This is a genomic window from Polaribacter sargassicola (assembly GCF_021991835.1).
GTDB lineage: Bacteria > Bacteroidota > Bacteroidia > Flavobacteriales > Flavobacteriaceae > Polaribacter > Polaribacter sargassicola.
In genome coordinates, this window is record NZ_JAHDAU010000008.1 from 1 (window position 1) to 174,395 (window position 174,395).

The 174,395-nt window shown below is 29.5% G+C and carries 133 protein-coding genes, 7 tRNA genes, 1 rRNA gene and 2 riboswitches; of the genes, 37 read left to right on the plus strand and 104 right to left on the minus strand.

What is annotated here, in order from left to right; translation table 11 throughout:
• Positions 1-803: 803 nt before the first annotated feature.
• The 5 genes from rpsT (KI686_RS12720) to proS form a co-directional block, all read right to left on the minus strand.
• Positions 804-1,055, minus strand: a complete 252-nt coding sequence (gene rpsT, locus KI686_RS12720) for a 30S ribosomal protein S20 (protein WP_237589706.1) — start codon at positions 1,053-1,055, stop codon at positions 804-806.
• Between the two features lie 34 nt (positions 1,056-1,089).
• Positions 1,090-1,161, minus strand: a tRNA-Glu gene (locus tag KI686_RS12725).
• Between the two features lie 348 nt (positions 1,162-1,509).
• The gene (rpsT, locus tag KI686_RS12730) at positions 1,510-1,761 is read right to left on the minus strand and encodes a 30S ribosomal protein S20 (protein WP_237589707.1); all 252 of its coding nucleotides are present in this window, start codon (positions 1,759-1,761) and stop codon (positions 1,510-1,512) included.
• Between the two features lie 33 nt (positions 1,762-1,794).
• Positions 1,795-1,866: transfer RNA gene (locus KI686_RS12735), tRNA-Glu, on the minus strand.
• A 94-nt stretch (positions 1,867-1,960) separates the two neighbouring features.
• Positions 1,961-3,439, minus strand: coding sequence for a proline--tRNA ligase (gene proS / locus KI686_RS12740; protein ID WP_237589708.1), 1,479 nt, complete (start codon positions 3,437-3,439; stop codon positions 1,961-1,963).
• 160 nt (positions 3,440-3,599) lie between these two features.
• On the opposite strand from proS, the gene KI686_RS12745 reads away from it, so the two are divergent.
• From KI686_RS12745 to porT, 5 genes are all read left to right on the plus strand, one after another.
• Positions 3,600-4,574 (plus strand): hypothetical protein, encoded by a 975-nt coding sequence (locus KI686_RS12745; RefSeq protein WP_237589709.1) that lies wholly within the window; start codon positions 3,600-3,602, stop codon positions 4,572-4,574.
• Positions 4,575-4,615: 41 nt separating this feature from the next.
• The gene (locus KI686_RS12750) at positions 4,616-6,010 is read left to right on the plus strand and encodes an OmpP1/FadL family transporter (protein ID WP_237589710.1); all 1,395 of its coding nucleotides are present in this window, start codon (positions 4,616-4,618) and stop codon (positions 6,008-6,010) included.
• A 133-nt stretch (positions 6,011-6,143) separates the two neighbouring features.
• The gene (locus KI686_RS12755; RefSeq protein ID WP_237589711.1) at positions 6,144-7,052 is read left to right on the plus strand and encodes a NifU family protein; all 909 of its coding nucleotides are present in this window, start codon (positions 6,144-6,146) and stop codon (positions 7,050-7,052) included.
• A 2-nt stretch (positions 7,053-7,054) separates the two neighbouring features.
• A complete protein-coding gene (ubiE, locus tag KI686_RS12760) occupies positions 7,055-7,783 on the plus strand; it encodes a bifunctional demethylmenaquinone methyltransferase/2-methoxy-6-polyprenyl-1,4-benzoquinol methylase UbiE (protein ID WP_237589712.1) in 729 nt (242 codons plus the stop codon).
• A gap of 1 nt (position 7,784) precedes the next feature.
• Positions 7,785-8,495 carry a type IX secretion/gliding motility protein PorT/SprT gene (gene porT, locus KI686_RS12765; RefSeq protein ID WP_237589713.1) on the plus strand — a complete coding sequence of 237 codons (711 nt, stop codon included), beginning with the start codon at positions 7,785-7,787 and terminating at the stop codon, positions 8,493-8,495.
• Position 8,496: 1 nt separating this feature from the next.
• Here the strand turns inward: porT and KI686_RS12770 are convergent, their stop codons facing one another.
• A complete protein-coding gene (locus tag KI686_RS12770) occupies positions 8,497-9,228 on the minus strand; it encodes a TrmH family RNA methyltransferase (protein ID WP_237589714.1) in 732 nt (243 codons plus the stop codon).
• A gap of 69 nt (positions 9,229-9,297) precedes the next feature.
• Between KI686_RS12770 and tamL the strand changes: the two genes are divergently transcribed.
• The 7 genes from tamL (at position 9,298) to KI686_RS12805 (ending at position 19,610) form a co-directional block, all read left to right on the plus strand.
• Positions 9,298-11,805, plus strand: a complete 2,508-nt coding sequence (gene tamL, locus KI686_RS12775; protein WP_237589715.1) for a translocation and assembly module lipoprotein TamL — start codon at positions 9,298-9,300, stop codon at positions 11,803-11,805.
• Between the two features lie 99 nt (positions 11,806-11,904).
• Positions 11,905-12,972 (plus strand): class II fructose-bisphosphate aldolase, encoded by a 1,068-nt coding sequence (gene fbaA / locus KI686_RS12780; RefSeq protein ID WP_237589716.1) that lies wholly within the window; start codon positions 11,905-11,907, stop codon positions 12,970-12,972.
• 169 nt (positions 12,973-13,141) lie between these two features.
• Positions 13,142-13,999 carry an acetyl-CoA carboxylase, carboxyltransferase subunit beta gene (accD, locus tag KI686_RS12785; RefSeq protein ID WP_237589717.1) on the plus strand — a complete coding sequence of 286 codons (858 nt, stop codon included), beginning with the start codon at positions 13,142-13,144 and terminating at the stop codon, positions 13,997-13,999.
• 155 nt (positions 14,000-14,154) lie between these two features.
• Positions 14,155-14,424, plus strand: a complete 270-nt coding sequence (rpsO, locus tag KI686_RS12790; RefSeq protein WP_237589718.1) for a 30S ribosomal protein S15 — start codon at positions 14,155-14,157, stop codon at positions 14,422-14,424.
• A gap of 183 nt (positions 14,425-14,607) precedes the next feature.
• Positions 14,608-16,851: a polyribonucleotide nucleotidyltransferase gene (locus tag KI686_RS12795; RefSeq protein WP_237589719.1), complete on the plus strand. Its 2,244-nt coding sequence runs from the start codon at positions 14,608-14,610 to the stop codon at positions 16,849-16,851.
• A 101-nt stretch (positions 16,852-16,952) separates the two neighbouring features.
• The gene (gene folK / locus KI686_RS12800; protein WP_237589720.1) at positions 16,953-18,104 is read left to right on the plus strand and encodes a 2-amino-4-hydroxy-6-hydroxymethyldihydropteridine diphosphokinase; all 1,152 of its coding nucleotides are present in this window, start codon (positions 16,953-16,955) and stop codon (positions 18,102-18,104) included.
• Positions 18,105-18,143: 39 nt separating this feature from the next.
• The gene (locus KI686_RS12805) at positions 18,144-19,610 is read left to right on the plus strand and encodes an OmpA family protein (protein ID WP_237589721.1); all 1,467 of its coding nucleotides are present in this window, start codon (positions 18,144-18,146) and stop codon (positions 19,608-19,610) included.
• A gap of 94 nt (positions 19,611-19,704) precedes the next feature.
• Here the strand turns inward: KI686_RS12805 and gldC are convergent, their stop codons facing one another.
• Both gldC and gldB read right to left on the minus strand, forming a co-directional pair.
• Positions 19,705-20,040 carry a gliding motility protein GldC gene (gene gldC / locus KI686_RS12810; protein WP_237589722.1) on the minus strand — a complete coding sequence of 112 codons (336 nt, stop codon included), beginning with the start codon at positions 20,038-20,040 and terminating at the stop codon, positions 19,705-19,707.
• On the minus strand, positions 20,040-20,999 hold the full coding sequence (gldB, locus tag KI686_RS12815; protein ID WP_237589723.1) for a gliding motility lipoprotein GldB: 960 nt from the start codon (positions 20,997-20,999) through the stop codon (positions 20,040-20,042). Before gldB ends, gldC begins: the two co-directional genes overlap by 1 nt.
• A gap of 59 nt (positions 21,000-21,058) precedes the next feature.
• On the opposite strand from gldB, the gene nadE reads away from it, so the two are divergent.
• Entirely contained in the window at positions 21,059-21,847 is a 789-nt protein-coding gene (gene nadE, locus KI686_RS12820) for an NAD(+) synthase (protein ID WP_237589724.1), read from the plus strand.
• Between the two features lie 53 nt (positions 21,848-21,900).
• Here the strand turns inward: nadE and KI686_RS16780 are convergent, their stop codons facing one another.
• From KI686_RS16780 to KI686_RS12860, 9 genes are all read right to left on the minus strand, one after another.
• Positions 21,901-22,032: a hypothetical protein gene (locus tag KI686_RS16780; protein ID WP_262913996.1), complete on the minus strand. Its 132-nt coding sequence runs from the start codon at positions 22,030-22,032 to the stop codon at positions 21,901-21,903.
• Positions 22,033-22,131: 99 nt separating this feature from the next.
• Positions 22,132-24,156: a DNA primase gene (gene dnaG / locus KI686_RS12825; RefSeq protein WP_237589725.1), complete on the minus strand. Its 2,025-nt coding sequence runs from the start codon at positions 24,154-24,156 to the stop codon at positions 22,132-22,134.
• 113 nt (positions 24,157-24,269) lie between these two features.
• Positions 24,270-25,508 carry an ATP-dependent Clp protease ATP-binding subunit ClpX gene (clpX, locus tag KI686_RS12830; RefSeq protein WP_237589726.1) on the minus strand — a complete coding sequence of 413 codons (1,239 nt, stop codon included), beginning with the start codon at positions 25,506-25,508 and terminating at the stop codon, positions 24,270-24,272.
• Between the two features lie 60 nt (positions 25,509-25,568).
• On the minus strand, positions 25,569-26,228 hold the full coding sequence (gene clpP / locus KI686_RS12835) for an ATP-dependent Clp endopeptidase proteolytic subunit ClpP (RefSeq protein ID WP_237589727.1): 660 nt from the start codon (positions 26,226-26,228) through the stop codon (positions 25,569-25,571).
• Positions 26,229-26,415: 187 nt separating this feature from the next.
• Complete coding sequence (gene tig / locus KI686_RS12840; protein ID WP_237589728.1) at positions 26,416-27,738, minus strand: trigger factor; 1,323 nt, start codon at positions 27,736-27,738, stop codon at positions 26,416-26,418.
• Positions 27,739-27,832: 94 nt separating this feature from the next.
• A complete protein-coding gene (locus KI686_RS12845) occupies positions 27,833-28,192 on the minus strand; it encodes a phage holin family protein (protein WP_237589729.1) in 360 nt (119 codons plus the stop codon).
• Between the two features lie 437 nt (positions 28,193-28,629).
• Positions 28,630-29,271 (minus strand): DUF6266 family protein, encoded by a 642-nt coding sequence (locus tag KI686_RS12850; RefSeq protein WP_237589730.1) that lies wholly within the window; start codon positions 29,269-29,271, stop codon positions 28,630-28,632.
• A 137-nt stretch (positions 29,272-29,408) separates the two neighbouring features.
• Complete coding sequence (locus tag KI686_RS12855) at positions 29,409-29,849, minus strand: DUF6943 family protein (RefSeq protein ID WP_237589731.1); 441 nt, start codon at positions 29,847-29,849, stop codon at positions 29,409-29,411.
• Positions 29,850-30,252: 403 nt separating this feature from the next.
• On the minus strand, positions 30,253-30,990 hold the full coding sequence (locus KI686_RS12860) for an SOS response-associated peptidase (RefSeq protein WP_262913997.1): 738 nt from the start codon (positions 30,988-30,990) through the stop codon (positions 30,253-30,255).
• 32 nt (positions 30,991-31,022) lie between these two features.
• On the opposite strand from KI686_RS12860, the gene KI686_RS12865 reads away from it, so the two are divergent.
• The gene (locus KI686_RS12865; protein WP_237589733.1) at positions 31,023-31,316 is read left to right on the plus strand and encodes a hypothetical protein; all 294 of its coding nucleotides are present in this window, start codon (positions 31,023-31,025) and stop codon (positions 31,314-31,316) included.
• 720 nt (positions 31,317-32,036) lie between these two features.
• Here KI686_RS12865 and KI686_RS12870 read toward each other — a convergent pair.
• The 20 genes from KI686_RS12870 to KI686_RS12965 form a co-directional block, all read right to left on the minus strand.
• Positions 32,037-35,087 (minus strand): restriction endonuclease, encoded by a 3,051-nt coding sequence (locus tag KI686_RS12870; RefSeq protein ID WP_237589734.1) that lies wholly within the window; start codon positions 35,085-35,087, stop codon positions 32,037-32,039.
• Positions 35,088-35,139: 52 nt separating this feature from the next.
• Complete coding sequence (gene dinD, locus KI686_RS12875) at positions 35,140-35,991, minus strand: DNA damage-inducible protein D (RefSeq protein WP_237589735.1); 852 nt, start codon at positions 35,989-35,991, stop codon at positions 35,140-35,142.
• Positions 35,992-36,028: 37 nt separating this feature from the next.
• Positions 36,029-37,882 (minus strand): site-specific DNA-methyltransferase, encoded by a 1,854-nt coding sequence (locus KI686_RS12880; protein WP_237589736.1) that lies wholly within the window; start codon positions 37,880-37,882, stop codon positions 36,029-36,031.
• A 25-nt stretch (positions 37,883-37,907) separates the two neighbouring features.
• Positions 37,908-38,741 carry a BRO-N domain-containing protein gene (locus tag KI686_RS12885; protein WP_237589737.1) on the minus strand — a complete coding sequence of 278 codons (834 nt, stop codon included), beginning with the start codon at positions 38,739-38,741 and terminating at the stop codon, positions 37,908-37,910.
• Positions 38,742-38,747: 6 nt separating this feature from the next.
• The gene (locus tag KI686_RS12890) at positions 38,748-39,389 is read right to left on the minus strand and encodes a DUF4391 domain-containing protein (protein WP_237589738.1); all 642 of its coding nucleotides are present in this window, start codon (positions 39,387-39,389) and stop codon (positions 38,748-38,750) included.
• A gap of 11 nt (positions 39,390-39,400) precedes the next feature.
• Complete coding sequence (locus tag KI686_RS12895) at positions 39,401-42,655, minus strand: helicase-related protein (RefSeq protein ID WP_237589739.1); 3,255 nt, start codon at positions 42,653-42,655, stop codon at positions 39,401-39,403.
• Between the two features lie 71 nt (positions 42,656-42,726).
• The gene (locus tag KI686_RS12900) at positions 42,727-44,127 is read right to left on the minus strand and encodes a DUF6965 family protein (protein ID WP_237589740.1); all 1,401 of its coding nucleotides are present in this window, start codon (positions 44,125-44,127) and stop codon (positions 42,727-42,729) included.
• A 92-nt stretch (positions 44,128-44,219) separates the two neighbouring features.
• Positions 44,220-45,704, minus strand: a complete 1,485-nt coding sequence (locus KI686_RS12905; protein WP_237589741.1) for a DNA primase family protein — start codon at positions 45,702-45,704, stop codon at positions 44,220-44,222.
• A 19-nt stretch (positions 45,705-45,723) separates the two neighbouring features.
• Positions 45,724-46,014, minus strand: a complete 291-nt coding sequence (locus KI686_RS12910; RefSeq protein WP_237589742.1) for a helix-turn-helix domain-containing protein — start codon at positions 46,012-46,014, stop codon at positions 45,724-45,726.
• A 91-nt stretch (positions 46,015-46,105) separates the two neighbouring features.
• Positions 46,106-47,947 carry a hypothetical protein gene (locus KI686_RS12915; RefSeq protein ID WP_237589743.1) on the minus strand — a complete coding sequence of 614 codons (1,842 nt, stop codon included), beginning with the start codon at positions 47,945-47,947 and terminating at the stop codon, positions 46,106-46,108.
• Between the two features lie 56 nt (positions 47,948-48,003).
• On the minus strand, positions 48,004-49,221 hold the full coding sequence (locus KI686_RS12920; RefSeq protein ID WP_237589744.1) for a site-specific integrase: 1,218 nt from the start codon (positions 49,219-49,221) through the stop codon (positions 48,004-48,006).
• A 231-nt stretch (positions 49,222-49,452) separates the two neighbouring features.
• Positions 49,453-49,526, minus strand: a tRNA-Asp gene (locus KI686_RS12925).
• A gap of 82 nt (positions 49,527-49,608) precedes the next feature.
• Positions 49,609-51,588, minus strand: a complete 1,980-nt coding sequence (locus tag KI686_RS12930) for a protein-disulfide reductase DsbD family protein (protein WP_237589745.1) — start codon at positions 51,586-51,588, stop codon at positions 49,609-49,611.
• 112 nt (positions 51,589-51,700) lie between these two features.
• A complete protein-coding gene (locus KI686_RS12935; protein WP_237589746.1) occupies positions 51,701-54,484 on the minus strand; it encodes a M16 family metallopeptidase in 2,784 nt (927 codons plus the stop codon).
• A gap of 335 nt (positions 54,485-54,819) precedes the next feature.
• Positions 54,820-56,217: a TlpA family protein disulfide reductase gene (locus KI686_RS12940; protein ID WP_237589747.1), complete on the minus strand. Its 1,398-nt coding sequence runs from the start codon at positions 56,215-56,217 to the stop codon at positions 54,820-54,822.
• Positions 56,218-56,373: 156 nt separating this feature from the next.
• Positions 56,374-57,753: a TlpA family protein disulfide reductase gene (locus tag KI686_RS12945; RefSeq protein WP_237589748.1), complete on the minus strand. Its 1,380-nt coding sequence runs from the start codon at positions 57,751-57,753 to the stop codon at positions 56,374-56,376.
• A gap of 32 nt (positions 57,754-57,785) precedes the next feature.
• Positions 57,786-58,694: a hypothetical protein gene (locus KI686_RS12950; protein WP_237589749.1), complete on the minus strand. Its 909-nt coding sequence runs from the start codon at positions 58,692-58,694 to the stop codon at positions 57,786-57,788.
• A 25-nt stretch (positions 58,695-58,719) separates the two neighbouring features.
• Complete coding sequence (locus KI686_RS12955; protein WP_237589750.1) at positions 58,720-60,210, minus strand: RagB/SusD family nutrient uptake outer membrane protein; 1,491 nt, start codon at positions 60,208-60,210, stop codon at positions 58,720-58,722.
• Between the two features lie 47 nt (positions 60,211-60,257).
• Positions 60,258-63,716, minus strand: a complete 3,459-nt coding sequence (locus KI686_RS12960; protein WP_237589751.1) for a SusC/RagA family TonB-linked outer membrane protein — start codon at positions 63,714-63,716, stop codon at positions 60,258-60,260.
• A 161-nt stretch (positions 63,717-63,877) separates the two neighbouring features.
• Positions 63,878-65,011 carry a FecR family protein gene (locus KI686_RS12965; protein ID WP_237589752.1) on the minus strand — a complete coding sequence of 378 codons (1,134 nt, stop codon included), beginning with the start codon at positions 65,009-65,011 and terminating at the stop codon, positions 63,878-63,880.
• 120 nt (positions 65,012-65,131) lie between these two features.
• Between KI686_RS12965 and KI686_RS12970 the strand changes: the two genes are divergently transcribed.
• On the plus strand, positions 65,132-65,722 hold the full coding sequence (locus tag KI686_RS12970) for an RNA polymerase sigma factor (protein WP_237589753.1): 591 nt from the start codon (positions 65,132-65,134) through the stop codon (positions 65,720-65,722).
• Positions 65,723-65,775: 53 nt separating this feature from the next.
• Here the strand turns inward: KI686_RS12970 and KI686_RS12975 are convergent.
• The 24 genes from KI686_RS12975 to KI686_RS13090 all read right to left on the minus strand — a co-directional run bounded on the left by KI686_RS12975 (position 65,776) and on the right by KI686_RS13090 (position 93,307).
• Positions 65,776-65,849 (minus strand) — tRNA-Asp (locus KI686_RS12975).
• A gap of 64 nt (positions 65,850-65,913) precedes the next feature.
• The gene (locus tag KI686_RS12980) at positions 65,914-66,834 is read right to left on the minus strand and encodes a DUF58 domain-containing protein (protein WP_237589754.1); all 921 of its coding nucleotides are present in this window, start codon (positions 66,832-66,834) and stop codon (positions 65,914-65,916) included.
• 1 nt (position 66,835) lies between these two features.
• Entirely contained in the window at positions 66,836-69,397 is a 2,562-nt protein-coding gene (locus KI686_RS12985) for a M1 family metallopeptidase (protein WP_237589755.1), read from the minus strand.
• An 85-nt stretch (positions 69,398-69,482) separates the two neighbouring features.
• The gene (trxA, locus tag KI686_RS12990) at positions 69,483-69,800 is read right to left on the minus strand and encodes a thioredoxin (protein ID WP_237589756.1); all 318 of its coding nucleotides are present in this window, start codon (positions 69,798-69,800) and stop codon (positions 69,483-69,485) included.
• Between the two features lie 205 nt (positions 69,801-70,005).
• The gene (gene metF / locus KI686_RS12995) at positions 70,006-70,962 is read right to left on the minus strand and encodes a methylenetetrahydrofolate reductase [NAD(P)H] (protein ID WP_237589757.1); all 957 of its coding nucleotides are present in this window, start codon (positions 70,960-70,962) and stop codon (positions 70,006-70,008) included.
• Between the two features lie 319 nt (positions 70,963-71,281).
• Complete coding sequence (gene metH, locus KI686_RS13000) at positions 71,282-73,957, minus strand: methionine synthase (protein ID WP_237589758.1); 2,676 nt, start codon at positions 73,955-73,957, stop codon at positions 71,282-71,284.
• The gene (locus KI686_RS13005) at positions 73,957-74,238 is read right to left on the minus strand and encodes an antibiotic biosynthesis monooxygenase family protein (RefSeq protein ID WP_237589759.1); all 282 of its coding nucleotides are present in this window, start codon (positions 74,236-74,238) and stop codon (positions 73,957-73,959) included. The genes metH and KI686_RS13005 overlap by 1 nt, the downstream gene beginning before the upstream one ends.
• 6 nt (positions 74,239-74,244) lie before the next feature.
• Positions 74,245-75,258 carry a homocysteine S-methyltransferase family protein gene (locus KI686_RS13010; RefSeq protein ID WP_237589760.1) on the minus strand — a complete coding sequence of 338 codons (1,014 nt, stop codon included), beginning with the start codon at positions 75,256-75,258 and terminating at the stop codon, positions 74,245-74,247.
• A 52-nt stretch (positions 75,259-75,310) separates the two neighbouring features.
• Positions 75,311-75,415: riboswitch (SAM riboswitch) on the minus strand.
• Positions 75,416-75,475: 60 nt separating this feature from the next.
• Positions 75,476-76,363: a cysteine synthase CysM gene (gene cysM, locus KI686_RS13015; protein WP_237589761.1), complete on the minus strand. Its 888-nt coding sequence runs from the start codon at positions 76,361-76,363 to the stop codon at positions 75,476-75,478.
• A gap of 1 nt (position 76,364) precedes the next feature.
• Positions 76,365-77,123, minus strand: coding sequence for a serine O-acetyltransferase EpsC (gene epsC / locus KI686_RS13020; protein ID WP_237589762.1), 759 nt, complete (start codon positions 77,121-77,123; stop codon positions 76,365-76,367).
• Between the two features lie 8 nt (positions 77,124-77,131).
• Positions 77,132-77,461, minus strand: coding sequence for a 2Fe-2S iron-sulfur cluster-binding protein (locus tag KI686_RS13025; RefSeq protein ID WP_237589763.1), 330 nt, complete (start codon positions 77,459-77,461; stop codon positions 77,132-77,134).
• A gap of 49 nt (positions 77,462-77,510) precedes the next feature.
• Positions 77,511-78,566, minus strand: a complete 1,056-nt coding sequence (locus KI686_RS13030) for an NAD(P)/FAD-dependent oxidoreductase (RefSeq protein ID WP_237589764.1) — start codon at positions 78,564-78,566, stop codon at positions 77,511-77,513.
• 1 nt (position 78,567) lies between these two features.
• Complete coding sequence (locus KI686_RS13035; RefSeq protein ID WP_237589834.1) at positions 78,568-79,152, minus strand: precorrin-2 dehydrogenase/sirohydrochlorin ferrochelatase family protein; 585 nt, start codon at positions 79,150-79,152, stop codon at positions 78,568-78,570.
• A 10-nt stretch (positions 79,153-79,162) separates the two neighbouring features.
• Entirely contained in the window at positions 79,163-79,930 is a 768-nt protein-coding gene (gene cobA / locus KI686_RS13040) for a uroporphyrinogen-III C-methyltransferase (RefSeq protein ID WP_237589765.1), read from the minus strand.
• A 13-nt stretch (positions 79,931-79,943) separates the two neighbouring features.
• Positions 79,944-82,034, minus strand: coding sequence for a ferredoxin-like domain-containing protein (locus tag KI686_RS13045; protein WP_237589766.1), 2,091 nt, complete (start codon positions 82,032-82,034; stop codon positions 79,944-79,946).
• Positions 82,035-82,170: 136 nt separating this feature from the next.
• Positions 82,171-83,418 (minus strand): sulfate adenylyltransferase subunit 1, encoded by a 1,248-nt coding sequence (locus KI686_RS13050; RefSeq protein WP_237589767.1) that lies wholly within the window; start codon positions 83,416-83,418, stop codon positions 82,171-82,173.
• A gap of 25 nt (positions 83,419-83,443) precedes the next feature.
• The gene (gene cysD, locus KI686_RS13055) at positions 83,444-84,349 is read right to left on the minus strand and encodes a sulfate adenylyltransferase subunit CysD (RefSeq protein WP_237589768.1); all 906 of its coding nucleotides are present in this window, start codon (positions 84,347-84,349) and stop codon (positions 83,444-83,446) included.
• A gap of 10 nt (positions 84,350-84,359) precedes the next feature.
• Positions 84,360-84,974, minus strand: coding sequence for a phosphoadenosine phosphosulfate reductase domain-containing protein (locus KI686_RS13060; protein ID WP_237589769.1), 615 nt, complete (start codon positions 84,972-84,974; stop codon positions 84,360-84,362).
• Positions 84,974-85,237, minus strand: coding sequence for a DUF2061 domain-containing protein (locus KI686_RS13065; protein WP_237589770.1), 264 nt, complete (start codon positions 85,235-85,237; stop codon positions 84,974-84,976). Before KI686_RS13065 ends, KI686_RS13060 begins: the two co-directional genes overlap by 1 nt.
• A 215-nt stretch (positions 85,238-85,452) precedes the next feature.
• Entirely contained in the window at positions 85,453-85,866 is a 414-nt protein-coding gene (locus tag KI686_RS13070) for an RrF2 family transcriptional regulator (RefSeq protein ID WP_237589771.1), read from the minus strand.
• 83 nt (positions 85,867-85,949) lie between these two features.
• Positions 85,950-87,152, minus strand: coding sequence for a polysaccharide lyase family 7 protein (locus KI686_RS13075; RefSeq protein ID WP_237589772.1), 1,203 nt, complete (start codon positions 87,150-87,152; stop codon positions 85,950-85,952).
• A gap of 138 nt (positions 87,153-87,290) precedes the next feature.
• Positions 87,291-88,457 (minus strand): O-succinylhomoserine sulfhydrylase, encoded by a 1,167-nt coding sequence (locus KI686_RS13080; RefSeq protein ID WP_237589773.1) that lies wholly within the window; start codon positions 88,455-88,457, stop codon positions 87,291-87,293.
• 74 nt (positions 88,458-88,531) lie between these two features.
• Positions 88,532-91,933, minus strand: a complete 3,402-nt coding sequence (gene thrA, locus KI686_RS13085) for a bifunctional aspartate kinase/homoserine dehydrogenase I (RefSeq protein WP_237589774.1) — start codon at positions 91,931-91,933, stop codon at positions 88,532-88,534.
• Positions 91,934-92,032: 99 nt separating this feature from the next.
• Positions 92,033-93,307, minus strand: a complete 1,275-nt coding sequence (locus KI686_RS13090; RefSeq protein WP_237589775.1) for an O-acetylhomoserine aminocarboxypropyltransferase/cysteine synthase family protein — start codon at positions 93,305-93,307, stop codon at positions 92,033-92,035.
• Positions 93,308-93,433: 126 nt separating this feature from the next.
• A riboswitch (SAM riboswitch) is annotated at positions 93,434-93,558 on the minus strand.
• A gap of 355 nt (positions 93,559-93,913) precedes the next feature.
• Between KI686_RS13090 and metK the strand changes: the two genes are divergently transcribed.
• The 3 genes from metK to KI686_RS13105 all read left to right on the plus strand — a co-directional run bounded on the left by metK (position 93,914) and on the right by KI686_RS13105 (position 99,239).
• Entirely contained in the window at positions 93,914-95,170 is a 1,257-nt protein-coding gene (metK, locus tag KI686_RS13095; protein ID WP_237589776.1) for a methionine adenosyltransferase, read from the plus strand.
• A 221-nt stretch (positions 95,171-95,391) separates the two neighbouring features.
• Complete coding sequence (locus tag KI686_RS13100; RefSeq protein WP_237589777.1) at positions 95,392-97,815, plus strand: zinc-dependent metalloprotease; 2,424 nt, start codon at positions 95,392-95,394, stop codon at positions 97,813-97,815.
• A gap of 308 nt (positions 97,816-98,123) precedes the next feature.
• A complete protein-coding gene (locus KI686_RS13105; protein WP_237589778.1) occupies positions 98,124-99,239 on the plus strand; it encodes a CNNM domain-containing protein in 1,116 nt (371 codons plus the stop codon).
• Between the two features lie 9 nt (positions 99,240-99,248).
• Here the strand turns inward: KI686_RS13105 and KI686_RS13110 are convergent, their stop codons facing one another.
• Together KI686_RS13110 and hflX are read right to left on the minus strand one after the other, a co-directional pair.
• Positions 99,249-100,100, minus strand: a complete 852-nt coding sequence (locus KI686_RS13110; protein ID WP_237589779.1) for a CPBP family intramembrane glutamic endopeptidase — start codon at positions 100,098-100,100, stop codon at positions 99,249-99,251.
• Positions 100,101-100,115: 15 nt separating this feature from the next.
• Entirely contained in the window at positions 100,116-101,327 is a 1,212-nt protein-coding gene (gene hflX, locus KI686_RS13115) for a GTPase HflX (RefSeq protein ID WP_237589780.1), read from the minus strand.
• A gap of 267 nt (positions 101,328-101,594) precedes the next feature.
• Here hflX and KI686_RS13120 point away from each other — a divergent pair, with 267 nt between their 5' ends.
• Positions 101,595-102,560, plus strand: coding sequence for an endonuclease/exonuclease/phosphatase family protein (locus KI686_RS13120; RefSeq protein ID WP_237589781.1), 966 nt, complete (start codon positions 101,595-101,597; stop codon positions 102,558-102,560).
• On the opposite strand, the gene KI686_RS13125 is transcribed toward KI686_RS13120, so the two are convergent.
• Positions 102,557-102,796, minus strand: coding sequence for a hypothetical protein (locus KI686_RS13125; protein WP_237589782.1), 240 nt, complete (start codon positions 102,794-102,796; stop codon positions 102,557-102,559). The genes KI686_RS13120 and KI686_RS13125 overlap by 4 nt on opposite strands.
• Before the next feature lie 20 nt (positions 102,797-102,816).
• Between KI686_RS13125 and glpQ the strand changes: the two genes are divergently transcribed.
• Entirely contained in the window at positions 102,817-103,761 is a 945-nt protein-coding gene (glpQ, locus tag KI686_RS13130; protein ID WP_368735872.1) for a glycerophosphodiester phosphodiesterase, read from the plus strand.
• 51 nt (positions 103,762-103,812) lie between these two features.
• On the plus strand, positions 103,813-104,346 hold the full coding sequence (locus KI686_RS13135; protein WP_237589784.1) for a hypothetical protein: 534 nt from the start codon (positions 103,813-103,815) through the stop codon (positions 104,344-104,346).
• On the opposite strand, the gene KI686_RS13140 is transcribed toward KI686_RS13135, so the two are convergent.
• From KI686_RS13140 to aspS, 4 genes are read right to left on the minus strand one after another with little or no spacing between them, the layout of a single operon-like run.
• Entirely contained in the window at positions 104,343-104,960 is a 618-nt protein-coding gene (locus KI686_RS13140) for a hypothetical protein (protein WP_237589785.1), read from the minus strand. The two genes, KI686_RS13135 and KI686_RS13140, sit on opposite strands and share 4 nt — an antisense overlap.
• Positions 104,961-104,979: 19 nt before the next feature.
• Entirely contained in the window at positions 104,980-106,755 is a 1,776-nt protein-coding gene (locus tag KI686_RS13145; RefSeq protein WP_237589786.1) for a chloride channel protein, read from the minus strand.
• Positions 106,755-107,468 carry a DUF6503 family protein gene (locus tag KI686_RS13150; protein WP_237589787.1) on the minus strand — a complete coding sequence of 238 codons (714 nt, stop codon included), beginning with the start codon at positions 107,466-107,468 and terminating at the stop codon, positions 106,755-106,757. Before KI686_RS13150 ends, KI686_RS13145 begins: the two co-directional genes overlap by 1 nt.
• A 46-nt stretch (positions 107,469-107,514) precedes the next feature.
• The gene (gene aspS / locus KI686_RS13155) at positions 107,515-109,269 is read right to left on the minus strand and encodes an aspartate--tRNA ligase (RefSeq protein WP_237589835.1); all 1,755 of its coding nucleotides are present in this window, start codon (positions 109,267-109,269) and stop codon (positions 107,515-107,517) included.
• A gap of 208 nt (positions 109,270-109,477) precedes the next feature.
• Between aspS and rsmI the strand changes: the two genes are divergently transcribed.
• On the plus strand, positions 109,478-110,155 hold the full coding sequence (gene rsmI / locus KI686_RS13160; RefSeq protein WP_237589788.1) for a 16S rRNA (cytidine(1402)-2'-O)-methyltransferase: 678 nt from the start codon (positions 109,478-109,480) through the stop codon (positions 110,153-110,155).
• A 57-nt stretch (positions 110,156-110,212) separates the two neighbouring features.
• Here the strand turns inward: rsmI and KI686_RS13165 are convergent, their stop codons facing one another.
• From KI686_RS13165 to KI686_RS13175, 3 genes are read right to left on the minus strand one after another with little or no spacing between them, the layout of a single operon-like run.
• On the minus strand, positions 110,213-110,755 hold the full coding sequence (locus tag KI686_RS13165; RefSeq protein WP_237589789.1) for a hypothetical protein: 543 nt from the start codon (positions 110,753-110,755) through the stop codon (positions 110,213-110,215).
• Between the two features lie 41 nt (positions 110,756-110,796).
• Positions 110,797-111,225, minus strand: coding sequence for a hypothetical protein (locus KI686_RS13170; protein WP_237589790.1), 429 nt, complete (start codon positions 111,223-111,225; stop codon positions 110,797-110,799).
• A complete protein-coding gene (locus tag KI686_RS13175; protein ID WP_237589791.1) occupies positions 111,206-111,721 on the minus strand; it encodes a GFO_1088 family ECF-type sigma factor in 516 nt (171 codons plus the stop codon). The genes KI686_RS13170 and KI686_RS13175 overlap by 20 nt, the downstream gene beginning before the upstream one ends.
• 132 nt (positions 111,722-111,853) lie before the next feature.
• On the opposite strand from KI686_RS13175, the gene KI686_RS13180 reads away from it, so the two are divergent.
• The 8 genes from KI686_RS13180 (at position 111,854) to KI686_RS13215 (ending at position 122,141) form a co-directional block, all read left to right on the plus strand.
• On the plus strand, positions 111,854-112,195 hold the full coding sequence (locus KI686_RS13180; protein WP_237589792.1) for a HopJ type III effector protein: 342 nt from the start codon (positions 111,854-111,856) through the stop codon (positions 112,193-112,195).
• A gap of 75 nt (positions 112,196-112,270) precedes the next feature.
• Positions 112,271-113,632, plus strand: a complete 1,362-nt coding sequence (locus KI686_RS13185) for a dihydrolipoyl dehydrogenase family protein (protein ID WP_237589793.1) — start codon at positions 112,271-112,273, stop codon at positions 113,630-113,632.
• Between the two features lie 117 nt (positions 113,633-113,749).
• Positions 113,750-114,700 (plus strand): tRNA-dihydrouridine synthase family protein, encoded by a 951-nt coding sequence (locus KI686_RS13190; RefSeq protein WP_237589794.1) that lies wholly within the window; start codon positions 113,750-113,752, stop codon positions 114,698-114,700.
• Between the two features lie 382 nt (positions 114,701-115,082).
• Positions 115,083-117,359: a catalase/peroxidase HPI gene (gene katG / locus KI686_RS13195; protein WP_262913999.1), complete on the plus strand. Its 2,277-nt coding sequence runs from the start codon at positions 115,083-115,085 to the stop codon at positions 117,357-117,359.
• A gap of 142 nt (positions 117,360-117,501) precedes the next feature.
• On the plus strand, positions 117,502-119,235 hold the full coding sequence (locus KI686_RS13200; RefSeq protein ID WP_237589795.1) for a M28 family peptidase: 1,734 nt from the start codon (positions 117,502-117,504) through the stop codon (positions 119,233-119,235).
• Positions 119,236-119,435: 200 nt separating this feature from the next.
• Entirely contained in the window at positions 119,436-120,446 is a 1,011-nt protein-coding gene (locus KI686_RS13205; RefSeq protein ID WP_237589796.1) for a dipeptide epimerase, read from the plus strand.
• Positions 120,447-120,448: 2 nt separating this feature from the next.
• Entirely contained in the window at positions 120,449-121,471 is a 1,023-nt protein-coding gene (locus KI686_RS13210) for an aminotransferase class I/II-fold pyridoxal phosphate-dependent enzyme (protein WP_237589797.1), read from the plus strand.
• 16 nt (positions 121,472-121,487) lie between these two features.
• The gene (locus tag KI686_RS13215) at positions 121,488-122,141 is read left to right on the plus strand and encodes an N-acetylmuramoyl-L-alanine amidase (RefSeq protein ID WP_237589798.1); all 654 of its coding nucleotides are present in this window, start codon (positions 121,488-121,490) and stop codon (positions 122,139-122,141) included.
• A gap of 78 nt (positions 122,142-122,219) precedes the next feature.
• Here the strand turns inward: KI686_RS13215 and KI686_RS13220 are convergent, their stop codons facing one another.
• On the minus strand, positions 122,220-123,731 hold the full coding sequence (locus KI686_RS13220) for a SusD/RagB family nutrient-binding outer membrane lipoprotein (protein ID WP_237589799.1): 1,512 nt from the start codon (positions 123,729-123,731) through the stop codon (positions 122,220-122,222).
• A 10-nt stretch (positions 123,732-123,741) separates the two neighbouring features.
• Positions 123,742-126,780, minus strand: coding sequence for a SusC/RagA family TonB-linked outer membrane protein (locus tag KI686_RS13225; RefSeq protein ID WP_237589800.1), 3,039 nt, complete (start codon positions 126,778-126,780; stop codon positions 123,742-123,744).
• A gap of 313 nt (positions 126,781-127,093) precedes the next feature.
• Here KI686_RS13225 and KI686_RS13230 point away from each other — a divergent pair, with 313 nt between their 5' ends.
• Both KI686_RS13230 and recJ read left to right on the plus strand, forming a co-directional pair.
• On the plus strand, positions 127,094-127,525 hold the full coding sequence (locus tag KI686_RS13230) for an OsmC family protein (protein ID WP_237589801.1): 432 nt from the start codon (positions 127,094-127,096) through the stop codon (positions 127,523-127,525).
• Positions 127,526-127,539: 14 nt separating this feature from the next.
• Positions 127,540-129,225 carry a single-stranded-DNA-specific exonuclease RecJ gene (gene recJ / locus KI686_RS13235; protein WP_237589802.1) on the plus strand — a complete coding sequence of 562 codons (1,686 nt, stop codon included), beginning with the start codon at positions 127,540-127,542 and terminating at the stop codon, positions 129,223-129,225.
• Between the two features lie 140 nt (positions 129,226-129,365).
• Here recJ and KI686_RS13240 read toward each other — a convergent pair whose 3' ends face one another.
• The 6 genes from KI686_RS13240 to KI686_RS13265 all read right to left on the minus strand — a co-directional run bounded on the left by KI686_RS13240 (position 129,366) and on the right by KI686_RS13265 (position 137,738).
• A complete protein-coding gene (locus KI686_RS13240) occupies positions 129,366-129,737 on the minus strand; it encodes a VOC family protein (RefSeq protein ID WP_237589803.1) in 372 nt (123 codons plus the stop codon).
• Between the two features lie 181 nt (positions 129,738-129,918).
• Positions 129,919-132,324: a helix-turn-helix domain-containing protein gene (locus KI686_RS13245; protein ID WP_237589804.1), complete on the minus strand. Its 2,406-nt coding sequence runs from the start codon at positions 132,322-132,324 to the stop codon at positions 129,919-129,921.
• Between the two features lie 63 nt (positions 132,325-132,387).
• Positions 132,388-132,756: a DUF2200 domain-containing protein gene (locus KI686_RS13250; protein ID WP_237589805.1), complete on the minus strand. Its 369-nt coding sequence runs from the start codon at positions 132,754-132,756 to the stop codon at positions 132,388-132,390.
• Positions 132,757-132,824: 68 nt separating this feature from the next.
• Complete coding sequence (locus KI686_RS13255; protein ID WP_237589806.1) at positions 132,825-133,496, minus strand: YiiX/YebB-like N1pC/P60 family cysteine hydrolase; 672 nt, start codon at positions 133,494-133,496, stop codon at positions 132,825-132,827.
• A gap of 165 nt (positions 133,497-133,661) precedes the next feature.
• Positions 133,662-134,873, minus strand: a complete 1,212-nt coding sequence (odhB, locus tag KI686_RS13260; protein ID WP_237589807.1) for a 2-oxoglutarate dehydrogenase complex dihydrolipoyllysine-residue succinyltransferase — start codon at positions 134,871-134,873, stop codon at positions 133,662-133,664.
• Between the two features lie 129 nt (positions 134,874-135,002).
• A complete protein-coding gene (locus KI686_RS13265; protein WP_237589808.1) occupies positions 135,003-137,738 on the minus strand; it encodes a 2-oxoglutarate dehydrogenase E1 component in 2,736 nt (911 codons plus the stop codon).
• Between the two features lie 182 nt (positions 137,739-137,920).
• On the opposite strand from KI686_RS13265, the gene KI686_RS13270 reads away from it, so the two are divergent.
• Positions 137,921-137,994 (plus strand) — tRNA-Asn (locus tag KI686_RS13270).
• Positions 137,995-138,117: 123 nt separating this feature from the next.
• On the opposite strand, the gene KI686_RS13275 is transcribed toward KI686_RS13270, so the two are convergent.
• From KI686_RS13275 to KI686_RS13345, 14 genes are all read right to left on the minus strand, one after another.
• Positions 138,118-138,882 (minus strand): SDR family NAD(P)-dependent oxidoreductase, encoded by a 765-nt coding sequence (locus KI686_RS13275; RefSeq protein WP_237589809.1) that lies wholly within the window; start codon positions 138,880-138,882, stop codon positions 138,118-138,120.
• 56 nt (positions 138,883-138,938) lie between these two features.
• Complete coding sequence (locus KI686_RS13280; protein WP_237589810.1) at positions 138,939-140,225, minus strand: MFS transporter; 1,287 nt, start codon at positions 140,223-140,225, stop codon at positions 138,939-138,941.
• Positions 140,226-140,245: 20 nt separating this feature from the next.
• The gene (locus KI686_RS13285; RefSeq protein ID WP_237589811.1) at positions 140,246-140,956 is read right to left on the minus strand and encodes a FadR/GntR family transcriptional regulator; all 711 of its coding nucleotides are present in this window, start codon (positions 140,954-140,956) and stop codon (positions 140,246-140,248) included.
• A 157-nt stretch (positions 140,957-141,113) separates the two neighbouring features.
• Complete coding sequence (locus tag KI686_RS13290) at positions 141,114-142,652, minus strand: RagB/SusD family nutrient uptake outer membrane protein (RefSeq protein ID WP_237589812.1); 1,539 nt, start codon at positions 142,650-142,652, stop codon at positions 141,114-141,116.
• Between the two features lie 19 nt (positions 142,653-142,671).
• Positions 142,672-145,710 (minus strand): SusC/RagA family TonB-linked outer membrane protein, encoded by a 3,039-nt coding sequence (locus KI686_RS13295; protein ID WP_237589813.1) that lies wholly within the window; start codon positions 145,708-145,710, stop codon positions 142,672-142,674.
• 304 nt (positions 145,711-146,014) lie between these two features.
• Positions 146,015-147,505, minus strand: coding sequence for a PKD domain-containing protein (locus KI686_RS13300; protein WP_306665755.1), 1,491 nt, complete (start codon positions 147,503-147,505; stop codon positions 146,015-146,017).
• 16 nt (positions 147,506-147,521) lie between these two features.
• On the minus strand, positions 147,522-148,700 hold the full coding sequence (locus KI686_RS13310) for a PKD domain-containing protein (RefSeq protein WP_237589814.1): 1,179 nt from the start codon (positions 148,698-148,700) through the stop codon (positions 147,522-147,524).
• Positions 148,701-148,713: 13 nt separating this feature from the next.
• Entirely contained in the window at positions 148,714-150,288 is a 1,575-nt protein-coding gene (locus KI686_RS13315; protein WP_237589815.1) for a RagB/SusD family nutrient uptake outer membrane protein, read from the minus strand.
• 11 nt (positions 150,289-150,299) lie between these two features.
• Entirely contained in the window at positions 150,300-153,530 is a 3,231-nt protein-coding gene (locus KI686_RS13320) for a SusC/RagA family TonB-linked outer membrane protein (protein ID WP_237589816.1), read from the minus strand.
• A 282-nt stretch (positions 153,531-153,812) separates the two neighbouring features.
• Positions 153,813-154,187, minus strand: a complete 375-nt coding sequence (locus KI686_RS13325) for a cupin domain-containing protein (RefSeq protein ID WP_237589817.1) — start codon at positions 154,185-154,187, stop codon at positions 153,813-153,815.
• A 23-nt stretch (positions 154,188-154,210) separates the two neighbouring features.
• Positions 154,211-156,472, minus strand: a complete 2,262-nt coding sequence (locus KI686_RS13330) for an alginate lyase family protein (RefSeq protein ID WP_237589818.1) — start codon at positions 156,470-156,472, stop codon at positions 154,211-154,213.
• A 77-nt stretch (positions 156,473-156,549) separates the two neighbouring features.
• Positions 156,550-157,494 (minus strand): T9SS type A sorting domain-containing protein, encoded by a 945-nt coding sequence (locus KI686_RS13335; RefSeq protein ID WP_237589819.1) that lies wholly within the window; start codon positions 157,492-157,494, stop codon positions 156,550-156,552.
• 144 nt (positions 157,495-157,638) lie between these two features.
• The gene (locus KI686_RS13340; RefSeq protein ID WP_237589820.1) at positions 157,639-159,822 is read right to left on the minus strand and encodes a heparinase II/III family protein; all 2,184 of its coding nucleotides are present in this window, start codon (positions 159,820-159,822) and stop codon (positions 157,639-157,641) included.
• Between the two features lie 100 nt (positions 159,823-159,922).
• Positions 159,923-162,232 (minus strand): chondroitinase-B domain-containing protein, encoded by a 2,310-nt coding sequence (locus KI686_RS13345; protein ID WP_237589821.1) that lies wholly within the window; start codon positions 162,230-162,232, stop codon positions 159,923-159,925.
• Between the two features lie 313 nt (positions 162,233-162,545).
• Between KI686_RS13345 and KI686_RS13350 the strand changes: the two genes are divergently transcribed.
• Positions 162,546-163,514 carry a Gfo/Idh/MocA family protein gene (locus tag KI686_RS13350; protein ID WP_237589822.1) on the plus strand — a complete coding sequence of 323 codons (969 nt, stop codon included), beginning with the start codon at positions 162,546-162,548 and terminating at the stop codon, positions 163,512-163,514.
• A gap of 10 nt (positions 163,515-163,524) precedes the next feature.
• Here KI686_RS13350 and KI686_RS13355 read toward each other — a convergent pair whose 3' ends face one another.
• Both KI686_RS13355 and KI686_RS13360 read right to left on the minus strand, forming a co-directional pair.
• On the minus strand, positions 163,525-164,589 hold the full coding sequence (locus tag KI686_RS13355) for a heparin lyase I family protein (RefSeq protein ID WP_237589823.1): 1,065 nt from the start codon (positions 164,587-164,589) through the stop codon (positions 163,525-163,527).
• A 10-nt stretch (positions 164,590-164,599) separates the two neighbouring features.
• A complete protein-coding gene (locus KI686_RS13360) occupies positions 164,600-166,981 on the minus strand; it encodes a polysaccharide lyase 6 family protein (protein ID WP_237589824.1) in 2,382 nt (793 codons plus the stop codon).
• A gap of 427 nt (positions 166,982-167,408) precedes the next feature.
• On the opposite strand from KI686_RS13360, the gene KI686_RS13365 reads away from it, so the two are divergent.
• Together KI686_RS13365 and KI686_RS13370 are read left to right on the plus strand one after the other, a co-directional pair.
• Positions 167,409-167,480, plus strand: a tRNA-Gly gene (locus KI686_RS13365).
• Positions 167,481-167,499: 19 nt separating this feature from the next.
• A tRNA-Leu gene (locus KI686_RS13370) sits at positions 167,500-167,585 on the plus strand.
• Positions 167,586-167,665: 80 nt separating this feature from the next.
• Here the strand turns inward: KI686_RS13370 and KI686_RS13375 are convergent.
• From KI686_RS13375 to pdxA, 7 genes are all read right to left on the minus strand, one after another.
• Complete coding sequence (locus tag KI686_RS13375) at positions 167,666-168,115, minus strand: Lrp/AsnC family transcriptional regulator (protein ID WP_237589825.1); 450 nt, start codon at positions 168,113-168,115, stop codon at positions 167,666-167,668.
• Positions 168,116-168,199: 84 nt separating this feature from the next.
• Entirely contained in the window at positions 168,200-169,537 is a 1,338-nt protein-coding gene (accC, locus tag KI686_RS13380) for an acetyl-CoA carboxylase biotin carboxylase subunit (protein WP_237589826.1), read from the minus strand.
• A gap of 75 nt (positions 169,538-169,612) precedes the next feature.
• Positions 169,613-170,092, minus strand: coding sequence for an acetyl-CoA carboxylase biotin carboxyl carrier protein (gene accB / locus KI686_RS13385; RefSeq protein WP_237589827.1), 480 nt, complete (start codon positions 170,090-170,092; stop codon positions 169,613-169,615).
• Between the two features lie 25 nt (positions 170,093-170,117).
• Positions 170,118-171,113 (minus strand): beta-ketoacyl-ACP synthase III, encoded by a 996-nt coding sequence (locus tag KI686_RS13390; RefSeq protein ID WP_237589828.1) that lies wholly within the window; start codon positions 171,111-171,113, stop codon positions 170,118-170,120.
• Positions 171,114-171,264: 151 nt separating this feature from the next.
• The gene (rpmF, locus tag KI686_RS13395) at positions 171,265-171,459 is read right to left on the minus strand and encodes a 50S ribosomal protein L32 (protein ID WP_237589829.1); all 195 of its coding nucleotides are present in this window, start codon (positions 171,457-171,459) and stop codon (positions 171,265-171,267) included.
• A gap of 1 nt (position 171,460) precedes the next feature.
• On the minus strand, positions 171,461-172,006 hold the full coding sequence (locus tag KI686_RS13400) for a YceD family protein (protein ID WP_237589830.1): 546 nt from the start codon (positions 172,004-172,006) through the stop codon (positions 171,461-171,463).
• Positions 172,007-172,076: 70 nt separating this feature from the next.
• A complete protein-coding gene (gene pdxA / locus KI686_RS13405; protein WP_237589831.1) occupies positions 172,077-173,114 on the minus strand; it encodes a 4-hydroxythreonine-4-phosphate dehydrogenase PdxA in 1,038 nt (345 codons plus the stop codon).
• Between the two features lie 59 nt (positions 173,115-173,173).
• Here pdxA and KI686_RS13410 point away from each other — a divergent pair, with 59 nt between their 5' ends.
• Positions 173,174-173,758 carry a riboflavin synthase gene (locus KI686_RS13410; RefSeq protein ID WP_237589832.1) on the plus strand — a complete coding sequence of 195 codons (585 nt, stop codon included), beginning with the start codon at positions 173,174-173,176 and terminating at the stop codon, positions 173,756-173,758.
• Here KI686_RS13410 and KI686_RS13415 read toward each other — a convergent pair.
• Positions 173,748-173,945 carry a PID-CTERM protein-sorting domain-containing protein gene (locus KI686_RS13415; protein ID WP_237589833.1) on the minus strand — a complete coding sequence of 66 codons (198 nt, stop codon included), beginning with the start codon at positions 173,943-173,945 and terminating at the stop codon, positions 173,748-173,750. The two genes, KI686_RS13410 and KI686_RS13415, sit on opposite strands and share 11 nt — an antisense overlap.
• Before the next feature lie 328 nt (positions 173,946-174,273).
• Positions 174,274-174,383 (minus strand): 5S ribosomal RNA (gene rrf, locus KI686_RS13420).
• Positions 174,384-174,395: the final 12 nt, after the last annotated feature.

A 174,395-nucleotide genomic window follows, 5' to 3' on the forward strand; every position in this document is an offset into this window, starting at 1 on the left:
TACTCGTATTTCCGTTAGCGGGTGCAAATATACACCTCTTTTTAATAATCACAACACCTTTTTTAACTTTTTTATCCCAAAATGAAATATAAATGTATAAGGTGTTGGAATTGAAATCCTTATAGATAGAAGTTTTTTTATAGAAATTAGTTTTCAAACATAATTAATACATAAATCACAGAATTTATAAATAAATACCATTAACATCAAACAGATATATGGAACTCTTACATTCTTTTGATATAATTAGTATTCTAAAAAACTAATAAAAACACACCTACTTTTAAAGATTTTATCAAAAAACTTAAAAACATTCATAATCTATAATTAATTTTCATCTTATTATAAATTGAATAACAAACAAATCAAAACTGACTGAAAAATAATTCAAATATTTAAACCAGAATCAATAACTAATCTAGTATCCAAAAAAAACCTCTTAACAAAAATATTTTTTCAGAAACTTCACACAACAAACAACACTGAAATTAAATTTCTATCATAGAAAAAACATACCCAAAAACTAATAACAAATACTATTAATAGCATAATTATCAATCTATTTTTGTAAAAAGGGATCTATTATTATTATTAGGGTATTAAAATTACGTAGACAAAAAAAAGATATCTACCTCCATTTAATCATCAATCAAATACTACTTATATGAAATTAAAAAAAAGTACAGAAATAAAGATTGTAACACACCTCTTTTACAGCAACTAAACAATCTAAAATATTCAGCACAAAAAAAAGCTCTGAATATGAATTCAGAGCTTTTAAATTTTATTTAAAAAAGAAGATTTTACAAAGCAGCTACATGCTTAGTTAACTTTGATTTTAAGTTAGAAGCTTTATTCTTGTGAATAATATTGTTCTTAGCCAACTTATCTAACATAGAAATAACCTTAACTAATTTTCCTTCAGCCTCAACTTTATCCTCTACAACACGTAAATCTCTAACAGCATTACGAGTAGTTTTATGCTGATATTTATTACGTAACCTTTTAGCTTCGTTACTTCTGATTCTTTTTAAAGCTGACTTATGATTTGCCATAATTGTTAATTTATTACTTCTTTTTTTAAACTTGTAGTCCGTACGGGAATCGAACCCGTGTTACATGGATGAAAACCATGCGTCCTAACCCCTAGACGAACGGACCAAATCAATTAAGAATATCTCAATTGCGGGTGCAAATATACAATGTTTTTTAATTTGTACAAGAAATTATTAAAAATAAATCAACTTTTTTATAAAAAATTAGATATCGCCAAACAACAACCACATTAAAACATTTAAAATCAACAAATTATAACAATAACTAATTTTTAATTTTAATTAAAAAAATATTAACCTACGTATTAAAATCTACATACTATTTTACACTAAACTCTAAAGATTGTTTTTTTACAAATCAAAATCAAGATACAATAACAGCATTTAAATTAATAACAAAAAAAACTCCGAATATAAAATATTCAGAGTTTTAAATTTCTTTAGAACTAAAATCTTACAATGCAGCAACGTGCTTTGTTAATTTAGATTTTAAATTAGATGCTTTATTTTTATGAATAATGTTGTTCTTAGCTAACTTATCTAACATAGAAATAACTTTTACTAATTTAGTTTCTGCTTCAGCTTTATCTTCAACAATACGTAAATCCCTAACAGCATTACGTGTAGTTTTATGCTGATACTTATTACGCAACCTTTTAGCTTCGTTGCTTCTAATTCTTTTTAACGCTGACTTATGATTTGCCATAATACTTTAATTTGTTTTTTCAATAAAACATTGTAGTCCGTACGGGAATCGAACCCGTGTTACATGGATGAAAACCATGCGTCCTAACCCCTAGACGAACGGACCAAATCAATTAAGAATATCCTAATTGCGGGTGCAAATATACAATGTTTTTTAATTCTCACAATTTTTTTTAGAAAAAAAATGTTTTTTTTCTAAATTAATATGCTTTTGCAAAAAGAACTCTTCTGTAAGACGGTTTACCAGTTAAAATACATACACCTTCCTCTTCTACTGCATCGTTAGGTATACACCTAATGGTTGCCTTAGTAATTTCTTTTATTTTATCTTCTGTTTCTTCAGTTCCATCCCAGTGAGCAGAAACAAAACCACCTTTATTCTCTATTGTATTTTTAAACTCTTCGAACGTATTTACAATTGTTGTATGATTGTTTCTATAACTAACTGCCTTTACAAACAAGTTCTTTTGTATTTCTTCTAACAGGTTTTCAATAAAAGAAACTGCTTCTTTTTGAGGTACTGTTTGTTTCTCTAAAGTATCTCTCCTTGCAATTTCTAATGTTCCATTTTCTAAATCTCTTTTCCCTATTGCTACTCTAACCGGAACTCCTTTTAATTCATACTCTGCAAATTTTGCTCCTGGTCTATAAGTATCTCTTGTATCAAACTTAACAGATATACCTTTTTTGCGTAGATCTTTTACAATTACATCAACTTTCTCTGAAATTGCATCTAATTGTTCTTCTCCTTTATAAATAGGAACTATAGCAACTTGTATTGGCGCCAGTTTAGGAGGGAGCACTAGACCTAAATCATCAGAATGCGTCATTATCAACCCACCTATTAAACGCGTAGAAACACCCCAAGAAGTGGCCCACACATATTCTTGCTTACCTTCTTTAGAAGTATATTTAACATCAAACGCCTTTGCAAAATTCTGCCCTAAAAAGTGACTTGTACCAGCTTGTAATGCCTTACCATCTTGCATTAAAGCTTCTATTGTATAGGTTTCATCTGCACCTGCAAAACGCTCACTATCTGATTTAACACCTTTAACAACTGGCATAGCCATAAAATTTTCTGCAAACTCAGCATAAACATCTTGCATCTGTTTTGATTCTGCTATAGCTTCTGCTTTTGTTGCATGTGCCGTGTGCCCTTCTTGCCATAAGAACTCTGCTGTTCTTAAAAATAAACGCGTACGCATTTCCCAACGAACCACATTTGCCCATTGGTTTATTAATAAAGGTAAATCTCTGTAAGATTCTATCCAGCCTTTATAAGTATTCCATATAATTGCTTCTGAAGTTGGCCTAACAACCAACTCTTCTTCTAACTTAGCTTCAGGATCTACACGTAATTTACCTGGCTTATCAGGATCATTTTGTAATCTATAATGTGTTACTACAGCACATTCTTTAGCAAAACCTTCTGCATTTTTTTCTTCAGCTTCAAACAAACTCTTAGGGACAAATAGCGGAAAATAAGCATTCTCGTGCCCAGTTTCTTTAAACATTCTATCTAATTCTGCTTGCATTTTTTCCCAAATAGCAAAACCATATGGCTTTATAACCATACAACCTCTAACTGCAGAATTTTCGGCTAAATCAGCTTTCACTACCAATTCATTATACCATTTAGAATAATCGTCCTCTCGTTTTGTTAAATGTTTACTCATAGTCATTAGTTTGGCACAAAAATTGTTACCTTTAAAGTGAAATATTTGTTAAAAATTAATACTCGTCTTATAAAAACATCGCAAAATTACTATAATTTAGAGAGTTTTTAGCAAGAATTTAGTATTTTAAATAGAATACAACCATCAAAATTTATTCATTATGAAACTACGTTATATAAATATCAACTTAAATCAACTATTATTACTCCTTGCAGCTAACTTAATATTAGTGTCTTGTGGTACTTACCAAAGTGCATATAATGACGATGGAATTTATGGTGATGAAACAAAAGTTACTGTTGTTAATGAAGAAGAATATCAAGATTATGAGGACAATTATTACACTAATAAATTAAGTAATATAGAAGGTTTAAATGATGATGACATTTTTACCGATGTAGAAAACTACAATTCTGACGATCAAAATATTGATGAAGAAATATACGACCAAAATGAACCTTGGGGAGAAACTAATAACGTAGTTGTACATTTAAACATGAACAATGATCCATATTGGGATAATTACTTTGGTTTTGGATATTATAATTCTTGGAATTACAGAGGATTTAACAACTGGCACAATCGTTGGGGATATAATAATTGGGGATATAATGGTTGGGGTTACGGCTACAATTCTTATTGGCACCCTTACCACAATTACTATGGTTGGAATATTGGTTTTTACAATCCTTTTATTAATTATTACAACTATGGTTATGCGTACAACAGATTTAGTAATAATCGCTATTTTAGAAACACAAACTACACTAGAAGACCTACTACTACCAATAACTTTAGAAGAAATTACACAACAAATTCTAAGTACAGAAACCTTATAACAAGCAAAAGAAATAGTGTTACAAAAAATTCTTCTAACACAACAACCAGAAGAAGAACCACCACTACTTCTAACACATCAAAATCTACAAATAGAAATACGAGATCTACAACTACTAGAAAAACTACAACACCTACTAGATCAACTAGATCATCTTCTTCTAACAACAATTATAGTAGAAGAACTTATAACACATCTTCTAGCAGAAGTTCATCTTCTACCAGAAGCTCTGGAACAATATCTAGAAGTAGCGGAACATCATCTAGAAGATCTACTTCTTCTAGAAGAGGCATGTAATTTGTTATTTAAAAATATTAAAAGATTTCAATAAGAATTTTATGAAAAAAATTTTAACATTCGTAATTTTTACTTTAATTACACTAACATCTTATTCTCAATCATTAGGATACCAAGATTTAGGAATTCTTTTTTCTAAAGACGATGAAAACGGAACTGCTCGTTTTAAAGCTATGAGTGGTGCATTTGGCGCATTAGGAGGAGATATTTCTGCCATTAATGTAAACCCTGCGGGTATTGCTGTATTTAAAAACAGCATTTTCTCTGGTAGTGTAAACTCTAGAAACTCTGACATTACTAGTAATTATTACGGCAACTCAATTAAAACTAATGATAATTTTATAAATATATCTAGTGCAGGTGCTGTATTGGTTTTTGATTCTGCTTACAAATCTCAATGGAGCAAATTTGCAATTGGTTTTAACTATAGAATTACAAAAGATTTTACAGACAGCTTTTTAGTACAAGGTAATAGTGGTGTTGCAACTTTTATAGACTTCCCTTTAGATAGTAATACAACACCTATTATATATGACACGGCAGACCAACAATTTTTTACCAATAATTATACAGGTGAAACAACAGAATTTAACATTGCATTCTCTTCGGTACATCAAAATAAATTATATGTTGGTGCGTCTTTAAATTTTTACGATTTAAATTTTAGCCAAAAAAATGAACTTGTAGAATTTAATAGCGATGGAAATGGAAATGAATTGGATGCTTATCTTTATCAAGAAAACATAACAACAGGAACTGGTTTTTCTGCAAATCTTGGTTTTATTTATAAAGCAAATCAAAATTTTAGATTTGGTTTATCTTATCAAACACCAACTTGGTATTCAGAAATTATAGAATCTACTAACATACTTAATAATGATGGTTATTTTGGAGACACAGAAATATCTGTTAGTGAAGATAATATTACATACTCTAATAATGTAGATAATAACGGTAACTACTATTATCCGTATCAAGAATTTTTATACAAATTAAAAACACCTAGTAAAATTACTGCAAGTACTGCTTATATTTTTGGAAAAAGTGGTTTAATTAGTATAGACTACATTAATAAAGCATATGAAAACACCAAATTAAGTAATTCTAATTTTAATACTGAAAATCAGTTTTTTCAAAACGAATTAAGAAGTACTCATTCTTTTAATGTTGGTACTGAGTGGCGTTTAAACAACTTTAGCGTAAGAGGTGGTTACAAATTTGAACAAAATCCAGACAAACTAGCGTTAGATTCAGACAATTTAGAAGGTTATTCTATAGGAGGTGGTTACAATTTTGGCCACATAAAATTAGATTTTGCTTTTAACAACTCTAACAGAACAGCTGCTTATAACTTTTATTCTGGATTTAATGTAAATTCTGCCGAACTAGAAATAGACAACAGAACATTTACAACCACAATTTCTATAAATCTATAACACATAAAAGAGAAACACATAATTCCACTAGAAGAAAACTATTATTTCTTTTCTAGTGGATTTTTTATTTATCACACTAAAACAATTCTGTTTTCCTTTTTTTGCATTAATTTTGCAAATCAATTTTTAGCACATGCAAGACGTAAAAATTACCATACAAGAAACTACAAACAATACCATTATAAAATTTAACACAAATAAAATTTTAATAAATGGTGGAAGTTATGAATACAACAATATAGACGAAGCAAAAAACTCTCCTCTAGCACAACAATTATTTTATTTACCTTTTGTAAAAAAAATATTTATTACAGCTAACTTTATTGCCATACAACGTTTTGACATTATAGAGTGGCCAGACGTGCAAGAAGAAGTTGCAGAGCAAATAGAAGCTTACTTAAATAGTGAAGGACTTGTTGTTAATGAAAACACTAACACTTCTAAGAAAGAAGCTATAGAAGTTTATGCAGAGGTTACACCAAACCCATCTGTAATGAAATTTGGCACAAATAAAGCATTAACACAAACAGATGTTGAGTTTAAGAATATTGATGAAGCCAGCAAATCATCTCCTTTAGCGCAAGCAATTTTTAATTTTCCTTTTGTAAAAGAAGTTTTTATTTCTGATAATTATATTTCTGTTACAAAGTATGACATGGTAGAATGGAATGAAGTTTTTGCTGAAGTTAGAAATTTTATTCGCGAATATCTTGTAGAAGGTAAAACGATTATTAAAGAATTACCTAACCAAGAAAAAGCTACATCAACAGAAACAATTAAAGAACCAGAAGTACAATTAGAAGGTATTTCTGCACAAATTTCTGACATTTTAGACGAATATATTAAACCTGCAGTTGCTGGTGATGGTGGTAATATTGCTTTTCGTTCTTATGATGAAAAAAATAAAATAGTAAATGTTGTTTTACAAGGAGCTTGCAGCGGATGCCCTTCTTCTACAGCAACATTAAAAAACGGAATAGAAAGCTTATTACAAGAAATGCTACCTAATCAAATTAATCAAGTAATTGCAATAAACGGATAAAAATGTCAAAAATCATCAAACCTTATAAAGATTCAGAACTTGGTAAAAAAGAACAAGTTGCACAAATGTTTGATAATATATCTAAAAACTACGACGGCTTAAATAGAGTTATTTCTTTAGGAATTGATGTAAAATGGCGTAAAAAAGTTGTACAAATTGTTGGGCAAAATAATCCTAAACAAATTTTAGACATTGCAACAGGTACTGGTGATTTAGCTTTAATGATGTCTGCTCTAAAACCAGATAAAATTGTTGGATTAGACATTTCTGAAGGAATGTTAGAGGTAGGAAAACAAAAAATTGCGAAAGCAAATCTTTCTGATAAAATAGAAATGATTGTTGGAGACTCTGAAGAAATGCCTTTTGCAGACAATACTTTTGATGCAATAACTGTTTCTTTTGGTGTACGTAATTTTGCTAATTTAGAAAAAGGTATTAGAGAAATTGCTAGAGTTTTAAAACCGACAGGGGTTTTAGTTATTTTAGAAACTTCTAACCCAACAAAATTTCCTTTTAAACAAGGCTACAAATTATATACTAATTTATTTTTACCTTTTGTTGGCAAGTTATTCTCTAAAGATAAAGTTGCTTATTCTTATTTATCTGAATCTGCAAATTCTTTTCCTTTCGGTAAAGCTTTCAACAATATTTTACAAAAAAACGGGTTTACTACTACAGAAGACAAACCTGTAACTTTTGGAGTTGCTACAATATATACAGCACGTAAATAAAATGAGTAAAAAATTAATAATATTCGGTTTTTTTATTTTCACTTCTGTAACTTTTTTTTCACAAAGTAACAGAGTAGACTATTTACCCACTTTTGATAAAAGAAAAATACATTATGGTTTTTACCTTGGTTTAAATCAAAATGATTTTAAATATAGTTTAAAAACCGATTCTGAAACACAAGGAACAACTATAGATATTGAACCTTCTGCCGGATTTAATGTTGGATTAATTACTGATTTGCGTTTACATAAAAATTTAAATCTACGTTTAGAACCAGGTTTAATGACTAACACTAAACAAATTACTTTTAATAACAGCTTAGATTCTAATATATTTACAAACGGAAATACTAGAGAAGTTAACTCTACATTTTTACACGTACCTCTTCTACTTAAATTTAGTACAGATAGATTAAAAAATATTCGTCCTTATGTTATAGGAGGAGTTTCATACAATTATAATTTTTCTAGTAATGAAGATGGAGATGATAATACTCAAGGACAATTTAGAACTAAAACACATAATTATATGTATGAAGTTGGCTTAGGTATTGATATTTATTTATACTACTTTAAATTTTCACCATCTATTCGTGGTGTGTTTGCTATACCTAGCGAACTAAAGTATGATAATGATGTTAACAGCCCTTATACTTCTCAAATAAACTATCTTGGAACCAGAGGAGTTTTTCTAACATTTGCTTTTGAGTAAACTAACAACTTCTTTTAAATTCGCTAAGTAAAATAGCAGTTGCTGTTGCTACGTTTAAACTTTCTGTTTCTTGAGTTATTCCAAATCTTGGAATAGAAATTTTATTAGAAATCAGTTTTTTTAAGTTATCGGAAACTCCATTTGCTTCATTTCCCATAATTAAAATACCTTCTTTAGGTAAAGTAGATTTATAAACATTTTCACCATCCATATCTGCAATAAATGTTGGTAAATTTGTTTTTGTTAAGTAATCTGCTAAATCTAAATACTTAATAGAAATTCTTTTTAAAGATCCCATGCTAGCTTGCACAACTTTTTGATTATAACAATCTACAGTATCTTTAGAACAAATTAACTCATCTACACCAAACCAATCGCACAAACGTATAATTGTTCCCAAATTACCAGGATCATTTATTGCATCTAAAGCAACTACTAATCCTTTATCTTTAAGCAACTCTTCATCAGGAATTTTAAAAAGACCTAAAACTTTATTTGGTGTTTTTAAACTACTTATTTTTTTTAAATCAATTTCAGAAATTGTGCTAATTTTATCCTTAGAAAAATCAGAAACAAAATCTTCTGTACAAAAAAGTGTTTCAACCTCAAAAGAAGAGTTTAAAAGTTCTTCCACAACCTTTACTCCTTCTGCAATAAATAATTTATGCTTTTGTCTATACTTTTTTTGAGATAAACTTGTTATTAATTTTAATTGATTTTTTGATATATTCATTAATTGATTGTAAATAAAAATAAACCGTCGAAAAATACTATTTTTGACTTTGATAGCATTGCTAAATTAATGAAAAAACTCTTTTTATCATTTTTATTCTTACTCATTTTAATTTCATGTAACTCTACAAAACATGTTATTGATGGAGAACATATGCTTACTCATAACTATATTTTTGTAGATAGTGTTAAAAATAAAAATAGTGAGCTACAAAAATATGTGCTACAAAAACCAAATCCTCGTTTTTTAAACATGCCTTTTGGACTGTATTTTCATAATATAGGAAATCATAACAACCCAAAAACACCTTCTGAATGGGGAAAGAAAAATATTAGGTCTTATAATTTTATTAAAACTATCTTCTCTGAAAAACAAAGCATTGCTTATGCTAAATATTTTATCGGTTTAAACGAATGGTTTTTAGATTATGATAAACCAGTTATTATTAACACTACTAAAATTAAAAACACTGCAAACAACCTATCTTCTTTTTATAAAAATGAAGGATATTTTAAATCTACCGTAGATTACAAAATAAATACAGATTCTTTAAATAAAAAAGCTACTGTAGAATATCATATTAAAAAAGGGAAACCAACCCTTTTAGACACAATTACTTTTAAAATAGAATCTCCGGTTTTAGATTCTATTTACACATCTTCTAAAACAAAATCACTATTAAAAAAAGGCAATCAATACAATGATAAAACGTTTAGAAACGAAGCCGATAGAATTGTAAAACTTTTTAGAAATAATGGTATTTCTAATTTTAATGAAGCTGCTTTGGGTTTTTACGTAGATTCTACAAGAACAGATTACAAAACAAATGTAGACTTATTAATTTCTGGTAGCAGATTAGAAGAAGTACAAGGGCAATACATAAACAAACCATACCAAGTACAAAAAATAACAAAAGTAAATGTTACTACAGACTACTCTTTTACACAAAAAGATAAAACACCATTAGATACTATTAATTACCAAGGCATAAATTTTTTAGCACGTAGAAAAATTAAATACAATCCTAAATATTTAGCTGAATCTATTTTTCTAAAACCAGGAAATATCTATCAAGATACTTTAAGAAATTTAACAAGAAATCATTTAAAAGCTCTTAAAAACTTTAAATCTACCAATTTAAGTTTTTCTCAAGTACCAAATAAAAGTGATGAGTTAGTAATGGATATTTTTTTAGCTCCTTTAGAAAAATTTACCTTAGGTTTTGAAACTGAAATAACACACTCTAACATTAGAAACATAGGTAGTTCTGCAAAATTTTCTATTACAAATAGAAATGCTTTTAGAGGGGCAGAACTCTTAAAATTATCTTTTTTAGGATCTTATTTTAATTCTACAAGTGGTCCTGGTTGGGAAATTGGTGCAGATGCATCTTTAGAATTTCCTAGACTTATAGCTCCTTTTGGTCTTAGTAATTTAGTACCAAAAGAAATGTCTCCTAGAACGTTATTTTCTATTGGTTCTAGTTTTCAAAAAAATATTGGTTTAGACAGACAAACTTTCACCTTTCAATCTGATTATAAATGGCAGTATAATTCAAAAAAAACAATACAGCTAGAAATTTTTAACACCCAATATATTCAAAACTTAAACATTGATAGATATTTTGATATTTATAGCTCTGAATTTACAAGTCTTAACGAAGTTGCAGAAACCTATGACCAAGTAAATAGCTCTAGCACAAACTATCCCTTATCCGAAGATTTAGACACGCAAGTTACAGAAGCATTAAGTTTTATGAATACTGTATCTAATGATACTAGTTTTAAAACTACCAATACAGACGATTATAATACTGCATTAGACATATTAAATAGATATAAAATAATAACATCAGATTTTCTTATACCAACCTTAGCATATTCCTTTACATACAATAATCAAATCAATTTTAATGATAATAATTTTTCATTCTTTAAAATAAGACTTGCAAACTCTGGTAATGTTTTAGGCTTAATTTCAAAAGAAACAAATGCTGATGATAAAAAAACTTTTGCAAAAATACCACTTGCACAATATTTTAAAACCGATATAGAATATAAAAAGTTTTGGAATATAGGGTCTAATGATGTTTTTGGTATTAGAACATTCTTTGGCGCTATTCTACCTTATGATAATTCTGACATTCCATTTACCAAAAGTTATTTTGCCGGAGGTTCTAACGACATTAGAGCATGGCAAACCTACGAACTAGGACCTGGAAGCAGAAATACAGGATTAGAATTTAACGTTGGTAGTCTTAAACTTCTTACAAGTGCAGAATATCGTTTTGATGTAGTTAGCAAACTAAAAGGCGCGCTATTTATTGATGCTGGTAATATTTGGGATATAACAGGCTCAGAATTTGTTGATGATGATGCCAGCTTTAATGGTTTTTCATCTTTACAAGATATAGCTGTTGGCTCTGGATTTGGAGCAAGATTAGATTTTAGTTTTTTAATTTTAAGACTAGATATTGGCTTTAAAACCTACGAACCTTATTTAACTGGTAATAAATGGCTTAAAAACTACAACTTTAACGATGCTGTTTATAATATAGGTATTAATTATCCTTTCTAAATTTTACATCAAACTTACAACGTTTTCGCTTTTTATATCAATATTAAGCAGTATTTTTAGTATTTTTGATGAGTAAATTAATGAATAAAAAAATTAAATATGAGTCACAATATCAAACCAGGTGTAGCAACTGGACAAGAAGTTCAAAACATTTTTAATCTTGCAAAAGAAAAAGGATTTGCATTGCCAGCAGTAAACGTTGTTGGATCTAACACAATTAACAGTGTTTTAGAAACTGCTAGAGACTTAAACTCACCTGTAATCATTCAATTTTCAAATGGTGGAGCTCAATTTAACGCTGGTAAAGGGTTATCTAATGAAGGACAAAAATCTGCCATTGCTGGTGGTATTGCTGGTGCAAAACATATTCATGAATTAGCTGTAGCTTATGGTGTTCCTGTAATTTTACATACAGATCACTGTGCTAAAAAATTATTACCTTGGATAGACGGTTTATTAGATGCTTCAGAAAAACATTTCGAAGAAACAGGTAAACCTCTTTATAGTTCTCATATGATAGATTTATCTGAAGAACCATTAGAAGAAAATATAGAAATCTGTAAAACTTATTTAGCTCGTATGAGTAAAATGGGTATGACTTTAGAAATTGAGTTAGGAATTACAGGAGGTGAAGAAGATGGAGTTGATAATTCTGATGTAGATGACTCTAAATTATACACGCAACCAGAAGAAGTTGCTTACGCTTATGAAGAGTTATCTAAAGTTTCTCCTCAATTTACAATTGCAGCAGCTTTTGGTAATGTACATGGTGTTTATAAACCAGGAAACGTAAAATTAACTCCAAAAATTTTAAAGAATTCTCAAGAATTTATAACTAAAAAATATGGAGTAGAAGAAAATCATATAGATTTTGTATTCCACGGAGGATCTGGTTCTACTTTAGAAGAAATTAGAGAAGCAATTGGTTACGGTGTTGTTAAAATGAATATTGATACAGATTTACAATTTGCATTTACAGAAGGTATTAGAGATTATATGCAAGGTAAAGCAGATTATTTAGCTACTCAAATTGGTAATCCTGACGGAGCAGACCAACCTAACAAAAAATTCTACGACCCAAGAAAATGGTTAAGAGAAGGAGAAGAAACTTTTAAAGTTCGTTTAAAACAAGCTTTTACAGATTTAAATAATGTAGATACATTATAGTTTTCTCACATAAAAAACTAAAGCACTTTGATAACCTCAAAGTGCTTTTTTTTATCACTTTAAGTTTCTAAAAGTAAACTTTAAAAAAAAACTTTTACATTTGTCAATCTAATTTATTTTCTATTTCTAAAAATAGAGCTAAAAACAACCTAAAAACTAAATAACTATAATGGATTGGTTTAAAAGAAAGGATAAAGGAATACAGACTTCTACAGAAGACAAAAAAGACACTCCAAGAGGTTTATGGTACAAAACTCCTAGTGGAAAAATAATAGATACAGAAGAATTAAAAAGAAATTTATATGTAAGCCCAGAAGATGGTTATCATGTAAGAATTGGAAGTAAGCATTATTTTGAGCTTTTCTTTGACAACAATAAATTTGAAGAACTAGATGTTAACCTTACAGCTAAAGATCCTTTAAAATTTGAAGACACTAAAAAATATCCAGAAAGATTAAAAGCTGCTCAAGAAAAAACAAAACTTAAAGACGCTATTAGAACGGCCGTTGGTAAATCTTTAGGAAAAGATATTGTAATTGCTGCAATGGATTTTGCTTTTATTGGTGGATCTATGGGGTCTGTAGTAGGAGAAAAAATTGCAAGAGCTATTGATTATGCTATAAAAAACAACCTGCCATTTTTAATGATTTCTAAATCTGGAGGAGCAAGAATGATGGAAGCATCATTATCATTAATGCAAATGGTAAAAACATCTGCAAAACTAGCACAATTAGCAGAATCTAAACTACCATATATTTCTTTATGTACAGATCCAACAACAGGTGGTACAACAGCTTCTTATGCAATGTTAGGTGATATTAATATTGCAGAACCAAATGCTTTAATTGCTTTTGCAGGACCAAGAGTTGTAAAAGACACAACCGGTAAAGATTTACCAGAAGGTTTTCAAAGATCTGAGTTTGTTTTAGAACATGGATTTTTAGATGCAATTTATGAGCGTAAAGAATTAAAAAAGCAAGTAAATCTATATATAGATTTAATACAAAACATACCTGTTAGAGCCTAACAATAAAAGCCAGCAATTGCTGGCTTTTTTATTTTCCTTAAAAAAGGAGAAAAGAACAAGTCTACTAAAGTTTTAATTACAAAAAATAATTATATATTTGCAGCTTCAATGAAAAACTCATTGATATACATAATAATCATTTAAATAATATTGGAATGTATTTAACTAAAGAAGTAAAAGAAAGCATCTTTGAAAAACACGGTAAAAGCAAAAACGATACTGGTTCTTCAGAAGGGCAAATTGCGTTATTTACGCACAGAATTAACCACTTAACAGAGCACTTAAAAAGAAATCGTAAAGATTTTAATACAGAGCGTTCATTAGTAAGGTTAGTTGGTAAACGTAGAAGTTTATTAGATTATCTTAAGAAAACAGAAATCAATAGATATCGTGCAATTATTAAAGAATTAGGAATTAGAAAATAATTCTTACAAAAAGAGGCTCTATAAACGTGCCTCTTTTTATTTTTTAAAAAGTATTTAGTTCTGATTAACAAACAGAATCTTAATAAAAAAATCGAAAGAAGTAACAACTCTTTTGAATTTCCATTTTAACAACAAACAACAACACAACAACAAACAAATTAAAAAAATTAGAATTAAAATTTTATGATTCCAAAAGTATTTAGAGAAGTAATAGACCTTGGTGATGGAAGAACTATTTCATTAGAAACTGGTAAATTAGCAAAACAAGCACACGGTTCTGTTGTTGTTCAAATGGGTAAAGCAATGTTGTTATGTACAGTAGTATCTAACTATAAACAATCTGACGTTGATTTTTTACCACTTACAGTAGATTATAGAGAAAAATTTGCTGCTGCTGGTCGTTATCCAGGAGGTTTTTTCAAAAGAGAAGCAAAACCTAGTGATGGAGAAGTATTAACAATGCGTTTAGTAGACCGTGTTTTACGTCCATTATTCCCAAAAGATTACCACGCAGAAACACAAGTTATGATACAATTAATGTCTCATGACGAAGATGTAATGCCAGATGCATTAGCTGGTTTAGCTGCATCAACAGTTATACAATTATCAGACATTCCTTTCGAAACTCCAATATCAGAAGCACGTGTAGGAAGAGTTAATGGAGAATTTATAATCAACCCTAACAGAGCTCAATTAGCAGAATCAGACATAGACATGATGATTGGTGCTTCTATGGACTCAGTAATGATGGTTGAGGGTGAAATGGATGAAATTTCTGAAGAAGAAATGGCAGATGCAATTAAATTTGCACACGAAGCTATTAAAGTACAATGTGCTGCTCAAATAAAATTAGCAGAAGCTTTTGGTAAAAAAGCTACTCGTGAGTACGAACCAGAAAGAGAAGATGAAGAGTTAGCTAAAAAAATTAATGATTTAGCTTACGATAAATGTTATGAAATTGCTAAAAAAGGAACTTCTAAAGTAGAACGTACAAACGCATTTTCTGAAGTAAAAGAAGAAATTATAGCTACTTTTTCTGAAGAAGAATTAGAAGATTTTGGTGATTTAATCTCAAAATATTTTAGTAAATCTCAAAAAAATGCTGTTAGAGAATTAATTTTAGCAGAAGGTATACGTTTAGACGGACGTAAAACTACAGATATAAGACCAATTTGGTGTGAAGTTGATTACTTACCATCTACTCATGGTTCTTCAATTTTTACTCGTGGAGAAACTCAAGCATTAGCAACAGTTACTTTAGGTACTTCTAGAGAAGCAAATCAAATTGATATGGCTTCTTATGAAGGAGAAGAAACATTTTATTTACACTACAACTTCCCTCCTTTTTGTACAGGAGAAGCACGTCCTTTAAGAGGTACATCTCGTAGAGAAGTTGGTCATGGTAACTTAGCACAAAGAGCATTAAAAGGAATGATTCCTGCAGATTGTCCTTATACAGTAAGAGTTGTATCAGAAGTATTAGAGTCTAATGGTTCTTCTTCTATGGCAACTGTTTGCTCTGGTACAATGGCGTTAATGGATGCTGGTGTACAATTAAAGAAACCTGTTTCTGGTATTGCTATGGGATTAATTTCTGATGGAGATCGTTATGCTGTTTTATCTGATATTTTAGGTGATGAAGATCACTTAGGAGATATGGACTTTAAAGTAACAGGTACAGAAGACGGAATTACTGCTTGCCAAATGGATATTAAAGTAAAAGGTCTTTCTTATGAAATATTAGTAAATGCCTTAAAACAAGCAAGAGAAGGTCGTTTACATATTTTAGAAAAATTAACAGATACTATTGCTACTCCTAATGCAGATGTAAAAGCGCATGCTCCTAAAATGATTAACAGAAGAATACCAAATGAATTAATTGGTGCTTTTATTGGTCCTGGAGGAAAACATATTCAAGAATTACAAAAAGAAACAGAAACTACTATTGTAATTACAGAAGACCCTGTTACGGAAGAAGGAATTATTGAAATTTTAGGTACTAAACCTGCAGGAATTGAAGCTGTAATTACAAAAATTGAGTCTATGTTATTTAAACCACAAGTTGGTAGCATTTACGAAGTTAAAGTAATTAAAATGTTAGATTTTGGTGCAGTTGTAGAATATACAGAAGCTCCTGGTAACGAAGTTTTATTACATGTAAGTGAATTAGCTTGGGAACGCACAGACAATGTATCTGATGTTGTAAAAATGGGAGATGTTTTAGATGTAAAATATTTTGGTTTAGATCCTAGAACTAAAAAAGAAAAAGTATCTAGAAAAGCAATTTTACCAAAACCAGAAGGTTATGTTGCAAGACCACCAAGAGATAACAATCGTGGTAGAGACAATAATAGAGGTAGAGATAATCGCGGAAGAGATAATAGACGTGATGACAGAAAACCAAGACAAGAGAAAAAAGAAGATTAATTCTTTTTTAAAATATTTTTAAAAAATCGCCAAAATTATTTGGCGATTTTTTTTGTTTGAAAGGCTTTTATATAAATGCTTTTATTTTCTTTGTAAACTTTATGAAGAATCAAAAAGTTACATATTTATCATTAGGTACAAACCAAGGAAATAAACTTGAAAATCTGCAAAATGCAATTAACTTAATTGCAGATAAAGTAGGTACTATTCAGAAAATATCATCTGTATATAAAACCTCTTCATGGGGATTTAATAGTGATGATTTTTTTAATATTTGTTTACAAACTACCACTTACCTTCTACCTGAAGAATTGATGAGTACTCTTTTAGATATTGAAAATAAATTAGGAAGAGAACGAAGTAATTCATCTGAATACACAGCCAGAAATATAGATATTGATGTTTTACTTTTTGATAATGAAATTATCTTATCAAAAACTTTGATAGTTCCACACCCTAAAATGTTAGAGCGTAAGTTTGTTTTAGTCCCTTTAGTAGAAATCGCCGGAAACACTTATCATCCAACTGCAAAAACAACACTAACTGCTTGTTTACAAAACTGTATAGACACTTCTAAAATTACTAAAACTGAACTCCAATTAGAAAGACCTATACCTATTACAGAAAAATATAACTATATTGCTATAGAAGGTAATATTGGTGCAGGAAAAACATCTTTAACCAAAATGATGGCTGAAGATTTTAATGCAAAACTTGTTTTAGAACGTTTTGCTGACAATCCTTTTTTACCAAAATTTTATAAAGATAAAGAACGATATGCATTTCCATTAGAGATGAGTTTCTTAGCAGATAGATATCAACAATTAACCGATGATTTAGCTCAGTTCGACTTATTTAAAAATTTTATTATATCAGATTATTATATCTTTAAATCTTTAATTTTCGCACAGGTTACTTTACAAAAAGAAGAGTATCAATTATATAGAAAGATGTTTGATTTGATGTACAAAGAAATTACAAAACCAGATTTATACATCTATTTATATCAAAATACTGAAAGATTATTAGAAAACATAAAAAAAAGGGGCAGGAAATACGAACAAAACATCGAAATTTCTTATCTAAAAAAGATACATAATGGATATAAAAGCTTTATTAATACAGAAAAAAATCTCAATATATTAATTATTGATGTTTCAGAATTAGATTTTGTTAAAAATTGTGATGATTACAAATACATTCTTAATAAAATTAAGCTTTTTAAAAAAAATAATATACCTTTGCTTAGATAAATACCTCCCCCAAATTGTTAAAACGAAAAACATTATAATATGAGGAGATTTTTTTTACTTTTAGTACTTACCATTTTTTTTGCTGCTAATTCATTCGCTCAATTTACTACAAATGAGATTACTTATGCAAAAACTATTAATTTAGAAAACAGTAATAGTTGGGCTGTTGGTGGAGGTTTTAGCAACTTTATTATGCATGGAGATATGCGTTCTATTGGAACTAGTGATGATACTCAATACTTAAACTTTGGAGTATTTGCATATGTAGACAAAATGTTTAACCCTTTATTAGGTTTAGAACTTAAAGCTACCTATTCAAAAATTTCAGGAGGTGCACAATATTTCTCTGATGTCTATGAACTTTTATATGTTGATAACACAGTTATTAGAGACAATATGAGATTCGAAGGAAAAGCTTTAGGAGCTGAGTTAAACTTAATCTTAAACTTTACAAACTTATATCAAACATCAACCAGAAATTGGAATGCTGCAGGATATTTTGGGTTGGGATATCATCAATATGACTCTGCCTTATATGAGATAAATCCAACAGGAGAAGATAATCTTTTAGTAGATTTTGGTTATAATAAAGCTAGAAATAGTGTTAATAAGGCTAGTTCTATATATTTATCTGGTCAATTTGGTCTTAAAAGAAGAATTAGTAAGCGAGTAGATTTAGAATTTAGAACTGGTATTTATTTTAATTACGAAGATCATTTAGATGCTGCAATATCTAATAAACAAGACTGGGAAACATTCTTTGTTACTAGTCTTGGTGCAGTTGTAAAATTAGGTAAGAAAAAAGTATTTGCTATTTGGGGAGATGATACCCTAGGTCAACAAAGTAACCCTGGCCTTAGAATTAGTGACACAGATAAAGATGGGGTAATGGACCAACTAGATATAGAACCTAATACACCTGCAGGAGTATTGGTTTATGGTAACGGTAAAGCTATTGATTCTGATCAAGATGGATTACCAGATTATAAAGATAAATGCCCATTAGTTTATGGTCCTATCTCTAATGAAGGTTGTCCTGTACTTGTTGATTCTGATAAAGATGGAATTACCGATGATAAAGATGCTTGCCCTGATACACCAGGAGTTATCGAAAATAATGGTTGTCCTAAACAAGTAACTACAGTCAATAACAATATTACTCAACAAATTAATTTATTAGCAGCTAGTATTAATTTTAATACTAATAGTGATAAAATTAAACCTGTTTCTTATACAACTATTGATGAGATTATATCTCTAATGAAAAAAATTCCTGAAATTAAATTTATAATTGAAGGACATACAGATAACGTAGGAAACGACAACTATAATTTAGATTTATCTCAAAGAAGAGCTACAAGTGTAGTTAATTATATGATTAAACAAGGTATTTCTAACGACCGACTAGAGTCTGAAGGTTTTGGAGAAACTAGACCTAAGTTTTCTAACAATACTGAAGGTGGAAGACAATTAAATAGAAGAGTGGAAATAAAACCAAAGCAATAAAATAAAGCTTATTATATAAAAGAAAAGAGACTACAAAATTGTAGTCTCTTTTCTTTTATATTTATACTTTCTTAAAAGTATAAAACTATATCATTTACTTTTTAAGTTCTAACTTTTCCGCAAAGTATTCACAGAAATCTCTCATAGTTGCACTCATTTTTTGGTCATCTGTTGCTCTTTCAAAACTGTCTGCCATAGACATTAATGTTTGATGATAAAACTGCTTCATTTCATCTATAGGCATATCTTTTGTCCATAGATCCATGCGCAATGTATCTTTTTGCTTATGATCCCAAACAGAAATCATAACAGCTTTTGACTCTGCTTTATCTATACCACCATCTATTGCTGTCCAAAAGATTTCTTCTGGAACCTTATTTTCATCTAACCCAATTTCGAAATTAACTTGTGAATTATGTTTTACTGACATTATTTTTTAGGCTTATATTTTGATTTATTGAACAATTCTTGCGAATCAATTATTAATAACTCTTGCAAAGATACATCATTATTTTGCATAAAAGATTTTACTATTTGCCAACCAAACCAAACACCAATTCTACCAGGTGATTGACTATCTTGCTGTAAATAAAATTTAGAAAAAGGTGCTATATCTAAAAACCTTTTATTAAGCTTGGTATCTGTACTAAATAGTAATTTTTTTTCTATAAAATACTTCCAAACTTTATCTTCATTATCAATACTCCATTTTAATTTGTCTTCAGAATATCCAATTTTTAGTTTGTCTGAAATCTTAGGTAAATACAAATCTAATAAGTACATCTTTTTTCCTTCAAAAACCATCTTTTCTACAAAGGTTCTACTTGTTGTTGTTGATAATTGTTTTTCTATGATAGCATTTGCTACATCAACAACTATATTTTCTTTTGTATTATTTTCTTTAATATATTTTGGATAATCAGAGTAAAACTTATGATTCTTCCCCAAATAAACATCCAAAGAAATTAACAATAAACTATCTGCATAAATAACTCTACTATTATAATCTATATTAGATAACATAGTTACTATTTTAGGCGCTTTAAAATTAGGGTTATAGTATTTAACATGCTTAAACAAAGAAATTAATTCTTCTTTATTTTTAGAAAAATCTTTATATAATTTCTGTGTTTCTAAAAATAATTCTTGTTCATCTTTATTATTAATCTTACTTATAGCAACACTATCTGTAATATTTTTTGGGAATAAATATGGATACTTATTTTTTACCTGATTTAAAGTTGTTTTATTTGAAGTATAAAAATCGACATCAAATCTATCTACTTGTAAACTTACCCCTACATCTGATACATTAACATCTTTTAATTTTTCTTTATTACAAGAAAAAAAAACAAATAAAACCACCAATACTATTAAAAAAAATCTCATAAACTTTGTATCTTGCTATTCTGAATATAAAACGATAAAAATACTAAAATAGTTTGTCCATGAAGACTGAAATAGTTGCAAAATATATAATAGATTGGTTAAAAGATTATGCTGTAAACGCTAAAGTAAATGGATTTGTTGTTGGTGTTTCTGGAGGTATAGATTCTGCTTTAACATCTACATTATGTGCTAAAACAGGTTTACCTACATTATGTGTAGAAATGCCTATACACCAAGCAGAAAACCAAGTAACAAGAGCAAACGAACATATAGAACAATTAAAAAAACGTTTTACAAATGTTTTAAGCACTAAAGTAGATTTAACTTCTACGTTTGAGGGTTTTAAAAAAGTGGTTCCTAATGTAGAACCTTCTCCTAAAGTAGATCTTTCTCTTGCTAATACTAGAGCTAGATTAAGAATGACAACATTATATTATTTAGCAGGTTTACATGGATATTTAGTTGCTGGAACAGGGAATAAAGTTGAAGATTTTGGAGTAGGTTTTTACACAAAATATGGTGATGGAGGTGTAGATTTAAGTCCTATTGCAGATTTAATGAAATCGGAAGTATATGAATTAGCTGCTTTTTTAGAAGTACCAAATTCTATTCAAAAAGCACAACCTACAGATGGTTTGTTTGGAGACAGCAGAACAGACGAAGACCAATTAGGAGCCTCTTATGACGAGCTAGAATGGGCGATGAATATGCAAGATGAAGGAAAAGTTTTAAGTGATTTTTCTGGCAGAGAACAAGAAGTTTTTAAGATATATACCAGATTAAATACAATTAATCAACATAAAATGTTACCAATTCCTGTTTGCGAAATACCTAAAGAAATCAAATAAAATTATATAAAAAAAGCCTTAATTTAAAAATTAAGGCTTTTTTTATATAATGTCTACAATAAATTTGCAGCTACCATTACTTTTTTAATTTGCATATAAGCTCTTTTTTTAGAACCTTTAGAAATTTCAAATGGTAACAAAATAAATAATTGGACGATTTTTAATAATTGTAATGTTCTTTTCATAGTTGTTTGTTTTTCTTAGCGCTTGCAATGTACAAAAAAACAAACTAAAATTGATACCTATAAATAAGTAAAAATACTTGTATTTACAATTTGTTAATATTAAACTACTCTATTAAGCTTTTCATACAACCTCATTTTTAAACTTGTATAGTTTTTTATAACCTCTAAATCTATAGACATATCTTGGTTTAGACTAGCTTCACTCATTAATTCTTCTATTTTTTCTCCTATTAAAACTCTTCGTAAATTAAAAATTGCATCATTCACAGCCTTTCTTAAAACCTCTAATGCACCTGTAACATAGATATTTTGTCTTTCCCAATCACTAAGTCTCATATTTGGATTTTCTTCATCCATTAAAATGGATGTAACAATATTTCTAATTTCTGGATTTTTATGATTTACCAAACCATCCATTTCTAATTTTTCGTATTGATTTAGCTGATGTATGATTTCTGCATAAATCTCTTGAAAAACTTCATTAGAAAATTCTATTTCATCATCTTGTAAATGCACATAAATTTCTGCTGAAACTAAATTTTGATATTTCCTGGTAGTTATTTCTTCTTTACCAGAATCATTAACCTCAATAACCTCTTCTAAAAACTCTACCTCTTCATTACCATATAAAAGTAAAATTCTTATTATTTCTGTTTCTAAGATAGAAAGTTGATCTATTTTTTGTGTAGATATTTTACCTCCTTTAACAACTCCCATTTTTGTTTGCTCTTGTTCAGCAAAATATTCTGGTGGTGGTTGATTAGGATCTTGTTGCGTACTATTTAATTGCGTTTTTTGTGCTCTTTTACTTTTCTCTTGTAATCCTTTTTTTAATAATTGAGCCAACTCACTAAATAAAACTCGTTCTGAAATGTCCATAATTCTAGAACATTCTTGCACATAAACTTCTCTTTGAATACCATCAGGAATTTTAGAAATACTAGTTACGATATCTCTAATTACTCCTGCTTTTTTTATTGGATCGTTATTAGAATCCTTTAATAAAAGTGATACTTTAAAATTGATAAAATCTTGAGTAGAATTCTCTAAATACTCTTTTAATTCTGTATTAGAATGGCTTTTAGCAAAACTATCTGGATCTTCCCCATCAGGAAATTGAACTACTTTTACGTTCATTCCTTGTTCTAGAATTAAATCGATTCCACGAATAGAAGCTCTAATTCCCGCTGCATCACCATCAAATAAAACAGTAATATTTTTTGTTAACCTATTTATTAAACGTATTTGATCTGATGTTAAAGCAGTACCAGAAGAAGCTACTACATTTTCTACACCAGATTGATTAAAAGAAATTACATCTGTATAACCTTCTACCAAAAAACAATTGTCTTGTTTGGCAATCTCTTTTTTAGCTTGATAAATACCATATAAAATTTTACTCTTATGGTAAATATCACTCTCTGGAGAGTTTAAATATTTGGCTGCTTTTTTATCCGCAGTTAAAATACGACCACCAAAACCTAAAATTCTACCAGACATAGAGTGAATAGGAAACATTACACGACCTTTAAAACGATCGAACTGTTTGTTTTCTTTTACAATTGTTAAACCTGTAGATGCTAAATATTTTAAATCATATCCTTTAGCTAAGGCAGCATTTGTAAAATTATCCCACTCATCAATACAATAACCTAAATCAAATTTTTTAATAGTTTCGTCTGTAAAACCACGTTCTTTAAAATAACTTAAACCTATTGCTTTTCCTTTATTGGTATTAAGCATAACATTATTAAAGTAATCTTTGGCAAAGTTAGAAACCATAAACATACTTTCTCGCTCATTCATCTGTTCTTTTTCTTCAGATGTTTGCTCGGTTTCTTCAATTTCTATATTGTACTTTTTTGCCAACCACCTTAGAGCTTCTGGATACGAATAATGCTCATGCTCCATTAGAAAAGAAACAGAATTACCTCCTTTACCTGTAGAAAAATCTTTCCAGATTTGTTTTACTGGAGACACCATAAATGATGGTGATTTTTCATCTGTAAACGGACTTAATCCTTTAAAATTACTTCCGGCTTTTTTAAGCTGAACAAATTCGCCAATAACCTCCTCTACTCTTGCAGATTCGAAAATACGGTCTATAGAACTTCTTGATATCATTAAATGATTTTATTTAAAAAAGGATAGCAAATATAAGAATTACATATTTTATTAATTTAATAAAAAAACCTCATTAAATTAATAATGAGGTTTTAATTTTTATTTTTAAAATTCTAAGAAGCTGCTTTTAATTTTTTTAATGTAGAATTAGACAGTTTTTCTTCTGCATATTCTTTGGTCACATTAAATTCTTTAACATTAGAACTTGGTAAATCAAACATTGCGTCTGTAAAAATAGCTTCGCAAAGAGACCTTAAACCTCTTGCTCCTAATTTATATTCTACCGCTTTATCTACAATATAATTTAAAGCATCTTCATCTATACTAAAAGAAACACCATCCATACTAAATAACTTTGCATATTGCTTAATAATAGAGTTTTTAGGCTCTGTTAAAATAGCTCGTAAAGTTTTAGCATCTAAAGGATTCATGTAACTTAAAACTGGCAAACGACCAATAATTTCTGGAATTAAACCAAATGCTTTTAAATCTGAAGGAATAATGTATTGTAATAAATTTTCTTCATCTACATTATCATCTTCTAAAGAAGCTCCAAACCCAACAGCTTGCATATTTAAACGCTTACTTATAGATCTTTCTATACCAGAAAATGCGCCACCGGCAATAAATAAAATCTCTTTAGTATCTACTTCTATAAATTTTTGATCTGGATGTTTTCTTCCTCCTTTTGGAGCAACATTTACAACAGTTCCTTCCAATAATTTTAATAAAGCTTGCTGCACACCTTCACCAGAAACATCTCTAGTTATTGAAGGATTATCTCCTTTTCTGGCAATTTTATCTATCTCATCAATAAAAATAATACCTCTTTGTGCTTTTTCTACATCGTAATCTGCAGCTTGTAATAATTTACTTAAAATACTTTCTACATCTTCTCCTACATAACCAGCTTGTGTTAAAACTGTTGCATCTACAATAGCAAAAGGTACATTTAGCATTCTTGCAATTGTTTTAGCTACAAGGGTTTTTCCGGTTCCGGTTTCTCCTACTAAAACAATATTAGATTTTTCTATTTCTACATCATCTTTATCGTCTTTTGTCTGTAATAATCTTTTATAATGATTATAAACAGCAACAGACATCGCTCTTTTTGTTTCTAATTGACCAATTATATATTGATCTAGAAATTCTTTAATTTCAAGAGGTTTTTTTAAAATTAAATCTTCAGATAAAGAACTAGATTTTGCTTCAGAAATTTCTTCTTGTACAATACCGTGTGCTTGTTCTATACATTTATCACAGATATGAGCATCCATACCTGCAATTAACATATCTGTTTCTGCTTTTTTACGTCCGCAAAACGAACATTCTAAATTTTCTTCTTTCGACATTATTTACCTGGCTTTTCACCTTTTACTCTTAACAATAAATGTATTGTTAAAAACTAATTTTTATTTTCTTGCTAAAACTTCATCAATCATTCCGTAAGCTTTTGCCTCATCTGCTTTCATCCAATAATCTCTATCAGAATCATTATGTACTTTTTCTATTGTTTGACCAGAATGATTTGCTATAATAGCATACAACTCGTCTTTTAACTTTAAAATTTCTCTTGCAGTAATCTCAATATCAGAAGCTTGCCCTTGAGCACCACCTAACGGTTGATGAATCATTACTCTAGAATGTGGTAATGCAGAACGTTTACCAGCAGCACCAGCACACATTAAAACTGCTCCCATAGAAGCTGCCATACCTGTACAAATAGTAGCAACATCTGGCTTTATAAATTGCATTGTATCATAAATACCTAAACCTGCATAAACACCTCCTCCTGGAGAATTTATATAAATTGAAATATCTTTATTAGCATCTACACTTTCTAAAAACAATAATTGAGCTTGAATAACATTTGCTACTTGGTCATTAATCCCTGTTCCTAAAAAGATAATTCTATCCATCATTAAACGAGAAAAAACATCCATTTGTGTAATGTTCATTTGTCGTTCTTCCATAATATATGGCGTTAAACTACTTGTTATTTTACCAAAATATGTACTGCTTATTCCTTGATGTTTTGTTGCGTATTTTTCGAACTCTTTTCCGTAATCCATTTCGTGATTCTGTTTTAAGTTTATTATTGTAAATATAAGAACTATTCTCTTAATATTTTGTTACAGTTAGTTGCTAAAAAAAACCCGAATCTTACAATTCAGGTTTTTTTGATTATGATATTTTTTACTTAAATAAATATATTTTAATTAGCTTAAGTAAAGTGCTATAACAATCTTAGACTGTTATTTATTTGTAAACTTCTTTGATAAAATCTTCGTAAGAAACTTCTTTTGTTTTAAAATTGATGTTCTCTTTATAAAAAGCCAATAATTTTTGACTAATTAATTGAGTTTGTAATTTTTGAGCTTCTTCTTGGTTTTGTAAAATTCTACCAGCAATATCATCTAACTCTTTTTCTTCTGGGTTCATGTTACCAAATTGAGCCATTTGCTGACGGATAAAAACCTTAGCGTAATCTACTAATTCTTTATAATCAATTTTAATATCGTTATCTTTCATAATCTTACCTTCGATTAATTGATAACGCAAACCTTTTTCTGATTTCTCGTATTCTGCAGCAGCTTCTTCTTCTGTTAATGGTTTTTCACCAGCAGTTGCTAACCATTTTTTTAAGAAATCTGCAGGTAAATCAAACTTTGTATTTTCTACTAAATACTCTATTACAGAGTTTAATAACTGTTGGTCTCCTTGTTGTAAGAATTGCTTTTCTGCGTCTTCTTTAATTTTTTCTTTTAATTCTGTTACAGAAGTTACACTACCATCAGCAAATAATTTATCAAATAATTCTTTATCTAAATCTGCTGGTTCTGTTTTAGTAATTTCTTCTACAGTTAAAGTTACTGTAACATCTAAATCATGAATTGCATCATGATCTACACCTAAAATGTTCTGTAATTTATGGTCGTCTTCAAATAATTTTTTAGTTTCTAACTCAATTACATCTCCAACTTTAGCTCCTATTACTTTCTTTTCGTTTTTCTTCCCTTTAAGGTCATTTACTAAGAAAGTAGATTTTTTGTTGATTCCTTTTTCTTCATTAACAAAAGTACCTGTTACGTTAGAGTGTTCAGTAGCTTCATCTATAGCGCTCATTTTTCCGTAACGTGTCTGAATATTCTTAACTTCTTCGTCAAGTAACTCATCAGTAGCAACAATATTATATTGTTTTATTTTGTTTTTCTGACTTAAATCTATTTCGAATTCTGGCACTAAACCTAATTCAAATTCAAAAGAAAAAGCTTCTGCATCCCAATTAAAATCTTCTTGTACTCTAGGTAAAGGATTACCTAATATATCTAATTTTTCTTCTGTAATATATTTATTTAAAGAATCTTGTAAAAGCTTGTTAACCTCATCTATCATTATAGATTTACCATATTGCTTTTTAATCATCCCCATAGGTACATGACCTTTTCTAAACCCAGGTACATCTGCTTTTTTACGATAATCTGTTAATAATTTTGTTACCTTTGGTTGATAGTCTTCTGCAACTATATCTACTTTTACAACTGCGTTTAACGCATCAATGTTTTCTTTTGTAATATTCATTTCTTAGTCTCTTATTCTTTAAAAAATCGAGTGCAAAATTAATCATTTTAATTGATTGCACAAATGTTAAATACTTCTATTTCAGTTATGTTATTTAGCTCTTTGTAAAGTCCTTATCCTCTTTTAATAATGAAAATAACACCGATCTAAAAAAGGAGAGTAAAATACTAAAAAATAATGCTGTAAAGAAGCCGGAAACAGCAAAACCATCTATTAATTTATCTGCTAGTAATATTATAAATGCATTTATTACAAAAAGAAATAATCCTAAAGTTACTATGGTTGCAGGTAAAGTAAAAAAAATTAAAAGTGGCTTAACAAACATATTTAATAATGCAATAACTACAGCCACAATAATTGCAGAACTATAACCAGCTACAGAAACACCTGGTAAAATATTAGCCAAAACTACAACTGCTAAGGCCGTTAATAAAATTTTTAAAAATGTTTTCATACTATTATAATTTAATAAACTAAAAGCGAAAACTATACCAAGTTAAAGAACCTGCTTTTTTGTCAGACTTTATTATTGAGAAATTTATTTTAATAAGACAGTATTTATAAACAACATACTTAATGTCTTCTATTAAAATAAAAAAACCTAGTAATCTAATGATTACTAGGTTTTGCGGTCTGGACGGGACTACCCGTTTACACCTATTTCCCTTATATACAGTTATTTAAAACCTAACAATAATAAACTCCTCCGAATAACACACCTATTAATACAATAGTTGTTTAATATTTTAATGAACGATTTGCGTTTGATTGCATTGTAAAGATACAAAAAATAACCACCATAACTAACTCATTATCAATATATAAAAACAAAAAAAAACCGTTACTAAATTAATAGAAACGGTTTTTAAAATGTATTTAAACCTAAAAAATTTAAGCAGCCGTACCAGAGCCTAAATACACACTATTAGATACTAGACTACCATCGGCAGAAACAAACGCCATAAATAGCTCTACTGTGTCACCTGCATAGGTATTTGGTATTGTAACCACCTGCGAACCTACAGTTCTATCAGCACCATCCAGAATAGAAATTGATTCTTTTTTACTTGGATTGTAAACCAATACCATTGCTTTGTCTGTTACATTTGCATTACCTTCTGCGGAGTTATCATCCCAATCAAAACTTACTTGTCCTGGTGTTGTTAAATCGGTTGTTCCATTCAATACTCCTGATAAAGAACCTCTACTTAATAAAGCTAAAGAGTAATCAATCGTAAAGTTAGGTGCAGCACCGCCTACCGCATTATTTAACACATAAGACATAGCAGCATTAAATTCCGTTTTCTTGGTCGCAAATGCTTTATAACCAATTTTTATAAAACCTTTGTTAGCCTGTAAGTACTCCAAAGTAATCGTAAATTTATTACGTTGGTTTACTTGTCCTTCTGTTCGTGGGTTTGCCACACTTGATGGTTTGATTCTTAAATAATCAATACCTTTCCAACTACCGCCAATAACGTTACCAACTTTACCAGATAGTCCTCCTAAAATTCCCTGAGATATTTTTCCCATTCTTATATAAATTTAAAATTAATACTTGTTCGAATTTGGTACGGACTTTATATTGCTTTTAAACCTTGTTATTTTAACGAATATAGCTATTATTATACCACTTTGTAAGAGTTTTAGAGGTATATGATACCTTTGCATTAGACTTCTTTATTTTGCATTATTTTGAAAGAATTACGGATATATGCCACTTTTAAAACTGCCATTTTATTAATAAAATTTTGTAACTCTTTTTCTTTTTTAGAAATTACCTCTACTGCTTTTATGTGCTTTTTCATCTGGTTATTATTTTTTTTAGTAGAATTAAAAGTTTTTTTAAGTACATTTCTACAATCATCTATTGAGATAAACGGAATAACACTACCTTTTAAGTAATACGCATAAAAACCACCTATTTGTAGCATCATGGATAAATGAAATAATGTGTTTTTTGTTTCTTCTGTAAAAGTGGTAACAACAAAACAGTTAGCACAGGGATCTGTTAAAGGTTTACCGCTGTTTAGACCTTTGTTTAGAATGAAAAAATGAGGGTTCGAGTAAGTGCGACCAGGTTTGTGTGTTTTTAGTTCAAAAGTTGACATAGTTATCCAAATTAAAATTGCTACGCTACGCTTCGCGAACATTTTTTTGGAAAAGAAAAAAAAGATGTGCTACCCAAAAGGGCCTTAGGAAAAGGCTGTCAAGGTTTTTGGGTAAAAGTTTTTTATATAACCATGTTTATTTAAACGTTTAAAATGATGTGAAAAAAGTTTTATCCAAAACCCGTAGGGCTTGACCTTTACAGCCTGTAAGCGGTGGCTGATGCAAGGCACTTATATTTGCTATCTTTTTATTTATTTTTATGTTACTAAATTTTGTGTTTTAAATAAAAACAACAGTAATAATATGATTGAATTTATTTTTGTATATTTAAGTTCTTTTTTCAAGCCTATTATTTAGGCTTTACATAGCAATTTTACCCATATCATTGATATGGGTTTTTTATTAAAATAAACTTTGTTGATAAGCTACTTTATCTAAAATACTTGGGACATTAGTATTTATTTTATTGGAAAACAAACTTGTAGAAACTGGATAATTAATTATTTCTTGTTTTGTAAATGTGTGTAATAAAATTTTAATTGTTTCATCATCCGTAACATTTAACCAATCATAATAGTCTGAAGGATCTAATATTAAAGGCATTCTATAACTGCCTAACTTATTGGGTGTATTGTGTATTTCTTTAAACATATTATTTGCTTCTGTAGTAATGATAGAAGCAGAATATATTGGTGTTGATTCGTTATCATCAATAACAGAATAAACGCCTGCAAAGGCAATTAAATCGTGGTTTTTTTCTTTAAAATAATAAGGTATTTTATTTTTTATACCAAGTGCAGAATGAGGTTCGAACAAACCATCTGCAAGAATTAAACAACGTTGCTTTCTTATAAATTGACTAAATAAATTGCTATCATACAACCTTTCTTTGGTTGCATTTAAAGTGTTGGTTTTTATTAAAAAATCTTTTCTTTTGGATAAATCATAATTTGTTGGTAACAAACCCCAAAGAGAAAGGTCTATAGTTGCTGATGTACCTTGTTTTATGATTGCCAAATGTTTAGTTTCCCATCCATTAAAATGATAATAAGGCTCAAAAGAGAAAGGTATGTTAAAAAACATTTTTGACTTTTTTTCTATATCTTTTGCTGATTTAGTTAATGAAATATGGAAACACATTTTAGTAATTTTGTATAAAAATATAAAAAAAAATGAATCTTACTAAGCTACATATTGATTGTAAAAAAAATGGTAGAAAAGTCTTTGAAAGTTTTAAACATCATATAAAATACTATCCATTTGAGGGAGAAATAGACATACAAGGCTGTATTGATTATGATATTGAAAAAGAGTTTGGTAGAAGTGTTTTAAAACATCATATTACTGGAAATGAAAGTAGCATTCAATTAAAAACAATGTGTAAAATTGTTGAATCTTACAAAACAATAATTATAAGTACTTGCTGGAAATATGCTGAAAATTTTATTGAAAATAAAAAAAATTAAAGTACCTAGTGCGTTGGCAGCAGCGAGAATAAGTGTATTTTTTTTATTTGTGCTTATCTAATTTATCTTATTGGTTTTCTTAAAAGTAGATTCTTATTTTTTTAGATAGAGCATTATTTTATATTTTGATATTAATTTTATTAATTATACATACATCTACTTTTAGTAAAAACAATCTTACCTAATTGCTTTGCAAATAAAAAAACATACTCTTATTGGCTTTTTTTTGATTTTGTAGGTGCTTTATAAATTGTCTTTAATTTTCTACTCATAATTATATAGTTCTTAAGTTTTATTTAAAGTTGCCACAAGCACTTATAAAAACAATGCATTAAAGTACCGCTTTTGTTAAACTATCTAAATGTTATTATTCATATCGGAATTGAGCGTTGGATGGGCGGCTATTTTACATAATAGCAGTTATAACTACCTGTAGTTTACGAAAGAGTATTATAACTTCTATTATGTAACTTAGCTTTGGGGAGTTTTGTGTTTTATGAAAACAATATTAAAGATTGCTTTTTGTAGTTGTGTTTGAGTTTGCGAAAATACAAGCTATAAAATGCAAGTACCTTTAGAATATTAAAACGCTAAACTTGTGGTGGCGCGCGGAACAACACAAAAGACAGAGGGTTTTTGCTTTTCGCAAAAAACTGGGTTTTGGGTTGTGGGGAGTTGCTAATACTTAAATAATTCTACCTTTTTTAGCTATCATTTTTATTATTTTAATATCTTATCCGTTAAATCTTGGTATGTTTTAACTACATCATATTTTAAATTTTCTGAACCTAATTTTGCAAAATGTTTACGAGCATATTCAATTTTTAACTCTTCTGCTCCTTTTAATTGCATTGTACTCATTGAGCCTTTGGTTTCTGCAATAAAGTAAACGTGTTTTACTTCTTTGGTTTCAAAAACAATTGCCCAATCTGGATTGTAATTCCCTACTGGTGTTGGAATTTTAAAGCCACTTGGTAATTTTGCATAAACAATAGCTCCTGTCTCTAATTCTTGTGCAAATGCTCTTTCTGTTTTTGAATCTGTTTTTACATAATCGTAAATATGTTTTTGGACTTCTAAAACATTTTCTTGCAATGAACCATTAAAATTATTTACTGTAAAAACATCATCAGAATAAGTTTCTTCTGTTTTATGATAGGTAATATTATTGATTAAGGTTGCTGCTTTTTCTTCATTTATAAACCTGGAAACTTCTGTTATAAAATGCTCTGGATTTTCTTTAAACTGAACAAAACTAGTAGGTTTTATTTGCGTAAGAATTGCGGTTGCTGTTTTTCTTGTAATATGTGCATTTTTGGCAATTTCTTTAATTAAATCATAGGTAGTGTTTCCTAAAATACTGGCAGTTTTATAGGTTTGTTGTTTTGTTTTGCTAAAACTACCTCCTGTTTTCAATGTTTCAGCACTCATTCCTTCTCTTTGTTCTCCTGTAGCAATATGAACCGTTACTTTACGTACACTTAACTGATTATCAATAGCTGACACACTCTTTTTAATCAATTCATTCGTATCAAAATCTACATCATACAAGGTTTTTACTTTTATCTTACTCCATAAAGCTTGAAACTCTTTTTTAGCAAAATTTTCATTTACTTTTAATTCTTTAGGTAAATTTTCTGCTTTCGCATTTGAAGATGCTTTAAACGTATCAACCTCGTGTATTTTGGTAATAATCGTCGCAAATTCTTCTTTATGGTTTTCCAGTTCAGGTATGGTTGTAAATGTATTTTTATCTATAGCTTCTACTAAAACTTCAGTTACTTTATAATCTTTATCTATATATCCTTTAACTCTAAAATCTATAATAACATCTGTTGCAATCATTTCATCAAAAGCAAAGGTTTCTCCTGCTTTGTTTGTTAATTCTAAGTCTTTCAAAACAGAAGTTGTTAATCTTGTTGGTCTGCCTGATAAAGAAGCCAAAATTTCGTTTTGTAATTCTTTTGCAAACGTATCATAAGATTCACTTGCTACAACTGTTAAGGTATTGATATCAAAAAACTCTGAATCTAAGGTTTCAACATCCATACGGTTACCGTGTTTGTCTACACAAATACGCAAACCACGACCAATTTCTTGACGTTTAGAAATAGTAGATTGACTATGTTTTAGCGTACAAATTTGAAAAATATTTGGATTATCCCAACCTTCACGTAAAGCAGAGTGTGAAAAAATAAAACGTACAGGTTCTTCTAAACTCAATAAACGTTCTTTGTTTTTCATAATTAAATCATAGGCAGAAATATCATCACTTCCGCCTTGACCACGTGATTCTTTAGAATCTATGGCTTTTCCTTTTTTATCAACAGAAAAATAACCGCTATGTACTTTAGTAACATCGTGTTTTTCTAAATAGGCATTGTAGTCTGCATCAAAAAGTGATTTTTGAGCAATAGCATTGTTATATTCTTCTTCAAAAACCTGTTCGTATTCAGCTTTTATTTGTTCTCCACTTTCGTTGTACGCTCTGTATTTTGCTACTTCATCAATAAAAAATAACGATAAGGTTTTTATGCCTTTTTTAAATAATTCACGTTCTTTTTCTATGTGAGATAATACGGTTTCTCTTATTTGTATGCGCCTAACGTGTTCTTCTGAAACATTACCACTAACTTGACCTACAGAAAGCACTACACCATTGGTAAAACTAACCGTATTTGTTTTGGCATTAATCTCTGAAATTACATAGCCTTTGTATTGCTCTAAGTCGTTTGAAGCAGAAAATATGTCTTCAGTTTGAGAAAAGTTTTTACTTGTTTTCTTTATGCCTGTTTTCTGCTTTATTTCATATTCTATTTTTGCCGTTGGGTATTTATTCTTAGAAACGGTAATTGCATCTAAAAACAAGAAGGAATTTGTACCCGTATTTTCTTTAACTTCAATCCCTTTTACTTTTATCTTTTTTACTAATTTTTGATTAAAAGCATCTACAGCATCTAACCGATATACTTTATTAAAGCGTTCTTTTTCTGTAGTAACCGTTTTACCATGTAGGTTTTTAGATTTCGTTTTTACTTTTTTATGTGTAGCAGAAAAACGAGTGATAAACAACGGATTAAACTCGTGCAACATTTTTTCTGCAGTATCTCCAAAACGTTGTGGCTCATCAATAATTAAAATAGGTCTGGCTCTTTTTATGATATCAATGGGTTTTTCTGACTGTAAAGAATCTAGTTTTTGATAAATTTTACGTGCCTCCTTACCTCTTGTAGCAAAGGCTTGGTAGTTCATAATCAACACCTCAATTTCAGCACTATTACCAAATTGTTTTATGTTTACTAGATTCGATTTATTTTTAGTATCGTAGATATTAAAACGTATCTTTTTACCATAGGTTTCCTGAAAATGTTCTGCCGTAATTTTTAAAGATTTATGTACTCCTTCTCTAATAGCTACAGAAGGCACCATTATGATATATTTGTTCCAGCCATACAACTTGTGCATCTCTAGCATCATTTTGGTGTACACGTAGGTTTTACCCGTACCTGTTTCCATTTCTACGGTAAAATTGTAACCTCCATCTAGTTTTTTTACAGGTTTTATATTTTGTTCACGCTGTAAGTTTTGTACGTTTTTAAGTATGTCTGTATCTGTAAGTTCAATTTTTTTGTTTGAAAAAATTTCTTGTACATACATACCTTCTCTACCCACCACTTCTTTACGTGTTCCTTTGGTTTGCCCATTAAAAACACGCACCAAATTATTGACAGCATTGGTTTGGTATTGCTGTTGTTTAAATTTTAATTTCATATTCGTTTGTGAGCTTTAGTAGTCTACTAATTCTATAAAACTGCGTTGAATTTTAGTTATTCTTGCTTTTCAGCTTTTTCTGATCTTTTTGTTCAACCTTTTTTATGCTTTCTTCTACGGGTAAATCTTCAGGCATTGTTCCACCAATTTCTTCAATTGTTTCTCTTACTTTTTTACCTACTGCAAAGTGCGCTTTGTTAGCATTTTCTTTCCCTTTTATTTTTTCTCTTTTTAATTTTTCTTCGGTTTGCGTGGCACGAAATAAATTTGCAGCTAATTCTGTGCTGCCCATATGGTCAAGGATTTGTTGGCTTTTCTTTAATCCTTTCTTTTTGTGAATTTCTTTTGCACCTAACCCCCCATATAAACCTTGATAACCATGATTTTGAAACACAGCATATTCCCAAGGTTTAATTACACCTGCATCTTTGGCTGCTGCTGCTAGTTGGGTATTATGCTTTTTCATTTCATCTCGTAAAAAAAGTCTTTTTTTCTCTTCTGTATCTAGTTGATTATATTCTTCTAATTGTTGAAGCTCTTGCAAGCGTGTTTGAACTGCGAAATAGGTTTGCCCCAAAGCCACAATTTCTTTTGATGCATCGGCATTTTGAACTATTAAATAGCAAAAGTATCGAGATAACTTATAACTAGACATTTCTCTTTCTGCACCACTTCCTATGGCTACCATCTCGTTGAACTCAACGATATGGTCTGAAAGATTTTGTTCACTTTGTTTACAGGCTATTGACGCTTTTTGTAGGACTTTAGTGAAGTTTCTAAAATCAGAATAATCTAGAGCTTTTGACAATTGTCTTGCTTGCCAATATTCTATACCATTTTCATCTATATGTTTTATTTGTTCAAATAGACTATTGTCTTCGTTATGTATGGATACTTTACTCATCTTTTTTTAATTACTCTTGTTATAAACGAATACCTTTTTATATAACGTGTACTTTAGTATTAGGTGCTAATTGCTTAAAACGAGATTCTACGGTATTAATCAAATCTTTATCATCTTTAAAACAGGCATCTCTAAAAACAGCTCTAAGCGGTTGTAATTGTGCCATTTCTTCTACCACTTGCATATCTATGTTTTTGCTAAAACAAGCAACCAAGGCATTATCATCTACCATAAAAACAGTTGAGCCTGCTACTTTTTTAGTATCTATTGGGTTGTCTAAGGTTAAACCAAAGTCTAAAATTACAGCAGTTAAAATATCCTCGTCTGTAGCGTTTTCTTTTATATTGTCTTCGTCTTTAAACATTTCTGTTTGAGAAACCTCACTTGGGTGTTTTGCTACTTCTTTTAAAATACTTTCTGCTGTTTTATACACTCTAAACCCAACATCTAAAGGAGTTTTTCTTTCTTTTATTTGCTCTGCATTTTCTTCAAGTATCTTTTTTCCTGCTCTACGAATGCGTTCTTTACCAATTTCTGGTATGGTTTTATAGCCTGCTTTATAAGCTTCACTTTTCTCATCTGTTTTTTCTGGCAATTGTACCATAATAAATTTACGGTTTCCTCCATCTTCTGCATTTAATTGCATAGTTGCGTGTGCAGTGGTGGCTGAACCTGAAAAGAAATCTAAAATGACAGAATTATCAGTATCTGACATCTCTAACATTTTATAAATTAATTCTACAGGTTTAGGTGTGTCAAAAATATTAGTATCTAACATTTTTTTTAGTCTACCTGTAGCTGTTGAAGTATAAAGTTTTTCATCCCACCAAGTTGTTGCTGTTCTTCTAGAATCTTTTGCATCTTTTAAGTAATATTTCTGTTGTAGGTTCTTAGGTGTTTTGACTATTAAACCTTTATCAAACATATCTTTCATTCTCTTTTCAGAAAATCTCCAATAACCTGTAACTCCTTCAAAAGTGTAATATGGATTTCCTTTTTTTGCTCCACCTGGTCCATCCACTGGTACTAATTTGTATTTTCCAATTTTGTCTGACAAGTCAAAACCTTCTAATTTTGGATTCAATCCTATTCTCTTTCTTTTTTTAAATACAACTTCTTGATTTTTAGCATAAAATAAAATTACATTGTGATTTGAAGATATAATTTTATCATTAGAAACTGATGCTCTTGCTTTATGGCATATTTGTGATATTAGATTCTCTTCCCCGAAAACTTCATCCGCTATTTTACGTAAATTATGTACTTCATTATCATCAATTGACATAAAAATAATACCATCATCCGTTAATAAATCTCTTGCTATTAATAAACGTTCGTACATCATTGAGAGCCAATCGCTATGAAAACGCCCATTGGTGTCTGTGTTTGGCTTAGGTTTATACTGTTTATTGCCATCTTCATCTATTACACCTATTTCTTCATTATATTCATCTTTATCTTGCGTAAAATTGTCATTATACACAAAATCTTTCCCTGTATTGTAAGGCGGGTCTATGTATATCATTTTAATTTTACTTAAATAACTTTCTTGTAATACTTTTAATACTTCAAAGTTATCGCCTTCAATGTATAGGTTTTCAGTGGTGTCAAAATTTACAGAGCTTTCGCGGTCTGGTTTTAAGGTAGTGGTTATAGGTGTATTTGCTTTTAAAATACTTCTTTTTTTTCCAGGCCAATCTAAACGGTAACGCTCTTCTGAGCCTTCTACAATATCTTTAGATAAGTGTTGTTTAAGCAATTCAAAATCTATAGCTTTTGTTGTGTTGCCATTTTCATCTTCTTTTTCGGTAATCACTTGCGGAAAAAGTTGTGCTATTTTAGCTATATTTTGTTGAGTACTATCTGTAGTTTGTGGGATGATTTTTTTCATAAAAAAGTCTTAATAAGTAAATGTGCTAGTTTAACTTTTCGTTATTGTCTAAATAATCTTTCGCATTTAGTTTGCTTACTATTTTTTTACCTGTTTTTTCTTCAATTTGTTTTCTGGTATTGCCTGCAATAGTACCACCTTGTTTGGCTACTTTTTTATTTTCTGCAAAATTCTTCGGTTTTTTTTCTTTGCTAATTTCTGTAGTAGTGGCTTCTGCTAACATATTAAGTACCAATTCTAGGTTGCTCATATTATCGCGCAGGTTTTCTTTTTTAAGATTTTTGTGTTTTTTATAATCGCCTACAGTAAAACCGCTCCAAGCTTTTGTAATTTCGTTGGTTAATATAGCATACTGTTTACCTTTTTTTACACCTCTGCTATCCCATTCATCTGTTAGGTCTTTACGTACTTCTATACTTTTAAGACGTTGGTTTATCCATTGTTTGCTATAGCCTTTTTTAAGATAGGTTTCCATTAATCTTTCAAAGCCTAGTTCTGGGTCTTCAATTTCATCTATACGCTCTCTTGCTACTTTAGCAATCCACATTTTAAAAGGCTCTGCTTTAGGTGATGGTACAGATTGTATTAGCCTGAATAATTGCTCTGTATCAGCTACATCTGTTTGACGCATTTTGCCATCATCTGCCAACATTTTTAAACGTCCGATATTTTCGGACAGTTCACTGCCTTCCTTTTTTAACTTATTTTTTAAATCACTCCAGTATTTTCTTGGGCGTTCTGATTCTGTTAAAATTTGTATGGTATCTATAATAGAAAAATACCATTTTTCTTCTTGGTCGTTCCAATGTGTACGAACTTTTTGGTTTTCGAATAATTTTATGGAATTTTCTTTCTTCATAGAATATTAATTATCGTTTTGTAAATTTTCTTTTTCTTTCTGTTTGCTTTTTAACGCTTTATTAAATGCCACTTGCTTGTTAAACTGTTTCTCTGTCCTTACTTTTTTTTGCAAAGTGCTTATTTCTTTTTCTAGGGTAGCTATTTTTTTTTCTTTTTCAAGAAGCTCCTCGAAATTTTGGTTTTTTACAGTTAACCCAGTTTTATTTTTTATAAATAATTTAATTGTTTTTTGGTAAATATGCTCAATGGTATTTCCTGTAAAATCAAAAAGAAGCTCCTGATTCCATTCTGAGAAAAAATAGCGTTGTTCTGCATTTTCCTTGATAGTAATACCATAGGCAAAGTCATCTTCAAACTCAAAAGTATATAAAATTGCAAAAGGAATCGCCTTATCAATCACTTTTAATACGTTTTTTGGAATTGTTTTATTTTTTAATTTCATATTAAAAATCTGCAATTCCTCTACATTCTTTGTTCCAGAAATATTAATGGTGTTTTCTGCCAATTTATAAGCCCACGTAATACGTACAATCGCATCAGAAAACTCTTGTTGTAATTTAGAGTTGACTTGTGCTTTTTCAAAAAACTTCGTTTTAGGTATAAACTTATTTACAAAAGCTCTTGTTGGTAAATTAAATGTTTTCATAGCCACTTTATTTATTTAATAACCAAAAATGTAATTAAATCAAAATCTTCTAAACCCTTTATGTTGCCTAATAAATTGGCTGTACCACCAGTAGAAAATAAGCTATCTATAACAGATTCATCTTTTACAGAAATAATAGATTCGATGGCTTTTTCTAATAACTCAGAATAGGGTTTCATATGCTTACCATCTTTGGTTTCTGCATTAAAAACTTCAAACAATTCTGCAATAGGTTCTGTTCTTCCTTTTGCAATGCCTCGTAAAACATCTAAGGTATTTTTAACGTTTAAATGGTTAGAAATAATGTCTCCATTCTGTTTTATATAGACCAAATAAAATGGATGTAATTGATTGGTATTATCAATATTAATTTCTGCATTGATATTTTTTAGGACAAAAATTACACCTTCATCAATTCCTTTTTCTGGAATTTTCGGACAAACTGCATGCATACCATTTGGTATGCCACTTAAATCGTTTCCTGCATTAATATAGTTTACCAAATCCATTCTAAAATCATTGAGCCCTAAATCTGTAATAGAAATACCAGCATCCATATCTTCTATATCAATAACTTCATCTTTTAGCTTTTCTAGTTGCTTTTTTCTAAAATCAAGGTCAGTTGATTTATTAGTCAAAGGATTGTCTTCGGTTGTTCCTGCAACATCAGCAATTATCATTCTGCCCTCAACTCGTCCTTTTAAATTGATATAATCATCTAAAGAAATTTGAGGCCAAAAATTTATCAATTGAATGTCTGAATTGATAGAACCAATTCTATCTATACGTCCAAAACGCTGTATGATACGCACTGGATTCCAATGAATATCATAATTGATAAGCGTATCACAATCTTGTAAATTTTGCCCTTCAGAAATACAATCTGTGGCAATTAGAATATCAATTTCTAGATTTCCTTTATGCTTCTCGCTTCTCTTTTTAGAACGAGGAGAAAAGTTTATTAATAAATTATTAAACTGTTTGTCTATTTTTAGAGTACAGTCATTAGAACCACTACCAGTAATTTTTGCCGAGTTTAGGTGATGAGTTTTTAATGCCCATTTAGAAATATGCTTGTATAAATAATTGGCTGTATCTGCAAATGCTGTAAAAACAATAATTTTTTTATTGCCTATATTTATAGGGTTTTCAATTTTATGTGTAATACAGTTTTTTAAGTCGGTAAGTTTTGCATCTTCTTTTGGAGTTACCCAATTCATTTCTTCTAACAAATCTTGTGCGATACTTAAATCTAGTTGCAAATCTTGTTTCCAACCGCTTGTATTCATATCTGTTAAATTGATTTTAATTTTTCCGTTAGTACTAAACTCATCATCTAACCAATCATCACTTTCTGTGTCAAAATTTATATCCTCAATTTGAGCCATTTCAGCCAATTGGTTGCTTCCTGTACTTTCAAATTTTTCGATGCTTTTGATATTTTCAGAAACTGCATTTACAAACTTTTCTAATGTTATACGAAAAGAATCTACTGAACTTTCGAGCCTTTTTAATAAATTAACTTTCATTAATTTTTGTAAACTCTTTTCTCTTGTGGTTTGTTTTAAGCTACTTTTTCCTTCTATTTTGGTATCATACACTTCTGAATAAAACCCAATTCTTTCCTCTAAAATATAATCAAATGGTGTATAAATACACATTGAAAGCTTTGATAGTTTACTATAAAGTTCATCAATTTTAATAAAATCTTTTAAATGTGTAATTTCAGACTCTACTGTTTTTGGAGGTAGCCTTTTAGGAAATTTACCAATAGCATTGGTATCATAATATTTAGTGATGTGTTTTCTACTTCTAGAAATAGTGATATTGTCTAAGAGTTTAAAGAAATCGAAATTTTGATTTAGTTCTGTTAATAATTTTTTACTGGTTCTTTCTTCTACTGGTAAGTTAGACCAATCTTTAAAGGTTCTTTGTGCTTTATTTAAAATGGAATCAATTGACTTATCTGTATCTAATTTTTCATCAACTACATTTGTTTTACCTTCATAAGCTAAAGCAATTTGATTTTTTAAATCGGTAAATTTATTATTTACTGGTGTTGCAGAAAGCATTAAAACTTTAGTTTTTACACCTGCTTTCATTACATTATTTAGCAATCTTTTATATCTGGTAATTTTATCTTTACGAGGGTCGTTATTTCTGAAATTGTGTGACTCGTCAATGACCACTAAATCATAATTTCCCCAATTTACTCTTGATAAATCCATATTTCCAGACATTCCCTTTTCTCTAGATAAATCTGTGTGATATAATACATGGTAATTAAGACGGTCTTTAAAAAGAATATTATCATCGTAAGGATTTAAAAATGTTTTCCAGTTATCGCCTAATTTTTTAGGACATAATACCAGGATGCTTTTATTACGTTCTTGATAATACTTAATTACACCAAGTGCTGAGAAGGTTTTTCCTAAACCAACACTATCTGCCAAAATACAGCCATTGTAACGTTCTAATTTATTGATAATTCCAAGAACTGCATCTTTTTGAAAATCATAAAGCGTATTCCAAACCACAGATTCTTTAAAGCCTGTTTGTTCATTAGCTAATTCGTCTTCAGTAATATTTTCTAAAAACTCATCAAAAATATGAAATAGCGTAAGGTAGTATATAAGCTCTGGTGCGTTTTCTTTGTATAAATTATCGATATAAGAACTGACTTCTTTTGTTACATCTTTTAAGATTTTATCATCATTCCAAACATCATCAAAGTGTTTTAAAAATGCCTCAGTAGTAGGGAAATCATCGAATCTTGTTACCATATTTAAAATGGCATTATCTTTTTCATAACCAATCCCTGCACTAGAAAATTCATTTATTCCACTATAGGCAATATTTTCTTCTGAATTATTTACTATGAATTGAGGTTGAATAAAACCATTTTTAGCATTGGTTTTAAATTTCACTTTTTCTTCAATCCATTTTCTGCATTCTTTTGCAATTGCTTTTCCTTTTAATTCATTCTTTAAATTAATTTCAAAACGAGAACCACCAATAGATTTCTTTCTATCATTAGCTAAAATCTCAAACATTTTTTCCTGACGATTCTTTTTATCCATTTCAATAAACGTAGGGTCTGTAAAAATGAAACGTAATTCGTCGATATTTTTCAGTTCTTTCTTTAGACTCTCAAATCCATAAATAGAAAAAATTGCAGCTGCAATACTTATTTTACTTCCTTTTTCTAATGTTTCCTTTAAATCGTCTCCTACCTTTTGAGTTTTGTTATTGAAGTGTTTAATCATTTTCTTTTTGTATTCTTTTTGCTCTGGCAATTTTAGAACCTTAAAAATAGCAATATTTCAAGAAATAAAAACTAATCTGATAAGATATGTTTTAATTCTTGAAGCCTTCTTAAATAAGGTAAGTAGATTGGCTTGCCATTATTTGCTTTAACTATTGCTAAATGACTTTTTAAAAACTGCGTTACATTAGTTATTTTAGTTGCTTGGTTTAGTAAACAATTATTTTTAGGTATGTTTATTTTATTAAAAAAGGATTCTAATTCGTCTATTTCTTCATTCCAATTATCTGTCTGTTTTTCTTGAAAAATAAGATTTTCTTCGAGTTGTATTTTTGTGGTTTTCGGTTGTATTTCTTTGGATTGACTAATAGCCTTTTTACTATTTGTACTGTTGCTATCTTCTTCAATTATTTTGGTCTGTTCAGTTACTTTTTTAGGTGCTTCTTGAAGACTGTTTTTATTTTTTTCTTTTCTGAATTTATGCCAGTCTAATTTTATGAGATAATCTGCAATATCTTTTCCTTCTTCTTTGTCTTGGTTTGGTGCTAGTTCTTCCAATAAATCAGAAACTTTAAAAAAAGAATCTTCTATTTGTTGTTGAATTTTCTGTGCTTTACTACTCCACAAATTGAAGGCTTTACCCTCTTTGGATAGATCTGGAAATAAATACACGTTTCTACCTTTTAATGCTTTACACTTATTAATATTTAAACTACTTAAATTATAAACTGCTAACCACAATAAGTTTTTAGGATTGTTAGGAAAACCGAAATATAATGTACCATAAATTGCTGTTTTAGGTGCTTCTACTAACGCTATGGGATTGTATGGATATTTGCTCAATAGGTGTTCACCGAATAAGCAAGATACTTTAGTTTCGTTGTTGTTATAATCTTTTAGCCAATTTGGTATTTTCCTTTGGTTTTGTGTATGATGTTTAGTTATAATAGAATGTAAAAAATTTGTGTTTTTAGTATGATTTGATTTATTAAAAGTTTTAACCTGTATTGCTCTTATATTATTATTAATATCAATAAATGGAAATGTTGTTCCACCTTTACAATACCCTTTTGTTACAGTACCTAAATGATATTGTGCTATGATTTTTTCAATATCTTCTGACTCAAATGGGAATGCTATATTATTTAGTAAATTCTGTATAAATGTATTTTCTTCATACGCTTTTCTTGTTTTATAAAATACATCTTTTGGAATACATACTCTTTTTGGTTTTACTTTTGGTCTATTAATTTGATAGTTAAATTCATTCTTAATCGTGTTGTCTTTTGCATATCCATTTTTATAGGGATTAAGATGATAACCGCAATTCATTTCTCGGTCGCATTTGCCATATATTTCTGGAAGATATTCTTTTGTTTGAACATCAATATACTTTACAAAGCGTTTTTTATGACAGGCAGGACATTGGTGTTTTTTGCTACCTTTTTCAAAAGTGTATCTGTATTGGCTCATAAAAAAGTTTTCTCTAGAGGGTAATTTTAATAACTTTAGTAACTCATACTGTTACTTTAGTTATTTTAATTACCGCTTTTAAACATCTTTTTTTAGTAGGGAATTTCATTTGTTATAAATGCTGCTAATTTGTTGCCTGCAACACGTTCAACTATGATATTTAAGTTCTTTAGACGTTTAGAGAAATTAACTTTGCTTACAGGTCTATAACCATCTTCTGAACAATATTGTCGATAACGTGGATATATTTCTTTTATTAAAGTGTACTCATTTGGCGAAATAACATAATCGTTTTCGTCTACAAACATTTTAACGCTATCTGATTGTTTTTTATAACTTTCGACCGCTTTTTCTGCTGCGGCACATTTTGAAAAGCCTTTTTGTTCCAATAAACGATTTAAGCCTTCTAAAACCCAATTAAAAACACCTGATAATTCGGTTTCTATAATTTTATTATGTAGGTTTTTATCTTGCTTTTCTGGTGGAATGGTAACATCAAAAGGAATAATTAAAAAACGTCTGAAATATGCGTTTGTTTGTTCTACTTCTTTTGGTAGATCATTACAATTAAATATTAATTTTGCATATTGTTTTAAAGTAAAAGGTTCGCCATAAGGTAAACGAGCTTCAACAGGTTCACCAGAAACTAATTGCTTAAAAACTGAACTTTCTAGTTTGCCATTAATTTCACTTGCATAATTGACTAATTTGTTAGCTAATTTTGCTCTGAAATATCCGTTTTCATTGGTAAGACTTTGTAAAGAATAGTTACTTATGTTTTCCTCCCCTAGCAACGCACTTACTATTTCAAAAAATACAGATTTACCATTTGCTCCTGTACCATAAAGTATTAATGCTTTTTCTTCTTTTAATCTATTACTGTTATGTTTTATGAATACAAAACCTAAATATTCTGCCAACACATTTTGACGTTCTTTATCTGGCAATACTTCGTTTAAATATGCCTGAAAAACAGGTGCTTTAGCATCTGGATTATATTCAAATGGTAATTGGTATGTAATAAAATCTTTGGGGCTATAAGGCCTTAATTGTGTTCCTTTTGCATTAATTTCAAAAGTTCCATTTTTCAGATTAATTAAAACATTGTCTGCTGATGGTGGTATAGCATCTAGGTATGCAGTTGCCAAAAATTGTTCGTATAATTCCTTTTTGAATTTATAATATTTCGCAGAGAAAAAAGGCACACCCATTTTTTCGGCTGTTTTTCCTAAAAATTTCTGAAAAGCTTCTTTATCTATTTCACTCCAATAAGAACCATTGTACAAATAAATGAAACTATGATTTTTACATAAACCCCAATTATTATTTTTAGCGATTCTTAAAACATTGTCTATTGAAATAATTGAATAGTGTTTATTTAAAAGTTTAAAATTATCGTGAACACTTGGATTCGCTATTTTTTCAAAATCAATAGGTTTAAATTCTTTTAATAATTTAGATAAGATACTATCGTGTTTAATTTCTTCATTTTCTATTAATTCCTTAATGTGCTGAATAATGGTATCAGGCTCTTCTAAACTTTCAAATTTCGGTTTAATTGGTACAGCTTTTTTCATAACTTTTTACATTTTAGGGTTAATACTTACGTTTGTTTGAAAATGCTGCTTTGTAGTTTTTGTCTAAAAGCTTCTGTACATCACTCATTTTGTAATAGATTTTTGAACCTATTTGAGAAAAAGATACGATACCATCATCCCTCCAAGTTTGGGCTGTACGTTTGCTAATATTCATTAGCTGAATAAATTCTTGATTGTCTAGAAAAATGTCTTGAGGTTTCTTTTGTTTTTCCTCTAGTTTTTCGCTTAATACATCTAAACGATTTACTAATTCTGTGTACTGTTTTGAGCTTAAAATAATTGCTTCCATAACGATATATGTTTTTAATTTATACCGCAAGATTGCTCTATAGATAACTACTTATAAGACTGTCCTTATAAAACCTTATAAATAATGCATTTTAATGAAATGGGTTATCAACTATGTATTTTTTCGCTTCGTTATGTATTTTTTTGGCCGTATCATGATAGTCAAGTTTTGATTTTAACTCTAAACCAATATCTTTTGCTATAATTAAACATAAATTGTGCAAACCAAATTCTGGTAGAACATTTTTATCAATTAAAGCTTCTACAACTCCTCTAAGAACACCTTTCTTACGCTGTGTTAAAGTAGATTTTCTATTACTATTTATAGCCCCAAAATACTCAAGAATTCTATAAACATAATCTCTTTTATTAATATCTGTAATGAATGATTCAAAATCAATTATATCACCTTCTTTTATATTTTTTACCAAATCATTATTAATAAAAAAAAGCAATGATTTTTTTATCTCTTTTAAGTAAATTAACTTTAATTCTGTTAGATGATTCACACTAACTTCATCTGTAATGTTTTTATATTTTTCATTAATAAAAGACATTTTAAAATATAAATTATCTTCACTTTTAATAGATAACCATTGATTTATTGATTCTTCAACTAAAGCTAATAATCGTTTTAAAAAATCAAAATTCCCTTCTAAAAATTTTGCTTTAATATCTGTCTTTAATTCGTCTGTATAAACAGAATACTTATAATTAATTTCGTCTGAAAGTTTATTTATTTCGACTTTATTATCATCAATATTTAATAAGAATTCAAACTTGGTTAGATCTTCAATTTTTTTTACAATATCATTTACTTTAGAATTTGTTTTAATTTTCTGAATTGGATTATTTACACTTATCACTTTTAAACTTTCTTCTATTTTTATTAAGTACTTAATAAAAAAAGCAGCTACAAAATAATCTGTATATTTTCTTACATAATTAAAATCATAAATACAATATTCAAATGCATTATAAGAATTACTCTTTTTTAATTGGTCATAAGCTAAAATTAATTTCTTTGGTTTCGAAAAATTTATCATTTTTTTTAATCTATCAACAGTAAGTTTTGATAAGTCTCCATTAAAAAAACCATTAATTAAAATTAATTCTTTTTCTATTTGCTCTATTTGTTGTTTTATATTCAACTCTTCTATATCACTAAAAGCAACTAACACTTCTGAATCTATATTTTCATAAAAAAGAATTTCCTGGTGTTTTTCTATTTTTTGAATTTGATTACTGTCTAAATTCAAATCTAATATTTCACTCCAATAATCGATTTTTTTATTTCTTCTTAGTTCACTTAAAGTTACAGTACAATCAACCCATTTATTTATATATTCTTTTTTATAATCGGTAATTAATAAGAGTTCTTGAGTATAGGTAATCTCTGGTTTATCAAAGATTAAAAAAACATCATAAAACAATATTTCTTCTATATAATTAATAATTGCATTAAAATATTTTTTTAATACCTCAAGTAATTCTTTTTTAGATAAATTATCAATGCTTAAATGTTTATTTAACTCTACTATTTCCTCACTTTTCATTGAACTCATAAAGTACAAACCTAAAAGTAGAGATTGATTTTTAAGTGTTATTGTTTGACGTAAATTAATTAAATCTTCTGATATGTCATTTTTAACTAAATTGACTAAATCATTATATATTACTTTAACTTCTATTTTTGATTTTTCTACTTTCTTTTTATTTTTAGATGTAGATATTTTATGTTTTAAAGTAATATGATTTGTAATAGATTCTGCAAAAATATTTAAACTACTAAAACTAGAAAAAAGTAAATCTCTAGCTTCTGTTACACCTTGTTTTAAGTCCTCTTTAGTTGATTTTTCTTTTAAAATGAGTAAATTTAAAAGATGTAAGCTTTTTAGAGTGCTTTTAAAACTATCTAAAATAATTTTTTTCATAGTAGTATATTTCTTTTTTTAGCAATAAAAAAGAAATATACTACTTTTAGAAATATTTAACTAGCAGTACTGTTCATTAACATTGCCATATCTTTTCTAATCTTAGAGTCTAATACTTTTGCATAAATCTGAGTTGTAGCAATTTTTTTATGCCCTAAAAGCTTTGAAACAGTTTCCATTGGAACTCCATTAGATAAGGTTATAGTTGTTGCATACGTATGACGTGCTAAATGTGTATGAAGCTTTTTATCAATTTCACATAAATCAGCGACCTCTTTTAAATACGCGTTCATTTTTTGATTACTTGGTACTGGAAGTAAAGTTTCTTTTATCTGATGACAAGGATTTTTTTTGTATTTTTTCAATATCTTTTCTGCAGTTGGTAAGAGTGGTATTCTGCATTCTGAACCTGTTTTTGTTCTATTCATAATTATCCATTTGTAGCCATCAATACCAATATTAATATGGTTTTTTGATAACTTTTCTAAATCACGATAAGACAAACCCGTATAACATTGAAAAACAAATAAATCTCTTACTATTTCAATTCGCTCGATACTAAAATCTTTATCTATTAATTTTTGTATTTCCTGTTGAGTTAAACATTCTCTTTCTGTTTTCTTCTGGATAATCTTATAATTTACAAAAGGGTCTTTTCTTATATAGTCATTTGCAATTGCTATTAATATTATTTTCTTTAATGCCTTTATATGTTTCATTGCAGAATTATGTTGACATTTTGCAGTTGTTTTTAAATAGAATTCAAATGCTGCTATAAATTTATGATTGACTTCTGATAAAGAGAAGTTTTCATTATTGTATTGAGATCTACAGAAAACAGTAATGTGATTTAGTGCTGCTTGATATCTTTGATAGGTTAAAGGGGAGTATTCTTTACCAATCAAACGATTCATATTTTCGTTGTGTTCTTGAAATAATTCTAGTAAGGTCCATTGTTTTTCTCCTTTTCCTAAAAATGCATTGGTTAGGGTTTTTGGGGTTATGGTTTTTCTATCTTCTTGCAACATTTGTTGATGCCTAAACATTTGCCCTCTAACACTATTTAAATACTCGTTTAAGTCTTTGGAGTCTGTTGAATTTCCTTTTACTTTGTTTCTTACGGTGTCCCATAATTTAGGCAAAATGCTTCTTTTTAAAGACACTTCAGAACGCTTTCCATTAACAGTGATACGCATATAAATTGGTGCTGTTCCGTTTTTTAATAATTTGCTTTTTTTGATAAAAAATAAAATGTTAAATGTTGCTCTTTTCATACTGAAATATTTAAGTGTAAAATTATAGCAAACCTTTCAAAAAGTATTATGCAAAATATTGAATATCAGCGTAAAAGAATTAAATAGGTGGACTTTATTTTTGAATAAAAAGTCCTCCGAATAAGACACTTGCATTCGGGTGAAATTGGAAGAAATGAAAACTATAGAAAATAAAAAAGCCCCATTTTAGTGGGGCTTACGTCAATTTGCTTTGACTTTCTTTTTAAAATGCGGTCTGGACGGGACTCGAACCCGCGACCCCCTGCGTGACAGGCAGGTATTCTAACCAGCTGAACTACCAGACCGTTGCTTTAAGCGGATGCAAATATAACATTTATTTTATTAATACTGCATTAATAAGAAATGTTTTTTTAATAAAACATTAAACTACTTGTTAAAATTAGACACCCCTTCTTTTAACCACTCTAAATATTCTTGAGTATCTGGTGTGTAACCTACTGGTTTATTTAAATTTTGTTCCTTTTGTCCTACAAGAACATAAAAAGGTTGCGTGTTTGTTTTGTACTTTATCGTCTGAAATTCACTCCACTTTTGACCAATATATTTTAATTTCTTGCCTGGTTTTAACTTAGAATCTACTATTTCATCATCTACAAGTTTTCTTTTATCATCAACATAAAGCGATATTAATACCACTTCATTTTTAAGAATATTTAATACTTGATTATTTGGCCAAACATTTTGTTCCATTTTTCTACAATTTACACATGCCCAACCTGTAAAATCTAGCATAACTGGTTTATTAACCTTTTTTGCATAAGCCATACCTTTATCATAATCATTAAAAGCCAATATTTGATGAGGAGCTAAAAGATGTGCTCCTTCTGGTAAATCTTGATGATTATTATTAGAAACACTTTGTACTTCTGCCTTAAAGTGACCAACACCATAAGGAGATTCTGAATAATCTATAGGTGGAGGAAAAGCACTTATTAAATTAAGCGGTGCTCCCCAAAGACCTGGTATCATATAAATAGTAAAACTTAATACAATTAACCCAAAACTTAAACGTCCTACAGAAATATGATTTAACGGAGAGTCGTGAGGTAATTTAATTTTTCCGAAAAGATAAAATGCTAAAGCTCCAAAAACAGCTATCCAAATGGCAATAAACACTTCTCTTTCTATAATATGAAGTTGTAAAACTAAATCTGCTTGCGATAAAAATTTAAAAGCTAAAGCCAATTCTAAGAAACCTAAAACAACTTTTACTGTATTTAACCAACCACCAGATTTTGGTAATGAATTTAACCAACCAGGAAATGCTGCAAATAAAGCAAACGGTAAAGCCAATGCTAATGAAAAACCTAACATACCTACCATAGGTGCTAACCCTCCTTTGGTTGCAGACAATACAATAATATTTCCTACAAAAGGTCCTGTACAAGAAAAAGAAACTATAGCTAGCGCCAAAGCCATAAAAAAGATTCCTAAATAACCTCCTTTATCTGCTTTACTATCTATTTTATTTGCCCAAGAATTTGGCAACATAATCTCAAAAGCACCTAAAAAAGATAATGCAAAAATAATTAGGATTACAAAAAACACTAGATTAAACACTACACTTGTAGAAAACTCGTTAATTGCACTTGCCCCAAAAATAGCTACAACACCTGTACCTAAAATTACATATATTACAACAATACATAAACCATAAATAAGTGCATTTTTTATACCTTTTGCTTTGTTTTCGCTTTGTTTTGTAAAAAAACTAACTGTCATTGGTATTAAAGGAAAAACACACGGCGTAAATAATGCTATAAATCCAGCTCCTAATCCTAGAATAAAAATAGTCCAAAGCCCTGTGTTTCCTTCTTCTTTTTCTTCTTCTTTTTCTGTCTCTAAAAATACATTTGTTGTACTAACTTCTTCTGATACTTTGTTTAATTCTTGAGGTTCTGTAGTTAAGTTAAATACTAAATCTACCTCTGTTGGTGGCAAACATTTTTCATCATCACAAACCATAAATTCTACCGTAGCATTTATAGTTTTTTGAGGATTATTAAGAATTATTTTCTGTTTAAACACTGCTGATTCTTCAAAATAAGTAATCATCATTTTAAAAACTGGATCATCAACTGTATGACCTTCTTCTTCTATCGTAGCTCCATCTATTGTAAAAGATTTATCTTGATTCTCATAAACAAAAGTAGTAGCAATTGGTCCGTCTTCTGGAACTATTTGTGAATATAAATGCCAACCTTCTTCAATAGTAGCTTCACTAATTAGGTAATACTCATTATCTGATAATTTTTCTACAGATGTAGTCCATGATACTGGATCATAAATTTGTGCATTTATAAACCATGTTACAAATAATGCAAAAAATAGAGATGTATATTTCATTAATTTATTTTTTAAAGAGGGCTATTTTTAATAGCCCTCACTCTTTTACTTTTTTAATAAATCCAAATTATATAGTACAAAGTTTAGTAAAAGAAAATTTAATAATTGTTTTTTAACTTATCGGTCTAACTATAATTTCAGCCTTTTTTCCTCCTTTAATTATCTTACTAGTTATTTCTTTCAGATCTTTTATTGAAATATTATTTACAATGTTTTCAAAATTTTTAGGATCATTCATATCATAACCTTCAATAAAAAAATTAGTTAAAACATCCATTTTATATTCATTAGAATTCTTTTGTTGTTTGTGCTTTTTTAAAGTATTAGTTATTGATTTTAAAAAGTCATTTTGGTTAATATTACCATCTGCTATTTTATAAATTTCATCATATACAATACTTGTTAATTTATCTGCTTTCTCTGGATTACAATCAAAACTAACCGTAAGATTTGCAGTTTCTACTGGTCTTTTAGATAAAATTGCTGTAGTACGACTTCCGTAAGTTCCACCTTCTTGTTCTCTTAATGTTTCTGTATATCTAAGCTGAAGAACATCGCTTAAAATTGTCATCAACAATTCATTCTTAAGAGTATATTTTAATTCATTTTCAAAAGTAACCCTAACTGTACTTTTCGGGTTTTCCATTTTAAAAAATAAATTTTTATTTATATCTCTACTCACCCATTCTACAGAATTATCTTTATATGTTTCTGGTTTTGTAATAGTTGGTATACTTCCTATGTACTTTTCTAATAATGGTTTTATATTTTCTTTTGGTACACCACCAACAAAAAAGAATTCGAAATCTGAAGCATTTTTAAAACGATCTTTATAAATTTCTTTTATGGTTTCAAAAGAAACAGACTCTACGTATTCTTTTGTAAATAGGGGTTTCTTAATATTATTATCGCCATAAAAAGCTACATTAATACTGTCTTTAATTTTCTGACCAAGATTGTTTTTTCTTCTAATTAACTGGTTATTTAACCTTGCTTTAAATATAGCAAACACATCTTTATCAAACCTTGGTTTTACAAATCTTAGATGAACCATTTTTAACATGGTTTCTATATCTTTTGTAGATGAATTACCTGTTACAGATTCTGTAATATCAGAAATAGAAATATTAGTTCTTGCTGTTTTTCCTGCTAAAATTTTTGATAAATCATTCATAGAATAATCTCCCAAACCAGAACCTGAAACTACATTGTTTATATAAGCAGCCGATGCCAAGTCTGAATCTTTAATTAAAGAAAGACCTCCATAACTTATCGCTTTTAAAGTTACATTACTTTTATCTGCAAATTTATAGTGAACCTTAACACCATTACTTAATATGTATGTGGTTGAATTTGTTACCTCGTCTTCTTTTTCTGAAACAATTTTTCCTTCGTCTATTTTTACTGTTCCTAGTAATGTTTTACCTTCAAAGTTATCTTTATAAGCTATAAGTGTTGCATCATTTTCAACATCAGAAACAATTTGTAAAACTTCTTTCTCTGTAATATTTTTTTCTGATTTTACTGCTGTTGCTGTTGTATATCTATTTTTTACTGTATAGAGTTCTTTTAATTTTAAATGTACTTCTTCTTGTGTTATAGTATTAAGAATTTGTTTAGCAATTGCCTTTTCTTTATTAACATCTTTTATTACAGTATTCTCTAGATAATTGCTTTGTATTAAATCTTTTATAGATTGATGAGAACTGCTATTAGCTCTGTTAACCTGAATTGCATATTTACTAATAGTTCTTTCTAATTCTCCTTCGGTAAAACCAAATTTAATAGCACGAATTAATTCTTTAAAAGCCATTTTAAAAGCTTCTTGTTGTTTATTTACTTTAGGAAATATTGATAACGTTAAAACATCTGTACTTCTAGAAATACTAGAATAATTAACAGAAGCTCTTCTTAAAGGAGAATCTTTATCATCATTTAACTCACCTAATCTACCAGAAAGCATCATGGTTGCTAGTTTTGTTAACAAATCTGACTTTAAATCTGCAATGATTCTATTTTCTGTTTTCTTTGGATGTCTTATTCCGAACTCTATAGAAGAAGATTTAATCTCAGCATCCATTACAGACACAAAAGTTAATTTATCGTTTTCTGGTATTTTTACAACAAAACGTTCTCTTGGGTTTTTAACAGCAGGTATAGATGAAAATAATTTTTCTATTTTAGTTTTAACTTCATCTTCATTTATATCTCCAATAACAGCGATAGCCTGTAAATCTGTTCTATACCAATCATAATAAAAATCTCTTAAAGTTTTATATTTAAAATTATCTACAACATCCATTAACCCTATAGGCATACGTTTTGTGTAAATATTATTATTAAATAAGGCTGGCATTTTTTTCTCATAAACCCTCATATAGCTAGTTTGTCGGGTTCTCCATTCTTCTTTAACGACACCTCTTTCTAAATCAATTTCTTCTTCTTTTAGAGATAAAAAATTTGCCCAGTCATGTAATATTAGTAAACTAGTATCTATAAGTTCTGGCGTAGTAGGAACATTGTTTATATTATACACAGTTTCTTCAAAGTTGGTTATGGCATTTATATCTCTACCATATGCAACTCCATTTTTTTCTAGTGTATTAATAATACCTTTATCAGGAAAATTTTTGGTTCCGTTAAAAGCCATATGTTCTAAAAAATGAGCCAAACCTTGCTGATCTTCATTTTCTAATATAGACCCTACGTTTTGAATAATATAATAGCTTGCAGCATTTTTAACAGCACCCGTTTTATATATATAATACGTAAACCCATTAGACAACACGCCCTTTATAACTTTCTTGTTTTCTGGCAACGGGTTATTTAATTTAATATCCTGTGCAAAAAAATTAACTGTAAATAGAAAGGCAAGTAGAACTGTATTTTTTTTCATTAAATTGATTGGTTGTTACTATAAACAAATTGTTTATATTATTTACTTCTATTACGGAGTTATATATTTTAACCCTTAGTTAAAAAATGTTAAAAGAAAAAAATCTGCATATAAATTAAAACACCATGTAAACCAGAGTCTTACATAAAAAAAACACGTACAAATCCTCATCTAATAGTTTAATACTAATAGATGTTTATTAATGTTTAAAAAAAATGATGTTTTTAAAATTATAAAAAAATAGTTCCTGTTTTTTACCTTTTAATTTTCTATTACAAAACTTAACAGGAACTATTTTTTTTGATTTTTTGTTAGTATTTATATACCTGAGTATTTTATAGATTTAACTCATTAAATAAATCGATTAATTCTGGATTTGATGGAGCTGGCGCATGTTGTGTAACAATTACTCCATTTGGATCAATTAATATAAAACGAGGAATAGATCTTATATTATAATCTAAAATAAATTGAGAATTAAAAGCTTTATCTGCCAAAACATGGGTTCCGCCTAACTTATTATTTTTTATCATATTTTTCCATTTGTCATGATCCTTTGGCTCATCAATAGAAATACTTAAAAAACTAATGTTTTTTCCATGATACATTTTTTCTACACGTCTAAGATCTGGTATTTCTCTAATACAAGGACCGCACCAAGTTGCCCAAATATCTATATATAAATACTTTCCTTTAAAATCGTCTAAAGACAATGTACCACCTGCATTATTTTCATAATCTACAAATTTAGGTGATGGATTACCTTTACCAACCTTAGCTAAAATGTTATAAATTTTTGTAATTTTTGCGTTGTTCTCTTCGTCTGTAGATGCATTCATAAAAATTTTATAATACTCATCTAATTTTGTTGTATTATAGATTTCAAACTCCGCTTTATTAAAAATTAATTTATTTTTAATGTACTGGTTTTCTACTTCAGAATAAACAGACACTTTTACCAAACCATACTCCATAACACCTTCATTAATCAAGTATTTGATTTTTTCGTTGTAATGACGATTAACAATCTCTCTATATGCACTTGAAAATTGATAATCCAATTCATTATTTAAATCTACTTCATCTAATTCTTCTAAAAACGTTTCTGAAGTTTTATAAGCTTTATTTTTAGCCCAATGCCTATGATAACCACCTGCATAACGAGATAATTCATTTAAATATTCGTAATTAAGATTACGTTTCTCTAAATTTTTATAAGTAGCACTAACACCTTGTAAAGTATCTATAACCGAAGTTAGATATGTTTTAATTTCATTAAATTTCTTTTTAAAATCTGGCTCTGTCAACTTATAAAGTTCCTTACCCTTAATTCTAAATTCTGAAACTTTTTTGTTTTTGAAAAAAAAGTAATTTGTAACTTCTGCCCCTTCACCAGAAACATCAATAGAATTAACCAACTTTTTTGCATCTGCAGTTAGATTAATATCATTTCCTTCTTCTAAATAAATATCAACTTTTTTTCTTTTACCAACATTAAGTGCATATAACCCTGATGGATTTTTTATTGTATCAGAGAAATACCCATTAGTATCTGTAGTAATTTTTTTACTAAATGAATTATCTTCTTTAAGTAAAGTAATTTCATTTTTATCTAAATTATCAATTTTACCAGTTAATAACGCGTAGTCTACTGGTGCTTTTTCTGAACAAGAAACCAAACATGTTGCTAGCCCTATGCTAAAAATTACTTTTTTAATTTTATTAATTGTCATATTTTATTTTTATAAAAATTGAGGGGTTATAGTTTATTATCTATATGATAGAATAATTAATCAGGTAAATTAAACCCATTGTATATTTTATTTAAAGTCTCTTTAGTATTTGTATTTAAATTAACTGCTATAAGAAATATACAATGGGATAAATTTTTAAATATTTAACTCATTAAAAAGTTCTATCAATTCTGGATTTGAAGGAAGGGGTGCTTTTTTATCTATAATTAATCCGTTTGGATCTATTAAAATAAAACGCGGAATAGATGTAATAAAATATTCTTGTGCAAATTGTGATTTAGTTGACTTATCTGCAATTACTTGAATTCCGCCTAAATCTTTATCTGCAATCATTTTCTTCCACTTATCATGATCTTTTGGATTGTCTATAGAAATACTTAAAAAATTAATATTCTTACCATGATATGCCTTTTCTATTTTTTTTAAGAAAGGTACTTGCGCTAAACAAGGTGCACACCAAGTTGCCCAAAGATCTATATAAGTATACTTCCCTTTAAGATCATCTAAAGACAATGTTCCGCCTGCATTGTTCTCATAATTAAAAAACTTAGGAGAAACTTGACCTCTATTAAGCTTTGATAATTTATTATAAACAGCAGTTATTTTAGCATTATTACTCTCATTAGTAGAAGCACTTATAAAAGTTTGATAATATTCCTCAAAGTTTTCTATTTTAATCATTGCATATTCTGCTCCAGAAAAAAGGAGCTCGTTTTTGATATATTCATTCGGTATTTTTGAATGTACCTTAACTTTAGCAACCATAAAATCTATAGAATCTTTTTCAGATAAATCACGAATTTCATTAACATAATAATTTACAACTAATTGTTTATATAAACTAGAACGTTTAAACTCTACCTCATTATTAAGATTTAAAGTATCAAATTCTGCTAAAAATTCTTTAGATGCTTTATAATTAGGATTATTAACCCTTGCTTTATGGTAACCACTAGCATATTTTGATAGGTCTAATAAATAATTATAATCAAATCCTTTCTTTTCTAGTGCTTTAAATTCTGGTTTTATTCCTTTAATAGTATCAATTACATTAGATAATGTTTCTCTAATATTTTTAACCTTCTTCTTAAATTCAACCTCTTCTAAAGCATAAAACTCTGCGCTCTTTCCCTTTAATTCTGCAATTTTCTTGTTCTTAAATTTAACATAGTTTGTAATTTCTGATCCTTCACCAGAAAATTTAAGAGAACCATAAAAATCCTTATTATCTACTGTTAAATTAATTTTATTGCCAGCATCTAAATAAACAAGAGCTTTATTTCTTCCCACATTAACCAAATAAAAACCTGGCTTAGTCTTAATTGTATCTATAAAGGTACCGTCTGGCTTAACAACAATTTCTTTTTTTAAAGGCTGCCCTTCTTTATTTATTGTTATTACCTTGGTATCAATATTTTCAATTTTACCAGTTAATAAGGCATAGTCTATTGAAGTTTTTTCTGAACAAGCCATTAGACTCAAGAACAATCCAAAACTTAATATTATTTTTTTCATATGATTAAATATTGTGAAAATACTTTTTTAGTTTAAATTCCAATAGACTGCCACTTTGTAGAAAGAGCCTCTAAATCCATTCCATAATCTGTAGCCATTTTTTCTATAACTATATCATACTTTGCTTTAACTTTAGGTTTTGTAGTTAAATAAACATCTCTACTTTCTTTTGGTCTAGAAATAATCCAAACTACAAAAGACTCCCAATCTGCATAAGGATTTGTCACAATAGCATATGTACCCCAAGGATGAACAAACCCTCCATTAGAAGCTGCGCCCGCATTATAACTTGATGTAGATAAATATGAAAATTTACCAGTACGTAATCTTTGAAATCTATAATTTCCGTTAGATATACTAGTAAACTCTGAAGGAACAGAAAAATGATATCTAAAAAACCCATTAAAATAAGTAAACAAAAGCATCTCTTTAGTTAGAAACTCATTATATTCAAATGAATTATTTATGTTTGATAGAATTTGTGTTCCTTGAATATTATAAGATGTAAAATCTCTATTATAGTTATACTTATCATATAAAGCTGTTACAGAGCTAGAAAACTCAGTATTACCTAACAATACCATTCTTCTGTAAACTTGCATTTCTCTATAATCACTAAAAAATTCATACATCTGTCTGATTAATTTTAAAACAATTATAGTTCTTTCTTCTTCTGCTTTTATAGGCGTAAAAGAACTTAACAATCTCATAGAACCATACTCAGACGATAAAGCTTCATCTCCTTCTAGATCATAATAACAATGTAAATCATAATCTTCATAAATACTATATGCAAGCTGACTAACTTCTGATGTTCCTTTTTCGATCATTGGAAATGGATCTTTACCATTAAAATCTGATACCAAAGCTCCTTCATCTTCACATGACGTAAATATAGATATCAGTAAAATAAACGACATTAATTTTATTATATATTTCATGATTTTTATTTTTTTAAATTAATAATTACCTAGGTGCTGCAACAATATTTGGGTTTACACTAAGCTCATCTTCTGGAATTTGTAATACATAACGTGGATCATCTTTTAAAATATGAGCCTCACGTCCGTTATAACCTACTCTAAACATTTCTGGCCTAGTAGTTCTCTTTAAATCAAACCAACGTTGTCCCTCAAAGCAAAGCTCTCTTCTTCTTTCATCATATATATAATTAATAAGTGTTTCTTGGGTAAAGTTTGCTTCTATTAAATCTTCATAATAATTAGGGTCAAACTTTTTAACTCTTATTGTATTAAGATCGTTTATGGCTAATGCTAACTCTCCTTTTTGAGCATAAGCTTCTGCTCTGTTTAGTAAAACCTCTTCTACTCTAAGCACTCTACTATATCCTTGAAAAGTTCTGTAGGCAGCATTTGTTGCTATAGGTGTGTTTTCTTTATTTTTTATTAATGATAATTTAGAACTAGTAACACCGTATAACACTCTTTCATGTGTTCCAATAAAATAATATCTTCTTATATCTCCTTCTTCATATATATCTGCTAAATCTTTACTTACTGAAAAAGTAGTAGCAGTTGGCCAAATTGATAATATTGGAATATTTTCTGTTGCACCGCTACAAAAAATTACGTTATCATTACTGATATCTAAATAATCTGTACCATATCTAAATATATCAAAATTGTAATCATTAGATAAATTGTATAAATATCCTAGGTTTGATAAATTAAAAACTGAAGAATTAGAATCTAATAATTTAGTAGCAGTTTCTATAGTACTGTCCCATTCTTGCATATACAACGCTACTCTTGATTGTAATGCTAAAGTGTTTTGTAAATTAAATAATAACTTATTAGTTTTGTTTATTGGATTAGCTTCCATTAAACTTACAGCCTCTTCTAGATCTGCTTTAATCATGTCATACACCTCTTTTACTGTAGATCTTGGGTATGCTTTATCTTCTGTATTTGTATCTGTTATTATTGGCACACCAAAATCTGTACTAGCTGTTGCAGGATCAAAATGTTGCCCGTATAAATTTACAAGATAGAAATATGAAAAAGCTCTTAAAGCATAAGCTTCTCCTTTATAATTATCTTTATACTCTTGCATATCATCAGTAATAATAACAGATAAAGAGTTTTCTATATTATTTATTACCAAATTAGCATAATAAATACTTTGGTAGAAATTACTAAACGCTACATCAGACCCTAAACTTTCTTCGTGCGAAAGATCATACATATAAGCACTTATGTATAAATCACCTGCATCTGGCACAGTTGTTCCACTATTTAAACCTGCCATTTTATCTTCTTCAAAGAAACCAACATCGTCTCCTAAAGCCTCTATATATGGCATTATTCTTTTATCTGTTATATAACCAAAATTTAAAAGCTCTCTATAGTCTGTTACTGTAGATGGTTTTAATTTATTTTGAGGAACTTCTTCTAGATAACTATCACATGAGAATGTTACAAATATGAAAAGTAACATTGCGAATATTTTATATATATATTTCATTTTATTTTCGTTTTTCATCATTAGAAATTTAAGCTTAAACCAATTGTAAAAGTTTTAGGTAAAGGCAATGATCCTCCAGAAAACGAAGTATTGTAGTTTGCCGTTTCTGGGTCCATACCTTTTAATCTCTTATTTGCCCATACATAAAGATTATCTGCTTGAAATTTTAATAAAGCATTGTTTATCCCTAATTTTTCTGTAACATCTTTAGGTAATGAATATTGAAGTAATACATTTCTTAATCTTAAATAATCTCCGTCAACTACCTGAGCATCACTTTCGTTAAACATAGATGCTTGTGTAAAAGAAGCTGTAGACGACTTTAACCAAGGAATAGTTGCCGTATTCTCATCACCTGGTTTTCTCCATCTATCTGTTACACCTCTACGCATATTATACTCATCTTCTATATATTCTGAGTTAAATGCTAAGTTTTGAAGTCTAATTTTATAATTTAAACCTGCAGCTAATAAAAATGATAATTGAAATCCTTTGTAGTTAAATCTGTTTGTTATACCTACAGTTGAAGTTGGTACTCTAGAACCTTCGTATTTTAAAGCACTTGTACTATTTTGTACATTAGTAGAAAAATCTGGATCAAGAGCATCATATTCATTTCCATTTTCATCTAAAAACAATGCATATCCGTCTTCATCTAATCTTGAAAAACGATAAGAATACATAGAGTTAATAGGTTTACCTTCTACAACCTCTCCTACTTTATAAGTAGATGATAAAAGACTAGATATAGATGGCTGTATAAAAGATTTTGTAACCTTACTACTTGTTATAGATGCATTTACACCCAAACTATATGTAAAATCTTTAGTGTCAACAATTTTAGCATTTAAACCAATATCTATACCTTGGTTAGTTACATTAGCAAAATTTACTGCTTTAGTTGTAAAACCTGTTACTGCAGAAACATTTTTATGTGCAATTAAATCATCTCCTAAATCTTTATATACATCAAAAGTACCAGATAATCTTCTATTAAAGAATGAAAAGTCTACTCCTAAATTTATTGTTGTTGTAGTTTCCCATTTTAATTCTGGGTTAGCTGGTTGTTGAATTTGTTGCTCTGGTAAAAGTGTAAATTGGTTTGGTGCTAATGCTGTAGATATAATTTGAGGTGAAGATTCTTCTACAATATTACCTCTTAAACCGTAAGACGCTCTAATTGATAATGCATCAATAAATTTAGCAGAATTTAAAAAAGATTCTTGGTCAATATGCCATTTACCAGAAATAGACCATAATGGAAGATATCTATAAGCAGGATTAGAACCAAAAATATTTGAACCATCAAAACGAATATTAGCATTTATTACATATTTGTTTTTAAACATAGAAGAATAAGTAGCAAAATAAGAAATAAACGATCTGTCATAAAGAGTTCTTTCTGCTACATTTCTTAGTATATGACCTTCATCTGAAGTTGCTTGCGGAGTATAAAATATTTTACCTCTATCATGTAAATAACCATAATTAATAGTATTTGTACCATCATATACATTATTTCTAAACTCAGTTCCTGCCATTAAATCCATATCTAAATCTTTTAAAGCTTCAAATCTTGCATTTACAGAGTTTCTAATTAAATAAGATTCTTGATTAAATGTTGCCTCGTTAAATTGACCTCCAAAAGGAAGTTCTGATTCTGCTATTTGAGTTTGTGTACCTTGACCTAGGTTATAACCACGCTGTCTAGTTATAAAATTACTAGCCTCTGTAGCATATTGTTGAGTTGTATTACCTGAATAAGTGTAACTAAAAAGAGAATTATAAGTTAACCATTTAGCTATATCATAATCAAGCCTAATAGTTGTTCTAATCTCTTGTTGTTTAGAAGTTTGATTTGTATTTTCTTGTTCATGTAAAATATTAAAATCATAATTACCATAAAAATAATAGCTTCCATCGTCATTAAATGCAGGTAAAGATCTTGATGATGAGTATGCGTGATTAAATGCTTGTGTTTGATAATTTTGCTCTCTATCTCTTTTTGATGTATTTAAAATAACTCCAAGGCTAAGTCTATCTGTTAACTCTGTAGATATTTTTGTCATTAAGCTATAACTCTTATAACCTGTTACTTTGTCTAATCCTTGATCGTTAGTATAACTTATAGATGCATAATAATTACTTTTTTCTGACCCTCCAGAAATGCTAAAATCAGCAATATTTCTTACAGCATCACGAAATAAGATATCAAACCAATCTACATTCATTTCAGAAACCTCTCTTATTCCTGCTATATATTCTTCTTTTGAAATTCCACCTCTAGTATAAAGACCATCATAGTAAGCTACACCAACTCCTCCGTTAACTCCAATACCATCTTCTAATAAAGACAAAGAAAATTCTGCTCTTTCTTTAGAGTTCATTAAATCAAAATCTTCATAACGTGGTCTTGGCTTTATTGCTGTAGTATAATTAAAAGAAATTCTTGGTTTTCCTTTTATCCCTTTTTTAGTTGTAACCACAACAACTCCATTTGCTGCTCTAGTCCCGTAAATTGCGGTAGCTGATGCATCTTTTAATATTGTTAAAGATTCTATATCACTTGGGTTTAACCCACCAATTGAACTATTAAATGATTTTAAAAAATCTGGATCATTAAGTTGTTGCGGTGTTGCTGGTACTCCGTTTTCTAACATTACACCATCTACTACCCAAATAGGCTCTGCATTACCACTAAGTGTTGCTGTTCCTCTAATTCTAATTCTAGGCGCTGCCCCTGGAGCCGCACTAGTATTTACAACATCTACACCCGCTATTTGACCTTGCATCATACTCTCTATACTAGTATTACCTACAACATCTATATCTTTCATTTTAATTACAGACACCGCACTACTTGTTTCTCGTTTACTTTTAACTTGATAACCAGTAATTACAACCTCATCTAAGCTTTTTAAATCTTCTTCTAATTGAACATTGATAACTTTTTTATTACCTATCAATATTTCTTGAGGTTTATAACCTAAGCTAGAAAAAATTAACACAGTAGATGCGTCTTGGCTTTTTAAAGTATATTTTCCTTCAAAATCTGTAACAACTCCTTTATTAGTACCTTTTATAACAACACTAGCTCCTGGCAAAGGTGTATTAAATTGGTCTGTAACTTGACCTGTAATTATTTCTTGTATATTTTTATTTGAGACTTCAGGTTTTTCCTCAATAACAATCATGTGATCGTCTAAAAGTTCAAAATTATAGTCTTCTTTTGGAATTGAACTTAATAATAAATCATTTAGTTTAATAATGCTTTTCTTTAAAGATATTGCAGGAAAATCTTTAAACATATCTGATCTATAAATAAAAGTATAGTCTGTTTGAGATTTTATTATATCAAATATCTCGTCAATAGTAACTGTTTTATTCTCTTCTATAACAATGTTTACATTTTGAGAAACGATATTGTTAGATGTAAAACTAAATGAAATAAAGCAAAACAATAGGAGTAATGTTCTCATAATAAATGTTTGAATTTTTTTTCTTATAAAGAAAAAATCTTTGGTAAAATTAATATTCATAAATTTGTAAAGTGTTGGTTAATTATTTAATTAATGCGCGTTGAATTCTTAGGGGTGAAAGCTAGAGTACTTTGAGCGGTATAAAACTTCATCCCTTTTTTTTATTTTAATATTATTTTCTTATCATATACTACATAGTTTAGGTTAATATTTCTTTTAATAGGAACTAAAATCTCTTCTAAATTTAGTTTCTTACTTAAGACTCCATTAAACTGTATGTCTTCAAGTTTCTTATTTTCAATAATTATATCTATATCATACCATCTAGATAAAGCTTTCATAATTTCTTTTAATGATTTGCCTTTAAAAGAAAAAATTCCTTTTCTCCAAGCAGTTTCATTATAAACATTAACTGTTTTAATTTTAATTTTATCTTTTACATCACTTATAATAGATTGTTCATTTACTTTTAGCACCTCTTTAAACGCTTCGTTATTTACAGCCACTTTTCCTTCAGCCAAAGTGGTATAAACACTAGCATCGTCTTTATAAGCTTTTATATTAAATTCAGTACCTAACACTTCTACTTCTTGCAGATTAGAAACCACTTTAAATTTTGCTCCATTATGGTTTTCACTAGAAGATACATCAAAATAAGCCTCTCCATACACAAGTTCTACTTTACGCGTTTCTCCTTGCTTAAAGTGTACTGGATATTTTAATTTCGATTCAGAATTTAACCAAACCTTTGTGCCATCTGCCAAAATTATTTCAAATTTACCTCCTCTTGGCACAGTAAGGTAGTTGTATGAAATACGAGTATCTTCTTTTTTATTATATACTAATTGCTCTCCATTACTAGTAACATCTTCTGTATTATAATGTTTACCTTTTTCTAACGAAACACTTAATCCATCATCAAAAGTTAAAATAGCTTTATCTCCACCAGGCTCTACGGCTTCTACAAAGGTGTTTAAAACCTCTGTTGGTTTCTGATTTTGCACAAAATAATACGATAGTGAGAACATAAAAACCACTACAGCTGCCGCTGCATATTTAGACCAAATTGGTAAAATACGTCTCTTTGGTTTTTCTTGTTTCTCTATAGCGCTCCATAATTTTTCATACGCTACATCAACATCTGGTTTACTTAATAAGGTGTTAACATCATAATAATCTTTTACATATTCTTTAAATATTTCTTGATTTTCTTTTTTTCTTAACAATTCCTTAAGATCACTTAACTCTTGTGACGATATTGTATCTGTTAAGTATTTTACGGTTATTTTTTTCAACACTTTTTGCATTTTTTTAAACTTTATATTACCAATACGTTAATTTATTGTTTTACCCTTAGTCAAATTTTGTTTTTTTTTTGTCATATTTGCGTTTTAATTGAAAAAAACGAAAACATTTTGGAAGTTTTTATTAACGATTCTATACTTGCTAAAAAAATTAAAAAGGGCGATAGGAGATCATTTAGGCTTTTATTTGATCGTTATTACAAGAAACTTTTAGATTACGCAACAACTTACACCAACGATACTCAAGAAGCAGAAGACATCGTACAACAAACTTTTATAATACTCTGGACTAACAGACTAAAAATAAATACTGAAAAATCCATAAAAAGTTATTTATACAGAATAACACACAACACTTATATTGACACTTACAGAAAACAAAAAAATAGAGATGCTTTTTTTGATGAGTTTAAAGAAAAAGCACTTAGAGATAGAATTGCAACAGATCCTGATGCTTTAGAACAACGTACCAAAAAATTAAAAAAAGTAATTGAAACACTACCAGAAAAATGTAAAGAGATTTTGTATATGAATAAGTTTGAAGGACTTAAATACAAAGAAATTTCAGAAAAACTAGGTATTTCTATAAAAACGGTAGAGTCTCATATTTACACAGCTTATAAAAAAATACGTGAAGCATTTAAAGATGATGACTTATTCTTATTTTTCTTGTATAAATTTATAAAAGACACTAAAAAATAAACTCTTTAAATTTAGTTCAAAAAAAAAGCATCTCATAATTGAGATGCTTTTTGCGGTCTGGACGGGACTCGAACCCGCGACCCCCTGCGTGACAGGCAGGTATTCTAACCAGCTGAACTACCAGACCGTTGCTTTTAGCGGTTGCAAATATAATACTTTTTATAATATCTGCAAGTTTAAAATAAAAAAAATTAAATATTTTTTCTTCTACTAATTAAATAAGCCATTAAAACATCATTAAAACCTTTATTTATATCTACAGAAACGTAATCTATTTTAAACTGTAAACACCTCTTTTTTAAATTACTAAAATAATCTCCTACAGATTTTTCATATTCTTTTTTAATATTTTCTGCAAAAACATTTATTTCTTCACCTGTTTCTACATCAACAAATTTTTTAGGTGTATTTTCAAAATTGAGGTTCAATTCTGTTTTCCCATCAAAAGTATGAAACAAAACCACTTCGTGTTTATTATATTTTAAATGACGTAAAGCTTCAAATAACTCATCATTATTTTTTGAAGTTTGAAACATATCTGTAAATAAAAAAATTAAAGATCGCCTATGCATCTTTTCTGCAATTTCATGTAAATATTTATATGTTTCTGTTTTTGCATCAGAATTAGAAATCAACAATTGATCTAATTGATGTAACAACATTTTTCTATGACGCTCACTTCCTTTTTCTGGCGCATAATATTCATAAGTATCAGAATAAATACTTAACCCTACCGCATCTCTTTGTCTTTTTAAAATTTCCATTAAAGAAGCCGCAGCAACAGCAGAAAAACCAACTTTATTTAAACTGTTTAAAGTTTGCTTTTTAACCAAAGGATAATGCATAGATGCAGAATTATCTATAATTATATGGCAACGTAAATTGGTTTCTTCTTCGTATTTTTTGGTATAAAGCTTTTCTGTTTTAGCAAATAATTTCCAATCTATATGCCTAGTACTTTCTCCTTTATTGTATAATTTATGCTCAGAAAACTCCACAGAAAATCCATGAAACGGACTTTTATGAATACCTGTTACAAAACCTTCTACAACTTGTTTTGCAAGTATGTCTAAATTTTTTATTTCTGATGATTGTACTTCAGATAAATTCATACTATTTTTTAATGCTTTGAGCTCGTGTTAAATTATCTGTAGTTTGTAATAATTTTGTCAACAAAATTGGATTATAATCTTGGTTTTCACTTAAAAATTCTTCTAAAATAGCGTATGCTTCTTTAGATGAATATTTACCAATAGAACTTGCCAACCATCCTTTAGGAAAGAAAATATCACCTGTTAATTGTACTTCTTCTAATTTTTCTAAAACAGATTTTAAATGTTTTACAGATGTTTTTTGCCTTAACGGATGATGTATATTACTCAAAGCTGTTTGCACCCAAGATTCATTTGCTCTGTTTTCTTTTTGTAAAAGTGATGTCATAAAAGCATCTCTTACATTTTTATTTGTAGATAAAGAAGGTAACAACCACTTAAAACGATCTAATCTATCATTATTAGTGATTTTAGTTTGTTGTTCTTGTAAAATTTCTACTGTTTTTGGATGCTCTAAAATAGCCAACTTCATTGCTAAAGAAGTAAAATTATTCTCATTTAAAAACAAATTTTCAATCTGTTTAGTTTTACTCCAAATTGCATATAAATTTTCTTTTCCTGCTTCTGAAATCACTATAGATTGATACAAACCAAACAGGGTTCTTTTTATATTTTTAGGTTGATTACTTTCTAACAATTGCAACACTTCTTTTTCTGTATTTTCTGCAATTTCTGTTTGCTGTTTTTCTGTTAAAAATGTCCAAAAAACAGCTTGAATTCTACCTGACAAATAACTTGTTATCAATTCGTTTTTTTCCTCTTTAATTGCTGATAAAAATATTTGAAATGTTTCTAGCGGACTAACCTCACCAATTAACATATTTTCATACAAATTGATAAATTGATACCCTCTAGAAACCTCATCATTAATATGTTGATAGGTATCAATATCTTTTTTATAAATAGGAAAAACTCCGTAACCAAATCCGTTTGTATTGTATAAAACCTGACCCGGTTTAAAGTCTTTTGTTGCGGATGTAATATCAAAAGATTTACCCATATTTTTAATATTGATATTTTTTTGATATCCTCTTTCATCAATCAATTTTATCTTAAAAGATTGTGTCCAAACTTTTTCTGAACCGTCTTCTGCTTTTTGATGAATTACAAACTTGGTTACATTTCCTTTTTCATTCAACTCTATTTCTTCATAAAAAATAGGTCTTCCGGCAGAATTTACCCAAACATCAGACCAATTTTTAATATTTCCTTCAGATTTCTCATCAAAAATACCAACCAATTCACTCCAATCGGCATTTGAGTTTTTATAGGTTTTTATGTATTCTTGAATGCCTGATTGAAAAACTTCTTCACCTAAAAGTGCTTCTAACTGACGCATCATAATTGGTGCTTTATTGTAAATAATTCTTCCGTATAAAGAACCTGCGTCTTTTAAATTCCCTAAATATTGACGAATAGCATTTGTGCCTTTTGTTCTGTCTTCAGAATAAGCGCTTGGGTAATGCGTCATCATAAAATTTAAATCATGATTTATTTCTGGAAAAACCGGATTCATAATTTTATCTGCCATAAAATTGGCAAAAACTTCTTTCATCCAAACATCATTAAACCAACGCATGGTTACCAAATCTCCAAACCACATGTGCGATGTTTCATGTGCAATTAATTTTGCTCTACTTAGCTTTCTATTTTCTGTAGCATTTTTATCTAAAAACAAAGACGATTGTCTGTACTGAATTGCACCAACATGTTCCATACCTCCATACTGAAAAGGTGGAATAGCAGCAAAATCCATTTTTTGAAATGGAAATTTTACTTGCGTATAATCCTCTAAAAAATCTAATGATTTTTGATGAATTTTAAACACTTCATCTACACTTTCTGCAATTTTTTCTTTATCATTTTCTCTATATAAAAAACGCATATCAAAAGCACCTGGATTTTTTATTTCTTCAGTAAATTTACCTGCTACAAAAGAAAATAAATAGGTACTCATTAAGTCTGATGTCTTAAAAGTATGTTCTATAAAATCATCTATTTCTAAACTACTTTCTTTAAAACCACCTGCCAAAACTTGCCAATCTTTAGGTGCTGTTATTCTTAAATTATACTTGGCTTTTATGTCTGGTTGATCAAAACAAGGAAATAACGTGCTTGCTCTATCTGGCACCAATAAAGTATATAAAAATTCTTCATTTCTATTTAAAGATTGTTCTCCTGCATCAAAAAGTATTTCTACAGAATTAACACCTAAAACCAATGCTGATTTATCTATAATAACATGTTCTTTTTGATGATTAATTACAGCCGTTTTGTTGTTAATTTTTATTGATTTTAATTTAGAAGCTTCTTCATTAAAATCTAAATACACATCATTTTTTAAATCGTTAACTGTAAAATCTACCACTAATTTAGACGGGATTGGGCTTTGTTTTTCTTTAGGAATTTTAAAATCTAAATTATAAACAACATCGGCAATTTGTTGTTTTCTATATGTTGCCAACTCATAAGAAATTCCTTTTTCTAGGGTTAATTTTTCTTCTTGTTTATTACAAGATATTAAAAGGAAAAAGCATAAAATTAATGATACATAGAATTTCATATAAAAAAATTTAGATTTTTTAAAAATAAAAAAAGGTTTGACGTTAGCCAAACCTTTAACTTATTTAAAATGTTAATACTACTTATTATATAGCAGCATCAATTTTACCTGTGTAAACATTTTTAGGCGCAACACCTACTTGTTTATCTACAACTTCTCCGTCTTTAAAGATTAAAACAGTTGGTATATTTCTAACACCATACTTAGCTGCAAATTCTTGATTAGCATCTACATCTACTTTACCAACAACAGCTTTACCTTCGTATTCTGCATGAATTTCATCTACAATTGGTCCTACCATTCTACAAGGTCCACACCAAGCAGCCCAAAAATCTACTAATACTGGTTTGTCTGATTTTAATACTACTTCATCAAAATTTGCGTCTGTTATCTCTAATGCCATTTTTTATATTTTAAAATTGTTTTTTTCCGTTTTAAGCTACAAAAGTAAACAATTTATTTACTTTCTAGATTTCAAAAAAATTACTTTTTACTATTTGTCTATAAATTGTACTTATGCTTACAACTAAAAATTCATCAAAAAAGAAGCTTTTTAAATCTTTTTTCTGATGAATTCTTAAAAATAAACTTATAAAAAAATTACTTTCTTAAAATAATTCTGATGCAATTGCATGTATATTATCACTTTTCCCCATAGAATAGTAATGTAAAAATGGCACACCTGCTTCTTTTAATTCTTTAGATTGCTGTATAGCAAACTCAATACCAACTTGTCTTACCGCTTTATTGTCTTTACAACCTTCTACAGCTTCTATTAAATCTTCTGGCAAATCTATCTTAAAAACTTGCGGTAAAATTTGCAGATGTCTTTTTACTGCCAAAGGTTTAATACCTGGTATAATAGGTACTGTAATACCCATTTCTCTTGCTTTTTTAACAAATTCAAAATATTTTTTATTATCAAAAAACATCTGTGTTACCACATAATCTGCACCGGCATCTACCTTTTGTTTTAAACGTTTTAAATCTGTATTTAAAGACGGAGATTCCATATGCTTTTCTGGGTAACCAGCAACACCAATACAAAAATCGTAATTGTGTTCTACCTTAATATCATCATGCAAATATTTTCCTTTATTTAAATTAGATATTTGCGTTACTAAATCGCTTGCAAAAGCATTACCACCTTGTGTTGGTTTAAAATAAGGTTCGTCTTTTCTTGCGTCTCCTCTTAAAGCCACCACATTATCTAACCCTAAATAATGGCAATCTACCAAAACATACTCTGTTTCTTCTTTTGTAAACCCACCACACAATAAATGCGGAATAGCATCTACTTTATATTTATGCATGATAGAAGCACAAATACCAACAGTTCCTGGACGCATTCGGGTAATTCTTTTATCTAAAAGTCCGTTTCCTTTATCTACGTATACATACTCTTCTCTAGAAGTTGTTACGTCTATAAATGGCGGATTAAATTCCATTAACGGATCTATATTATTATATAAATCTTGAATATTTTTTCCTTTTTGAGGCGGAATTACCTCAAAAGAAAACAATGTTTTTCCGTTTGCCTTTTTTATATGGTCTGTAACTTTCATTAATACTTAATTATTGCTGTATTTAATAGAAATAGGCAACAATTAAAGCGGTAATCGATAACAATAAAAATTGTAGAAGAAATTTTAACTCAATTCTATATTTTTTCATCTTTTTAAATTTTCCGCAAAAATGTACTTTTCTATTATATTATTTATGATTTTAAATCTAATAAATTGTTAATTTAATGTTTTCTATTCTTTTAGCGTTACCACAAGGGTCACGCTTTACACTATATCTTTTTTGAAAAAAACAAAAAAGGATGCCGTTTCAATCGTTAACGCACGCTTGTTTATTTACTCTGTGCAAAAGTAAAACTCTTTACGAATCTGCAATATTAGGATGCAACCATTTTCTTGCTTTTTCTTTCTTAATTCCCTTACGCTTAGAATAATCTGTAACTTGGTCATCAGTAATTTTACCCAAACCAAAATACTTTGCTTCTTTATTGGCAAAATAATATCCAGAAACTGCAGCTGCTGGCCACATTGCCAAACTTTCTGTTAGTTTTACACCTATTTGATTTTCTACATCTAACAAATCCCAAATAGTTTCTTTTTCTAAATGATCTGGACAAGCAGGGTAACCTGGCGCAGGACGAATACCTTTATAACTTTCTTTAATTAAATCATCGTTAGATAAATTTTCATCAGCAGCATATCCCCAATGTTTGGTTCTTATTTGCTTATGTAAATATTCTGCAAATGCTTCTGCAAAACGGTCTGCAATAGCTTGTGCCATAATTCCGTTATAATCATCTTCTTTTGCTCTATAGCTATCTGCTAATTCTTGTGCACCAAAAATACCCACACAAAAAGCACCTATATAATCTGTTTTACCAGTTTCTTTTGGCGCAATAAAATCTGATAAAGCATGATTAGGAATCCCTTCTCTTTTCTTTAATTGCTGACGTAAAGTTCTAAAAATAAATTCTTCTCCTCCTTTTTTCTGTACAGCAATATCATCTTCATTAATAGAATTTGCTTTAAACAATCCAAAAATGGCTTTTGGTTTTAAAGATTGATTTGCAATAATTTCTTTAATCATTACTTGCGCCTCTTCATACATAATAGAAGCTTGTTCACCAACAACTTTGTCTGTTAAAATATCAGGAAATTTTCCATGTAGATCCCAACTTCTAAAAAACGGGCTCCAATCTATAAAAGGCAATAATTCTTTTAAACTTAATTGCTCTAATGTCTGAATTCCTAATTCTCTAGGTTTAACAATTTCAGAAGTTTCCCAATCAATTTTATATTTACGTTTACGAGCTTCAATAATAGAAATGTATGATTTTTCTTTACCTCGTTTTAAAAACTTGGTTCTAAACTCATCATAATTTTTCTTTAGTTCGGCAACATATTCATGCGATGTTTTTTTGTTTAATAAATCACCAACAACCGTTACTGCTCTTGATGCATCGTTAACATGCACAACTGCATTTTTATATTGGGTATCTATTTTAACAGCTGTATGTGCTTTAGATGTTGTTGCACCACCAATTAACAATGGTAATTCAAAATTTTGACGTTGCATTTCTTTTGCCAAATAAACCATTTCATCTAAAGAAGGAGTAATTAAACCACTTAAGCCAATTGCATCTACACGTTCTTCTATAGCGGTTTGAATTATTTTTTCTGGCGGAACCATTACACCTAAATCTACAATTTCGTAATTATTACAAGCTAAAACAACACTTACAATATTTTTACCTATGTCATGCACATCTCCTTTTACTGTTGCCATTAAAATTTTACCAACAGGTTCTTGCTTATCTCCTTTTTCTGCTTCTATAAACGGATTTAAATATCCTACCGCTTTTTTCATCACACGTGCAGACTTTACTACTTGTGGTAAAAACATTTTTCCGGCTCCAAATAAATCTCCAACAACATTCATCCCTGCCATTAAATTACCTTCAATAACTTCAATAGGTTTTTCTGCTTGTAATCTTGCTTCTTCTACATCTTCTATAATAAAAGCATCAATTCCTTTTACCAATGCATGTGTAATTCTATCTTGTAAAGGATTTTCTCTCCAAGATAAATCTACCGTTTTTTCTTTTTTTGTTCCTTTTACAGTTTCTGCAAAATCTAACAAACGCTCTGTTGCATCATCTCTTCTATCAAGAATTACATCTTCTATATGTTCTAATAAGTCTTTAGGAATATCATCATAAACCTCTAACATTGCAGGATTTACAATTCCCATATTCATACCTGCTTGTATTGCATAATATAAAAAAACAGAGTGCATTGCTTCTCTTACTGTATTATTTCCTCTAAAAGAAAATGATACATTACTTACACCACCACTTACAGAAACGTTTTCTAAGTTTTCTCTAACCCAACGTGTTGCTTCTATAAAATCGATTGCATTTTTTCTGTGTTCATCCATCCCTGTAGCAACAGGAAATATATTTAAATCGAATATAATATCTTCTGATGGAAACCCAACTTGATTTACTAAAACATCATAAGAACGTTGTGCTATTTCTATTCTTCTATCATAAGTATCTGCCTGCCCAACCTCATCAAAAGCCATAACAATTACAGCTGCTCCGTAACGTTTTATAAGTTTTGCTTCTCTTATAAATTTTTCTTCTCCTTCTTTTAAAGAAATAGAATTTACCACACATTTACCTTGCACAACTTGTAAACCAGCTTCTATAATTTCCCATTTAGAACTGTCTATCATCATTGGCACGCGACAAATATCTGGTTCTGCAGCAATCAAATTTAAAAAACGAACCATGGCTTCTTTTCCGTCAAGAAGTCCATCATCCATATTAATATCTACAATTTGCGCTCCTCCATCTACTTGATGACGTGCAATATCTAATGCTTCATCAAATTTTTCTTCTTTAATTAATCGTAAAAATTTACGTGATCCGGCAACATTTGTACGCTCACCAACATTGATAAAATTGCTATTTTCGTTTAGAATTAATGGCTCTAAACCAGACAATTTCATGTATTTTGTTTGTTTTATTTTCATTACTTGTAATGTTCTACTGTTGGAAAAGGTTCATAAAAATGATGCAATAAACTTTTCCATTTTTGATATTCGTCTGATTTTCTAAATCCGATTTCGTGATCTTCTAAAGTTTCCCAATTGACTAATAAAATATATTTATTTTCATCTTCAATACATTTTTTTAAATCATGAGAAATATATCCTTTAACGGATCTTATACTCTTTTCTGCTTCTATAAAATTATTTTCAAATTCTTTAGATAAACCTTCTTTTACATTTAAAATTGCAACTTCTAAAATCATATAAAATTATCTAATTTCTAGAGCAATTTCAGCATGTGGTCTTGGCTTATATTTTGCAGCAATATTTGCAATTACATTAATATGATCTGGACTTGTACCACAACATCCACCAATAATATTAATTAAATTTTTCTTTAGATATTCTTCTATTTGCTCTCCCATTTCTTCTGGAGTTTCATCATATTCTCCAAAAGCATTTGGCAACCCTGCATTTGGATGCGCAGAAATAGCAAAATCTGTTTTATTTGCAATTGCCTCTAAATGTGGTTGTAATAAATTGGCACCTAAAGCGCAATTAAATCCTATTGATAAAAGCGGAATGTGGGAAACTGAGATTAAAAAAGCTTCTGCTGTTTGACCAGATAAAGTTCTACCAGAAGCATCAGTAATTGTTCCACTTAACATTGTTGGTATTTCAATATTTCTTTCGTCTTTAACTTCTTCTATTGCAAACAAAGCTGCTTTAGCATTTAAAGTGTCAAATACTGTTTCTACCAATAGTAAATCTACTCCGCCATCAACTAAAGCTTCTATTTGCTGTTTGTAAGCAATTCTTAATTCATCAAAAGTTACAGCTCTATAACCTGGGTCATTTACATCAGGAGACATACTTGCAGTTCTGTTTGTAGGACCAATAGAACCTGCTACAAAACGCGGTTTGTGAGGTTCTTTTGCCGTAAATTGATCTGCAACTTCTTTGGCTATTTTTGCTGATTGATAATTTAGCTCGTACACTAAATCTTCCATCTGGTAATCTGCCATGGCAATTGTAGTACCAGAAAAAGTATTGGTTTCTATAATATCTGCACCAGCTTCAAAGTATTTACCATGTATAGTTTTTATGGCTTCTGGCTGGGTTATCGATAATAAATCGTTGTTACCTTGTAAAGGTGTTGGGTAATCTTTAAAGCGTTCTCCTCTAAAATCTTCTTCAGTAAATTTATAAGCTTGTAGCATGGTACCCATTGCACCATCTAAAACTAAAATTCTTTCTTGTAAAGCTTTGTATATATTTGACATTCCTGAAAATTAAATTTGCTTGTTATCAGGAAAAGAAGAATTAATACTCTTTCCGTTATCTCTCTGTTTTCTTGCAGTAGAATTTAGCACCTTCTTTAAAATTAAAGGGTTGCCAAGGTTTCCTTGGGTCTATTCCCTCAACCTTTCTTGATAACAATATAAAATAAATGAACTATGTTCGCTGCAAATTAACGAACTTTTTTTTTGTTTTTATAATTTATTCGTAGATATCTGATGATAAGTAACGGTCTCCTCTATCGCAAATAATTGCAACAACAACACCTTTATCTATAGAATTTGCTACTTTTAATGCTGTTGCTACAGCACCTCCACTACTCATTCCTGCAAAGATACCTTCTTCTTTTGCTAATCTTATAGTCATTTCTTTAGCTTCCTCTTCGCTAACTTCTATAACCTGATCTATTTTTTTAGGTTTAAAAATAGCCGGTAAATACTCTTCTGGCCATTTTCTAATTCCTGGTATTTTAGCACCATCTTTGGGTTGTGCACCAACAATAGTAATATCTTTATTTTGTTCTTTTAAAAAATCTGAAACTCCTGTAATTGTACCTGTAGTTCCCATTGCTGATACAAAATGAGTTACTTGTCCTTCTGTATCTCTCCAAATTTCTGGCCCAGTAGTATTGTAATGCGCTTTAGGATTGTCAAAATTATCAAACTGATTTAATCTAAAATATCCTTTTTTATATTTTAATTTTAAAGCGTAATCTATAGCACCTTCCATACCTTTTTCTGCAGGTGTTAAAATTACTTTTGCACCATAAGCACGCATTGTTTTAACTCTTTCTATAGTTGAGTTTTCTGGCATTGTAATTACCATATTCACGCCTAAAACTTTTGCCATTAAAGCTAACGCAATACCTGTATTTCCACTAGTTGCCTCTACTAAAGTATCACCTTTCTTAATGTTATTTTTTTTGATAGCTTCAGAAATCATATAATAAGCAGCTCTATCTTTAACACTACCTCCAGGATTATTACCTTCTAACTTTAATAACAGTGTAACACCCTCTTTTTTTATAATGTTTTGAGCTTCTACTAATGGAGTATTCCCTACAAAATCTATGATACTTTTAGTCTTCATCTTAATTTCTTTTTTGAAAAATATTATTTTCTGATTGCACTGTTACTATTGAGTTTTCTGGTATAGATTCTGTTACACAAACATTTGCACCAATAACAGAATTTTTACCAATAACTACATTACCGCCTAAGATTGTTGCATTGGCATAAATAACAACATTATTTTCTATTGTTGGATGTCTTTTTGTAGAAGCTAAACTTTTTTTAACTCTAATACCTCCTAAAGTTACTCCTTGATAAATACACACATTTTCTTTGATAATTGTTGTTTCTCCAATTACAATTCCCGTTGCATGATCTATAAAAAAAGAATCTCCTATTTCTGCCCCTGGATGAATATCTGTACCTGTTTTGGTATGTGCAAATTCACTCATCATTCTAGGTAAAACATCAATATTTTGCTTTAGCAATTGATGACTTAAACGATATACTGCAATGGCATAAAAACCTGGATATGCTAAATAAATTTCTTCTAAACTTTTAGCCGCAGGATCATTTCTTTCTGCAGCAATAGCATCTAAATCTAACTTAGTTCTTATATAAGAAAATTTATTTTCAAAATTACTCCAATGATTTTCTGCTTCTTTTATAGATAATCTATTTAAAATAGTAAGAAATGTCTTTTTTATTTCTTTTTTATTTTTTTGCTGATATTCACTATCAAACAAACTATGGATTAATTTTTTAGTAAACGTTTCTACAGTGTCTTTTAAACAGACACTGTAGTTTTTAAACGTAACTTTTTCTTTTATATTTTCCATTATTGAGTTTAATCTTCCGGAGCTAACTCAACTTCAAGTCCTTCTAACTCTGGTGTAATTTGTATTTGACAACCTAACCTACTATTATCTTCCACATTAAAAGCTTCTGCTAACATTGCATCTTCATCATCCGTCATTTCTGGCAACTCGTGGTCTGATTTTACGTAACACTGACAAGAAGCACACATTGCCATACCTCCACAAATACCAATTGTTCCTTCTTCGGCTAATTCGTAAGAACGAATAACCTCCATTAAATTCATTGCCATATCTGTAGGAGCTACTATTTCATGTTCAACTCCATTTCTATCAGTTACTTTAATGTTTACGTCTTGCATTATATTATTTATTATTTGTCTTAAGTTTGTTTAAGAACTTACAAATGTACTACTCAATTGCTTTAACTACTGCTTTTGGAGCTTCTTTTTTTGTTCCATCAAAACCTTCTACACCACCAACAGTTGTGTATTTCATTACATATTTCTTATCTGGAAAAATTCTTTGAAAAGCACTTTGACACATTAAAGTAGCTTCATGAAATCCACATAAAATTAATTTTAATTTCCCCGGATATGTATTTACATCACCAATTGCATAAATACCAGGTATATTTGTTTGATAATCTAACGCATTATTTACTTTAATTGCATTTTTTTCTATCTCTAAGCCCCAATTAGCTATTGGGCCTAATTTAGGAGACAATCCAAACAAAGGAATAAAGTGGTCTGTAGCTAACTCAAAAGGTTCTTCTCCTTTCTTTTCAATTAAAACTCCAGTAACTTTATCTTCTCCTAAAATTCCTTTAATTTCTGCAGGTGTAATTAAGTTTATTTTACCAGCATCTTTTAATTCTTGTACTTTTTCTACAGAATCTAAAGCTCCTCTAAATTCATTTCTTCTGTGCACTAATGTTACTGATTTTGCAACATCCGACAAGAAAATAGACCAATCTAAAGCAGAATCTCCTCCACCAGCAATTACTACATTTTTATCTCTGTATAATTCTGGCTCTTTAATAATATATTCTACTCCGTTATCTTCAAATTTTGTAATATTTTCTAACTTAGGTTTTCTTGGCTCAAAAGACCCCAAACCACCTGCTATTGCTACAACAGGAGCTTTATGTTTTGTACCTTTATTTGTAGTTACTACAAATGTACCATCTTCTTGTTTTTCTATAGTATCGGCACGTTCTCCTAAAGTAAAACCTGGTTCAAATTGTTTAATTTGTTCCATTAGGTTTGTTGTAAGGTCTCCTGCTAAAATTTCTGGATATGCAGGAATATCATAAATAGGTTTCTTTGGATATATTTCTGAACATTGCCCACCTGGTTGTGGTAATGCATCTATTAAATGGCATTTTAATTTTAACAATCCTGCTTCAAATACTGTAAATAACCCTGTAGGTCCCGCTCCAATAATTAGTATATCTGTGGTAATCATTTTAAGATTCTTTTTTTTCTATTAATCCTTTGGTGAATTCGTTTAGTGTTTCTACTTTTTCTTCGAAATCTCCTTTTATTGTTTTTCTAAACTCGTTTAAATTTTTTACTAAATCGTCTATATTTTCTGGTAATACTTCCTCGAAAAACTGACGTAATCTTTTGGCTGTTGTTGGTGATTTTCCGTTAGTAGAAATAGCTACCTTTACATTTCCTTTAGTTACAATTCCGCCCATATAAAAATCGCAATATGGTGGGTTATCTGCAACGTTTACCAATTTTGCTTGTGCCCTGCAATCTTCCCAAACTTTAACATTAACTTCTGGTATATCTGTAGTGGCTACAACTATATGTTTGCCCTCTAAATATTTTTTATCATACACATCTTCTACCAAACTAACATTGCCTTTTTTTGACAAATTTACGGTACCAGATCTAAACATTGGTGATACCATTGTTACACAAGCATCTGGACTTGATTTTAATAAAAAAGTCAATTTTTCTTCTGCAACAAAACCTCCGCCAACAATTAAGACTTGTAAGTTTTTAGTTTTTAAAAAAATGGGGTATAAATTATTTCTCTCCACAACACTATTGCTACTTAGGTTCATTTGCAAATTGATTTTTAATCTCTAAAATTAATTCGCGATGTTTAACAACTTCTCCTAAAACAATAATTGCTGGGTTTTTAAGTTCTTTTTCTAAAACTACATTCTCTATAGTATCTACAGTACCAATTCCTATTTTTTCATTTTTTGTTGTACCTTCTTGAATAATAGCAACTGGTAAATTATTTTTACTTTGGGCTTGAAATAGTTTTACAATTTGTGGTAATTTACTCATACCCATTAAAACAACAACAGTTGCATTAGATTTTGCTGCTAACTCAATATCATTAGATATTTTATGTTCTTTTGTAGTACCTGTAATAACCCAAAAACTTTCTGCAGAACCTCGTTTTGTTAAAGGTATATTTTGATATGCTGCAACTGCTAAAGAAGACGAAATTCCCGGAACAACGGCTACTTCTAACCCATTACTTGCTGCATATTCCATTTCTTCTGCTCCCCTACCAAAAATAAAAGGATCTCCACCCTTTAAACGAACTACATGCCCAGAAACCTTAGCTCTACCAACAATTAACTCATTAATTTGTTCTTGTTGATAACGATAACAACCTCTTCTTTTTCCAACAAAAATTTGTTCTGCTTCTGGGTTTATGTAGTCTAATAATTCTTCATTTACCAAAGCATCATATAAAACAACATCTGCACTCTTAAGGGCTTTAATTGCTTTTAAAGTAATTAAATCTACGTCTCCTGGGCCCGCGCCTACAACTGTTAACTTTGGTATTTTAAAACTCATCTTTTATTATTTTTTATGCAATTGTAGTTTCTGCTTCTCTATAAGCTCTTACTTTTTGCAAGAATGTATTTGCATCGCTAATATACTTATTTGCAAATTCTTCTGTAGGTGCAAATTTATTAATTTGATAAATTAAATCTGTAAAAGAAGTTCCTAAATCTATTTTTTCTGATTTTACAAAAAACTCATCAAATTGAGAAATGATACTTGCATGTGTATTTGTTTTTTTATTTTCTGCTAATAATGATGCTTTTGCAGAGTTTACAATAGATTGATATGCATAATAAATAGCACCAGAGTATACTTTATTCTCTAAAGCTTCTTTTGCATTGTCAATTTTTTCTTCACTTTCAAAAAACAACGTCGCAATTAAATCAATAACAACACCAGCACACTCTCCAACACCAATTTCTTTAACATACTTTTCTGTCTCTCCCCAATCTATAAAATCTTCTTGTGTTAAATTGGTTGCATCTTGTAAATCATTTAAGAAATTGTAAAAATATTTTTCTCCTTTTTCTTTATAATAATCTACAAATTGTTTTCCGTTTGCATTTGCCTCAAAATCGTTTAAAATTCTACGTAATGCTTCTGGACCTCTTCTACTTGGCACTTTTACTACTTTATCTGCAAAAACTCCGTTTCCATCACCTAAATTTCCTCCTCCTAATAAAACCTGTAAAGCTGGCGCAATTAATTTATCTGGCGTTCTTACCGTCATCCCTTGAAAACCAATATTTGCCATATTGTGTTGTCCACAAGCATTCATACAACCGCTAATCTTAATTACAAGATCTTCGTTTTTTAAATACTGAGGATATTCTGCCGCAATAACTTTTTCTAACTCTTCTGCAATACCTGTACTACTAGCAATACCCAAATTACAAGTATCTGTACCTGGACAAGCTGTAATATCTACTGCTTTATTATAACCTGCTTCTACAAATCCTAATTTTTCTAATTCTTGATAGAAATATGGTACTAAATCTTCCTTTACAAAAGGGATTACAATATTTTGACGCAAGGTTAATCTAATTTCTCCTGCTGCATAATTTTCTACTAAATCTGCTAACAAACGTGCTTTATCTGTATAAAAATCACCTAATAAAACCTTTATCCCTATAGCAACATAACCTTGTTGTTTTTGCGGAATTAAGTTTGTAGACTTCCATAATTCAAATGCTTCTTGGTCTTTAATTTCAACCTGAGGAACATCAACTGAAACTGGAGTTGAAGCTACATAAGCATCTGCATCAATTGCAACCGTTTTTAATTCTATAGCTTTTTGTTCTTGAGCAATTAAATCTCTAAAAGCCTCTAAACCGATGTCTTTTAATAAGAATTTCATTCTTGCTTTGGCTCTACTTTTACGCTCGCCATAACGATCAAAAATTCTTAAAACACCTTCCATTACCGGAATAATTTTATCTGTAGGTAAAAAATCATACAATACTTCTGCATGTCTTGGCTGAGATCCTAATCCTCCTGCAACCATCACTTTAAAACCTCTAACATCATCTTTTATTTTAGCAATAAATCCTAAATCATGCAAATAAGACAAACCTGTATCTTCATCTGTAGATGAAAAAGAAACTTTAAATTTACGTCCCATTTCTTGACAAATTGGGTTACGTAAAAAGAATTTATACAAAGCATCTGCATAAGGCGAAACATCAAAAGGTTCATTTACATCTATCCCTGCAGTTTCAGAAGCAGTTACATTTCTTACTACGTTACCACAAGCTTCTCTTAAAGTAACATCATCACGCTCTAATTCTGCCCATAATTCTGGGGTTCTATTTAGATCTACATAATGAATTTGTATGTCTTGACGTGTTGTAATATGCAACCTTCCTCTAGAATATTCATCAGAAACTTCAGAAATTCTGCGTAATTGATTGCTTTTTACTTTACCATATGGTAATTTTATACGTATCATTTGTACGCCTTCTTGACGCTGACCGTAAACACCTCGTGCTAAACGTAAACTCCTAAACTTTTCTTCGTCTATTTGTAGATTATTAAATGCTGCAATTTTATCTGCTAATTCAATAATATCTTTTTCAACAACCGGATTTTCTATTTCTGTTCTAAAACTTTGCATAAAAAAAGCCCATCCTAACCTTCCCTAAAAAGGGAAGGAACTCTTACTCGGGCAATAAGAATATTGTTAATTAATTTCTTTTTATTTCTCTTATCTGCTAATTTTCTTGTTTTCTTTTTTACAGGTTTAAAGAATTTTACCTTATAAAACCAACACCAACTGTACTATTAGTTTTTGGGTTGATTAAAATAAATGACCCATTAGATTTATTGTCTTTATAAGAATCTACCAATAATGGTTTGCTCAATTTTAATTGGATGTCACCAATTTGATTTAACTCTAATGCCGATGGATTTTCTTCTATACCAGAAAAATCTGTTTTTATAATACTAGATAATTGTGTAATTTTTGCTTGTGCATCATTTACACCATGTTTAATGTAATATTTTTGAGACGCTTGTAACGGCTCTTTATCCATCCAACAAATAGTTGCATCTAACTGTTTTGTAATTTTTGGTTCTTCAGTTACTTTAACCAACATATCTCCTCTACTTACATTTACATTATCTTCTAAAGTAACGGTAATAGAACTTCCTCTTTTTGCTTCTTGAAACTCTTTATCAAAGAAATTAATACTCTTAATTTTAGATTTTGTTTGCGATGGCAATACAGCTACTTCATCTCCAACTGCTAAATTTCCTCCATAAATTTTACCAGCATAACCTCTAAAATCATGATATTCTTCTGTTTTTGGTCTAATAACAGTTTGCACAGGAAAACGTGTTTGAGAAACATCATCTATATCATCTAAATCTAATCTTTCTAAATGATGCATTAAAGTTTCTCCTTTATACCAAGGTGTATTTTCAGATTTTTCTACAACATTATCTCCTTGTAAAGCAGATAATGGTATAAATGTTAAATTCTGACCTTTATACTCACTTTTACTTGCCAAATATTCTATCTCACCTTTAATTTGATTAAATTTTTCTTCAGAAAAATCTACCAAATCCATTTTATTTACAGCAATTACAACGTCTTTAATTCTTAACAAGTTATTGATAAAAAAATGACGGTATGTTTGCTCTACAACTCCGTTTCTTGCATCAATTAAAACAATAGAAGCCTGCGCTGTAGAAGCACCTGTAACCATATTTCTTGTATACTCTATATGACCTGGAGTATCTGCTATAATGAAACTTTTTGATGGAGTTGAAAAATAAATATGGGCTACATCAATTGTAATTCCTTGTTCTCTTTCTGCCACTAAACCATCTGTAGCTAAAGAAAAATCTAAATAATCAAAACCACGTTGTCTACTCTTTTCTTCTATTGCTTCTAACTTATCATCAGTTAATGATTTTGTATCGTATAAAATACGACCGATTAAGGTACTTTTACCATCATCTACACTTCCTGCTGTTGCTATTTTTAATACTTTCATGTTGTTTTCTTTTGGTAATTAGATTTTAGAAATACCCTTGTTGTTTTCTTTTTTCCATTGCTGCTTCCGATCGTTTGTCATCTATTCTTGCCCCTCTTTCAGAAATGGAAGAATCTCTAATTTCTTCTACTACTTTTACAATATCTACCGCATCAGACAATACTGCTGCTGTACAACTCATGTCTCCAACAGTTCTAAAACGCACCATTCTTTCTACCACTTCTTCTTCTTCATCTCTATAAACTACATCATCATCGGCAGACCAAATCATACCATCTCTAACAAATGTTTTTCTTTTATGTGCAAAATAAATTGATGGTATTTCTATACCTTCTTGTTCTATATAAGACCAAACATCTAATTCTGTCCAATTTGATATTGGAAAAACACGCACATTCTGCCCTAAATCTATTCTTCCGTTTAACATATCAAACACTTCCGGGCGTTGGTTTTTTTCATCCCATTGTCCAAAATCATCTCTTACAGAAAAGATTCTTTCTTTAGCCCTTGCTTTTTCTTCATCACGTCTTGCACCACCAATACATGCATCAAAACCAAACTCTTCTATAGCATCTAACAACGTTTCTGTTTGCAACATGTTTCTACTTGCATATCTACCTGTTTCTTCTTTAACACGACCAGAATCTATATTGTCTTGTACATTTCTTACAATTAGCTCTACACCTAACTCTTTTGTTAACCTGTCTCTAAACTCAATTGTTTCTGGAAAGTTATGACCAGTATCTATATGCATTAATGGAAAAGGAATTTTTGCAGGGTAAAATGCTTTTTGAGCTAATCTTACCAAAGTTATACTGTCTTTTCCTCCAGAAAAAAGTAACACAGGTTTTTCAAATTGTGCTACAACTTCTCTAAAAATATAAATCGCTTCACTTTCTAAAGCATCTACTTGTATCGTTTTATTACTCATAATTATTTTTTTAGATGTGTAAACCACATTCTCTATTACTTTCTACTTTTGTTGGATCGAAATATGTAAACTCGTTTGGCAAACCTTTTTCTTCTAAATAAACATCTAACTGCTCATCAGACCAATTGTAAAAAGGACTTACTTTTACAATTCCGTCTTTACTTACAGAAACAACATCAATACTATTTCTAAATGCTGTTTGCCCTTTTCTAAGGTTTGTAAACCACACATCTGGTTGATGCTCTTTCATAGCTCTAGCAAAAGGCTCTAACTTTACCTGCTCTGTAAAGATTGCATGTTTTGGATCTTCTATTGACGGAACACCTAACACCACATTTCTATGAGCAACCGTTTGTTTTGGCACATATAATTGAATATTTAAATTCAATTTTTCTATAATTTCTTCTGCATGCTTATAAGTTTGCACAGTATTGTAACCTGTATCGCACCAAATTACTTTAATGTCTTTTTTTACTTCTGTAACTGCATTTAAAATTGCAACTTCATAAGGTCTAAAGTTGGTTGTAATCACTGCATTTTTTGCAAAAGAAATTGCCCAAGAAATAATTTCTGATGGACTCTTGTCTTTTAATTCTTTGTTTATTTTTTCTAAATCTAGGTTCATTATTTTCCCCATTTTATTTTGTTCCAAATTCTTTCATGAAAAAAGTATAGAACTAATTTTGTTAAAAAATCTACAGAGGCTATTGATGTTGCCAATGCAATTTCGCCTGTTAATATGTAAGATACTACTAACGTATCTATTGTACCTATAAGGCGCCAGCTTAAAGCTTTCAACACACTTCGCAAAGGTTTTTCTGATTTCTTGTCGTCTTCAAAACCTTTACTTTGTGCTTTTTTACTAAAAATGATTTGTTTTAAAATCATAAAAATCAATTCAAATATTTACCCCACTTCTTTAGTAGGGTATGCAAACATACTTCTTTTTAATAGATTAAATAAAGATTCCAACCTAAAAATTACTTAAACCCTATAGATTTAGTAGATTATTAATAAAAAGGCATAAATATTATGAATTTTTAATCACTACAAGGATATAGTAATTAAAATACTTGGTACTTTTTTATAAGTAAATTAGGCTTTTAGCAATTACACAGATCTGCTAACGTAGTATTTTTAAATATTTTAAGGGAACTATCCCTAACCTGAACCATTAATTTATTTACTGCACATACATTTTCATCCGGACAATCATCGCATTTTTCATAAAAATTTAAACTTACACAAGGCACCATAGCAATTGGCCCTTCTAAGATTCTCATTACAGTAGTCATTTGAATTTCATTAGATTCTTTTAAAAGGTAATAACCACCACCTTTTCCTTTTTTAGAACCTAATAATCCATTTTTACGAAGCGTTAGTAAAATGCTTTCTAAGAATTTTAGTGAAATATTTTCACTCTCTGATATAGTAGCAATAGCAACAGGAGTTTTATCTTTCTGCCTTGCTAAATAAGTAAGTGCTTTTATTCCGTATTTTGTCTTTTTTGATAGCATATAGCAAAAATACATAATTTTAAATAATTACTATACTAAAATAGTAGGACAATATTTAAAACTAAATAGTTTGCTAAATTCTATTAATTAGCTGTATGAGATTTTTCTAAAGAATAAAAAGTAGCTTGCACATAATCATCTGCATCACCAGAATTATTTTGATTATAAACTCCTGCTTTAAAGTACATATATTGCCCACTTACATTAAATCCGCTGTCTTTCATGTCAACCGTTTCAACAACATCTTCTTTTCCTTCTCTAATTATTGTCACCGTTAAAAGATCTCCAACAACTTTAATTGTGTAGCTAAATTTTTCGTCAAGCGCAATTCCGTCAGATGGATTAGAAGCACTGCTACTTCTAGAACCAATCATTTCATACCATTGCTCGCTTCCATTACCGTCTGTAGGTTCATGAGCAAAATAAATTGACCCTAAAGTATTATTAGCTAATTTTCTATAATAAAGACGAATAGGTTCATCATCATTTGCGTGAATTTGCCCAACAATAACACGTCCTTGCTGACTAGAATCGCCTGTTGTAGTTACATGATTTACAGAAAGTGTTGCAGACATTTCTCCATCATAAGCAGCAGCAGCAGCAATATCCGCTTGCGGTGCAGTACCAAAAACCCAATTGTTTTTATTTACACCTTGCGTACTAATACTTGTATCAGTTCCCCTTAACATTTCTCTAAATTCTACTCTGGTATAACTTGTGTTTTCTGAAGTTTTAAAACCATCAACTGGGCATTTAAAGACCATTCCTCCATCATCTGCTGTATAAAAATAATTACTATTTTCATACGCACTATTAATTTCACTTACAGTAATTGTTGTTGCTGTTCCATTGCCTTTATCAACAGGAATACTTAGATTCCAAGTAGATAAATCAAAATTTTGTGAAGGTGCTTTATCAGGATCTAACTCTCCTGTAACCTCTTCTTTTGCGGCTTGTGTTATTATTAAATCTTCAGATAAACTACCTCCAATAAAAGTAATTGTACCTGTTCTTTTATTAAAATCTGTGTTTGCAGATACAGAAATTTCTACAGTTTTATTGTTTGTTCCATTAGTTGGCGTAACGGTAATCCAATTTGTAGTATTACGTGTGTACCAGTACATATTTGCAGTTACATCTACTGATTGTGTTTCTTGATTTGCAGAAAACTCTGTAATAGTAGATAAAGATAAAACTTCTAATTCTTCTTCAGAATCATTAGAACCACAAGAAAAAAGGGATAAAAATAAAGACCCAAGAAATAATAATCTGAAAGAGATTTTCATAAAATAAATAATAACATTAATAATTTAGTTTTTAAAAATACAAAATTGGTTAACCAATTTACCGTAATTATAAATAAAATTATTATATAACTATATATAAACCTTATAATTACTTTATTACTTAACTTAAAACTGCTATTAATTATTTAAGGCTTGCTCTAAATCTGCAATAATATCTTCTGCATTTTCTAATCCTACAGAAACTCTTACTAAACCATTTGTAATACCAACTTCTAAACGATCTTCTTCTGATAAACGCCCGTGAGTTGTAGATGATGGATGCGTAACAATAGTTCTAGTATCGCCTAAATTTGCTGATAAAGAACACATTTTTATAGCATCTAAAAACTTTCTTCCGGCTTCAATTCCTCCTTTAATTTCAAAAGCAACAATGTTACCTCCTAATTTCATTTGGTTTTTAGCAACTTCGTATTGTGGATGCGATTTTAAAAACGGATATTTTACAAACTCAACATTTTTATTTCCTTCTAAAAACTCAGCTATTTTTAACGCATTTTCACAATGTTTTTCTACTCTTATAGATAAAGTTTCTAAACTTTTAGATAAAACCCATGCATTAAATGGAGACATTGCCGGACCAGTATTTCTAGCAAATAAATAAATTTCTCTAATTAAATCTGCTTTACCCACTGCAACTCCTCCTAAAACACGTCCTTGTCCGTCTATTAATTTTGTTGCAGAATGCACTACTAAATCTGCTCCAAATTTAATTGGTTGTTGAATGTATGGTGTTGCAAAACAATTATCTACAATAAAAATAAGATTGTGTTTTTTTGCAATTTTACCAATTAACTCTAAATCTAAAATATCTACAGCAGGGTTTGTTGGCGTTTCTATATAAAGAATTTTTGTATTTTCCTTAATCAAACTTTCTACCAAATCTACCTCATCAACTTTAAAATAAGAAGTTTCAATATTCCATTTTGGCAAATATTTGGTAAACATACTATGTGTAGAACCAAAAACAGAACGACAAGAAACAATATGATCGCCAGCATTTAATAATGCAGCAAATGAAGAAAATATAGCAGACATACCTGTTGCAAAAGCATAACCTGCCTCTGCACCTTCCATTGTTACAATTTTATCAACAAACTCTGTGGTATTTGGGTTTGTAAATCTGCTGTATAAATTACGTTCTTTTTCTTCTGCGAAGGATGAACGCATGTCTTCTGCATCATCAAAAACAAAACTAGACGTTAAATATAAAGGTGTAGAATGCTCAGAAAACTGACTTCTTTCTGTTTGACTTCTTATGGCTTGTGTTTCGAAATGTTTACTCATTATTATGGTTTTTGGTTGATGGTTTTTGGTTGATAAATTATACTAATAATCAACAGCTAAAAACCAAAAACTTTTTAATTATTATGTTTTGCTAATCTTAAGATATCTCCAAAAACACCTCTAGCAGTTACACTTGCTCCTGCTCCTGCTCCCTGTATTACAATTGGTTGTTCTCCATAAGATTCTGTATAAATTTCAAAAATTGCATCAGAACCTTTTAAAGAACCTAATGGTGTACTTTCTGGTGTTGATACTAATTTTACTTCTAAAGTACCTTTATTTTTTGATAAATCTCCACTTAATTCGCCAATATAACGTAAAACATGATTTGCTTCTTGGTTTTCTTTTAGTGTTTTATATTCATCATTTAACAACTCTAAATTACTTAAAAAATCAGTAACATTCCCTTCTCTTAAATTTTCTGGAATTAGATTTTTAATTTTAACTTCATCAAATTCATTTTCTAACTCTAATTCTCTTGCTAAAATTAATAATTTTCTAGCAACATCATTTCCTCCTAAATCTTCTCTTGGATCTGGTTCTGTAAATCCTTTTTCGATTGCTTCTTTTAAAACCTCTGAAAAAGAAACATTTTTAGCTGAAAAATTATTAAACAGATAACTTAAACTTCCAGAAAAAACACCTCTAATTTTAGTGATATTTTCTCCTGACTCATGCAGTAAACGAATTGTATCTATTAACGGTAAACCTGCTCCTACATTGGTTTCATACAAATATTGCTTTTTGTATTCTTTTAATTTTGCTCTTACTTCTTTATAAAAATCAAAAGATAAAGTATTGGCAATTTTATTACACGAAACTAAATCGAAACCAGCTTCTATAAACGGAATATAATTTGCAACAAAATTTACGCTTGCAGTATTATCTACAGCTATTAGATTTTCAAAATGATTCGCTTTTGCAAAAGCTATAACATCATTAACAGTTGCATTTTCATCGCCCTTTTCTAATAAATTTTCTTTCCAATCTTTGGTAACTCCATCTTTCTTTAACAATACTTTTTTAGAGTTTGCTACAGCAAAAACATTCAATTGTAATTTTCTTCTTTCTAAAACAGATTGTGTATTTTCTATAATTTGATCTATCAGTGTTCCGCCAACCAAACCTTTTCCAAAAATGGCAATATTTATTTTCTTGGTAACACCAAAAACCTGACCATGAATTACATTTACAGCCTTGTATAATTCTGTTTTTTTAACTACCAAACTTACATTTTTACCCGTAACTGTATTATTAAATAATAGTGGCACAATTTGGTTTTTTATTAACGCATTATAAGGATGATGAAACTGACTTAAATCTTGTCCAATAATAGAAATTACAGAAACGTCATCAAAAACAGCAATATGATTTACATCTTGTGCATGAAAATCGTTTTCAAATTCTTCTTCTAATGCATTAACTGCTCGCAAAGTATTTTCGGCATTAATTACCAAACCAACTCCACGTTCTGAAGAACCTTGTGCAATAATATTTACACTAATATTTTCTTTACTTAACGCGTTAAAAATACGAGCATCAATACCTACCTTACCCAATAAACCTCTACCTTCAAAATTAATCATTGCCATATTTTCTATGGTAGAAATTGTTTTAATTCCTTTGGATGCCGATGTTGATGAAATTAAAGTTCCTTTATCTTTAAGATTAAAAGTATTTAAAATTCTAAGGTTAATGTTTTTTTCAATTAACGGAATAATTGTTTTTGCATGTAACAAGTTTGTACCAAAAGTTGCCAACTCATTTGCCTCATTAAAAGAAAGTTGATCTATTTTTTTAGCATCTGCAACTAATTTTGGATCGGCTGTAAAAATACCACTAACATGTGTATAATTTTGCAACTCATCTGCATCTAAATAATTTGCCAATAAAGCTGCTGTATAATTACTACCATTTCTACCCAAAGTAGTCGTTTCTCCTTTTTTATTAGAAGCTATAAAACCAGAAACGATATTTATTTTTGAATTATTTTCTTTAAAATAAGAAATTACATTTTCTTTAGAAACCACAGTTATTGGTTGTGCATTTCCAAAATTTTCATCAGTAATTATTAACGATCTAGAATCTACAGCATTTGCAGAAATATTTTCTTTTTCTAACAAACTTGCCAACATTTTTACCGATAATAATTCTCCTTGCGCTAAAACTTCGTCTTTAATTTTCTGACTGTAATCACCCAATAAAGAAACGCCTTCAAAAATGGTTTCTAATTTTAAAAACTCATTAGAAAAATCTACATTTTTATTAGGTTCTAATTGATATTCTTTAAATTGATTAAACTTCTTTTTATATTCTTTTTTAGCTGCTGCTTTTTGCAAAATAGCCTCTAACTCGTTAGTTGCGTTTCCTCTAGCAGAAGCAACAATGGTCATTTTTTCTTTGTCTTTAAACTTACTTGCAATAATTGCAATCACATTTTCTAAGCCTAAACCATTGGCTAAAGATTTTCCTCCAAACTTTAAAACTTTCATCTTCTTTTCTCTGTAATCTTTGTTAAAAATTGATTCTATAATTTTTTGTAACTGATCATATTCCATTAAAAATGCATCATGCCCATGCACCGAATTTATCTCATTATACGTAACATTATCTTTTGTTAATGCCAATTTTTTATGAGTTTCTCTATTTTCTTCGGCAGTAAAAAACAAATCAGAATCCACACCAATTACGTGAATATTGGCATCAATTTTATCTAAAATTTCATCAGATTTTACGCCTCCTTTTGTAACATCAATTGTTTTTAATAATTGATTCATTAGTTTATAAGACGATAATTGATAACGTTCTTGCAGTGATTTACCATGATGCAACAACCAACTTTCTACATTAAAAATATCTGAATCTTCTTTTTTAGATCGATGAAAACGTTCTTTAAAACTTTCTGGTGTTCTGTAACACAACATCGCGTGCATTCTTGCATCGTGAACAGGATTGCTAGAATTCACCAAAAATTGTTCTTGAATTTGGCAATTGGCAATTAACCAATCTGTAGATTTCCAATCGGTTGCAATTGGCAAAAAATGTTGGGTTAATTTATTATTTAAAACCATCATTTCCCACGCAATTCCACCGCCTAAAGAACCACCAATTAATGCAAACAACCTATCAATTTTTAAAATTGATAAACCTTGCAAAAAGATTCTTGCAATATCTCTAGCTATAAAATCTTTGTAATTATCAATTAAAAATCCATCAAAACCATTACCAGGAATATTAAAAGATAAAATGGTGTAATTTTTAGTATTTATGGCTTTTTCATCACCAACAATATCTTTCCACCAACCTTTTTCTCCTGCTACATATGAGTTTCCTGTAAGTGCATGATTTATCAAAATAACAGGTGCTGTACCTAAGTTTTGACCAAAAATTTGATAACTTAAATTTAGCTCTGCAATTAACACACCTATTTCTGTAGTAAAATTGTGTATTTTAATATGTTGTAATGGATGTTCCAATTTTTGACATTTATTGTTTATCTGTTTAAGCGCAGTAAAGAACTTTTGATTTACCAAAGTTAATTAAACCTTTCGACTACGCTCAAAAAGACAATTGTTTTATATTTCTGAAAAAGCCTTTTTTAAATCTGCTTTTAGATCCTCAATATCCTCTATACCAACAGACAATCTAATTAAATCTTGACTAACTCCGGCACTTTCTTGTGCTTTTTCGTCTAATTGTTGATGCGTTGTACTTGCTGGATGAATTATTAATGATTTAGTATCACCTATATTTGCTAACAAAGAAAATATTTCTGTCTTATCTGCAATTGTTTTTGCTGCTTCAAAACCTCCTTTTGGTCCAAAAGTTACAATTCCGCTTTGTCCTTTTGGTAAATATTTATCTGCTAAAGTTTTGTATGTACTACTTTCTAAACCAGGATAATTAACCCAAGCAACCTCATCTTGCGCTTCTAACCATTTTGCCAACTCTAGAGCATTTTTAGAATGTTGCTGAATTCTAACAGGTAAAGTTTCTAAACCTTGAATAATATTAAATGCGTTTGTAGGACTTAAAGCGCCACCAAAATCACGCAAACCTTCTAAAATTAATTTAAAAGTATATGAAGCTGCACCTAAAGCTTCGTGATATTTTAACCCATGATAACCTGCAGAAGGCTCTGTAAATTCTGGGAATTTACCATTTGCCCAATTAAAAGTTCCTGAATCTACAATTGCTCCTCCTAAAGAAGTTCCTTGTCCACCAATATATTTTGTTAAAGAATGAATTACAATATTTGCACCATGTTTAATTGGGTTCAATAAAGCAGGAGTCGCCACAGTATTATCAACAATAAAAGGAACTTCTGCTTTTTTAGAATGTGCTGCAATAGCTTCTAAATCTAAAACATCTAACTTAGGGTTTCCTAAAGACTCTACAAAAAATGCTCTTGTGTTATCTTTTACAGCATCAGCAAAATTATCAGGATTTGAAGCATCTACAAATGTTGTTGTAATTCCGAATCTTGGTAAAGTTACACTTAATAAATTGTACGTTCCTCCATACAAACTACTAGAAGCCACAATATGATCTCCTGCTTTTAATAAAGTTAATAACCCTGTAGATATTGCTGCTGTACCAGACGCAAAAACTACTGCTCCAATTCCGCCTTCTACAGCCGCTAAACGATCTTGTAAAATTTGATTTGTTGGGTTGTTTAAGCGTGTGTAAATAAAACCTAATTCTTTTAATGAAAAAAGGTTTGCCGCGTGTTCTGAATTGTTAAAAACATAAGACGAAGTCTGATAAATAGGAACTGCTCTTGTACCTCCGTTTTGTGTTACGTCATGCCCAGCATGTAATGCGTTTGTTGCTAATTTTTGAGTACTCATTTTTCTATTTTTTTTGAGTTAATAAATAATTAAACCAAAAGTCAAATGCATCAATCTTTATTGATGTACTTACTAGAAAAATGTTATTAAGAATTACACAAGTACACAGAATGTGTATTTGTTTTTGGGTTATCTATCCAATTTCTGATAAATGAATCTGAAATTAAGTAGAATTTAGCACCTTCTTTTCCTCGCGAAAAGGGTTGCTAAGGCTTCAGCGGGTCTAATCCCTCCACCTTTCTTGATAACATTTCAATAAGTTATTGAACTTTGTGAATGCAAATATATGTTTAGAAAAATTTAATATCCAAGAAAAAATGAAAATATTTTTATTAAAATACAAATATCACATTTAAAACAACATTTTTTATGATTACCATATAATTTAAAAAACAACATTTTATTTTTTTTGATGATACCATAACAAAATTTTATGATTTAAAACTATGCTATTAAAATTTAAGATGTACCTTTGCAGAGAATTTAGAGGAAAAATTTGAACTGATTGCAACCTCATAAAAAAAATGCTAAAGCAGTAATTTCCTACTACTTTTCGCGACTCTTGCAATCTCTTTTCATTTTTCAATAACAAAAAGAAGATTTATTATGTCATATTTATTTACCTCAGAAAGTGTTTCTGAAGGACACCCAGACAAAATTGCCGATCAAATATCTGATGCTTTAATCGATAATTTTTTAGCATTTGATAAAAGCAGTAAAGTTGCTTGTGAAACTTTAGTTACTACCGGTCAAGTAGTTTTAGCAGGAGAAGTAAAATCTAAAACATATTTAGATGTACAACAAATTGCTAGAGATGTAATTAACAAAATAGGTTACACTAAAGGAGAGTACATGTTTGATGGAAACTCTTGTGGAGTTTTATCTGCAATTCATGAACAATCACCAGATATTAATCAAGGTGTAGACAGAGCTAAACCAGAAGATCAAGGTGCAGGAGACCAAGGTATGATGTTTGGTTATGCTACTGATGAAACCGAAAACTACATGCCTTTGGCATTAGAATTATCGCATAGACTTTTAATAGAATTAGCTCTTTTACGTAGAGAAAACAAAGACATTACTTACTTACGTCCAGATGCAAAATCTCAAGTAACTATAGAGTATTCTGATGACAATGTTCCGCAAAGAATTGATGCTATTGTAATTTCTACACAACATGATGATTTTGATTCTTCTGAAGAAGTTATGTTAGCAAAAATTAAAAAAGATATTGTAGAAATTTTAATTCCTAGAGTAGTTGCTAAACTTCCGGCTCATCTTCAAAAATTATTTACAGATAGTATTACTTACCACATAAATCCTACAGGAATTTTTGTAATTGGTGGACCTCATGGAGATGCTGGTTTAACAGGTAGAAAAATTATTGTTGATACTTATGGTGGCAAAGGAGCTCACGGTGGTGGTGCTTTTTCTGGTAAAGACCCTAGTAAAGTTGATAGATCTGGTGCTTACGCAACAAGACATATTGCTAAAAATTTAGTTGCTGCTGGGCTTTGTAAAGAAGTATTAGTACAAGTTTCTTATGCAATTGGTGTTGCAAAACCTACAAGTATTAATGTTGATACTTACGGAACATCTACTGTAGACTTAACAGATGGAGAAATTAGTAAAATAGTAGAAACTATTTTTGATATGCGCCCTTATTTTATTGAACAACGTTTAAAATTAAGAGCACCTATTTATTCTGAAACTGCTGCTTACGGACATATGGGAAGAACTTCTGAAGTTAAAACCGTAACTTTTACAAACCCTATGGGAGAAACAATTTCTGAAGAAGTAGAAACTTTTACTTGGGAGAAACTAGATTATGTAGATAAAATTAAAGAAGCTTTTAAGCTATAAAAGCTAAATATCTTTATTAAAAACTGTTTAAAACGACATCAAATTAAATTTGATGTCGTTTTTTATTATTAAAAAAACAATTATTATCAAAAAACGATATCAATAAAGCAATAAATTAACATGTTTTTTTTCAACATAAGACACTCTTTTTCTTTAACATAAATTTAAGATATCAACTTTTTGAGTTTATGTAATTTCGAGCAAATTCAAATCAAATATTTATGACAACAAAAAAACTTATTTCGCATCTTTTTGTAGTTGCGTTAGTTTTTGGATTTTCTTTAGAAACTGAAGCTCAGTTTTGGAAAAAGAAAAAAAAAGAAACACCAAAAAAAGTAGCTCCTAAACCAAAAAAAGGTGATATGCAACCTTATGCTAAGGTAGTTACCAAAGACCACAAAACTGATGATGGTCTTTTTAAAGTTCATTCGAAAGATGATACATATCTTTTCGAAATCCCAGATTCTCTTATAAATAGAGAAATGTTAATGGTTACTAGAATTGCTAAAACTGCCAGTGGAATTGGTTTTGGTGGAGGAAAAACAAACACTCAAGTTTTACGTTGGGAACGTAAAAAGAAAAACATTTTATTGCGTGTAGTTTCTCATAATGTTGTTGCAGACACTATTTTACCTGTACATGAAGCTGTAGTAAATTCTAACTTAGAACCTATCTTATTCTCTTTTCCTATAAAAGCAATAAGTAAAGATAGTACCGCTACTGTTATAGATGCAACAGAATTATTTTCTACAGACATAAAACCTTTAGGTTTACCAGATAGAAATAGAAAAGCTTACCAAGCAACTAGAATGGATAAAACTCGTTCTTATATAGATAGAATAAGTAGTTACCCACAAAATATAGAAATAAGACACGTAAAAACTTACTTCTCTAATAAACCACCGTCTAACAGAAGCCTTGGTTCTATTACTATAGAAATGAGTAACTCTATGGTATTACTACCTAAAGTACCTATGAAACGTCGTTATTTTGATGAAAGAGTTGGTTGGTTTACAAGCAGACAAACAGATTACGGTTTAAGTGATCAAAAAAGTAAAACAGTTACTTATTTAGACAGATATCGTTTAGAAGTAAAAGACGAAGATATTGAAAAGTTTAAAAGAGGTGAATTAGTTGAGCCTAAAAAACAAATTGTATACTATGTAGATAGAGCTACACCTAAAGAATGGGTACCTTATATTATACAAGGTGTAAACGATTGGCAAGTTGCATTTGAAGCTGCTGGTTTTAAAAATGCAATTGTTGGTAAAATGGCTCCAACCAAAGAAGAAGATCCAGAATATAGCCCAGAAGACATACGTTATTCTGTAATTAGATATTTAGCATCTCCAATACCAAATGCAAACGGACCTCATGTTAGTGACCCAAGATCTGGAGAAATTTTAGAATCTGATATTAATTGGTATCACAACGTAATGACATTATTACACAACTGGTTCTTTATACAAACTGCAGCTATAAATCCTGATGCAAGAAGTAACAACTTTAAAACAGAGACTATGGGACGTTTAATTCGTTTTGTATCTTCTCATGAGTTAGGACACACTTTAGGGTTACCACATAACATGGGTAGTTCTGCAGCTTATCCTGTAGATTCTTTACGTTCTGCTAGTTTTACTAAAAAATATGGTACAGCACCTTCTATTATGGATTATGCTCGTTTTAATTATGTTGCTCAACCAGAAGATAAAGGTGTTGCTTTAATGCCAAACATTGGTACTTATGATAAATATTCTATCTCTTGGGGATATAGACCTATTTTAGATAAAACAGCAGAAGAAGAAAAACCAATTTTAGATTCTTGGATTTTAGAACATGCTGGTGACCCAATGTATCGTTTTGGTCGTCAACAATTTGGTGTTGTAGATCCTAGTTCTCAAACAGAAGATTTAGGAGATGATGCTGTAAAAGCTAGTACTTATGGTATTAAAAATTTAAAAAGAATTTTACCTAAGTTACATGAGTGGACAACAGAAGATGGTAAAACGTATGATGATATGGCAGAAATGTATAGCCAATTAGTAGGACAGTTTAACAGATACATGGGCCATGTTTCTTCTAATGTTGGTGGTGTTTACGAAAACTACAAAACAACAGACCAAGAAGGCGCAGTATATACTCACGTAGACAAAGCACGCCAAAAAGAATCTTTAAAGTTTGTTATTGATGAATTATTTAAAACTCCTACTTGGTTATTAGACAAAGACCTTTTCTCTAAAGTACAATCTAGTGGTGCTGTAGAAAACATTAGATCTTTACAAGCAAGAACTTTAGGTACTCTTTTAAGCTCTAGCAGAATGAAACGTATGATTGAAAATGAGACGTTAAACGGATCTAATGCTTACAGCTTAATCTCTATGTTCTCTGACCTTAGAAAAGGAATTTGGACAGAGCTTTATAATGGTAGAAGCATCGATACATACAGAAGAAATCTACAAAAAAGTCACGTAGAAATTTTAGGTGAATTATTATCTGGTAGTTCTGATATTAAATCTGTTGCAAGAGGAGAATTAAAACGTTTACAAAAAGATGCTAAAGCAGCTTCTTACAGAGGAAACACTCTTACTCGTTACCATTTACAAGATGTTGTAGACAGAATTGATGCAATATTAGATCCTAAATAATTTAAGTTTAAATTATATAATTTTAAAAACCACGTCAATTAATTGACGTGGTTTTTCATTTAAAAGAAATATATAAAAAACGTCTTATTCAACTTTTTATCATCTCAAAAAAAATATAGACACAAACAAATTTCTATAAAAAGCCAAAAGCATTTATAACCGATAAAACAACATTAAATTAACTGTAACAGTATACTAATAGTAAAATAATCAATCTTTTTTTCATATTTTTAACTATAATCTTTTTTCGTAAATATTCTAAATAAGAAACTATTTTTTAACTATTTTTGACTCTTAAGCCAACAATAATGACACTTTTAATAATTTACGCTACAATATCTATTTTCTTTTCTTTTTTATGCTCTATTTTAGAAGCTGTTTTACTTAGTATTACACCTACTTTTATCAACTTAAAAAAAAATGAGGGGCATGAATTTGCATCAACTTTAGAAACTTTAAAAAAAGATGTTGACAAACCTTTAATTGCCATTTTAACAATTAATACAATTGCACATACTGTTGGTGCAATTTTAGTTGGTGTACAAGCTAAAGTTGCCTATGCAGAAATGTATGGATCTACAACAAAGAGTGTTTTTGGAATAGAAATGACCGAAGATGTAATGGTAGGTATTGTATCTACAATTATGACTATTTTAATCTTAGTTGCTTCAGAAATTATCCCTAAAACTATTGGCGCAACCTACTGGAAACAACTAGCAAACTTTACTTCTAAAGCTTTAAATATTATGATTTTCCCTTTAAAATACACTGGTATTTTATGGATTTTACAGTTAACAACAAAGTTAATTGGCGGTAAAGGACACGGAAGCATTTTAAGTAGAGAAAGTTTTTTAGTGATGACAGAAATGGCCGAGAAAGATGGTGTTTTTCAAAAAAATGAAGGTAAAGTTATTAGAAACCTTTTAGGTTTTAAAGAAATAAAAGTTAGTGATGTAATGACACCTAGATCTGTTTTAGAAATTGCTGATGAAAGTTTAACTATTCAAGAATTTTACAATCTGCATAAAGATTTACGCTTTTCTAGAATTCCTGTTTTTGCAAAAAATCCTGATGAAATAACAGGTTATTTCTTAAAAGACCACTTACTAGACGCCATGATTAAAGGTAATACAGATGTTTCTTTAGCTTCTATAAAAAGAAATATTATTGTTACAGAAAGAGACTTGTCTATTGCTAATTTATTTGACCAATTAATTAAAGAGAAAGAACAAATTGCTTTAGTGGTTGATGAATATGGTTCTGTTAGCGGTTTAGTTTCTCAAGAAGATGTAATAGAAACTTTACTTGGTTTAGAAATTATGGACGAAAGTGATTCTGTTGCAGATTTACAAGATCATGCTAAAAAATCATGGAAAAACAGAGTTAAAAAAATGGGACTTACAGGCGATAAAAAAGAAGAGTAACCTTCTTTTTTATTCATTTATAACTTTTTTTCGATTGAAATGAAACCAAATAACAGTTATGGTAATAACTTGTGCTATAATTGCTAAATAAGAACCTTCAAAACCAAAAGCTCCTCCGTTTAATAAATTAGGTTGGTTTGTCACTTCAAACACAATTAAAGAATAGTTTTCATGCCCGCTTACATTAAATCCAAAAAGAGCCTGAAAAAGATTCCAACTTAAGTGTAATGCTATCGAAAACCATAAATTTTTTGTATAAATGTATGGCAAACCTAAAAGAATTCCTGCTAAAAATAAATTAAACAAGGCAAACAAATCAACATGATCATTAAAACCATGTATCAAAGAAAATAATATTGAAGAAACAATAAGAGCTACGTATTTATTAAAAGAAAATAGTAAATTTTTTAGAATATATCCTCTTAAAATAACCTCTTCTCCAACTGCAACAACTATAAAAATTAAAACTAGAATTATTAATTCTGTTAGATTAAAATTTGTTTTTAGAAAAGTAATCTCTTTAAGACCAATTAAAGTTACGTAACCTAAAGACATTATAATTAAACCAATTACAATACCTATAACAAATTCTTTAAGTCTATTTTTTGTTTGAAAGCCTAACTTTACAAAAGGTTCTTTATCTACAAATTTCATAAAAACCCAAAGAGCAAAAAAAGTACCTACTAATCCAGAAAAGTTAATTATTAAATCTTCTAACGATGATCTTTTCTCTAAACTCGTAAAATCTACGCCAAGAAAAAATCCGCCAATAAGTTGAAAAATTCCTGTAATAAAAAAAATAGGAATAAAAAGTAAGAAAACTCTTAACCAACCTCTATATTTAAATTCCTGATTTTCCAATTTTATATAAACTAATTACTCTTCTTCTTTGTATTCGTAGTATAAAAAGTCATTATAAGGAAAACGCTGAATGTGAATTTTCTTTACTTCTTCATATACTTTTTCTTTAAAGTCTTCTAGATTTTCTTTGTTTAGTGCAGAAATAAAGATAGATTCTACTTCTTTATCATTCATCCAAGTTTTTTTCCAATCTTGTAAAGTATAATGTTCTTTCCCTTTTTCTGTAACAAGATCATCTTCATCTATAACTTCATGTTCATAGGCATCAATCTTATTAAAAACCATCAACACAGGTTTGTCTGCACATTTTATATCATCTAAAATTGTATTTACAGAAGCAATATGATCTTCAAAGTTAGGGTGAGAAATATCTACAACGTGTAATAATAAATCTGCTTCGCGAACCTCATCTAAGGTAGATTTAAAAGATTCTACTAATTGTGTTGGTAATTTTCTAATAAAACCAACCGTATCTGTCATTAAAAAAGGAATATTTTTAATAACCACTTTACGTACTGTAGTATCTAAAGTTGCAAATAGTTTGTTTTCTGCAAAAACATCACTTTTACTAATTACATTCATTAAAGTAGATTTACCAACGTTTGTGTAACCAACCAAAGCAACTCTTACCATTTTACCACGGTTTTTACGTTGCACAGCCATTTGTTTATCAATCGTTAATAATCGTTTTTTTAATACGGCAATTTTATCACGAATTATACGTCTATCTGTTTCTATTTCTGTTTCTCCAGGACCACGCATACCAATACCCCCTTTTTGTTTATCAAGGTGTGTCCAAAGTCTTGTTAAACGAGGTAATAAATATTCGCTTTGTGCTAATTCTACTTGTGTTTTTGCAGAACTTGTTTGTGCTCTTTGTGCAAAAATATCTAAGATAAGATTGGTTCTGTCTAAAATTTTACAATCTAAAATCTTTTCTATATTTCGTAATTGCGCGGGTGATAACTCATCATCAAAAATAGCGGTTCCAATATGGTTAGATTCTATAAACGCTTTTACTTCATCTAATTTTCCTGTTCCTAAAAAAGTTTTAGGATTGGGTCTTTCCATTTTTTGGACAAAACGTTTTACGGTAACTCCACCAGCTGTTGAAGTTAAAAACTCTAATTCATCTAAATATTCTTCAGATTTAGTTTCATCTTGCTGTTGTGTAATAATACCTATTAAAACAGCTTTTTCTGATATGGCTTCTTTTTGATCTATCATAGATTACAAAAGTACAAACAAATCTTGTGTTATAAACAGAAAAAACCTCAATAGAAATTGAGGTTTTTTTTATTAATTCAAATTCAAATTCAACAAATTTTCTTCTTATAACAAAGGTTTTTATATTTATATTCTATTTCTTTCTTTAACTGCCGCTAAATTAATATTACAAAAACCAATTGTTTACACCTTAATGTTAACAAATCATATATTTTAAGTTATCTGTTTAAAAACTATATTTTATTACATTTACCAATAAATTTTACAATGATTTCTTTAGAAAATGATAAAAATATTTTTACTGTCGCTTTTTACAATGTAGAAAATCTTTTTGATACAATTGATAATCCTAACACTTATGATGATGATTATACTTCTGACGGAAAACTAAAATGGAACAAAAAACGTTACAACAATAAAATAAAAAAACTAAGTTCTGTTATCTCTCAAATAGGCAACAAAAAATCTAATTACGCCCCAGCAATTGTAGGTTTAGTAGAAGTAGAAAATGAAAAAGTTGTTGCAGATATTGCTAATTCTACTTACTTAAAAAAACACGATTACAAATATGTACATTATAACTCTCCTGATGAAAGAGGTATTGATGTGGCTCTTTTGTATAATAAACAATTATTCGAGTTAATAGACTCAGAACATTTTCCGTTATACTTAGAGGATGAAAATGGAGAACAAGATTACACTAGAGATATTTTGGTTGTTTCTGGTTACTTAAAAGGAGAAATGGTACATATTTTAGTTAACCATTGGCCTTCTAGAAGAGAAGGTATAGAGGAATCTGAACTAAAAAGAATTGCTGCTGCACAATTAGCAAGAACAATTATTAACGGAATACAAGCTAAAAATTATGATGCTAAAATTATAATTATGGGTGATTTTAATGATGACCCAAACAGTAAAAGCATTAAAGAATATCTAGTAAAAGAAGATTTTTACAACCCGATGGAAAAAATCTTAAATAGAGACAATAAAGGTTCTTTAACCTATGATGGAAAATGGAATTTATTTGATCAGATTATATTTTCTAAAAACTTTTTAGAAAAAGAAAAAGGCAAACTATATTTTACAAGTGCCGAAATTTTTAATAAAGATTGGCTAAAAATATTTAAAGGAAAATTAAAAGGAAGTCCGTTTAGAACTTATATTGGTCCTTGGTATCAAGGTGGGTTTTCTGATCATTTTCCTGTGTATGCTTTTTTAAAAAAAGAAGATTAATCTTTTCCCATATTTTTAAATGCATTTTTTAGTTTTTCATCATTTAAAATATATTTCTTGTATTTACCATCTCTGTATCTGTAATAAATAAAGAAAGGCATAAATAAAAATGAAAAATAAAACACACCTAACCCCATTACAATTTGTGCTTTTTGGTGTTCTGTATTTACCAAGTACATTCCTATTGCCATCCAAATTAAAAAGATAACAAACATTATTTTTAACGCTATTTTCATACTACAAAATTACAAAAGTTATATCTTTAATATATAATTTAAAACAAATGAAATCAAAAATAGTTATTGCACACAGAGGCGCTTCTGGTTATTTACCAGAACATACTATAGAAGCAAAAGCAATGGCTTATGCCATGAATCCAGATTTTATTGAGCAAGATTTGGCACTAAGTAAAGACAATGTACCTATTGTTATACATGATATTTATTTGGATGATGTAACCGATGTTGCTACAAAATTTGCTGATAGAAAAAGAGAAGACAATCGGTTTTATGTAATCGATTTTACATTTAAAGAATTAAAAACATTACAAGTTACAGAGCGTTTTAATCCTAAAACAGGTAAGCAAGTTTACAAAAATCGTTTTCCTATCTGGAAAGGAAATTTTAAACTACATTCTTTACAAGAAGAAATAGATTTGATACAAGGTTTAAACGCATCAACAGGAAAAAATATTGGAATTTATCCTGAAATTAAAGAGCCAGAATTTCATAAAAAAGAAGGAAAAGATTTAACCAAAGTAGTTTTAAAAATTCTTGCCGATTTTGGTTACAAAACAAAAAAAGACAATTGTATTTTACAATGTTTTGATGCCAAAGAGTTAGAAAAAATAAGAAAAGAACTAAAGTCCGATTTATTTTTAGTTCAGTTAATCGAATTTCCTGAAGAAGTAAAAAAATTACCACATTTTGCAACTTATGCAAATGGAGTTGGGCCTTGGTATAAACAGATTTTATCTAAAAAAAATGGTAATAATTGGCAGCTTACATCATTAGTTACAAACGCTCATAAATTGGGTTTAAAAGTACATCCATATACATTTAGGGCAGACAGTTTAGATGAGTTTTCTAGCTTTGAAGAAATGATGCAAACACTTTTTATTGATGCAAATATTGATGGAGCTTTTACAGATTTTCCGGATAAAGTTGTATCGTTTTTAAAAGAAAAAAAAAGACATAAATAAGTTGATTTTCTATTTAGTTACAGTATTTTTATTTTTACAAACAACTATTTTATGAGTACAAAATTATTTACAATAAAACACTTTAATAACAGTTTAGATGTTTTTGATTTAGAAAACAAAATTTATAGTTCTAAATGGTTTATGGACTTTGGTAAAATGGGTGCTGAAGTTTTTAATGCCGATGAAGAAAAGATTTATTTTATTACAAAGAAGTTTAAATTTTGGAAATGGAAAATGGTTTTTACCATTAAAGACACCAAAGGTAATTTAACCGAATTTACATCTCAAAACAATAAAAAAACAATTTATTCTATTGATGTAAATGAGATAACTTACGAGTTAAAAATTCATCATAAGAAGAAAAAATCTATTTTTAAAAACAGACATAAAATAGCCGAATTTGATGAATCTTTTATTTTTAAAGACCCTAATGAACCTGTAAAAGTGCAACTTTTAGATAAAAAAGATTTAGAAATTTGTTTCCTATTGTTTTCATGTTTAAAAATAGGAGATACAGAACTAAATGGAAAATCTATTTTAGCAAGTCAAAAACAACTAGAACCTAACGAAGACCCTTGGAGTTAAACACTTTGTTCTCCCATTAACTGTGGTAAAAATTGAATAAAAACTAAAAGTAACACAACTAAAAAAGAAATTAATAAAGGTTTTGTAATTCCTTTTTTGGTGTATCTAATGTTTTTTCCTAAATTTTTATTCCAGAAATATTCAATTAAAACAAGAGATCCAAGAACATTAAAAGCTAAACTTAAAAACATCATTGTAGGAAAAGCACTTAACACCAAATAAGTTATTATTGTATATAAAATTACAAATAGTAAAACTTGATTTCTTGCTTTCTGCTTCTTTTGTGCTTTTAGATTAGACATTAAAAGAATGGCTCCAAAAAATGGACTAAAAAAAATTGTAAAACCTTGTATTGCAGATTTAGAATACAATAAAGGCTGCTCAAATTCTTCAAAACTAGGTTCTTTATTTATTTTAATTTCTACTTTTTCTTCTACTATATTAGAAACTCCTTCTATTACAATTTCATCTTTTTGCAACAAACCTCTATCTTCTAATAACCAAACTACAGCTTGTAAAGCTTCATTTGTATACTTATCTTTTTGTTGAATAATTTCTTCTAACTCTTTGTTAGATTTTTTACTCATATTATTGGTAAAGCTATTCGTTCTCATTTTTAATACTTCTAAGTAATTAGGCAGTTACCTCAATTAATTTATTTCTGTAAGCTGTTAATAATTTAGATTTAGAAATAAATCCTAAATAAACACCATCATTAACTACAGGTAAATTCCAAGCACCACTTTCTTTAAATTTCTGCATAACAACTTCCATAGAATCATCATGAAAAATAATTGCTGGAGCTCCTTTCATAAAGTCTGATACATAGGTTTCTTTATACTGACTTTGATCAAACATAATCGGTCTAATATCATCTAATAAAATAATTCCTAAAAATTGTTGCTTACTATCTAAAACGGGAAATATATTTCTTTTAGATTTAGCAACCGATTTTTTTAACATTTCACCTAAAGTCATTTTTGGTGTAATGGTTTTAAAATTAGTTTCTATCAAACTATCAATCCTCATTAACATCAATACATTTTTATCTTTATTATGCGTAATCAATTGTCCTTTTTTAGCCAACTCTATTGTATAAATAGAATTAGAAACAAAGTATTTTGTAAACGCATAAGAGATTGCAGAAACTAGCATTAAAGGTACAAACAACTCATATCCACCGGTTATTTCTGCAATTAAGAAAATTGCTGTTAATGGCGCATGTAATACACCTGCCATTAAACCTGTCATACCAATTAATGTAAAATTAGATTCTGACACGCTAAACCCTAAATGATTAATAACTTTTGCAATGGCATTACCCAGAGCACTACCCATAAATATTGTAGGTATAAAAATACCTCCTACTCCACCTGCAGCAAAAGTAGTTGTCATAGCAATTGCCTTAAATATTGCAATTAATATTAACATTACAACAACAACGTATACATTTTCTAAATCTAAATTATAAGGTATGTCTTTTAAAGCTGCTGCCGTATTCCCTTTTAATAAATTATTTATTAATCCGTAACCCTCACCATATAATGGCGGAATTAAATATAACATAATGCCTATAGCACCTCCACCAATTAACAGTCTTTTAAAAGGACTATCAAATTTTTCAAAAAAGTTAATAATCTTAAAGTACATTTTAGAGAAATAAACAGAAGCATTACCAGTTACAAATGCTAAAAAAATATAAAAAGGAATATCGTTTATCTCAAAAACATCAACTAATTTAAATCTAAATAAAACATCTGTACCTACTAAAAAATAAGATGAAATAACCGCAGAAACCGACGCTAATAACAAAGGTACCAAAGAAACAAAAGCCATATCTAAACTAAATATTTCTACAGCAAAAATAATAGCTGCAATTGGTGCCTGAAACATAGAAGACATTGCACCAGCTGTTGCACAACCTATTAACAACATTCTTGTTTTAGAATTCATATGAAAAAACCTAGCAACATTAGATCCTAAAGCTGCTCCCGTACTTACAGCTGGGCCTTGTAATCCGGCAGAACCTCCAAAACCTACAGTTATTGGTGCGGTAATTAAAGATGCAAAAATTTTATACCTTTTTATAATTCCGTTTCTTCTAGAAATAGCATGTAATGTAGTAGAAATACCATGCCCAATATTTCTTTTAATAACAAACTTTTTAATTAAAAACACTATAAACAATCCAATAATTGGAAAGACAAAATAAAGTGTATAATGATAATCTTTTATAAGATTACCTTGCAATAAACCTTCTATAAAAAAGGTTAAATCTTTTAAAATAAAAGTACCCAAACCAGCCAAAAAGCCAACTAAAATACTAAGAACATAAACAAACTGACGTTCAGAAATATATTTATATCTCCAAATTAGAATTTTTTTATATAATTTATTACTTTTTGGCATTATTCTTTAGCAATACTTTTTAAAATATCGGTACCTAAATAACCATCATTTTTATTGTAATACCAAGCTCTATTTTTTGGCATTTTAATATCATTGATAGTTTCTAAACCAGAAAGTAAAATATACTCTCCGCTGTCTTTTGCTTCTTTAAAAAACTGATACACTTCCATAGCATACGTTTCTGGATTAAAATAAAAATACCAAGTATCTTTACCAACTTCTTTGTTATAAGTAGCTTTTAAAACCAAGTAGTCTTTTCCTTTGAAATTCTTTTTTTCTACTTTTTGATGAATTATAGTTCCTTCATCTTTTAATTTCATTGGCAAACCATACAAATAAGTATAATAATTTTTATACAAACTAGCTCGCTCTTCTGTTAAACCGTATTTTTTCTTTGTTGTTTCAGATGGATTTTTATCGTCATTAAAAGAAATTGTTATTACTTCTTTATCAAGAATATATTCTGTTGTAATTGTATCTCTTTTTGCAGTAACAGAAAAATATTCTTTAGGTAAATCAATAGTAATTTTACTTTCTCTAGGAGCACCTTTAGGAGTTTCCATAATTACAAAAAGGTCTCCTTTAAAAGTAGCCCAATTGTTATTTGGATCGTGAAAATTGATTGATTTTGCTAACAATTCATCTCCTGTAAGTTCTTGAGAAAATGAAATGAATGCCGTAAAAAGTAATAAAAGTGTCGTAATTTTTTTCATACTCTAAATTTAATAAAAAATCCCGCTTCTGCGGGATTTAAAATCTTTATGATTGAATATCAAGTTTTAAACTTAATTCTTTTAATTGTTCATCATCAACAAATGCAGGTGCATCAATCATAACATCTCGTCCAGAATTGTTTTTTGGAAAAGCAATAAAATCTCTAATTGTTTCTTGTCCGCCTAAAATAGCAACCAATCTGTCCAATCCAAAAGCCAATCCACCGTGAGGTGGCGCACCGTATTCAAAAGCATCCATTAAGAAACCAAATTGTGCTTTTGCTTCTTCTTCAGAAAAACCTAAATGCTTTAACATGGTAGCTTGTATTTGTTTATCGTGAATTCTAATAGAACCTCCACCAATTTCGTTTCCGTTTAAAACTAAATCGTACGCATTTGCTTTTACTTCTCCTGGTTTAGAATCTAACAACTCTAACTGACCTGGTTTTGGTGATGTAAAAGGGTGGTGCATTGCGTGGTAATGCCCTGTTTCTTCATCTAACTCTAATAAAGGGAAATCTATTACCCAAAGTGGTGCAAATACTTTAGGATCTCTTAAGCCTAAACGTTCTGCTAATTCCATACGTAAAGCTGACATTTGTGTTCTTACTTTATTAGTATCACCAGATAAAACACAAATTAAATCGCCAGGTTTTGCACCTGTAACTTCTGCCCATTTTGCTAAATCTTCTTGATCGTAAAATTTATCTACAGAAGATTTAAATGTTCCATCTTCGTTAACACGAGCATAAATCATACCTAAAGCACCAACTTGCGGACGCTTTACCCACTTAATAATATTGTCTATTTCTTTTCTTGTGTATGCGTTTCCGCCAGGAACCGCAATACCAATTACTAATTCTGCTGAGTTAAAAACACCAAAATCTTTATGTTGTGTAACTTCGTTTAACTCGCCAAACTCCATTCCAAAACGGATGTCTGGTTTGTCATTTCCATATAAACGCATAGCATCATCAAACAACATTCTTGGAAATTTATCAACCTCTACACCATTTACTTCTTTTAGTAAATGACGTGTTAATCCTTCAAAAATATTTAAAATATCTTCTTGCTCTACAAACGCCATTTCACAGTCTATTTGTGTAAATTCTGGCTGTCTGTCTGCACGTAAATCTTCGTCTCTAAAACATTTTACAATCTGAAAATATTTATCCATTCCACCAACCATTAATAGTTGTTTAAATGTTTGTGGAGATTGAGGCAATGCGTAAAACTGACCTTCGTTCATACGAGAAGGAACTACAAAATCTCTTGCACCTTCTGGTGTAGATTTAATTAAATATGGAGTTTCTACTTCTATAAATTCTTGATCAGACAAGTATTTACGAACCTCCATTGCTACTTTATGACGGAAAATTAAACTGTCTTTTACAGGATTTCTACGGATATCTAGATATCTATATTTCATTCTAATATCTTCACCACCATCCGTTTTATCTTCAATAGTAAAAGGAGGTAATTTTGCAGCGTTTAAAATTTCTAATTTAGAAACCAAAACCTCAACTTCTCCGGTAGAGATGTTTGTGTTTTTAGATTCTCGCTCAATTACAGTACCAGTTACTTGTATTACAAACTCTCTACCAAGAGATTTTGCTTTGTCCATCATTTCTTTAGGTGTACGTTCTTCATCAAAAATTAACTGTGTAATTCCGTATCTATCACGTAAATCTACCCAAACCATAAATCCTTTATCACGGCTTTTTTGTACCCAACCAGCTAAGGTTACTTCTGTATTTATGTGTGATGCTCTTAACTCACCACAAGAATGACTTCTATACATTTCTTTTGAAAATTTAAGCTGCAAAATTAAACATTTTCTATTTAATATGCGTTTTTTGGGCATTCATTTCTTATCAGAAATACCCCGCTTTTCGCACTCGCTTTTTTTATTCTGAAAAAGAATAAAAAAGAGCTCAAACAAATGCTACAATCGGTAATGCAAAATCCGTCTTATTCTTTGTAAATTTGCAGCATAAGCATTTTTTTACATGAGCAAATTATATTTAGTGCCTACACCTATTGGTAATTTAGAAGATATTACTTTTAGAGCAATTCGTATTTTAAAAGAAGTAGATTTTATTTTAGCAGAAGACACTCGTACAAGTGGTAAACTTTTAAAACATTTTGAAATTGCTACACAAATGCACAGCCATCATATGCATAATGAGCATAAATCTGTAAAAGGTGTTGTACAAAGAATACAAAACGGAGAAACCTGCGCATTAATTTCTGATGCTGGAACACCAGCAATTTCTGACCCTGGTTTTTTACTAACCAGAGCTTGTGTAGAAAATAATGTTGAGGTTGAGTGTTTGCCTGGCGCAACGGCTTTTGTACCTGCTTTGGTAAACTCTGGCTTGCCAAACGACAAATTTGTTTTTGAAGGTTTTTTACCTGTTAAAAAAGGAAGACAGACACGTTTATTACTTTTAGCCGAAGAAAAAAGAACCATGATTTTTTATGAATCTCCTCATAAATTAATAAAAACATTGGGGCATTTTGTAGAATATTTTGGAGGAGACAGAAAAGTTTCGGTTTCTAGAGAATTGACAAAAATGTTTGAAGAAACTAAAAGAGGAACCGCAACAGAAGTATTAGAGTATTATACTGCAAAACCTCCAAAAGGTGAAATTGTGGTAATTGTTGAGGGAAAATCTTCTAAATAAATTGATAGACAAATTCCCAACAAATAGCATTTTTATTTATTGGGAATTTCATCAAATTTAATTTATTAACGTCTTTGTTGTAATAATTACAACTCCATTTGGCGCACCGTATAATTTTAAAGCCTCTTCGCCTTTTAGAACTTGCATTTTTTTTATTTGATATGTTTCTAGCTTATCTAATACTTTTCTATCAGTAACTTTACCATCTACAATGATCATTGGTTGCTTTTTATCATCTACTTCTTTATCATTTTCTTTTATTTGTAATTTTGTTTTAGCTCCTATTTTTAAATTTGTTACTTCTAATTTAGAGGTAATTGCCGCATCTGAGTCTTTTGTCTTTATCAAAATAACTCCATTTGGTGCGTTGTATTTTTTCATGGCTTCTTCTCCTTTTACAACAAATACAGATGCAATTCTGTCTTGGTCAATTAATTCCATAGGAAAATCAAATATTTTATCATCTACATAAATTATAGGTTTAGCACCTTCTTTTAGTTGTACATATAATTTTTCTTTTTCTTCCTTTTTATCTTCTTGAGCATTAATTATTGTTGTAAAAAACAACATTGTTAAGGCAATTAATAATACTTTTTTCATCTTTTTGTATTTAAAATTTGTGATTATTTTTAATGGATATTTTATTCTGTTTTAGTGTAAACTATCAATAAATCACTCTCTACTAAAACATTATATTTTGGTTTAGATTTATCAAACTCTATAAACATATTTTTTGCTTCGTTAAGTAAAGCTTCTTTTTCTTCATTACTTAAACTTTCATTTTTTATGTTATTCATAAAAAGTGTACTTATAAATAAAACAGACGCAGCAACGGAAATTAAGCCGATTTTAAATCGATTGTTTTTTGATGTTTTTTTATCAAAAGATTCCCATAACTTATCATTAAAATTGTCCGGAGCAACCTTTTTATTTTTCTTTACAAAAGAAGCCCAAGTTTTAATTTCGGGTTCTGATTCGTTAACATTATCAAACAACTCTTTTTCCTCTTCTAAAGAACTTGTACCCGATTTATATTTATCCATCAAATTTTTAATATTCTCCTCGCTCATAATTGTATGTTTTTTCTAATGTTACACCTATAAACTTTCTTGCTCTAGATACTAAAACTCTAGCATGTTCTATCTTTATTTCTAGCGCTGCTGCAATTTCTACAAACTCATAACCATCAAGATCACGCATTATAAAAACTTCTTTTTGTTGTTTTGGTAATTGCTTTAAAATGTTTTTAATTATGCTGTTTAATTCTTGCCACTCTATATCTGTATGATTATTTGTAGACTTTACTACACTTAAAGCCCCTAAAGAATCCTCTAACAATACTTTCTTTTTTCTTAATACATCTAAACAATAATTACGAGCCGTTAAAATAACAAAACCTTTAATGTTTGGATGTTTATCTAACTCTTTACGTTTATTCCAAAGTTTTATCATTATTTCTTGTATGGCATCTTCTGCTTTCGGTTTACTACCAAGCATACGAGCAACCATGGGATAAATAAATCCTGATAATGAAAATACTTTGTTTTTAAAGTCTTCTTTGATCATTCTATATATATAACGTTAAAGTATCTATATTTATAACAGCTAATTGAATTTTTATTTTTCAAATATTTAAAATTTCTATTTCACTTGTATTATTTTTACCTTTTTAATAGAAGACTATTTTAAATAATAAATATGACAATTCAAGAATTTAAAACCAAATTAAAATCAAATACTTCAGAAATTGCCTTTGCAGAAACCATGCAAGTAATAGAAGACAATTATAATTTTACACCAACTGCTTTTACAAACGGAGAAATAGAAAATAAAGCTGGAGAAAACTCTGGTTCTTGTAAATTGTTTGCTTTTGCTAAACTTGAAAACTTAACAGAAGACGAAACTTTAACTTGTTTTGGTGAACATTATAAAAATGTTTTAGAAGATGAAAACGGTAATTCTCATCAAAATATTAGAAATTTTATGAAAACTGGTTTTAAAGGTTTAAGTTTTGATGGAGAAGCGTTAGTTTTAATTTAAAAACGTCAATATTTATTTCATAAGGGCTCATTTCTGTTTGTTTTCTATTTTATTTTTGATAAAAATCAAAAAATTATGGAATCTAAACATTATGATGTTTTTGTAATTGGAAGTGGAGTTGCAGGACAAACAGCTGCCAAAGTTTGTGCAAAAAACAACCTTAAAGTTGCAATTGCAGATAAAAGAGAATTTGGCGGTACTTGTTCTAATAGAGGTTGCGATCCTAAAAAAATCTTATTACAATTTGCTGATTTAGTAAAAAAATCAAAACAATTAAAAGGTTTAGGTGTAAAAAAAATACCTAAAATAAACTGGGGAAAAATTCAAGAATTCAAATCGAATTACACAAATAGAATTCCTAAAGCTACCGAAGAAAATTTAACCGAATTAGAAATTGATCTATATCATCAATCTCCAAAATTCATTACAAAAAATGAAATTACAGTTGAAGGCAAAAAAATTACTGCAGATAAATTTGTAATTGCATCTGGTTTAGTTCCTAGAAAATTATCTTTTGATGGCGCAGAATTTCTTGAAACAAGTGATGATATTCTTAAGCTGAAAAAAATACCTAAATCTGCAATTTTTATTGGTTCTGGTTATGTTGGTATGGAGTTCTGCTATTTATTATCAACTCTAGGTTGTAAAGTTACCATGATTGATAAAGGTAGCAATGCTCTTTCTCTGTTTGATAATTTTTTAACGAGTAAATTAGTAGAAGATTTAGAAAAAAATGGTGTAGAATTTATTTTTGATGCAACTATTAAATCTGTACAAAAACTAAAAAAGAATAAAAAAATTACCTTTAAAACTGAAGGAAAAACGAAATCTATAAAAGCTAGAAAAATTATAAATACTTCTGGTAGAGTTCCGGCAATAGAATTATTAAACTTAAAAAAAGCAGGTATTAATGCTGATAAGACAGGCGTAATTGTTGATAATTTTTTAAATAGCAAAACCAACAAAAACGTATATGCTTGTGGTGATGTTTCTAGCAAATCTTTACCATTAACACCGCTTTCTGGTTTACAAGGTTATATTGTTGGCAATAATATTGTTAACAGCAATACAAAGAAATTTACAGATCCTTTAGTACCATCTGTAGTTTTTACAAATCCTAATTTGGCAAGTGTTGGTTATTCAGAAAACGAAGCCAAAAACAGATACAAAGACATAATTGTTTACAAAGGTGATGCAAAAGAATGGTATAGCGCTAAAAAAGAAAATGCTGATACTTATGCATATAAAATCATTATAAATAAAAGAACAAAAGAAATTATTGGAGCTCATTTATTAAGTGCTCAAGCCTCAGAAACCATCAATATTTTTGCAACTGCAATTAACAATAACATGACGGCAGATGAATTTAAAAAAATGATTTTTACCTACCCTACATATTCTAATGATTTAAAAAACATGTTTAAAAACGAATTATAAGCTTTACATTAACTACTTTATAAATGTATATTTTATAAAATAACGATTCTTTTTGTAGTACATAAACAACTATAAAACTCATTAAAAGTATGCTATATTTGCATAACTTTATTATTTATGAATCAGACACTTTTATCTTCTCCTTTACAAGGTTTTACCGATTATAAATTTAGAAACGCTTTTAATCATTTCTTTGGTGGTATAGACACTTTCTACTCTCCGTATATTAGGTTGAATGGTAAATTTGTGATCAAAAATTCCTATCAAAAAGACATTATAGCAGAAAACAATACTGATTTAGAAGTTATTCCACAAGTAATAACCAATGATGTTGATGAGTTTTTGTTTGTTTCTAAATATGTGCAAGAGTTAGGTTACAAAGAGTTAAATTGGAATTTAGGTTGCCCTTATCCAATGGTTGCAAAACGCGGCATGGGTTCTGGTTTAATAAATGATGCTGAAAAAATAAATAGCATTCTTCATAAAATTCATAACGAATCTGATATTTTAGTTTCTATGAAAATGAGAATGGGTTATGACAATCCGGAAGAAATTTTAGATGTTTTACCTATTTTAGACAAATATCCATTAAAAAACATTGCCATCCATGCAAGAATAGGAAAGCAACTTTATAAAGGAGGAACAGATTTAGATGCTTTTCAAAAATGTTTAGATAATACAAAACATAAAATGTATTACAACGGAGATATAACTTCTGTTGCCGCTTTTAAAAAACTACAAGAACGTTTTCCTTCTATAGATCATTGGATGATTGGTAGAGGATTAATTGCAGATCCTTTTTTACCAAGTATGATTAAAAAAAACACTACTGAATATCCTAAAAACAGATTTCACTTATTTAATGATTTTCACGATCGTATTTATCAAGAATATGATGCAGCTCTTTCTGGTCCAACACCAATTAAAATGAAAATGTTAGGCTTTTGGGAATATTTTTCTCAAAGTTTTTCTAATCCTCATAAAACATATAAGAAAATTAAAAAAGCAAGTAACAAAAAAGCTTATGAAATTGCTGTAAGAGAAATTTTTAAAGAAGCTACAACATAAGCTTCCTTAAAAAGCAAGCAATATTATTCCTTTTTTACTTTTATTTTTTTAACTCCTTTAAACCTCTTTGATAAATTATTAACATCGGTTAAATTCTTAGGTTAAATTTTCATCAAATAGTTAATATTTTTTCTTTTTTGCGATAAAATCACTATTTTAGATACCTAAAAATTAACACATTAATAAACAAAACTCAAATCTTATACTTTTTTAATTTAAATAAATTTTTACAATAATATAAAAAAACTATGTAAATTTATTTTTAATAGATAATTACTATTCGATTATAAAACAAGAGAATTATATTATTGATCAATCGAAGAACAAAAAGAATAGATTTGTAAAATAAAATTAAACATACAATCTCATATATCTTATAAAAATGGAAAATCAAAAACACACAAATTCATCTAACGATGAAAGCAAATGCCCATATCATCAAGCTCAACAAGATCAGGCATCTCCAATTTCTAAAGAAAATGAAGAACAATCAAATAGCACATCTTCTTCAGGAAAATGCCCTGTAATGCATGGCGCAAATACTTCTAATAAAGATACTGTTATGGAGTGGTGGCCTAATGCACTTAATTTAGATATTTTACACCAACACGATACTAAAACAAATCCTTTAGGAGAAGAGTTTGATTATCATGAAGAATTAAAAAAATTAGATATAGAATCATTAAAGAAAGACATGCATGCTTTAATGACAGACAGTCAAGATTGGTGGCCTGCAGATTGGGGTCATTATGGCGGTTTGTTTATTAGACTTTCTTGGCACTCTGCAGGATCTTACCGTATTTCTGATGGACGTGGTGGTGCAGGATCTGGTAATATTCGTTTTGCTCCTTTAAACTCTTGGCCAGACAACGTTAGTTTAGATAAAGCGAAACGCTTATTATGGCCTATTAAAAAGAAATATGGAAACAAAGTTAGTTGGGCCGATTTAATAGCATTAGCTGGTACAATTGCTTATGAAAGTATGGGCTTAAAAACATATGGTTTTGCTTTTGGACGTAAAGATATTTGGCATCCAGAAAAAGACACATATTGGGGTTCTGAAAAAGAATGGTTAGCTCCTAGTGATGAACGTTATGATGATGTAGAAAGTCCATCAACAATGGAAAATCCTTTAGCTGCAGTGCAAATGGGATTAATTTACGTAAACCCAGAAGGTGTTAACGGAAAACAAGACCCTTTAAAAACAGCTGCACATATTAGAGAAACTTTTGCTCGTATGGCAATGAATGATGAAGAAACAGTTGCTTTAACCGCAGGTGGACATACAGTTGGTAAAACTCACGGTAATGGAGATGCTGGTCTTTTAGGACCAGAACCAGAAGCTGCTAATGTAGAAGAACAAGGTTTAGGATGGACAAACCCAAGTAACTCTGGTAAAGGACGTTACACAGTAACAAGTGGTCTTGAAGGTGCTTGGACAACAAACCCAACAAAATGGGATGGAGGATTTTTCGAAATGTTATTTAATCATGAATGGGAATCTGTTAAGAGTCCTGCAGGAGCTTTACAATGGGAACCTGTATCAATTAAAGATGAAGATAAACCTGTAGATGTAGAAGATGCAAGTATTCGTCACAACCCTATGATGACGGATGCAGATATGGCAATGAAAGTAGACCCTATTTATAGAGAAATTTCATTAAAGTTTATGAATGACCAAGAGTATTTCTCTGAAACTTTTGCTCGTGCATGGTTTAAATTAACACACAGAGATATGGGACCAAAAGAAAATTATTTTGGACCTGATGCTCCTAAAGAAGATTTAATTTGGCAAGACCCTGTGCCGGCAGGAAAAACTGATTATGATGTAGAAGCAGTAAAAGCAAAAATAGCATCATCTGGTTTGTCTATTTCAGAAATGGTAAATACTGCTTGGGACAGTGCTCGTACATACCGTGGATCTGATATGCGTGGTGGAGCAAACGGAGCTCGTATTCGTTTAGCACCACAAAAAGATTGGGAAGGTAACGAACCAAAACGTTTAGCATATGTATTGTCTGTTTTAGAGCCAATTGCTGCAGAATTTAATATTAGTATTGCAGATACCATTGTTTTAGCTGGTAATGTAGGTATAGAACAAGCTATTAAAGCTGCTGGTTTCAACACTACGGTTCCGTTTACTCCAGGAAGAGGTGACGCTACAGATGAAATGACAGATGCTGATTCTTTTGCTCCTTTAGAGCCTTTGGCTGACGGATATCGTAATTGGGTTAAAAAAGATTATGTAGTTAGCCCAGAAGAATTAATGTTAGACCGAACTCAATTAATGGGCTTAACTGCTCCAGAAATGACAGTTCTAGTAGGAGGAATGAGAATGTTAGGTACAAATTACGACAATACTAAACATGGTGTTTTTACTGATAAAATTGGTGCTTTAACAAATGATTTCTTTGTAAACTTAACTGATATGGGTAACACATGGAAACCTATAGAAAACGGATTATATGAAATTAGAGACCGTAAAACAGGAACTGTAAAATGGACTGCTACACGAATGGATTTAGTTTTTGGCTCTAACTCTATTTTACGTTCTTATTCAGAAATTTATGCTCAAGATGATAATAAAGAAAAGTTTATAAATGATTTTGTAAAAGCATGGACAAAAGTTATGAATGCAGATAGATTTGATTTAAAATAAACAAATAGTATTTTTTTGAAAAAAAAGAAGCTTTGATAAATTATCAAAGCTTTTTTTGTTTTAATAATTTATATTCTAAAAGTAGATTTTAATAATAACTCCATAAAAAATATTACTTTTAAAATATAAATCAATCCTTATTATGTTTAAAAAAAGAATTCTTTTTTTCCTATGTCTATTAGTACTTACAAATTGCACCAATAAACAGCCTCTAAAATTATCTAAAAACAATTACTCTAATGAAATAAATAAAGATTTTACAGGTAATTTAGCTTACAAAACAACTTCTTTTGTAGAAAAATATTGGCGAGTTGTAGGTAATAATGGCTTTAATAAAAGTATTTATAAAATAGCTGAAGAACTCGAAAATGCAGGTTATGTTTTAGAAAAAAATGCTACAGAAAGAGATATTTTAACGTACAGAATTGAAAAAAGGCCTCTTATAAAACCCACATGGGAATCTGTTGATGCAACGGTTACTATAAACAAAGAAAAAGAACCTTTATTGCAACACACAACTAATAGAAATATGATTGCTTTAAACTCTTACAGCACTCCTAAAGAAGGAATTACTGCAGAAGTAGTTTACATAAAAGATCTTAAAAACATTTCTAACATAAATATAAAAGGAAAAATAGTTTTTGCAGAAACAAGTCCTTACAGAATATTTAAAGCTGCTATTATTGAAGGAAAAGCAGCAGGGATTATGACGTATAATAATCCTGATTATTTACAACCAGAAAAAAACACAACTTCTATTCAGTTTCGTTCTATACCTTTAGACACCGTAAATAAGCCTTGGACAATTGCATTGTCTTATGCTGCAAAAGAGCAACTAAAAAAATCTATAGCAAAAGGAAAAACGATTTTAAATGTAAAAATTGAAACCAATATTTATCCATCAGAAGAATTAACAATTATTGCCGATATTAAAGGAAGTGAAAAACCAAAAGAACGTTTAGTTTTTAGTGCTCATGTACAAGAACCTGGCGCAAATGATAATGCTACTGGAGTAGGTGTTGCTTTAGAAATGGCTTGTTTAACATCAAAATATATTCAAGAAAGAAGATATCAACCAAAAAGAACTTTAACTTTTTTATGGGGAGACGAAATTGTATCTACCAGAAGATATGTACAAGAAGATTCTATTAGAGCAAAAGACATTAAATGGGGAATTTCTTTAGATATGGTTGGTGAAGACACCGAAAAAACCGGAGGTACTTTTTTAATTGAAAAAATGCCAGATCCTAGTGCTATTTGGACTCGCGGAAATGACAAGCATACAGAATGGGGTGGTTCTAAGATGAGTTTAGAGCAAATGAAACCACATTATTTAAATGATTTTTTAATTGATAAATTTAAAGAACAAGGCAAAAAATTTAATTGGATTGTAAATACAAATCCGTTTGAAGGAGGTAGCGATCACGTTCCTTTTTTAAGAGAAAACATACCTAGTGTTTTATTTTGGCATTTTACAGATCAGTTTTATCATACAGATAATGATCGAATTGATAAAGTTTCTAAAAGCACATTAAAAAATGTAGGAACTACTGCTTTAATAGCGGCTTATACACTTTTAAATGCTGATGAAAATACAGCTAAATCTATTTTAAAAGACTTAGAAAAATCTGCCATAAATCGTTTAAACGAAGAATTAAAGCAAAGTACAATTGCTTTAAGTAAAGGAGATTCTTTATCAACACAAATAAAAATAATTACAGCTTGGAAAGATTGGTATTTAAAATCTTTTGAAACAACTTCTGATATGGTTTCAGATAAAAAACTTATCAATACTGAAATTAAAAACTCAAAAAAGAAAATAGATTCTATTTCTTTATCTATCATTAAAGTATTAAATAAAAAAGATCCTTTTTAAGACAGATATTAAATAAATTTAACCTTACATAACGTTAATATTTAAGATAGATAAACGGATTTCGTATCACATTTTTGCCTCAAAAATTGTAAACAAAATCTGTTCTAACTCTAGAGGTATTACTAATTAGATATTTTTATATTTTTAATAAAATATCATAATCTAATTTTATAACTTTACGATAAATATAACTTTTATAAATGGAAATTAAACTACATTCTTTTAACCTAGAATTAAAACATACATTTACTATTTCTAGAGAATCTCACGATTTTCAACCTTCTTTAGTAGTGGAATTAATTGATGATAATATTAGTGGTTTTGGTGAAGCAACTTCTAACCCTTATTACAACATTACTGTTGATAACATGATGGCTATCATCCAAAAAAACTTATCTTTTATAAAATCTTTATCAGAAGAAAAACCTGCTGATTTTTGGGCAAAACTAAAACCTTTATTTACAGAAAACATGTTTGCTTTATGTGCTTTAGACATGGCTTTTAATGATTTAAATGCACGCAAACAAAACAAAAAGTTATACGAAGTTTGGGGTTTTAATATCAATAAAAATCCTATGACAGATTATACCATTGGTATAGATTCTGTAGAAAAAATGGTTGCTAAAATGCAAGAATTACCTTGGCCAATTTATAAAATAAAATTAGGAACCAAAAACGATATAGAAATTGTAACGGAGCTTAGAAAACATTCTGATGCAATTTTTAGAATTGATGCTAATTGTGGATGGACGGCTGATGAAGCAATTGAAAACTCTTACAAATTAAAAGAATTAGGTGTAGAGTTTTTAGAGCAACCTTTAAAAGCAAATGATATTGAAGGCGCTAAAAAACTATACAAAAATTCTGCTTTGCCAATTATAGCCGATGAAAGTTGTATTATAGAAAGTGATGTAGAAAAATGTGCAGGCTTATTTCATGGTGTAAATGTAAAACTCACAAAATGTGGTGGTTTAACACCCGGAAAAAGAATGCTAGAAAAGGCAAAATCTTTAGGCATGAAAACCATGGTAGGTTGTATGACAGAATCTACAATTGGTATTTCTGCAATTGCACACCTTTTACCTCTTTTAGATTATGTAGATATGGACGGAGGTTTACTTCTTAAAAAAGATATTGCAGAAGGAATTACAATAAAAGACGGAGTAATTTCTTATGCTGATAGAAATGGAATTGGAGCTTCTTTATTATAATTATGCAATTAGACAAAACCCCCAACACAACTGCATTTTTAAACCGAAAAGAGTATTTATATTTTAGCGGAACTTCTTATTTAGGCGTTGGTGCATTAACAGATTTTCAAGAATTAGTTGCAAAAGCAATTAAAAAATGGGGAACTTCTTACGGCAGTTCTAGAAACGCAAATATAAAATTATCTATTTATGAAAAAGCTGAAATTTATTTGGCCAATTTTTTAAATACAGAAACTAGTGTTAGTGTTTCTTCAGGAACTTTGGCTGGTCATTTTACAATTAAAGCATTAAAAAATCTTGTAGATGCTTTTTATTTTATGCCCAAAACTCATCCTGCAATTTTACCTGAAAATGCATTTCCTATTTTTGAAAACTTGGAAATAAATAAGGAGTTAAAATCTATAAAAAACAAGAAAATTAGTATTCTTTTAGACGGTATTGCCGCATTTGAAACAAAACCTTTTTCTTTAAATTTCTTAGAAGAAATAGATCCTTCTAATACTATTTATTTAGTAATTGATGAATCTCACAGTTTAGGCATATTAGGAGATAATGGAAATGGAGTTTCAAACTTAATTCCTAAAAAGAAAAACCTAAAAGTAATTATTACCTCTTCTTTGGGTAAGGCATTCGGAATTAATGGTGGTGTTATTGCTGGAGATTTAAGTTTTATAAACCTTATTAAAAAAGACAATCTTTTTATTGGTTGTGCAGGTATGAGTCCGGCTTTTTTAGAAGTATTTTTAAGCGCACAAGAAATCTATAAAAAACAATTAGTAAAACTTAAAAATAATATTGATTATGTTTTTGAAAAATTAAAAGGAAATTCTTTAATATCTATTGATAAATCATATCCTGTTTTCTTTCATTCTGATGAAAAAATAGAACAAATTTTATTAGATAAAAACATTCTAATTACTTCTTTTTACTATGCAACGAGTTCTAAAAAATTTAATAGAATAGTTTTAAATGCAAATCATACAAAAGAACAATTAGACTTCTTAGTTAACGCTATTAACAAATAATCTAAATCTATTAATTATGAAAACAAAACTATATTTTCTATTATTACTTGGTATTATATCATGCAATAAAGAACCTAAAATTATAGATAAACCAATAGAATTTGGAGAATTAAGAGAACAATTAACTTTAGATTACATGAAATCTCATTATGGTATTGTACAAGATTCTCCAATAATTGATCCTAAGATGATTGTAATACATTGGACAGCAATACCTACACTAGAAAATTCTTTTAAAGCTTTTGTAAACACAAAAATAGGAAGCCACAGAACCAAAATTAATACTGCCAGTCAATTAAATGTTTCATCACAATTTATGATTGATCTTGACGGAACTATTTATAGATTAATGCCAGAAAATTATATGGCAAGACATGTTATTGGGTTAAACCATTGTGCAATTGGTATAGAAAATGTAGGTGGAACAACCGATATTCCTTTAACAGAAAAACAACTAAAAGCTAACATTTGGCTTGTTAAATACCTAAAAAATAAATACGATATTGATTATGTTATTGGACATTATGAATATACTAATTTTGAAAACCATAAACTATGGTTAGAAAAAGATAAAGGCTACAGAACTAAAAAAACAGATCCAGGTAAAGATTTTCTTTTTAAAGTTAAAAATGCCACTAAAGATTTAGGTTTTAAAGAAACACCAAATTAAAATTACTAAAACAAAACCCAGTAGAAATTAACTAACTTCCACTGGGTTTTTAATAAATAAAAAACAAATACAATAATTTTATTCTTCTACATTCCACCACAGTGGTGTTGTTAATCTAACACTTGCAGTATTATCTGGCATGTTTTCATAATTTCTATCTTCTTCATTATACTCATACATCATTGCTTGAATCCAATCATCTTCTCCCGGGAAAATAGTTAAATTCACATTTACAGGTCTTTCTAATCCTGGGTAAATTTCATCACTATAATCCATTCTTCTCATATCAACCCATGTTTCTGGATCAAAAAGTAATGTTATATATTTCTGAATCATTATATGGGATAATGTTATACCAGATACACCTATTTCTTCATCCATTTTAGCTAAATAAGCAGCTGTTTCAGATGCTGTTGCTTCTGCTTTTTCAAAATCTGCTTCAACCCCCGCTTTTAAAGCCGTATAAGCTCCTGTGTTATCTCCTTTTCTTAATCTAGCTTCTGCTTCTATATATTTAACCTCACTATAAGTCATCATGTAAGTTGGCGCTGTTGGACTTGTGTAAAAACCACCATTTCCTACAGAATAATTGTCTCCACCAGTTGCATTATCTGGCAACGGACCTTCACCAATTTTTACACCTTGATAACCTCCGTTTACCGCTTCTGGCACAATAATTTTAAGACGAGGATCTTCATAAGGAGAATCTAGATTTAGTGAATTTTTTAATAACTCTACAAAAAAGTGTGAAAAGTAATCTACCCTAGAGCTTCCATAACCTCCTACAGAAAATGGTTGACGATCATTTTCTGCTTCACCTCCACCATAAGATCTAAAAGCATTATCTGCATTAGATTGTAATGCTAAAGAACAAGCTTCTATAATTGCATCTGCATCATAAGCCATGTCGCCAGAACTCTTTTTACTTAAGTGATTTAAATAACGCGCCTTTAAAGCATAAGCTAATCTAATCCATTGTTCTTTATTTCCATTATAAAAAACATCACCACCATTTGCATTTAATTCAATATCACTTGGCTCGTTAATTTGCTCAATTGCCTCATCTAACATTTCTAAAATACCTTGATAAACGGCTTCTTGAGTTTCAAATTTTGGAGTTAAATTTAATGACGATACTCCATCATAAGTTTCTGTAAAAACAATATCTCCGTATTGGTCTGTTGTAGTACCAAAACCATATGCTCTTAAAATTTTACCTACAGCTATAAAGTTTGGCGAATTATGTTTTTCTCCTAAAACAATTAAATCTGCTGTATTTGGTAAAGAATATACATATGCGTTTTGCCATAAAAAGTAACTCCCTGTAGTTAAATAACTACTCCAAGTTTCTGAGTAATAATTAGCTACATTTTGAGCTCCGTGTTGTGTAATACCCAAAACCTCTCTACTACCTCTATAAATAACACCCGTAAACATATTTTCTATGGCTCCTTTTATACGGTATTGTGGGTCTAACGATTGTGTTGTTGGCGCTGTTTCTGAACTATTTACATCAAAATAGTCATCGGAACATGATAAAAACACTATACTAACTAATAGTATAAAAATTGTATATTTTAAATGTTTCATTTTTTATATTTTAAAAAGTTAATTTAAGACCGATATCAAAACCTTTAGTATTTGGTGTACCTAGGTTATCAACACCTACAGACCCTGCTCCAGGAACTCCACCACCAAAAGCATTAATCTCTGGATCTACACCACTATAATTTGTAAATGTTAATAGATTTCTACCCGTTAAAGAAATTTCTAAATTAGAAATTGGTAGACGATCTAATAAACCTTGACCTAATCTATAGTTTAAACTAACATATCTTAAACGAGTATAAGAACCATCTTCAACAAAATTTTCTGAATTTAAAGCATAATAATTTTGATAATATTCTTGGTTTTTTGTTACTGCAATATCATTTGGTGTTCCATCTGCTTTTACACCAGATATAATTGTTGTTTCTCCTCTATCTAAAGTTGTAGCACCTACACCGTAATAAGCTAAGGCTGATGCTGTAGCGTTATAAACTGTATTACCTTCTACAATATCTAATAAAAATGATAATCCAAAGTTTTTATATCTTAATGTACTAGAAATACCTAATGTAAAATCTGGTTGTCTGTCTATATCTGCATAAGTTTCATCTGTTAGTGTTGGGTATCCATTATCACCAATTAAAACTTCTCCATTTTCATTTTTTATTGCTCTTTTTCCTCTAAGTGAAAATAAAGAAGCATCTAAAACTCCTGCACCTGCAGCAGAGTTTAAGAAAGTCCACGAATCAGATAAATAAACCTCATTAATTTCTCCTGGTAAATCTACTACAGTGGTAACATTACTACCAAAGTTAAAGTTTACATCCCATTGTAACTCAGATGAAATTGGCATTAATTTAATAGATAACAAAGCCTCTATACCTTCGTTTTCTATTTCTCCACCGTTTAAAGTGGCATAAAAAGTACCTGCTGTTGGTGGAACACGTATATCTGTTAATATTTGATTATCTGAAATACTCTTATAATAAGTAGCATTAAAACTTAATCTATCATTTAAAAAACTAGAATCAAAACCAAACTCCCAACTATTTGTAAATTCTGGTTCTAAAGCCGCATTACCAACATCTACTCCATTATATGCATAACCTGTACTACCTAACCCATTAATTTGAGTAACTAAATAACTCTCTAATTGACCAATAGGAGCATCTTTACCAACTTGCGCCCAAGTACTTCTTAATTTTAAATAACTTAAACCATTGTTTTCTGATTTAATATCAAATAAATCTGTAAGAACAGCAGATGCACCAACAGAAGGATAAAAGAAAGATCTACTCTTAGAAGGAAGTGTAGAAGACCAATCGTTTCTACCTGTAACATTTAAATATAACGCATTTTTATATCCTACTTTAATTTCTCCGAACACACCAACATTTCTTTTTCTAGCAATACGCTCTAAAATTGTTTGATTTTCTGATGAAACGTTACTTATATTATAAATACCAGGAGCTAAAAACCCATTACCTGTTAAATAATCTGTTCTAACATTACTATCTTCTATAGTATTACCTGCCAATAAATTTAATTCAAAATCTTCTGATAAGGCTTTTGTATAAGTTGCTATAAAGTTTGAGGTATATTTTTTATATAATCTTTCGTACTGAGAAATATATCCCTCACTTCTAGATTCATTTAAAGATCCATTTGCTGTTACTCTTTTACTATGTTGATCATAAATATCTGCACCAAACTTATAAGATAGGTTTAAGTTAGCATTAATAGCATAATCTAAACCGATAGAACCAATAAATCTGTTTAACTCATTTGTATTAGGGCTATTTTCTAAACTCCAATAAACATTATCAAACTGTTGCCCTGTATAAAATTGTTTTTGAGTACCATCTACATCAATATAATCTTTAATATCAACATTAGAAGGATAATTTAATAAACTTGTAATACTTCCTCCTGTAGCATTTCCTTGACGCGTACTGTTAATATTAGTTCTTATATAATTACCTAATATAGATAATGTAAGCTTATCTGAAAGTTTAGAATTTTGTGTAATTCTAAAAGTAGTTTTTTTGTAAGAAGTAGTAGGTATTACTCCTTCATTATTTAAATTTCCTAAAGAAAAATAAGTATTCCCTTTAGCATTACCACCTGTATAACTTGCAAAGTAGTTTTGAGAAACTCCTGTTTTATAAAAATCTTTTATATGGTTATATGTTTTTGTACCAGAAGAAATTGCTTCTCCCCAAGAAAGTGGACTTTCTAAATTATAATTAACACTACCATCTGTTTGAACAATTTGTTCTCCTTGACCGTATACTTGTTGAATATCTGGAGTACCCATTACATTGTCTACAGAAAGAGATGAAGAAACAAACACTTTACTTACACCTTCTTTTCCTTTTTTAGTAGTAATTATTACTGCTCCTTCTGCTGCCTGAATACCATATAATGCTGCTGCAGCTGGCCCTTTAAGCACTGTAATACTTTCAATATCTTCTGGATTTAAGTCTGATGCTCTATTTGTACTAGCAACTTCTGAACTTGAGTCTGTAGAGTTATCTATTGGCAAACCATCTACAATCATAAGAGGCTGATTATTACCTGTTATAGAAGTACCTCCACGAATCATAATTACAGAAGAAGATCCTGGCGCTCCACCAGAACTTGTTATTGTAACACCAGATACTTTACCTTGTAAAGAATTAACCATATTATTTTGGTTACCCTCTAAAAGTTCTTCAGATTTTAATGCTTGTGCCGCATAACCTAAAGATTTTTTTTGTCTTTTAACACCAAAAGAGGTCACAACAACCTCATCTAAAACACTAGAATCTTCTTCTAATGTAACATTTAAAATAGTAGCACTTGCTACAATTTCTTTAGTCTTAAAACCGAGAGAGGAAAAAACTATTGTTTCACCTTTTTTAACTTTAATAGAATACATTCCATCAAAATCTGTACTTGTACCTTTTGATGTACCTTTAATTAATACACTTACACCTGGTAACACTCCTGAAGCATCTGTAACCTTACCTTTTACATTAATTTCTTGAGCTAAAAGCCCCATAGTAAACAATAAGAAAACAGAAACCGAAAAAAAAAGTTTTTTTATCATGAAAACATTTTTATTGATTAATATTTTGCATAAAATTACTTAAAAAAACCATAATAAATGCAAAAAACTAAACAAAACAGCAAAAAACATTAACAAAATAGATTAAATTGCAATAATTATGCAATAAAATATAAAAATATAGACAATTACCCTAAAGGCAATAAAGTCTTAAAAAAATCCATTATTATCACTTTTTGGAGTATAAAACGCTTTTTCACTAAAAACATTCTATTCTTTTTAACGAATAACTAATACTCGTTTTGTTATTTTTGTAAGAATAGCTTAACAACACTTAATTTAAAAAAAATATATAATGGTTAAAAATATAGTTACAACAGTTTGGACAGAAAAGTCTCTATTTGAAACAGACAACCCTAGCGGACATAAATTTACAATGTTTGATAAATCTCAAGATAACGGAGACACAGTCGGTTTTGCCCCAAAAGCTTTAATGTTATCTTCTTTAGCAGGTTGCTCTGGTTTAGATGTAGTTTCTCTATTAACTAAAATGCGTGCAGAAGTAGCAGATTTTAAAATTGAAGTTACTGCCGAATTAACAGATGAACACCCAAAATATTACAACAAAGTAAAAGTAGATTATCATTTTACAGACAGTAATTTACAACCAGAAAAAATACAAAAAGCAGTAAATTTATCTGTAACTAAATATTGTGGAGTTATGGAAATGTTTCGTCAATTTGCAGAAGTTGAAACAGAAATTCACTTACATAAAACAGAAATGTAATCGTAAAAACTACTATGAGATGGACTTTAAAACCAACACCTGCAAATGAAAAAGTAGAAAAACTAGCCAAAGAATTACAAATTAATAAAACATTAGCTACTATTCTTTGCCAAAGAAATATTGAAACTTTTAATGATGCTAAAAAATATTTTCGCCCTAGTTTAGAAGATATTCACAATCCTTTTTTGATGAAAGATATGGATTTGGCTGTTGAAAGGATAGAAAAAGCAATTGCCAATAACGAGAATATTTTAATTTACGGTGATTATGATGTAGATGGAACAACAGCAGTTTCTTTGGTTTCTTCTTATTTAAAGACCATTCACCCAAATATTGCAACTTATATTCCTGATAGATATGCAGAAGGTTACGGTGTATCTTTTATAGGAATCGACTTTGCGCAAGACAATGATTTCTCTTTAATTATAGCCTTAGATTGTGGTATAAAAGCCATTGATAAAGTTGCTTATGCAACCGAAAAAAATATCGATTTTATTATTTGTGACCATCATAAACCTGGAGATGAAATACCCAAAGCAATAGCAGTTTTAAATGCTAAAAGAGAAGATTGTAATTATCCTTTTGATGAGCTTTGCGGTTGTGGTGTTGGTTTTAAATTGATTCAGGCTTTAGGCTCTAAAAGAAATCAAACTATAAAAGATTTTATTCCGTATTTAGATTTAGTTGCTACTGCAATAGCAGCAGATATTGTACCAATGAATGGAGAAAATAGAGTTTTGGCGTATTATGGATTGCAAGTAATTAACAAAAATCCTAGAAACGGAATTAAAGCAATTATTCATCAATCTAAAAAAACAGAACTTACAATTACAGATGTTGTTTTTACAATTGCTCCAAGAATAAATGCAGCCGGAAGAATGAAACATGGTAATTATGCTGTTGAATTATTAACTGAAATGGATTTTGATGCAGCAGTAGATTTTGCTGCTGCTATAGAAATTTTTAATGCAGATAGAAAAGATTTAGACAAAAAAATTACTGATGAAGCTATTATTCAAATAATTGATAACGAAGAAGAAAACCGTTTTACATCAGTAGTTTATCAAGAAGATTGGCACAAAGGTGTTATTGGTATTGTAGCTTCTAGATTAATAGAAAAATATTACAGACCTACTTTAGTTTTTACTAAAAGTGGCGATAAATTAGCAGCTTCTGCGCGTTCTGTAAAAGGTTTTGATGTTTACAATGCTTTACATGCATGTGAAGAATTTATAGAGCAATTTGGCGGACATAAATATGCTGCTGGTTTAACTTTATTGCCAGAAAATTACGAGAAATTTAAAAATAAATTCGAAGAAGTAGTAAAAACAACTATAGATAAAGAGTTGCTAACTCCAGAAATTTCTATCGATGCAGAAATTGATTTATCAGAAATTACACCTAAGTTTTTTAGAATTATTCAACAAATGGCACCTTTTGGCCCCATGAATATGAAACCTGTTTTTAAAAGTACTTGCGTAAGAGACAATGGTTACGGAAAACAAGTTGGTGCAGATAAAACACATTTAAAATTAAGTGTTTTTCAAGGTGATAATAAAAAAACATTTAATTCTATTGGTTTTGGCTTAGGCGAAAAAATGGAATTTGTTAAAAATGATTTTGATATTGTTTATGCCTTAGATGAAAACGAATGGAATGGACATAAATCTATTCAATTAATGTTAAAGGATTTGAAGTAAAAAATCATTAGTATTATTTTTTTCAAATGTCATTCCGAAGGAAGAATGAGGAGGAATCTCTTTTTATATACATTTTGAGAATTCTCAATCGCTGAAAAAGCTCATTTCGAAATGAGAACTCAAAAATTTCTCTTTAATAACTAAACATGTTGATCAATTAAAATAGTATTTCCATCAGGATCTAAAACTACAAAACTTGCAGGTCCCGATGTTGTTTCATCTGCTTCAGAAACCAAGGTTTCACCTTCTTTTTTCAAGTGCTTTTGTATCGTTCTAACATCATCAAATTCTTCCAATTTATTGGCACTTTCATCCCAACCAGGATTAAAAGTCATAATATTATTTTCAAACATTCCTTGAAACAAACCAATTAAGGCATTCCCATTTTTCATAATAAGATAATTCTTCTCTATTTCGCCTGCAAACACAGAAAACCCCAATTTTTCATAAAATGCTTTAGATTTATGAATGTCTTTTACTGCTAAACTGTTAGAAAATGCACCTAATTTCATAATTGATATTTTTAGTTGATGTTTTAAAGTTATGAAATTATTTTTTTAATAAAAAACCCACTCCTAAATTAGAAGTGGGAAAATTGCTATGAAAAAGAAAAATGATAAGATGTCTCTTATCACATTTATTTAGACGTAATTTTTTAAAAAAACTTGCGCTTAATTTTATTTTTTTTTGAAATTAATTTTCCATTGACAACAAAGCCATACGTAACTCCATATAACTAAAAGATTTATCTACTTTTTCTTTTAGTTCTGTTAAGCTTTTAAATTCAGTTTCTTCTATTTGATTTATCAGTTTTTTATATTTTTCTAGCGGAATTAATTCTAAAATATCAACATCTCCAGACGGAATATAACTTGCCAAATGACTCTCTATAGTTCCAGTTGTTAAACTACGTTCTTTGGCAATTTCTTTAATAGAAAGTCCAGATTTAAAGAGCTCTAATGTAATTTGTTTAGTTGATTTTTTGTCTTCTTTTTTTTGTTCGTTTTGTTTATTAATTCCGTTTTCTTTGCAATATTTTTCTATAACCTCTAATATTTCTTCTCCGTATTTAGAAAAACGTACTTTTCCCATTCCTTTGACCTTTAACAGTTCTTTTTCTGTTCTTGGCAAAGCATCGCAAATAGCATATAAAGTTTCTTGTGTAAAAATTTGAAATGCAGGAATATTTTCTGCAATTCTAATTTCATCTCTTAATTCGCGTAACTTTAAAGCTAAAATAGGATCTTTTCTAGTAGACAATTTTTTCTTTTTAGTAGTTGGTGCAGATTTTTGTAAAACAGCATTAGCTCTTACTTTTAAATATTCTTGCACCTTAAAACCATTCGTCATTTTGTTTAAAGCAAATAACTTTTCTAACAATTTTTCTTGTAAAGCATCAAACTGAGTAGTAAAATCTTTCTTTACAGCTTTGTTATCCGAAGAAAACTCAATTGTATTTAAAGGTTTTAAAATGTTGTTTTTAGTCTGATTTAAAAAATAATCTACAGCTTTTGTAAAACGTTCTTGAATTTGAGAACTATTTTCTGGTAAAATACTATTCTCAGAAATATTGTTTAACTGGTTTTTAAAACTGTTAGCAACTTTCATTAAAGCAACAACGCCATCATCTTTTATAGTTTGTAAATGATCTATAACATCACCTTTTATACTTGTTTTATTTTTGTAAAAAATGTCAATTAATCTAGAAGTTGGATACAAAAAAGGTTGATAATCGAATAATTCTGCCATTAAATTTAATTGAAATTTTTTCTCAGAATCGTTTAAAACACTTTCATCCGGATGATTTTCTTCTACACTTTCATTAAAAACGCTTACAGTTCTATCATTAATAATAGCATTGCTAGTAATTGGGGTTTTTAAAACCAAACCTTCTAAAGAAGTACATCTACTTAAAGCAACATACGTTTGTCCATGCGCAAAAGAAGCTTCTGCATCTATAATTGCTTTTTCAAAAGTTAAACCTTGGCTTTTATGAATTGTAATTGCCCAAGCTAAGCGTAACGGAATCTGAGAAAAAGAACCAGAAATATCTTCTTTTATTTCTTTAGTTTCTTCGTTAATAGAATAATTTATGTTTTCCCAAGTTTCTTTTTCGGTAACAATTTCGTCAATTTCATTGGCACATTGTACGGTTACATTTTCTGATGAAATATCGGTTACAATTCCTATTTTCCCGTTGTAATATCTTTTTTCTGGTGATGAATCATTTTTAATGAACATTACTTGTGCACCAATTTTTAACTCTAATTTTTCTGAATTTGGATACGAGTTTTCATTAAACTTACCAGATACTTCTGCGTTAAAATAATAGCTTTTATTTTTAAGTTTATTCAGCTCAGAATTGTTAATTAAATTTGCTCTATTATTGTGTGTTGTTAATGTAATATAACCATCATCTTTTGTAGGAGAAAAAGAAGGGTTATAACTTTTATTTAATATTTCTGCAGATTTTTCTGATAACGTATCTGTTCTTATTTCATTTAAAATGGTAATAAAATCTTCGTTTTTCTGACGATAAATATGTTTTAATTCTATAGAAACCACATTGGCTTCTTGGTATGCTTTACTGCTAAAAAAGTAAGCTGTATTGTAATGTTGTTGTAATAAACTCCACTCATTTGGCCTAACTACGGGTGCTAATTGTTGCAAATCTCCAATCATTAAAACTTGTGCACCACCAAATACTTTGTTTCGGTTTTTGTAACGACGCATTACTTGATCTATACCATCTAACAAATCTGCACGAACCATAGAAATCTCATCAATAATTACCAAATCTAACGATTTTATAATATCAATTTTTGTTTTAGAAAACTTACGCTGTTGGTTTGTATTTGCTATTTGATCTGGTAAAATAGGACCAAAAGGCATCTGAAAAAAAGAATGAATAGTAACACCTTTTGCATTAATTGCTGCGACACCAGTTGGCGCAACAATAACCATTCTTTTTAATGATTCTTTTTTTATTTGATGTAAAAAAGTAGTTTTTCCTGTACCTGCTTTACCGGTAATAAAAAGATTTCTATCTGTTTTTTCTATAAAGTTTAAAGCAAGTTCTAATTCAGGATTTTTTGGCATTTTTCAATTTTTGTTGCAAGGTAAATAATTAAATAAATTGAAAAAGAAAAAACAATCTAATATTTAAGAGCGTAATATCTTTTCCATTTTTCTACCTTTTGCTAATTCATCAACAAGTTTTTCCATTTGTCTGCATTGCTTGTAAACTTCGAACTCATCTTCAATTTCTTCAATTCTATAACCACAAACAACGCCTTTAATCATATCTGCATTTGGATGCATTTTTGCTTGCTTAAAAAACTCTCTAAAAGTTACTTTTTCTTCTATAAGAGATGCTATTTTAGCTTCATTAAAACCCGTTAACCATTCTAATACTTGATGAAACTCTTCTTTTGTTCTACCATTCTTTTCTAATCTATTCCAATAATGAGGATAAATAGATGCAAAAATCATATTAGCAACTTTTTCATTTTTTTCTGCTGTAACCTTCATTTTTTATGATTTTTTAATTTGATTTAAAGTTACTATTTTTTTGCAATTTTTATGACACAGACTATTCTTTATTCATTTTCATAATCATGTATAAATGTAATGTAAGGACTACTAGCCATTAAGTTAGGGTTTGTCCCTTCAACTCCTTCTGGAATTGGCTGATTATATTTTTTATAATAATTAACCCAACTAACCATTGGTTTACCGGTTTTATCATTAAAAGTCATTGGATGTGTAGCAAACGGAATATCAACCTTTAAATCTTGATAAGAAAACATTTTATAAACTAATTCTGAACAGTAATAGGAATTATCATCCCACAAAAAAACAGCATCATATGGTATATTTAATCTTTCAATTCCGTAATCAATTGCTTTAGAAATGTAAGGTTGATAAACTTTATCTAATCTTGCAACTGTAGTTTGCGATTTGTTGTACTTATTTTTATGCCTATTTAAAAACTCTTTTAAAGGAGTTTTACTAATGCCTTTTTTAGGAATGGCTTCTATAACAAACCATTTTTCATCATCTTCCATTGCAATACCAACATGCGAATAGTTTTTAGAAACTGAAGTTGCTGTTACATCTTTTATAGCATTGTCTATTTCATCTGTACCTGTATTTTGAAATAGTAAGTCTCCTTGTTTTAGTTTAAAAGCATTATTTTTTTGTTTATTGCAACTAAATAAAACAAGGGTGAATATAAAAATTGCACAAGTTTGATTTAATATTTTATTCATAATACTTTTATTTTAGGGTTTTCAAAGTTCGTGTTTTTTGTTGAATTGTTACTAAAGTGAATTGTTACAAATAAAAAAATCCCAAGCAAAAGCCTAGGATTTTAATATTTTTATGAAAAACTTTGACAAGCTCAGTTTTACATATTTATGAACCCAGATTCTGAGTTACATTTCTAATGCTTTTGCTGGGTTACCATCCATTAATAACTCAACAGGGTTTTCTAATGCTTCTTTTACAGCAACTAAGAAACCAACAGATTCTCTACCATCTACAATTCTATGATCGTAAGATAAAGCAACATACATGATTGGTTGGATTACAATTCCGCCATTTACAGCCATCGGTCTATTAACAATGTTGTGCATTCCTAAAATTCCACTTTGTGGAGGATTAATAATTGGCGTTGATAACATAGATCCAAATACACCACCGTTAGTAATTGTAAATGTACCACCAGTCATTTCATCAATAGTAATTTGACCATCTCTAGCTCTTAAAGCTAATCTTTTAACCTCTGCTTCTACACCTCTAAAAGTTAAGTTTTCTGCATTTCTAATTACAGGAACCATTAAACCTTTTGGTCCGGAAACGGCAATAGAAATATCTTGAAAATCGTGCTTAATTTGAAAATCTCCATCAATCATAGAGTTTACATCTGGATACATCTTTAAAGCTCTAACAACAGCTAAAGTAAAGAAAGACATAAAACCTAAACCAACACCATGTCTTGCTTTAAAGTCTTCTTTAAATTGAGAACGTAAATCAAAAATTGGCTGCATATTTACTTCATTAAAAGTAGTTAACATGGCAGTTTCGTTTTTAACAGTAACTAAACGCTCTGCTACTTTTCTACGTAACATAGACATTTTTTTACGCTCTGTTCTTCTAGAACCACTTGCAGGTTGAGTTCCCATAGAAGGTACTGCTTTTACAGCATCATCTTTAGTAATTCTACCATCTTTTCCAGTTCCTTTTACAGCAGAAGTAGCAATTCCTTTTTCTGCTAATACTTTTTTAGCTGCAGGAGAAGCTGTACCTGTTGCATATGTATCTGCTTTTGGTGCTTCTTTTACCTCTTCTTTCTTTTCTTCTTTTGGTGCCTCTGTTTTTGCTGGTGCATCACCTTCTGGTTTTGCAGCATCCATATCAATTAAACAAACAACTGCACCAACAGCAACTGCATCTCCTTCTTCTGCTTTTAAAGTGATAATTCCACTTTCTTCAGCAGGTAATTCTAAGGTTGCTTTGTCAGAATCTACTTCTGCAATTGGTTGATCTTTTTCTACGTAATCTCCATCTTCAACTAACCAAGTTGCAATTTCTACTTCTGTAATCGATTCTCCTGGAGAAGGAACTTTCATTTCTAAAACACTCATGGTTTCTTTTTTTTATTTTTCTGATTATTAATCAGCTTTTAATTTTATATTGGTTTTATTACTTTTTGCGCTTTAAAAGGCTCTCTATTATTTTATCTAACGAATAAAATAACATTCGCCTAAATGCACCTAATCGTTACTAAAAACACTGTCTATAACAGCTTTGTGACGTTTTTTAAATCTTGTACTTGAACCCGCTGCAGGTACTGCATAATATTTACGAGAACGTAAGTTTAATTTCACTAATTCAAATCTTTCTAACATAAAGCTCCACGCTCCCATATTTCTAGGCTCTTCTTGTGCCCAGATATATTCTTTTACATTTGGATATTTATCTATTACTTTTTGAATTTTTTCTAAATGTAAAGGGAATAATTGCTCTATTCTAACTAAAGCAACATCCTCTCTTTTATTTTCTTCTCTTTCTGCTAATAAATCATAATAAAATTTACCCATACAGAAAACTAATTTTTTAACACCTTTTGGGTTTACAGTATCATCTATTACTTCTTGGAACTCTCCATTAGCTAAATCTTGTATTGTATTTACCGCTTTTGGATGACGTAATAAACTCTTAGGAGTAAACACAATTAAAGGCTTTCTATACTTACGTTTCATATGTCTACGTAATAAATGATAGAAATTTGCAGGAGTTGTACAGTTTGCAACCGTCATATTATCTACGGCACATAATTGTAAATAACGCTCTATTCTTGCTGAAGAGTGCTCTGATCCTTGTCCTTCATAACCGTGAGGCAATAAAACAACAATTCCGTTTTGTAATTTCCATTTATCTTCTGCTGCAGATATATATTGATCAAACATTATCTGTGCCCCGTTAGAGAAATCTCCAAACTGTGCTTCCCAAATAGTTAAAGTATTTGGATTTGCCATGGCATAACCATAATCAAAACCTAGTACACCATATTCAGACAACAACGAGTTATATATCGTCATTTGTCCTTTATTTTTTGGGTTTGTATTTAATAAGTTTATTCTTTCTTCTGTAACTTCATCTCTTAAAATAGCATGTCTGTGAGAAAAAGTTCCTCTTTCTACATCTTGTCCAGAAATTCTTACATTATAACCTTCTTCCATTAAAGAACCATAAGCAAGATTTTCTGCCATACCCCAATCTAACTGATTTATTTCAAAAGCCATTTTAGCTCTACCCGCTAAAATACGTTCTGCTTTTCTAACAAACTTTACGTTTTCTGGCACTGTAGAAACAACTTTTGCAATTCCCTTTAGACTTTCTTCATCATACTTGGTATCATCAGTAAGTAGCATTGCTTCTAAATCCTGACGTTCAAATCCTTCCCAAGTAGACTCCATAAATTCTCTTACTTTAGAAGTTTCTTCTTTCTTAGCTTCTTCAAATTCTCTTTCGAGCATTTCTTTAAACTCAGTAGTAATTTCGTTTAAGTAAGATTTATCTATAGAACCTTCTGTTAGCAGTTGATTAGCATAAATATCTTTTGGATTTTGATGCTTAGATATTGCTTTATATAGTTTAGGCTGTGTAAAACGAGGTTCATCACCTTCATTATGTCCGTATTTACGGTAACCTAATAAATCAATAAAAATATCTTGCTTAAATTTCATTCTAAACTCTAAAGCCATTTCCATTGCATGACAAACAGCTTCTGTATCATCTGCATTAACGTGTAATACTGGAGATAAAGTTACCTTTGCTACATCTGTACAATAAGTACTAGAACGAGCGTCTAAATAGTTAGTTGTAAAACCAATTTGATTATTTACAACAATATGTATTGTACCACCAGTTTTATAACCATTTAATTTTGCCATTTGAGTAACCTCATAAGCAATACCTTGACCTGCAATTGCAGCATCTCCATGAATTATAATTGGCAATATTTTACTTTCATCGCCATCATATTTTCTATCAATTTTGGCTCTAGTAATACCTTCTGCAACAGCAGCTACAGTTTCTAAGTGAGATGGGTTAGGTACTAAATTCATCTTAATTTCATTACCATCTCTATAAGTTTTACTTAAAGTTAAACCTAAATGGTATTTTACATCACCATCAATATCTTCATCTTCAAAATCTTTTCCTTCAAACTCGCTAAATAAATCTCTAACAGGTTTTTTAAAGATATTTACTAATGTGTTTAAACGACCTCTGTGTGCCATACCGATAACACATTCTTTAACCCCATATATTTCTGCAGCATCTCTTAAGATAACACTCATACCAGGAATTAAAGTCTCTCCACCTTCTAAAGAAAAACGTTTTTGACCAACATATTTTGTTTGTAAAAAACTTTCAAAAGTAACAGCTTGATTTAATTTACCTAGAATATACTTTTTAGCTTCTGTAGAGTAATTAGGATGATTATCATTTTTATTGAACCTTTCATGCCACCATTTTAATTTTTCTGGATTACGCATATACATATATTCAACCCCTATAGAGTCGCAATAAATGCGTTTTAAATTCTCAATGATTTTAGAAAGAGTTGTTTTACCTAAACCTAACAATTCTCCTGCAGAAAACTCTACTTCTAAATCGTTTTCGGATAAACCAAAATTTTCGATATCTAAAGTAGGTTGATATTGTCTTCTGTCCCTAACTGGGTTTGTTTTAGTAAATAAGTGTCCACGTGTTCTGTAACCATTTATTAAGTCGACTACAAAAAACTCTTTTCTTACTTCTTGTGGTATTTCTGTAGAAACTTCTTCCTCTTCTTTAAAAGAGTATTTCTCATTAGCTAAGTCATATCCTTGAAAAAAACTTCTCCAACTAGGTTCTACCGTATCTGGATTTACCAAATACTTATCATATAAATCAGCTATAAAGCCTGTATGTGCTGCGTTTAAAAACGAAAATTTATCCATATTATAGTTACTATTTTTTTATAAGTATCTAAAGTAGACAAAAATACAATTTTTGATAAAAACAATGATTTATTTCAGCAATTAAAATTTTTAATTTTTTTTAAAAAAAATTAAAAAAAAACTTGCAGGAACTAAAATAAGCTTTATATTTGCACTCGCTAATCACAATTAGTGATGCAAACTCCTCCTTAGCTCAGTTGGTTAGAGCATCTGACTGTTAATCAGAGGGTCCTTGGTTCGAGTCCAAGAGGGGGAGCAAAAAGCCTTATCATTTTATGATAAGGCTTTTTTATTTACAATAAACTTTCATAAAAATAAAAAAAACTGCTTTGTAAATTATACAAAACAGTTTTTATAAATATTGATATAAAACTAGCTTTTAGATACCTAAAGCTTGTCCTCCTCCAATTTGAATAGTTTCTGCAGTAATAAAAGCTGCATCCTTAGAAGCTAAGAATGATACAACACCTGCAACATCTTCTGGCTGACCTAATCTACCTAATAAAATGTTATTTGCCCAAGAAGCAAAAACTTCTGGTTTTGTAGATTTAATTTGAGCATGGAAAGGTGTATCAATAGTTCCAGGAGATACAGCATTTACTCTAATGCTATATTCTGCTAAATCTTTTGCTAATGCTCTTGTAATTGCATGAACTCCTGCTTTAGAAGTACCATAAATACCAGCACCAGGTCCACCTGCATTCCAAGCAGCATTTGATGTATAGTTTATAATTGATGGGTTAGAACTTTTCTTAAGAAAAGGTATTGCAGCTCTTGAAGCAAAAAATACTGAATCAAGGTTTAAAGCCATAACGAATCTGTAAAACTCAGTAGTCATTTCTTCAAATCTAGATCTTCCACCTAAACCACCTGCATTATTTACTAATACGTCTATTTGACCATACTTTTCTCCAATTGCAGTAATATTTTTAGTTACTTCTTCATCTTTAGTAACGTCAAAACCATAGTATTCTGCAGTAATTCCTTCTGCTTCTAATTCTTTTACTCTACCTGCACCTGCTTCATCTTCAATACCATTTAAAATAACAGTATAACCATCTTTACCTAATCTTTTTGCTACTTCAAATCCTATCCCTCCTGTAGCACCTGTTACTACAGCAATCTTTTTGTCTAATGCACTCATTTTAATTATGTTTATTTATTATTGATTTTTAATTAGTATAATTTAAAATATTTGTTCTATTCTACTGATTTAATTTCTTTAGCAAAATAATAGATTGCTCCTAAGCCTAAAGGTACAAATGCAGCAATAGCAACAAAAATTGGTGTATAAGAAAACTTTGCCTGTATTATAGGGACTAAAAAGTTCATAAGTATTACAGAGAATACACCTACCATACCTGCCAAACCAGCTAAAGACCCTACAGATTTACCGCTAAATAAATCACTTGGTAATGTTTGTACATTTCCAATTGAAAATTGGAAACCAAATAATACAAAAAATACAATGGCAACAAAACGTTCTGGTGAATCACCAAACATAACTGTGGCAACTAAACCTAAAAACATAATTACACCACCTATTAAAATCGTATATTTTCTACCTTTATCAATTGAATTTGTTTTAGATATTATTTGTCCAGAAACATAACCTCCTACAATACTTCCTAAAGCAGCACCTACATAAGGAACCCAAGCAAACATACCAACTTCTTTTACATTAAAACCATAAACGTCTGCTAAATAAAGAGGCATCCAACCTACAAATAACCACCAAATTGGCTCTAAAAAGAAACGACCAACTACAATTGCCCAAGACTCTTTATATGATAAAATTTGTTTAAGAGTTAAACCTTTAGTTTCTTCTGTAGCTTCTTGATCTGCTTTACTTTGACCTTCTGATATATACTTTTGCTCTTCTGGTGTAATCCAAGGGTGTTTTTTTGGTCCTGCTTTATTAATTAATAACCAAGGAATGATCCAAATTAACCCAAAAGAACCAACAACCATAAAAGTTGTTCTCCAACCATAAGCTACAAATAATGTTGCAATAAATGGTGGCGCAATAACAGAACCAATAGAAGCACCTGCATTAAATAAACCTTGTGCAATGGCTCTTTCTTTTATTGGAAACCATTCTGCATTACTCTTTACACCTCCTGGCCAGTTACCTGCTTCTGATATACCTAACGTACTTCTAAAAAAAGTAAGACCAACTAATCCTCTAACTGTTGAATGTAAGAAAGATGATAATCCCCAAACACCAATACTAATTACATAACCTATTCTTGTACCTACTTTATCAAATAATTTACCAGAAAACAATTGACCAAGCGCATAAAATACCATGAAAATATTTAGAATTAAACCATAATCACTTTTCGTTAGATCTAATGACCCTGAAATTGAATTGGGTTGATCGTTACTTCCCCACATAATAGCCAGAGCACTTCGATCAATATAATTGATTACTGTTGCTATAAAGATTAGTCCAATAATAAACCACCTTAATCCTTTTACTTTCATACTTAGTATATTTAAAAATGTTAATTAATTTCTATGTTGTAACAATATTTGTAGAGCTCTCTAAAGTGCTCTTTCATTTTTTGTTTTGCTAATTGCGGACTTCTATTTTTTATTGCATCAAAAATAGCTTGATGTTCTTCAATTCTTGAATGTGCTTGTCCTACATCACACACATGATATTTTTCGAAATTAGTTATAATTTCTGGTGTTATAATCAACATAAAAGTATTCATTGAGCTATTACCACTTGCTTTTGCAATTGCTAAATGAAATAACAAATCTTCTTGCACAGCTTCTTCACCGTTTAATATCTTTTCTTTATGAGCTTTTAATGCTTTACTTATTTGATCTAGATCTTCTTCTGTTCTTCTTAATGCAGCTAATCTTGCTGTTTTTAGTTCTAAAAGAATTCTTGTTTCTACTAATGATTTAAAATCTGGTTCATCTAATCTTAAAATATCTTCAACCATTCCGTTTAGAGCAGTAATACCAATATTTGCTATAAAGGTTCCACTTTGTGGTCTTGATTTTAATAGACCATATAATTCTAATTTTTGAATAGCATCTCTAACAACATTTCTAGAAACCTTAAATTTTTCTGAGAGCATTCTTTCTGATGGCAACTTATCTCCAGGCTCTAAATTCTTAAAATTTATTAAATCTCTTATTTGAGAAATAATATTTTTTTGAATATTAAAATTTTCAGGTTTTGTAGTCACCTCTATCTTCATTTATTTTAATTTATGATTGGTAAACCAAATCTTCATTGCAAATATTAATAAAAAATATTTAAAAACCGATTTATTTTATAAATTAAGGTTTTATCCAACCTTTATAATAGTTGGCAGGACAAAACCTTAACAAAACTTAATATACTCTACCTATAATTTAGTACCCAGGATTCTGTGGTAATAAATTAGGATTTCTTTCTAACTCATCTTCTGGTAATGGTAATAAGTAATCATTAGAATCAAAGCTAGCTTTTAATCCTTCTAAACCAGAAGCACCAAAAACCTCTGAACCTATTTGTCTTCTAACAATATCATACCATCTTTTACCTTCAAAGGCAAGTTCTAATCTACGCTCTTCTAATACATCATCAACAGTAACAGTTCCTGTAAGATCTGCAGGCACACTACTTGCTTCAAAAACATATTCTTCATCTGCTCCTGTTTTAGTTGCACCACCTTTTCTTGCTCTTTCTCTTACTTGGTTTATGTAAGTAAGTGCAGATGCATTATCTCCTATTTCAACTGCTGCCTCTGCTGCTATTAAAAGCACTTCTGCATAACGCATCATAGAATAATTATGGCTTGTTGCTCTTGCATTTGCACGCGCAAATAAACCTGGGTAACGCATATATTTTGCAATATAAGGATTGTTTTTAGCAAATTGATGACCACTAATATCAAACTCTGTATAATCTACAACAGTACCTCCAATAGAAGCTCTATCATCTAAACTTACAGCTCTTCTGTAATCTCCAGCATCCCAAGTTGTATACACTTCAAGAGTAGGTACAGCTACAGACCATCCTCCTCCTAAGTTTCTATCATCTCCTCTAATACCTGTCATAGGAGCTGTTTGATCATAAGCATTATCTGCTGCTTCAAAATTATTGTAATCTAAAGCAAAAATTGGTTCTTTAGAAGCATCTATTACATCTGCATTAAATAAATTTTGATAGTTGTCATCTAAAGCTAAATCATAAGTTCCTGCATTATTGATAACTTCTGTTGCTTCTGTAAAAGCTTCTTGATAATTACCCATTGTTAAATGAACCAAAGCTAAATATGAGCTTGCAGCTGCTTTAGAAGGTGTTGCTCTAGACGTTTGCGTGTTTGGCAACCATGTTTTTGCATATTCTAAATCTGCAATAATATTTGCATAAATTTCTGACACTGATGATTTACTCATAGATGTTGCTGCATCAATATCTGTTACAGGCTCATCTATATAAGGAACTTCTCCGAATAATCTTACTAAATGAAAGTAGTAAAATGCTCTTGCAAAATAAGCTTGTGCTGTTACTGGGTTTTTAAGTTCATCATCTACATCTACGTCTGCTGCACCTGCAATTGCTTGATTAGCTGCTGCGATACCTTGATATGTTTTTGGCCAAAATTCACTAATCATACCATTACTAGCTAATGTAGTAAAGTCATTCATTTCTACCCTTCTTGTTTCGTTAGAAGCAAGACTAACCATATCTGAGCGTAACATTAACGCTATAGAAAGTTTTCTTCCCCAAAACTTTTCATTAATTGCATGTGTTAAAGATCCATCTACTGCTGTTTGTATATCTGAAGTAGATTGAAAAAAACCATCTGGTGCTAATAAACCTACAGGCTCTTCTTCTAAGTCTGAACATCCTACTATTGAAAAACTTAACAGTAGTAAGAATAAATATTTATATGTTGTTTTCATGTTTTTTTATATTTTTTGATTAAAATTTAACGTTAAGGCTGAAACTAACAGACTTTACTGTTGGATAACTACCAAAATCAAACCCTTGTGCAGTGTTTGCTGATGTGTTGTTATCACCTCCACGTCCAACGTAATTTACTTCAGGATCTAAACCTGAATAGTTTGTAAAAGTCAATAAGTTTTGTGCACTTATTGAAAATCTAACTCTATCTATTCCTATTTTCTCTAGAGTTTCTCCTGGTAAATTATAACCAATTGCTATATTTTTTAATCTTACATAACTTCCATCTTCAACAAAACGAGAAGAAATTTCTCTGTTAGAATTATTTCCTACTCTTGGCGCATCTGTATCTGTATTAGTTGACGTCCAAGCGTTGTTATAATAATCTACTGTTGTATTAGCATCTCCATTAGTTAACTGCACATTAGTCATGTTAAAAATTTCTCCACCTTGAGATCCTTGAAGAAAAATACTTAAATCAAAATCTTTATATGTAAAACTATTTGTTAAACCAAAAGTATAATCAGGATTAGGATTACCTATAACACCTCTATCATCTGTTGTAATATCTCCACTTCCATCTAAGTCTCTAAATAAAGGGTCTCCAGCTACACCACCTGCTAAAGTTGCAGTGCCATCAGGTAATGTACCTCCTTGATAAACACCTGCATAATCATATCCGTAGAAAAGTCCTACCTCTTCACCAACTCTTAATACATAACTTCTATCATTACTAAAGTAAGAAGGAGCTGCATCAAAGTATAAATCTGCGTCGTTTACTAAGCTTACTACCTCATTTTTATTAAAAGCAATATTAAAATCTGTATTCCAACTAAAGTTGTCTGTAGATATATTTCTAGTACTTACAGAAAACTCAAAACCTCTATTATTTATCTGTCCTACATTTGCTAAAATATCATCAGCTGTATAACCTAAATACTCTGTAATACTGTTATCTGTTAAAATTAAATCTTTAGTATCTATATTATAGTAATCTAAAGAAACTGTAACTCTATTATTATACAAACCTAAATCTATACCTAAGTTTGTTTGATAAGAAGATTCCCACTTTAAGTTTGGATTTTCTGGCTGCTCTGGAGTAATTGCACTTACAGACTCTCCATTACTAGAAGCGTAAAGAGTTTCAAATCTTGCTAAAGACTCATAAGCACCTATTGATGGGTTACCTGTAACACCATAACTTAATCTTAATTTCAAATTAGAAATAGACTCACTTTCTTCTAAGAATTTTTCATTTGATATTTTCCATCCAAAAGCTGCTGAAGGGAAGATTGCGTATTTTTCATTAGCCGCAAAGTTAGAAGCACCATCTCTTCTTACTGTTGCTGTTAATAAGTACTTATCATCCCAGTCATAATTTAATCTACCAAATTGAGATTGAATTTCTACCTCTGAGATTGAAGAATCTGGCTGTAAAATATTAGTAGCAGAACCTAAACCATAGTAAGAGAAAGAATCTGAAATAAATCCTGTAGCCTCAGCATAGAAGTTTTCTGAAACAGTTTTTTGATAAGAAAAACCTGCTAATAATGTTAAATTACCTTTTCCTATTTCTTTTTTGTACGTTAAATAGTTTTCGTTTAATAAAGTTGTTTCTCTATCTGTTTCAACCTCTGCTCTACCGCTATCTCCACCTGCAGTCTGTGTTAATAAAGCTGGTAAATAAATCCCTCTAGTTGAATTTTCTGTACTAAAACCAAATGTAGTTTTAAAAGTAAGATTTTCTAAAATATCATAATTACCATAGAAGTTTGCTCTAAAGTTATCTGTTTTAGTTTCATCTATTCTTTCTTTTGCAACAGCATATGGGTTATCTACAGGGTCACCAACTGTGTTACCAAAATTGTAACTTCCATCTTCATTATATACTGGTTGATCTGGAGCATATCTTAGAGCTAGAGTAATAACATCATCACCACCTGCAGAAACAGAACCATTAGATTGAGTTGCAGAACCATTTTTAATACCTCTACTCCCAAAAAGGTTCATTCCTAATTTTAACTTATCAGTCATTTGAGCATCAATGTTAGATAAGAAAGTTGCTCTTTCAAAACCAGAATTAATTATAATACCATCTTGTTTAAAATAGTTACCAGAAGCATAAAAGTTAATTTTATCTGTACCTCCTGAAAAAGAAACTTGATGATTTTGAGTATTACCACTTCTATAAATTAAATCTTGCCAATCTGTATCTGCTGTCCCTTGACTATAAGCAGCAGTTACTCCATTATTAGCTCTTATTTGATTTTGATAATCAGCAAATTCATCTGCACCTAATAAGTCTAATCTATTTGAGATGTTTTGAACAGCATAAGTACTATTTACTTCAATAGATAATCTACCACTCTTACCTTTTTTAGTAGTTACTAACACAACTCCATTAGAACCTCTAGAACCATAAATAGCAGTAGCAGAAGCATCTTTTAAAATTTCCATAGATTGTATGTCATTTGCTTGTGGCATAGTAGCACCCACAAATCCATCTACAACAATTAAAGGAGAACTACTTGCATTAATAGAAGTATTACCTCTAATTTTTATACTAACAGGCGCACCTGGCTCACCACCATTATTAGACTGCACAACAACACCCGCTGCACGCCCTTGTAAAGCTTGGCTTGCATCTAAAACAGGAAATGCTGTTAATTCTTCTGACTTTACAGAAGAAACAGAACCAGTAATATCACTTTTCTTTGCAGAACCGTAACCTACTACAACGATTTCCTCTAAAACACCAGTATCTTCTACTAACTCTACGTTAATAGTTTTTTGATCTGTATATGTAACTGTTTTTGTTACAAAGCCTAAATATGAGAATTGTAAAACAGCACCGCTAGTTACTTTAATCTCATAATTTCCATCAAAATCGGTACTTGTACCATTTGTTGTCCCTTTAATAATAATATTGGCACCTAAAATAGGTTCTCCATCTGTTTGGGATGTAACAGTTCCTTTTATTGTAACACTGTCTTGTGCGTAGTTTGTTAAACTCAAGAGAAGCATTGCAATAAATACTAACTTAATTTTTAAGTTCATAGTTAATTGTTTTGAATTGTTTTTGAATTGTTTCTATTAATAATCAATAACCAAACCCACAATAAAAAGCTAATAATCAACACTTAAGATTTAACACTGCTAAATATAAACCTTAAAATTACTAGTTTTTATGAAAATTTGGTAAACCAAATTGGTAAACCAATCTGACTCTCCAAATATATACGTTTTTTTTTACAAAAAAAAAGATTTGTTAATTAATTCATAAAAAAAAATAACCCTATTCATTATATAATGAATAGGGCTATTTTTTTTTATGAATTATATAATAAGGTATTCTAAAAAATTAAAAACCTGGAGTTATAATATCTATATTATCAATAAATACCTCATTACTACTATCTACAGCATTTATAGCTCTAGCGTATATTACAACAATATCTGATGTTGCTTCAAACGTAAATGTAGTAGTTGTAAAAGTATTTTCTGATGCAGAACCTTTACTTGGGTTAAAATCGTTTGTAATGTTATAATAAGCATCTACATTACTATTATTTTCTGGATCAGTATTTATATCTTCCTCTGTAGTTATTTCATTATTTAAAATAAAAACTTCAGTATTAATACCTTCTGCTTCAGATCTAGTATCTATAGTAAATGTATATACAACACCTGGCTCTACTTTTACTAATTGATACAAACGTCTAGAACTATTAGATAATTTAACGGCTCTAGTTTTAACTCCGTTAACGTAAGAACCATCACTAGATGAACCTGGTTGCTCATTAGTACCAAAAGCACCATCTATATAACTATTTAATTCTGAATTATACCAAAGAGCTCTATAAGGACTATCAATTTCACCAGCAACATCATCTTTTACAGTGCTATTAGGCGTCATATCCCAAGCATCTGCGTTATCTCCTGTTTCTCCTTGAAAATCATCTGCCGTTCCATTTTGTACAATTGCCTTAAAAGTAGCTTTTACCGCACCTACTGGCACTGATTTTGTAACACTTCTAGAAACACCTGCATCATTAGTTGTTGTTAAAGTTACCTGATAAGTTCCTTCTGCAGAGAATGTATGCATAGGACTCGCTTCTGATGAAGTAGTTCCATCTCCAAAATCCCAATCCCAAGAAACAGCATAAAGAGATGCATCTGTAAATTGAACCTCTAAACCATTTACATCAAAAGTAAAATCTGGCACTGTAGATAAAACCAATCCTTCTATGTTTTTACTTACAGAAATTTCTGTTCCTAAAAAGTTTGTTGCTGTTAATGTAGCTACAAAAATATCGGCAGTTTTATAAGAATAAACAGGGTTAAAATCTGCATCATCAACTGTATCTTCAGCCTCCCAACCTAAAGTTGTTCCGTCTCCAAAACTCCATTCTAGAGTACTTACTCCAGAACTCAAGTTTTCAAAAGTTACTTGAGAATCTACACTTGAAAAATTAAAATCTACAAAAATAGGTGAAACATAAGCTGAATCTACAGCTACTAAACCATCAGAACTTGTAGTAGTTAATTTAACATTATACAAACCACCTTCGCTATATGTATAATCTGGATTTGCTTCTGTAGAAGAATTTCCGTCACCAAAATCCCATAAATAAGATTCTGCTTCTGTAGAATAACTTCTAAAAACAATTGACATACTATCATCTGCATCTGTACTTGTTGTAAATATTGTACTTGGCTGTATGTTATTTACATTTCCTGTTGGTGGTACAAATTCTTCGTAACCATCATCATAACAAGACACAAAACCTAAAAGCATAAAAGATATTAGAAAAATACTTTTAGTTATTTTTTTTATTAATTTATGTATCATAATATATTTTTTTAGACTATTGTTTAACTATTATATCAAATGCATCAACCCTAACTTCATCATTTGCATTTCGCCCATAAATAATTACAGACTCGTTTTCTCCTGCTTCAAAAGTAATTGCATGCTTTTTAAACACCTCTGCAACTCTACCAACACTAGTATCTGTTCTTGTTGCTATAATATTAGCTTCTAACAATGATTCTTCGTAAGAACTTGTTGTTGGTTTTAAAATAGATACTCTCATTTCTCCTCCTTCGCTATCTAAATTAAAAGCACTAAAATATGTTAACACATAAGTTGCTCCTGGTGTAACTTCTATTTCTTGATACATAGATCTTGTTCCATCTGAAGGGAATTTTGCAGCTTGTATACCGTCAGGAAGAATTCCTTCTTCTGATTTAGAATTGATTTGGAAAACAGAACCCCAAACAGAAGAACTTGGTGCTCTCCAAGAATCTCTACCATCACCTGATCCATCAAAAAGACTATTATCTTCAAAACTAGGCTCTCCTATTTCTGGTACAGGAATTGTTGGCACAGCTTGGGTAACAGTTATTAATTTTTCAGTAGTTTCTGATTTACCGAGATTATCAGTTACAGTTAAACTAACAGAATAATCTCCTGGACCAGGAAAAGAAAATATTAATTCTTGATCTTCATAAGTTGCATCTGGTAAAGCAGCAATTTGAGCTTCTAAATCTGCAACATTTTGTAATGTTTCATCAGAAATTTCTGCTAAAGCACTTTCTAATTGAACTTCTAAATCAGCAATCTGAGCTTCTAAAACTGCTTTTTTTGCATCGTCAGACTCACAAGGTAATTTAAATTCTAATTTTGCAATTTCATCTTCTAAAGCAACCGTTGTAGCTAATTCTGCATCTATTAATTGCTCTAAAATTGGTAAATCTTTGTTGATTAATGTTACACCTTCTGAAGGAGTAACAGACCAAAGATATTGTGTACCATTTACTGCTAAATTAGAACCAGCCTGAAAACTATATTCATATTTAGCCCATAATTCTACATCATTACAATCAAACTCTGATGATGTAATATCTGTTGAATTATAGAATGGTGTTGGATTTGTAAAATCTTCTAAATCTCCTACATCTGGTAGGTCATCATTAACACACGATGCTAGAGATATCATTGCCCCTAACACAATATATTTTAAACTGTATATGTACTTATTCATAATTTTGTGTTTTTTAATATCCACTGTTTTGTGAATAAAAATTAGGTAAATTGTCTATTTCTCTTTGTGGGAAAGGAAGGTATTTCTTTTCGCTTGTATAATTTAAGCTATTTGCAGTTGAAAATTCTCTTAAAACCTCATCTGCAACACCAAATCTTATTAAATCATATAAACGTTGGTTTTCATACACAAACTCAACTCTTCTTTCAGCTAAAAGATCTTCTTTAGTAACATTAGCAACTTCCTCAAGACCAGCTCTTCTTCTTACTTGGTTAAAAGCATCAATCGCTCTTGTATCTGTAGTACTATCTCCACTACCTATAATAGCCTCTACATACAGTAATAATACGTCTGCATATCTTAAAACAATCCAATCATTATCTCCAATTTCTCCATCTGTAGGAAACTTAGCGTTAAATGTATCGTTAGTAATATTTGTAGGATCATAAGACAATGCATCTATACTTGCATAAAATCTAACTGGTTGTAATTCTGGTGTCATTACTTCTAAAAATTCTAAAGTTGCAATGTTAACCCCATTAGAAGGACCTTGTAAAGTCATTGCAAAACTAAACGACTCTGAATCTGTTTCCACCTGATCATCTAAACCACTATCACTAGTTGTATAATTATCACTACTTACTAAATCATAAGCAATAGAAAATATAACTTCATTATTAATCTCATATCCAGAGTTGTTAGACCAAGAACCATCTAAAACTCCATCTGTATATCCTGCAGAAATCTCATTACCAAAAACGTGTCCGAAATCTACAACTAAATTTGCAAGATACTCTGCATCTGTTATTTCATCAGGGTTTTCATCAAAATTAACTGCGCTAGATCTATCTGTATAAAGTAAGTTATAACCATAAGAACCGCTATTTTCTACAACTGAAGCTAATAAAAGTTCTGCCTCACTATAATTAGGGTTTGGCTGACTTAAATATGCTTTTGCCGCTAAAGCGATAGCCGCACCTTTAGATGGACGATATCTATTTTGTTCTGCATTATCTAAATAAGCAATAGAAGTTTTAAAATCATCAATAATTTTTTCATAAACTTCTGCTTCTGGTAACTGAGGATAATCTAATGCTTCTTCTTCTGTAATGTCTAAAACTTTATCGATAAAAGGAACATTTTGATATGCTCTTACTAGATTAAAGTGACATAAAGCTCTCATAAAATAAGCTTCACCAACAGTATATTGTTGACTTTCGGGAGCTAAGAAACGGTTATCTATAATTGTATTTGCATGTTTAATAGTGTGCATATTATTAGAATAATACGTAGCAACATCTCCATTATTTGCATCTACATTATATGCATTAAATGCAGGGAAGTTTCCATTTTCTGAATTAGCCCTAACATTGTCTGATCTTAATTCTGTTAAATAGAATTCATTTGCAGGAATTTTTTGATAAGCATCTAAAACTCCGTTTGATAATGCTATAAAACCATCATCTGTTTGTAACAACTCTTCTAACGAAAGTGCTGTTGGATTACTAAGGTCTAACTCTGTTTCACAACTTGTTAATAAAGCCATGAAAGAAAAACCAACTATTATATTTTTATATATTTTTTTCATAATTATATTAATTAAAATTGGAAGTTAATACCTGCTGAAACTGTTCTAACAACTGGTCCATCACCTCTTTGGTAACCTGCAGTTAACGGTGTATTTGCGTTACTTGATGTTTGTCCTTGTGCTTCTGGATTAAAACCTTCATAACCTTTTGCCATAAAGTAGAATAAATTCTCTCCAGTAACATAAAATCTTAATTTATCAAAATTATATTTTGTAGCTAATGCATCTGGTAATGTGTAACCTAAAGTTATATTTCTTACAGCCACATAAGAAGCATCTTGTATATGATCATCTGTAAATCTTCTATGAACAGTTAAATCTTTATCTGGAAAGTTAGAAACTTCATTTACAGCAGACTCACTTGCATAATATAATTGATCTAAATCTGCAACTCTAACCTCTGCTCCATGAGAACCTTGTAATTGGAAAGAAAAATCAAAGTCATATAATGTAAAGTCTGAATTGAAACCCCATTCGAAATCTGGATAAGGACTTCCTAATTCTGTTCTATCATCAGCATCAATAATACCGTCTCCATTTAAATCTTTTACATATACATCTGCAAAATCATTATTAAATCTATTAAAAGGATTATCTACCCATTCTAATGGAATTTCTTTGTCGTAAACCCATCCATAGAAAGATGTAATTGGTTGACCTACTTTTGCTATAAATTCTGTTGGTCTTGTGTCTTGATCAATTCTAGAAATAATTTGTTCATTATTACCTAAACTCTTAACAGTATTTCTATTTAGAGAAAACTGCGCTCCTGCACTCCATCTAAAGTTTTCTTTAGACATAACTCTAGAAGTTAACTCAAGCTCTACACCTTCATTTTGAACTTCTCCAAGGTTTTGTAACCAGTTATCTGTACCATAAGTTGCAGATGACGGTGCAAAAAGTAGTAAGTCTTCACTTGTTCTAATATAATAGTCTGCAGTTAAACTAAATAAATCTCTACCAAATGTAATATCTACACCAGGATTAAATTCTCTTAATTTTTCCCATCCTAATGCTCTATTTGCTAATGTAATTCCTTTTACACCTGTGCTACCATTATAACTAATAGAACTAAAAGATTCTTCAAATCTGTATAATGATTCATATACACTTGTAGATATTTCATTAGATCCAGAAATACCATAACTTGCTCTTACTTTTAAGAAAGATATTAGATTACTATTTTCTAAGAATTTTTCATTAGACATAACCCAACCTAAAGATGCTGCTGGGAAAAAACCAAATCTATTATCTGTACCAAATCTAGTACTACCATCACTACGAGCAGATAATTGAACAAGATATTTTTCATCAAAATTATAATCTAATCTTCCAAAATAAGAAACTAATTTATCAGTTCCGTTATCTGTATAAGTTGTACCTCCGTCTGCAACAGATATATTATTATTAAAATCGTTGCTAAAACCTACTGCTTCAGATTCTTGTCTATAAAAATCTCTTTGTGTAAACTCAAAACCAAGTACTGTATTAAAAGTATGCTTTTTAATAGTTTTATTATACTTAACTAAAGACTCGAAAGCATATTGATTCATTTCATCTCTTCTTTCTAATCTATAAGATTCTTGATCTCTATTTTCTTGACCATATAAGAAATCTGCTTCGTTACTCTTATTATGAGTAAAAACTCCTGAAATTGTCTGTCTAAAATTAAGACCATCTGCTAACTTAAAATCTATATAAGAAGAAGCATTTAAGTTTAATTTTTTCTTTGTTCTTTCTCTCTCTAAGAAATGCACTAAAGGATGTACGTTTTTAGTAGTAGACAAAGTTAAACCACCTGATGTTAAATCGCTTGCCAAAGGAAGACCAGTTTCTGGATCTCTTGCAATGGCTCTTGGATTGTCTGGATCAACTGTAAACACGTGATCAAAAGCTCTTGAAAAACCATAACTACCAACACCTAAGTTTTCAAATAACTTACCAGCATCTGTAGATACACCTACATCTGTAGAAAAATTAGTTACATATTTTAAATGCTCTTCATTTAAATATAAAGGAATATGCCCTAATTGTCTTAATGGATCAGTAAATCTAGCAGGTAATTTCTTTTGATCATTATAGTTAACACGAATACTAGCTCCATATTTTATTTTTTTGTTTTTTGATTTACTATCAATCTTAATTCTTGCGTTGTATTTCTTAAAGTTATCAGTAAGAGCAATTCCTTCATCCTCTAAATAACCTAAAGAAGCAGTAAAACTTGTTAACTCAGAACCTCCTCTTACAGCAAAAGAGTGGCTTTGTATTATACCTCCGTCAAACACTTCATCTTGCCAATTCTTTTCTCCAGTACCTAAAGATGCAATAAAATCCATAGCTTCTAATTCTGCATATGCAGTATTATAATCACCTATAATTCTATCATAATTTATGCTACTAGTAGATATACCATCAATAGTACTTTGTAAACCATCTAATCTTGCTCTTTCTTGAGCAATAGTTGTATTAAAATTACTATTATTTTTAGAATACTTATAACCAGTAAATGTGTTATAAGAAAATTTTGTTTGACCAGCAATACCTTCTTTTAATGTAATTAAAATTACACCATTTGCCCCACGAGAACCGTAAATAGCAACTGAAGATGCATCTTTTAAAACACTTAAAGATTTAATATTATTGTTATCTATAGACGCTAAAATATCAGGATCTGTACCTAATACAACTCCATCAACTACAATTAACGGAGAAGAAGAACCTGTTACAGAACCCGGACCTCTTAATGTAATTTTAGGATCTCCACCTGCTTCTGAAGAAGTTACCTGAATTCTTAAACCAGCAACTCTTCCTTTTAAGGCGTCTTCCACACGAGATACGGCTTGGTTTTGAAGATCATCTCCAGATACTTTAGTTAAAGCACTGGTTACATTTTTTTGTTTCTGATTTCCATAACCAACTACAACAATTTCTTCTAAAACATTAGAATCTTCTTCTAACGCTACGTTAATTGTTGTTTGATCTACATAAGTAATTGTTTTAGATTTGAAACCTAAATAAGAAAATTGAAGAACATCTCCTGACTTCACTTTAATTTTGTAGTTTCCATCAAAATCTGTACTTGTACCTGTTGTTGTTCCTACAATAATAATGTTAGCCCCTAAAATTGGCTCATTATCTGTCACGGACGTAACAGTACCTTTTACCGTAACACTCTCTTGCGCATAACCTAATGCACTAAAAAGTAGTATTCCGATAAATACTAACTTAAACTTTAAATTCATTGTTAATTGTTTTGGGTAATTTTTGTTAATAAAACTTTTTTTGATTTTTTATAGAAATAATTGATGAATTAGCACTGCTATACTGTAATTCTAAAACGCTATCAATTAGTTATATAAAAAAAAATTTGGTAAACCAGTTTGGTTTACCAAATATAATTGTTTTTTTACGACTAAAAAAAAAAAAGTTAATTATTCCTTAAATTCTTATTATACTATGATAATTAACATATTTTTAATCTTTTTGCCTAATTAGGGTAAATTATTTTTGCTTTTTGGATATTATTACTTTTTATCTCCAAAATAAGATGGACCATCACCTGTTAAAAAGTCTTCTCTTACTGGGCTAAATGTATCTATTAATTGTCCTTCTTCTAAACAAACTGCGCTATGCATTAAGTTTGGCTCAATATAAACACCATCTCCAGCTTCTACTATTTGCTTTACACCGTCAATTTCAAATTCAAATTTCCCTGAAACACAATAAGTAGCTTGGGTGTGAAAATGCTGATGTGGAGCACCTAATGCACCTTTATCAAATTTTACACTTACCATCATAATTTGATTATCATAACCCAAGAATTTTCTTGAAACTCCTCCGCCAAGATTTTCCCACTCTATATCTTTTGCGATGACATACTTTTCACTAACTCGTTTCATTTTTTGTTATTTTTAAAATTAATTTATTTGTAATAGTAAGCTCCTGTCCAAGAGTAATTCTTACCATTTATTGTTTCTGAATGTTCTTTATTTTTATCGTTATCAATATTTGATAAAATTAAAACTTTCTCTTTTCCATTTTTAAATTGAATACTAAAAGAAGAATATTTAACATTATCACTCAAAACTTCTATTTTAGAAAAATTACTATATGCGTTATTAGCAACTTCTACTACAGAATCATAACTACCATGAGATTCTATAATTGATGCATAAACCGTATTTTTAGTATTCTTTTTTCTAATTATTATAGAAGGATCTTTTCTTAAATTATACTCTGGATCATTGGCTCCTATTCTTGCAAGAATAACCTCATCTTTTGGATTTGTTGCAGAGGTTATAGAATAAAACCTTTTATTATCTAACCAAGTAAATTGAATACTATTTTCATTTACAATTCCACTTCCCTCTTTCCAGATATGTTGATAACCATAATCATCTCCAAGAGTTTTAAGCGTTGAATAAGAATCGAAATTAAAACTAGTAGAAATAATTTGCCCAAAATAATAATAAGGTAAATCGTATTGATTATTTTTATTAGACTCTACTTTATTAACATCAATAATAAATGGCTTATCTAAATCTTTATCTTTAACCATAATCATGGTTCTATGCAATTTTGTACCAGGATATGCATTTTCTTCTACAGCACTTACAATTTGAAAATTAGGATCATTAACATCAAACAAATATTTATCTGAATGATTTAAACTACCTGTTGCAAAATCGTAATTAAAATGAGAAATTTCATTTTGTGTAATAGTATTATGCGCAATAGTGTGTTTTGCATATGTTTTATTTTCTTTTAAATAACCACCACCATTTTTTTGCTCTACGTTTACAAAACGAGAAAGGCCGTAATCTTGTATAACTTCATCTCCATTTTCATATAAAGAAAAAGATAATTTATCATAATGTCCATGACTTAAACCTTGTCCGGTATATTTCATTACTAAAGCTAAAGTTTCATCTTCTTTCTGGTATCTTAAAATTCCTACACCACCTTCATCACCTTTAGAACCATCTCTTAATTCCATAGATTTTTTTACAAAAGGTTTTTCTTTATTTTCTTTTAGCCCAAGAGCAATACTTAAACCTGTAGCATCTAATTGTACTTTATTTTGCTTTTTTGCTACAGACAATAATTCTGGTTTTTGAGAACCATAATGATAAGCAATATCTACAGCAGACACTAAAGATGCCGTATAATAAGACATTCCTTTTTGTCCGTCATTTAAAGGAAAGAATTCTCCATTTGCATCTGTAAGATTCAATAACGCATCAACTGCTTTTATTAAAACACCATCTTTGTATTCAAAAATCTTTAATTCTGGTCTTTTATTTTCTAATGCTTCTGCAAAAATTAAAAAAGGATACATTGCATAACGTTGGTAATATGGCCCTTCTGTATAAAATCCGTCTGGTGAAAAAGGAGAATCTACATTTGCTAAGAAACCTGCTTTACCATCTTTATCAAAAATAAAACCACCATCATTATCTTTTGCACTTAAATCTACATCATCTTTCTTTAAACCATATAAAGCTCTATTTATTAAAACTTCATCATCCATAACCAAACCAATCATACCTACAGCAACATTACCCCAAGTAGAATGATTATGTACTCTATTAAAAAACTGAGGTGTTTCTATAGATAAAAAATCTGCATATGGTCTAAATAATGTTTTATTTAAATATTCTGATTGTTCTTTTGGCAACCAAGAATAAATACAGTCATAAGCCTGACTAGTAAATGTTAACCAGTTAGAATCGTTTAAACATTGCCAAAAAAGTTTACCTCTAGAGTAACTTCTTTCTTGCGGATGTCTTGGTAAAGTAGGAAACATTTCTGCATACTCTAACAACATGTCTCTAATATAAATTGCATACTTTTCATCGCCTAATAACTGGAATAATACTCCAGCTTTTTGCATTGTAGCATAATTTAATTTATGCTGTGTATGTGTATATCCACCTGCCATATCTTTAGGAATTGGCACATCGATTCCTTTTTCTATTTCTGCATCAACTGCTTCTTTAGCCTCTTGTAGTGTTTTATCAAAAACAGGAATTGTACCTAATTTAGATTTTATCTCTGCAACACTTTTAGTTGTTAAAATTAAATTTGGATGTGTATTTTCTGATTCTGCAACTACTGTATTCTCTTTTTTAGAGCAAGAAAACATTATTAATAAAGCAAGTAAAGGCACTTTGTAAAAACTCATCTTAAGATTTTTTTTTAGACAAAATAAGAACCCAAATTAAATAGGTTCTTATATTCAATCAAATAAATATAATTATTTTATTTTTTTATTAACTTTTTAGAAGCTACCGAGTTTCCACTCGTAATTTTTAACATATAAACTCCTTTTGCTAAGGTAGAAATATCTACGCTGTTTTCAATTAAATTTTTAGAAGAAATAACTTTCTTACCAATTAAATTATAAACATCCACAGTATCAATAGTTTCTAGTGTAGATATTTTTACAAAATCGTTAGCTGGATTAGGATAGATGCTAATTTTTGAAGAAAAAACATCATCTACTGATGCTGTTGATGCATCAAAAAGTTCTATATTATCATAAAAAACTTCATGGCTACTATCTACAGAACTTAAAGATCTAACATAGATAACCACTTTACTTTTAGATGCTGTAAAAGTAATAGTATTTGTTGTAAATGTATTTACATCTGCAGACCCTTTACTTGGGTTGTAATCATTTGTTACTTCTAAATAAGCATCTACACTACTACTTGAACTATCTAATCCTTCTTCAGAAGTAATTTCTTCATTTAAAATAAATATTTCTGAATTTATATTTTCTTCCTCAGATCTAGAATCTATTTTAAAAGTATACTCTAAACCAGGAACAACTGTAACTACCTGATATAAACGACGAGAATTCTCACTTAATTTAACACCTCTTGTTTTTTCTCCATTTACATAAGAACCATCACTAGACGCCCCCGGTTGCTCACTATCATCACTATAAAAACCTTCTAACCAAGAGTCTAAATCTGAGTTATACCAAAGAGCTCTATAAGGGCTATCTAAATTATCATCAATACTACTAGGAGGGGTCATATCCCAAGCATCTGCATTATCGTTTGAATCAAAAACATGTAGATCTGCTGTGCCATTTAAAACTAAATTTGTTTGACTCCATCCATAATTAAAGCAAAAACATAGTAAAAAAAGGCTTAGAAATGTTTTTGTTTTTTTTTCAAAAAGTAATTTTGTTTTCATTTGTAAAATTTTTAGTTAATTGTTTATTCTGCTAAGAATTGGTTTACCAAATTGGTTTACCAAAAATACAAATAAAAACGAATTATCAAAATTTTTTACACATTATTTTTTATTAAAAACCTGAATTTAAATACATTGCAACTCCTAATTAAAAACTAAAATTTCTAAAGGTTTTATCTCTTTTGTTACTAATCTATTCTTAATTAAAAACACATTATCATTTAAAGACTGTACAATAAAGCCATCTTTTGTTATCTCTATAAAAACATCTACTTTGTCTGAAAACTGATATTTTTCTCCTTTAATTTCAACCTCTCTTACATCAAACAACAAACATTTATTTTCTTTAGATAATTTATTCTTTGTATCTGAAATAATTTCTGATGTTGTTTGCCAACCTTTTAAGTTAACAGTTTCACTTGTTTCATTAATTCTTTCGTCATATTTAGAAAAAGGGAATAGAATGGTAATAAAACTAAAGTCTTTTTTATCATTTACAGAAACAACACTCCATTCTTTACCTCTTGCCCCATCTGTAATAACTTTATCTATTTTATTTAATTGATAAATATCTAAACCAGAACCGTTAGAAAAACTAGAACGCAATAAATTTGGTGCATTTTCTAAACTATAATGACCTTGCCAAACCTGCTTATAAATATGGTTTTTATCTGATGAAAAATTATCTTTTACAATCCAAAAATCATTTTCTACATTAATTACTTGTCGCGTATATTTTACATCAATATTTTTAAAACCATCATGAGCACCGATAAAGATTTCTAAATCTTTGTCTTTTTGAAAACCAATTATTGTTGGTTTTGGTAAATCTTTAAACTTACCAAATCCACTTCCTCCTTTATTTGATGTATATTTTTTACCAAGCAATTCATCATCAACCAAAGCAACATTTTTTGTCATAGAATTTTTAAACAACTCTAAATCTTTTAAGGAATAACGAACTTGATAATTTGGTAAAATAACATTTCCGTTAGCAAAAGCCTGAATTCCTAAAACATCTCCATGTTGATGATCTGGCTTTTTCTCATCAACTCCAGCAGAAACAACTAACATCTTATCTTTATCTTCCCAACCTTCTCTTAGAATATAATAACCTGTATCAGAAAAAACATAAGACTTTAAATTCGGTTTTGCTTGCTGAATATTTTTAAGACTTTCTAATTGGGTTTTGCTTGTATACCAATACATTTTTTCACTAATATTTTTATTTGCAAAATATCCATAAGTTGGGTCTTCAAACAATAAAAAACCTAAAGTTAAAGCTTCTGAAATATCATTTTTTTCTGCCCAAGGCGTATCTGTATCATCAGAAAAAACAGGTGCAGATTTATCTGGAAAAGCAATTTTAGTTAAAGTACCAAATAAAGACTCTAGCTTATTAGTCCAAAAATCATCTACTTTTATATTACTGTTTTTCGCTAATTGATATACATAAAAATAGTTACCAATATCACTTATATGATAATGTACCGTTCGTTCGAACTGAAAACCGTCCTCATTTATTTCTTTACGCATATGTTCTGCCAAAAGATTCATAGAATGTTTATACCAAACATCTGTATCTACAAAATCTCTTAATAAAATAGAAACCATTGCCAAAGCAGACAAACCTCTTGTTTGATGATTACCAGATTTAAATTCTTGATTTATTTCATACAAATAAGAAGCGTGTTGCAATAAAGTAGCAATTGTTGTTAATTGATCTTCATCTGAATACGCTTCTTCTCCTAAAAAAAGATTATGGATTTCTAACCAGTTTAAAACCCTGTAACCAGACCTAAAAGCTTCATAAACACCATTACCATCCTCTATAGTTTCAAACTCATTTTGTTTTAAAGCATAATTTAAAGACTGCATTTGATCTGTAAAATAATCTATATATTTTACATCTTTTTTTTGATAAAAATAATAGAGAGCAATATCTATCATTTTATGCTGTCTTGCTAAATGTCTTAAAGCGTACGCATTTACAGGTTCTCCGTTTTGATAATTAAATGGTAATTTCCATTGTGGTTTAGAAGGAAATTTACCCAAATGATCTAGAGCTCTAGATATATGATTTTCTTTTGCATCTGTGTATAATGTTGAATATTCTGCAAAACGATTATCTACTGTTTTATAATTATAATAATAACGCTCAGAAAATTGATCTCTAAAATAACTCGCTAATTTTTCTAACGTAATTTTACCATTTTCAGACAATTGTTTTTTTACATCATCTTTAAGAAACTTGTCTAATTTAGATACTTTTATAATCTTTTTTGATGGTATTTTTTGACCGTAAACGGATATCGAAAAAAATAACAAAAATAATAGTTTGAATAACCTCATAATAATTACAATTCTTTATAAACAAAAAAATCCTACAAAGTATAAGCCTTGTAGGATTTTTTAAAAATATGTTTTATTAATACATTAATTTTAACTTCAAGTTTTCTTCTGTTTTAATCTTACCAGAATTTACTAAAGTATTTTCAGATTCAATATTATTTTTTGCTCCCCATAAAATAGAAACAAACTGAACTCTGTTGTTTTTAAATGTATTTTTAGTAATGTTTACATTTACAATTCCTCTGTGATTAAGTAAAATTCCGTTTTTTTCTTTGCTTCCACAATTTGTAAAAGTACTATTAGCAACCAATAAGTTACCACCTATTGTAGACTCATCATAACCACCTCTATAATAATCAATAACATTTTGCTTAACATTAACAAAATCACAGTTTTCAATTGTTAAATACTCTGTATTATAATCACCTTTATCATTAGTTTCTTCAGACAACTCTATACCGTTTTCACAATTTAAAATTTTAGAATCTTTAAAAGTAATTTCTTCTGCAAAAGTTTGTTTGTAAGCTTTTAAAACATAATCAAAATTATCAACCTCACAACCAACAACTGTTAACCCAAAATGGTTAGACATTTTTTCTTTTAAATTAGAAAAAGCTTGTTGTTTACCGTTTCCTTTAAGAACAACATTTTTAATATTTAAAATTCCGTAAGGATTTAACTCGAATAAAGCAGTGTTATCTCCACCTGTAAAAACTATTTCAGCTTTTTCATTTCCTTTTGATTGAATTGTAATTGTTTTATTAATTACAATAGATTTTGATACAGTATATTTTCCTGCAGATAAAGCAATAATATCTCCTGCATTTGCAGCAGTAATTTTAGCTTCTAACTCACTTTCTGAAGCAACTTCTATAACAGTTGGTTCTTTAGCTTCTACCACATTAGAAAACCACTCTGCACCATACTTTGTTTTATCTAAAATATTAGGATCTGGAAACTCTCCTTTTACAGTTGCTCCAATAGAATTAGAACTTAATCTAGAGTTACCAAAAAGATCTTTTTTAATTGTTTCAAAACCAAAACCATTGTAAATATCAAAATCTTCTGTTAACTTAGGTAAATAAATATTCTCACTTACTTTTGTTAATTCAAAACTAGCTGGTGTAATTCTTTCTTCGTTACCAAAATCTACACCTTGATTGTTAATTATGTTGCTTTTAAACTTAACACCATCTGCCTTATCATGTTCTATAATAATATCTTTATCTCCTTTTGTATTATAGATAACATTGTTAGCTACCACAGTTCTAAGTGCTCTTGCAGAACGAATTTCTGATTTAGGTAAAACATCTGCCTGAGCAATGTTTGTTCCTACTCCAAATTGCCAAGGAGATTTACTATCTACATACGTATTATACGCAACAACAACATCTGTAACTTGGTTATATCTATTTAATGGAGATTTAGGAATACCATTCATTACAGCTAACGGACTTCTAAAGTTCTCTCCAATAATTTTATAAAAATAGTTATTAATTATCCAGTGCCCAGTATTTACAATTCTAATACCACCGTAATTTTTATTTACACCATCACCTATAAAATAATTTCCATCAATAGTTGCATAATTTCCATGACGAGTTACAACAGAACCTTCACTTTTATAAAAAACATTGTTACGGATAATATTAAAGTTTGTTTTACTAGAAATAATTTCTACTTCACCATTACACTCTTCAAATAAGTTATTTGCAATTGTTGTATTACTTGGCGACATAGATGTAAAACTACTACCTAACTGAATTGTTTCTCCTCTTGCACCACCTTTTCTTGGTCTTGGTCCAAAATGATTATTAACAATTTGATGATAGTTTCTAATACTTTGATTTCCTTTTAAATCTACTCTAACCGTTGGCCCTCCATTAGTTTTCCCTGCAAGATAACAGTTTTTTAATGCGTTATGTGTTCCATAAAACTGCACCCAAAGATCATCTTTATCTCTTTGTTCTTGATTAAAATCTAAAATTACACAATTAGAAACAGTAGAATAATTTGCAACTTTTTCACTACCTGTTCTAAAAGCAATAACATCTTTAGTTGGCGTATAACCATTTCTAAAATAAAGGCCGCTTACGTTTAAATAAGAACCTGCAATTTCTAAGTTAGAAACTCCTTCTATATAAACTTGCCCTGGTGTTTCTGCCCTTAAATTAATAGGATTTTCTTTTGTTCCCTCTCCAACAAACTCAATCTCTACGTCTTTATAAGTACCGTTCTTGATAACAATATCATCTCCTGGCTGGGCATTTTTTGCCGCATTAATTAATTCTTCAGGTGTTGTAACAACAATGCTTTGTGTTACTTTTTCGTTACTACAAGATACCACAAGAAGCAACAGTGTAATAATTAATAATGATTTTTTCATTTTTTTAGTTAATATGTTTAAATAATCTGTTCTAAGTTGAGTAAAAAATAAAAGAGGCTGCTAACTCTATAAGATTATTTCTTACTATTATAATTTTAATTGTACTTATCTTTTAATTAAATAAGTGTTTTCTTATTTTTAAAATTTAAATTAAATAAGTGACTTCTATTTATAAGAGAGTAAAGTTGAAAAATAGCATATATATGCAACTTTATGTACAAAACAATAAATTGGTAAACCAATTAATTAAGCCAAATATACTGTTATTATTGAAATCAAAAAAACTATTTTTACTTAAATAAATCTTTTTAAAATGAAATTAATTAAATGGGGGATTATAGGGTGTGGAGATGTTGCAGAAGTTAAAAGCGGACCAGCTTTTAACAAGGTAAATAACTCTAAATTAATTGCTGTAATGAGACGAGATGCAAAAAAAGCAGAAGATTTTGCCATTAGACACAAAGTTTCTCTTTGGTATGATTCTGTTGATAAATTATTAGAAAATAAAGAAATTAATGCTGTTTATATAGCAACTCCGCCTTCTACTCATTTAGAAATAGCTAAAAAATGTTTGCTTGTCAATAAATATCTTTATTTAGAAAAACCGATAACTCTTAATTTTTCTGAAGCAAAAGAATTAAGCGATTTAATAAATAAACAAACAAAACTAGTAGTTGCACATTACAGAAGAAAATTACCTGCATTTTTAAAAGTAAAAGAACTAATTGATTCCGGATCTATAGGGAATATTTTACATGTTGATGTTCAAATTTTACAATCAAAAAATAAAAACGTAATTGTACAAACAGATGATAATTGGAGGTTAAAACCAGAAATATCTGGTGGCGGATATTTTCATGACATAGCACCACATCAAATAGATTTAATGTATTACTTTTTTGGTGATATAAAAAAAGCTGAAGGTTTTTCTACTTCTTTAAAGAATAACAAAGTTGCCGATATTATAAACGGATGTATAGAGTTTAAAAACGGAATTCAATTTAAAGGACTTTGGAATTTTAATGTTTCTGATAAAGACATTAAAGATGAATGTAAAATCTATGGAGAAAAAGGTACAATTAGTTTTTCTTTTTATGGTGAAAGCGTATTCTTATCTACCTTAGAAAAAGAAGAGACCTTTAGCTTTAAAAACCCAAAAAACATTCAAAAACCAATGATAGAAAGTACTGTAAACTATTTTTTAGAAAAAGAGAAAAACCCTTGCCCAATAGAAAGTGGCTTAACCACAATGAAGATTTTAGACTTATTTACTAAAAAGTAAGTACTACTAATTATTTAACATAACACCTTAGTACTTTTACAATCTCACTTTCTTTTTTAAATACAAGAAAATAAAGTCCTTTAGTAAAACCTGAAACATCTAACTTACTATTATCTATCTTATTTTCTATATCAATTTTTCTACCAGAATTATCAAATAATTCAACCAAATTAAAACCATCTACATTCTTAAATTCTATTTCTGAAGATGAGTTAGATGTTAATAAAATTCTTTCTGCTTTTTCTTTTAAAACATCTACAGAATATAAATCTTTAATTTCATTGATGCTAAAATCTGCATATTTTACAATTTCATCTTGTAAATCTTCTTTACTTTTTAAACTTCTATAAATACCCCATTTTGGTCTTGCAAATTCGGCACCATCTTGCCAAGTATCCATTGGACTGTTAGAATAATTAAAAATTTCTTTATTATCAGAAATCGTTTTTATAACCACAGAATAACTACCAACATCATCAAACTTTACGTATTCTGTAACTTCTACCCAATTACCTTTAAATAAGTTTAAATCTACAGTTTTTAGAGTTTTTTGCGATTTAGTAGCCGTATATCTTAACTCTAATTTATCTGGATTTCCTTTTCTAAGCGTAAAAGAAATCATAGGGATAGACGCATAAGGACCACCAACTACTTTTAATTGATGAATATGTGTAAAATTAGAAGATGGTTTAAAATCTTCTGGTAGTTTAAATTTCCATTTATATTCTACTGTTTCTCCTTTTTCTGCTTTTAGGTTTTCTGGTGAATCAGAATATGATTTTATTTCATTTCGTTGTCTATCAAATTTTTTACAACGATCGTTATCTGATGATACATGTATATGAAAACGAAATACATTTTTGTTTAAATCTGTATCAAAAACTTCATCTATATGATCTCCAAAATCTGAATGATTACAATCTGGCACTTCTACAACATTTCTATTTGTATTAGCAAAAACAGAATTTATCAATTGATAAGTATTACCAGGACCATCTGCTGTTAACACAACCTGACCATTTGTAAACTGAAAAACAATTACAAGAAATAGTATATTTAACAAATATTTTCTCATCAATAAAAAATTATTGTTTTAGTCCAATATTTTCAACACCATTATTCGATTTTAATAAATCTGATTTTTCACTTGGTATAAAAAGAATATCATCTTCCCATTTCGGGTTTTTGTATATTAAATTTTCTTTTTCGGCACCGTTACTAACTTTTACAAAACCACTTTTAAATATTAAGCAATTAGAAATTACATTCTTGGTACCTTTTAAAGATATTGGTGTTTCTATTTTATAGCTACCTTCAAAAACCGAATTTGTAATTTCTACATTATGTATTCCTTCAGATCTAATAATTTTTCCTTTTTCATCATTATAAACATTAGAAAAAACCGAATTTTTAATAATTAGATTTCCTCCCGGAAGCTCTGGTGACAAAATTTTTCTATAATAATTAATTGCAGCTTCTTCTATATTTTTAAAAACTGTATTTTCTATAATAATGTTATTTGCATTAAATTTCCCCATTTCATCTTTATCATAAGATAAATTTAACCCTCTATAATTATCTTCGAATCTCGAGTTAATAAAGCTTAACGTATCTGCTTTTGTACCATTATACGCTTTAAAAACACTTCCTCCACTTTTATTTGTAAAGTTTTTAAAGGTTACGTTTTCTACAAATAAATTATAAATTCCTGCTTCTTGTTTATCCGGAGAAACAATTGCATACTTTAAGTTAGAAATTTCTCCATCTAAGATTACATTTTTAATATCTAGAGTAACTTCTTCATTTACTCTAAACATATAGCTAAGTGGTTTTTCTAGATCTTTTTTAGCTGTAATTATTGTAGCTCCACCTTTATCACCAATTATTTTAATATTTTTTGATACTTTAATTGATTTTTCTAAGATATACTCTCCGGTTTTTAACATGAGTATAGAACCTGGGTTCGCTTTATTAATGGCCTTTCTTAAAGTTTCTACACCTGGCTCAACACTAATTTCTTCTGCTTTAGCCACAGGTTTTACAATTTCTACTTTCCAACCTGGCCCAGATCTTAACGTTAAAGCTTTTGGCAACCTGTTAGCATCTAAATTAAAAGCACCAGCATTAAAGGTAACTCTTGAAGAATTTGTAATATCTTTTGTAGCACTTTTATCATTTTTAGAAACTTCTAACAAAGCACTATTATTAGCTGTCGGGATAGGAAAAGAACCTATTTCTTTCCATTCAACTTTTACTCTATTAAAACCATTTAAAGTTTCTGAACCTGGAGCATCTAAGTAATTATTACTAAAAGTTACACCATCTACACTATCTTCAAAAATGATATTTTTATCTGATTTAGTATTAAAAATTAAATTGTTCGAAAAATTAGTACTTACAGGTGCTAAAGTTTTTTCTTCATCTTTACCAGCACCAAAAGTAATTGGACCAGAATTTATAATTGTATTATTCTGAATATCTACATTTTTTACTTGAAGATACCTATTTAATGGAGTATTTGGTACACCATTCATAACCACAATTGGCCCTCTATATCCATCACCTTCTAAACCAATTAGATAATTATTCTTTATAATATGCCCTTGATTGATAACTCTTATTCCTCCTGTATTAGAAACACCATTACCAATAAATACATTTCTTTCTACTAATGCATTATTACCGTGTCTAAGGGTTAATGTACCTTTACTTTCTACAAATAAATTATCTCTAAAAATATTATCGCAAGATTTATTAGACACAATTTCTATTTCTCCATCACAATTTGCGAATATATTTCTCTCTACTAAAGTCTTAGATGATTTCATAGAATTTTCACTTGTACCAATTCTTATTGTCTCGCCACCATTCTTACCTAAATCCTCTCTTTCACCAAAAAAGTTATTATCTATTCTATGATTATTCTCTACATGCTCATCACCTTTTAACCAAACAACTAAAGTTGTACCTTCACTTGTTTTTCCTGTAAAATTATTATGATCTACTCTATTATTTTTACCCCAAATATCTACCCAATGATCTTTTAAACCAGCATTATTTTCAAAATAAGTAATTGCTGAATTAGTTAATCTACAATTGTTTGCAAAAGTTTTAGAATCTTTTTTAAACTGAACAACTGATTTATAAGAAGAACTACCATCTTTAAACCAAAGCCCACTAACAATTACATATTCACCATAAATATTTAAGGTAGAATTACCAGAGACAATTACTTTTCCGGCTGTTTCAGCTTTCACAATAATAGGATTATCTTCTTCTCCGTTACCATAAGCATTTAACTTAACATCTTTCCAAATACCATTTTTTAAGATAATAGTAGTTCCTGGTTTTGCATTTTTTATGGAAGCATTATATTCTACAATATTAGAAACTAACACCTCTTGTGCGTTGACTTTTAATGTGGAAAAAGACAAAACAGAAATAATTATAAAAACTATTTTATTCATGAAATTTAATTTTTTATTTTCATTAAAATGAGCCATTTTTACTTGGTAAAACCTTATCTATTTTTGAAACAACCAAAACTGGTTTACCAATTTGGTAAACCAAATATATAAACATTTGTTGAATAAAAAAAATACCTATTTATTGACTTTTATATAAATTAGATCATTTATAAGAAGATTATAAGCTATAAGGTTACACTAATTTTACACAAGAGAAATTATTTTTTAGAATTTTAAAAAATAATTAAAAAAACACACATAACTAAAACACTCTATAAGAGCAACTTATTTTGAAAACAAAAAGAACAAATAAAAAAAACTAAAAAAAAACTAAAAAAAATTTGCTAGAACCATAAAACATACTATCTTTGCACCGCTCTAAACAATTAGACGTTTACAGCAAAAAGTTCTAAATAAAATAATGACTGCGAAAGTAGCTCAGGGGTAGAGCATCACCTTGCCAAGGTGAGGGTCGCGGGTTCAAATCCCGTCTTTCGCTCTATTTAAAATATACCAATGCTGAAGTGGTGGAATTGGTAGACACGCTGGACTTAAAATCCAGTGGTCAGTAATGGCCGTATGGGTTCAAGTCCCATCTTCAGTACAATAACCGTTGTTAATCTTATGATTTTCAACGGTTTTTTGATTTTACAAAATATTTTTACACAAATTAATTGTCTATTTTTATATAAGATATTGTCTATCTATTGATTGATTTAAAGAAACCATAGTTTCTATCTTAAAAACACCTTTAATTTTCTTAATCTTGGTTTCTAATACATTTACTAAATCATTATTATTCTTACATATTACTTTTATAAAAATTGCAAAATTTCCGGTAGTATAATGGCATTCTAAAACTTCTGGCATTTCTTTTAACCTTTTTACTACAGAAGATAACAAAACATCATTATCTAAATAAACACCTATAAAAACTGTTGTAGAATAACCTAATACTTCATGATTTATAATCATTTGATAGCTATCAATTAGCTTTGCTTTTTCAAGCTTTCTTAATCTTTGATGAATAGCTGCACCAGATACGCCTATTTCTCTAGCAATACTTAATATTGGAGTTCTAGCGTCTTTTGTTAAGCTTCTAATAATCTTTTTATCAATACCATCTATTTTCATTTTAAAAAACATTTTTATAAATATAAAAAAAGAGAATACATAATCTAATGTATTCTCTTTTTTCCTTTATGATATTTTTATTTCTTATTTCATTTCGAAATCTTCCATAAATTTTGTTGTATAATTTCCAGACACATAATCTGGATGATCCATTAATTGTCTATGAAAAGGAATTGTTGTTTTAACACCTTCTATAACAAACTCATCTAATGCACGTTTCATTTTATTAATTGCCTCTTCTCTTGTTTGAGCTGTGGTAATTAATTTAGCAATCATAGAATCATAATTAGGAGGAATCATATAACCTGCATACACATGCGTATCTACTCTAACTCCATGACCACCTGGTGAGTGAAAAATTGTAATTTTTCCTGGTGCTGGTCTAAAATTATTTGAAGGATCTTCAGCATTAATTCTACACTCTATAGAATGCATTTGTGGAAAATAGTTTTTCCCTGAAATAGGAACTCCTGCTGCAACTAGTATTTGCTCTCTAATTAAATCGTAATTAACAACTTCTTCTGTTATAGGATGCTCTACCTGAATACGAGTATTCATTTCCATAAAGAAAAAGTTTCTATGTTTATCAACCAAAAACTCTACAGTACCAGCTCCTTCATATTTAATATATTCTGCTGCTTTTACAGCAGCATCTCCCATTCTATTTCTTAAATCATCTGTCATAAAAGGAGAAGGAGTTTCTTCTGTTAACTTTTGATGACGTCTCTGAACAGAACAATCTCTTTCAGATAAATGGCAAGCTTTTCCGTAAGAATCTCCAACAATTTGTATCTCTATATGTCTTGGCTCTTCTATAAGCTTCTCCATATACATATCGTCATTTCCAAAAGCTGCTTTACTTTCATGTCTTGCAGAATCCCAAGCATCTTTTAGATCTTCTTCTTTCCAAACTGCACGCATACCTTTACCACCACCTCCGGCTGATGCTTTTAGCATTACAGGGTAACCTATTGTTTTGGCAATTTGTTTACATTCTTCAAAATTTTCAATAACACCCTCACTCCCAGGAACACAAGGCACACCTGCTGCAATCATTGTAGATTTAGCATTTGCTTTATCTCCCATTTGGTTAATCATTACCCCAGTTGCACCAATAAACTTAATATTATGTTCTTCACATAATTTAGAAAATTTAGCATTTTCAGATAAAAAACCATAACCTGGATGAATTGCATCTGCATTTGTTATTTCTGCAGCAGCAATGATATTAGCCATTTTTAAGTAAGATTCAGAACTAGCTGCAGGACCTATACAAACAGCTTCATCTGCAAATCTAACATGTAAACTTGCTTCATCTGCTGTAGAATAAACCGCTACAGTTTTTATGCCCATTTCTTTACAAGTTCTAATAACACGAAGTGCTATTTCTCCTCTATTGGCAATTAATATTTTTTTAAACATAATTGTTTTAATTAGTTTGATTAGTAATTTAGTAAAAAAAAGAAATTTCTATTTCTTATAAATTTGCTAAAAATACTACGATGGATCTACTAAGAATAAAGGTTGATCAAATTCTACAGGAGAAGAATCATCAACTAATACTTTAACAATTTTACCTGAAACTTCAGATTCAATCTCATTAAATAACTTCATTGCTTCGATAACACAAACTGTATCACCAACATTAATTGCGGTACCAACTTCTACAAAATTTGGTTTATCTGGAGATGGTTTTCTATAAAAAGTTCCTATAATAGGAGATTTTATTGTAATGTATTTAGATTCATTACTTTCTACTTTTGTAGCACCAGAATCTACAGGCATAGTTATTTGAGTAGCAACAGGAGCAGCTGGCTGTGGCATATTTGCAATAGGAGCAGCTTGTACAATTGTAGTCTCTGTCTTATCACTACCTGTTCTAATAGTAATTTTAATATCTTCCATTTCTAACTTAACCTCACTTGCGCCAGACTTTGCTACAAATTTTATAAGATTTTGAATTTCTTTAATATCCATACTTCTTATTCTTTAATTATTTGATTTATGAATTATATGCCCATTTTAAGAAAGCAGCTCCCCAAGTGAAACCACCACCAAATGCGGCAAAAATTAAATTATCTCCTTTTTTTAATTGATTTTCGTAATCTGCTAATAAAAGTGGTAATGTTGCAGAAGTTGTATTACCATACTTTTGAATGTTCATCATTACTTTTTCTGATGATACACCAACTCTTTTAGCTGTTGCTTCAATAATTCTTTTATTTGCTTGGTGTGCAACTAACCATTGAATATCTTTCTCTTCTAAATCGTTTCTAGTTAACATTTTTTCAGCAACATCTGCCATATTAGAAACAGCGTATTTAAAAACAGTTTTTCCTTCTTGATAAACAAAATGTCTTTTCTCTTTTACAGTTTGTTCTGTTGTTGGCATCATAGATCCTCCTGCTTCTATTCTTAGAAAATCTCTTCCAACACCATCACTTCGTAAATATTCATCTTGTAAACCTAACCCTTCATTATTTGGCTCAAATAATGCAGCACCTGCTCCATCTCCAAAAATTATACAGGTTGCTCTATCTTCATAATCTATAATTGAAGACATTTTATCTGCTCCAATTAATAATACCTTTTTATATCTACCAGATTCAATATAACTAGCAGAAGTAGACATACCATACAAGAAACTAGAACAAGCCGCTTGTAAATCATAACCAAAAGCGTTTACGGCTCCAATTTCAGAAGCAACATATGCCGCTGTTGATGCAACTAGTAAATCTGGTGTTGCTGTACAAACAATTACTAAATCTATTTCTTTAGGATCTGTATTAGATTTCTTTAATAAATCTTCAGTAGCTTTAATTGCCATATATGAAGTACCTAAACCTTCTCCTTTAAGAATTCTTCTTTCTTTAATACCAGTTCTTGTAGTTATCCACTCATCATTAGTGTCTACGTAGGTTTCTAATTCTTTATTGGTCAAAACATATTCAGGAACATACTTCCCTACTGCTGTAATTGCCGCAGTGATTTTAGTCATATTTCAAGTTATTATCCTAACGTTAAGGAATTTCAAAGAAATGAAAATTATTTCACTTTTAGAGAAAAAAAGTAAAAAACAGTCATTTTTGGTTTGAAAACGCAAAAAAAACCCTCAAAAATGAGGGTTTTTAAAATTATTAGTGTTTTACTTATGCTTCTACAGCAGAAGATTCTAGTACTACTTGTCCTCTGTAGTATAGTTTTCCTTCATGCCAGTGTGCTCTGTGGTATAAATGAGCTTCACCTGTTGTAGGATCTGTAGCAATTTGCTGAGAAGCTGCTTTGTAATGTGTTCTCCTTTTATCTCTTCTAGTTTTAGATATCTTTCTTTTAGGATGTGCCATTTTATGTCTTTTTTTCTGTTATTAAATTCTTTAATTTATCCCACCTAGGGTCTGTCTCTGTTTCCTCAACAGTTTTTTCTACTCTGTTACTATCTAATTCTTTTAACTTACTTAATGTTGCAGACTCTAAACTACCATCTAATACTCCAGGATGAATCCTTTTTAGTGGCACTGCCAACACAATCATTTCATATATATATTGTGCAACATTAAACTCATATGCTTCATGAGGTAAAATTAAAATTTCCTCGTTATCATCGTTAAATTCAATACCAAAATTAACTATTAACGGTAATACCGCGTCTATTTCTTGGTTATATAGTTCTCCTGTAGTGTCACAAGGAACTTCTACATAACCTTTAGCATTAAAAGTTAACTCTAATAACGTACTTTTTTTTACAAAATCTAATGATACTTGAATAGATGAACTTTTAAATTCATCATAATCAAAATAACTAAAGAACGTATTATCAATATCATATGTATATAAATGATTACCTTCTTTTAATCCTACAAACTGGATGTTGAATTCTCTTAAGTCTTTCATTACCAAACATCAATTGAGCGTGCAAAGATATAAAAAAATATTATTTTATCATCTTTTCTTTAAAAAAGAATTAATTTTTAATTAAAAGAGGGTTATTAGATAATTCTTTGAATTCTTTTCTTGTTTTATAAACTTTTATAGCCGTAAATAAAGCTTCTTTAAAAGATGAAGGATCTGCCAAATTTTTACCTGCGATATCAAAACCAGTACCATGATCTGGTGATGTTCTAATTTTACTTAAACCTGCTGTAAAGTTTACACCTTTACCAAAAGATAGTGCTTTAAATGGTGCTAAACCTTGGTCATGATAAGTCGCTAAAACTCCATCAAATTGTTTATATGTTTCAGAACCAAAAAAACCATCTGCTGCATAAGGCCCAAAAACTAATTTACCTGTTTTTCTAATCTCCTCTATAGTTGGTAAAATAACTTCATCATCTTCTTTACCTATAACTCCATTATCTCCACAATGAGGATTTAATGACAAAACAGCAATTTTAGGTTTATTGATACCAAAATCTTCAATTAAGGAAGTATACATTGTTTCAACTTTCTCTTTAATTAATTCTGGAGTGATAGAATCAGCAACTTTAGAAATAGGAATATGACCTGTTATTAATCCAATCTTTAATTCATCAGTCATAAGGATCATTAAACTTTTTCCTGATAAATTTGATTCTAAATATTCTGTATGACCAGGAAAATTAAAACTATCTGATTGGATAGTATCTTTATTTATTGGCGCTGTTAACAAAACATCTATACTTTCATTCTTTAAATATTCAACACTAATTTCTAATGATTTTGCTGAATATTCACCCGATGTTTTAGTAGCTTTTCCTAATTCTATAAAAACATCTTCTTTCCAAATATTTAAAACGTTAATTCTATTATAATTAATTTGTTTTAACGATGAAATTCCAAAAACTTGAGTTTCTATTTTTAATAGCTTTTTATACGCAGTAACAACTTTTGTTGATCCAAAAATAACAGGTGTACAAAATTCTAGCATTCTTTTATCCATAAATGTCTTTAACACCACTTCTAAACCAATTCCATTTAAATCACCTATTGAAATACCTACAATAATTTTATCAGATTTATCCATATTAACTCTTCTATTATTCCTATTTTTGAATACTACAAAAGTAACTAAATTTTACAGATATGTTTACTGGTATAATAGAAACACTTGGTACAATTACAAATATTAAAAAAGAGAAAGATAATATACATCTTACAGTAAAAAGCAATTTTACAAATGAATTAAAAATTGATCAAAGTGTAGCTCACAATGGTGTTTGCCTTACCGTAGTATCAATTAAAGATGACACATATACTGTTACAGCAATTAAAGAAACTTTAGAAAAAACTACTCTTAAAGATTTTGAAATTGGTAATTTAATTAATCTTGAAAGAGGAATGAAGCTTGGTGATAGATTAGACGGTCATATAGTACAAGGTCATGTAGACCACAAAGGAATATGCTCTAACATAAAAACTGAAGAGGGCAGTACTATCTTTACTTTTACTTATGACAGTAAATCAAATAACGTTACAATTGAAAAAGGATCAATAACTATAAATGGTGTTAGCTTAACAGTTATCAATTCTAAAAAAAACGAATTTAGTGTAGCTATAATACCTTATACTTTAGAAAACACAAACTTTAAACTTCTTAAAAAGGGGGATAATGTTAATTTAGAGTTTGATGTTATAGGCAAATATATTAGTAAACTTTCTAATTTCTAACTTTTTTTGTTCCATAAGCTATTCCACATACTAATAAAATAGCCAAACCGCTATCTATTGGTAAGCCCGGTGGTGGTGTTACTGTATCTCCTGTTTGTGGTGGTGGTGGCGGAGTTTTTTGGCTATATATATTGTTAATTCCAATACAGACAAAAAACACTAATAATAAATATTTAATTTTCTTCATTTCCCCTATTTTTTCTCTATTAAGCCACAAATATAAAACTTTATTAATTAATAATTTACAACTTAGCTGTTTTATCAAAAAATCTGTTTAATGAGTCTTGAACTCATCAGTGATTAACTGATGAGTTTTTTGTTTGATATCTAATTTAAAGAGCTTATGAGTTCTTTTTGATTGAGAGTATAGTTTCTACTTTGTTTGCTATGCTACAATCGATTAAAAAGCATAAAACACCTCTATATAATAATCATTACTCTATATTTTATAGCTTCTTCTTTTAATTCTAAGCATAAAAAAAGCCTCAATTCAAAAGAATTGAGGCTTTGATAAAGAAAGGCGGCGACCTACTCTCCCACATAAATGCAGTACCATTGGCGCTATTGGGCTTAACTTCTCTGTTCGAGATGGGAAGAGGTGAGCCCCAATGCAATAACCACCCTAAAATTTTCAGCT

What these genes read in the sequence shown, in the direction of transcription:
- KI686_RS12930 (WP_237589745.1), bottom strand. Translation starts at nt 51,588, where the DNA reads ATGAAATATACATCTCTATTTTTTGCATTATTTGTAACATGGTTTATA.
- KI686_RS12945 (WP_237589748.1), bottom strand. Translation starts at nt 57,753, where the DNA reads ATGAAAAAAATAATATTAAGTTTTGGATTGTTCTTGAGTCTAATGGCT.
- odhB (WP_237589807.1), bottom strand. Translation starts at nt 134,873, where the DNA reads ATGAGTGTTTTAGAAATGAAAGTTCCTTCTCCAGGAGAATCGATTACA.
- ubiE (WP_237589712.1), top strand. Translation starts at nt 7,055, where the DNA reads ATGTCAAAAATCATCAAACCTTATAAAGATTCAGAACTTGGTAAAAAA.
- KI686_RS13080 (WP_237589773.1), bottom strand. Translation starts at nt 88,457, where the DNA reads ATGAGTAAACATTTCGAAACACAAGCCATAAGAAGTCAAACAGAAAGA.
- clpX (WP_237589726.1), bottom strand. Translation starts at nt 25,508, where the DNA reads ATGTCGAAAGAAGAAAATTTAGAATGTTCGTTTTGCGGACGTAAAAAA.
- KI686_RS12890 (WP_237589738.1), bottom strand. Translation starts at nt 39,389, where the DNA reads ATGAAAACATTTAATTTACCAACAAGAGCTTTTGTAAATAAGTTTATA.
- rpsO (WP_237589718.1), top strand. Translation starts at nt 14,155, where the DNA reads ATGTATTTAACTAAAGAAGTAAAAGAAAGCATCTTTGAAAAACACGGT.
- KI686_RS12855 (WP_237589731.1), bottom strand. Translation starts at nt 29,849, where the DNA reads ATGTCAACTTTTGAACTAAAAACACACAAACCTGGTCGCACTTACTCG.
- KI686_RS13240 (WP_237589803.1), bottom strand. Translation starts at nt 129,737, where the DNA reads ATGAAATTAGGTGCATTTTCTAACAGTTTAGCAGTAAAAGACATTCAT.
- metH (WP_237589758.1), bottom strand. Translation starts at nt 73,957, where the DNA reads ATGAAAATAAAACAAACAAAATACATGAAATTGTCTGGTTTAGAGCCA.
- KI686_RS13310 (WP_237589814.1), bottom strand. Translation starts at nt 148,700, where the DNA reads ATGAATAAGTACATATACAGTTTAAAATATATTGTGTTAGGGGCAATG.
- KI686_RS13210 (WP_237589797.1), top strand. Translation starts at nt 120,449, where the DNA reads ATGCAATTAGACAAAACCCCCAACACAACTGCATTTTTAAACCGAAAA.
- proS (WP_237589708.1), bottom strand. Translation starts at nt 3,439, where the DNA reads ATGAGTAAACATTTAACAAAACGAGAGGACGATTATTCTAAATGGTAT.
- katG (WP_262913999.1), top strand. Translation starts at nt 115,083, where the DNA reads ATGGAAAATCAAAAACACACAAATTCATCTAACGATGAAAGCAAATGC.
- KI686_RS16780 (WP_262913996.1), bottom strand. Translation starts at nt 22,032, where the DNA reads ATGAAAAGAACATTACAATTATTAAAAATCGTCCAATTATTTATTTTG.
- accC (WP_237589826.1), bottom strand. Translation starts at nt 169,537, where the DNA reads ATGTTTAAAAAAATATTAATTGCCAATAGAGGAGAAATAGCACTTCGT.
- KI686_RS13315 (WP_237589815.1), bottom strand. Translation starts at nt 150,288, where the DNA reads ATGAAAAAAATATATAAAAATATAATAGTTGGTTTTTCTTTCATGGCT.
- rpsT (WP_237589707.1), bottom strand. Translation starts at nt 1,761, where the DNA reads ATGGCAAATCATAAGTCAGCGTTAAAAAGAATTAGAAGCAACGAAGCT.
- KI686_RS12920 (WP_237589744.1), bottom strand. Translation starts at nt 49,221, where the DNA reads ATGAAAAGAGCAACATTTAACATTTTATTTTTTATCAAAAAAAGCAAA.
- dinD (WP_237589735.1), bottom strand. Translation starts at nt 35,991, where the DNA reads ATGAGTAAAGTATCCATACATAACGAAGACAATAGTCTATTTGAACAA.
- trxA (WP_237589756.1), bottom strand. Translation starts at nt 69,800, where the DNA reads ATGGCATTAGAGATAACAGACGCAAATTTTGATGAAGTAGTATTAAAA.
- KI686_RS13295 (WP_237589813.1), bottom strand. Translation starts at nt 145,710, where the DNA reads ATGAACTTAAAAATTAAGTTAGTATTTATTGCAATGCTTCTCTTGAGT.
- rsmI (WP_237589788.1), top strand. Translation starts at nt 109,478, where the DNA reads ATGAGCAAATTATATTTAGTGCCTACACCTATTGGTAATTTAGAAGAT.
- rpsT (WP_237589706.1), bottom strand. Translation starts at nt 1,055, where the DNA reads ATGGCAAATCATAAGTCAGCTTTAAAAAGAATCAGAAGTAACGAAGCT.
- KI686_RS12870 (WP_237589734.1), bottom strand. Translation starts at nt 35,087, where the DNA reads ATGAAATTAAAATTTAAACAACAGCAATACCAAACCAATGCTGTCAAT.
- KI686_RS13300 (WP_306665755.1), bottom strand. Translation starts at nt 147,505, where the DNA reads ATGATACATAAATTAATAAAAAAAATAACTAAAAGTATTTTTCTAATA.
- KI686_RS12755 (WP_237589711.1), top strand. Translation starts at nt 6,144, where the DNA reads ATGCAAGACGTAAAAATTACCATACAAGAAACTACAAACAATACCATT.
- KI686_RS12745 (WP_237589709.1), top strand. Translation starts at nt 3,600, where the DNA reads ATGAAACTACGTTATATAAATATCAACTTAAATCAACTATTATTACTC.
- KI686_RS12985 (WP_237589755.1), bottom strand. Translation starts at nt 69,397, where the DNA reads ATGAAATTCTATGTATCATTAATTTTATGCTTTTTCCTTTTAATATCT.
- tig (WP_237589728.1), bottom strand. Translation starts at nt 27,738, where the DNA reads ATGAATATTACAAAAGAAAACATTGATGCGTTAAACGCAGTTGTAAAA.
- folK (WP_237589720.1), top strand. Translation starts at nt 16,953, where the DNA reads ATGAAGAATCAAAAAGTTACATATTTATCATTAGGTACAAACCAAGGA.
- KI686_RS12905 (WP_237589741.1), bottom strand. Translation starts at nt 45,704, where the DNA reads ATGAAAAAAGCTGTACCAATTAAACCGAAATTTGAAAGTTTAGAAGAG.
- rpmF (WP_237589829.1), bottom strand. Translation starts at nt 171,459, where the DNA reads ATGGCACATCCTAAAAGAAAGATATCTAAAACTAGAAGAGATAAAAGG.
- metK (WP_237589776.1), top strand. Translation starts at nt 93,914, where the DNA reads ATGTCATATTTATTTACCTCAGAAAGTGTTTCTGAAGGACACCCAGAC.
- KI686_RS13415 (WP_237589833.1), bottom strand. Translation starts at nt 173,945, where the DNA reads ATGAAGAAAATTAAATATTTATTATTAGTGTTTTTTGTCTGTATTGGA.
- KI686_RS13375 (WP_237589825.1), bottom strand. Translation starts at nt 168,115, where the DNA reads ATGAAAATAGATGGTATTGATAAAAAGATTATTAGAAGCTTAACAAAA.
- KI686_RS13350 (WP_237589822.1), top strand. Translation starts at nt 162,546, where the DNA reads ATGAAATTAATTAAATGGGGGATTATAGGGTGTGGAGATGTTGCAGAA.
- KI686_RS13075 (WP_237589772.1), bottom strand. Translation starts at nt 87,152, where the DNA reads ATGAAAATCTCTTTCAGATTATTATTTCTTGGGTCTTTATTTTTATCC.
- KI686_RS13170 (WP_237589790.1), bottom strand. Translation starts at nt 111,225, where the DNA reads ATGAGCGAGGAGAATATTAAAAATTTGATGGATAAATATAAATCGGGT.
- KI686_RS13165 (WP_237589789.1), bottom strand. Translation starts at nt 110,755, where the DNA reads ATGAAAAAAGTATTATTAATTGCCTTAACAATGTTGTTTTTTACAACA.
- aspS (WP_237589835.1), bottom strand. Translation starts at nt 109,269, where the DNA reads ATGTATAGAAGTCATTCTTGTGGTGAGTTAAGAGCATCACACATAAAT.
- KI686_RS13090 (WP_237589775.1), bottom strand. Translation starts at nt 93,307, where the DNA reads ATGAGTACTCAAAAATTAGCAACAAACGCATTACATGCTGGGCATGAC.
- KI686_RS13245 (WP_237589804.1), bottom strand. Translation starts at nt 132,324, where the DNA reads ATGCCAAAAAATCCTGAATTAGAACTTGCTTTAAACTTTATAGAAAAA.
- nadE (WP_237589724.1), top strand. Translation starts at nt 21,059, where the DNA reads ATGAAGACTGAAATAGTTGCAAAATATATAATAGATTGGTTAAAAGAT.
- KI686_RS12910 (WP_237589742.1), bottom strand. Translation starts at nt 46,014, where the DNA reads ATGGAAGCAATTATTTTAAGCTCAAAACAGTACACAGAATTAGTAAAT.
- gldC (WP_237589722.1), bottom strand. Translation starts at nt 20,040, where the DNA reads ATGTCAGTAAAACATAATTCACAAGTTAATTTCGAAATTGGGTTAGAT.
- gldB (WP_237589723.1), bottom strand. Translation starts at nt 20,999, where the DNA reads ATGAGATTTTTTTTAATAGTATTGGTGGTTTTATTTGTTTTTTTTTCT.
- KI686_RS13390 (WP_237589828.1), bottom strand. Translation starts at nt 171,113, where the DNA reads ATGACTAAAATCACTGCGGCAATTACAGCAGTAGGGAAGTATGTTCCT.
- KI686_RS12940 (WP_237589747.1), bottom strand. Translation starts at nt 56,217, where the DNA reads ATGACAATTAATAAAATTAAAAAAGTAATTTTTAGCATAGGGCTAGCA.
- hflX (WP_237589780.1), bottom strand. Translation starts at nt 101,327, where the DNA reads ATGATAGATCAAAAAGAAGCCATATCAGAAAAAGCTGTTTTAATAGGT.
- KI686_RS12960 (WP_237589751.1), bottom strand. Translation starts at nt 63,716, where the DNA reads ATGAGAACATTACTCCTATTGTTTTGCTTTATTTCATTTAGTTTTACA.
- KI686_RS13120 (WP_237589781.1), top strand. Translation starts at nt 101,595, where the DNA reads ATGATTTCTTTAGAAAATGATAAAAATATTTTTACTGTCGCTTTTTAC.
- KI686_RS13325 (WP_237589817.1), bottom strand. Translation starts at nt 154,187, where the DNA reads ATGAAACGAGTTAGTGAAAAGTATGTCATCGCAAAAGATATAGAGTGG.
- fbaA (WP_237589716.1), top strand. Translation starts at nt 11,905, where the DNA reads ATGAGTCACAATATCAAACCAGGTGTAGCAACTGGACAAGAAGTTCAA.
- KI686_RS13200 (WP_237589795.1), top strand. Translation starts at nt 117,502, where the DNA reads ATGTTTAAAAAAAGAATTCTTTTTTTCCTATGTCTATTAGTACTTACA.
- KI686_RS12860 (WP_262913997.1), bottom strand. Translation starts at nt 30,990, where the DNA reads ATGTGTTTCCATATTTCATTAACTAAATCAGCAAAAGATATAGAAAAA.
- KI686_RS12750 (WP_237589710.1), top strand. Translation starts at nt 4,616, where the DNA reads ATGAAAAAAATTTTAACATTCGTAATTTTTACTTTAATTACACTAACA.
- accD (WP_237589717.1), top strand. Translation starts at nt 13,142, where the DNA reads ATGGATTGGTTTAAAAGAAAGGATAAAGGAATACAGACTTCTACAGAA.
- KI686_RS13070 (WP_237589771.1), bottom strand. Translation starts at nt 85,866, where the DNA reads ATGCTATCAAAAAAGACAAAATACGGAATAAAAGCACTTACTTATTTA.
- KI686_RS13145 (WP_237589786.1), bottom strand. Translation starts at nt 106,755, where the DNA reads ATGCCAAAAAGTAATAAATTATATAAAAAAATTCTAATTTGGAGATAT.
- KI686_RS13005 (WP_237589759.1), bottom strand. Translation starts at nt 74,238, where the DNA reads ATGATTTTAGAAGTTGCAATTTTAAATGTAAAAGAAGGTTTATCTAAA.
- KI686_RS13025 (WP_237589763.1), bottom strand. Translation starts at nt 77,461, where the DNA reads ATGCAAGACGTAAACATTAAAGTAACTGATAGAAATGGAGTTGAACAT.
- KI686_RS12895 (WP_237589739.1), bottom strand. Translation starts at nt 42,655, where the DNA reads ATGATTAAACACTTCAATAACAAAACTCAAAAGGTAGGAGACGATTTA.
- KI686_RS13185 (WP_237589793.1), top strand. Translation starts at nt 112,271, where the DNA reads ATGGAATCTAAACATTATGATGTTTTTGTAATTGGAAGTGGAGTTGCA.
- accB (WP_237589827.1), bottom strand. Translation starts at nt 170,092, where the DNA reads ATGGATATTAAAGAAATTCAAAATCTTATAAAATTTGTAGCAAAGTCT.
- KI686_RS13360 (WP_237589824.1), bottom strand. Translation starts at nt 166,981, where the DNA reads ATGAATAAAATAGTTTTTATAATTATTTCTGTTTTGTCTTTTTCCACA.
- KI686_RS12885 (WP_237589737.1), bottom strand. Translation starts at nt 38,741, where the DNA reads ATGAAGAAAGAAAATTCCATAAAATTATTCGAAAACCAAAAAGTTCGT.
- KI686_RS13150 (WP_237589787.1), bottom strand. Translation starts at nt 107,468, where the DNA reads ATGAAAAAAATTACGACACTTTTATTACTTTTTACGGCATTCATTTCA.
- KI686_RS13135 (WP_237589784.1), top strand. Translation starts at nt 103,813, where the DNA reads ATGAGTACAAAATTATTTACAATAAAACACTTTAATAACAGTTTAGAT.
- porT (WP_237589713.1), top strand. Translation starts at nt 7,785, where the DNA reads ATGAGTAAAAAATTAATAATATTCGGTTTTTTTATTTTCACTTCTGTA.
- KI686_RS12795 (WP_237589719.1), top strand. Translation starts at nt 14,608, where the DNA reads ATGATTCCAAAAGTATTTAGAGAAGTAATAGACCTTGGTGATGGAAGA.
- KI686_RS13320 (WP_237589816.1), bottom strand. Translation starts at nt 153,530, where the DNA reads ATGAATTTAAAGTTTAAGTTAGTATTTATCGGAATACTACTTTTTAGT.
- KI686_RS13065 (WP_237589770.1), bottom strand. Translation starts at nt 85,237, where the DNA reads ATGATTTTAAAACAAATCATTTTTAGTAAAAAAGCACAAAGTAAAGGT.
- KI686_RS13215 (WP_237589798.1), top strand. Translation starts at nt 121,488, where the DNA reads ATGAAAACAAAACTATATTTTCTATTATTACTTGGTATTATATCATGC.
- KI686_RS13045 (WP_237589766.1), bottom strand. Translation starts at nt 82,034, where the DNA reads ATGCAAAGTTTTAGAACAGAAATAGAAAATCCGGTTGTTGAAAAAGAT.
- KI686_RS13100 (WP_237589777.1), top strand. Translation starts at nt 95,392, where the DNA reads ATGACAACAAAAAAACTTATTTCGCATCTTTTTGTAGTTGCGTTAGTT.
- KI686_RS13050 (WP_237589767.1), bottom strand. Translation starts at nt 83,418, where the DNA reads ATGAAAGTATTAAAAATAGCAACAGCAGGAAGTGTAGATGATGGTAAA.
- epsC (WP_237589762.1), bottom strand. Translation starts at nt 77,123, where the DNA reads ATGGAAAATATAAAAGAAAAAGTTACGTTTAAAAACTACAGTGTCTGT.
- pdxA (WP_237589831.1), bottom strand. Translation starts at nt 173,114, where the DNA reads ATGGATAAATCTGATAAAATTATTGTAGGTATTTCAATAGGTGATTTA.
- KI686_RS13225 (WP_237589800.1), bottom strand. Translation starts at nt 126,780, where the DNA reads ATGATAAAAAAACTTTTTTTTTCGGTTTCTGTTTTCTTATTGTTTACT.
- KI686_RS13345 (WP_237589821.1), bottom strand. Translation starts at nt 162,232, where the DNA reads ATGAAAAAATCATTATTAATTATTACACTGTTGCTTCTTGTGGTATCT.
- KI686_RS13280 (WP_237589810.1), bottom strand. Translation starts at nt 140,225, where the DNA reads ATGAAAGTAAAAGGATTAAGGTGGTTTATTATTGGACTAATCTTTATA.
- KI686_RS12915 (WP_237589743.1), bottom strand. Translation starts at nt 47,947, where the DNA reads ATGAAAAAAATTATTTTAGATAGTTTTAAAAGCACTCTAAAAAGCTTA.
- KI686_RS12955 (WP_237589750.1), bottom strand. Translation starts at nt 60,210, where the DNA reads ATGTTACTTTTCATATTTGTAACATTCTCATGTGATAGTTATCTAGAA.
- KI686_RS12805 (WP_237589721.1), top strand. Translation starts at nt 18,144, where the DNA reads ATGAGGAGATTTTTTTTACTTTTAGTACTTACCATTTTTTTTGCTGCT.
- KI686_RS13410 (WP_237589832.1), top strand. Translation starts at nt 173,174, where the DNA reads ATGTTTACTGGTATAATAGAAACACTTGGTACAATTACAAATATTAAA.
- tamL (WP_237589715.1), top strand. Translation starts at nt 9,298, where the DNA reads ATGAAAAAACTCTTTTTATCATTTTTATTCTTACTCATTTTAATTTCA.
- KI686_RS12770 (WP_237589714.1), bottom strand. Translation starts at nt 9,228, where the DNA reads ATGAATATATCAAAAAATCAATTAAAATTAATAACAAGTTTATCTCAA.
- KI686_RS13330 (WP_237589818.1), bottom strand. Translation starts at nt 156,472, where the DNA reads ATGAGTTTTTACAAAGTGCCTTTACTTGCTTTATTAATAATGTTTTCT.
- KI686_RS13060 (WP_237589769.1), bottom strand. Translation starts at nt 84,974, where the DNA reads ATGAACCTAGATTTAGAAAAAATAAACAAAGAATTAAAAGACAAGAGT.
- KI686_RS12865 (WP_237589733.1), top strand. Translation starts at nt 31,023, where the DNA reads ATGAATCTTACTAAGCTACATATTGATTGTAAAAAAAATGGTAGAAAA.
- KI686_RS12900 (WP_237589740.1), bottom strand. Translation starts at nt 44,127, where the DNA reads ATGAGCCAATACAGATACACTTTTGAAAAAGGTAGCAAAAAACACCAA.
- KI686_RS13250 (WP_237589805.1), bottom strand. Translation starts at nt 132,756, where the DNA reads ATGAAGGTTACAGCAGAAAAAAATGAAAAAGTTGCTAATATGATTTTT.
- cysD (WP_237589768.1), bottom strand. Translation starts at nt 84,349, where the DNA reads ATGAGTAATAAAACGATACAAGTAGATGCTTTAGAAAGTGAAGCGATT.
- KI686_RS13275 (WP_237589809.1), bottom strand. Translation starts at nt 138,882, where the DNA reads ATGAGTGCATTAGACAAAAAGATTGCTGTAGTAACAGGTGCTACAGGA.
- KI686_RS13230 (WP_237589801.1), top strand. Translation starts at nt 127,094, where the DNA reads ATGGTTAAAAATATAGTTACAACAGTTTGGACAGAAAAGTCTCTATTT.
- KI686_RS13180 (WP_237589792.1), top strand. Translation starts at nt 111,854, where the DNA reads ATGACAATTCAAGAATTTAAAACCAAATTAAAATCAAATACTTCAGAA.
- KI686_RS13205 (WP_237589796.1), top strand. Translation starts at nt 119,436, where the DNA reads ATGGAAATTAAACTACATTCTTTTAACCTAGAATTAAAACATACATTT.
- KI686_RS13285 (WP_237589811.1), bottom strand. Translation starts at nt 140,956, where the DNA reads ATGAAGATAGAGGTGACTACAAAACCTGAAAATTTTAATATTCAAAAA.
- metF (WP_237589757.1), bottom strand. Translation starts at nt 70,962, where the DNA reads ATGAAAGTTACAGACCATATAAAAAAGGCAAACGGAAAAACATTGTTT.
- KI686_RS12980 (WP_237589754.1), bottom strand. Translation starts at nt 66,834, where the DNA reads ATGAATTTATCTGAAGTACAATCATCAGAAATAAAAAATTTAGACATA.
- KI686_RS13010 (WP_237589760.1), bottom strand. Translation starts at nt 75,258, where the DNA reads ATGTCAAATATATACAAAGCTTTACAAGAAAGAATTTTAGTTTTAGAT.
- KI686_RS12880 (WP_237589736.1), bottom strand. Translation starts at nt 37,882, where the DNA reads ATGAAAAAAATCATCCCACAAACTACAGATAGTACTCAACAAAATATA.
- KI686_RS12935 (WP_237589746.1), bottom strand. Translation starts at nt 54,484, where the DNA reads ATGAAAAAAAATACAGTTCTACTTGCCTTTCTATTTACAGTTAATTTT.
- KI686_RS13400 (WP_237589830.1), bottom strand. Translation starts at nt 172,006, where the DNA reads ATGAAAGACTTAAGAGAATTCAACATCCAGTTTGTAGGATTAAAAGAA.
- clpP (WP_237589727.1), bottom strand. Translation starts at nt 26,228, where the DNA reads ATGGATTACGGAAAAGAGTTCGAAAAATACGCAACAAAACATCAAGGA.
- KI686_RS12950 (WP_237589749.1), bottom strand. Translation starts at nt 58,694, where the DNA reads ATGAAATATATAATAAAATTAATGTCGTTTATTTTACTGATATCTATA.
- cysM (WP_237589761.1), bottom strand. Translation starts at nt 76,363, where the DNA reads ATGAAGACTAAAAGTATCATAGATTTTGTAGGGAATACTCCATTAGTA.
- KI686_RS13125 (WP_237589782.1), bottom strand. Translation starts at nt 102,796, where the DNA reads ATGAAAATAGCGTTAAAAATAATGTTTGTTATCTTTTTAATTTGGATG.
- KI686_RS13220 (WP_237589799.1), bottom strand. Translation starts at nt 123,731, where the DNA reads ATGAAACATTTAAAATATACAATTTTTATACTATTAGTTAGTATAGTG.
- KI686_RS13290 (WP_237589812.1), bottom strand. Translation starts at nt 142,652, where the DNA reads ATGAAAACAACATATAAATATTTATTCTTACTACTGTTAAGTTTTTCA.
- KI686_RS13030 (WP_237589764.1), bottom strand. Translation starts at nt 78,566, where the DNA reads ATGATTACCACAGATATACTAATTATTGGAGCGGGACCTACAGGGTTA.
- recJ (WP_237589802.1), top strand. Translation starts at nt 127,540, where the DNA reads ATGAGATGGACTTTAAAACCAACACCTGCAAATGAAAAAGTAGAAAAA.
- KI686_RS13355 (WP_237589823.1), bottom strand. Translation starts at nt 164,589, where the DNA reads ATGAGAAAATATTTGTTAAATATACTATTTCTTGTAATTGTTTTTCAG.
- cobA (WP_237589765.1), bottom strand. Translation starts at nt 79,930, where the DNA reads ATGAGTTTTAAAATACCAAAGTTAACAGTTGTAGGCGCGGGCCCAGGA.
- KI686_RS12850 (WP_237589730.1), bottom strand. Translation starts at nt 29,271, where the DNA reads ATGGGAAAAATATCTCAGGGAATTTTAGGAGGACTATCTGGTAAAGTT.
- KI686_RS13175 (WP_237589791.1), bottom strand. Translation starts at nt 111,721, where the DNA reads ATGATCAAAGAAGACTTTAAAAACAAAGTATTTTCATTATCAGGATTT.
- KI686_RS13140 (WP_237589785.1), bottom strand. Translation starts at nt 104,960, where the DNA reads ATGAGAACGAATAGCTTTACCAATAATATGAGTAAAAAATCTAACAAA.
- KI686_RS13265 (WP_237589808.1), bottom strand. Translation starts at nt 137,738, where the DNA reads ATGGATAAATTTTCGTTTTTAAACGCAGCACATACAGGCTTTATAGCT.
- KI686_RS13335 (WP_237589819.1), bottom strand. Translation starts at nt 157,494, where the DNA reads ATGAAAACAAAATTACTTTTTGAAAAAAAAACAAAAACATTTCTAAGC.
- dnaG (WP_237589725.1), bottom strand. Translation starts at nt 24,156, where the DNA reads ATGATATCAAGAAGTTCTATAGACCGTATTTTCGAATCTGCAAGAGTA.
- KI686_RS13255 (WP_237589806.1), bottom strand. Translation starts at nt 133,496, where the DNA reads ATGAATAAAATATTAAATCAAACTTGTGCAATTTTTATATTCACCCTT.
- KI686_RS13105 (WP_237589778.1), top strand. Translation starts at nt 98,124, where the DNA reads ATGACACTTTTAATAATTTACGCTACAATATCTATTTTCTTTTCTTTT.
- KI686_RS12845 (WP_237589729.1), bottom strand. Translation starts at nt 28,192, where the DNA reads ATGAAAACATTTTTAAAAATTTTATTAACGGCCTTAGCAGTTGTAGTT.
- KI686_RS13190 (WP_237589794.1), top strand. Translation starts at nt 113,750, where the DNA reads ATGAATCAGACACTTTTATCTTCTCCTTTACAAGGTTTTACCGATTAT.